General features: G+C 57.2%; 225 protein-coding genes, 3 tRNA genes and 2 pseudogenes (2 of these 230 only partly in view). 94 read left to right on the plus strand and 136 right to left on the minus strand.

Going from position 1 to position 227,458, the window contains the following annotated elements:
* Window positions 1-163 carry the end of a 16S rRNA (cytosine(1407)-C(5))-methyltransferase RsmF gene (rsmF, locus tag PGH32_RS08995; protein ID WP_337893797.1) on the plus strand. It extends 1,274 nt beyond the left edge of the window, so only the last 163 of its 1,437 coding nucleotides appear in the window; its start codon lies off the left edge, out of view; the stop codon is at window positions 161-163.
* A 253-nt stretch (window positions 164-416) separates the two neighbouring features.
* Here rsmF and PGH32_RS09000 read toward each other — a convergent pair whose 3' ends face one another.
* On the minus strand, window positions 417-710 hold the full coding sequence (locus PGH32_RS09000; protein ID WP_314426561.1) for a hypothetical protein: 294 nt from the start codon (window positions 708-710) through the stop codon (window positions 417-419).
* A 236-nt stretch (window positions 711-946) separates the two neighbouring features.
* Between PGH32_RS09000 and PGH32_RS09005 the strand changes: the two genes are divergently transcribed.
* On the plus strand, window positions 947-1,741 hold the full coding sequence (locus tag PGH32_RS09005; RefSeq protein ID WP_337893798.1) for a spermidine synthase: 795 nt from the start codon (window positions 947-949) through the stop codon (window positions 1,739-1,741).
* 99 nt (window positions 1,742-1,840) lie between these two features.
* Window positions 1,841-2,956, plus strand: coding sequence for an AI-2E family transporter (locus PGH32_RS09010; protein WP_314426567.1), 1,116 nt, complete (start codon window positions 1,841-1,843; stop codon window positions 2,954-2,956).
* Window positions 2,957-3,130: 174 nt separating this feature from the next.
* Here the strand turns inward: PGH32_RS09010 and PGH32_RS09015 are convergent, their stop codons facing one another.
* From PGH32_RS09015 to copD, 3 genes are all read right to left on the minus strand, one after another.
* Entirely contained in the window at window positions 3,131-3,514 is a 384-nt protein-coding gene (locus PGH32_RS09015) for a bleomycin resistance protein (protein WP_337893799.1), read from the minus strand.
* A 1,002-nt stretch (window positions 3,515-4,516) separates the two neighbouring features.
* The gene (locus tag PGH32_RS09020; RefSeq protein WP_314426579.1) at window positions 4,517-4,852 is read right to left on the minus strand and encodes a YebY family protein; all 336 of its coding nucleotides are present in this window, start codon (window positions 4,850-4,852) and stop codon (window positions 4,517-4,519) included.
* A gap of 55 nt (window positions 4,853-4,907) precedes the next feature.
* The gene (copD, locus tag PGH32_RS09025; RefSeq protein ID WP_337893800.1) at window positions 4,908-5,786 is read right to left on the minus strand and encodes a copper homeostasis membrane protein CopD; all 879 of its coding nucleotides are present in this window, start codon (window positions 5,784-5,786) and stop codon (window positions 4,908-4,910) included.
* A gap of 189 nt (window positions 5,787-5,975) precedes the next feature.
* Here copD and PGH32_RS09030 point away from each other — a divergent pair, with 189 nt between their 5' ends.
* The 3 genes from PGH32_RS09030 to exoX (PGH32_RS09040) all read left to right on the plus strand — a co-directional run bounded on the left by PGH32_RS09030 (window position 5,976) and on the right by exoX (PGH32_RS09040) (window position 7,722).
* The gene (locus PGH32_RS09030; protein ID WP_314426582.1) at window positions 5,976-6,206 is read left to right on the plus strand and encodes a DNA polymerase III subunit theta; all 231 of its coding nucleotides are present in this window, start codon (window positions 5,976-5,978) and stop codon (window positions 6,204-6,206) included.
* Window positions 6,207-6,285: 79 nt separating this feature from the next.
* Complete coding sequence (locus PGH32_RS09035; RefSeq protein ID WP_337893801.1) at window positions 6,286-7,044, plus strand: carbon-nitrogen hydrolase family protein; 759 nt, start codon at window positions 6,286-6,288, stop codon at window positions 7,042-7,044.
* A gap of 12 nt (window positions 7,045-7,056) precedes the next feature.
* Complete coding sequence (gene exoX, locus PGH32_RS09040; protein ID WP_314426588.1) at window positions 7,057-7,722, plus strand: exodeoxyribonuclease X; 666 nt, start codon at window positions 7,057-7,059, stop codon at window positions 7,720-7,722.
* On the opposite strand, the gene PGH32_RS09045 is transcribed toward exoX (PGH32_RS09040), so the two are convergent.
* Complete coding sequence (locus PGH32_RS09045) at window positions 7,719-9,782, minus strand: S9 family peptidase (RefSeq protein ID WP_337893802.1); 2,064 nt, start codon at window positions 9,780-9,782, stop codon at window positions 7,719-7,721. The genes exoX (PGH32_RS09040) and PGH32_RS09045 overlap by 4 nt on opposite strands.
* Before the next feature lie 190 nt (window positions 9,783-9,972).
* Here PGH32_RS09045 and PGH32_RS09050 point away from each other — a divergent pair, with 190 nt between their 5' ends.
* Entirely contained in the window at window positions 9,973-10,794 is an 822-nt protein-coding gene (locus PGH32_RS09050) for a sugar phosphate isomerase/epimerase family protein (RefSeq protein ID WP_337893803.1), read from the plus strand.
* Window positions 10,795-10,814: 20 nt separating this feature from the next.
* On the opposite strand, the gene PGH32_RS09055 is transcribed toward PGH32_RS09050, so the two are convergent.
* The gene (locus PGH32_RS09055; protein WP_337893804.1) at window positions 10,815-11,108 is read right to left on the minus strand and encodes a YebG family protein; all 294 of its coding nucleotides are present in this window, start codon (window positions 11,106-11,108) and stop codon (window positions 10,815-10,817) included.
* Between the two features lie 138 nt (window positions 11,109-11,246).
* Here PGH32_RS09055 and purT point away from each other — a divergent pair, with 138 nt between their 5' ends.
* Window positions 11,247-12,425 (plus strand): formate-dependent phosphoribosylglycinamide formyltransferase, encoded by a 1,179-nt coding sequence (purT, locus tag PGH32_RS09060; RefSeq protein WP_337893805.1) that lies wholly within the window; start codon window positions 11,247-11,249, stop codon window positions 12,423-12,425.
* 285 nt (window positions 12,426-12,710) lie between these two features.
* Complete coding sequence (locus PGH32_RS09065; RefSeq protein ID WP_337893806.1) at window positions 12,711-13,370, plus strand: O-methyltransferase; 660 nt, start codon at window positions 12,711-12,713, stop codon at window positions 13,368-13,370.
* 952 nt (window positions 13,371-14,322) lie between these two features.
* On the opposite strand, the gene PGH32_RS09070 is transcribed toward PGH32_RS09065, so the two are convergent.
* The 5 genes from PGH32_RS09070 to PGH32_RS09090 all read right to left on the minus strand — a co-directional run bounded on the left by PGH32_RS09070 (window position 14,323) and on the right by PGH32_RS09090 (window position 21,168).
* Window positions 14,323-16,302 (minus strand): hydantoinase B/oxoprolinase family protein, encoded by a 1,980-nt coding sequence (locus PGH32_RS09070; protein ID WP_337893807.1) that lies wholly within the window; start codon window positions 16,300-16,302, stop codon window positions 14,323-14,325.
* A complete protein-coding gene (locus PGH32_RS09075; RefSeq protein WP_337893808.1) occupies window positions 16,292-18,352 on the minus strand; it encodes a hydantoinase/oxoprolinase family protein in 2,061 nt (686 codons plus the stop codon). Before PGH32_RS09075 ends, PGH32_RS09070 begins: the two co-directional genes overlap by 11 nt.
* Window positions 18,349-18,819 (minus strand): GNAT family N-acetyltransferase, encoded by a 471-nt coding sequence (locus tag PGH32_RS09080; protein ID WP_314427846.1) that lies wholly within the window; start codon window positions 18,817-18,819, stop codon window positions 18,349-18,351. Before PGH32_RS09080 ends, PGH32_RS09075 begins: the two co-directional genes overlap by 4 nt.
* An 800-nt stretch (window positions 18,820-19,619) precedes the next feature.
* Window positions 19,620-20,009, minus strand: a complete 390-nt coding sequence (locus PGH32_RS09085; RefSeq protein ID WP_337893809.1) for a hypothetical protein — start codon at window positions 20,007-20,009, stop codon at window positions 19,620-19,622.
* A gap of 418 nt (window positions 20,010-20,427) precedes the next feature.
* Entirely contained in the window at window positions 20,428-21,168 is a 741-nt protein-coding gene (locus tag PGH32_RS09090) for an SDR family oxidoreductase (protein WP_337893810.1), read from the minus strand.
* A gap of 297 nt (window positions 21,169-21,465) precedes the next feature.
* Between PGH32_RS09090 and yajD the strand changes: the two genes are divergently transcribed.
* Window positions 21,466-21,813, plus strand: a complete 348-nt coding sequence (gene yajD, locus PGH32_RS09095) for an HNH nuclease YajD (RefSeq protein WP_123329247.1) — start codon at window positions 21,466-21,468, stop codon at window positions 21,811-21,813.
* Between the two features lie 5 nt (window positions 21,814-21,818).
* Here yajD and PGH32_RS09100 read toward each other — a convergent pair whose 3' ends face one another.
* The 17 genes from PGH32_RS09100 to PGH32_RS09180 all read right to left on the minus strand — a co-directional run bounded on the left by PGH32_RS09100 (window position 21,819) and on the right by PGH32_RS09180 (window position 42,142).
* Complete coding sequence (locus PGH32_RS09100) at window positions 21,819-22,172, minus strand: type II toxin-antitoxin system YafO family toxin (RefSeq protein ID WP_337893811.1); 354 nt, start codon at window positions 22,170-22,172, stop codon at window positions 21,819-21,821.
* A 69-nt stretch (window positions 22,173-22,241) separates the two neighbouring features.
* Complete coding sequence (locus PGH32_RS09105; protein ID WP_337893812.1) at window positions 22,242-22,838, minus strand: hypothetical protein; 597 nt, start codon at window positions 22,836-22,838, stop codon at window positions 22,242-22,244.
* An 841-nt stretch (window positions 22,839-23,679) separates the two neighbouring features.
* Window positions 23,680-24,186 (minus strand): Lrp/AsnC family transcriptional regulator, encoded by a 507-nt coding sequence (locus tag PGH32_RS09110; RefSeq protein ID WP_314423169.1) that lies wholly within the window; start codon window positions 24,184-24,186, stop codon window positions 23,680-23,682.
* A 195-nt stretch (window positions 24,187-24,381) separates the two neighbouring features.
* Window positions 24,382-25,698 carry a 4-aminobutyrate--2-oxoglutarate transaminase gene (gene gabT / locus PGH32_RS09115; protein ID WP_337893813.1) on the minus strand — a complete coding sequence of 439 codons (1,317 nt, stop codon included), beginning with the start codon at window positions 25,696-25,698 and terminating at the stop codon, window positions 24,382-24,384.
* A gap of 120 nt (window positions 25,699-25,818) precedes the next feature.
* A complete protein-coding gene (locus PGH32_RS09120) occupies window positions 25,819-26,952 on the minus strand; it encodes a M20 aminoacylase family protein (protein WP_337893814.1) in 1,134 nt (377 codons plus the stop codon).
* Window position 26,953: 1 nt separating this feature from the next.
* Window positions 26,954-27,880, minus strand: a complete 927-nt coding sequence (locus tag PGH32_RS09125) for a 2-hydroxyacid dehydrogenase (RefSeq protein WP_337893815.1) — start codon at window positions 27,878-27,880, stop codon at window positions 26,954-26,956.
* Window positions 27,880-28,728, minus strand: coding sequence for a GNAT family N-acetyltransferase (locus PGH32_RS09130; protein WP_337893816.1), 849 nt, complete (start codon window positions 28,726-28,728; stop codon window positions 27,880-27,882). Before PGH32_RS09130 ends, PGH32_RS09125 begins: the two co-directional genes overlap by 1 nt.
* 9 nt (window positions 28,729-28,737) lie before the next feature.
* A complete protein-coding gene (locus tag PGH32_RS09135; protein ID WP_337893817.1) occupies window positions 28,738-30,069 on the minus strand; it encodes an NAD(P)/FAD-dependent oxidoreductase in 1,332 nt (443 codons plus the stop codon).
* Window positions 30,070-30,201: 132 nt separating this feature from the next.
* Window positions 30,202-31,866: an ABC transporter ATP-binding protein gene (locus tag PGH32_RS09140; RefSeq protein ID WP_337893818.1), complete on the minus strand. Its 1,665-nt coding sequence runs from the start codon at window positions 31,864-31,866 to the stop codon at window positions 30,202-30,204.
* Entirely contained in the window at window positions 31,863-32,714 is an 852-nt protein-coding gene (locus PGH32_RS09145) for an ABC transporter permease (RefSeq protein ID WP_314423188.1), read from the minus strand. Before PGH32_RS09145 ends, PGH32_RS09140 begins: the two co-directional genes overlap by 4 nt.
* Window positions 32,714-33,667, minus strand: a complete 954-nt coding sequence (locus PGH32_RS09150) for an ABC transporter permease (protein WP_314423191.1) — start codon at window positions 33,665-33,667, stop codon at window positions 32,714-32,716. Before PGH32_RS09150 ends, PGH32_RS09145 begins: the two co-directional genes overlap by 1 nt.
* A gap of 14 nt (window positions 33,668-33,681) precedes the next feature.
* A complete protein-coding gene (locus PGH32_RS09155) occupies window positions 33,682-35,286 on the minus strand; it encodes an ABC transporter substrate-binding protein (protein ID WP_337893819.1) in 1,605 nt (534 codons plus the stop codon).
* 82 nt (window positions 35,287-35,368) lie between these two features.
* Entirely contained in the window at window positions 35,369-36,646 is a 1,278-nt protein-coding gene (locus PGH32_RS09160; RefSeq protein ID WP_337893820.1) for an NAD(P)/FAD-dependent oxidoreductase, read from the minus strand.
* A 19-nt stretch (window positions 36,647-36,665) separates the two neighbouring features.
* Window positions 36,666-37,334, minus strand: coding sequence for a haloacid dehalogenase type II (locus tag PGH32_RS09165; RefSeq protein WP_314423200.1), 669 nt, complete (start codon window positions 37,332-37,334; stop codon window positions 36,666-36,668).
* Window positions 37,335-37,373: 39 nt separating this feature from the next.
* A complete protein-coding gene (locus tag PGH32_RS09170; RefSeq protein WP_314423203.1) occupies window positions 37,374-38,843 on the minus strand; it encodes an aldehyde dehydrogenase family protein in 1,470 nt (489 codons plus the stop codon).
* Between the two features lie 389 nt (window positions 38,844-39,232).
* Entirely contained in the window at window positions 39,233-40,690 is a 1,458-nt protein-coding gene (locus PGH32_RS09175) for an NAD-dependent succinate-semialdehyde dehydrogenase (RefSeq protein ID WP_337893821.1), read from the minus strand.
* Between the two features lie 141 nt (window positions 40,691-40,831).
* Window positions 40,832-42,142, minus strand: a complete 1,311-nt coding sequence (locus PGH32_RS09180; protein WP_337893822.1) for an MFS transporter — start codon at window positions 42,140-42,142, stop codon at window positions 40,832-40,834.
* 125 nt (window positions 42,143-42,267) lie between these two features.
* Between PGH32_RS09180 and PGH32_RS09185 the strand changes: the two genes are divergently transcribed.
* A complete protein-coding gene (locus tag PGH32_RS09185) occupies window positions 42,268-43,188 on the plus strand; it encodes a LysR family transcriptional regulator (protein ID WP_337893823.1) in 921 nt (306 codons plus the stop codon).
* Between the two features lie 344 nt (window positions 43,189-43,532).
* Complete coding sequence (locus tag PGH32_RS09190; protein WP_337893824.1) at window positions 43,533-45,263, plus strand: ABC-F family ATP-binding cassette domain-containing protein; 1,731 nt, start codon at window positions 43,533-43,535, stop codon at window positions 45,261-45,263.
* A gap of 112 nt (window positions 45,264-45,375) precedes the next feature.
* Here the strand turns inward: PGH32_RS09190 and cbl are convergent, their stop codons facing one another.
* The 4 genes from cbl to zwf form a co-directional block, all read right to left on the minus strand.
* Window positions 45,376-46,335 carry an HTH-type transcriptional regulator Cbl gene (gene cbl, locus PGH32_RS09195; RefSeq protein ID WP_200547918.1) on the minus strand — a complete coding sequence of 320 codons (960 nt, stop codon included), beginning with the start codon at window positions 46,333-46,335 and terminating at the stop codon, window positions 45,376-45,378.
* Between the two features lie 144 nt (window positions 46,336-46,479).
* Window positions 46,480-47,397, minus strand: coding sequence for a nitrogen assimilation transcriptional regulator NAC (nac, locus tag PGH32_RS09200; protein WP_314423219.1), 918 nt, complete (start codon window positions 47,395-47,397; stop codon window positions 46,480-46,482).
* 359 nt (window positions 47,398-47,756) lie between these two features.
* Window positions 47,757-48,395 carry a bifunctional 4-hydroxy-2-oxoglutarate aldolase/2-dehydro-3-deoxy-phosphogluconate aldolase gene (locus PGH32_RS09205; protein WP_105594251.1) on the minus strand — a complete coding sequence of 213 codons (639 nt, stop codon included), beginning with the start codon at window positions 48,393-48,395 and terminating at the stop codon, window positions 47,757-47,759.
* A gap of 346 nt (window positions 48,396-48,741) precedes the next feature.
* Complete coding sequence (gene zwf, locus PGH32_RS09210) at window positions 48,742-50,217, minus strand: glucose-6-phosphate dehydrogenase (RefSeq protein ID WP_337893825.1); 1,476 nt, start codon at window positions 50,215-50,217, stop codon at window positions 48,742-48,744.
* 387 nt (window positions 50,218-50,604) lie between these two features.
* Between zwf and PGH32_RS09215 the strand changes: the two genes are divergently transcribed.
* The 3 genes from PGH32_RS09215 (at window position 50,605) to PGH32_RS09225 (ending at window position 54,407) form a co-directional block, all read left to right on the plus strand.
* On the plus strand, window positions 50,605-51,471 hold the full coding sequence (locus PGH32_RS09215; protein WP_314423226.1) for a MurR/RpiR family transcriptional regulator: 867 nt from the start codon (window positions 50,605-50,607) through the stop codon (window positions 51,469-51,471).
* A gap of 114 nt (window positions 51,472-51,585) precedes the next feature.
* Window positions 51,586-53,028 (plus strand): pyruvate kinase, encoded by a 1,443-nt coding sequence (gene pyk / locus PGH32_RS09220; RefSeq protein WP_314423229.1) that lies wholly within the window; start codon window positions 51,586-51,588, stop codon window positions 53,026-53,028.
* Between the two features lie 146 nt (window positions 53,029-53,174).
* The gene (locus PGH32_RS09225) at window positions 53,175-54,407 is read left to right on the plus strand and encodes an MFS transporter (RefSeq protein ID WP_337893826.1); all 1,233 of its coding nucleotides are present in this window, start codon (window positions 53,175-53,177) and stop codon (window positions 54,405-54,407) included.
* A gap of 126 nt (window positions 54,408-54,533) precedes the next feature.
* Here the strand turns inward: PGH32_RS09225 and lpxM are convergent, their stop codons facing one another.
* The 3 genes from lpxM to znuA form a co-directional block, all read right to left on the minus strand.
* A complete protein-coding gene (lpxM, locus tag PGH32_RS09230; RefSeq protein ID WP_337893827.1) occupies window positions 54,534-55,505 on the minus strand; it encodes a lauroyl-Kdo(2)-lipid IV(A) myristoyltransferase in 972 nt (323 codons plus the stop codon).
* 182 nt (window positions 55,506-55,687) lie between these two features.
* The gene (gene mepM, locus PGH32_RS09235; RefSeq protein WP_314423237.1) at window positions 55,688-57,013 is read right to left on the minus strand and encodes a murein DD-endopeptidase MepM; all 1,326 of its coding nucleotides are present in this window, start codon (window positions 57,011-57,013) and stop codon (window positions 55,688-55,690) included.
* Between the two features lie 12 nt (window positions 57,014-57,025).
* Window positions 57,026-57,973 (minus strand): zinc ABC transporter substrate-binding protein ZnuA, encoded by a 948-nt coding sequence (gene znuA / locus PGH32_RS09240; RefSeq protein WP_314423241.1) that lies wholly within the window; start codon window positions 57,971-57,973, stop codon window positions 57,026-57,028.
* Between the two features lie 76 nt (window positions 57,974-58,049).
* On the opposite strand from znuA, the gene znuC reads away from it, so the two are divergent.
* On the plus strand, window positions 58,050-58,808 hold the full coding sequence (gene znuC / locus PGH32_RS09245; RefSeq protein ID WP_314423244.1) for a zinc ABC transporter ATP-binding protein ZnuC: 759 nt from the start codon (window positions 58,050-58,052) through the stop codon (window positions 58,806-58,808).
* Complete coding sequence (gene znuB / locus PGH32_RS09250; RefSeq protein WP_314423246.1) at window positions 58,801-59,586, plus strand: zinc ABC transporter permease subunit ZnuB; 786 nt, start codon at window positions 58,801-58,803, stop codon at window positions 59,584-59,586. Before znuC ends, znuB begins: the two co-directional genes overlap by 8 nt.
* Before the next feature lie 142 nt (window positions 59,587-59,728).
* On the opposite strand, the gene ruvB is transcribed toward znuB, so the two are convergent.
* From ruvB to aspS, 6 genes are all read right to left on the minus strand, one after another.
* Window positions 59,729-60,733: a Holliday junction branch migration DNA helicase RuvB gene (gene ruvB, locus PGH32_RS09255; RefSeq protein ID WP_337893828.1), complete on the minus strand. Its 1,005-nt coding sequence runs from the start codon at window positions 60,731-60,733 to the stop codon at window positions 59,729-59,731.
* Window positions 60,734-60,741: 8 nt separating this feature from the next.
* Window positions 60,742-61,356, minus strand: coding sequence for a Holliday junction branch migration protein RuvA (ruvA, locus tag PGH32_RS09260; protein ID WP_314423252.1), 615 nt, complete (start codon window positions 61,354-61,356; stop codon window positions 60,742-60,744).
* 81 nt (window positions 61,357-61,437) lie between these two features.
* A complete protein-coding gene (gene ruvC / locus PGH32_RS09265) occupies window positions 61,438-61,962 on the minus strand; it encodes a crossover junction endodeoxyribonuclease RuvC (protein WP_314423254.1) in 525 nt (174 codons plus the stop codon).
* 64 nt (window positions 61,963-62,026) lie between these two features.
* Window positions 62,027-62,770: a YebC/PmpR family DNA-binding transcriptional regulator gene (locus PGH32_RS09270; protein WP_337893829.1), complete on the minus strand. Its 744-nt coding sequence runs from the start codon at window positions 62,768-62,770 to the stop codon at window positions 62,027-62,029.
* Window positions 62,771-62,882: 112 nt separating this feature from the next.
* Entirely contained in the window at window positions 62,883-63,317 is a 435-nt protein-coding gene (gene nudB / locus PGH32_RS09275) for a dihydroneopterin triphosphate diphosphatase (protein ID WP_337893830.1), read from the minus strand.
* The gene (aspS, locus tag PGH32_RS09280) at window positions 63,317-65,098 is read right to left on the minus strand and encodes an aspartate--tRNA ligase (protein WP_337893831.1); all 1,782 of its coding nucleotides are present in this window, start codon (window positions 65,096-65,098) and stop codon (window positions 63,317-63,319) included. The genes nudB and aspS overlap by 1 nt, the downstream gene beginning before the upstream one ends.
* Window positions 65,099-65,461: 363 nt before the next feature.
* On the opposite strand from aspS, the gene PGH32_RS09285 reads away from it, so the two are divergent.
* The 6 genes from PGH32_RS09285 to PGH32_RS09310 all read left to right on the plus strand — a co-directional run bounded on the left by PGH32_RS09285 (window position 65,462) and on the right by PGH32_RS09310 (window position 70,528).
* The gene (locus PGH32_RS09285; protein WP_337893832.1) at window positions 65,462-66,028 is read left to right on the plus strand and encodes a hydrolase; all 567 of its coding nucleotides are present in this window, start codon (window positions 65,462-65,464) and stop codon (window positions 66,026-66,028) included.
* A 94-nt stretch (window positions 66,029-66,122) separates the two neighbouring features.
* Entirely contained in the window at window positions 66,123-66,947 is an 825-nt protein-coding gene (locus PGH32_RS09290; RefSeq protein ID WP_337893833.1) for a DUF72 domain-containing protein, read from the plus strand.
* Window positions 66,948-67,032: 85 nt separating this feature from the next.
* Complete coding sequence (locus PGH32_RS09295) at window positions 67,033-67,428, plus strand: MAPEG family protein (RefSeq protein WP_314423269.1); 396 nt, start codon at window positions 67,033-67,035, stop codon at window positions 67,426-67,428.
* Between the two features lie 92 nt (window positions 67,429-67,520).
* A complete protein-coding gene (gene cmoA, locus PGH32_RS09300) occupies window positions 67,521-68,261 on the plus strand; it encodes a carboxy-S-adenosyl-L-methionine synthase CmoA (protein ID WP_337893834.1) in 741 nt (246 codons plus the stop codon).
* Window positions 68,261-69,226 (plus strand): tRNA 5-methoxyuridine(34)/uridine 5-oxyacetic acid(34) synthase CmoB, encoded by a 966-nt coding sequence (cmoB, locus tag PGH32_RS09305; protein WP_337893835.1) that lies wholly within the window; start codon window positions 68,261-68,263, stop codon window positions 69,224-69,226. Before cmoA ends, cmoB begins: the two co-directional genes overlap by 1 nt.
* 204 nt (window positions 69,227-69,430) lie before the next feature.
* A complete protein-coding gene (locus tag PGH32_RS09310; RefSeq protein ID WP_314423275.1) occupies window positions 69,431-70,528 on the plus strand; it encodes a glycerol dehydrogenase in 1,098 nt (365 codons plus the stop codon).
* An 18-nt stretch (window positions 70,529-70,546) separates the two neighbouring features.
* Here PGH32_RS09310 and PGH32_RS09315 read toward each other — a convergent pair whose 3' ends face one another.
* Complete coding sequence (locus tag PGH32_RS09315; protein ID WP_337893836.1) at window positions 70,547-71,359, minus strand: hypothetical protein; 813 nt, start codon at window positions 71,357-71,359, stop codon at window positions 70,547-70,549.
* Between the two features lie 230 nt (window positions 71,360-71,589).
* The gene (gene cutC, locus PGH32_RS09320) at window positions 71,590-72,345 is read right to left on the minus strand and encodes a copper homeostasis protein CutC (RefSeq protein ID WP_314423279.1); all 756 of its coding nucleotides are present in this window, start codon (window positions 72,343-72,345) and stop codon (window positions 71,590-71,592) included.
* 794 nt (window positions 72,346-73,139) lie between these two features.
* Here cutC and PGH32_RS09325 point away from each other — a divergent pair.
* Window positions 73,140-73,238 (plus strand): YoaK family small membrane protein, encoded by a 99-nt coding sequence (locus tag PGH32_RS09325; RefSeq protein WP_337893837.1) that lies wholly within the window; start codon window positions 73,140-73,142, stop codon window positions 73,236-73,238.
* Window positions 73,239-73,765: 527 nt separating this feature from the next.
* Here the strand turns inward: PGH32_RS09325 and yjbE are convergent.
* The 20 genes from yjbE to PGH32_RS09425 all read right to left on the minus strand — a co-directional run bounded on the left by yjbE (window position 73,766) and on the right by PGH32_RS09425 (window position 93,973).
* Window positions 73,766-74,008, minus strand: a complete 243-nt coding sequence (gene yjbE / locus PGH32_RS09330) for an exopolysaccharide production protein YjbE (protein ID WP_105594275.1) — start codon at window positions 74,006-74,008, stop codon at window positions 73,766-73,768.
* 744 nt (window positions 74,009-74,752) lie between these two features.
* Window positions 74,753-75,466 (minus strand): hypothetical protein, encoded by a 714-nt coding sequence (locus PGH32_RS09335; protein WP_337893838.1) that lies wholly within the window; start codon window positions 75,464-75,466, stop codon window positions 74,753-74,755.
* Window positions 75,467-75,481: 15 nt separating this feature from the next.
* Window positions 75,482-78,472: a hypothetical protein gene (locus tag PGH32_RS09340; RefSeq protein WP_337893839.1), complete on the minus strand. Its 2,991-nt coding sequence runs from the start codon at window positions 78,470-78,472 to the stop codon at window positions 75,482-75,484.
* Window positions 78,473-78,529: 57 nt separating this feature from the next.
* Complete coding sequence (locus PGH32_RS09345) at window positions 78,530-80,989, minus strand: host specificity factor TipJ family phage tail protein (RefSeq protein WP_337893840.1); 2,460 nt, start codon at window positions 80,987-80,989, stop codon at window positions 78,530-78,532.
* Entirely contained in the window at window positions 80,976-81,395 is a 420-nt protein-coding gene (locus PGH32_RS09350; RefSeq protein ID WP_337893841.1) for an NlpC/P60 family protein, read from the minus strand. Before PGH32_RS09350 ends, PGH32_RS09345 begins: the two co-directional genes overlap by 14 nt.
* Window positions 81,358-81,825 carry a hypothetical protein gene (locus PGH32_RS09355; protein WP_337893842.1) on the minus strand — a complete coding sequence of 156 codons (468 nt, stop codon included), beginning with the start codon at window positions 81,823-81,825 and terminating at the stop codon, window positions 81,358-81,360. Before PGH32_RS09355 ends, PGH32_RS09350 begins: the two co-directional genes overlap by 38 nt.
* Window positions 81,825-82,295, minus strand: coding sequence for a hypothetical protein (locus PGH32_RS09360; RefSeq protein ID WP_337893843.1), 471 nt, complete (start codon window positions 82,293-82,295; stop codon window positions 81,825-81,827). Before PGH32_RS09360 ends, PGH32_RS09355 begins: the two co-directional genes overlap by 1 nt.
* A 1-nt stretch (window position 82,296) precedes the next feature.
* The gene (locus tag PGH32_RS09365; RefSeq protein WP_337893844.1) at window positions 82,297-85,998 is read right to left on the minus strand and encodes a tape measure protein; all 3,702 of its coding nucleotides are present in this window, start codon (window positions 85,996-85,998) and stop codon (window positions 82,297-82,299) included.
* Between the two features lie 869 nt (window positions 85,999-86,867).
* Window positions 86,868-87,158 (minus strand): hypothetical protein, encoded by a 291-nt coding sequence (locus tag PGH32_RS09370; protein WP_314424763.1) that lies wholly within the window; start codon window positions 87,156-87,158, stop codon window positions 86,868-86,870.
* Window positions 87,159-87,289: 131 nt separating this feature from the next.
* Window positions 87,290-87,991: a DUF6246 family protein gene (locus tag PGH32_RS09375; protein ID WP_337893845.1), complete on the minus strand. Its 702-nt coding sequence runs from the start codon at window positions 87,989-87,991 to the stop codon at window positions 87,290-87,292.
* Window positions 87,992-88,041: 50 nt separating this feature from the next.
* Window positions 88,042-88,800 carry an Ig-like domain-containing protein gene (locus tag PGH32_RS09380; RefSeq protein WP_337893846.1) on the minus strand — a complete coding sequence of 253 codons (759 nt, stop codon included), beginning with the start codon at window positions 88,798-88,800 and terminating at the stop codon, window positions 88,042-88,044.
* A gap of 67 nt (window positions 88,801-88,867) precedes the next feature.
* On the minus strand, window positions 88,868-89,254 hold the full coding sequence (locus PGH32_RS09385; RefSeq protein ID WP_314424772.1) for a phage tail termination protein: 387 nt from the start codon (window positions 89,252-89,254) through the stop codon (window positions 88,868-88,870).
* Window positions 89,251-89,676, minus strand: a complete 426-nt coding sequence (locus PGH32_RS09390; protein WP_314424775.1) for an HK97 gp10 family phage protein — start codon at window positions 89,674-89,676, stop codon at window positions 89,251-89,253. The genes PGH32_RS09385 and PGH32_RS09390 overlap by 4 nt, the downstream gene beginning before the upstream one ends.
* A 2-nt stretch (window positions 89,677-89,678) precedes the next feature.
* Window positions 89,679-90,026 (minus strand): hypothetical protein, encoded by a 348-nt coding sequence (locus PGH32_RS09395; RefSeq protein ID WP_337893847.1) that lies wholly within the window; start codon window positions 90,024-90,026, stop codon window positions 89,679-89,681.
* Entirely contained in the window at window positions 90,023-90,292 is a 270-nt protein-coding gene (locus PGH32_RS09400; protein WP_314424780.1) for a hypothetical protein, read from the minus strand. The genes PGH32_RS09395 and PGH32_RS09400 overlap by 4 nt, the downstream gene beginning before the upstream one ends.
* Before the next feature lies 1 nt (window position 90,293).
* Window positions 90,294-90,668 (minus strand): DUF7370 family protein, encoded by a 375-nt coding sequence (locus PGH32_RS09405; protein ID WP_337893848.1) that lies wholly within the window; start codon window positions 90,666-90,668, stop codon window positions 90,294-90,296.
* Window positions 90,669-90,670: 2 nt separating this feature from the next.
* Entirely contained in the window at window positions 90,671-91,039 is a 369-nt protein-coding gene (locus tag PGH32_RS09410) for a hypothetical protein (protein WP_314424786.1), read from the minus strand.
* A 9-nt stretch (window positions 91,040-91,048) separates the two neighbouring features.
* Entirely contained in the window at window positions 91,049-92,128 is a 1,080-nt protein-coding gene (locus tag PGH32_RS09415) for a major capsid protein (protein WP_337893849.1), read from the minus strand.
* Between the two features lie 9 nt (window positions 92,129-92,137).
* Complete coding sequence (locus tag PGH32_RS09420) at window positions 92,138-92,581, minus strand: hypothetical protein (RefSeq protein WP_337893850.1); 444 nt, start codon at window positions 92,579-92,581, stop codon at window positions 92,138-92,140.
* Between the two features lie 3 nt (window positions 92,582-92,584).
* On the minus strand, window positions 92,585-93,973 hold the full coding sequence (locus PGH32_RS09425) for a DUF2213 domain-containing protein (RefSeq protein ID WP_337893851.1): 1,389 nt from the start codon (window positions 93,971-93,973) through the stop codon (window positions 92,585-92,587).
* Window positions 93,974-94,040: 67 nt separating this feature from the next.
* Between PGH32_RS09425 and PGH32_RS09430 the strand changes: the two genes are divergently transcribed.
* Complete coding sequence (locus PGH32_RS09430; RefSeq protein WP_337893852.1) at window positions 94,041-94,241, plus strand: hypothetical protein; 201 nt, start codon at window positions 94,041-94,043, stop codon at window positions 94,239-94,241.
* On the opposite strand, the gene PGH32_RS09435 is transcribed toward PGH32_RS09430, so the two are convergent.
* From PGH32_RS09435 to PGH32_RS09450, 4 genes are read right to left on the minus strand one after another with little or no spacing between them, the layout of a single operon-like run.
* Window positions 94,238-95,221 carry a phage head morphogenesis protein gene (locus PGH32_RS09435; RefSeq protein WP_337893853.1) on the minus strand — a complete coding sequence of 328 codons (984 nt, stop codon included), beginning with the start codon at window positions 95,219-95,221 and terminating at the stop codon, window positions 94,238-94,240. The two genes, PGH32_RS09430 and PGH32_RS09435, sit on opposite strands and share 4 nt — an antisense overlap.
* Window positions 95,169-96,614: a DUF1073 domain-containing protein gene (locus PGH32_RS09440; RefSeq protein WP_337893854.1), complete on the minus strand. Its 1,446-nt coding sequence runs from the start codon at window positions 96,612-96,614 to the stop codon at window positions 95,169-95,171. The genes PGH32_RS09435 and PGH32_RS09440 overlap by 53 nt, the downstream gene beginning before the upstream one ends.
* 9 nt (window positions 96,615-96,623) lie before the next feature.
* A complete protein-coding gene (locus tag PGH32_RS09445; protein WP_337893855.1) occupies window positions 96,624-98,096 on the minus strand; it encodes a terminase in 1,473 nt (490 codons plus the stop codon).
* Entirely contained in the window at window positions 98,096-98,698 is a 603-nt protein-coding gene (locus PGH32_RS09450) for a hypothetical protein (RefSeq protein WP_337893856.1), read from the minus strand. The genes PGH32_RS09445 and PGH32_RS09450 overlap by 1 nt, the downstream gene beginning before the upstream one ends.
* Window positions 98,699-98,749: 51 nt before the next feature.
* On the opposite strand from PGH32_RS09450, the gene PGH32_RS09455 reads away from it, so the two are divergent.
* Window positions 98,750-98,953 (plus strand): hypothetical protein, encoded by a 204-nt coding sequence (locus PGH32_RS09455; RefSeq protein ID WP_337893857.1) that lies wholly within the window; start codon window positions 98,750-98,752, stop codon window positions 98,951-98,953.
* A 177-nt stretch (window positions 98,954-99,130) separates the two neighbouring features.
* Here PGH32_RS09455 and PGH32_RS09460 read toward each other — a convergent pair whose 3' ends face one another.
* Window positions 99,131-99,376, minus strand: coding sequence for a DUF2560 family protein (locus PGH32_RS09460; RefSeq protein WP_337893858.1), 246 nt, complete (start codon window positions 99,374-99,376; stop codon window positions 99,131-99,133).
* 166 nt (window positions 99,377-99,542) lie between these two features.
* Here PGH32_RS09460 and PGH32_RS09465 point away from each other — a divergent pair, with 166 nt between their 5' ends.
* Window positions 99,543-99,773, plus strand: a complete 231-nt coding sequence (locus PGH32_RS09465) for a hypothetical protein (protein ID WP_337893859.1) — start codon at window positions 99,543-99,545, stop codon at window positions 99,771-99,773.
* A 166-nt stretch (window positions 99,774-99,939) separates the two neighbouring features.
* Window positions 99,940-100,062 (plus strand): small membrane protein, encoded by a 123-nt coding sequence (locus tag PGH32_RS09470; protein WP_337893860.1) that lies wholly within the window; start codon window positions 99,940-99,942, stop codon window positions 100,060-100,062.
* A gap of 81 nt (window positions 100,063-100,143) precedes the next feature.
* Here the strand turns inward: PGH32_RS09470 and PGH32_RS09475 are convergent, their stop codons facing one another.
* The 11 genes and pseudogenes from PGH32_RS09475 to PGH32_RS09525 all read right to left on the minus strand — a co-directional run bounded on the left by PGH32_RS09475 (window position 100,144) and on the right by PGH32_RS09525 (window position 107,256).
* Window positions 100,144-100,686 (minus strand): hypothetical protein, encoded by a 543-nt coding sequence (locus PGH32_RS09475; protein ID WP_337893861.1) that lies wholly within the window; start codon window positions 100,684-100,686, stop codon window positions 100,144-100,146.
* A complete protein-coding gene (locus PGH32_RS09480) occupies window positions 100,683-101,222 on the minus strand; it encodes a lysozyme (protein WP_337893862.1) in 540 nt (179 codons plus the stop codon). The genes PGH32_RS09475 and PGH32_RS09480 overlap by 4 nt, the downstream gene beginning before the upstream one ends.
* On the minus strand, window positions 101,222-101,437 hold the full coding sequence (locus tag PGH32_RS09485) for a class II holin family protein (protein ID WP_337894280.1): 216 nt from the start codon (window positions 101,435-101,437) through the stop codon (window positions 101,222-101,224). The genes PGH32_RS09480 and PGH32_RS09485 overlap by 1 nt, the downstream gene beginning before the upstream one ends.
* Window positions 101,438-102,446: 1,009 nt before the next feature.
* Complete coding sequence (locus PGH32_RS09490; protein ID WP_337893863.1) at window positions 102,447-103,211, minus strand: antitermination protein Q; 765 nt, start codon at window positions 103,209-103,211, stop codon at window positions 102,447-102,449.
* A 59-nt stretch (window positions 103,212-103,270) separates the two neighbouring features.
* Window positions 103,271-103,489, minus strand: a complete 219-nt coding sequence (locus tag PGH32_RS09495; RefSeq protein ID WP_105595039.1) for a hypothetical protein — start codon at window positions 103,487-103,489, stop codon at window positions 103,271-103,273.
* A 3-nt stretch (window positions 103,490-103,492) separates the two neighbouring features.
* Window positions 103,493-103,877, minus strand: a pseudogene (locus PGH32_RS09500) (RusA family crossover junction endodeoxyribonuclease).
* Window positions 103,877-105,253, minus strand: coding sequence for a replicative DNA helicase (locus tag PGH32_RS09505; protein ID WP_337893864.1), 1,377 nt, complete (start codon window positions 105,251-105,253; stop codon window positions 103,877-103,879). The pseudogene PGH32_RS09500 and the gene PGH32_RS09505 overlap by 1 nt, the downstream one beginning before the upstream one ends.
* The gene (locus tag PGH32_RS09510; protein ID WP_337893865.1) at window positions 105,250-106,302 is read right to left on the minus strand and encodes a replication protein; all 1,053 of its coding nucleotides are present in this window, start codon (window positions 106,300-106,302) and stop codon (window positions 105,250-105,252) included. Before PGH32_RS09510 ends, PGH32_RS09505 begins: the two co-directional genes overlap by 4 nt.
* A 200-nt stretch (window positions 106,303-106,502) precedes the next feature.
* On the minus strand, window positions 106,503-106,697 hold the full coding sequence (locus PGH32_RS09515) for a DUF4222 domain-containing protein (RefSeq protein ID WP_337893866.1): 195 nt from the start codon (window positions 106,695-106,697) through the stop codon (window positions 106,503-106,505).
* Entirely contained in the window at window positions 106,690-107,013 is a 324-nt protein-coding gene (locus tag PGH32_RS09520; protein WP_337893867.1) for a hypothetical protein, read from the minus strand. The genes PGH32_RS09515 and PGH32_RS09520 overlap by 8 nt, the downstream gene beginning before the upstream one ends.
* 27 nt (window positions 107,014-107,040) lie before the next feature.
* The gene (locus tag PGH32_RS09525) at window positions 107,041-107,256 is read right to left on the minus strand and encodes a helix-turn-helix domain-containing protein (RefSeq protein WP_105595046.1); all 216 of its coding nucleotides are present in this window, start codon (window positions 107,254-107,256) and stop codon (window positions 107,041-107,043) included.
* A gap of 106 nt (window positions 107,257-107,362) precedes the next feature.
* On the opposite strand from PGH32_RS09525, the gene PGH32_RS09530 reads away from it, so the two are divergent.
* From PGH32_RS09530 to PGH32_RS09630, 21 genes are all read left to right on the plus strand, one after another.
* Window positions 107,363-108,004 (plus strand): LexA family protein, encoded by a 642-nt coding sequence (locus PGH32_RS09530; RefSeq protein ID WP_337893868.1) that lies wholly within the window; start codon window positions 107,363-107,365, stop codon window positions 108,002-108,004.
* A 233-nt stretch (window positions 108,005-108,237) separates the two neighbouring features.
* The gene (locus PGH32_RS09535) at window positions 108,238-108,465 is read left to right on the plus strand and encodes a putative hemolysin (protein ID WP_200559703.1); all 228 of its coding nucleotides are present in this window, start codon (window positions 108,238-108,240) and stop codon (window positions 108,463-108,465) included.
* Window positions 108,466-108,575: 110 nt separating this feature from the next.
* Window positions 108,576-108,674, plus strand: a complete 99-nt coding sequence (locus tag PGH32_RS09540; RefSeq protein WP_337894281.1) for a YoaK family small membrane protein — start codon at window positions 108,576-108,578, stop codon at window positions 108,672-108,674.
* 1,218 nt (window positions 108,675-109,892) lie between these two features.
* On the plus strand, window positions 109,893-110,303 hold the full coding sequence (locus tag PGH32_RS09545) for a hypothetical protein (protein WP_337893869.1): 411 nt from the start codon (window positions 109,893-109,895) through the stop codon (window positions 110,301-110,303).
* A complete protein-coding gene (locus PGH32_RS09550; RefSeq protein ID WP_264547201.1) occupies window positions 110,303-110,437 on the plus strand; it encodes a hypothetical protein in 135 nt (44 codons plus the stop codon). Before PGH32_RS09545 ends, PGH32_RS09550 begins: the two co-directional genes overlap by 1 nt.
* The gene (locus tag PGH32_RS09555; protein WP_337893870.1) at window positions 110,428-110,628 is read left to right on the plus strand and encodes a hypothetical protein; all 201 of its coding nucleotides are present in this window, start codon (window positions 110,428-110,430) and stop codon (window positions 110,626-110,628) included. Before PGH32_RS09550 ends, PGH32_RS09555 begins: the two co-directional genes overlap by 10 nt.
* Complete coding sequence (exoX, locus tag PGH32_RS09560; protein WP_337893871.1) at window positions 110,606-111,274, plus strand: exodeoxyribonuclease X; 669 nt, start codon at window positions 110,606-110,608, stop codon at window positions 111,272-111,274. Before PGH32_RS09555 ends, exoX (PGH32_RS09560) begins: the two co-directional genes overlap by 23 nt.
* A gap of 1 nt (window position 111,275) precedes the next feature.
* Window positions 111,276-111,926, plus strand: a complete 651-nt coding sequence (locus PGH32_RS09565) for an ATP-binding protein (RefSeq protein WP_337893872.1) — start codon at window positions 111,276-111,278, stop codon at window positions 111,924-111,926.
* 14 nt (window positions 111,927-111,940) lie between these two features.
* The gene (locus PGH32_RS09570) at window positions 111,941-112,642 is read left to right on the plus strand and encodes a hypothetical protein (RefSeq protein ID WP_337893873.1); all 702 of its coding nucleotides are present in this window, start codon (window positions 111,941-111,943) and stop codon (window positions 112,640-112,642) included.
* Window positions 112,643-112,683: 41 nt separating this feature from the next.
* Entirely contained in the window at window positions 112,684-112,875 is a 192-nt protein-coding gene (locus tag PGH32_RS09575; protein ID WP_200544130.1) for an ANR family transcriptional regulator, read from the plus strand.
* The gene (locus PGH32_RS09580; protein WP_337893874.1) at window positions 112,872-113,396 is read left to right on the plus strand and encodes an HD family hydrolase; all 525 of its coding nucleotides are present in this window, start codon (window positions 112,872-112,874) and stop codon (window positions 113,394-113,396) included. Before PGH32_RS09575 ends, PGH32_RS09580 begins: the two co-directional genes overlap by 4 nt.
* Window positions 113,397-113,597: 201 nt before the next feature.
* Window positions 113,598-114,266, plus strand: a complete 669-nt coding sequence (locus tag PGH32_RS09585) for a hypothetical protein (protein WP_337893875.1) — start codon at window positions 113,598-113,600, stop codon at window positions 114,264-114,266.
* Window positions 114,259-115,062, plus strand: coding sequence for a hypothetical protein (locus tag PGH32_RS09590; RefSeq protein ID WP_337893876.1), 804 nt, complete (start codon window positions 114,259-114,261; stop codon window positions 115,060-115,062). The genes PGH32_RS09585 and PGH32_RS09590 overlap by 8 nt, the downstream gene beginning before the upstream one ends.
* Before the next feature lie 48 nt (window positions 115,063-115,110).
* Window positions 115,111-115,305, plus strand: a complete 195-nt coding sequence (locus PGH32_RS09595) for a hypothetical protein (RefSeq protein WP_337893877.1) — start codon at window positions 115,111-115,113, stop codon at window positions 115,303-115,305.
* The gene (locus PGH32_RS09600; protein ID WP_337893878.1) at window positions 115,302-115,568 is read left to right on the plus strand and encodes a hypothetical protein; all 267 of its coding nucleotides are present in this window, start codon (window positions 115,302-115,304) and stop codon (window positions 115,566-115,568) included. The genes PGH32_RS09595 and PGH32_RS09600 overlap by 4 nt, the downstream gene beginning before the upstream one ends.
* A gap of 349 nt (window positions 115,569-115,917) precedes the next feature.
* On the plus strand, window positions 115,918-116,163 hold the full coding sequence (locus PGH32_RS09605; RefSeq protein WP_314424865.1) for a hypothetical protein: 246 nt from the start codon (window positions 115,918-115,920) through the stop codon (window positions 116,161-116,163).
* A 1,437-nt stretch (window positions 116,164-117,600) separates the two neighbouring features.
* Window positions 117,601-118,497 carry a phage N-6-adenine-methyltransferase gene (locus PGH32_RS09610; RefSeq protein WP_337894282.1) on the plus strand — a complete coding sequence of 299 codons (897 nt, stop codon included), beginning with the start codon at window positions 117,601-117,603 and terminating at the stop codon, window positions 118,495-118,497.
* On the plus strand, window positions 118,497-120,341 hold the full coding sequence (locus tag PGH32_RS09615; RefSeq protein WP_337894283.1) for a DNA cytosine methyltransferase: 1,845 nt from the start codon (window positions 118,497-118,499) through the stop codon (window positions 120,339-120,341). The genes PGH32_RS09610 and PGH32_RS09615 overlap by 1 nt, the downstream gene beginning before the upstream one ends.
* Window positions 120,342-120,359: 18 nt before the next feature.
* Entirely contained in the window at window positions 120,360-120,566 is a 207-nt protein-coding gene (locus PGH32_RS09620) for a DNA cytosine methyltransferase (protein WP_337893879.1), read from the plus strand.
* 240 nt (window positions 120,567-120,806) lie between these two features.
* Complete coding sequence (locus tag PGH32_RS09625; protein WP_337893880.1) at window positions 120,807-121,850, plus strand: tyrosine-type recombinase/integrase; 1,044 nt, start codon at window positions 120,807-120,809, stop codon at window positions 121,848-121,850.
* Window positions 121,851-121,959: 109 nt separating this feature from the next.
* Entirely contained in the window at window positions 121,960-123,105 is a 1,146-nt protein-coding gene (locus PGH32_RS09630) for a MalY/PatB family protein (RefSeq protein ID WP_337893881.1), read from the plus strand.
* A 62-nt stretch (window positions 123,106-123,167) separates the two neighbouring features.
* On the opposite strand, the gene PGH32_RS09635 is transcribed toward PGH32_RS09630, so the two are convergent.
* On the minus strand, window positions 123,168-124,298 hold the full coding sequence (locus PGH32_RS09635; protein ID WP_337893882.1) for a multidrug effflux MFS transporter: 1,131 nt from the start codon (window positions 124,296-124,298) through the stop codon (window positions 123,168-123,170).
* Between the two features lie 99 nt (window positions 124,299-124,397).
* On the opposite strand from PGH32_RS09635, the gene PGH32_RS09640 reads away from it, so the two are divergent.
* Complete coding sequence (locus PGH32_RS09640) at window positions 124,398-125,180, plus strand: AraC family transcriptional regulator (protein ID WP_314423285.1); 783 nt, start codon at window positions 124,398-124,400, stop codon at window positions 125,178-125,180.
* Window positions 125,181-125,269: 89 nt separating this feature from the next.
* On the opposite strand, the gene PGH32_RS09645 is transcribed toward PGH32_RS09640, so the two are convergent.
* Entirely contained in the window at window positions 125,270-125,839 is a 570-nt protein-coding gene (locus tag PGH32_RS09645; RefSeq protein WP_337893883.1) for a VOC family protein, read from the minus strand.
* A gap of 278 nt (window positions 125,840-126,117) precedes the next feature.
* Here PGH32_RS09645 and argS point away from each other — a divergent pair, with 278 nt between their 5' ends.
* The gene (argS, locus tag PGH32_RS09650) at window positions 126,118-127,848 is read left to right on the plus strand and encodes an arginine--tRNA ligase (protein WP_337893884.1); all 1,731 of its coding nucleotides are present in this window, start codon (window positions 126,118-126,120) and stop codon (window positions 127,846-127,848) included.
* 94 nt (window positions 127,849-127,942) lie between these two features.
* On the opposite strand, the gene otsA is transcribed toward argS, so the two are convergent.
* Both otsA and otsB read right to left on the minus strand, forming a co-directional pair.
* Entirely contained in the window at window positions 127,943-129,373 is a 1,431-nt protein-coding gene (gene otsA / locus PGH32_RS09655; RefSeq protein WP_314423291.1) for an alpha,alpha-trehalose-phosphate synthase, read from the minus strand.
* On the minus strand, window positions 129,370-130,152 hold the full coding sequence (otsB, locus tag PGH32_RS09660; protein ID WP_337893885.1) for a trehalose-phosphatase: 783 nt from the start codon (window positions 130,150-130,152) through the stop codon (window positions 129,370-129,372). Before otsB ends, otsA begins: the two co-directional genes overlap by 4 nt.
* 456 nt (window positions 130,153-130,608) lie before the next feature.
* Between otsB and PGH32_RS09665 the strand changes: the two genes are divergently transcribed.
* The gene (locus PGH32_RS09665; protein WP_314423296.1) at window positions 130,609-132,228 is read left to right on the plus strand and encodes a hypothetical protein; all 1,620 of its coding nucleotides are present in this window, start codon (window positions 130,609-130,611) and stop codon (window positions 132,226-132,228) included.
* A 233-nt stretch (window positions 132,229-132,461) separates the two neighbouring features.
* Window positions 132,462-132,764 carry an EthD family reductase gene (locus tag PGH32_RS09670; protein ID WP_314423297.1) on the plus strand — a complete coding sequence of 101 codons (303 nt, stop codon included), beginning with the start codon at window positions 132,462-132,464 and terminating at the stop codon, window positions 132,762-132,764.
* A gap of 123 nt (window positions 132,765-132,887) precedes the next feature.
* Here PGH32_RS09670 and hemB read toward each other — a convergent pair whose 3' ends face one another.
* Complete coding sequence (gene hemB, locus PGH32_RS09675) at window positions 132,888-133,865, minus strand: porphobilinogen synthase (protein WP_314423300.1); 978 nt, start codon at window positions 133,863-133,865, stop codon at window positions 132,888-132,890.
* Between the two features lie 255 nt (window positions 133,866-134,120).
* On the opposite strand from hemB, the gene PGH32_RS09680 reads away from it, so the two are divergent.
* Window positions 134,121-134,687 (plus strand): NADPH-dependent FMN reductase, encoded by a 567-nt coding sequence (locus PGH32_RS09680; RefSeq protein ID WP_337893886.1) that lies wholly within the window; start codon window positions 134,121-134,123, stop codon window positions 134,685-134,687.
* Between the two features lie 176 nt (window positions 134,688-134,863).
* On the opposite strand, the gene exaC is transcribed toward PGH32_RS09680, so the two are convergent.
* Both exaC and PGH32_RS09690 read right to left on the minus strand, forming a co-directional pair.
* Window positions 134,864-136,384 (minus strand): acetaldehyde dehydrogenase ExaC, encoded by a 1,521-nt coding sequence (gene exaC / locus PGH32_RS09685; RefSeq protein WP_105595072.1) that lies wholly within the window; start codon window positions 136,382-136,384, stop codon window positions 134,864-134,866.
* A gap of 195 nt (window positions 136,385-136,579) precedes the next feature.
* Window positions 136,580-137,299 carry a glutamine amidotransferase gene (locus PGH32_RS09690; RefSeq protein WP_337893887.1) on the minus strand — a complete coding sequence of 240 codons (720 nt, stop codon included), beginning with the start codon at window positions 137,297-137,299 and terminating at the stop codon, window positions 136,580-136,582.
* A 230-nt stretch (window positions 137,300-137,529) separates the two neighbouring features.
* On the opposite strand from PGH32_RS09690, the gene PGH32_RS09695 reads away from it, so the two are divergent.
* Window positions 137,530-138,432 carry a DMT family transporter gene (locus PGH32_RS09695; RefSeq protein WP_337893888.1) on the plus strand — a complete coding sequence of 301 codons (903 nt, stop codon included), beginning with the start codon at window positions 137,530-137,532 and terminating at the stop codon, window positions 138,430-138,432.
* 18 nt (window positions 138,433-138,450) lie between these two features.
* A complete protein-coding gene (locus PGH32_RS09700) occupies window positions 138,451-139,833 on the plus strand; it encodes a CoA transferase (protein ID WP_337893889.1) in 1,383 nt (460 codons plus the stop codon).
* Window positions 139,834-139,900: 67 nt separating this feature from the next.
* Here PGH32_RS09700 and PGH32_RS09705 read toward each other — a convergent pair whose 3' ends face one another.
* The 3 genes from PGH32_RS09705 to ghrA all read right to left on the minus strand — a co-directional run bounded on the left by PGH32_RS09705 (window position 139,901) and on the right by ghrA (window position 142,363).
* A complete protein-coding gene (locus tag PGH32_RS09705; protein WP_314423315.1) occupies window positions 139,901-140,473 on the minus strand; it encodes a TorD/DmsD family molecular chaperone in 573 nt (190 codons plus the stop codon).
* A gap of 160 nt (window positions 140,474-140,633) precedes the next feature.
* Entirely contained in the window at window positions 140,634-141,371 is a 738-nt protein-coding gene (locus tag PGH32_RS09710) for a phosphatase (RefSeq protein ID WP_314423316.1), read from the minus strand.
* 53 nt (window positions 141,372-141,424) lie between these two features.
* Window positions 141,425-142,363, minus strand: coding sequence for a glyoxylate/hydroxypyruvate reductase GhrA (ghrA, locus tag PGH32_RS09715; RefSeq protein ID WP_337893890.1), 939 nt, complete (start codon window positions 142,361-142,363; stop codon window positions 141,425-141,427).
* A gap of 230 nt (window positions 142,364-142,593) precedes the next feature.
* Here ghrA and PGH32_RS09720 point away from each other — a divergent pair.
* Window positions 142,594-142,681, plus strand: a tRNA-Ser gene (locus PGH32_RS09720).
* A 305-nt stretch (window positions 142,682-142,986) separates the two neighbouring features.
* Here the strand turns inward: PGH32_RS09720 and PGH32_RS09725 are convergent.
* Together PGH32_RS09725 and PGH32_RS09730 are read right to left on the minus strand one after the other, a co-directional pair.
* Entirely contained in the window at window positions 142,987-143,475 is a 489-nt protein-coding gene (locus tag PGH32_RS09725; RefSeq protein ID WP_314423323.1) for a hypothetical protein, read from the minus strand.
* Window positions 143,459-144,268 (minus strand): transcriptional regulator, encoded by an 810-nt coding sequence (locus PGH32_RS09730; protein ID WP_337893891.1) that lies wholly within the window; start codon window positions 144,266-144,268, stop codon window positions 143,459-143,461. The genes PGH32_RS09725 and PGH32_RS09730 overlap by 17 nt, the downstream gene beginning before the upstream one ends.
* A gap of 839 nt (window positions 144,269-145,107) precedes the next feature.
* Between PGH32_RS09730 and PGH32_RS09735 the strand changes: the two genes are divergently transcribed.
* The 8 genes from PGH32_RS09735 (at window position 145,108) to PGH32_RS09770 (ending at window position 152,300) form a co-directional block, all read left to right on the plus strand.
* A complete protein-coding gene (locus PGH32_RS09735; RefSeq protein WP_314423329.1) occupies window positions 145,108-145,662 on the plus strand; it encodes a helix-turn-helix transcriptional regulator in 555 nt (184 codons plus the stop codon).
* A 31-nt stretch (window positions 145,663-145,693) separates the two neighbouring features.
* Window positions 145,694-146,236, plus strand: a complete 543-nt coding sequence (gene fimA, locus PGH32_RS09740; protein ID WP_314423331.1) for a type 1 fimbrial major subunit FimA — start codon at window positions 145,694-145,696, stop codon at window positions 146,234-146,236.
* Between the two features lie 72 nt (window positions 146,237-146,308).
* Window positions 146,309-146,848 (plus strand): fimbrial protein, encoded by a 540-nt coding sequence (locus PGH32_RS09745; RefSeq protein ID WP_337893892.1) that lies wholly within the window; start codon window positions 146,309-146,311, stop codon window positions 146,846-146,848.
* 54 nt (window positions 146,849-146,902) lie between these two features.
* Window positions 146,903-147,607 carry a fimbria/pilus periplasmic chaperone gene (locus PGH32_RS09750; protein ID WP_443112748.1) on the plus strand — a complete coding sequence of 235 codons (705 nt, stop codon included), beginning with the start codon at window positions 146,903-146,905 and terminating at the stop codon, window positions 147,605-147,607.
* An 80-nt stretch (window positions 147,608-147,687) separates the two neighbouring features.
* On the plus strand, window positions 147,688-150,324 hold the full coding sequence (locus PGH32_RS09755) for a fimbrial biogenesis usher protein (protein ID WP_314423340.1): 2,637 nt from the start codon (window positions 147,688-147,690) through the stop codon (window positions 150,322-150,324).
* Between the two features lie 10 nt (window positions 150,325-150,334).
* A complete protein-coding gene (locus PGH32_RS09760) occupies window positions 150,335-150,862 on the plus strand; it encodes a fimbrial protein (RefSeq protein WP_314423343.1) in 528 nt (175 codons plus the stop codon).
* A gap of 12 nt (window positions 150,863-150,874) precedes the next feature.
* Entirely contained in the window at window positions 150,875-151,378 is a 504-nt protein-coding gene (locus tag PGH32_RS09765; RefSeq protein WP_314423346.1) for a fimbrial protein, read from the plus strand.
* Between the two features lie 16 nt (window positions 151,379-151,394).
* On the plus strand, window positions 151,395-152,300 hold the full coding sequence (locus tag PGH32_RS09770; RefSeq protein WP_314423349.1) for a fimbrial protein: 906 nt from the start codon (window positions 151,395-151,397) through the stop codon (window positions 152,298-152,300).
* Between the two features lie 21 nt (window positions 152,301-152,321).
* Here PGH32_RS09770 and PGH32_RS09775 read toward each other — a convergent pair whose 3' ends face one another.
* A complete protein-coding gene (locus PGH32_RS09775) occupies window positions 152,322-153,482 on the minus strand; it encodes a low temperature requirement protein A (protein WP_337893894.1) in 1,161 nt (386 codons plus the stop codon).
* Window positions 153,483-153,545: 63 nt separating this feature from the next.
* Entirely contained in the window at window positions 153,546-154,949 is a 1,404-nt protein-coding gene (gene phoA / locus PGH32_RS09780) for an alkaline phosphatase (RefSeq protein ID WP_314423355.1), read from the minus strand.
* Between the two features lie 247 nt (window positions 154,950-155,196).
* Between phoA and PGH32_RS09785 the strand changes: the two genes are divergently transcribed.
* A tRNA-Ser gene (locus tag PGH32_RS09785) sits at window positions 155,197-155,284 on the plus strand.
* 138 nt (window positions 155,285-155,422) lie between these two features.
* Here the strand turns inward: PGH32_RS09785 and PGH32_RS09790 are convergent.
* The 3 genes from PGH32_RS09790 to PGH32_RS09800 form a co-directional block, all read right to left on the minus strand.
* The gene (locus tag PGH32_RS09790) at window positions 155,423-156,166 is read right to left on the minus strand and encodes an amino acid ABC transporter permease (RefSeq protein WP_337893895.1); all 744 of its coding nucleotides are present in this window, start codon (window positions 156,164-156,166) and stop codon (window positions 155,423-155,425) included.
* A gap of 1 nt (window position 156,167) precedes the next feature.
* Window positions 156,168-156,881, minus strand: a complete 714-nt coding sequence (locus PGH32_RS09795) for an amino acid ABC transporter permease (protein ID WP_337893896.1) — start codon at window positions 156,879-156,881, stop codon at window positions 156,168-156,170.
* Window positions 156,882-156,959: 78 nt separating this feature from the next.
* The gene (locus PGH32_RS09800) at window positions 156,960-157,799 is read right to left on the minus strand and encodes an ABC transporter substrate-binding protein (RefSeq protein WP_337893897.1); all 840 of its coding nucleotides are present in this window, start codon (window positions 157,797-157,799) and stop codon (window positions 156,960-156,962) included.
* 261 nt (window positions 157,800-158,060) lie between these two features.
* Between PGH32_RS09800 and PGH32_RS09805 the strand changes: the two genes are divergently transcribed.
* A complete protein-coding gene (locus PGH32_RS09805) occupies window positions 158,061-158,801 on the plus strand; it encodes a nitroreductase family protein (protein WP_337893898.1) in 741 nt (246 codons plus the stop codon).
* 48 nt (window positions 158,802-158,849) lie between these two features.
* Here the strand turns inward: PGH32_RS09805 and phoH are convergent, their stop codons facing one another.
* The 5 genes from phoH to putP form a co-directional block, all read right to left on the minus strand.
* A complete protein-coding gene (phoH, locus tag PGH32_RS09810; RefSeq protein WP_314423370.1) occupies window positions 158,850-159,638 on the minus strand; it encodes a phosphate starvation-inducible protein PhoH in 789 nt (262 codons plus the stop codon).
* A gap of 548 nt (window positions 159,639-160,186) precedes the next feature.
* Window positions 160,187-161,470, minus strand: a complete 1,284-nt coding sequence (gene efeB / locus PGH32_RS09815; protein WP_337893899.1) for an iron uptake transporter deferrochelatase/peroxidase subunit — start codon at window positions 161,468-161,470, stop codon at window positions 160,187-160,189.
* 6 nt (window positions 161,471-161,476) lie between these two features.
* Window positions 161,477-162,604, minus strand: coding sequence for an iron uptake system protein EfeO (gene efeO, locus PGH32_RS09820; protein ID WP_314423377.1), 1,128 nt, complete (start codon window positions 162,602-162,604; stop codon window positions 161,477-161,479).
* Window positions 162,605-162,659: 55 nt separating this feature from the next.
* Window positions 162,660-163,493, minus strand: coding sequence for an iron uptake transporter permease EfeU (gene efeU, locus PGH32_RS09825; RefSeq protein WP_314423379.1), 834 nt, complete (start codon window positions 163,491-163,493; stop codon window positions 162,660-162,662).
* A gap of 278 nt (window positions 163,494-163,771) precedes the next feature.
* The gene (gene putP / locus PGH32_RS09830) at window positions 163,772-165,253 is read right to left on the minus strand and encodes a sodium/proline symporter PutP (protein WP_337893900.1); all 1,482 of its coding nucleotides are present in this window, start codon (window positions 165,251-165,253) and stop codon (window positions 163,772-163,774) included.
* Window positions 165,254-165,696: 443 nt separating this feature from the next.
* On the opposite strand from putP, the gene putA reads away from it, so the two are divergent.
* Entirely contained in the window at window positions 165,697-169,644 is a 3,948-nt protein-coding gene (putA, locus tag PGH32_RS09835) for a trifunctional transcriptional regulator/proline dehydrogenase/L-glutamate gamma-semialdehyde dehydrogenase (protein WP_337893901.1), read from the plus strand.
* 134 nt (window positions 169,645-169,778) lie between these two features.
* Here putA and PGH32_RS09840 read toward each other — a convergent pair whose 3' ends face one another.
* Window positions 169,779-170,762 carry a D-cysteine desulfhydrase gene (locus PGH32_RS09840; protein ID WP_337893902.1) on the minus strand — a complete coding sequence of 328 codons (984 nt, stop codon included), beginning with the start codon at window positions 170,760-170,762 and terminating at the stop codon, window positions 169,779-169,781.
* Between the two features lie 193 nt (window positions 170,763-170,955).
* Between PGH32_RS09840 and amyA the strand changes: the two genes are divergently transcribed.
* Window positions 170,956-172,437, plus strand: coding sequence for an alpha-amylase (gene amyA, locus PGH32_RS09845; protein WP_337893903.1), 1,482 nt, complete (start codon window positions 170,956-170,958; stop codon window positions 172,435-172,437).
* Between the two features lie 662 nt (window positions 172,438-173,099).
* On the opposite strand, the gene yedD is transcribed toward amyA, so the two are convergent.
* Complete coding sequence (gene yedD, locus PGH32_RS09850; RefSeq protein WP_314423392.1) at window positions 173,100-173,582, minus strand: lipoprotein YedD; 483 nt, start codon at window positions 173,580-173,582, stop codon at window positions 173,100-173,102.
* 181 nt (window positions 173,583-173,763) lie between these two features.
* Here yedD and PGH32_RS09855 point away from each other — a divergent pair, with 181 nt between their 5' ends.
* Complete coding sequence (locus tag PGH32_RS09855; RefSeq protein WP_314423395.1) at window positions 173,764-174,087, plus strand: DUF6388 family protein; 324 nt, start codon at window positions 173,764-173,766, stop codon at window positions 174,085-174,087.
* A gap of 55 nt (window positions 174,088-174,142) precedes the next feature.
* On the opposite strand, the gene PGH32_RS09860 is transcribed toward PGH32_RS09855, so the two are convergent.
* The 4 genes from PGH32_RS09860 to PGH32_RS09875 all read right to left on the minus strand — a co-directional run bounded on the left by PGH32_RS09860 (window position 174,143) and on the right by PGH32_RS09875 (window position 175,887).
* On the minus strand, window positions 174,143-174,316 hold the full coding sequence (locus tag PGH32_RS09860) for a YodC family protein (protein WP_443112749.1): 174 nt from the start codon (window positions 174,314-174,316) through the stop codon (window positions 174,143-174,145).
* Between the two features lie 180 nt (window positions 174,317-174,496).
* A complete protein-coding gene (locus tag PGH32_RS09865; RefSeq protein WP_263575950.1) occupies window positions 174,497-174,628 on the minus strand; it encodes a hypothetical protein in 132 nt (43 codons plus the stop codon).
* Window positions 174,629-174,697: 69 nt separating this feature from the next.
* Window positions 174,698-175,600, minus strand: a complete 903-nt coding sequence (locus PGH32_RS09870) for a DUF808 domain-containing protein (protein WP_314423406.1) — start codon at window positions 175,598-175,600, stop codon at window positions 174,698-174,700.
* 11 nt (window positions 175,601-175,611) lie between these two features.
* Window positions 175,612-175,887, minus strand: coding sequence for a hypothetical protein (locus PGH32_RS09875; RefSeq protein WP_200544209.1), 276 nt, complete (start codon window positions 175,885-175,887; stop codon window positions 175,612-175,614).
* Between the two features lie 168 nt (window positions 175,888-176,055).
* Between PGH32_RS09875 and yedA the strand changes: the two genes are divergently transcribed.
* Window positions 176,056-176,973 (plus strand): drug/metabolite exporter YedA, encoded by a 918-nt coding sequence (yedA, locus tag PGH32_RS09880; RefSeq protein WP_314423411.1) that lies wholly within the window; start codon window positions 176,056-176,058, stop codon window positions 176,971-176,973.
* A 3-nt stretch (window positions 176,974-176,976) separates the two neighbouring features.
* Here the strand turns inward: yedA and PGH32_RS09885 are convergent, their stop codons facing one another.
* Window positions 176,977-177,444 (minus strand): very short patch repair endonuclease, encoded by a 468-nt coding sequence (locus PGH32_RS09885; protein WP_337893904.1) that lies wholly within the window; start codon window positions 177,442-177,444, stop codon window positions 176,977-176,979.
* Window positions 177,445-177,545: 101 nt separating this feature from the next.
* Here PGH32_RS09885 and PGH32_RS09890 point away from each other — a divergent pair, with 101 nt between their 5' ends.
* A complete protein-coding gene (locus tag PGH32_RS09890) occupies window positions 177,546-178,214 on the plus strand; it encodes an epoxyqueuosine reductase QueH (RefSeq protein ID WP_314423417.1) in 669 nt (222 codons plus the stop codon).
* Between the two features lie 204 nt (window positions 178,215-178,418).
* Here the strand turns inward: PGH32_RS09890 and PGH32_RS09895 are convergent, their stop codons facing one another.
* Both PGH32_RS09895 and PGH32_RS09900 read right to left on the minus strand, forming a co-directional pair.
* The gene (locus PGH32_RS09895; protein WP_123329045.1) at window positions 178,419-178,667 is read right to left on the minus strand and encodes a hypothetical protein; all 249 of its coding nucleotides are present in this window, start codon (window positions 178,665-178,667) and stop codon (window positions 178,419-178,421) included.
* A gap of 81 nt (window positions 178,668-178,748) precedes the next feature.
* Entirely contained in the window at window positions 178,749-179,441 is a 693-nt protein-coding gene (locus PGH32_RS09900; RefSeq protein ID WP_337893905.1) for a phosphohydrolase, read from the minus strand.
* Between the two features lie 589 nt (window positions 179,442-180,030).
* Between PGH32_RS09900 and PGH32_RS09905 the strand changes: the two genes are divergently transcribed.
* The 3 genes from PGH32_RS09905 to PGH32_RS09915 all read left to right on the plus strand — a co-directional run bounded on the left by PGH32_RS09905 (window position 180,031) and on the right by PGH32_RS09915 (window position 181,900).
* Window positions 180,031-180,687 (plus strand): hypothetical protein, encoded by a 657-nt coding sequence (locus PGH32_RS09905; protein WP_337893906.1) that lies wholly within the window; start codon window positions 180,031-180,033, stop codon window positions 180,685-180,687.
* Between the two features lie 242 nt (window positions 180,688-180,929).
* Complete coding sequence (gene mtfA, locus PGH32_RS09910; RefSeq protein ID WP_314423428.1) at window positions 180,930-181,724, plus strand: DgsA anti-repressor MtfA; 795 nt, start codon at window positions 180,930-180,932, stop codon at window positions 181,722-181,724.
* A 100-nt stretch (window positions 181,725-181,824) separates the two neighbouring features.
* Window positions 181,825-181,900, plus strand: a tRNA-Asn gene (locus tag PGH32_RS09915).
* A 101-nt stretch (window positions 181,901-182,001) separates the two neighbouring features.
* Here PGH32_RS09915 and PGH32_RS09920 read toward each other — a convergent pair.
* Window positions 182,002-182,085, minus strand: a pseudogene (locus PGH32_RS09920) (transcriptional regulator); the annotation flags it as partial.
* 137 nt (window positions 182,086-182,222) lie between these two features.
* Between PGH32_RS09920 and PGH32_RS09925 the strand changes: the two are divergent.
* Window positions 182,223-183,188 carry a helix-turn-helix transcriptional regulator gene (locus tag PGH32_RS09925; protein WP_314423430.1) on the plus strand — a complete coding sequence of 322 codons (966 nt, stop codon included), beginning with the start codon at window positions 182,223-182,225 and terminating at the stop codon, window positions 183,186-183,188.
* Window positions 183,189-183,201: 13 nt separating this feature from the next.
* On the opposite strand, the gene PGH32_RS09930 is transcribed toward PGH32_RS09925, so the two are convergent.
* Complete coding sequence (locus PGH32_RS09930) at window positions 183,202-184,101, minus strand: LysR substrate-binding domain-containing protein (protein WP_337893907.1); 900 nt, start codon at window positions 184,099-184,101, stop codon at window positions 183,202-183,204.
* A 130-nt stretch (window positions 184,102-184,231) separates the two neighbouring features.
* Between PGH32_RS09930 and PGH32_RS09935 the strand changes: the two genes are divergently transcribed.
* Entirely contained in the window at window positions 184,232-185,668 is a 1,437-nt protein-coding gene (locus tag PGH32_RS09935; RefSeq protein WP_337893908.1) for an MFS transporter, read from the plus strand.
* On the opposite strand, the gene PGH32_RS09940 is transcribed toward PGH32_RS09935, so the two are convergent.
* The 8 genes from PGH32_RS09940 to PGH32_RS09975 all read right to left on the minus strand — a co-directional run bounded on the left by PGH32_RS09940 (window position 185,665) and on the right by PGH32_RS09975 (window position 192,873).
* Entirely contained in the window at window positions 185,665-186,576 is a 912-nt protein-coding gene (locus PGH32_RS09940) for an alpha/beta hydrolase (protein ID WP_314423439.1), read from the minus strand. The two genes, PGH32_RS09935 and PGH32_RS09940, sit on opposite strands and share 4 nt — an antisense overlap.
* A gap of 178 nt (window positions 186,577-186,754) precedes the next feature.
* Window positions 186,755-187,984 carry a sugar MFS transporter gene (locus tag PGH32_RS09945; RefSeq protein ID WP_337893909.1) on the minus strand — a complete coding sequence of 410 codons (1,230 nt, stop codon included), beginning with the start codon at window positions 187,982-187,984 and terminating at the stop codon, window positions 186,755-186,757.
* Window positions 187,985-188,025: 41 nt separating this feature from the next.
* A complete protein-coding gene (locus PGH32_RS09950; RefSeq protein ID WP_314423445.1) occupies window positions 188,026-188,376 on the minus strand; it encodes an L-rhamnose mutarotase in 351 nt (116 codons plus the stop codon).
* Window positions 188,373-189,149: an SDR family oxidoreductase gene (locus PGH32_RS09955; protein WP_337893910.1), complete on the minus strand. Its 777-nt coding sequence runs from the start codon at window positions 189,147-189,149 to the stop codon at window positions 188,373-188,375. The genes PGH32_RS09950 and PGH32_RS09955 overlap by 4 nt, the downstream gene beginning before the upstream one ends.
* Complete coding sequence (locus PGH32_RS09960) at window positions 189,127-189,984, minus strand: amidohydrolase family protein (RefSeq protein ID WP_337893911.1); 858 nt, start codon at window positions 189,982-189,984, stop codon at window positions 189,127-189,129. The genes PGH32_RS09955 and PGH32_RS09960 overlap by 23 nt, the downstream gene beginning before the upstream one ends.
* 2 nt (window positions 189,985-189,986) lie before the next feature.
* Window positions 189,987-191,273, minus strand: a complete 1,287-nt coding sequence (locus PGH32_RS09965) for an L-fuconate dehydratase (RefSeq protein ID WP_337893912.1) — start codon at window positions 191,271-191,273, stop codon at window positions 189,987-189,989.
* A complete protein-coding gene (locus PGH32_RS09970; RefSeq protein ID WP_314423457.1) occupies window positions 191,270-192,118 on the minus strand; it encodes a fumarylacetoacetate hydrolase family protein in 849 nt (282 codons plus the stop codon). Before PGH32_RS09970 ends, PGH32_RS09965 begins: the two co-directional genes overlap by 4 nt.
* A gap of 14 nt (window positions 192,119-192,132) precedes the next feature.
* On the minus strand, window positions 192,133-192,873 hold the full coding sequence (locus PGH32_RS09975; RefSeq protein WP_337893913.1) for an SDR family oxidoreductase: 741 nt from the start codon (window positions 192,871-192,873) through the stop codon (window positions 192,133-192,135).
* Window positions 192,874-193,067: 194 nt separating this feature from the next.
* Here PGH32_RS09975 and PGH32_RS09980 point away from each other — a divergent pair, with 194 nt between their 5' ends.
* Window positions 193,068-193,820 (plus strand): FadR/GntR family transcriptional regulator, encoded by a 753-nt coding sequence (locus tag PGH32_RS09980; RefSeq protein WP_314423462.1) that lies wholly within the window; start codon window positions 193,068-193,070, stop codon window positions 193,818-193,820.
* 141 nt (window positions 193,821-193,961) lie between these two features.
* Window positions 193,962-195,284: a cation:proton antiporter gene (locus PGH32_RS09985; RefSeq protein ID WP_337893914.1), complete on the plus strand. Its 1,323-nt coding sequence runs from the start codon at window positions 193,962-193,964 to the stop codon at window positions 195,282-195,284.
* Window positions 195,285-195,296: 12 nt separating this feature from the next.
* Here the strand turns inward: PGH32_RS09985 and PGH32_RS09990 are convergent, their stop codons facing one another.
* Both PGH32_RS09990 and yafN read right to left on the minus strand, forming a co-directional pair.
* Entirely contained in the window at window positions 195,297-195,695 is a 399-nt protein-coding gene (locus PGH32_RS09990) for a type II toxin-antitoxin system YafO family toxin (protein WP_337894284.1), read from the minus strand.
* 2 nt (window positions 195,696-195,697) lie between these two features.
* Window positions 195,698-195,991: a type I toxin-antitoxin system antitoxin YafN gene (gene yafN, locus PGH32_RS09995; protein ID WP_314423472.1), complete on the minus strand. Its 294-nt coding sequence runs from the start codon at window positions 195,989-195,991 to the stop codon at window positions 195,698-195,700.
* Window positions 195,992-196,309: 318 nt separating this feature from the next.
* On the opposite strand from yafN, the gene PGH32_RS10000 reads away from it, so the two are divergent.
* Together PGH32_RS10000 and PGH32_RS10005 are read left to right on the plus strand one after the other, a co-directional pair.
* A complete protein-coding gene (locus PGH32_RS10000; protein WP_337893915.1) occupies window positions 196,310-197,161 on the plus strand; it encodes an aldo/keto reductase in 852 nt (283 codons plus the stop codon).
* A 176-nt stretch (window positions 197,162-197,337) separates the two neighbouring features.
* Window positions 197,338-197,649 (plus strand): hypothetical protein, encoded by a 312-nt coding sequence (locus PGH32_RS10005; RefSeq protein WP_314423476.1) that lies wholly within the window; start codon window positions 197,338-197,340, stop codon window positions 197,647-197,649.
* Between the two features lie 169 nt (window positions 197,650-197,818).
* Here the strand turns inward: PGH32_RS10005 and PGH32_RS10015 are convergent, their stop codons facing one another.
* Both PGH32_RS10015 and PGH32_RS10020 read right to left on the minus strand, forming a co-directional pair.
* Entirely contained in the window at window positions 197,819-198,142 is a 324-nt protein-coding gene (locus tag PGH32_RS10015) for a helix-turn-helix domain-containing protein (protein ID WP_337893916.1), read from the minus strand.
* A gap of 126 nt (window positions 198,143-198,268) precedes the next feature.
* Window positions 198,269-198,646 (minus strand): winged helix-turn-helix transcriptional regulator, encoded by a 378-nt coding sequence (locus PGH32_RS10020; protein WP_337893917.1) that lies wholly within the window; start codon window positions 198,644-198,646, stop codon window positions 198,269-198,271.
* 245 nt (window positions 198,647-198,891) lie between these two features.
* On the opposite strand from PGH32_RS10020, the gene PGH32_RS10025 reads away from it, so the two are divergent.
* Complete coding sequence (locus PGH32_RS10025; protein ID WP_443112750.1) at window positions 198,892-199,440, plus strand: flavodoxin family protein; 549 nt, start codon at window positions 198,892-198,894, stop codon at window positions 199,438-199,440.
* Window positions 199,441-199,568: 128 nt separating this feature from the next.
* Here PGH32_RS10025 and PGH32_RS10030 read toward each other — a convergent pair whose 3' ends face one another.
* Both PGH32_RS10030 and PGH32_RS10035 read right to left on the minus strand, forming a co-directional pair.
* Window positions 199,569-200,444: an AraC family transcriptional regulator gene (locus PGH32_RS10030; RefSeq protein ID WP_337893918.1), complete on the minus strand. Its 876-nt coding sequence runs from the start codon at window positions 200,442-200,444 to the stop codon at window positions 199,569-199,571.
* A gap of 43 nt (window positions 200,445-200,487) precedes the next feature.
* Window positions 200,488-201,414 carry a LysR substrate-binding domain-containing protein gene (locus tag PGH32_RS10035; protein WP_337893919.1) on the minus strand — a complete coding sequence of 309 codons (927 nt, stop codon included), beginning with the start codon at window positions 201,412-201,414 and terminating at the stop codon, window positions 200,488-200,490.
* 195 nt (window positions 201,415-201,609) lie between these two features.
* On the opposite strand from PGH32_RS10035, the gene PGH32_RS10040 reads away from it, so the two are divergent.
* Complete coding sequence (locus tag PGH32_RS10040) at window positions 201,610-202,215, plus strand: glutathione S-transferase family protein (protein ID WP_337893920.1); 606 nt, start codon at window positions 201,610-201,612, stop codon at window positions 202,213-202,215.
* Window positions 202,216-202,249: 34 nt separating this feature from the next.
* Here the strand turns inward: PGH32_RS10040 and PGH32_RS10045 are convergent, their stop codons facing one another.
* Both PGH32_RS10045 and PGH32_RS10050 read right to left on the minus strand, forming a co-directional pair.
* Window positions 202,250-203,014, minus strand: coding sequence for an inositol monophosphatase family protein (locus PGH32_RS10045; protein WP_337893921.1), 765 nt, complete (start codon window positions 203,012-203,014; stop codon window positions 202,250-202,252).
* Between the two features lie 9 nt (window positions 203,015-203,023).
* Window positions 203,024-204,043, minus strand: a complete 1,020-nt coding sequence (locus PGH32_RS10050) for a LacI family DNA-binding transcriptional regulator (RefSeq protein WP_337893922.1) — start codon at window positions 204,041-204,043, stop codon at window positions 203,024-203,026.
* A gap of 168 nt (window positions 204,044-204,211) precedes the next feature.
* Here PGH32_RS10050 and PGH32_RS10055 point away from each other — a divergent pair, with 168 nt between their 5' ends.
* From PGH32_RS10055 to PGH32_RS10070, 4 genes are all read left to right on the plus strand, one after another.
* Window positions 204,212-205,261: an ABC transporter ATP-binding protein gene (locus PGH32_RS10055; RefSeq protein ID WP_337893923.1), complete on the plus strand. Its 1,050-nt coding sequence runs from the start codon at window positions 204,212-204,214 to the stop codon at window positions 205,259-205,261.
* A gap of 29 nt (window positions 205,262-205,290) precedes the next feature.
* Entirely contained in the window at window positions 205,291-206,430 is a 1,140-nt protein-coding gene (locus PGH32_RS10060) for an ABC transporter substrate-binding protein (RefSeq protein WP_337893924.1), read from the plus strand.
* 67 nt (window positions 206,431-206,497) lie between these two features.
* On the plus strand, window positions 206,498-207,331 hold the full coding sequence (locus PGH32_RS10065; RefSeq protein ID WP_314423504.1) for an ABC transporter permease: 834 nt from the start codon (window positions 206,498-206,500) through the stop codon (window positions 207,329-207,331).
* Window positions 207,332-207,423: 92 nt separating this feature from the next.
* On the plus strand, window positions 207,424-208,182 hold the full coding sequence (locus PGH32_RS10070; RefSeq protein ID WP_443112772.1) for an ABC transporter permease: 759 nt from the start codon (window positions 207,424-207,426) through the stop codon (window positions 208,180-208,182).
* A 153-nt stretch (window positions 208,183-208,335) separates the two neighbouring features.
* Here the strand turns inward: PGH32_RS10070 and PGH32_RS10075 are convergent, their stop codons facing one another.
* From PGH32_RS10075 to PGH32_RS10085, 3 genes are all read right to left on the minus strand, one after another.
* On the minus strand, window positions 208,336-209,361 hold the full coding sequence (locus PGH32_RS10075; RefSeq protein ID WP_337893926.1) for an LLM class flavin-dependent oxidoreductase: 1,026 nt from the start codon (window positions 209,359-209,361) through the stop codon (window positions 208,336-208,338).
* Window positions 209,362-209,576: 215 nt separating this feature from the next.
* Window positions 209,577-210,389 (minus strand): hypothetical protein, encoded by an 813-nt coding sequence (locus PGH32_RS10080; RefSeq protein ID WP_337893927.1) that lies wholly within the window; start codon window positions 210,387-210,389, stop codon window positions 209,577-209,579.
* Between the two features lie 102 nt (window positions 210,390-210,491).
* Window positions 210,492-212,870 (minus strand): membrane-bound PQQ-dependent dehydrogenase, glucose/quinate/shikimate family, encoded by a 2,379-nt coding sequence (locus PGH32_RS10085; RefSeq protein ID WP_337893928.1) that lies wholly within the window; start codon window positions 212,868-212,870, stop codon window positions 210,492-210,494.
* A gap of 462 nt (window positions 212,871-213,332) precedes the next feature.
* On the opposite strand from PGH32_RS10085, the gene PGH32_RS10090 reads away from it, so the two are divergent.
* Window positions 213,333-213,932, plus strand: a complete 600-nt coding sequence (locus tag PGH32_RS10090; RefSeq protein ID WP_337893929.1) for a hypothetical protein — start codon at window positions 213,333-213,335, stop codon at window positions 213,930-213,932.
* 131 nt (window positions 213,933-214,063) lie between these two features.
* On the opposite strand, the gene PGH32_RS10095 is transcribed toward PGH32_RS10090, so the two are convergent.
* Window positions 214,064-215,371: an NtaA/DmoA family FMN-dependent monooxygenase gene (locus PGH32_RS10095; RefSeq protein ID WP_337893930.1), complete on the minus strand. Its 1,308-nt coding sequence runs from the start codon at window positions 215,369-215,371 to the stop codon at window positions 214,064-214,066.
* Between the two features lie 111 nt (window positions 215,372-215,482).
* Window positions 215,483-216,379 (minus strand): helix-turn-helix transcriptional regulator, encoded by an 897-nt coding sequence (locus PGH32_RS10100; protein ID WP_337893931.1) that lies wholly within the window; start codon window positions 216,377-216,379, stop codon window positions 215,483-215,485.
* A 279-nt stretch (window positions 216,380-216,658) separates the two neighbouring features.
* On the opposite strand from PGH32_RS10100, the gene PGH32_RS10105 reads away from it, so the two are divergent.
* The 5 genes from PGH32_RS10105 to PGH32_RS10125 all read left to right on the plus strand — a co-directional run bounded on the left by PGH32_RS10105 (window position 216,659) and on the right by PGH32_RS10125 (window position 224,704).
* Complete coding sequence (locus tag PGH32_RS10105) at window positions 216,659-218,803, plus strand: TonB-dependent siderophore receptor (protein ID WP_337893932.1); 2,145 nt, start codon at window positions 216,659-216,661, stop codon at window positions 218,801-218,803.
* A gap of 9 nt (window positions 218,804-218,812) precedes the next feature.
* A complete protein-coding gene (locus PGH32_RS10110; RefSeq protein ID WP_337893933.1) occupies window positions 218,813-219,955 on the plus strand; it encodes an ABC transporter substrate-binding protein in 1,143 nt (380 codons plus the stop codon).
* A gap of 2 nt (window positions 219,956-219,957) precedes the next feature.
* Window positions 219,958-221,673 (plus strand): ABC transporter ATP-binding protein, encoded by a 1,716-nt coding sequence (locus PGH32_RS10115; protein WP_337893934.1) that lies wholly within the window; start codon window positions 219,958-219,960, stop codon window positions 221,671-221,673.
* Window positions 221,670-223,397 (plus strand): ABC transporter ATP-binding protein, encoded by a 1,728-nt coding sequence (locus PGH32_RS10120; RefSeq protein WP_337893935.1) that lies wholly within the window; start codon window positions 221,670-221,672, stop codon window positions 223,395-223,397. Before PGH32_RS10115 ends, PGH32_RS10120 begins: the two co-directional genes overlap by 4 nt.
* 74 nt (window positions 223,398-223,471) lie before the next feature.
* On the plus strand, window positions 223,472-224,704 hold the full coding sequence (locus PGH32_RS10125) for an MFS transporter (RefSeq protein ID WP_337893936.1): 1,233 nt from the start codon (window positions 223,472-223,474) through the stop codon (window positions 224,702-224,704).
* A 148-nt stretch (window positions 224,705-224,852) separates the two neighbouring features.
* Here the strand turns inward: PGH32_RS10125 and PGH32_RS10130 are convergent, their stop codons facing one another.
* Genes PGH32_RS10130 through PGH32_RS10140 form a run of 3 tightly spaced genes read right to left on the minus strand, consistent with a single transcriptional unit; the run spans window position 224,853 to window position 226,875 of the window.
* Window positions 224,853-226,112 (minus strand): PTS ascorbate transporter subunit IIC, encoded by a 1,260-nt coding sequence (locus tag PGH32_RS10130; RefSeq protein ID WP_105591550.1) that lies wholly within the window; start codon window positions 226,110-226,112, stop codon window positions 224,853-224,855.
* Between the two features lie 12 nt (window positions 226,113-226,124).
* A complete protein-coding gene (locus PGH32_RS10135; RefSeq protein WP_105591549.1) occupies window positions 226,125-226,412 on the minus strand; it encodes a PTS sugar transporter subunit IIB in 288 nt (95 codons plus the stop codon).
* A gap of 19 nt (window positions 226,413-226,431) precedes the next feature.
* Window positions 226,432-226,875, minus strand: a complete 444-nt coding sequence (locus PGH32_RS10140; RefSeq protein ID WP_314423542.1) for a PTS sugar transporter subunit IIA — start codon at window positions 226,873-226,875, stop codon at window positions 226,432-226,434.
* Between the two features lie 229 nt (window positions 226,876-227,104).
* Between PGH32_RS10140 and PGH32_RS10145 the strand changes: the two genes are divergently transcribed.
* Window positions 227,105-227,458, plus strand: partial view of a LacI family DNA-binding transcriptional regulator gene (locus PGH32_RS10145; RefSeq protein ID WP_314423545.1) — the beginning only. It continues 837 nt past the right edge of the window; only the first 354 of its 1,191 coding nucleotides appear in the window; it begins with the start codon at window positions 227,105-227,107; its stop codon lies beyond the right edge, outside the window.

The following is a 227,458-nucleotide window of genomic DNA, read 5'->3' on the forward strand; positions in this document are numbered from 1 at the left end:
GTATCGCGGGCGTGATATTTACCCCGAACGCGATCTTCCCGCCGGGGAGCTGATTATCTGCCATCAACGGCAGCCGATTGGGATCGCGAAAACCGTGGGAACACGCATCAAAAATAACTATCCGCGCGATCTGGTGCGCGACGGCAGGTTATTCAGCGCATAAAGCAGACTGGCCCGGAAACGGGCCAGCTAACGCACAAATTCATTAGTTTCGGAAAGTATTGAACTCCGGTTTAAATGCGGTGGTCTACAGTAACTGACTAACCTTATGCTGCAGGGATTCAGCACCTCATGAAAAACCGTTATCAGTTCTACTTCACCCTGGCCTTAATCACCACCGGCAGCCTGTTAATTATTGAGGTACTGGCCCGTCTGGTGCATCTGATTATTGTCGGATAAACGGGACAGGCTGCAGATTATTTCATCGCCCGCGGATTTTTACGCAGAGAGCCGGTCCAGCTAAAATCCTTCACTTCGCTTTCTTTTGCCGCCGCTGGTTTACGGGGCTTTTTCACTTTGACCAGTTTCGTGCTTTCGCGGATCACGCGTTCCTTCATGACCAGCCGCTTTGCTTCTTTCAGGATCTCTTTTTCTTCTTTCTTGCTGGCGATATGGCCGAGTTTCGTGGTCAGGGCTTTCACCCGCAGGTCGACCAGCACTTTCTCTTCTGCCGTAAACTGGTCAATCGAAATCTCTTTATCGTTTTTCATGCTTCGAGCTCCCTGCCTGCGTCACCGCAGCGGATATCCACTGCGATGGGGCAGCTTTTATCGTAAAGTGCCAGGAGGCAGCGCACAAGTCACGATCGCGCAAAACCTTCGCTCTGCCCCATCTTTCTGACTGCGTGCCTGCATTTGCGTGCTGTGCTACCCTCGCGATGCCGCGTGCCGCTGAAGCGACAGCCCGCAGCGGACGCTTTTTCGCCACCCGTTTAAAAGGAGTTAAAATGAAAGACCTCGGGCATGCCGGTTCAGTTTCGCTGTTCCGTATTCGTGGCGATATTGTTGCCAGCAGCAGCGACGAGCACGGGCCGATTACGGTCATCGAGAATAAAATTTATCGCATCCTCACCTTCGACCGCATGTGTGAACAGAGCAAGATGCAGGTCAGTGACCCGGCGCTGCCGGTACATAACTACATCCGTGCGATGCTGATGGCCGTTGCACTGAAATCTCCGGCAACGGCGCTGATTCTGGGGCTGGGCGGCGGCTGCCTGCCAAGGGCGATCGCCGCCCGCGATGCGCACTGTGCCATGGATATCGTTGAGCTGCGTCCGGCGGTGATCGATATCGCCCGGCAGCACTTCTCCCTGCCGGAGGGGGATCATATTCACTATCACGCTGCCGACGCCGACAACTTCATTGCCGGTGCAGAAAGCGATCGCTACGACCTGATTTTTTCCGACCTGTACGCTGCCGATACCATGTCACCGCTGCAGGAGATGGAAACGTTCCTGCAGCACAGCGCCCGCGCGCTCAGCGCGGAGGGCTGGCTGGTGCTCAACTATCCGCAGCGCCCGGCGGCAAACGGCCCGCTGATCCAGGCGCTACAGCGGCAGTTTTCCACCCTGCTGCGCTGCGTGGTGCCCAGTGGAAACGTGGTGATTTATGCCAGCAACATCCCGTTTGAACTGCCGCTAAGCGAGCTTCAGATGCGGGCAAAACGCGCGGGCAACCAGTTCTGCACTGATTTTTCCAGCCTTACCCCCAAGCTTGCGATTTTAAGCGGCCGGCAGCCGTAATCCCGCCGCCGCCATTTTTTTTGCCGTTTAGTTGCCGGTTTATCGATGCTGTGCCAGGTTTAGCTCGTTATTAAGGATGTTAAACAAAGAGAACAAAGCATGATGATTAAAGGTATTGGTAAGGGATTCTTTATTTTAATCCTGGCGGCAACCACGCTGGGTTTCTTCCACATTCTGGGGCCCTATTTTTCCGCGATTCTGTGGGCCGCCATTCTGGCGGTGATTTTCCACCCGCTGAAAACACGCATCAGGAAACAGCTCAATGATAAAAACGGCATTTCAGCGCTAATTACGCTGCTGATCATTTGCCTTATCGTCTTCATCCCCCTTGCGGTTGTCGCCTCCTCGCTGGCGGTGGAATGCAACGCGCTCTATAACCGCCTGCAAAACAACCAGACCGAACTGGCGACGGTCGTCAGCGGCGTGGTGAATCACCTGCCAGAGTGGATGCGCCATTTCCTGGCGGAAAACGATCTGAATAATGCAGACCAGATCCAGCAGCAGCTATCGGGCGCGGCCATGAAGGGCGGACAGTTCTTCGCCGGCAGCATCATGCTGATCGGTAAGAGCACCTTCAGCTTTACCATCGGATTCGGCGTAATGCTGTATCTGCTGTTCTTCCTGTTGAAGGATGGTGCGTACCTGGTGGGACTGATTTTCGCCGCCGTGCCGCTGTCGGATCACGTTAAGCACCATCTTTTTGTAAAATTTGCTGCGGTATCGCGGGCAACGGTAAAAGGCACGGTGGTGGTGGCTGCGGTTCAGGGCGCGCTGGGCGGTATTGCCTTTTACTTCGCCGATATCCAGGGCAGCATTCTCTGGGGCTCGCTGATGGCCTTCCTGTCGCTGATCCCGGCGGTAGGCTCTGCCATTATCTGGCTGCCTGTGGTGCTTTACTTCCTGTTCTCCGGCGCGATGGTAAAAGGCCTGGTGCTGGCCTTCTTCTTTGTAGTGGTGATTGGGCTGATTGATAATATCCTGCGCCCGCTGCTGGTCGGCAAAGACACCAAGATGCCGGATTACCTGATCCTGATTACCACGCTGGGCGGCATGGAAATTTACGGCATCAACGGCTTTGTGATCGGTCCGCTGATCGCCGCGCTGTTTATTGCCAGCTGGAACCTGTTCTCCGGTAAAGAGCATCGCGGTAACACCGAAGAGATCGACCCGGAGTTTATCGAGGAAGGCCTCAATCATCCTGAAAAGAGTGAATAACGTCGGCATAATCGCACTGTTTTTAGCGTTCGAAATAACCGATTGGTATAACCGCATTGTGTTTATCGCTGTGCGGTCTGCTGAGTAAAACGATCGGTTATTGAACACTGGCAAGTCGACCGATAAAACTCCCTGTTATTCATCGCCGGGCCATATAACGTGGCCCGGCTTTTTTTATTCTTGCGAGCGACCCTTCTGCTCATTTTCAATCAGCCGGATCAGCGTACCGTCGGGATCGACGAGCGCGCCCATCTTCAGCCCCCACGGCTGCATCTTTGGCGGATGGATACGCGGGAAATCCGTGCATTTCTCCGGGATCCCTGCCACCTGCAGCAGGCGATAAAACGCATCAACATCATCCAGCCGCAGGCAGCAGCTGAACCAGCTGCCGTAGGGATCCACCTCGGGATGCGGGAAAAACTCCAGCACCACGCTGCCGGAAACCATAATCATCCAGTGCTCATCCTGCCAGGTGGTAGTGAACCCCAGCGCGGCATAAAACTGCTGGGTGGCGCTGAAACTGCGCGAAGGCAGGTTCGGGGTGGCATAATCGGTCATGGTCGCGGCTCTTCGATCGTCAGGGCATATCCGCCCCGGGGCTAGTATTACAGTACTGAGCCTGAAAGAGAACGATAAGAAGACGTATCGAATAGGGTTGAGTGGAAATGTAGAAATGTTGGTGAATGCTACCGCATTCTGAAGATTATTAATCCACTGTGCGAAATCAAATCACAGTTATTACAGTCTGCAGCCATTAAGGCTGCAGGGTTTTATCAATTATTCTACAAATGCTCATAACCAGATGTGGTCCGGTATTTTGGCAATTCATTACCACAATGGATAGTTTCTGATTAGCCGGTAAAGGCCGATTAAAGTCAGCATGCCAACCCCTGAAAGGCAAAAGCACAGCAGACTGGCACCCCACGTTAAACTGACGTCCTTTTTCATGTGACTCCCTCCTGAGAACAACATGGTGCAATAAAATTTGGTCAGAATGTAATCGTTTCTTCAGATCAATTTCGCCTTATCGATCAGTTAAACAGATCGATTACCAGGCAAGCACACAGCACCAATTCCGGGTTCCCTGCGCTCACTCGTTATCGGCTGCGGCGTTGATCTTTTTCCTGTTCGCGGGATCAACGTGAAATCCAGAGGCATCAGATGACGTTGCCAGTTCCCTTAGCAGCACGAAATATCCATGGAACCATGAGCGGTGACTGACGTAAGCATGTTCAGAGGTGGATTCCCGGCAGGTTGTACAGTAAAGAGAGAGGAAAAGAATTCGCACATAAAAAAAGACCGAAGACGATTCCTGTCTTCGGTCCAGGGAAATGGCTCTTCTCAGAGCCGTGCGCTAAAAGTTGGCATTAATGCAGGCTTGTTGCCTGACTCTTAAAAGATAGACGAACTGCAGGGGATTGCCAGACGGCATGTTGCAAAGTAGTTACGGATTGTTAGCATTGTGATCGAGGTGGCAGAAACGGCGAGTTACCGCAGAGCACGGGGGCTGATGCGGTGAGAATGGATGCGCCAGTACGTTCCCGGCGCAGCCATCAGAGATCAGTTACAGAGCTTTTCGGCGCGGGCGATAATCGGTGCCAGGCTTTTTTTATGCCCCGGGTTAGCCGGGTCGTCTGCCAGCATCTTATCAATCGGCATGCCCTTAATCCGGCCGGCTTTCATGCTCTCTTCCGCTGCCGCATTAAGCGGGTACTGCACCAGGGTGCCGTCGTTAATGGCTAACAGCACGTTGCCCTTTTCGCAGCTGAGCATCATCTCTTCACGAGTGAACGGCCAGTTGTCTTTACCTATGTCAAAGCGGCTGACGGTTTCAATCCCGGCCAGCGCGCTGGTGCTGACGCTCAGAACAGCAAACATTAGTGCCCGTTTTTTCATTCTCTTATAACCCTTCATACAGTGCTTGATACGGTGGATCGGCGGCTGCCGCCGATCAGGCCGGTTCCATGGTGGCAAACAGGCTGACGGAGAGCAGCGCCAGCGCCGCCAGCGCCACTTCTATGCGCGTCGTGGTGACAAATAACAGCTGTGCGCCTTCGCCGCTGCGCTGAAAGCGCGGCACCAGCCAGTAGCGGTTGAACAGCGCGATGCCGCACATGGCGGCGACCAGCAGCGTTTTAATCAGCAGCAGCTGGCTATAAAGCCGGAAACTCACGGGCGGCCATCCCAGCAGCAGCAGCGCGGCCACCGCCCCGCTGACGATCGCCAGCGCAACGGCAAGATGCCCGTAGCGGGAATAGCGCATCATGGTTTTAATCGCATCGTAGCGGCAGCGGCCGTCGCGGGCTTCCCGCATCAGGACCACCACCGGCCACAGGCCGCCCGCCCAGAATGCGGCCGTCACCAGATTGACAATCTGATTACCGCGCTGCAGCACGCCCATCCCGCCGTCCAGAATCGCCGCGTGGCCAACAAACGCCAGCCCGGCCAGCTGCAGCAGCGCGCAGAGCAGCAGGCTCTGCTGCCGCACCCGGCCCCTCAGTAACAGCAGCAGGCAAGCCAGCAGCGCCAGCGCGAACTGCCCCTGCCAGACCCGGCCAAACCCGGTTTGCAGCACGGCAGCCCAGACATCGGGGTTGATCGTATCCTGCCACCCCTCCCCCAGCAGACCGGTCTGGGCGCTTAACAGCAGCACGGTGGTAACCAGCGTCAGCCAGCAGGAGGCCACGATCGGCAGGCGAAGCCGATCGCTGAGCTGCGCACGGTAGCGGGCCGGTGCCAGCAGCGTGGTAAACACGCCCGCGCCCATCAGCGACATCAGCGCGCCGAAATGCAGCCAGCGGCAGACAATATAAAAGCCGGTTAGCGACATATTATTTCAGGCAGTTGTTACGCATAGTGCTCAATCATCCTTGCGAATAGCGGTGCCGGGCGACCAGAGGCCGAAAGAATACCCCGCTTAAATAGCAGTGTCGAGGTGATAACGACTATCGGTTAGCCACTAAACTTGCTAATCCGTGCCTTCTGCATTATTTTTGCGGCAAACCGTCTGGAGAAGATAATGAGCAACAATCTGGCCACGCTGCCGCAGGAAGAAAAAGACAAAATTAACGTTGATCTCGCCGCTGCCGGGGTAGCGTTTAAAGAGCGATATAATATGCCGGTTATCGCCGAAATGGTCGAACGCGAACAGCCAGAGGCGCTGCGTGACTGGTTCCGCCAGCGGCTGGCGCACTATCGCCAGCTGTCGCTTTCACTTTCGCGCCTGCCGTATGAACCTAAGCAAAAATAATGACTTGTCATTTTTCCGGGCATCGGTTGAGATAGCTTGCAGCTCATCACTGCACCCCATCTCAACCACGGGAGTTACTATGTCCGGCTGGAACGTTGCTGCAGCACAGTCAGGGTCACGCCCTGGCGATATCGCCTGGAATATCCTTCATCACCTGGAATTTATTCGTCATGCCGCCGCCCACGGCGTCGATTTACTGATGTTTCCCGAGCTGTCTCTCACCGGATACGAACTGCCGCTGATGGCGGAGCTGGCTTTGTCGATCGACGATCCCCGCCTGCAGGTTTTTGCCGATGCCGCAGTGGAGCATCAGATGGGGATCGGCATCGGCCTGCCGCTCATCAGTGAGGATAACGTCAGGCTGTCTGCCGTGACGTTCCTGGCGGACGGCACCCGCATTGTCTACAGCAAACGCAATCTGTTCGGCGAGGAAAAGCAGATATTCACCCAGGGGAGTGGCGTGCCGATGTTCGGTCATCAGCGCCACAACGTGGTGCTGGCGATCTGTGCGGATATCAGCGTCGCGCAGTATGCCCATGATGCCGCCCGTCAGGGAGCCGATCTCTACGCTACCAGCGTGCTGGTATCCGAACAGGGGTATGAGAAAGACTGTGAATACCTCGCACGCTGGTCGCGTGAGTGCAGAATGGCGGTGATGATGGCCAATCACGCCTGGCCAACCGGCGGTTATCACAGTGCGGGCAAAAGCGCCTTCTGGGGACCGGACGGCCGCCGGGTGGTACAGGGCGGCAGTGGAGAGGCGCTGATTATCGCCCGCCGCAGCGGTAATCATTGGCAGGGAGAGGTTCATCCGTTACCCTGCACCTCGGTTCTGTAAACGGGAGAGAGTATGTTACGTGTAATTGACACGGAAACCTGCGGTCTGCAGGGTGGTATTGTCGAAGTGGCATCGGTGGATGTGGTCGATGGACAGATTATCAACCCGATGAGTGACCTGATTTCTCCGGATCGTCCCATCAGTCGTCAGGCGATGGCTATCCACCGCATTACCGAAGAGATGGTGCTCGGCAAACCGACTATTGAGCAGGCTGTCGGCCGCTACCAGGGCAGCGCCTACTACGTCGCGCACAACGCCAGTTTTGACCGCCGCATGCTGCCGGAAATGCACGGCGAGTGGATTTGCACCATGACCCTCGCCCGCCGCCTGTGGCCCGGCCTCAAATATGGCAACCAGGCACTGCGCGACGCGCTGGATCTGGAGGTCATCACCCCTCCCGGCCTGCATGCGCACCGGGCGCTGTACGACTGTTATATTACCGCCGCCCTGCTGGTTCACATCATGAATTCCAGCGGCTGGGATGCGCCGGAGATGGTGCGCCGGATGCAGACGAAAGGGCTGGAAAGTACCTTCCCGTTTGGAAAATATCGCGGGCAGGCGATTGATACGGTGGCAAAGAAAGATCCGGGATATCTGCACTGGATGTTGAAAAACATCCCGGATCTCAAGCCCAACCTGCGTATTGCCATGCAGCGGGCGTTAGGCGTGGACGATTAGTTCGCGGTGTGGCTGGTGAGCGTGCCGTTCGCCAGCCCGATCAGAAACGCGTATTCCAGCGCCACCTCTTCCCAGACCTTGTAGCGCCCTGATTTCCCGCCGTGACCGGCATCCATATCGGTATGCAGCACCAGCAGATTTGAGTCCGTCTTCAGCTCGCGCAGTTTCGCCACCCATTTAGCGGGTTCCCAGTACTGCACCTGCGAATCGTGCAGGCCGGTGGTGACCAGCAGATGCGGATAGTGCTGCGCGGTAACCTGGTCATACGGGCTGTACTGCTTAATATAGTGATAATACTGTTCGTCGTTGGGATTGCCCCACTCGTCATATTCCCCGGTGGTCAGCGGAATACTTTCGTCCAGCATGGTGGTCACCACATCAACAAACGGCACCTGCGCCACCACGCCGTGGAAGCGCTCCGGCACCATATTGATCACCGCGCCCATCAGCAGGCCGCCGGCGCTGCCGCCCATCGCGTACAGCTTAGCAGGATCGCCATAACCCTTTTCCACCAGCGCATCGGTAATATCGATAAAGTCGTGGAAGGTATTCATTTTATTCAGCAGGCGACCGTCGTCATACCACTGTTGCCCCATTTCACCACCGCCGCGAATGTGGGTCAGGGCAAAAACAAAGCCCCGATCCAGCAGGCTGAGGCGGCTGGCGCTGAAATCCGGATCCATGCTGCTGCCGTAGGAGCCATAGCCGTAAACCAGCAGCGGGTTGCTGCCGGGGCGATAGCTGTCTTTGCGGTACACCAGCGACACCGGCACCTCAACCCCATCACGCACGGTGATCCAGTGGCGCTCGCTGCGGTAATGACCGGCATCAAAGCCCTTCACCGCCGTTTGCTTGAGCACCTGCCGCTCGCCGCTGTCCATATCCACTTCGTACAGCGTGTCCGGCGTGGTCATCGAAGAATAACCGTAGCGCAGTTTGCCGGTGTCCGGCTCCGGGTTGTGGCCAAGCCAGGTGACGTAGGTGGGATCGTCAAAGGCGATTGCCCGTTCCTCCCCGCTCTGCCAGTGGATCTGACGCAGCCGGGTAAGGCCGCGCTGGCGCTCCTCGACCACCAGCCAGTCGCGAAAAAGCGAATAGCCTTCGAGTACGATATCCGCACGCGGCGCAATAATCGCCTGCCAGCGGGATTCCTCAATGCTGTCGCTGCGATAAAGCCCGAAGTTTTTACCGTCGCGGTTAGAGCGCAGGTAAAAATGGCCCTGATAGTGATCGACGCTGTATTCATGGTCTTTGCGGCGCGGGCTGAACATCACCGGTTCTGCTTCCGCCACGTTCGCATCCAGCAGCAGAATTTCACTGGTGGTGCTGCTGTTCAGTGAAATGGCAATAAACTGCTCGGAGGTGGTTTTATACAGGCCGACGTAAAACGTATCGTCCTCCTCCTCGTAGACCAGCCGATCGCTGTCCTGCGCGGTGCCCAGCGTATGCCGCCAGACCTGGTAAGGCAGCAGCGTTTTGGGATGCTTGCGCACATAGTAGAGCGTTTGTGAGTCATTCGCCCAGGTCATGCCCGCCGTCACGCCTTCCAGCACGTCGTCAAAGGTACGTTCACCCAGCAGGTCGCGGAAGTGGATGCTGTAAATCCGGCGCGAGAGAAAATCCTCGGCCAGCGCGAGGATCTGGTTATCGCGGGTAATCGCCAGGCTGCCGAGCGCATAAAACTCGCTTTCCGCGGCGCGCTGGTTGGCATCGACCAGCGTGTCCCACTGGTCCGGCGTTGCGGTTTCCGCCGGCTGGCGGCTGTAGATGGCGTACTCGTTGCCCTCTTCATAGCGGCTCTGATAGCGATAGCCATTTTTGACATAGGGTACCGACTGGTCGCGCGGGGGGATGCGCTCGATAATCTCCTGCAGCAGCTCCGCCTGCAGCGCTTTTTGCGGCTGCAGCAGGCTGTCGCCGTACTCATTTTCGGCCTTAAGCCAGGCGATGATTTCAGGGTCTTCCCGCTGGTCGTCACGCAGCCAGTAATAGTTGTCGCAGCGCGTGTCACCGTGCTGAGTCATCACATGAGGGACTTTCTTTGCTTTAGGTGGTGTCATGATATTTTCACGGTTGCTGTGCCTGCTGTAAGACTGGCAGCAACAGGGCGGATTGCCAATAGCAATACGCGCGACAGGTTGAAAAACAGGCGGTTCACTGCGCAACGCCCGCGGCGGCGTTGACCGCGGGTTGTGCCCGGCCGCTTTTATTCCTACCTTTGAGGGTAATGAACACTATTCAGGAGGAAAAATGGCGTTTGCAGGCAATCCACTGTTTATTAATACGGTGTTACTTGGCGGAACCCCCCGTCAGAAACTTCAGGCGGCGCATGACGCCGGCTTTGACCAGGTGGAGCTGTGGCAACAGGACGTGTCGGCTGCGGATTCAGACTGCGAGGGTCTGCGTGATTTACTGACGGATCTGCCACTGGGGTTAACCGACTACCAGGTTCTGCTGGATTTTGACGGCGCTCCGGAACCGCTGCGACAGCAGAAGTATGACGAAGCGCGGAGCATGATCGAAACGGCCGTTAAGCTTGGGGCAACTACCCTGCTGGTTCCCGCATCAACCGACGACCGCTGTCAGTTCGAACGCGCGGAGGAGGATCTCCGCTGGCTGACGGAGCAGGCGCAGCGCAAGGGGCTGCGCGTCGCCTATGAGGCAATGGCATGGAGCAGCAAAATTCACACCACCGCCGATGCGTGGCAGCTGGTTAAGCGGATCGATGCCCCCAACCTGGGGCTGGTGGTTGATGCTTTCCATATTTTCGTCCGGCAGCGCAGCATCACCGACCTGGCGGGCATTCCGGCAGAAAAAATTTATCTGGTTCAGCTCTCCGACCTGGCAGAGCTGCCGCAGGATGGAAAGCTGGTGGAGACGGCACGCCACCACCGCCTGCTGCCGGGGGAAGGCCAGTTCCCCCTGACGTCACTGCTCGATCACCTGCGGGCGATTGACTATCGCGGACCGCTGGGGCTGGAAGTCTTTAACGACGGCCTGCAGCACGCCAACCCTGCGGCAACGGCGAAAAAGGCCATGCGGGCGCTGCGTCAGCAGCTGGCGCGGTTTTAACGCCCGTTCTGCGCCGGTGATTACACCGCGCGCAGCTTGCCGTCATTATCATCCTCTGCCGGTTCGGCCGCTGCCTCTTCCGGCATTTTTCCGGTGCGCAGGATATGCTGCAGCGCGTCTTTATTCTCCGCCAGATACAGGCCCAGCGCTTCACCCTGCTGCTCATCAAGCGCCAGCGGAGACGTTGTCAGCCATTCAGAAAACACTTCCGCCATATCCAGCATTTTGTCGTAGGCATCGGCTTCTTTTTTACTGGCAAACGTCATCTTTTCCTCACCTTTTCTGACGACTACGTATTGTATTTCAACAGCCATACTTTTCTTCCTGTTATACTGTATTTATATACAGCATACCACTCCCGCCGATTTGACTCAAGTTTAGCGTTCAGGATGAATACGCAAACGTTTTCGTTTATACTGCGCGCGTTTTTTCCATTCAATCAGGTAGAGATTATGACGACTCTTGGAACCGCGCTGCGCCCTCAGGCGACCCGCGTAATGCTGTTAGGATCAGGTGAACTGGGCAAGGAAGTGGCGCTGGAATGTCAGCGTCTTGGTGTGGAAGTCATCGCGGTCGATCGCTATGCCGATGCCCCTGCCATGCACGTTGCCCACCGCAGCCATGTGATCAATATGCTGGATGGCGCCGCGCTGGCGGCATTGATTGCTCAGGAGAAACCGGATTTCGTCGTCCCTGAAATCGAAGCCATCGCTACCGATATGCTGGTTGAACTGGAAAAACAGGGTCAGCACGTGGTCCCTACCGCGCGTGCCGCAAAACTGACCATGAACCGCGAAGGTATTCGCCGCCTGGCGGCGGAAGAGCTGTCGCTGCCGACCTCCAGCTATCGCTTTGCCGACAGCCGCGAAGCCTTCTTCGCCGCCGCCGATGAAATTGGATTCCCGTGCATCGTAAAACCGGTGATGAGTTCTTCCGGTAAAGGCCAGAGCTTCATCCGCGAAGCTGCGCAGCTGGAAGCGGCGTGGGAATATGCCCAACAGGGCGGCCGCGCGGGCGCAGGCCGGGTGATTGTGGAAGGCGTGGTGAAGTTTGATTTCGAGATCACCCTGCTGACCATCAGCGCGGTTGACGGCATTCACTTCTGCGCACCTATCGGCCACCGTCAGGAAGATGGCGACTATCGCGAATCCTGGCAGCCGCAGCAGATGAGCGATCTGGCACTGCAGCGTGCGCAGGATATTGCGCGCAAAGTGGTGGAAGCCCTGGGCGGTCGCGGCCTGTTTGGCGTTGAGCTGTTTGTCTGCGGCGACGAAGTGGTCTTCAGCGAAGTGTCCCCGCGCCCACACGATACCGGTATGGTGACGCTGATTTCTCAGGACGTTTCCGAGTTTGCCCTGCACGTTCGCGCCTTCCTCGGGCTGCCCGTTGGCGGCATTCGTCAGTACGGCCCGTCGGCGTCGGCGGTGATCCTGCCGCAGCTGGACAGCGATAACGTCCAGTTTGGTAACCTGCAGGCGGCACTCGGCGCGGGCCTGCAGCTGCGCCTGTTCGGTAAGCCGGAAATTCGCGGTCAGCGTCGACTGGGCGTGACGCTGGCGACCGGCGAAAATATTGATGACGCGGTGCAGCGTGCCGTGGCGGCAGCGGCAAGCGTGAAGGTGAGCGGCTGATACGGCGGTGTTGATCCGGCAGAAGGGCTGACGCGCCCGCTGCTACATTCATCAGCGCTGCTCCACAGCGACACCGGATAACGTGGCGAACGCCGTTCTGCGGATTTCGCCACGTTAAGCGCATGGACGCGCGAATCAAGGGCCAGCGTGCCGGCTCACGCCGTGACCGCCTTCCCCTGCCTCAGTAAAAATCCCGCCAAAACGCAGCAGCGCCACGTCGAAAAGGACAATATTTCCCCAGTCTGGCCTATAGTTACAGGCACTCTCAGACAAAGGAAATGGACTATGGATACGCAACGCTGGGCCGCCGTCGACGATTACTTCACCGAACAGTTAGTCCCGCAGGATGAACCCCTGCTTGCCGCACTGGAAGCCAATAAAGCCGCCGGACTACCGCCGATAGACGTGGCCCCCAACCTGGGCAAATTACTCTACCTCCTTGCCAAAATAACCGGTGCCAGGCGTATTCTGGAGATCGGCACGCTGGGCGGATACAGCACTATCTGGCTGGCGCGCGCGCTGCCGGAAGACGGCAAGGTCATCACCCTGGAATACCAGCCGCGCCATGCCGAAATTGCCAGCCACAATATCCGCCGCGCCGGGCTGGAAACAAAAGTCACCATTCTGGTCGGTGCCGCACTGGATACGCTGCCCACGCTCGCGGGATCCGCCCCGTTCGACATGATCTTTATCGATGCCGATAAGCAAAATAACCCGGCCTACCTGGAGTGGGCGCTGACGTATTCCCGCTCCGGCACGCTGATCATCGGGGATAACGTGGTACGCAGCGGCAAAATTACCGATGCCGGTGACACCGATCCGAACCTGCGCGGTCTGCGCGAGTTTCTTACGCGAGTGGGCAACGACGATCGGCTGGAGGCAACCGCTATTCAGACCGTTGGTGCAAAAGGCTGGGACGGGCTGGCGATTGCGCGGGTGAAGTAACGCAAATTTATATCTGCAGCCACAGCTTGAGGTTGGTTTGCGGGCCGTTAGGTGCTCAGGCTGACCGTTACGGGCAGATCGCCGGGTCGCCGTGAACCCATCCATGGGGGCTTGACTGCCGCATCCCTGCGGCAGACACCCGGCTAACCTGTCCCGTAACGGTCATCCTCTCCAACATTCGCGTTGCTGCAAACAACATCCGTTTTGACCAACCGCAACGTCTTGATTAACAGGTCGTCAGCATGAGGTGGATTGGCTGACCGTCCGGTGCCAAGGCTGACCGTTACGGGCAGATCGCCGGGTCGCCGTAAACCCATCCATGGGGGCTTGACTGCCGCATCCCTGCGGCAGACACTCGGCTAACCTGTCCCGTAGCGGTCATCCAATCCAACATTCGCGTTGCTGCAAACAACATCCGTTTTGACCAACCGCAACGTCTTGATTAACAGGTCGTCAGCATGAGGTGGATTGGCTGACCGTCCGGTGCCAAGGCTGACCGTTACGGGCAGATCGCCGGGTCGCCGTAAACCCATCCATGGGGGCTTGACTGCCGCATCCCTGCGGCAGACACCCGGCTAACCTGTCCCGTAACGGTCATCCTCTCCAACATTCGTGTTGCTGCAAACAACATTAGTTTTGATTAACAGCGACACCTTGAATAACCAGCAATGATGCCAATACGAGATTACCTATTTTGGTTTTCCTGAAAGCAACAGATTAGCTAGCAGGCAATCGGTGTGTGCCGGGTTCGCGGACCGTTGAGCGCAGGGACGCGCGAATCGAGGCTACACGGACGTGTTCACGCCGAGTCCGCGAACCCGGCACACACCGATACGCCAGACGCAGAATTTGCCGCTAACCAGCCAACACACCGATACGCCTGGCCCAAAATGTGCAACCTCATCAATCCTCTGACTAACCGACGAATCGAGCCTGTAAATAACCCTAATCGCTATCTCGCACTCAGCGCCGGAAACTGCGCCATCAGCCGGGCGAACAGCGCCGCCATCTGCTGCTCCAGCGGCAGATCGCTACCCTCCCCCTTCTGCACCGCCGCAAATACCTGATGCTTGAGGAAGTGCCGCCACACAACCGGCCGCTCGGCCAGAAACGCGGTCAGCAGACGATAGCGGTCCTCCGTCCAGACGGACTCAAAGCCTTCGCGTGCCGCACCCACATCAAAATGCTTATCGCCCGCACCGGGCATCGCCGCACGACGTTCCGCCGTGGCCGACAGATCGATTTCACCGCGCTGCACCACCACGCCGTACTGATCGCGTGCCGCCTGCTCGCTGAGGAATCCACACTGCACGTCCCGCAGCACCGCCTGCGCATCACGATCTTTTGCCGCGCCGTAGCCCCCCGCGCCCGGCCCTTTCACCGTCACCACGTCTCCAGGCCCGCAGTGGATCACGTCGGTATTGCCGTGCTCCGTCACGCTGCCGTCGGGATGCGTGGTGCGGAACCAGGAGGTGCTGCCCGCCCGTCCTCCCGCCGTGCCCGCGGAGGAGAACACCGAGCGGTTGCGGTTGCGGGCGGTAATGGTGGTATTCGGTGCGAACACCTCAAACGCCATCTCCGTGGCCAGGCCGCCGCGATACTTGCCCGCCCCGGCGCTGTCCGCCGCCAGGCCGTAGCGGTGGAAACGCACCGGCACTTCCGCTTCGTTGATCTCAATCGGCGTGTTTTTCAGGAACGCCGACAGCCCGCCGGAGCCGTCCGGGCCGTCGTGCTTCGGTGTGCCACCCGCGCCGCCGCCGACCGGCCCCAGCGAAGCCACCACGGTCCGGTTCTGCCCATCCACGGTGCGGATATTGATAATTGAGTTGCCACCCGGCGAGTTGGCGGGCAGCCTGTCCGGCATCGCCAGCGAGAACGCCCCGACGGTGGCAATCTGCGACATCGCGCAGGTCAGCGAACGCATGCCGACCGCCGCCGGTGCCTCGCAGTTCATAATCGTGCCCGGCGGCAGGATCGCGCGGGTTGGCCGCAGGGTGCCGGCGTTCAGCAGCAGCGAACGGTCGAGGGTCGAAAGCACATAGGTGACGCCGACCAGCGCCAGCGGATGCCGCTCGCGGCCGCCGGTAGGCATATTCAGCGATGAGGCCAGCTGCGGATCGCTGCCGGTGTAGTCCAGCTCCAGGCTGTCGCCTTTGATCCGCAGCGTAATGGCGATACGGCACGGATAGCCGCCCTCGCCGTCTTCGTCGGCATAATCGGCATAGAAGTATTCGCCGTCGGGAATGGTGCTGATAATCGACCGCGCCTGCTGTTCGGCATAGTCGAGAATGCCCTCCACGCCGGTCAGGAAATCCTCAATGCCAAAGCGGGCGATGATCTCCTGCACTTTGCGCTCGCCGATATTGACCGAGGCAATCTGCGCGTTGAAGTCGCCCCAGTTCTGATCCGGCGCACGCACGTTTAGCCGCATGATCTGCGCCACCGCCTCATTCATCTGGCCGCCACTGATGATTTTCAGCGGCGGGATGCGGATCCCCTCCTGCACGATCTCGGTCAGCGACCGCGACAGCGAGGCGGGGACCGCGCCGCCCACATCGGTGTTATGGATATGGCCGACCACAAAGCAGACGATCTCGCCCTGATGGAACACCGGCTTCCAGATATGGATATCCGGTGAGTGGGTCGCCACGTTCCCGGCGTAGGCGTCGTTGGTGATGCAGATATCCCCTTCCTGATAGCCCTCGATCAGCGCCAGCACCGGGCCGTAGTCGATGCCGCTGTACCAGGGTGCGCCGAAACTGCGCGGTGAGGCAAAGGCCAGCCCGTCGCGGCTGACGATCTGACAGGAAAAGTCTTCCGTCTCTTTGACGAAGGTGGAATGCGCGGTGCGCATCAGGGTAAATGCCATCGCATCGGCCGCGGCCGCGCAGTAGTTGGCGAGGATCTGCAGGTTACGGCCATCAATTGCCATGATGTTCTCCGGATACGGGGGTGATAATCAGGTTGCCAAAGCGGTCGACGTCGACCTGCATCTGCGGTGGTACGCAGGTGGTGCAGTCATCCTGCGCGACGATGACCGGCCCGGTCAGCCGGTGCCCGGCGGCCAGCGCGGAGCGGGAAACCACATCCACCTGCCACCAGCGCCCGTCGATCCACGCTTCCACCTGGCGCAGCACCAGTACCGGGCCATCGGCCGCCGCCAGCAGCTTCATCTGTGGTTTAGGCGTTGGCGAGCTCAGCACCAGCCGCAGGTTAATCAGCTGCACTGCCGCATGTTCATCATGGTGGCCAAACAGCCGGGTGTGATGGGCATCAAAGGCCTGACGGATTGCGGCCAGATCGCCCGCCCGCAGCCATTCCTCCTCCAGCGCCACGTCGATTTCAAACGACTGGCCGCGGTAGCGCATATCGGCGGAGAAACTCAGCCGGTACGGCAGATCGCCGCCGTATTCCCGCTGCAGCCAGCCTTCCGCTTCATCGCGCAGCACGCCGCTGGCGTCATGCAGATCGTTAATGGCCGCCGGGGTCAGATCGCAGTAGAGCGTGTTGATAAAGTCGTTCTTAATATCGGCCACCAGCCCGCCCAACGCCGACAGCACGCCGGGCGTTGGCGGTACGACCACGCCTTTCAGCTTCAGCTCGCGCGCCAGGAAGCAGCCCATCATTGGCCCGGCGCCGCCGAACGCGAGGAAGTAGAACTCACGCGGGTCGAGTCCGAAGCGGGAAATCAGCCCGCTGGTGTCGCTGTACATACTGGAGATCGCCAGCGCGATGATGTTTTCCGCCGTCTCCTCAATGCTGATGCCCAGCGGCTCCGCCAGTTTCTGCACCGCCGCCCGCGCGCCCGGCACGTCAACCTGCACCGCGTTGTAGCCGAGATCGCCGTGGCCGATCATGCCGCAGGCAGCAAAGGCATCGGTAGCGGTGGCTTCGGTGCCGCCGCGCCGGAAGCAGACCGGGCCAGGCAGTGAACCGGCGCTGTCCGGCCCCACCTGCAGTACGCCGAGGCTGTCAATCCAGGCGATCGACCCGCCGCCCTGGCCCACTGAGGTCACGGAAACCGACGGGATATAGATCGGGAAATCACCGATAATTTCACCGCTGCCGTATTCCGGGCGGCCATCGATAATCACCGCCACATCGGCGCTGGTGCCGCCAATATCCAGGCTCAGCAGGCGATCGAAGCCGCAGTTTTCCGCAATGTAGCTGGCCCCAATCACCCCGGAGGCGGTGCCGGATAGCACCATCTGCACGCACTCCGCTTTTGCCTGCGCCAGCCCCATCACCCCACCGTTGGACTTGGTGATGCGCGGCGGCACCGGCACGCCCATTTCTTTTAGCGCCCGCTCGAACGAGTCGAGGTAGTGGATCACTTTTGGCTGCACGTAGGCGTTAATCACCGCCGTAATGGTGCGTTCGTATTCGCGAATAATCGGCCAGATCTCCGCCGAGCAGGAGGTCAGCAGATCCGGGGCCAGTTCAGCGACCAGCTCGCGCACCCGCGCCTCGTTGCCGCCGTTGCGATAGCTGTGCAGCAGCGAAACCACAATCCCCTCGCAGCCCGCCGCGCGCGCACCGTCAATCGCCTCTACCACGCTTTGCCGATCGACCTCCTGCAGCACCCGGCCATCGCGGTCGGTACGCTCGCGAACGGCGAAAACCCGGTCGCGGGAAATCAGCGGCGCCGGGCGGCGTGAAAACAGATCGTGGATATGGGGGATCTTCAGGCGGGCCAGTTCCAGCACGTCACAGAAACCGTCGGTGGCAAACAGCGCCAGCTTTACCCCTTTGCGCTGGATAACCGCATTAACGCCCACGGTGGTGCCGTGGGTGAAAGCGCTGATTTCCTGTGGCTGGATGCCGTCACTCTCGCGGAACTGGGCCAGGCCGGTGGTAATTTCGCTGCCGGGGCTGTCGGGGCGCGACAGAACTTTTAGCGTTCGAATGCTGTTATCTCGCTCGTCCAGCACGGCAAAATCGGTGAACGAGCCGCCAATATCGACGCCAACGCGGTAACTCATGCGGTGTGATCCTCTGGTTGGGTGGGAATAAATTCCATCAATCGCTGTGGCTTTTCCACCGGCTGCCAGCCCGCGCGGCGATAGACCTCATGGGCATCGTCGGTGGCCAGCATCCAGCGTTTTACGGTTTGAAGTTCGGGGTGTTTCAGGATGGTGGCGGCAAACCAGCCTCCCAGCCCGTGGCCGCGCTGCGACGGGTCAATCATCACGTCGCTGAGGTAGGCAAAGCGGCTGTAGTCGGTGATCAGCCGGCCAAATCCCACCTGCTGGCCCCGGTGATAGATGCCAAAGCACAGCGATCCGGCCAGGGCGCGCAGGGTTTGCGCCAGCGGCTGTCCTTTGGCCCAGTAGCTGTTTTCAGAGAGCTGGTGGTGGACCCATGCCACGTCCAGCCGGTTGGGGTCGCTGCTGAGCAGATAGTCTTCGCGCTGCCATTCGGCGATCTTAGGCACAAGCGGCTGTAGCATGGTGGCTCCTGACCTGTTTTTTGTGGGGATAAAACGAGTGTACGGTTTTTCGGCGGCGGGATTTTTTTGTAACGGGGGGTGACTACGGCGTTTTGTGGGGAATTAGGGGTGAGTGGGGAAATTTTCTGCGTCGCCGGTGAGCACGGCGACAACGCTGACGGGTGGTGGCCCCAAACGGGGCGTGTGAGTCCGCTGATTCGGCCAGTCGATTTAATGGGGGATCGAGTCTGTAATTTAAATGGGTTAATCCCCGGTGAGCGCGGCGACAGCGCTGACGGGTGGTGGCCCCAAACGGGGCGGGTCCTCGCGTCGCTTCGCGATTCCTTCTCTTCAGTCGTCAGCCTGTCGGACCGTCGCTGACGGGCGTCCTGCCCGGCAGCGACTTTCACCCGCGTCCCTGCGGATGAATCCTGGCTTCCTCTTTCCGTTCAGCGCTGCGGATTGCCCCGTTTGGGGCCACCACCCGTCTGCTGTTCGATTTCCTGGTTGCCTTTAAGAATTAAGAGAGCCTCAGCCGCTAGCCATATCGTCTCGGCGTTTGGCCGCTTGAGCATAAACGCTTAGTCGTCGATCAATCGGTGCCAGGGAATTCCTCGGCACAAATCAGGGCGTCTGTAATGAAAGGTTTTGCAGGTTGAAAGGCTAACGCAAAAGCAGAAGCAGAAGCAGAAGCAGAAGCAGAAGCAGAAGCAGAAGCAGAAGCAGAAGCAGAAAAATATCTGAGTGAGAGGTAGAAAGCTAAATAAAATCATCTTACAAGGGGCAGAAATATCGCCCCTTGTTTTCAAACCCGATGCGACTTATGTCGGCATAGAGAACGTGGTCACTTTATTGGTCTGCGGGTCGATAGAGATGATGCAGATAGCCAGATTTCCACCGAAGCGGTCTTTGCGGTCGGAGATCTGGAGGTTATACGTTTCCGAGAATGAGGTGTAGCCGGATGAATTAGATTCATTCAGCTTAAAGCCGACGATCTGTTCAAAATAGCTCCGGGTTTTACCGATGCTGGTTTTGCACTGTTCATTGGTGATTTTACCGGACTGTTTAGCCGAGGCCGTGGTTTGCGTACCGGTGGAGCTATTGGTATTGAGAGCCGCATTCACCGCTTTCATTTTTTCGCCCACGGTCTGCTGGAAATCAGCGCAGGATGTGGAAAGTAATACCATGCCGCAGAGGAGTAGCTTTTTCATTGTATTCCTTACAATATTTAACGTTATTTTTCAGCGTAACAGTATAATTTTTACATAATCCTTACTCCAGAATAAAGATTCCTGAAAAATCCTAAAATAACTTAATAACACGCCGTGATCTTTTCATTTGAAATTTTCACCGTACTGAAGATTAAGTTTCTTTCTCACTACGTTTTACGCCGGGAGGCGGCAGAGGGGCAACGGTTTGCAGAAGCGATATTCGCTACTGCCGCTGTCATCAGCAGGGGTATTAAACAGCCGCTGCCGACAGAAACTTAAAAAAACAGCCTGATAAATATCAGAGATAACTCACGCAAATATAACAGGCGAACAGGATCCCCCGTTTCAGGGGATCCGGCTCGGCTCAGTTTTGCGTTATAAAGGATGACAGAGGGCAGCGCTTCAGACAGCTTGCACTTCAGTAATGAACCAGTCCGCCATCCACCGCGTACTGGCTACCCGTCACGTAGGAGGCATCATCGGAAAGCAGGAACAGCGCCACGGCAGCGGCTTCTTCCGCGCTTCCGGCTCGCCGCAGCGGCACCTGGCTGACCACGAAATCCTCGAACTGCTGGCGGGACTCTTCCGGCATGAAGTGCCTGAAATTGGTTTCAATCGGCCCGGGGACCAGCGTATTCGCCCGGATATTTCGCGAGCCTAGCGCGGCAGCCCAGCTTTTCACCATCGCCACGGTTGCCCCTTTCGTCGCCGCATACAGGCTGGTCATCGCCGCGCCTTCATAAACCGAGGACGATGAGGTTACCAGTACGGAAGCGCCGGGATTTAACCGGGCGGAAAGTGAGGCAAACTGCAGCATCGGGCCGCGAACATTGGCGTTCATCATCCGGTTAAAGCCCTCGGCCGTTACCGATTCCGGTTCGCCCACCTCGGCGAAGCCGGCATTCAGCCATAGTCCGTCCAGCCTCCCCCACTCGCTGACGGCCGCCGCCAGCGCAGTGATATCTTGCTCATCGGCGGCATCGCTTCTCAGGATCGGTGTGTTTGCCGGCAGCAGACTGCGGGCTTTCGCCAGGCGCTCCTCATTCAGGCCGGTAATTGCAACCTGTCCACCTTCTCTGACAATGCGCAGCGCACCGGCCAGCCCCATTCCGCTGGTTCCGCCGGTAATCAGTATGCGTTTGCCCTGAAATCTGCTCATGATGGTCTCCTCTTGTTGTTTCACCTCGTCTGCCACACTACGAGACTTCTGCCCCTGCCGTCATCTGTTTCACCAGGTGACATTTCTGCTCTTAACAGGCAATTTTTACCCTGCGACCTGTATCAGGGGTCATTGCCTGGCGGGATAAATCGAACTGAAGTTCGGGCGCTGCGGCCTGGAGAGGGCCGTTTATTATCACCACAGGCACGGCGTACTTCATTTATCCTTACTTTCAATAATGAGGTATATTGACAGCACTATTCTGAATTCATCGTTCTATCACAGGTAACATCGGCAATGGCTTTTATCCCTAAGAACTACGCGCGGCTGGAAAGCGGCTACCGTGAGAAAGCACTCAAAATTTATCCGTGGGTCTGCGGCCGCTGTTCACGCGAGTTCGTTTATTCCAACCTGCGTGAGTTAACGGTTCACCACATCGATCACGATCACACCAATAACCCGGAAGATGGCAGCAACTGGGAGCTGTTGTGCCTGTACTGTCACGATCACGAGCACTCGAAATATACTGAGGCAGACCAGTACGGTACGACCGTGGTGGCGGGTGAAGACGCGCAAAAAGATGTCGGTGAAGCCACCTACAACCCGTTTGCCGATTTGAAGTCGATGCTGAATAAGAAGAAATAGGGTCCTTACGGATTTTCAAGCGTTTGAAACGCCTGAGCATGGAATGCTATATCAGCCATAATTTTGGCGTCTTTGGCTAGCGCATGAGCATTCTGAGGGAATATAGCCAACAGGCTGTAGATATCCTGAAACTTCGCGTGCTGAGTATAAATCAGTGCGCGATCGCTCGTTCGGTTGTAGCGATAGCGAGAACGTGTTCTTTCCTCCCTCGTAAACAGGAGATGAACGTGGTAAACGCGAGATGAAACGATGGCATCCGGCGCAGTGTACGGGCCATCTTTACCTAAAACATCCGGAAATATACCAAACCCTTTGAAGGCGATGAAATCGCGTAGTAAGGAGTCTTTCAGATCCGGCATTATCCCAAATACCGGCTCCAGGAACCTGGCGTAGCTGTCACAATTCCATGTGACCTTCATTGAGTGATCTCAGTTGAATGTGGTGAAATTGGCGAACAGATTCGCGTCAATTAATCCCGTTTGTGAGTCAGAAATTTCAACACTGCTAAAGCACTGATCCAGAATCATCAACAAATCAGAAATGGCTATCCGGTATTCGGTGATCGAATCGCTCAGGCGTTTCAGATAGGGATGTGGTCGACTGGCTTCACGAATAAGTTTGTTAACATAGCCTTCCAAACCGCGTACGGTGAGATCAACGTTCTTGAGGTCCTCGTAGCGACTTTTTCCAAAATTCCCACGTATTTTTTCCGCACTCCAGTCATGCACAGAGTGAGTTAACCTGACATGCCTGGCCGTGAGTTCCGCAAGCTCATTTTCAATCCCGTTCAGATGAGCGGCAACCTCATTCTCGTAAACGAAAAAGGCGTTCAGACCTGAATGATCCTGAACCCTGAAACCAGTAAATTTAGTTGTTAACGTACCGCGTACCCGACGGAAAGCATGATGTTTTACAATATGTTTAGGTCCAGAGGCTACCAGCTGAACACGAGAAAAACCCGAGGTTACCGTAGCAAGGGCATTGCTAATAACACTCATATCTTCCTGGCAATGTTCTAAACGCATAAAAACCTCAACTTAAAATCCATACGTTATTCAGTTTACGCCGTGTAGATGAAAGCGACAAATGCCAGCAGCGACAAAAGAGCGATACCTCGCAACACCGCCACCAGATATCACAAAAAAGATGCAGAATTCTATTCATCAGTTTAAGGCGAGATAAAACAAATTGGGATGGCCAATCTGACTGGGAAAATGCTGACAGATTTCATTAATTTCACAGCACTGAGGTGAAAGCAGCGGGACCGGAGAGCCAGCTTTCGGCCACTGCCAGCCTGATTTACTCGTCAGGACCAGCAATAAACGCAGCAAGCACGCACTTCGAGGGGGATCGGCCTCTGAGGCTGCCGGGCAATACGCAGCAGTAAGGTGAAGACTCCGAGAACGGAGAGGCCAGCCTTCGTCCACGGCCAGCCAGGCTTCCTCGTCAGGACCAGCAATAAACGCAGCAAGCACGCACTTCGAGGGGGATCGGCCTCTGCGGCTGCCGGGCAATCCGCAGCAGTAAGGTGAAGACTCCGAGAACGGAGAGGCCAGCCTTCGTCCACGGCCAGCCAGGCTTCCTCGTCAGGACCAGCAATAAACGCAGCAAGCACGCACTTCGAGGGGGATCGGCCTCTGCGGCTGCCGGGCAATCCGCAGCGCTGAGGTGAAGGCGGCGGGACCGGAGAGGGCCGCAGGGATGCGGCCATCAGGCATGGCGCGGGCAGGACGCCCGCTCCGTGCCGATCCGCAAGGCCCGAAGCCGTAACCGAAGGCACCGCACAGCGGCGCGAGGACCGCCCGGCAGTCGCAGAGGCCGACCCCCGTCCCCCCATGCCGCAGCGACCCCAGCTAACCAGCTAAATCAAAACTCAACCTGGGTATGACGCGTTATTAACGAACGCAAAGGTACGCTGCTTTTCATTATCGGTGACTTAATCACAATGTAACTAAAGTACTTATCAATCCCCACCTTCGCATCGAGCAGCCCTTCAATAACTTCCTGATAGTGCTCAATACTGCGGGTGATAAACCGTAACAGATAGTCATAACCGCCGGTGATCAGATGGCACTCCATCAGCTCGTCCACCTCGCGGATGGCGCTCTCAAACTTCATGAAATCTTCGCGACGATGACCGGACAGCGTTACCTCGGTAAACACCGTCACCGAATCCGTAATCTTGGTCAGATTGATGTGGGCTTCATAGCCGGTGATAAACCCGGCGGTTTCCAGGCGCTTGACGCGCTGCAGACAGGGGCTGGGCGACAGCCCAACGGCATCGGCAAGATTCACATTGCTGATACGGCCATCTTTTTGCAGCTGCACCAGAATGTTGATGTCGATACGGTCCAGTTTCATTAAGCCGTTCATAACCGCCCTCATTGTTACTACATTGTTACAACCCTTCCTTATCCCCCGCGCAGTGGGATGTGCTGCGCGCCAGATATTTCAGGTAATTTCCAATGGTATAGCACGCTTTCTGCAACTTACGCCAGCGTTTTACCGTGCCATACCATCCAGCCGTTATTATCAATAATTGCAATAATATCAATGAGGAACTGTCGATCAGCCCAGTCGACCCGTGGCGCGAGCCAGTGCAATATCAAAGATATGCAGTGCTTCCTCCAGCTGCGAATCACTGGTCACCAGCGGGGCAAGGAAACGCACGGTATTGCGATGCAGGCCACACTTGATTAACAGCAGACCTTCCTGGCAGGCGCAGTCCAGAATTTTCTGCGTGAGCGCCGCATCCGGCTGTTTGGTTTCAAAGTCGATAATCTCCACCGCCTGCATAAAGCCGATACCGCGCACTTCACCGATGCAGGCGTATTTATCCGCCAGCTGGCGCAGGCGGGCATTCAGCTGCTCACCGAGCTGATTGGAGCGATCCAGCAGGTTGTCGTGCTCCAGCAGATCCAGCACCGCCAGCGAGGCCGCGCAGGCCAGAGCGTTACCGCCGTAGGTGCCGCCCAGGCCGCCCGGCGTCGGCGCGTCCATGATCGCCGCTTTACCGACCACGCCGGAAATCGGCAGGCCGCCGCCAAGGCTTTTCGCTACGGTCACCAGGTCCGGCACAATGCCGGTATGCTGGAAGCCAAACATTTTGCCGGTGCGGCCAAAGCCGGTCTGAACTTCATCGCAGATCAGCAGAATACCGTGGCGTTGGGTGATCTCGCGCAGCGCCTGCATAAAGCTCGGGGATGCGGCCAGGAAACCGCCGTCGCCCTGCACCGGCTCAATAATGATGGCCGCCACGCGCTCCGGCAGGATCTGCACGGCGAACAGAGTATCCAGCGCCTTTAAGCAGTCTGCTTCAGAGATATCGTGGAAGGCATTCGGGAACGGCACGCGGTAAACATCGCCCGGGAACGGGCCGAAGTTCTGTTTATATGGCTGGCTCATGCCGGTCAGGGTCACGCCTAATAAGGTACGCCCGTGGAACGCACCGTCAAAGGCAATTACGCCCGGACGATTGGTGTGGGCGCGGGCGATCTTCACCGCATTTTCTACCGCTTCTGCGCCGCTGGTGAAGAAGACGCTTTTAAATTCCTCACCGGCACCGACTAATTTATTCAGGCGTTTGGCCAGTTCAATATAGCCCGGGTAGGCAGCCACCTGGAAACAGGCGTGGGAAACGCGCTGCAGCTGCTCGGTAACGGCCTTGACCACCGCCGGATGATTGTGACCCACGTTTAATACGCCGATGCCACCGACGAAATCTAAATAGCGATTTCCTTCCACATCCCACACTTCCGAACCTTTGCCTTTGGCAATCACAATCGGGTGTGCCGTTACCACGCCGCGCGGTACGTTCTCTGCACGGGCATCCAGTAACAGGGCGTTATCAGAAAATGTCTGCTGCTCAGCCAGTAAATTATGCATTTCTTTGCCTCTTTGACGTGAAGATGGTATTTGCCAAGTATCGCAATAAGCCGTGGGGGTAAGCTGCCGTTCATCGACCGGCAGCAGCATTAACTTTCGTAATTCAGGCTAATCGTTCGGTTATATTTTTACGCCGAGCGTTTCCTGCACGACGGCGCGGAACCAGCGAATGCCGAAGGGGATCAGCGCGTCGTTAAAATCATATTCCGAATGGTGCAGCGGGCGGCTGTCGGCAGAGCCAAGCCACAGATAAGCCCCCGGTTTTGCCTGCAACATAAAGGAGAAATCTTCCGAGGTCAGCGCCGGTTTTGCCGCTTCGCCGTGTTCCAGCCCCGCCCGACGCGCGGCGCGTAATGCCACCTCCGCTTCTTCAGCGCTGTTAATGGTTGCCGGGTAGTAGCGCTCGTACTTCACCGTCGCCGTCAGCCCGTGGGCGGCGGTAATGCTGGCGGCCAGCTCGCGCATTCGGCGCTCGATGGTGTCCTGCACCGCACCGTCAAAGGCGCGCACCGTACCGTTGAGCGTGGCTTCCGCCGGGATCATATTGTGCGAGAAACCGCCGTTGATGCGCGTCACGGTCAGCACGGCCGGATCGCAGGGGTCGAGGTTGCGGCTGACGATGGTATGCAGCGCCACCACCAGCTCGCTGGTTGCCAGCAGGGTATCCGGCGTCAGCTGCGGCTGTGCGGCATGCCCGCCGCCGCCGTGAACGGTAATGCTGAACGCATCGCCCGCCGCCATGATCGGCCCGGGACGGGTCTGCGCCACGCCGAGCGGCAGCTGCGGCCAGTTATGAATGGCGTACACCGCATCGCAGGGGAAGCGGGTAAACAGGCCGTCGTCGATCATCGCCTTCGCGCCCGCCTGCCCTTCTTCGGCAGGCTGGAAGATAAAATTCACCGTGCCGTCAAAATCAGGATTCGAGGCCAGCTCTGCGGCAGCCCCCAGCAGCATCACCGTATGGCCGTCGTGGCCGCAGGCGTGGCAGACGCCCGGGGTCTGGCTTTTCCACGGCTGGCTGCCGAGATCGTTCATCGGCAGCGCATCCATATCGGCGCGCAGGCCGATTGCGCGCGTGCCGCTACCGCGCTTCAGCACGCCCACCACGCCGGTTTTCCCGATGCCGCGATGCACCTCAATGCCCAGGTCGTCGAGGTATTCGGCGACGATAGCCGCGGTCCGGTGTTCGTTGTACGCCAGTTCAGGATGGGTATGCAGATCGCGGCGCAGCGCGACCAGCTGAGAAAACTCCATATCAGTATCCTTTTTCCCGGTCGACCAGGCCGACCATGGTTTCTCCGCGCTCAAAGCGGCGGATGTTCTCCAGCAGCGCGACGACCGCGCTTTCCGGCTGGGTCTGACTGGCAATATGCGGCGTCAGCCAGATCTGCGGGTGCTGCCAGAAACGGTGCCCGGCGGGCAGCGGCTCGGGAACGGTCACGTCGATCACCGCCGCCGACAGATGCTTTTCATCCAGCGCGCCAAGCAGCGCGTCGTGATCGAGCTGCGGACCGCGCCCTACCTGAATCAGCGAAGCGCCGCGCGGCAGCTGACGGAACAGGTCGGCGTTGAGAATGCCCTCGGTGCTGGCGGTCAGCGGCAGCAGGCAGATCAGAATATCGGTCCGTGCCAGAAACTCGCCGAGCTGCTCTTCCCCGGTCCAGCAGCGCACGCCGGGCAGATTGCGCGGGCTGCGGTTCCAGCCGCCGCAGTCAAAGCCCATCGCCACCAGCGGCTTCAGTACCGCTTCGCCGAGATTGCCCAGCCCCATCACACCGATGCGGCAGTCGGCGGCGGATCGCATGCTGTGCGCCTGCCACACGGCTTCACGCTGCTGGTGCAGATAGCGCGGCATATCGCGGTGCAGCCCGAGCACGGCGAAGGTAACGTACTCCACCATCCCCTGGGTCAGCCCCGGCTCGATCATCCGCACCACCGGCAGCGACGGCGGCAGGCTGGCGTAGTCAAACTGGTCCGCCCCGGCCCCCACCGAAAACAACACCTTCAGGTTGGGAAACTGCTGCATGATGTTTTCCGGCGGCTGCCAGGCCACCAGATACTCCACCTCATCGGCATTACCCACTTCCGGCCACTGGCGGAAGCTGGCACCGGGAACCAGATCGGCCAGCAGCGCCGCCCACTTACGCCCGCGTTCGGGTTCTGATTTATAAACAATATTCATTACGCCATCGCCTGGGTCATCAGCGCAAACGCCTGCATACCGCCGTTCTCAGGCTGCCAGGCTTCGCCTTTGTACATGGTGACCGGGGCGTCCACTTCCACCAGCCCCAGCTCGTTCAGCCACGGCCCAAGGCCCAGCGCGCGATCGGTGTCGATGCGCACAAACTGGCCGCTCACGCCGCTGAGCAGCTCACCGATCAGCACCTTCGCGCCCTGAGCGCTGCGGGCCACCACCGGACCGATGGCGTAACCGTGACCAAAGCGTCGCAGGCAGGCGAAACCGGCAGGTGCGCCGTTCTCTTCCAGCACCAGAAAACGCTCGGCGCTGTCCATCAGACTGGCGATCAGCAGCGGACGCTGCTGGCCCAGCGCCTGGCGGTCCAGCGCGGTCAGCAGCGCCGCATCCTGGGGCGCCGCGGTGCGCAGCCGCTGGCCGGGTGCGCAGCCCGGGGCGCTGACCGGCGGCAGTTCGCGGCACTGGTGCTGCTCGATATGCCCGGTGGCGACAAAGCCCAGCTTTTCATACAGCGGCTTGCCCGCCTCGGTGGCGTGCAGGCGAATATTGCTGCCGGCCAGTTTATCCAGGCCCATCTGCATCAGCTGACGACCAATGCCGCGCCCCTGCTGGGCGTCGTCGACGATCACCAGCCCGAGGGTGGAATAGTCACGCCCCCAGCGCCAGCAGAGAATGGTGCCAATCACCTCACCGTTTTCCTGCGCCACAATCCCTTCACCCAGCAGCAGCGCCTGCTGCCAGTCGGCGCGGCGGTGCGGCCACTTCAGCCTCTGGGTCAGCGCGAAGGCGGCATCCAGATGGGTTTCATTCATCGCTACGAATTCAATTGTCATTTTCGTTCCTTACATCATGCCCGGCGCGTTAAGGCCGGAGCCGTCAACCAGTCGCTCATAGCGATACGGGGTCGGATCCACCACCGGCACGTCGCCGTTGGCGAGGTCAGCGGCCAGGCGACCGGCGCCCGGGCCAATCCCAAAGCCGTGCGCGCTGTAGCCAGCGGAGATAATCAGCCCCGGCAGCTTGCCGACGTGGGAGATCACCGGCACGGCGTCCGGCGTGCTGTCGATCATGCCGCCCCACGCCTGCTCCAGCTGGATTTTGCCCATCGCCGGGTACTCTTTGCGCATGGCGTCGATACCTTCCTGCACCATCGCCATATCCGGGCGCGGGTCAAGAATGCGGATCTTTTCAAACGGCGAGGTGCCGTCCATCTGCCAGCGGCCAAAGGCCTCGGGACCGCTGAAGAACGGGCTGAGGCCCAGATTAAGCGTCAGATTTTTACGCCGCGCCTTGAAGGTAGGATAGAACTGGCGGGCATAGCGCAGCCCCTGTGCGCCCGGCTCCAGACGACCGCGGCCGGATACCGACATGGTATAGCTGCCGTCCATCTGCGGGCGACAGGCGAAGCCCGGGGTATACAGCGGCAGCGCAATCGCCTGCTCAATCGGTTTGGTGCGGAACGCGGTGCCGATCACGTTGCCCAGCGGCAGATCGATGCCGTGTCTGCGGCAGAACATCGAGGTCCACGCCCCACCCGCGCAGATCACCCTGCCGGTTTTGATCAGGCCACGCTCGGTCCATACTCCGCTGACGCGGCCGCCGGCGATATCCAGCCCGCGCACCGCGCACTGCTGGAAGACTTTCGCCCCCAGCTTCTGCGCGGCAATCGCCAGGCCGGGTGCGGCCAGCGACGGTTCTGCATGGCCGTCAGTGGCGGAGTACACGCCGCCCAGCCAGTCGGTGGTGCTGCCCGGCGTCATCTCTTTGGCCCGCGCCGCGGTGAGGATCTCGCTGCTGAAGCCGTAGTTTTTCGCCATCTGGTTCCATTTTTCCCAGGCGTTGATGTCATCCTGATTGCGCGAAGCATAAACCAGCCCGCTGCGACGGAAGCCCAGCTCTTCACCGGTTTCTGCTGCCAGCTCGCCCCAGCGCTGCAGGGCATGGATAATCAGCGGCAGCTCTCGCTCGTCGCGGTTCTGCTGTCGGCACCAGCCCCAGTTACGGCTCGACTGCTCGCCGCCTACCAGGCCTTTTTCAATCAGCACCACGCTGACGCCTTTTTTCGCCAACTCATAGGCGGCGGCTGCTCCGGCAATACCGGCTCCGATCACCACCACATCCACTTCCGGCGGGAAGTAAGGGCTGTCCTGTACGTATCGTATCGGTGCGGGCATGTTCTTTGTTACCTCTGAAAAAGTGGTTGAGGGCGGCCTTAACGTCGGCCGACCCTGCAATAAACGGGCATCGTTAGCCGACGCAGCCTCAGGCAGGCATTGCCAGCCCGAGCCATCGGCACCTGCCCGTTGTTAGAGCGCGATATCGCTCTCTTCGTGTTCATCCAGCCAGCCCTGTCGCAGTTCCGGCACCGCGCGCTTCAGCCGCTCGTAGTAAAGTTCGGTCGACGGCTTGTCGTAATCTTGACGCGCCACCTGAGTGACCATGTGGCCATTTTTCACCACGATAATTTCGTCGCAGACCGAACGAACGGCGTGCAGATCGTGGCTGATAAACAGCACCGACAGGCCCAGCTCGCGGCGCAGCTCGGTGATCAGGTCCAGCACCGCCGCCGCAACCACGGTATCCAGCGCCGAGGTCACTTCGTCGCAGAGGATCAGGTCCGGCTCGGCCGCCAGCGCACGCGCCAGGTTGACGCGCTGCTTCTGCCCGCCGGACAGCGACCACGGACGCCGCCACAGCACACTGCGCGGCAGGCGCACGATATCCAGCAGCTCCAGCATTCTGCGCTCCAGCGCCGGACCGCGCAGGCCGTGGAACAGCTTCAGCGGACGCTTGAGAATGGTTTCAATACTGTGCGCCGGGTTCAGCGCGGTATCGGCCATCTGGAACACGTACTGAATGCGGCGCAGTTCGTTCTCCGGGCGTTTGTACATATCGCCTTCGATGTAGTGCCCGTTAAACAGAATGTGGCCGCCACAGGGCTTGTTCATTCCGGCAATCGCATGGGCCAGGGTGGTTTTCCCCGAACCGGACTCACCGATAATACCGATGGCCTGGCCGCGGTACAGGCTGAAGTTGATATCCTGCAGAATTTTCACTTTCGGCTGGCCGTCGGCGTCCAACGGCCCGTAGCCCGCCGACAGCTCGCGCACCTGCAAGAGCGGCTGCTCGGATTCGCTGGCCGACTGCCACGGGCTCTGGCGCGGCTTCTGCCGGGCGGCCTCCAGCAACTGATGGCTGTACTCGGCCTGCGGTGCGCGCAGCAGCTGTTCGGTGGTGCCGTATTCGGCGATATTGCCCTTCAGCAGCACCAGAATCTTGTCGGCCATCTGCGCCACCACCGCCAGATCGTGGCTGACGTAGATGGCGGTGGTGCCGCGCTGGCGCACCACGCGGCGGAAGGTTTTCAGCACTTCCACCTGGGTGGTCACATCCAGCGCGGTGGTCGGTTCATCGAGGATCACCACGTCCGGATCGCTGATCAGCGCCATGGCGGTCATCAGGCGCTGCAGCTGGCCGCCCGACACCTGATGCGGATAGCGCTCGCCGATGGTTTCCGGGTTCGGCAGCGCCAGCTCGCGGAACAGCTCCACCGCTTTTGTCTCGGCCTCGGCGCGCTTCATCACCCCGTGGATCACCACCGGTTCCACCACCTGGTCCATGATTTTCATCGCCGGGTTAAACGAGGCCGCCGCGCTCTGGGCGATATAGGCGACTTTATTTCCACGGAACTGGCAAAGCTGGGATGGCGTCAGCGAGGTGACGTCGGTGCCGGCCACGTGCACGGTACCGCCGGCGATCTGGCAGCCGTGGCGGGCATAGCCCATCAGCGCCAGCGCGATGGTGGTTTTGCCCGAACCGGACTCGCCGATCAGCGCCAGCACTTCCCCCTTCTGTACGGTAAAACGAATGTCGGAAACCAGGGTGATTTCCCGGCCGTCGTCGCTGTTGGCCGTCACCTTCAGGTTTTCGACGGACACCATCGGCGTGGCGCTGTGTGGCGTAATATTCATGCGGTCCCCTTAGCCAGCGTCAGCGGGCGCATCGCCTGCAGGCTGTCGATAAACAGATTGGCACCGATGGTCAGGCTGGCAATCGCCACCGCTGGCATCAGCACCGCCGGGGAGCCGTCAAACAGCCCCTGAAGATTTTCACGCACCAGCGTACCCCAGTCGGCATACGGCGGCTGAACGCCCAGGCCGAGGAAGCTCAGGCCGCTGAGCATCAGCACGATGTAGACAAAACGCAGGCCGAAGTCGGTGAGCATCGGGTGCAGCATGTTCGGTAAAATATCGTGGATCGCCACGTACAGACGGCTCTCGCCGCGCAGACGGGAGGCCTGCACGTAGTCCATCGAACGCAGGCTGGAAGCCATGGCGTAGGCAATACGGTAGGCGCCCGGCCAGTAGGTGATCACCGCGGTGAGGATCAGCATCGGCAGCGATGACCCGAATACCGCGACGATCATCAGCGCGAGGATTTTACCCGGCAGCACCAGCATCGCATCGTTGATGCGGCCCAGCACCTCTTCCAGCCAGCGACCGGCGACCGCCGCCAGCAGCGCCAGCAGCGTACCGACCAGGCTGGCAAGGATTGCTGCGGTCAGCGCCAGGCCAATCGAGTAGCGTGCGCCGACCAGCACGCGGCTGAAGATATCGCGGCCCAGATAGTCGGTGCCGAACCAGAATTCGCGGCTGATATCGCCGAACAGCGGACCGGCCCCGATATCCTCGACGTTATGCGGCGCCAGCGAGCCGCCGAATATCGCCATAAAAATCCAGAACAGGGCGATCAGCAGGCCGATGCGGCCGCTGATGTTGAGAGATTGAAAGAAGCGCCACGGCAGCGTGAGTGTGTTCATCAGCCCCTCCACTTAGGATTAAACGCAATGGTCAGAATATCCGCGGCCAGCAGCAGTACCAGGTAGCAGCAGGCGAAGAACATCACGCACAGCTGGACCACCGGCAGATCGCGGTTGCTTACCGCATCCACCAGCTGGCTGGCAACGCCCGGATAGCTGAAGATGCTTTCGATAATAATTACCCCGCCGAACAGGTAGGAGAGGCTCAGCGAGATGGCGTTGGCAATCGGCCCCACCGCGTTAGGCAGCGCGTGGCGCAGCATGGCGCGCACCGGCGAAACGCCTTTCAGCAGGGTCATTTCCAGGTACGGGCTGTCCATCTGGTTGACGATAGCGGCGCGGGTCATACGCGCCATCTGTGCCACCACTACGCAGCACAGCGTCACCACCGGCAGCGCGAAGGTGCGCAGGAAGCCGAGGAAATCCTGGTGGGTGGACCCCAGCGACATCGCCGGGACCCACTGCAGCTTCACCGCAAAAATCAGCACGGCAACGGTCGCCACCAGAAACTCCGGCACCGCCACCACCGACATGGTGCCGACCACCAGCGCGCGGTCCAGCATCGAACCGCGCTTCATGGCGGCGGTGATGCCGATAAACAGCGCCACCGGCACCGACACCACCGTAGTGGTGGCCGCCAGCTGGAAGGTCGCCGGAATACGCTGCGACACCAGCTGGCTGACCGGCAGATTACTGGCGAACGAGGTACCAAAATCGCCCTGAAGCATTCCGGCCAGCCAGCCCAGGTAACGCGCAATCAGCGGCTGATCCAGTCCCAGCTGTTGGCGCAGCGCCGCCACCGTTTCCGGGGTGGCTGACTGGCCAAGGATCATTTGTGCTGCATCGCCCGGCAGCATGCTGGTGATAAAGAACACCAGCATTGAGACGATCAGCAGCGTAAGTAAACCCGACCCTACGCGCCGGAATATCAGTTTGAAAATGTACCGATTCATCGCCGTTCTCCTTATCAGGAAGCGAGCCAGGCAAACTCGTGGAAGCGATAGCCCATCATCATTCCTGACGGCCAGGCCTCAACCCCTTTCACTTTGTTGCTGCAGCCGTCCATCGAACTGATGAAGGCCGGGATCAGCGTGCCGCATCCGTCGTAGATCAGCTTCTGCATATCGCCATACATCTGTTTGCGCTTGCCGAGATCGCTCTCGCCACGGGCGGCGGTGACCAGCTGATCGAACTGCGGGTTCTTCCAGCCGGACTCGTTCCACGGTGCGCTGGAGAGGTAGAACTGGGAGAACAGCATATCCAGCGTCGGGCGCGGGTTAACCGAGCCGTAGCCAACCGGGTCTTTCATCCAGTGGGATGACCAGTAGCCGTCATACGGCACGCGGCGCACGGCGACGTTCAGACCGGCCGAGCGGGCAATTTGCTGGATCAGCTGGCCGCCTTCTACGGCACCTTCGATGTTCGGCGTGGTGATGATTTCCACTTTCGCACCGACCATATTGGCTTTTTTCAGGTGGAACTTCGCCTTGTCGATATCCAGCGGGCGCTGCGGCAGCTCCTTGTTGTACATCGGGTGCCACGGCGGAACCGGGGTATCGTTACCCACATCACCGAAGCCCTGCAGCACGGTTTTCACGATCATTTCGCGCGGCTGCAGATACTTCATTGCCAGCACGAAGTCCGGGTTGCTGCCGGGCGTGGCGTCGGTGCGGATAATCAGGTCGCTGTACATGCCGGATTTACTTTCCAGCACGTTGAACTTACCGTTCTGCTTCAGGCGCTTCACGTCGTTGGCCGACAGGGTAGACACCATCTGCAGGTCGCCGGACATCAGGGCATTAACGCGCGCGGCCGGATCGGTCACGCCCATCAGCTCAACTTCGTCCAGACGCGGCAGGCCCGGCTTGAAGTAGTTTTTATTTTTGCTGCCGACGGTGCGCACGCCCGGCTGGAACTCTTTCAGGGTGAACGGCCCGGTGCCGATCGCTTTGGTAAAGTCTTTGGTGCCGTCCGGCACAATCAGGAAGGAGCTGGTCGCCAGAATCGACGGCAGGTCGAAGTTGGCCTGCTCCAGTACGATCTGCAGTTCAGACGGGCTGACCGCTTTGAATTCTTTCATCTGTCCGGCCAGGGTGATGGCCGTTGAGGCCACCGCCGGATCTTTATGGCGGCTCAGGGAGTAAATCACGTCTTCTGCGGTCAGCGCCTTGCCGTTGTGGAAGGTCACGCCCTGGCGCAGCTTCACCTGCCAGGTCAGGCCATCGCTGCTTTCAATGCTTTCCGCCAGCGCAGGCTGCGCCTTCAGGTCTTTATCCAGTTCGGTCAGGCCGCTGTAGAACATAAACAGACGGCAGTAGTCGCCGCTGTTGCTGCCTTTTGCCGGGTCCAGCGTGTCGCTGGCCGAGGCGTTCGCCACCGCCGCGCGCAGCTTGCCGCCCATGACGGGGGTTTCGGCCGCATAGCTGAACTCCGGGAAGCCAATCAGGCCGGTGCTCATCACCGCGCCCGCCGACAGCAGCTTCATCATGCTGCGACGGGAGATAGACACATCCGTAATGGCCTGGGTTAAGGACGGGTTAACACGGCTAAATTCTTTACGAAATTTACTCATCAGTACACCCCTAAAGCGTTGTTAATCTGCGATAACCTTTCCGGTTCGGGCAGCGGCACTGCGCGGCCCGTACCGGCGATCATCAGGAGAGCCGATCCTTAGCCTTGTAATACAGGCCCGCTACCGGCAGGAACCACGGTTTCCCAAAGTAGCCGGGAACCGCGGGCCAGCTGCTGCGCTGCCACGGATTGTTGTTGGCCTTTTCTGCTACCAGGTCGGCCATCACCCGCCCCATCCATACCGACATTTGCGTACCGTGACCGCTGTAGCCCAGCGAGTAGAACACCCCTTCGTGTTCTCCCGCATGCGGCAGGCGGTCGGCGGTCATATCCACCAGCCCACCCCAGCAGTAGTCGATCGGCACATGACCGAGGGAAGGAAACATCTTCTGCATGCTGGCCTTCAGCACGTCACCGCTGCGGGCATCGGAGGTCGGGCTGCTGATGGCGAAGCGTGCGCGGCCACCAAATACCAGACGACGGTCGGCGGTGGTGCGCATGTAGTTACCGATATTGAGCGAGGTCACATAGGTGCGATCGCCCGGCAGCAGGCGGTTCAGTACGCGTTCTTCCAGTGGGGCCGTTACCACGACGAAACTGCCCACCGGAATAATGCGGCGCTGGAACCACTCAAACGGGCCGATATTGGAACACCCGGTCGCCATCAGCACTTTTTCCGCCACGATGTCGCCTTTCGCCGTGCTGACGCGGTGGCGATAGCCGTTCAGGCGGGTCAGTCCGGTGACTGCGGTGTGCGGATAGATTGCCGCGCCGGCACGCGCGGCCGCTTCCGCCAGCCCGACGCCGAATTTACCCATATGCATCTGGCCGCCGTGCTGCTGTAACAGGCCGCCGTGAAAGTTCGGCGAATCGATCTCGCGCAGCACATCATCGCGGCTGAGAATTTCCACATCCGGATCCACATGGCGCTTCATCATCTCGCAGGCGGCCACCAGCGACGGCATATGCGACGCTTTACTCGCCAGCTTCAGCTTGCCGCAGCGGCGGAAGTCGCAGTCGATCTGCTCATCGGCCACCACGCGCTGCACATAGTCCACCGCGTCGGCAAAGGCGCGATAGTAGCGAGTTGCCTGCTCCACGCCCTGGCTGGCGACCAGCGCAGAGAAGTTCTGCGCCACGCCGGTATTGCAGTGGCCACCGTTGCGGCCCGAGGCCTGGCTCATCACCTGCCCCGCTTCCAGCACCACGACGTTTACGCCGCTGCGCGCCAGATTCAGCGCGGCGGAGATGCCGGTAAAGCCGCCGCCAATCACCACCACATCGGCCGTGGCCGGTAAATCGCCGGTAGCAGCACCGGTAAACTCGGGTGCCGTTGCCTGCCAGAATGATTCCAGTTTCATCGCCTGTTCCTCTGTGCCCTTACAGCCCTACAACGCCCGGAAGACCGTCAACACCGCTAATTTCGGTGTATTCATAGGCCGGGTTGCCCGGGCCGTGCCCGCGGTTCACATACACTTTATGTTTGATGCCCAGGTCATACGCGGTCATCAGGTCATAGCGCAGGCTGCTGGAGACGTGCAGGATCTCTTCCGGTCCACAGTTCAGCTTGTTGAGCATGTACTCAAAGCCCTTCATCTGCGGCTTATAGGCACCCACTTCTTCGGCGGTGATGGTCATATGGATCGGCGCACCCAGCCGCGGAATGTGGTTTTTAATCAGTTCATTGGTGGAGTTGGTCAGCAGCACCAGCGGGAATTCCTCCGCCACTTTCGCCAGACCGGCCGGGACGTCCGGATGCGGACCCCACGTGGCACAGGCTTTCATCACCGCGTCGCAGTCCGCCTGTGTACACTCCACGCCCCATTTGTTCGCGGTGCGGTACAGCGCGTTCGCCACCACCAGCGGATAGAGTTTGAAGGCACCCAGCACTTCATCCTGACGGTAGGATGAGAAGTCGTCGGTAAACGCCCTCATCCGCTCAGGACTGATGCGATCCGCGAAGATGGCGGCAGCAGCACCGGCCATATCGAAGTTGATCAGCGTGCCGTAGCAGTCGAAGGTGATAAATTTCGGTTTGAACACAGCCATTACGCTACCTCTTCAGAGTTCGGTGTTTCGTTAAGGGTTTCAGAAATCGATCAGCACGCTTTTGTAGCGCTGGCAGGCTTCAAACGCCTGGCGACCTAAATCCTTGCCAATGCCGGAGCCGTGGAAGCCCCCGGTTGGGATAATAAAGTCGCCGGAGCGGCCGTAGCGGTTAATCCACACCGTACCGGCGGCGATACCGCGCATCGCGCGCAGGGCGCGGTCAATATTTTTGGTATGCACCCCGGCGCACAGTCCGTAGGTCGGGTGTGACGCCAGCGCCAGGCCTTCGGCTTCGTCGTCGAAGATCTGCACGGTCAGCACCGGCCCGAAGATCTCTTCCTGTACCGCCGGGTTGTCGTTGCTGATGACGCTGAGCAGCGTCGGCTGCCAGAAGTAACCTTCACCGGTGTCGGCAAAACGCTCGCCGCCCACCAGCACCTCCGCGCCCTGCTGCCGCGCGCTGCTGACCACCGAGGCCACTTTCGCCGCCTGGCGGGCATCAATCATCGGCGCGTAGCGGCTGTTCTCATCCCAGGTGACGCCGGGACGGAAGCACTGGCACAGTTCGATAAGCTTGCCGAGCAGCGCATCGGCGATGCCGCGCTGCACGATTAGTCGGGTGCCGGCAACGCAGGCCTGGCCGCCGTTGGCGGTGAAGCCGCGCAGGATGCGCCCGGCGACCTCATCAATATCCCCGGCGTCGTCAAACACCAGCTGCGGGCTTTTACCGCCCAGCTCCAGGGTCACCGGCTTCATGCCGTTAAACGCGGCGTCGCTCATAATGCGTGCGCCGGTGGCGGTGGAACCGGTAAAGGAAACTTTGCGCACCAGCGGGTGAGCCACCAGCGCGCTGCCGGTAACGGCACCGCCGCCCTGCACGATGTTCAGCACACCGGCGGGCAGGCCCGCCTGCACCGCCAGTTCGGCCATACGCACGGTGGAGAACGGCGTCAGCTCGGAAGGCTTCAGCACCACGGCATTTCCTGCTGCCAGCGCCGGACCGCATTTCCAGGAGGCCATAGACAGCGGGAAGTTCCACGGGGTGATCGCGCCGATGACGCCGTAAGGCTCCGGCACCAGCATGCCGAGGCTGGCATCGCGGGTCGGCAGCACGTCTCCGCTGTATTTATCTGCGCACTCGGCGTAAAAGCGGATCGCCTCGGCGGTAAAGGGGATTTCGTGATTAACGACGTCGCTAATCGGGCGGGTGGAGCCCAGCGATTCCAGCTGCGCCAGCTGGGTGTCGCTGGCAATCAGGTCGGCCCAGCGTCTGAGTACCGCACCGCGCTGGCGCGGCGGGCAGCTGGCCCAGCCGCTTTCGCGCACCGAGCGATCCGCGATGTTGACGGCTTCATCCACCTTCTGCGCGTCAGCCTCATACAGCTGACCGGCAGGCAGTCCGTCGGAAGGACGATTCACCTGCAGCGCATTGCCTTCTCCGGCCTGATGCTGGCCGTTGATGTAGTGCCCTGCGGGTAATGCTATTTTTTCCGGGTCAAAACTTAGCATGATGGATCCTTATTCAGACCGGGCCGGGAAATTATTTATCGGCGCCTTATCTGGCTGGCTGACTAACTATGTTTTCGGCTTTGGTTATTCGCCTTTGTATTAAGTAATGCAGAAAGTATGCCAGTCGGCTAAAAAATAAAAATGCGTAAAACAGACGTCAGAAAAATTTTGTGCCGTAATAACGGGGTATTTTTTACAGTTAAACCGACTATTTAAATAGATGATTTTCATCACAAAAAGAACGCACCACGATGGTGATTCTGGTACTAAACCTGCACCAGAGGAGAGCAGAGGCAATTACGCATTTGATTAAGTGATAGCCATCACAAATAAAAAAGCCCGCACCATTTTAGGGTGCGGGCCTTGTCTAAGAATTCAAAAAAAAGTATTTACAAACTGCCGAAATGGAATGCCTTGGACTCCAGATATTCTTCAATACCGTAACGGGAACCTTCGCGGCCTATTCCGGAGAGTTTAATGCCGCCAAACGGCGCGACCTCCAGCGAGACGGAACCTGTATTAAATCCGACCATACCGAATTCCAGCGCTTCACCGACTCGCCAGGCGCGGCGTATATTTTCGGTGAAGAAGTAAGCACCCAGACCAAATGGCGTATCGTTCGCCATATTAATCGCTTCCTCTTCCGTATCAAAAATAAACAGCGGCGCCACCGGCCCAAAGGTTTCCTCATGGGCAATGCGCATTTTGGTCGTCACATCGCCGAGCACCGTTGGCGCCACGAAGGTACCGTTCCCGCTGCTGACCCCGCCGGTCAGCACCGTCGCGCCGAGCTGTTCAGCATCGGAGATATGGCTGTTCACTTTTGCCACCGCCGCCGCGTTGATCAGCGGGCCGATGGTGCTGCCGTCGGCAAAACCGTCGCCGACCTTCAGCTTCGCCACCTCGGCCAGCAGGCGCTCCACCACTTTTGGATAGATGCCGCGCTGTACCAGAATACGGTTCGCACAAACGCAGGTCTGGCCCGCGTTGCGGAACTTGCTGATCATAATGCCGCTGATGGCGATATCGAGGTCGGCATCATCAAAGACAATCAGCGGCGCGTTGCCGCCCAGCTCCAGGCTCAGGCGCTTGATGCTGTCCGCGCTCTGCTGCATCAGCAGCTGGCCTACGCGGGTGGATCCGGTAAAGGAGATTTTCCGCACCGTGCGGCTGCCGGTCAGGGTTTCCCCGATCTCTTTCGGCAGGCCGGTCACCACCTGCAGCACGCCCGCCGGAATACCGGCGCGCTGGGCCAGTTCAATCAGCGCCAGCGCCGATAGCGGGGTCAGTTCGGAAGGCTTGACGATAATCGGGCAGCCCGCCGCCAGCGCCGGGGCCACTTTACGGGTGATCATCGCAATCGGGAAGTTCCACGGCGTGATGGCCGCGGCGACGCCCACCGGCTGCTTCAGTACCAGAATACGGCGATCTTCGCTCGGTGCCGGGATGGTATCGCCATAAATGCGGCGCGCCTCTTCGGCAAACCACTTAACGAAACCGGCACCGTAAAGCACTTCGCCTTTGGCCTCGGCCAGCGGCTTGCCCTGTTCGGCGGTCATGATTACCGCCAGGTCGTCGGCGTTATCCAGGATCAGCTGATGCCATTTCTCCAGCAGCAGCGCGCGGGAGGCGTTGGTGGTTTTGCCCCAGCTTTTACGCGCCGCTTCCGCATAATCAATCGCCCGCTGGGTCTCTTCCGCGCCCAGCGCGGGAATAGTGCAGAGCACTTCACCGCTGGACGGGTTGATCACCGGCAGCGTTTCACCATTGATGGCGTCCTGCCAGGCTCCGGCAAAAAAGGCCTGCTGGCGCAGCAGGGTGGCGTCCCGTAAACGTGATGCAAACATGGCAACTCCTGAATAGGTTATCGATCCTCTGCTATCCAATGTAGCGGAGAGCGGACGACGGATGCTGCGCTATGCGGCGGAGGGATACGCCGGGAAAAGGGTTTTCCGGGGCGAAACGAAATTTTATGCCGTGGGGGTATTTCACGCGGGGTTCCGCCACGGTCGCGCAGCCACCAGCGCCAGCAGTATCAGCCCGGCGGCCAGGCCGAAAGTCACGTTCAGCCCGCGTGAGGCCGCGTCCACGGCGGGAAGGCCCCGCCCCGCCGCCGCATATACTGCCGCCATCAGCCCGGCACCGCCGAGAAAGCCCAGATTACGGCTGAGGTTCATCATGCCGGAAATCAGCCCGCTCCGTGCCGGATCGGCCCCTTTCAGCAGCGCGGTATTGTTGGATGCCTGAAATAAAGCATAACCTGCGGTCAGCAATATCAGCCCGATGGCATAACCGCCGCGGCCCATCGTCTGCGGCAGCACGGCAAGCAGCCCGCATCCGGCCGCGGCCGCCAGCAGGCTGAATACGGTTGCGCGATCTGAGCCAATCCTGTCCACCAACTGCCCGGCGGGCAGCCCTGCGGCGACGGCAACCAGCGGCCCCAGCGCCATCAGCAGGCCGCTCTGGCGCGGATTAAGATGCAGTCCGGCGGCAAGATAAAAAGGCCCGACGACCAGCGTGGTCATCATCACCGCCGCCACCACCAGGCTGAGCAGCAGCCCACAGGCCAGCGTCCGCTGACGCAACAGCGGATCCAGCTTGCTCGCCGTCATTGACCGGGAGGCCGGCAACCGGTCAGCGTCAGTCATTGCGGCTGAACGGGCTGTGGCTGCCGTGTCTGCTGGCATGAGCGATGCCGGATTTCTGGCTTTCGCGGAATCACTCACCGGCGGCAGACTGTGCCGGATCAGCAGCCACAGCAGCAGGCCGGGAAGCAGATTAATCAAAAACAGCGCCCGCCAGCCAAAGGCCGCCACCAGCACGCCGCCGAACGCCGGCCCCATTGCCGTGCCGAGCGCGGACAGCGACCCCATCACCCCCATCGCCCGCCCGCTGCGTTCGGCCGGAACCACCTGCACCACCAGCGCCAGGCTGTTCACCAGCATCATTGCCCCACCCAGCCCCTGGACCAGGCGCGCGGCAATCAGCCAGCCGAGACGATCGGCCAGCCCGCAGCCCAGTGAGGAAAGCGTAAACAGCAGCACGCCAGCGGCCAGCAGTCGCCGGCGGCCATAGCGATCGCTCAGCCAGCCCATCGCCAGCACGGAGCCGGTCACCGCCAGCAGATAGGTCAGCACCACCCACTGGATCTGGGAAAATGTGGCGTGGAAGAACGCAGCAAGCGTCGGCAGCCCGATACTGGCGATGCTGCTGCTCATTGAGGAAACCAGGGTAGTCAGCCCCAGCGCACAAAGCGCGGCGGAGGATGAAAGTGCTGATTGATAAGAGGTCTGGCTCATGGTTGAAACTCCGGATGATTTTCCCCCAGCCTAAGCCCGCCGCTGATAAGGCGGAAGACGCACCGGTTGCAGGTTATTCGTGCACCTGACGCCATCTCACTCATTCACTGTGCTAACATCAGCGGATGAGCAAACCCGATCTGAACCTGCTGTTTACCCTTAATGCGCTGCTGAGCGAAGGCAGCGTGGCGGCCGCCGCACGTCGCCTGCAGCTCAGCCCCTCGGCCATGAGCCGCTCGCTGGCGCGTCTGAGGCAGGTGACCGGCGATCCGCTGCTGGTGCGCGCCGGGCGCAGGCTGGTGCCAACGCCGCACGCCCTGGAGCTGAATCAGTCCATCGCCCGGCTGGTCGATGAGGCGGAGGCGGCGCTGCGTCCGGCGGCGGCGCTGGATCTGACGCGGCTGGAGAGGATTTTTACCCTGCAGACCCGCGATGGCTTCGTGGAGAATTTCGGCCCGGCGCTGGTGGCACGCGTGCGCCGCGAAGCGCCGGGGGTCTGCCTGCGCTTCGTGCCCAAGCTGACCCGCAGCAGCCAGACGCTGCGCGACGGCAGTGTCGATCTGATTACCGGGGTGGTGGATGCGGAAGCCGGGCCGGAACTGCGCACCCGCCTGCTGTTCGAGGATCGGCTGGTGGCGGTGGTGCGCGAGGGCCATCCGCTGGCGGATGCGCCCCTGACGCTCATGCGCTATGCCGCAGGCGAACACATCCTGACCGGGCGCAGCGGCGAGCTGAAGGGCAGAGCGGATGATGCGCTGGTGGCTCAGGGGCTGGAGCGGCGTATTATCGCCATCGTTGACGGCTTTGCCGCAGCGATTGCGCTGGCGCGGGGATCGGACCTGATTGCCACCGTGCCGTCGCGCTACACGCAGAATCTCCGTCATGGCACCGTCACCCTGCCCCTTCCGTTAGCCCCGCTGACCATGCGCATCTCCATGCTGTGGCATCCGCGGATGGACGGCGATCGCGCACACCAGTGGCTGCGCGACTGCCTGCGGGAAGTGTGCTGCGCCGAAGACGGTACGATCGGATCCGGGCGTCGATAGCCGGTTCTTCTTTCGCGCTCAGCACAAGATCCGGCATCAGGCTGGCGGCATGAATGCGCCACCGGAATGGTCGACAGTGGAACAATTCAAAAATCCCCAATATAATCAGCTCACTCATTCACCAACAGAATACATAAGGAGGATTGCCATGCTGACCCGTGAAGTTTTTTTAATTTCACTCGTCCTTAGCGATCGTCACCGCTCAAGCGTTACCGGTATCGTGCTGCGATAACCTGCTTGAGCGAAGCTGACTGACAATCTGAGAACTTCCCTCCGGCTTACCGGTTATCGTCGGCTTTATTGACGAGAGGCATCTCTTTGCCTGTAAAACTTGAGTAAGCACCATGACATTATTATCTGCACAATCCTTATCCTTCGATAACGCCTTCGGTCCTTTGCTGACGGAGATTTCTTTCGGCCTGAAGAAAGGCGACCGCATCGGGCTGATCGGCCATAATGGCTGCGGTAAAAGTACCCTGCTGAAAATCCTTAACGGAGAACTGGCGGCCCTGTCCGGGACGATCACAGTGGCTAACCACTGCATCATGGCCACGGTAGAACAGCATCTTCCTGCGACATTACAGGATGCGACACTGATTGATGCGGTGCAGAACGCTTTGCCCGGCAGCCTGCATCAGCCGGAGCGCTGGCAGGCCGAGGTGCTGCTGGCAACGCTGGGCTTTGAGGAAAAAACCTGGGGACTGGCCGCCGGAACGCTCAGCGGCGGGCAACATACGCGGTTGATGCTGGCGCGCGCGCTAATCCGTCAGCCGGATTTACTGCTGCTGGATGAGCCGAGCAACCATCTGGACCTGCCCACCCTGCTGTGGCTCGAACAGTTTCTGCGAAACTGGAGCGGCAGTTTTGTGCTGGTTTCCCACGATCGCAGCCTGCTGGACAGCGTCACCAACTGTACCTGGGTCCTGCGCGACAACCGGCTGCAATTTATCCGACTTCCCTGCTCTCAGGCGCGTCGGGCACTGGCGGAAAAAGATGCGGCGGACGCACTGCGCCGTCAATCCGAACAGAAGGAGATCGACCGCGTTACCCAAAGCGCTAAACGGCTGGCCATCTGGGGCAGCGTTTACGACAACGAAGGCCTGGCGCGTAAAGCCAAACAAATGGAAAAACAGATCGACCGGATGAAGGAAGATCAAACCGACGTCAGCGCAGGCAGTCAGTGGCAGCTGCGGCTTTGCGGTGAAGCCTTACCGGCGGATCGCGTGCTGGCATTTTCTGGCTTCCAGGTGCGGCCTGCCCCGGACGCGGCGGTGCTGTTTGAAGTCGGTGAACTTCGGGTGAAAAGCGGTGACCGTATCGCGCTGGTGGGCCGCAACGGCTGCGGGAAATCCTCGCTGCTGCAGCTTCTGTGGCAGGCATATTGCCAAATGGAAAACGCGACGGATGGGGTGATTTTCCATCCCAGAGTGCGCACGGGGTATTACGATCAGAGCCTGCGGCAGCTTCACGACGAGGACACGCTGTCGGATGCGTTGGCGAACTTTGCGCCGCTGACAGAAGAACAGCGAAAAATGGCCCTGATCGGTGTCGGTTTTCCGTATCTTCGCCATCAGCAAAAAGTCAGCTCGCTGAGCGGCGGCGAGCGTTCGAGGCTGCTTTTTATCGGGCTGACGCTGGCCAATTACTCGCTGTTGCTGCTCGACGAACCGACCAACCACCTGGATATGGAAGGAAAAGAAGAGCTGGCAGAAACGCTTAAAACCTTCAGCGGCGCGGTACTGCTGGTTTCTCACGATCGGGTGCTGATTGAGCAAAGCTGTAACCGATTCTGGCTTATTCATCAGCAGCGGCTGGCGGAGTGGCACAGTCTCGCGCCGGTTTACGCCCTGCTGGCCGATACGCCGGTGCCGGATTCCCCTGCGGCGGGAAAAACACCGGTGGCCACGTCTGTCGTTGCAACTAACGAAGAAGAACGCTGGCTGACGACACTTCTCGAGCTGGAAAGTAAACTGGCAGAAGATCGGGCGCGCAGGCCCAGACATCAGAAACCGCAATTACAGCAGCAGTGGCAACGGCAAATCGCCGAACTGAACGCCCTGCTGGGACTGAATTAGCGATTGAACCGGCGGTCGCCCTGCTCTGGCCTTCGCGGAATGGAGGGCGATCGCGCACACCCGTGGCTGCGCGATGCTCTTTGGGCGGTCCGTGCCGCTGAAACGGCGGCGATCAGATCTGGAAGTCGATTGCCGGTTCTTCTTCGTTGCTCAGTGCCAGCGCCTGGCGCTTGATCTCTTCCAGGGAGAGATTCGCGTTGCACAGCTCCAGGAACTGCCAGACGTAGTTACGCTGCAGCTGGCCGCGCTTCAGGCCCAGCCAGACGGTGTTGGACTCGAACAGATGGCGCGCCTCAAGGCGAACCAGATCCGAGTTTTCATCCAGCTGGCAGGCCTGGTCGGCCAGGATACCCACCCCCAGCCCCAGCTCAACGTAGGTTTTCACCACGTCGGAATCCTGGGCGCTGAGGACGATGTCCGGCTTCAGGCTGGCGGCATGAAACGCGCGGTCAACGCGGGAGCGCCCGGTGATCCCCTGACGATAGGTGATCAGCGGATAGCGGCTGAGGGTGGCCAGCGTCAGCGGCTGCTGCTGGATCAGCTCGTGGCCTTTTGGCACCAGCAGGGCATGATGCCAGCTGAACCAGGGGAACGCCGCCAGCGCCGGGTTGTTCACCACCTGCTCGCTGGCAATGCCGATGTCGGCCTCACCGGCAACCAGCATCGAGGCGATCTCCTGCGGCGATCCCTGATTGAGTTCCAGCCGCACGTGGGGATAGAGTGCGCGAAACGCTTTAATCACTTTAGGCAGGCTGTAGCGCGCCTGGGTATGGGTGGTGGCGATGGTCAGTACGCCGCTGGATTCGTTGGTAAACACGTCGGCCAGACGGCGAACTTTACCGGCCTCATCAAGGATGCGTTCGGCGATGGTCAACAGCGCTTTGCCGGGTTCAGTCATCCCCAGCAGGCGTTTTCCCCGGCGGATGAAAATCTCAACCCCCAGTTCATCTTCCAAATCGCGAATATGGCGGCTGACGCCTGACTGTGAGGTGAACAGCGCGTTAGCCACTTCGGTGAGATTAAACTCGCAGCGAGCCGCTTCCTTGATGATTTTAAGTTGCTGAAAATTCACGCGCTTTGCTCCCTCTGTTATTTGCTGGTTTCCTTCATGTTAAGGACGCAAATTGATAGCAACAAATAATAAAAAGAGGTTTTATATGCTTTTTAGCGATAAGGCGGAAGTGAGGCGCGCGGCTGCGCGCCCGGCACAGAGGGATTAACCAACCAGCATCAGTTCACGATCTTCAACGACCGGTCTGTTGAGCAGCGATAATAAAATATTCTTTACGGCCTGCGCTGATGGGGAGAGCGGCTGACGCGTTGAAACATTAAGCGACAGCGGCAGGTTCAGCGTCGGGCTGCCGATCCGCGCCATCCAGGCGTTCGTGGAGCTGACCAGCGCACGCGCGGCGGACTCCGGCAGAACGGTAACGCCCATCCCGCTGGAAACCGCAGCGGTCAGCGTGGCGATGGATTCAATTTCCCCGATAATTCTGGCGCTGAGGCGGCGCAGGGAGAAGGCTTCATCCACGCGTTTACGCACGGCGCTGTAATCACGCGGCAGGAACAGATTCATTTCCGCCACGGCGGCGAGGTCAACGTGCTGTCCCGGACAGGCGGTAGCGCCAACCAGATATAATTCTTCTTTCAGCAGCGGGATGCTGGTAATGCCGGCGGTTGGGGAACGATCGTAAAGCACCGCCATGTCAAGCTGTCCATTCATCACTTTTTCGTTTAATGAAGAACCGCTGTTCTCGTGCAGATAGACCAGCACTTCCGGGAACTGTTCACGCACCGTTTGCAGCAGCGGCATGGTCAGTGAAGAGGCGGCGGTGCCCGGTGCCAGCCCGATGGAGACCTGCCCCGACAGAATCTGTCCGGCGTTAACCACCGCCAGCTGCGCCTGTTCGCACTGGCGTAAAATGGTGCGGGCGTGGGAATAGAGGATCTTACCCGCTTCGGTCGGCGTTACGCCGCGCTTGGTGCGGATCAGCAGCTGCTGGTCGAGTTCATTTTCCAGCGTGGCAACCTGCTGGCTGAGTGCTGGCTGTGCAATATGCAGGACTTCAGCGGCCTGGGTCAGGCTGCCGATATCGACGATTTTCACGAAATATTTCAGTCGTCTTAAGTTCATTTTGCCTCCGTCACGTATCCCCGGGTGCCCGTTTTGGCGGGCGTTTGTAATAAGTATTCACTCTGACACGGTTATCTTTGCAATTGACGTGCCAGAAATTGACGATTGAACGGGAGGCCGTGAATGGGCCGTCTAACAGGCGGTAAAATAAGAGAATCTGATTACCCACTAAGGAGTATGCCTCAGGATTGACGTCTGGACGGGGTTATCGGGCGGCGGCGGGTGCACGGTGATGGTGCAGGAGATGCGTTGGTGAGGTGCGGGTCAGGGAGATAAAAAAACCGCCACCCGGAGAGGTAGCGGTCTGTTTTGTTTAACGCGATCCGGGCTTACGCCCTGCCCGAATGCCGTCGCTCACATCAGCGTGCGCCAGCTACCGCTTCCTGAGCCAGTCGGGTAATGCGGTCGTAGTCGCCCGCTTCCAGCGCATCGGCCGGAACCAGCCAGGATCCGCCAATACACAGCACGCTCTTCAGCGCCAGGTAGTCGCGATAGTTGGCCGGAGAGATCCCGCCCGTCGGGCAGAAACGCACCTGCGGGAACGGTCCACCAATCGCCTGCAGCGCCTTGACGCCGCCGTTGGCCTCCGCCGGGAAGAATTTAAACTCGCGCAGGCCGTAATCCAGCCCGGTCATCAGTTCTGATACGGTGCTGATACCTGGGATCAGCGGTACCGGACCGTCTACCGCGGCACGCAGCAGCGGCTCGGTCAGCCCCGGGCTGATAACAAACTGGGCACCGGCGTCGGTGACTTCTTTCAGCTGCTGGGCGTTCAGTACCGTACCGGCACCGACGATCGCTTCCGGCACTTCCCGCACCATCGCTTTCAGCGCATCGAGGGCGCACGGGGTGCGCAGGGTCACTTCCAGCACGCGCACGCCGCCGGCGACCAGCGCTTTGGCCATCGGCACCGCGTGTTCCAGCTTGTTAACGACAATCACCGGAACAACGGGACCGGTGGTCAGGATCTGTTCTGCGCTTGTTTTCCAGTTACTCATTAACACCCTTCTCCTGTCTGGCCTGCTTTGCCTCGTTGAGGTGGCAGGCAAATATAATGCGGCGGTACGGAAACGATGTCTTACCTTACAACAGTGCCGGAGCATCGTCTATCGCTCTCCTCTGTTTTTGAAACACAGGTTCAAAAATATTTTTATTATTGTGTCATTTTCAAAATATTGCGCCCGGCTACTCGCCTGACGATTCAGGTGCATCCTGACGGCTCTGCCGCTGCCCGCCCGTTGGGTAGCTTTAAGCCTGCACCTGCCAGGCTTCCCCTCTCCGGCAAAAAAAACGGCCCACACTTTCAGTGCAGGCCGCTTATCTGCGCGAGAGCGTCAGAAGGACTTACTCGATTTCGTTCCAGGAACGGCCATCGCGCGTGATCATGGCTACGGAAGCCACCGGCCCCCATGTGCCCGCCTGGTACGGCTTAGGTGCATCTTTATCTGCAGCCCATGCGTCCATGATGGAGTCGACCCACTTCCACGCCTCTTCCACTTCGTCACGGCGCACAAACAGCGCCTGAATGCCGCGCATGGTTTCCAGCAGCAGACGCTCATAGGCGTCCGCCAGGTGCGACTGGTTAAAGGTTTCGGAGAAGCTCAGGTCCAGCTTGGTTTTCTGCAGGTTGTGCTTGTGATCCAGGCCCGGCACCTTGTTGAGGATCTCGATTTCCACGCCTTCGTCCGGCTGCAGGCGGATCGTCAGTTTATTCTGCGGCAGTTCCGGCCAGGTGTCTTTAAACAGGTTCAGCGCCGGGTTTTTGAAATACACCACCACTTCGGAACATTTGGTCGGCAGACGTTTACCGGTACGCAGGTAAAACGGTACACCCGCCCAGCGCCAGTCGTCGATGTCAACGCGGATGGAAACGAAGGTTTCGGTGCTGCTCTGCTTGTTCGCACCCTCTTCTTCCAGATAACCCGGGACTTTTTTGCCCTGCACAAAACCTGACGTATACTGGCCGCGCACGGTTTTATCGCGCACGTTGGTGTGGTCGATACGGCGCAGGGAGCGCAGCACTTTCACTTTTTCATCGCGGATGCGGTCGGCAGACAGATCGGCAGGCGGCGACATGGCGATCATGGTCAGCACCTGCAGCAGGTGGTTCTGGATCATATCGCGCATCTGGCCGGCTTTATCGAAGTAACCCCAGCGGCCTTCGATACCCACTTCTTCAGCAACGGTGATCTGCACGCTGTCGATGGTACGGTTATCCCAGTTAGACGCGAACAGGGAGTTAGCGAAGCGCAGCGCCAGCAGGTTAAGAACGGTTTCTTTACCCAGATAGTGGTCGATACGGAAGACCTGGTTTTCTTGGAAGTATTCACCAACCTGGTCGTTGATTTCCTGCGAGGTGACCAGTGAGGTACCGAGCGGTTTTTCCATGACCACGCGAGCAGGCTGAGCGTTTAATTTCGCCTGGCCCAGCCCCTTACAAATGGCACCAAAGGTGCTTGGCGGCATCGCAAAGTAGTTGATGGTCACGCGTTTTTTCTGATCGAGCATTTTGCCCAGACGCGGGAAATGGCTGCTGTCATTGACATCCAGGTTGCAAAAATCAAGTCGGCTGCTGAGTTTATCCCACAGCGCTTCATCAATTTTTTCCTTCATGAAGGTTTCCAGCGCTTCACGTACCACTTTGGTATAGGCCGCTTTGTCCCATTCCGCACGGCCTACGCCGATGATGCGTGATTCTTCATGGATCTGGCCCGCTTTTTCAAGCTGGTACAGAGAGGGTAACAGTTTCCGGCGTGCCAGGTCGCCTTTGGCGCCGAAAATGACCAGATCGCATGCCTGGGCTGTTTGTGTAACCGCCATTTCATTCTCCTCGTTGCAGGATTAGACTGTCCATGTAGGTTCCGTAGTTGGACAGATCTTATTGTAATTTTATTTCAACACACTGTACTTCGTTTGCCCGGCCCGCGTAAACCAGGCGAGGTGACTCTGGCACAATGTATTCAATCTGATGCTTAAATAACTGGCAAGAACGGCAGATCGGCGTCTAAACTTTGCGTAATAAACCCCCGGTTCTGAGGGTGTTGTTACCGTTCTGAAAACCAGACACAGCTCAAACTATGGTAAAAAATGTCATGTTTTATCATTATGCTACTGCCGTCTTTACCGAAGCGCATTGTATATTCTCTACAAAATGACATCGATTTCTCCTCTGATTGAAATCGTCAGAATGTATGAGTGGGTAGTCCTATGAATATGCTGGAAAAAATTCAATCCTGCCTGGAAAATTTGAGCAAATCCGAGCGCAAAGTTGCCGTTGTTATCCTTGATTCCCCCACCACCGCGATGCATTCCAGCATTGCCCTACTGGCAAAAGCAGCCGGGGTCAGTGAACCCACCGTCAATCGTTTCTGCCATCGACTGAATACCAAAGGCTTCCCGGACTTCAAACTTCAGCTGGCACAAAGTCTGGCTAACGGCACGCCTTATGTCAGCCGCAACGTTGAGCAGGAAGACAGCGTGGAGTCCTATTCCGGGAAAATTTTCGAGTCGGCCATGGCCGGACTTGACCGGGTGAAACAGAGCCTGGATACCAGCGCCGTCAATCGTGCCGTTGATTTGCTGACGCAGTCAAAGAAAATTGCGTTTTTCGGTTTGGGTGCCTCTGCCGCCGTGGCGCATGACGCGATGAATAAATTTTTTCGCTTCAATGTGCCAGTGATCTATTCCGATGATATTGTGATGCAGCGCATGAGCTGTATGAACAGCAATGAGGGGGACGTGATGGTACTGATCTCCCACACCGGGCGCACGAAATCCATGGTTGAGCTGGCGAGGCTGGCGCGGGAAAATGATGCAACGGTGGTGGCGATCACCTCGCCTGATTCACCGCTGGCGCGCGAAGCCACGCTGGCGCTGACCCTGGATGTACCGGAAGATACCGATATTTATATGCCGATGGTTTCACGCCTCGCCCAGCTGACGCTGATCGATGTGCTGGCCACCGGTTTTACCCTGCGGCGCGGCGCGAAGTTTCGCGATAATTTGAAACGGGTTAAGGATGCATTAAAAGAGTCGCGTCTGGAAAAGGAAGGCCAGGTTAACAACAGTCATTAGTAATGAGTAACGACGATGAAGGTTCGGGCTTATCCGTTCCTTTCCTGTACCCAGAGATAAAACCTGGTAGTGCTTGCACTTGCAACACCACACTAAAAGTCAACGGAGTTATACATGTCAAGACGTCTCAGAAGAACCAAGATTGTAACCACACTGGGGCCTGCCACGGATCGCGATAACAACCTTGAAAAAATCATCGCAGCAGGCGCCAATGTCGTTCGTCTGAACTTCTCACATGGCACAGCGGAAGATCATCAGAAACGCGCCGACAACGTTCGCGCGATTGCGGCCAAACTGGGCCGTCACGTTGCCATCCTGGGCGACCTGCAGGGGCCGAAAATTCGCGTTTCCACCTTTAAAGAAGGCAAAGTCTTCCTGAATATCGGTGAACGCTTCCTGCTGGATGCCAGCCTGGGCAAAGGCGAAGGCGATAAAGAGAAAGTCGGTATCGATTATAAAGGCCTGCCCGCTGACGTGGTGCCTGGCGATATCCTGCTGCTGGACGACGGCCGCGTACAGCTGAAAGTGCTGGAAGTTCAGGGCATGAAGGTCTTCACCGAAGTGACCGTCGGTGGCCCGCTTTCCAACAACAAAGGCATTAACAAGCTGGGTGGCGGCCTGTCAGCCGAAGCGCTGACCGAAAAAGACAAAGCCGACATCCTGACCGCGGCACAGATCCGCGTGGATTATCTGGCCGTCTCCTTCCCTCGCTGTGGTGAAGACCTGAACTACGCTCGCCGCCTGGCGCGCGAAGCGGGCTGTGAAGCAAAAATCGTCTCTAAAGTGGAGCGTGCTGAAGCGGTTGCCACTCAGGAAGCCATGGATGACATCATCCTCGCCTCCGACGTGGTGATGGTCGCCCGTGGCGATCTGGGCGTTGAGATTGGCGATCCGGAGCTGGTTGGCATTCAGAAAGCGCTGATCAGCCGTGCGCGTCAGCTGAACCGTTCGGTGATCACCGCCACCCAGATGATGGAGTCGATGATTACGAACCCGATGCCGACCCGTGCAGAAGTGATGGACGTCGCCAACGCCGTGCTCGACGGCACCGATGCGGTGATGCTGTCTGCGGAAACTGCCGCGGGCCAGTACCCGGCTGAAACCGTATCAGCGATGGCGAAAGTGTGCCTGGGCGCGGAAAAAGTGCCAAGCATCAACGTCTCCAAACACCGTCTGGACGTGCAGTTCGATAATATCGAAGAAGCCATTGCCATGTCGGCGATGTATGCTGCCAACCACCTGCAGGGCGTGACGGCAATCATTACCATGACCGAGTCTGGCCGCACCGCCCTGATGACCTCGCGCATCACGTCCGGCCTGCCAATCTTCGCCATGTCCCGCCACGAAAGCACCCTGAACCTCACCGCCCTGTATCGCGGTGTCACCCCGGTGTTCTTCGACAGCCACAACGACGGCGTGGCGGCCGCACACGATGCCATCAATCTGCTGCGTGAGAAGGGCTTCCTGGTGTCCGGTGACCTGGTCATCGTGACTCAGGGCGATGTGATGAGCACCACCGGCACTACCAACACCAGCCGGGTGCTGCGCGTCGACTAATCTCACTCGCCGCTGACGAATGAGAAGGGCCAGGCAACTGGCCCTTTTTTATTGCCAGCGTACTGTGTGGTTCTTATTAAAATGAGATAGATTAGCGGCCCCGCTCAGGCGGCGTTCGCCTTTACACTTTACCGGAAGGAGCCAGAATGGCGTCATTTGTTCCTCTGTCGAAACTTACTTCGCGACATTTGATTTTTCCTCTGTCGCTGGTGCTGTTTGAGTTCGCGACCTATATCGCTCATGACATGATCCAGCCGGGTATGCTGCTGGTGACGGAAGAATTTGGCGTGGGTCCGGAATGGGTATCCGCGTCGTTAACCGCCTATCTGATCGGCGGCATTATGCTGCAGTGGCTGCTTGGCCCCCTGTCGGACAAACTCGGCCGCCGCCCGGTGATTCTGGGCGGCGTGGCGTTCTTTATGCTGACCTGCATGGCGACGCACTGGGTGCAGAGCATTGAGCAGTTTGTGCTGCTGCGCTTCCTGCAGGGCACCAGCCTGTGCTTTATCGGTGCGGTGGGCTATGCCGCCATTCAGGAAGCCTTTAATGAAGCGCTGAGCGTGAAAATGATGGCGCTGATGGCCAATGTCGCCCTGCTGGCTCCGCTGGCTGGCCCGCTGGCGGGCGCGGCCTTTCTGGAGTTCAGCGACTGGCGCACCATGTTCTGGCTGTTTGGCGCGCTGACGGCGATCTCGCTGGTGGGTTTGTGGCTGACCATGCCCGAAACCTCCGGCAATCCTGACATGTCGCTGTCGCTGCCCTCGCTGGCGAAGGGCTATGCCATTCTGGTGAGGGATCGCCAGGTGATGAGCGGTTCGCTGGCTATCGGGCTGGTCACCATCCCCTGCCTGGCGTGGGTTGCCCTGTCGCCGGTGATCCTGATCCATGACGAAGGGCTGACGCGGATGGATTACGCGCTGCTGCAGCTGCCGGTATTTGTGGCGATGATTATCGGCAATCTGACGCTGGGCAAACTCGCCTCGCGCCTGCCGATCGATAAGCCGCTGCGGCTGGGCGCCTGGCCTATTCTGCTGGGGTTAGCCATTTCCAGCGTGGCCACGCTTATCGATAATCACAGCTATCTGTGGCTCACCGCCGGTCTGAGCATTTACGGCTTCGGCACCGGGCTGGTGAATGCCGGTTTATACCGCCTGACGCTGTTTTCCAACGACTCGGGCAAAGGCAGCGTGGCGGCCATGCTCGGCATGGTCAGTATCCTGGTCTTCGCCCTGGGTATCGAGCTGGCCAAGTTTGCCTACTTCAGCGACGGTTCGCGGGCGTTCAGCCTGGTGAATCTGGCCTGCGGCGTTGTCTGGTTCCTGCTGGTGCGGGGCTTCCTGCGCGAGTGGCAGCGCCGCTCCACCCTGACCGCGCTCTGACTTCGCCAGCACATTCGCCGCCCGGCGGCTGAACCCCGCTGGCTGGCGCATTAAAAAAAGCCGTCATCCCCTTAAGGATGACGGCTTTTTTATGCCGGATATGCCAGGCGTCAAACGCGCTGAACCTTACTTCCTGGGATAAAGCTCTTCACGGTCATAAGGCTCTTTTTCACCCGGCCTGCGGGTTTTCAACAGCTTCAGGATCCAGGTGTACTGTTCGGGATTCGGGCGAACGAAGATTTCCACCTCTTCATTCATCCGCCGCGCCAGCGTCACATCGTCCGCATCCAGCAGATCGTCCATCGGCGGACGCAGATGAATGGTCAGACTGTGGGTTTTACTGTCGTATACCGGGAACAGCGGCACCACTTTCGCCCGGCAAACCTTCATCAGGCGGCCGACCGCAGGCAGCGTGGCTTTATAAGTTGCGAAGAAGTCGACGAACTCGCTGTGCTCCGCGCCGTGATCCTGATCCGGCAGATAATAACCCCAGTATCCCTGCCGCACCGAGCTGATAAACGGCTTAATGCCGTCATTGCGCGCATGCATCCGGCCACCAAAACGGCGGCGCACCCGGTTCCAGACGTAGTCCATCACCGGGTTTCGCTGGTTGTGGAACATCGCGGCCATTTTCTGACCTTCCGAAGCCAGCACCATCGCCGGGATATCCACCGCCCAGCCGTGGGGCACCAGGAAGATGACGTTCTGCTGGGCTTCACGCAGCTGGTCGATCAGCTCGCGTCCCTGCCAGCGGATCCGCGGCAGAACCTTGTGCGGGCGCAGAGCCAGCTCGGCCATCATCACCATCGACTGCGGCGCGGTGGCGAACATCTCATCAATCATTTTTTCCCGCTCGGCTTCCGGCACCTCCGGCAGGCAGTACAGCAGGTTGATCTGCGCGCGACGCCGCGCGCTGCGGGCCAGTTTACCGGCCAGCCGTCCCAGCGAACCCAGTACCGGGTCGCGTAAACGGGGGTGAACCATAGCGATTGCAGCAAAGGCACCTACCGCCAGCCAGCTGCCCCAGTAGCGAGGTTGTAAAAAGGATTTCTTAAAAACAGGAATAAATTCAACGTGACTTTTTTTTATGTTTTCCATGCACTGGCCTCTACAATAACGGGCTAATGATAGTGTTGGCAGCTAATTTTGCAATGCATTACCCTGGAAAATTCCGGTAACTGGCCAGTAATCGGACCGGTTATACCCGGGTTCTCCGCTATCCACGAATAAAAAAGCCGACGGAATGCGAATTCCGTCGGCTCTGAAAACTCCGGCTGCGTTTACTTAAACTGCAGCTGCGGCACCACTTCACGAACCTGAGCCAGATAGTCGCTACGCTCTTTCCCTGCCAGGCCTTCCATCCGCGGCAGCTTGGCCGTTAATGGGTTCACCGCCTGGTTATTAATCCAGATTTCGTAATGCAAATGCGGGCCGGTTGAGCGACCGGTGCTGCCGGAAAGCGCAATGCGATCGCCGCGTTTCACTTTCTGACCCGGCTTCACCAGCAGTTTTTTCAGGTGCATATAGCGCGTCATGTACTGGCGACCGTGGCGGATCGCCACATAGTTACCGGCACCGCCGCTGCGCTTGGCGACGATAACTTCGCCGTCACCGACCGCCAGCACCGGCGTCCCCAGTGGGATAGCGAAATCCACCCCTTTATGCGGGGCAACGCGCCCGGTCACCGGGTTCAGGCGACGCGGATTAAAGTTGGATGATACGCGATACTGCTTAACCGTCGGGAAGCGCATAAAGCCGCGCGCCAGGCCGGAGCCGCTGCGGTCATAAAACTTACCATCCTCTGCGCGGATGGCGAAGTAGTCTTTATCTCCGCTGCGCATGCGTACGCCCAGCAGCTGGCTCTGTTCGCTCTTACCGTCCAGCATCTCGCGGGACATCAGCACCGAGAACCGATCGCCCTTGCGCAGCTTGCGGAAGTCCATCTGCCACTGCAGGGATTTGATCACCGCGCTGATTTCTGCGCTGGTCAATCCGGCGGCTTTGGCGCTGGTCACGAAACTGCCGTTAACTTCACCGCTCAGAACGTTGTTCTTCCACTCCCCTTTCTGCATTTCTGCCGAGGATTTGAAGCCGTCGCCTGCGCGATCGTAGGTACGGGTTTCACGGCGGGACACTTCCCAGGTCAGGCGCTGCAGCTGGCCGTCGTCCGTCAGCGTCCAGGAGAGCTGCTGGCCGATTTGCAGGTTACGCAGGTCTTTATCGCTTTTAACCAGCTGGGTGATGTCCGACATATCAATGCCGTACTGATTGAGAACGCTGCTGAGGGTGTCGCCGGTGGAGATCACGTAATCATGCGTGCCCAGTTCATCCGGGACATCCTGATCGATCTCATCTTTTGGCGTGTCATCATCCGGTGAAGGGGTGTCCTGGTCGATCGGCTCGCTGGCTTCAGGGAGCAGCGTGCGCAGCTCGTTTTTGTCCAGCTCGATGGTTTTGACTATCGGGCTTTCACTACCGGGATGATAGATGTAAGGCCGCCAGACGGTGACGGCCAGTGTAACGACGGTAAGTGACCCCAGCATGATGCGGTGAGGTCGGGGTAAGTTGTTGAACGCCATGGCGACAGCGCGGGCTATCTGCTGCAATTAAGTCTTCCTCTATTCTCCTTTCAGGCAGCTCGTATACTGGCTGGACAACTGTGAGAGGAATTTCACATAGCTGTCTCGTGCTGGAGTGATGTCAGTACCGAGAGGATCGAGTGTACCTGAACGCACGCTGGTTCCTCTGGCTACCGCATCTATCACGGCTGGCCTGAACTGTGGTTCAGCAAAGACGCATGTGGCCTTCTGCTCAACCAACTGTGTTCGTATTTGATGTAAACGCTGCGCGCCGGGTTGGATCTCAGGATTTACGGTAAAATGACCCAATGGAGTCAGTCCGTAGTGTTTTTCAAAGTAGGTGTAAGCATCGTGAAAAACGAAATATCCTTTCCCTTTAACCGGGGCCAGCTGAATACCAATTTTCGCATCGACAGACGCCAATTCTGACTCAAAATGCTGAAGATTGGCGTCTAGTTTGTCCTTGCTTTGCGGCATAAGTTCCAATAATTTTGCGTGAATTGCAACCGCAGTTTTCTTCGCAATCTCCGGTGACATCCACAGGTGCATATTGTACTCGCCGTGATGATGATGATCGTGCTCATCAGCCGCGCCGTGAGCATGGTCCTCATGCTCCTCTTCTTCGTCTTCTCCGCCTTTCAGCAGCAGCGCATGGACACCGTCAATGCGGTCCATTTCGAGGTTCTTTTGCGGCGGTAATCCGGCCGCCATTTTAGCCATAAATGCTTCCATTTCAGGGCCAACCCAAACCACTAAATCCGCGCCCTGCAAGCGTTTTATATCCGATGGACGTAATGCATAATCATGCTCAGATGCACCATCCGGTAGCAGAATTTCTACAGGTGTGACACCATCAGCAATCGCGGACGCGATAAAGCCCACGGGCTTAACGGAAGCCACAACGGCTGCCTGGACGGGAAGCGCGAAAGTCGTGGCAATCCCCAGGCCGGCGAAAGCTGAAATGAGACGTAACTTTTTATGTAACATAATGATTCAATCCATCGTGATAAGCTGATGGGTTGTGATATTATAACATTATAAAACTTCTGCAACCGTAATCGACATGTCATCCTTGATCTCCCTTGAAAATGTAGCTGTGAACTTTGGTCAACGTCGGGTGCTTTCCGATGTTTCCCTCAGGCTGGAACCCGGCCGCATTCTGACCCTGCTGGGCCCGAACGGCGCGGGTAAGTCAACGCTGGTAAGGGTCGTACTGGGCCTGATTGCCCCCACCTCCGGCTCGGTGCAAAAACCGGCGGGTTTACGCATCGGCTACGTGCCGCAAAAAATTCATCTCGATGTCACCCTGCCGCTGACGGTCGATCGTTTTATGCGCCTGCGTCCCGGCGTGAAGCGCGAGGATATTTTGCCCGCGTTAAAACGCGTGCAGGCTTCTCACCTGCTGGAGTATCCGCTGCAGAAGCTCTCCGGCGGTGAAACCCAGCGCGTGCTGCTGGCGCGGGCGCTGCTTAATCAGCCGCAGCTGCTGGTGCTTGATGAACCCACCCAGGGCGTGGACGTCAACGGGCAGGTGGCGCTGTACGATCTGATCGACCAGCTGCGCCGCGAGCTGAACTGCGGGGTGCTGATGGTTTCCCACGATCTGCATCTGGTGATGGCCAAAACCGATGAGGTGCTGTGCCTTAATCACCACATCTGCTGCTCCGGTACGCCGGAAGCGGTATCAAAGCACCCGGAATTTATCTCCATGTTTGGCCCGCGCGGTGCTGAACAGCTGGCAATTTACCGCCACCACCATAATCATCGTCACGACTTAAAGGGACGAATCATTTTACGTAAGGGACCCGGTCGTCATGATTGAACTGTTGTTACCCGGCTGGCTGGCGGGGATTTTACTGGCGCTGGCGGCCGGGCCGCTGGGCTCGTTCGTGGTCTGGCGGCGCATGTCTTACTTTGGCGATACGCTGGCCCATGCTTCTCTGCTCGGCGTGGCTTTTGGCCTGCTGCTCAACGTCAGTCCGTTCTATGCGGTGATTGCGGTGACGTTAATTCTGTCGCTGGTACTGGTCTGGCTGGAACGGCGGCCGCATCTGGCGATCGATACCCTGCTGGGGATTATGGCGCACAGCGCGCTTTCTCTCGGCATGGTGGTGGTCAGCCTGATGTCCGACGTGCGCGTCGATCTGATGGCCTACCTGTTCGGTGACCTGCTGGCGGTGACGCCTGCGGATTTATGGACGATTGCCGTCGGCGTGGCGGTGGTGCTGATTGTGCTGGCCTGGCAGTGGCGCGCCCTGCTGTCGATGACCATCAGCCCGGAAATGGCTCAGGTGGACGGCGTCAACATTCAGCGCAGCAAGCTTGTCCTGATGCTGGTGACCGCCCTGACCATCGGCGTGGCCATGAAGTTCGTCGGCGCGCTGATCATCACCTCGCTGCTGATTATTCCTGCCGCCACCGCGCGTCGTTTCGCCCGCTCGCCGGAGCAGATGGCGGCGTTTGCTATCGTGGTGGGGATGCTGGCGGTGACCGCCGGGCTGACCTTCTCGGCGTTCTACGACACGCCCGCCGGCCCGTCGGTGGTGCTGGGTGCAGCGGCGTTGTTTATTCTGAGCATGGTGAAGAAACCGGCGGTGTGACGAGTCGGTAATCACGCCGCGCCGTGCTCCAGCCCTGACTGAACAGCCTTAAAAAAAACAGCCCCGGAACGTCATACCTGCCGATGACGTTCCGGGGCTGTGTCGATCTGCTCGCGGGCAAACCGCTGTCAGATCGCCGTTTTCAGACTTCGCGATCGATGCCGAAATGCTTATAGGCGTGCTGGGTGGCAATGCGGCCGCGCGGCGTGCGTTGAATGAAGCCCTGCTGGATCAGATACGGCTCCAGCACGTCCTCAATCGTTTCACGCTCTTCGCCGATGGCGGCGGCCAGGTTATCCAGGCCGACCGGCCCACCGGTAAACTTATCGATGATTGCCAGCAGCAGCTTGCGGTCCATATAGTCGAAGCCTTCGCTGTCCACGCTCAGCATATCCAGCGCACGGGAGGACACCTCTCCGCTCATCTCCCCCTCGGCCTTCACTTCGGCGAAGTCGCGCACGCGGCGCAGCAGACGGTTGGCAATTCGCGGCGTGCCTCGCGCACGACGGGCGATCTCGAGTGCGCCTTCCGGGCTGAGCGGCAGCCCCAGACAGGCGGCGCTGCGGCCTACGATGTGCTGCAGATCCTCAACGCGGTAAAACTCCAGACGCTGAACGATACCAAAGCGATCGCGCAGCGGCGATGTCAGCGATCCGGCACGGGTAGTGGCACCAATCAGGGTAAACGGCGGCAGATCCAGCTTGATGGAGCGCGCGGCCGGGCCTTCACCAATCATAATATCCAGCTGATAATCTTCCATTGCCGGATACAGCACCTCTTCCACCACCGGCGACAGGCGGTGGATCTCATCGATAAACAGCACGTCATGAGGTTCGAGGTTGGTCAGCATTGCGGCCAGATCGCCCGCCTTTTCCAGCACCGGTCCGGAGGTGGTGCGCAGATTCACGCCCATCTCATTAGCCACGATATTCGCCAGCGTGGTTTTACCCAGCCCCGGCGGGCCGAAGATCAGCAGATGGTCGAGCGCATCGCCGCGCATTTTGGCGGCCTTGATGAAGATTTCCATCTGCTCACGCACGACCGGCTGCCCAACGTACTCTTCAAGCAGCTTGGGGCGGATAGCGCGGTCAATGACCTCTTCTTCGGTGATAACCCCGGCGGAGACCAGGCGATCGGCTTCAATCATGCTCTACCTCAAATAGCTGCGCGCAGGGCTTCGCGGATCAGGGTTTCGCAGTCGGCATCCGGTTTGCCCACTTTGCTGACCATGCGGCTGGCTTCCTGAGGTTTATACCCCAGCGCCACCAGCGCGGCCACCGCCTCGCCTTCCGCATCGTTCACCGCCGCGCTCTGCACTTCGCTGGTCAGGGCGAACGGCGCATCGGAAGCAAACAGGTCGCCGTGCATGCCCTTGAAGCGGTCTTTCATCTCAACAACCAGGCGCTCGGCGGTTTTCTTGCCAACGCCGGGCAGTTTCACCAGTGCGGCGATCTCTTCACGCTCGACGGCGGTGACAAACTGCTGGGCAGACATGCCGGACAGGATGGCCAGCGCCAGTTTTGGCCCCACGCCGTTCACTTTGATCAGCTCACGAAACAGCGCGCGCTCCTGCTTGCTGTTAAAACCGAACAGCAGCTGAGCATCTTCACGCACCACAAAGTGGGTAAAGATGATCGCTTCTTGATTCAGTTCAGGAAGCTCATAAAAACAGGTCATTGGCATTTGCACTTCGTAGCCAACTCCGCTGGCTTCAATCAGCACCACAGGCGGCTGTTTTTCCAGAATGATGCCTCTCAGACGACCTATCACATTAGCTTCCTTCAGATAATAAAGTGGGGATGAGTACCGGGATAATGTTATAGCATAAAAAAGGCTGGATGAATATCCAGCCTAGGAGCGCAGTCGACCGCGTGCCAGGGTCAGTTTACCGGCTGAAATCCGCTCCACGCTCTGGCTCAGATGACAGTGAGTAATGGCGATGGCTAACGCATCGGCCGCATCCGCCTGCGGGTTGGCAGGCAGCTTCAGCAGCGTGCGCACCATGTGCTGCACCTGGCTTTTTTCGGCGCTGCCGATGCCCACCACGGTCTGTTTAACCTGGCGGGCAGCATATTCAAACACCGGCAGATCGTGATTTACCGCGGCGACGATAGCCACGCCGCGCGCCTGGCCCAGCTTGAGCGCCGAGTCGGCGTTTTTCGCCATAAACACCTGTTCAATGGCGAAAAAGTCCGGCTGAAACTGGGTGATAATTTCACTCACGCCGGCGTAAATCAGCTTGAGGCGCGGCGGCAGATCGGTGGAGTTGGTACGAATACAGCCACTGCCCAGATAGGTAATCTGCCGCCCAACCTGGCGAACCACACCATAACCGGTGATGCGCGAACCGGGGTCGATTCCCAGAATAACCGTCATTTCGCGCTCCCCGGGGTTAGGTTTTTTTTACGATAACTCACAGCATACAGGATGCGGTGAGGGATCATAAGGTGGCCGCCACCTCATCAGAAATTTCACCGTTATGGTAAACTTCCTGCACGTCGTCGCAGTCTTCCAGCATATCGATCAGGCGCAGCAGCTTCGGTGCGGTTTCCGCATCCATTTCCGCCTTGGTCGACGGGATCATGGTGACTTCGGCGCCTTCCGCCTTCAGTCCGGTAGCGTCCAGAGCATCTTTCACCTGGCCCAGCACTTCCCAGGCGGTGAAGACGTCAATCGCGCCGTCATCGTAGGTCACCACGTCGTCAGCACCGGCTTCCAGCGCCGCGTCCAGTACCGCATCTTCTTCCAGGCCCGGTGCGTAAGAGATCACACCCTTCTTGGTAAACAGATAGGCTACGGAGCCGTCGGTTCCCAGGTTGCCGCCGGTCTTGGTGAAGGCGTGACGCACTTCAGAGACGGTACGGTTACGGTTATCACTCAGGCATTCAACCATGACCGCGCTGCCGCCAGGACCGTAACCTTCATAAATGATGGTTTCCATGTTGCTGTCGTCATCGCCGCCCACGCCGCGTGCAATCGCACGGTTCATGGTGTCGCGCGTCATGTTGTTCGCCAGCGCTTTGTCCATCGCCGCACGCAGACGCGGGTTAGAGCCTGCATCACCGCCGCCCAGTTTGGCCGCCGTCACCAGCTCACGAATAATTTTGGTGAAAATTTTACCGCGCTTGGCATCCTGAGCCGCCTTACGGTGCTTGGTATTCGCCCATTTACTATGTCCTGCCATTTTACTCTTGTCTCCAAATTAACACCGGACAGGCTATCTTGCTGGCGGTAAAGAAACTCGCTGCGCCGATAACGCCTGAACGTTTGGTTAAGTTCAAAATATAAAAACAAAATTAGACTACAAATTCTTCAATCGCCTGGCGGTTACTCCAGGACTTGGTGAGCGCAGCAGCCTCGGCCGCATCCAGCCACCGAAAAGCCAGGTGCTCGCTCAAAACGATGTCTTGCTCTTCCGGCAGTGCGAGGGTGAACCAGTGTTCCCGGTTATGGGTGGTACCCGGCGCATAGCGGTGGCGGAAGTGCGCAAAGATTTCGAATTCTATATGACGCTGGCGATCCACTAATGTGAACTGCCCGGCGTTAATATCAATTCCCGTCTCTTCCCACACTTCCCGCCGCGCGGTGTCATTCAGGCTTTCACCCGGATCCTGGCTGCCGGTGACCGACTGCCAGAAATCCACATCATCGCGCCGCTGCAGCATCAGCACCCGCCCGGTGTTCTGCGCATAGATAACGACCAGCACCGAAACCGGATGCTTGAAGGCCATTATTCGCTCTCGGCCGGTTTTTCTTTCTTCACCACGTCAATGCCCAGCTCGGCCAGCGATGCCGGGTTAGCAAAGCTTGGCGCTTCGGTCATCAGGCAGGCCGCCGCGGTGGTTTTCGGGAAGGCGATAACGTCGCGGATGTTTTCAGTACCGGTCAGCAGCATGGTTAAACGATCGAGGCCGAAGGCCAGACCCGCGTGCGGTGGCGTACCGAACTTCAGTGCATCCAGCAGGAAGCCAAACTTCTCGCGCTGTTCCTGCTCGGTAATGCCGAGAATGCCAAACACGGTCTGCTGCATCTGGCCGTTGTGGATACGCACGGAACCGCCGCCCACTTCGTAACCGTTGATCACCATATCGTAGGCGTTGGCGATGGCCGTTTCCGGTGCCGCTTTCAGCTCGTCCGGGGTCATCTCTTTCGGCGCGGTGAACGGGTGGTGCATCGCGCTGAGGCCGCCCTCGCCGTCTTCTTCGAACATCGGGAAGTCAATTACCCACAGCGGTTTCCACGCGGCTTCGTCGGTGATCTTCAGATCGCGACCCAGCTTGAGACGCAGGGCGCCCAGCGCATCGGTCACCACTTTGGCACTGTCGGCACCGAAGAAGATCATATCGCCGTCGGCGGCCTGAGTACGGTCCAGAATGGCTTCGACGATCTCAGCGGTCAGGAACTTGGCAACCGGGCTGGTAATGCCTTCCAGGCCCTGGGCACGTTCGTTGACCTTGATGTAGGCCAGGCCTTTCGCGCCGTAAATTTCAATAAACTTGCCGTACTCATCAATCTGCTTACGGCTCAGCTGGGCACCGCCCGGTACGCGCAGCGCGGCAACGCGGCCTTTAGCATCGTTAGCCGGGCCGGAGAAGACTTTAAACTCCACGTCTTTCAGCAGGTCGGCAACGTCCACCAGCTCCATCGGGTTACGCAGGTCCGGCTTATCGGAACCGTAACGGCGCATCGCCTCCGCGAAGGTCATCTGCGGGAAGTCGCCCAGCTCAACGGACTTCACGTCCTGCCACATATCAAGCACCAGACGCTCCATAATCTCACGCACCTGTGGCGCGGTCATAAAGGAGGTTTCAACGTCGATCTGGGTGAATTCCGGCTGGCGGTCGGCGCGCAGGTCTTCATCACGGAAGCATTTCACGATCTGATAGTAACGGTCGAAGCCGGACATCATCAGCAGCTGTTTGAACAGCTGTGGCGACTGCGGGAGCGCGTAGAATTTACCTTTGTGGACGCGGCTGGGTACCAGATAGTCACGCGCGCCTTCCGGCGTGGCTTTGGTCAGCATCGGCGTTTCAATATCCAGGAAGCCGTGATCGTCCATAAAGCGGCGCACGAAGCTGGTGATTTTCGCGCGGGTTTTCAGGCGGTTTGCCATATCCGGGCGGCGCAGATCCAGGTAGCGATACTTCAGGCGCGCTTCTTCACTGTTGACCTGATTGGAGTCCAGCGGCAGCGGCTCGGAGCGGTTGATGATGGTCAGCTCGGTGGCGAAGACTTCGATCTCACCGGTGGCCATATCGCTGTTTTTGTTTTTTTCGTCACGCGCACGCACGGTGCCGGTGATTTGAATACAGAATTCATTACGCAGCTCGGAAGCCTGGCGGAACGCGTCCTGACGGTCCGGGTCGAAGAACACCTGAACGATGCCTTCACGGTCACGCATATCAATAAAGATCAGGCTACCCAGATCGCGGCGGCGATTAACCCAGCCGCACAGTGTCACTTGCTGCCCTACATGAGACAGGTTGATCTGTCCACAATACTTAGTACGCATAACGATATCCTTTTAACTTCACCGCTGCGGGCGCGGCATTTTCAAAAAAACCCGGCCCGGAGGGGGCTGCTGCCGCGAAAAATGGCGGCCATTATAATGGAAAACGGCGCACAGGATAAGTGCTGTCGTGGGGGCAAAGCGGCAGAATATCCGCAAGATGCGCCTGCCTGAGGTTAAGCGGCTAACAAAACAACGGCCGCCGCCCCCGGCGGCAGAATCTCTGCGGTGACCTTGCCGGAAACCGGCCGGTCGATGACATACACGTTAACAAATTACCCGACGCTCCTTATACGGTTATCGTCGCCTTGCCGGGGCATTGCTCTGTATTCTCACTGGTTTCCCCTACTCTTTTGGAGAATCAGGATGTTTAAACTTAACCCACAATCTACCGCGCTGGTACTTATCGATCTTCAGGAGGGGATTCTGCCCTTCGCCGGCGGCCCGCACACCGCGACCGACGTGGTGGCCAGGGCCGCCGTGCTGGCGGATAAATTTCGCGCGATCGGCGCACCGGTGGTGCTGGTGCGCGTAGGCTGGTCGGCCGATTTTGCCGAAGCGCTAAAACAGCCGGTCGATGCGGCTCATCCGGGCGGCGCACTGCCGGATAACTGGTGGACCTTCCCACCGGCGCTGGGCGCACAGGACGGCGACATTCAGGTCACGAAGCGTCAGTGGGGTGCGTTTTACGGCACCGACCTGGAGCTGCAGCTGCGTCGCCGGGGGATAGACACTATCGTCCTTGGCGGCATCTCAACCAATATCGGCGTGGAATCCACCGCACGAAACGCCTGGGAGCTGGGATTCAACCTGGTGATCGCTGAGGATATCTGCAGCGCCGGCAGCAGCGAACAGCACCGCAGCAGCGTGGATTGGATCTTCCCGCGCATTGCCCGGGTTCGCCAGTCTGACGACGTTATCGCCGCGCTGTAAAAGGTTCATGACCGGAGGGAACCGGTCCTGACAGATTTGCACTCCTCCCGCCACGCCGCTACAGTCGCTTTATCAAAATGTAACAGGATTTATGATGACGCCGCTCTATTTAGGGCTGCCGCAGTGGCAGCATCCGCAGTGGAAAAAGCTGGGCATGAGCACGCTGGAAGACTACGCCCGCTATTTTAACTGCGTGGAGGGGAACACCACGCTGTATGCCCTGCCGCGCCCGGAGGTCGTTCAGCGCTGGCACGCGATGACCCATGATGACTTCCGCTTCTGCTTTAAGTTTCCGGCTACCATCAGCCATCAGGCGGCGCTGCGGCAGTGCGGCGACCTGACCGCGGAGTTCTTCGCGCTGATGGCGCCGCTGGCCGGTCGCCTGGGCCAGTACTGGCTCCAGCTCCCCGCCGCCTTTTCCCCTGCCGATTTACCCACGCTGTGGGCATTTCTGGACTCGCTGCCCAGCGAGTTTCGTTACGGGGTGGAGGTGCGACATGCGGAATTTTTTGCCAAAGGCGAGGCGGAACGCGCGCTGAACCGGGGACTGCACCAGCGCGGGGTCAACCGGGTGATCCTGGACACCCGCGCGGTGCATGCGACGAAACCCTCAACCCCGGCCATCGTTGACGCCCAGCGCAAAAAACCGAAGCTCCCGGTTCACGCGGTGATCACCGCCGACGAGCCGATGATCCGGTTTATCGGTGGCGACAATCCCGAGGCGAACCGGCACGACTTCCGCGCCTGGCTTTCCCGCCTGCCGGAATGGTGCCAGACCACCCGGCCGTGGCTGTTCATTCATACCCCGGATATTGCCTTTGCTCCGGAGCTGGTGCGCTATTTGTGGCCCGACCTGCAAAACGCGCTGCCGCAGCTGGGTGACGCTCCCGACTGGCCGCAGCAGGAAACGTTATTCTGAGCTATCGCGCTGCGACTGAGAAGACAGTCTTAACATTGCCCGCTATGATAGGCCGCAAGATTATTCTTACATCATGGAGTGAGTCATGGTCAGCGCTCTCTACGTCGTTTTTGGCGCATTGTTGATTATTAAATTTTCACTGGATGTGGTGCGGCTGCGTAGGCAGTACCGCATTTCGATTGGCGACGGCGGCGTGTCGGATTTACAGCTGGCCATCCGCATTCACGGCAACGCCGTGGAGTATATTCCGCTGGCGGTGCTGCTGCTGGTGGTGATGGAGATGAACGGAGCCGATATCTGGCTGGTGCATCTGCTGGGGCTGTTCTTCTTCTTCGGTCGCCTGCTTCACGCCTGGGGACTGCGCAGCCGCACGATGCTGTGGCGGCGCAACGGTATGATCCTGACCCTGTTAACCCTGCTGGGGATGATCGTCGTCAACCTGATTTTCCTGCCCTGGGATCTGGTACTGACCCTGCATTAACGATTTCCCTCCCGTCTGGCAGAAAAGATGCAGCCCGCCTCGCTTTCTGCCAGAATATGCGCTTTCCGTTAGCTTCCTCCGGACTTACCACTATGTCTAACCGCGATACGCTGTTCTCAGCGCCCGTTGCCAAACTCGGTGACTGGACCTTTGACGAACGCGTTGCTGAAGTCTTTCCCGACATGATTCAGCGCTCCGTACCCGGCTACTCCAACATTATTTCAATGATTGGCATGCTGGCCGAGCGCTTTGTCCAGCCGGACTCCCACATCTACGATCTGGGCTGTTCGCTGGGTGCCGCCACGCTGTCCGTACGGCGTAACATTCAGGTTCCCGGCTGCAAAATTATTGCCGTGGACAACTCCCCGGCGATGGTCGAGCGCTGCCGCCGCCATATCGATGCCTTCCGCGCCGACACGCCGGTTGAGGTGATTGAGGCCGATATCCGCCAGATCCCGCTGGAAAATGCGTCGCTGGTGGTGCTGAACTTCACGCTGCAGTTTCTGGCTCCGGAAGAGCGCCAGCAGCTGTTAAACACCATTTATCAGGGGCTGAAGCCCGGCGGCGCGCTGGTGCTGTCCGAGAAGTTCAGCTTCGAAGATGCCGACGTCGGCGAACTGCTGTTCAATATGCACCACGACTTCAAGCGCGCCAACGGCTACAGCGAACTGGAAATCAGCCAGAAGCGCAGCATGCTGGAAAACGTGATGCTGACCGACAGCGTGGAAACCCATAAGGCGCGCCTGCGCCAGGCCGGTTTCCAGCACGCTGAAGTCTGGTTCCAGTGCTTTAACTTCGGTTCTCTGGTGGCGTTAAAGGCGGGTGAGGCCTGATGGATTTCGGAAACTTTTACCAGCTGATCGCCAAAGGTCCGCTGGCCCCGTGGCTGGAAACGCTGCCCGCACAGATTGCCGCCTGGCAGCGGGAATCGCTGCACGGCCATTTTAAAAACTGGGATCGTTCGGTCGAGCATCTGCCCTCCCTGACGCCGGAAACACTGGATCTGCTGCACAGCGTCACCGCCGACAGCGGCCAGCTGTCAGAGCGTCAGCGCGGTGGGATTGAGAAGCTGCTGCGCAACCTGATGCCGTGGCGCAAAGGGCCGTACTCGCTGTACGGCGTGAATATCGATACCGAATGGCGCTCGGACTGGAAGTGGGAGCGCGTATTGCCGCACATCTCACCGCTGGCCGGCCGCACGGTGCTGGATGTCGGCTGCGGCAGCGGCTACCACATGTGGCGCATGATCGGCGCCGGAGCCAACCTGGTGGTAGGCATCGACCCGATGCAGCTGTTCCTCTGCCAGTTCGAGGCGGTGCGCAAGCTGCTGGGCGGCGACCAGCGCGCGCACCTGCTGCCGCTGGGTATTGAACAGCTCCCGGAACTGAAAGCGTTTGATACCGTGTTTTCGATGGGCGTGCTGTATCACCGTCGTTCCCCGCTCGACCATCTTTATCAGCTGAAAAACCAGCTGGTGAGCGGCGGCGAATTGGTGCTGGAAACGCTGGTGATTGAAGGCGACGACCAGCAGGTGCTGGTTCCGGGAGAACGCTACGCGCAGATGCGTAACGTCTATTTTATTCCGACCACCGGGGCGCTGAAAAACTGGCTGGAGAAGTGCGGTTTTGTTGACGTGCGGATTGCCGATTATTCGGTAACCAGCACCGACGAGCAGCGCCGCACCAGCTGGATGACCAGCGAATCGCTGGCCGAGTTTCTTGACCCCAGCGATCCGTCAAAAACCGTTGAAGGCTATCCGGCCCCGCTGCGGGCGGTACTGGTCGCCACCAAACCTTAATCCCCCTCGATTAAGCGACAGGCCCACCCGGGCCTGTCAATACCCGCGGCTGTTTCCAGCTGGCCCTTCCCGCCGATACGCTGATCTGGCTCAATACGAATCATAACTTTCCTGAAAAGCACGTTTTTCAATAACATTACGATTGCCAAAACGTTACGGTAGTAGACAGAAACAACTTTCATTCACCTGAACGGAGTATCCGGTATGAGTAGATTTGTTTTTTCTTCACCGCGTAAGTATATCCAGGGCGCAGGCATGATTACCCAACTGGGTGAAAACCTGGCCGACCTTGGCAGCAGCGCGTTTATCGTCGCCGATAAAATCGTCTGGGGGCTGATCGGTAAGCAGGTTCAGGCTTCCCTTTCCGCCAGCCGCGTGGAGTTCCACTACGAAGAGTTCAACGGCGAAGCCTCCAGCAACGAAATCACCCGCCTCGCCAAACTGGCAAAAAGCAGCGGCACCGCCGTGGTGGTTGGCCTCGGCGGTGGGAAAACCCTTGATACGGTGAAAGCCGTTGCCGATGAGCTTAAGCAGCCCGTCGCCATCGTCCCGACCGTTGCGTCGACCGATGCGCCGTGCAGCGCGCTGTCGGTGATCTACTCCGATACCGGCGTGTTTGAAAGCTACCGTTTCTACAGCAAGAACCCGGACCTGGTGCTGATTGATACCCAGGTCTGTGCGCGTGCGCCGGTGCGTCTGTTCGCTTCAGGCATCGCCGACGGGCTGGCAACCTGGGTGGAAGCGCAGGCGGTCAAACGCTCGCACAGCAAGTCGATGGTGAACGGCGATCCAACCATTGCCGGGCTGGCGATTGCGGAAGCCTGCGAGAAAACGCTGCTGACCTATGGCCTCAGCGCCTATGAAGCGGTGGCGAAGCAGCTGGTTACGCCGGCGGTGGAAGCGGTGGTTGAAGCCAATACCCTGCTGTCCGGGCTGGGCTTTGAAAACGCCGGTCTGGCGGGGGCTCACGCCATTCATAACGGCTTCACCGCCGTCGACGGCGACATCCACCATCTGACCCACGGTGAGAAAGTGGCCTACGGTACGCTGACTCAGATGGTGCTGGAACAGCGCCCGGATGAAGAGATTGCCCGCTACGTGCGCTTCTATCGCGCCATCAAGATGCCAACCACGCTGCAGGAGCTGCATCTGGAAAACGCCAGCTGGGAAAGCCTGCTAAAAATCGGCGAGCTGGCCAACAGCGACGGTGACACGCTGAAAAATCTTAACCCTAACCTGAGCGCCGAAGATATCGCCAACGCCATCCTGGCCGTGGATACCTTCAGCAAATCGGTTAAGTAAAACCGTGAGGGACCGGCCTCAGGGCTGGTCCCAGTATTCATAGCGGCTGGCAGCGGCGATATTGCGCCGGTACATGCCCAGCGCCGACACTTCCATCTCCCGTGAATAGCTCAGCGTACAGTTGCCGCGCTCGTCCCACAGCTGGCATACGTCCAGGGTCGTCGTGGCGCTGAGCGGATTGTATTCAGAGATGTCCACGCCCAGTTCGCGCCCCTGCTTATCGTAATTCCAGACCACCGTCGTGCGCGCCGACCCCGACTTCACCAGCTGATTTTTGTCGTTCCAGCGGTAAGAATACTCGCCGTTGCTGCTGCTGTCCGAGCCGCGGGCGACGCTGCGGATCAGCCGCTGCCGGCTGTCGTAATCGTTAACGGTTTCAGTAAAACCGGTTTCTCCCTGCATCACAAACTGCTCGGAAGCGCTGGTAATGCTGCCGTTGCGCCCGGCATAGTAGAGCGTGGTCCCCTGCTTGTGGTGCACCACCGCTTCGGCATTTTCACGCATCGCATAGATAGTCATTTCATAGCGCGCCTGCCAGCCAGCCCTGACCCGTTCAATTTTCATATCCAGCGACAGCCGGGTGTTAACATCCTGCTTGTCGTAGCTGATATCGGCCTGGGTCAGCACGCCGCAGCGGTCAAATTTCCCCAACATGCGCCTTTGCTGATCGACATCCTTACCAAACTCCCCGACGATAAACTGCTTCATCGGCCCTCTGGCGGTGCCCCCCAGCAGGAGCAGGTTATTGTTGTCATTAATCTGCTGCTGATTCACCCCACAGCGGGGAGACTGAACGTTAGCGCGGGGTGCCGCCACCGCGGTCGTTTGCATAAAAAGTACACCTGACATCAGGACCAGGACACAGCTCGCCTTCCTCGTGCTCATCGCGACTCTCGCAACAGTCTGAAAACCCATAGGGATAAGTGTATAAGCAACCGCCATTGGTCTGCATATCCTTAATGCTCAAAGGGCAAAAAAAACCCCAACAAATCATGCTGGGGTCTGGTACTTGCAAACATCACGTCAGGGTTCGGCGTGCTGCGCGGCAAAATCTTTGCTCATCAGGCTACCCGTATCGGTGCCCCCAGAGTTATCACGCTTTTCATGGCTTCCACAACGTCACCGTCAACCACGCTACGGCTGAATTCATCATTATCAGCCTCAGAACACATGGAGACACCGGCTTTACGGTAACGCATGGGTGAGGAAATTCGCTGGCTGGCGGAACTGTGCAGTTCGCTGATGCCCGCATCAATAAACTTTTGCAAATTACTCAGCCGCACTCCCGCGCCTGCCATTATCTTTGGACCACGTGTGATGCGGGTAAGTTCCCTTAATAACGGCAATCCGCTTTCGGCACTCTGCTGCTGGCCGGAGGTCAGGATCCTCGCCACCCCCAAATCCGTCAGCTGTTCCAGCGCCATCAGCGGGCTGTGGCAGAGATCGAAGGCGCGATGAAAGGTCACTTCCATTCCCGCGCACAAAGGCATTATTTGCAACATTCGCTGTAAATCGATATGTCCGTCGAGGTCTAACAGACCCACCACCACGCCGGGAAAGCCCTGCTCGCGAATGAAGGCAATGTCCGATTTGATCTGCTCAAATTCCGTGACACTGTAACAAAAATCCCCACTGCGCGGCCGTACAATAGGATGAACCGGAATAGACACGTGTTCTCTTGCGGCCATCAGAGTGCCCGCAGACGGGGTTAATCCTCCCTCAGTCGGGGAGGCACAGAGTTCAATTCGATCGGCACCGGCTTGCTCCGCCACCCGTGCGCAATCCACCCCATAGCAGCATACTTCCAGTTTTTGCATTCCGTTCTCCTGATAATTACTGCTGGCTGGTTGTTTATTCACATTCAGAGCTTTAGTCTGATTAATGATAAAAATGAGCACACTGTAACAACCCGTCAAACCGCTACAATAGCCAGCCCGCGAAATGTACGCGCAACTCCTTCAGCTAGTTTATGACGTTTTGTGTCAGCACTCTGGCACAAATTTGTCACACCTCGGCATAACTCACACTTCATGTTCGTTAATGCTTATGAAACTCGAAGGTAGTCACATCGCTGATCGAAAAAGCTCACAACATCTGAAATTTCTGCTGCCTGGTATGAGTGGTACTCACCGTTGAAAGTGTAGCCATTCATTGCTTTGAAGGTCTGTGCAGGTGTTGCGATAGTTACAGATCGTGCCTTCAAACTAATGCATCACATGCCCTTACGCGGTCACGTTGAGCGTGAGTGCATCTATGAACATAACGATAGGTGACTGAATCAGAAACGTTGCGTTTACAAGAGTTGACAGGAGGCTGCTGTAAATTGTAAAACATTAATACCAGTTATTTCTGGCACTTAACCACTCTTACAAATCAAATTTAAAATTCATATTTTACAGTCGGTTAAGTATAATTACATATCAGCATCAGGGCTGGTGAAAATGGAGCATTCACGACAGGGAGGTTCACTGTCTGAGCATGGTTGGTGAAAAATGGATCTTTATGACTGGCTGTACGCGATCGGAGTTACTTTGTTAAGTGTCTGTTGCATCGGGATTTATGCAAGATTTGATAGGGTTTTCTACAAAGGTAAATCTAAAAAGAGATAGCTATGAAGATTGGATACTTGTTTCCTGCTGCTTGTGGAATTGCCGGGGTATTACTTCTTATATGGTTCGTAGCAAGTGGAGCCTGGATGCCAGGTGCTTAGTACCATTAAGGTTAAAACTGGTAATGTTCAACGTTAAATATTTCTCATAATGCGCTGTGCCTCAAGGCTCCTGTAGATGTATGATGCCAACTCAGCTTTTAGCTGATATGGACCCCTGGTGTTTCTTGTACAAATTTACGCCCGAGTAACGCGGGCTTTTTTGCCAAACAATTGATTAAAATATTTGAGCATAACGATTGATAATTTTTAGGATAAATTGCCACTCAGATATTTTTTTGGACTATCATTGATCATGACGCCATAGCGTCACTCTCCTCCAATTCTTTGCTTACTATTTACAAATTGCCCGCTTCAATGCGGGCTTTTTTTATGTGCATTCTTTAAGTGGAGTTAAGTAAATCGAAAAACGCAGAGGGATTTAATTCAAAGGGGAAATGGATGTAATCCAGGAGTTTATCGAAAATAATATGCAAGAGCCTGGGTTCACGACAACTTATGCAAAAAAAACTTAAATTAAATCGCGACCTAGGAAAATGGCCTGTACAACACGTCTCAGGCCAAGAATATCAACGAGAAGTTGATGTGGTGGTAGTTGTGGAAGTACCGGTATTAGAACCATTACCACCGCTACCAGCAGCGCCAATAGCAATACCAGCCAGCGCAGCTACAGCACCAACACCGATCGCATCAGTAGCACCTTGTGAGAGTCCGAAAGCACCCTCACCAGCTGCCCCACCTTCTACCGGTGCAGCTTGCACACCAGCAGCAAGTGAAGACAGTACCAAAAATACTGCAATTTTTGCCTTCATGAATCTGCCTCTCAATTACTTAATACTTAAAAAACCAAACATTCCATCCAGGAAAGTGCAAAGATAATTTAGCATATGAATTTTATATTTCAATATCATTTAGCAGGGGGTTAAGAAAAATATTATCGCCGTGGGATTTCCAATTGAATGAATCGAAACGCGTTAGAAAACTGAACGTTCGCAAAGCTTATGATTTTATTAGCATTGTTTAAATTATGAATTTTTGGTTATCTAAACTTCGCCTACTTTCATTAGCGCTCTTTACAAAAAAAAGAATAAGAACTTCTGAGCTTATTAAGCTTAATAACTTCCAGTAAAATCCAATAAAGGATAAGCATTCTGTCTAACTATATGAATTATAATTAAATAATAGCAACACTAAGAATTCATAGTCAGTACTCTGCATGGTTACTTCATTCACAAATCTTGGCCAAACTTCCAAATCAAAAATGTCCGGTATAGATATCTTTTTAGTGGTTGTTAACCCTTTTAAGGGGAAGGATGCATTGATAACTTACTCAAAAATGGCACCTCTATTTTAGCGACCAGTGATACTCGAGTACTACCTGCTTTGATAATCAGAATAGTGCAAACTACGCGCCGGCCACCAGGCTCATGAACGATGCTGTTTCTGAATGCGATGGGGATTTCGTAGTAGCGCGGCATTATGCCCTCCCGTCAAAAAATACTGTATATAAGAACAGCATTATGATTTTTGGGGAGGGATCACGTGTTATTCATGACTTATGCACGACTGGCCATGATTTCCTTTCCCACAGCGATGGCTGACTTACGCTGGGCTGGTGTCATATATCCATCATAAACCGAGAAAAATCCGACAGAACCGTCGCACGTTCCGCCTGAACCCCCCTGCCCCAAAAGCATCGGGATAGCCCAACGTGTGATATTAATGGGGGAGGTGAACTCGTTCGGAACGACATCGCCGTGCTGATTCTCAATCCGTAATGATGCTGATGACAGAGTGATACACAGGATGTTCCATTCGTTTTCGACAAAAGTCGGCGATCGGTAACTTACTCCGGTCCCTGACGGATAGACAACCTGTACACGCACCGCTCTGTCATTCGGTGAAAAATCGATGCAGAAACCGCTTCCACTTCCCGCTGTCACGTTCCTGCAGTCAAGGAATGTCGAGAAAGCGTCGTATGTATTTGGCTTCACTGCGCACAGCACAGATATAGCATCTTTGCTTGCGATGAAATCCGTACTGCCCCCACCCCATGTGCGCGTAAAATCCAGCCCGTAATTCCTGATGACACCCCCTCCTTTTGTGGCCTTCCAGCCATGCCCGCTATTATCAAGCGGGTTTAATAAATCAAAGGCAGCCAGGCACGGCAGCGGGATATCATCCACCAGCCGTGAGTTTACAACGACGAAATCATGATCCCATGATGTAAGCGGGATGAATTTATTACTGACAAGGCGAAGGCCAGACATTTATATACCTCAGGATCAGAAAAATACAGAAGAGGGGATATTCGGTGCTTTAAACGTGTCGCCACGATTTTCATTAGATGCACCACGTAGCGAACCACTGTATGTTGCACCACCAGCCGGATTAAGCCAGGTGCAGCCAACGGCAACAGCGTGCGCGCTGTCAAAATAAAGATTGCCGGCCAGATTCGGCATCAACTGAATATCTGAACCGTTAATGCGCATTCGACTTTCTGCATTACCGTTCAGGTAACGGGCAAGCGAACCACCTGTAACGTGAACGGTACTGATTGCACCGCGTGTATCAACAACCGCATTAGGGCAGTTATCCAGCGTAATTTTGGGTATCCATGAATACGGGGATGTTTTATATTCATCCGTCCAGTTTGCTGAAGTACCAGGCAACCACACCGTGTTGTTGGTATCTAACTCTACGGTGGGATTATTAATTACACTGACAATATCGCGGCCAATAACCTCTGCGTTAGTTCCGTTCGGGCGTTTTTTACGGCGGGAACCGAACGTATTTTTATACAAATCATCAGCAAAACGGATCAGGTTCATATGAACATTGTATTCTTTCGGCACGTTGATTGCTGTCATGCCGTCAACACTGATCATCTCCGGCAGGTACGTTTTGTACCCGGTAGTTGCAGTATCGATACGCTCACTGCGAATAAAGCGAACGGCCGTGAAACTGAAGTTCCCCGGCGTCGCAGCAAAGTTAAGAGCGTTCTGGCAGTCAACCACGACATTCTTAATCGAGATCCGGTTAAAGCATTTGGTATCATGGCGGTCATTCGTCGTTTGCGTACCTACCGGGCGAACAATGTCATAACCAATGGTGGAGGCAGTAAACGGAATATCCGTTGTGTCGAACTTAATAAGCAGCCCGTCAATTTCTAATACGCCGTCACAGTCGCAGGCATAATCTTCCCGAGCCTGCACCAGATAGTTTTGTTTTGCTTCGCCGCGGGTATTCTGACTGTTAACCGGAATAATGTGCGTGAGATCTTTAAACTTCCAGACCCCTCCACCGTGCGCATTAATACCACTGCCTTTCAGCGTGACATTGTATCCGCGAACGTTATACCCGAAAGTATGCCAGTCGATACGGTTCATCATGCAGTCACGGAACGTGATTTCCTTGGTGCCGTGATGGCCGTTAACGCCCCAGCCATACATGCCCGTGAACCGTTTGACCTCCATGTCGATGCAGTCGCGGAACGACAGCACGTAAGCCCCCGCGTACTGAAATGACCCGTCGCATTGACCCCCTTTGTATTCCACGTCAAAAACCTCATGCGCGGAAATCTTCACCCAGGCAGGTGCAGAGCCGTAGGCATCTGTGCGCAACGACATTTTCCCGATAATGGTCATCGGACGATAAATTTCGATGTTATAAAACCGGCGACTGTTGCCGGACTCATGGAAGTGCGGCGGCTCGAAAGTAAGATAGTTGTCTTCTTTCGGAACGATAAACGCCTCTGCCACCGACCCGTCAGGGATGTTCTCCACCATCATATCCGTCAGCGCGCCGTTCTTGCCGATACGGGCGAAATCACGGTACAGCACCTGCTGGCGCGGCACATCGACAAGCCCGTTACGGGAGTACTTGACCGCACTGGAGCGCACGAACAGCAACCCGCCGCGATACGGATACAGGTCCGGCAGAGGGAGCTGCCCGCTGCCCGCTTTCAGGTACTTTGCATAGGTGGTGTTCAGCGCAGCAATCTGCGCAGATGTCAGCGGAATACGCGCTTTCCGGCTGCGGATGATGAACATTCGCACCGGCTCCGGCGCATCATCATCCAGCCCGGGTATTGGCCCCCAGCGGTCCTCTGCAACCCCGGAAATATCCGTGGTGACAATGGACGAACCGTTCAGATTGGTGTTGGTATAGACATTCCACTCGGTGTTTTTCCACAAAAACACGCCGTCATTCTGCCTGACCGGAATATTCATCTTTTTGGCAAAATCAAAACAGGCGGCAATCCGATCATCCGCAGGCGTCTGGCCAGCCATGAGCGCGGCAGCACCAGCGCGGTCGCCGGTAGCGGCTTTAACGGCGAATGCCAGATAAGTGACACCGGGCACACGTGGCGCACCGAACATGTCCCACGACACAGAATCAGTCTGCCTGACCCATCGCCGCCCCAGCACATCAACCAGACAGCCGCCGCCATCATCAGGCGAACTCGTGTCGCTGGCATCCACAACGAAACGACCGGCAATACGGTTTCCCACAACATCTTTTACTGTCGCAGGACCGCTGTACTGACGAATCGCGTTATAAGTCGAAGCGGTATCACCGGGAATGATTTCCCCCGACTGCCCGCCACTGTTTCCCCCGCCGCCGAAACCAACTACGGTGCCATCATTTTTAACACCCGCAATGACTAGGCCATTTGTGGAATGAATTACGAATGCCCAGCCCGGAGGAGCATTATTATCAATTGCATTACCTGAGAAAGTTAACCCACTGTCGCCAGTCTGGAGGGAAACAACTTCTGTCAGCTCGGTTTTAAGATCTTCCCGAATGCGAAAAACCCGGAGCCCGTTTTTCGTTGCAATATCAAAAACAGAATCTTCTGACTCACCCAACGACATTGTTTTCTGAATTAACCCGGACACATCAGCAGAAATCGCTTCAACTTTATCGGAGCTTACAACTGATGTGATTTCGACACCAACGCCATCAATGTTTCGATAATAAACAAAAGCGATATCATCGCCTGAACCATTTATTTTTCTGAAGTATTGCCCATTAGTCGTCGCTGCCAGACCGGATGCAATATCAGGGACGGTGATCACCCCTGCACTGTCAAGAGATGAAATGATTTCATCAAATCCACTCTCAATTGCAGCCCATGTCTTCCGGGATGTCCCTTTGCGATCGGTATAATTTTTTTCCTGAGAGCTGACTATCAGATCCATTTTTTCCGCATTGAACTTTAAGTCCTGCGGGGCGGTGCTTGGAACCGGGTTATTAGTCGGGATGGTCGCCATAATTATTCCAATAAAAAACCCGGCGCGGTGGCCGGGTTGTTGGTAGATGAAAAACTGTCAGGGATAAATCAGGTCGCTGTACTCGGACAGTGTGAACGCTGTCGTTCCGTCGCTGTTTGGCTTCTTCTCATCGACACGCCAGAGAGTGGCGTCCATTTCCTCCTGTGTGGCGATGACATAGCGCGACGGCGACTGAACCTCGTAGCCGTCCCAGATATTCAGTGCGATGGACGGCAGAGCAGCGGTGAAGCCGAAACGCGTATCCGCCCGAGACGTTGCCGGGTAGCGCGCTGAAGTCCTTCCCAGGCTGTCAGTTACCGTGACAAACATCGCGCCGGCGAAGGCGACCGCCTCGCTGGTGTCGAAGTTATTGCCGGTGCGCTTCACGATGTATCCGGACTGCTGATTGACGTCGTAGGTGTCCGGCACCTGCACAACATCACCGACAGAAACATACTGCCCGTCAGCCAGCGTGGTGCAGGTCATTTTCCCGCGGGAGTAAACGAGCCTGTTTACCTCCAGCAGCGCCCGATCGCGCGCCTGATACTCGTTGCGGCAGCCGAGCAGCTTAATCTTCAGCGGCGACTCAGCGGCCTGTTCAGTGATGCCGGTTGCGGTGATCCGGTAGCGGATATACGTCTTCTTGTTCGTTACCGGGCTGACATACTCAATTTCCACGCCGTCATAGCCGCCGGGCATGGTCATTTCGTACGTGATTTTGTACTCGTCTGAGGTCATGTTCGATCGGTTGAATGTCGTGGCCGGATAAAGCACGCGCTCATCGCGCACGAACGACAACACGCCATCTTCCCAGAACGCGATGACTCTGGCCGCATCGCAGATGCTCTGCGCCCTGCTGCCCAGAGATATATCCTCGTCATCAAATGTGTAATCAAAGTAACCCAGCCGCGCATCCGGCAAGCTGGCAGCTATCTCATACAGCCCGTACAGATCGATGGTGCCGGGTGCCTCTTTGCCGATCACCAACCATTCATGCGCCAGCGCGTCGGCGAATGAGCGGGACGGCCTAAGCGTGTAATCAACCTGCCGCGTGGCCATGTTGTAGCTGATGGTATACCGGGTGATTAGCGCGTTGTATTTGCGCTCACGAACGCCGGTGGCCTGCTCTGTCGCGCGTATGGTGACGCGCACCAGCGTATCGTCCGGATGTACTTCATTCGTGCGGATGCGGACGGAGTGGATCTCCGACAGCTGCAGCACGCTGGTATCGTTGCTGTTGTTCGTGCGGACAATCTGCACCGCATAACGGCCATAGCCTGCCGCCGGCGTTATTTTGTCTGTCCGGTACAACGTGTCGCTGCCGCCGCTGCTGTTCGACAGGCCGCCGCTGAAGGTCTGAACGGTGCCGGGGATCTGGTTATTGTCATCGTCAATTTTCCAGATTGTGCCGGTGTAGTTCGCCCAGTTGTCATTCGCCAACTGGGCCTGAAAATGCACCCACAGCTGGTCGCCCTCGAGCGGCGCGAAGAATGGCCCGATCACCAGTGGCTGGTTGTCGTTTAGAACAAATTTCGTGGTGTTGATCGTCGCATCAGCCGGGATATCCTGCGCATCTCCACCGCTAAGCGCATTGAAATAGAAGGTGTAATAGCGCTCCGGATCCACAAGCTCGCCGTCATCAGTCAGCGTTGCGTTAAACAGGTTGGCATTCAGCGTCACATCCCGCGTCACGCTGCCGCTGGCCGTGTTGTAAGTCACGTTGATGATGAACGTCACGGCGTGCGGGAATGCCAGGCTGTAGAAGTAATCGAACTCGTCCTGCTTGAGGATCTTCATCGCTATCTCACCACCTGCCAGCTCACCGGAGATGACGGTTGTAGCGGTGGCTGTGTAAGCCGGAAAATCCTCGCTCTCATTCGGGCCAGGCAGCTCCTGACCGTCAACGTCATCGAACTCGAACCCCTCGTAAATCACCGGTATCACCTGCCCCGGCTGAAACACCTGGTAGCTGGCGCCGGCCAGCGAACCGAGGTTCGACTCGGAGTAGCGCACGCTGTCCACGGTGTAGTTTCCGATCCCAAAATTCATCCACTCAGTGACGTATTTCACGTTGTCGATAAACTCGAACATAGACTCTTGAATCAGGTCCGGGTATGAACGCACCTGGCCGTACACATCGGGTCGGGCCTGGTAAGTGCGCGCCACGTTCGTCTGTCCGGTCAGCTTATTGTTCGGGCTTTCCTTCGCGATATTGTCTGCGACCGAAAACGACGACTTTGGCGCGAGGAAGGAGAAGATTTTTGAGATGACTTTGAACACTGGACTAAGCACTTTCCCGATCACGCCCTTTGGCTGATCGAAAACCTGCACCCGATCGCCATCCACCAGCGCAACTCCTACCTCGTCATCCAGCCCCAGCTCGCGGCCATTCACCACGACCACTACATCCGCGTGAATGTCGGCGTTCAGCAGCCAGTCGGCCAGCACGGTACCGGCAGGAACGTCGATCCGCTCCTTCGGTGTGCCGGGTAAGCGCTGCAGTTCAATTACCGGCATAAATCATGTACTCCAGTTTCGTGAAAACCTTCTCGACCGCTGAGAGGCGATCGCTTCGCACCGCACCATTTTCGCCGCGGCTGTGCAGCGCCCTGCCATCGATGATTAAGCCTACGTGCGCCTGCTGGTTGCCGTCGTAGCCGATGAATATGCCGCCCTCCTGCGGCACCGGTACCGGTTGCCAGAACACCACTTCATCTGCGAAACAGGTCTGGAAGTCGCTGTCCGCTTCGTAGCCCGGTGAGTGGTGGATCTCTACGCCGACCACGTGGCGGTAATACATCACCACCAGCCCCCAGCAGTCACAGGCCTGCATCGAGCACGCCCGGTTCGCCCAAGGCACGCCGATCATCGCCCGGGCGAAGTCACTACCCGTTAACGAGACCAGGCCATTCAGCTGGGTCATAGAGAAGCCCTACGTTTTTATTGAGAGGGTTGGTCATCGACAGAGACACATTCACATCAGACTCATCAAGATTGCAGTCACTCACGTACAGCACCCATGATTTCAGCAGCGTCACCTGGTCCGCATCGTAAAGCGCGAACGTAGCGGTTATCGGCGTAATGCGGGAATAGCCGCGCCACGCTTTAAGCTTCTGCTTAAAGTCGCTGGCCAGCCGGCTGAATTTCAGGGTGCTGTCGATCACGGGGGTATTACTCTGCTGGCTTTCCGTCAGCTCAAACCGGCAAGGCTCGAAAGTGGTTCCAGCCAGCTGCTTTGCGAAAATCTGGTTATTCACCAGGCGCACATACCCGAACGTTGAGTGATGAAAGGTGATGGTTTCGTACTGAATGCGATTGGGTCTCTGCGCTCTGATTTCGCGCAGTGTTGGCATTATGCCTCCGGGATTATCTCGGTAATGACTTTGTCCAGAATGCTGCCCCACGGTGGCGGCAGCTCGATCATCAGGTCACCGTAGTCGTCGTCGGCGTTCGGCAGCTGCCGACAGGTAACGTCACCGGACCATGTGTACACCGATCCGCTCTGGCTCCAAGCCGGATAAGCGGTGAAATGCAGCTCCAGCACCTCAATCCCGGCGTCGCCCGTTCCGGTACCGACACGCATCGTGAACCACTGGTTTCCGTTGTCGAGATAGTCCGGGCGGCGCAGCCACTGCATAAACACCCGGTGCTGGTACTCGGTGAAAATCCACGTCAGGGAGAACGAGGTTTTCAGATCGTCGGTCAGCTTCTGAAAGATTGGCGCGCCTACCTGTGGCTGATCGGTGCGAAATCCGGTGTCCGTCTTCGGGTTTTTGTTGGACTTCTGCGCCAGCGGCAGCCAGTCGGGGTATGGGATAGCCATATCATCCTCGAGCCCTGCGCGGGGCGTTGTGGTAATTAGAGATGGCCTGGCCTATCTGGCCGCCGTTTGCGATGTCGGTGACAATAGTCTGGATGGTCACGTTGCCATTACCGTCGCTGATGGCCTGGGTATCCACCATCGCACCGCTGGAGTAGTTCTCAATCTGGTTGATGATAGTGATACCCCCGCCACCGGTAATGTCCTTATTACTGAGCACCTTCCCGTTATCGCCGGGGATCATGTACTGGCTGCCGTTGCTGGCCTGGTAGATTTCAGGCATGCCGCCCTCGCCAACCTGGTACATCGAGCCAGCGGAGACCGGACCACCGTTTTTACGCTTACCGGCAATGCCCATCGCGAGCGCGCCGAGAACAGCCCCGACACCGATCGCTGCAGCACCGCCGAACGAGCCGATTGATGCCACGATCGCCGCTGGCGTCCATGCTGCTGTAGTGGTTGCCGCTGCCGTTGTGCTGGCCGCTGTTGACGTAGCGGTTCCGGCGACCGATGCCGCTGTGGTGGCCGCGATTCCTGCCTGCTGCGCTGCGGAACCCATCACCGCCGACTTCACCCACTCTGCACCCATCTGCACGAAAGTATTCACTAGACTGTTGAGAACGGTAGAGCCAAGCGACCGCATCGCTTCATTGGCGCTCATGCTGCCAGTTATCATGCCTGTCAGTGCGTTTGATGCGTTGCCAGCTAGTGCGTCGAATGAAGCCGCCAGCGCCTCGTTTCCGGTGCTCTGGTTACGCCAGATTTCCCACTGCGCGGCTATACGTTGATGCTCGAACTGCGTGTTCAGAGAATTACGCAGCGCCAACCCCTGCTGCTCGGAGATGGTTTTATCCTTCTCGAACTGCTGGATCAGTGCAATTTTACGAGTGTTCTCATTCGCCAGCGCCTGCACCGGATCAACAATCCCGGCCGCTTCCTGCTGTGGCGATACCGCCTGCCCCGCGCGGATCTGCGCGAGTTTGGTCTGATGCTCCTGCTCCAGTTGCTCAGAGGTCGCGTTGTACTGTTCCTGGGTGATTCTCTTCTGCGCCAGCGCCACTTTCAAGTCAGAAACGTCCTGTGCATAGCTGACGTTTTCGGCGTTTTCAGGGATCAGCTTCTGTGCTGCGGCCTGTGCCCGGATAGCGGCAGCACCGTCCCATTTTTTGGCGGCGTACTGCGCGGCAAGTTGCAGGTCTTTCTGGGTAGCCGCAGAGCCAAGGGATTGCTGCGCCGTCAGGATCGCCTGCTCCCGGCTCATTTCGCGGGTGGATTCTGCCGTCAGTTCGGACTGCTGTTTAAGGTTCACCAGTTTCTGGGCAACGGATTCTGCAGCAGATGAGGATTTTTTATCCTGGCTCTGGCTTTCCTGCTGAGCTTTTTTGCGCGCCTCTTCAGCCTTTTGCAGATCGTAATTTTCACCAGCCAACTGACCAGCACCCGTTACTTGATTGCGGTTTTTACTGACTTTCGCCATTTCCATTTCCGCTTTGGTTACGGCGCGAGTTCGCTCGTCTTTGATTTTGAGGAGCTTATTCTGCTCTTCCAAGCTCAAAATCATTTTGTCGCCATCCTCAGTGGCTGGAGAGATCTGCAGAGATTTCGGCTTATAGCTCTGGCCAGCTTGATTGGCGCGGTTAACCTCGTCAGCAGTGGTGCCGAAAGCCCGGGCCACCGCCCCCTGCACACGTTCCAGCGTTGTGCCCTTCTCGATTAGGCCGTCATGCACACCCATTGAGGTGAGCATGTTGTTAGTGAGCAGTCGGTTTGCTTCGGCCTGAGTATGTTCTGTACCCGCCAGCTTTTCACGGGCCTTAGCCAGATCTCGAGTTTTTTTGTAGAGGTTGTCAGTAACTTCAGCCGAATTTCTAAGGTAAGTTTCGAGGTTTCCTAATCTACGAGCGGCCTCTTCAGCTTCGGGGCTGATATTTTTGTAACGCTGCTGAAGATCGGCAACTTCTCCCTCAAGGCTCTTGATCGCATCCTCTTGCGCCCGCATAGACTCGTTAGCATCAGCAATCGTCCCACGCAACTGCGTATTACTCATCGACTTCATTGCATCGTTCAGGCGATCGAGTCCATCAGAAAAGGCAATCGCCTCGCGCTTTGCTTGCTCTGACTTTTGCCAGAAATAGTAAATTGCTGCTCCTGCCAGCATGGCTGCGCCAGCAGGACCACCTATCAAACCAAGAGTTCCACGCAAGATTGCACCTGATGCAGATGCGGCCCTAGACGCAATAGTCGCCGCCTCTTGGGAGGCTATGTAACGTGCGTTTGCTGCTGTCGCTATTCCTGTTGCATCTGCTGCAGCCAAGCGTGCAGCGCTCAGTTGCGCTTCCGCTGCTGAAACTGCAGCAGCTCTAGCTTGGGCAGTTGCTGCTTCAGCAGCAGCCAGCCGAGTATTTAAAGCGACTGAGGCCTGTTGTAGTTGCGCCATGCGAGTAGCCGTAGCTATCCGTCCTTGCTCTGTTATTTGTGCACGCATCCGCTGCGCTTCTAACAATTTCTCTGACTCAATTTGGGCGATATTCACCCTAATTGATGCAGTATGTGCCTCTGCCAGCTTAACTTCAGCTGCAACGGCCCCTTGGGTTGTAATGATCGTTTTAGCTCGACCATCAACGAGCTTAAGCGTTTCTAAGGCCGCAAATTTATTCGCTTCCGCCAGCCTCAGTTTTGCTCCTGCCTCCAGTTCAGCGTCCTTTGCTGCCACCACGGATGCTTTAGATGCCGCAATACTGGCAATGGTATCCTTAACTTTTGCCGTGGTTGCCATGGTTAGCGCGCCAACGTAGCGGCTACCCATAACACCAGCAACCAGGATCAACGCACCACTGAGCGCCTCCAGATTTTCCGACATGGTGATTACTGAATCACGGAATCCAGCTGCGAATGATTTGACGGTTGAGTTTTCGCCAAAGAATTTTGTGATGTTATTTCCAGCGACCTGAAGACCCTTGGAAATGGTAACGGTTGTATTAGCAAATTCTTTGCCGATCGCGTCACCTTGCGACAACAGGCCGTTTACCACCACTTCAGTGGTTAGCTTGCCTTCAGCAGCCATAGCGCGGAGCTGCCCAATAGACACGCCCAAAGAGTCCGCTAGTGCGATTGTCAGTCGGCTACCCTGCTCGGCAACGGAGTTGTATTCCTCACCACGTAATGCGCCAGCAGCCAAACCCTGAGACAGCTGAATAATGGCGTTTTCTGCTTCCTGAGCAGTTGCACCTGATACAGCAAAACCCTGGTTAATTATCGTAGTCAGCTTAACCAGATCTGCAGCACTGGTGTTATACAGGCGCGTTCCGCGTTCCAGGCGTGCGTATAGGGTTGCAGTACCATTCAGAGAGGATTGCGTAGCTTGAGAGATATCGAAGATGCGTTGCATTACTTCGGCCTGCTGCTCGCCCTGCTTAACGGAGTTGGCCACCTTGTTATTTAGGTCGGTCCAGGCGTCGGCATAAGCCCCCACCTGCTGCACGGAGAGCGCTGCAAGCAGGCCACTGGCCACTGCAGTTAATTTGGACATGCTGCGACTGGCAGAGCCTGAGGCACGCTCAGTTCGGTTGATGTTGGCTTCAAGACGGCCCACATTGCCGCCCATGCCATTCAGGGCAGCATCAACATCCCGGCGAGCTTGCAACAACTTAGCGGTATCCATATCGACTTCATAAATGATACTGCCCGCATTCACTGAACCTGCCATTTGCTATTCTCCGGGCATAAAAAAACCCCGCAGAAGCGAGGTTGATTGTTGATATTAAGTAGTTATTTGCAAGCCTCTAAGCCTACATAATACGCTATCGAATTGGGCTGTATGGGCGACATTTTAGGGTCGGGATTGGATAATTTTAGCTCAGTGAGCGTATCTCCCGTCCCTAAATATCTAACCTCAGAGGCTGAACAGTCGAACATTCTTTTCGAATAACTAACACCCGAAGCTCCCTCTCTTTTTGTCACAATTATTTTAAAGTGATTGTCCTCGTACTTATCCAGAATCAAATAAGTTGCCTTGCTATCTGATGGCACATCCATAAATTTTGGTGTAAATTTTTCTTGCGCCATTGCAGGAAAAGTATGCAAGACACTCGCGGCCAAAATTAAAAGTAAAACCCTCTTCACATCCCTATCCCCATTAGTAACAAGTCACCAAATCGTAGCGGGGAACCGGCGCAATGGGAAGCAAGAAACTGAACTGCGAATCAGCGTGAATCTACTGATCATTTGTCAGGATTCTTATTGTTTGCCACAGATGTATATTGTTCTTGGGGATTTCCCATGGGCAAGACTACACAGGCATACAATGAAAAAAATCACAGCAATTCTTTTGGCATCACTGCTTGGAATCATGTCAGCTTCAGCTTTAGCATGCCCTAAAGGCCAGCACCCGCATGGTGGAACTGGCTCTCAGCATAAGGGTGGCTATTGCTCTTAGTATGGGGATCGAACGGGCAAGGATGCCCATTTAGCAAAAAGCCGCCGGGTGGCGGATCTGATATATATTCAGCGGTGTTTTTTCCGCCAGCACAATGGCAGCATAACTACTGCCGAGTACCCAAACAAATCATTAAAATGCTAGCGTATAACAGCTCGCGAACTAATCACTGTTTCACCTGAAACTTCTTCAAGCCCACCATTCACAACACCGTATATTTCTACTCTACCGCCTCTGTTAGTAACCCCACTCAAGGCTGAGCCATTGAGTAAAAGTCTTCCTCCAGACTCAACATAGATTCTTCCAGCAACAATGCCGCTCACCAGTGCTGTGCAACCATAAGAGACTATGAGGTCACCAGATAGTAGACCGGCCATCTCAAGATCAGTTGAAAGCGTCAGGTTTCCGTAGTGTTTATTGGTAATTTTCAAAAAAATCTCCGAAAAAAATCAAAAAACAAAAGAAAATCAACCCACACTTCATAATATATAATTAAATCATATATTAATTATGTTTTTTTTGGGACTTTTTAGGAACCATTGGAGATTAACTGACGTCATCACTATTGGCTAGCATTTTTTTGCACGGCCTTTTCACCTGCTTTCGCTCTCATTTTCGCCCTACGAGCAAAAAATTCATCTGCGGCCAGGTCGTACTCCTCTCGCGTGTACCCCTTCTGATCCGGATACTTGGCGGCCAGCATCAGTGTGAACTCGGTCATAGACAGCTGTTGCGCTTCATCGCGGCTAATACCGAACTGATTGCGGGCAGCGCTGATGTATTCGAAGGCGCGAAACTCCGTGGTGGCCTGGCCGGTTTCATGTCGCTGCAATTGGCGAACCTTGGCTTTACCGATGATGCCGTGGGTAATCAGCCCCTGCGCGACCGCTACCATGTCAAACGGCGTCATGGCACCCGGACGGTACTTGAATGTGCGCCCTACCTTCGCCGGTCGCAGTTCCCCAGTCAGCCGTGACACGTCACGCTCGCAGCAGGCAGCGATAACCGCCATTGCCGCCGATATCGATGCTTTGGCAACCTGCTGCTCATCGATGTAGCTCACCAGCCACTCGGGCACCTTGCCGTAAGCATCGACCGCGCGCTGCAGTAGCGGCGTCACTTCGTCGTTGTGCAGGTCATAGAACGCTTGCACGATTTCGCGTGGTTCCCCGATCCGCGTCATCGCCAGCAACGACGGCCGGAAGAAATATTCCTCGTCGCCGACAGTAATCAGGCATTCGCCGATTTCTTTAACTGGTGTCATAAATCCCCCGTAAGCAAAAGCAAGGGCAGACTCGCTGCCCTTTGGTTTGATTACGCTGCGGTGACCGTCACGGTATGCGTGGCGGTGTACTCACCGTCGACCGATTTAACCGTAATGACCGCAGTACCGGCGGTGGCACCAGACGGCGCTGACACGGTAACCGTGTTGCCAGCGACTGCCGCAGTGGCCCGAGCCGGAACGGAGGATGACACTGTGAACTGCTTATTGTCAGCATCAGCCGGGTTGACCGTTACCGCGAACGTGGTGCTGGCACCAGCAGCGATGTTGCTGGTCGTCGGCAGAACAGTCACGCCGGTGACCGGGATGTCGCTGTCAGCCTCGATGATCTGGAAAGTGGTGCCATCGTTAATCTTCAGCTCAAGGCTGTAGGTCACGATTTCTTTTACACCGCCGCCATCACTGAGACCAGAAACCACCATATAACCGATGTGGTAATAATCACCCCACTGGAAGCGCATCCAGACGGTGGGCTGGCGGCGGGCGCGTACTTCGTCGACCACGTATTTGACGGCCTGCTGAATGCCGAATTCGTCAGTGCGATCGTTAACGCGTACCTCACCCTCAATCGAGTAAGTCGGGTCCAGGCTGACGATCATGCTGGCACTGAAGCCGCCGTTATCAGCATCCGACGTCAGCGCCTCCGGGCTTAAATCCCACGTTGCGGACGTTGGCAGGCCCAGCAGTTTCCAGTCGGCCTCCCCCGGCACCTGGTCCGGGCAGCCGTACGCCAGTTCCAGCGTTTTGGCGCGGCCAATGAGCTGGCCATTGTTTGTGGAGCAGCCTTGCATAGTTGCTTACCTCATTTCAGATAATAAAAAAGGCCGCTCCGGGCGACCTTGTTCGAATTAGTGGTGATCACCCGCCGTACAGGCAGACGAACTGCAGACGCCACACCATACGCCCCTCAGTAGTGAGAACCGGCGATGGTATGCCGCCCATGTTGGATATTTGGCCAATGCAGGGATTGAGCGGGTTCTGCTGCACCCAGTCGACGATTGCCTGCACGTCGCTTTCCGACCGTGAGTAATCGCCCGGCGATGTGCCGGTGATGACGTCGACCATCACGTAATAGTCAGACGCCATATCCCGGTCGATTGACGAGCCTCCGTTCGGGCGGACCACGATGTAACGCGCCTTTTTATCGCCGCTGTCCTGCCAGATAAGCCACTGAACCTCATACCCTGCTGTCAGCCCGGCATTCTCCAGCAAATCACTGACGCGCTGGTAGATGGGCGGATTCACAGGCTCATCTCCTTCACGATGATGTCGTGCACCTTGCTACGCGCATCTTCAGCAGGTTTTTCGAGGAATTTCGGCTCGCCGGTCCGGTCCCAGATATTTCCACGCGATCCTGGCTTCTCGCCTGGCTTTACTGGACGCGGAGTTTTGGTACCGAGATGAATACCTTTCGCCTCATGAACTGCGGCAGCGTAATTAGCGGAGTACCCGATTTTCCCGATGATCCGGGTGCCTTGCGTGGTTACGTCACGAAACTGCGAGTTCAGCAGCATGCTCGTATCGATCGGCACTTTCACCGCAGACTCAATGCCGATGTAATACAGCGCAGAGTAAATTGCGCGCACCGTCCGGCGGCCCTCGAAGCTGTCGATCATGCGGTTGATGTTGTTGCTGACCTGCTTCACGCCCTTCACTTTCACGCCCATGGCTAAACTCCCGTCAGAATTGCCCAGTCATCCGCCGTACGCTCGAAGGTGTCGGCGTACTGAATCGACTGCATCACTTCATCAGCGCCGGCAGCGATAGGGTCACGGTTGTCGGATTCGCCTATCAGGATGAAGTCGCCCGTTTTTGCCTCGGCATACTCGGTCCAGATGGTGTTTTTCACCACCAGTTCGGAGCCGATATTGCCGATGCGCCTGGACAGGCCGCCCTGATAGTCCGCCATGATGACCAGCGGCGCAGACCATCCAAGCGGCTGACCGTGCTTATCTTTACCGATCGGCTTCCAGACCGTGCATGGCGCGGTGTAGCTCCAACAGGCTAAACTGCTCACAGTGGATACTCCAGAAACTGGTCCGGGCAATCACAGTCATCTGTAATCGGCGTGATTTCGTGCCAGTCGATGTGCTTCACATTGATTTTGCGATTGCCACCGATCGGAACGAACCGGCATTCTGGCTTGCCCTGCCATAATTCCAAGTAATCTCCGTACCCATAGCCCCGCTTAATGCGCGCAGAGAATGTCTTTTGCTCACCATTAATCGTGTAGGCCATTTTTACGCACAAACCCTTGATGATCCCGCCGCTAGCGTTTGCCATCTCAACCTCCCACCACATCGAAAAAACCCACACTGCTGCCAACGTCGATCGGCAGACCCGACGTGCAGCCGGTCTTATCGAGCGCAACCAGGGTATTACGCATGTTTTTGATGTCGCCGCTGTAATCGAACGACCGCGACGCGCCGGACGGGGCTGACTGCGACTTGATGCGCTGGCCAAACGCGGTTACCGCCATCAGGGTGACGGCATACACGCGGATCAGTATCAGGTCGCAATCGTCGTAACCAGCGGCCTCCAGGCAGGCGTTGATGCCCTCGAGCTTGCACAGGTAGGCATCAATCATGAAGTCCGGGACGGTATAACCCAGCGCAGATAACTGCTGTTTTACCTGCGCCGCCGTTATCTGCTCTGCCATGGTTATTTCGCCTTCTTGGTTGCTTCCACCAGCGCCGCTTCAGCTGCGTCAGCGCGCTGCTTCTCGGCATCCAGAGCTTCAGCGTGGGCGGTGGCCGTGGATTCAGCGGCATCCTTCAGCCCCTGCACTTCGACCAGCGCCGCTTCGAGCTGCGTTTGCAGGGCAGATGAATCAGCAGAAACCGGAACAGACGGCGTTGCCACCTCAAAGGCCAGCTTTTCGCCTTTCTTCTCGCTGGTTTTTTCCGCCTTGCCCTGCGCAATCCACTTTTCGGCGATCGCATCGTCAACGTCATACACCACGCCAGCCTCCAGTTTCTGGAAGCTGGCACCCGCGAACAGATTCGCAGAGAGAATTTTCACAAGTGCCATGGTGACCTCTTAGTTGGAAGCGTAAATGACGGAGAACTTGCCGTTGATGTCCTGCTTGACCATCAGGCCGGCAGCGCCCCAGGTGCGCCATACGTAATCGCTGTTGTAGAACTGGCGCGGATCGGCAACGGTGCCGAACGCCTGTCCAACGATTGGTGCGATGACGCCCGCCTGCAGCGGTACAATCAGGATCTGGTTGCCGGTGAGTTTGGAGTCTTCTTTTATCGCCGAGATACCCGACAGCTTCAGCAGCTCTTCCAGCACGGTGCGGGTTTTGTTGGTGGTGTCGTAATACTGCTCGAGGTTCGACATCACTTCGGCGGACACGTACCAGGTTTGCTGGCCGTACTGGAAGTTCTGCACCTTCAGCACGTCACGCAGTGCGATGGCGGCTTTGCGCATCGCTTCCGGATCGGTACTGGTGGCAAAGTTGATGGTCAGCGTCACGTGAGCAACGCGCTCATCGCCGCGCACACCCTTCCAGGTGTAGTTGTCGAACTTGATGAAGTTGCCTTCACTATCGCGGAAACCGTCCCAGATGTAGTCAACGTACTGGCGGCGCACATCGTTCACAGAGCCGGACTGAGCATCAGACAGGGAGGAAAGCGCAGATCCTTTGTTAAATACCGGGTCGCGCCAGTTGAACTTAAAGCCGCTGTCGTGAATTGGCACCATGGTGCCGTCGAAGGTGTAGCTCTTAGCATCCAGCGCCGCGCCGATCTGACCTGACATCGAGGTATGTGCCCAGCCACGGCCGCCGGTGCGTGCGTACTCGTACACCGACTCTTCCAGACGGACAGAGCGCGACAGCGGCATCAGGTCGTTCAGCAGCGTGAACTCGGTATTGGGTTCGAACTGCGCCAGCACCGTCTGGTCGTAAGAGCGATACAGGCGGCGGATGTCGTCGACTGCGTTGGTGGCATCAAGCGCTGGCGTATTGGCAGCGTCACCACGAATTCGAGTGCGTGCAATGAAGTCGGCAACGGCCTGCGAACTGGCGTTACGCGCGAACTGAAGTTCCTGGAACTGAGCCGTATTAACCTCGAGGTTATTGGTTTCAGTTGCCCGGCGGGTTGAGAATGCAAACATTGTCGCTCCTTACTTGAACACGACGCGAACCAGATCGCCAGCTACGGCGGTCAGGTCTTTATCTTCTTCGACGTATGCGAACACGGTATCTGGCGTGTCGCCCGTGGTGGTGGCCGGCTTAATGCGCCCGCTGGCGATGGCTACCGGGTCGCCCTTACCGTAAGTGCCGGCTGCAGCACGCAGGTTAAGAAAGACGCCTGGGGTCGGATGGAAGCCAACCACCCAGTCACCGGCGGCGATCGTGTCATCGACCGTTTTACAGCGCAGGTAGTCGTAGTTCGCCACGTAGTGGATGGCGGCGGCCTTGCCATCGGTAGCCGCGGTGAACTTACCGTTTACGAAGGTGCCAACGGTGCCAGGCAGAATATCTGCCGCCGCCGCGCCCTCGCGGTGGAGCTGCGGGTTAGCGAAGATGCCACCCGCGTGAATTACGTGCTTTCCGTCTTTAGCCATGACTTACTCCGGCATTTCGCTGAATGAATTGGTGGCGGACTGCTGGCGGTGCGCGCCGTTCAGGCCGAACGTGGACGAGCATTGCGCATACAGGCCATCGAGTGCAGCACCGTCGAGTGCGTTCACGGCCAGATCGTTGAGGCCAAATTTATCCTTAACTGCAGCGCGCTTTTCGCCCTTTTCTTTGTCGGCGTTAACCGCCAGTCCGCTTTCGATGGTGGTCAGTTTGTCTGCAAACGGCTTGAACCATGCCGGCGCTTCGGCGTTATTGTTCGCCCGCTCGCGTTCTTCCTTCTCAGCCTTTTCGCGGGCGGCCTTTTGTTCAGGGGTTTCGGATTTGTCAGCGGCCTTTTCGGCTTGCAACTGGTTGTATGCGTCCATCAGCTCAGCGTCGGATTTGCCTTCAGTCGGCTTACCAGCGGCTTGTAGCGCGTTTACGATCAGGTCTTTCATCGGATTCTCTTCTCCGTTGGTTTTAACTTCGTACTCAGTGGGTTTGCGCACGACTTCTACAGGCTCACCGACGAAAACAGCCTTGCCGTCATCGCCGATCAGATACTTTTGTTTGAAATAGCGGGCTGCATCGCGATAGATGAAGTTGTCGGGCCATACGCTTTCAGGCCACAGCCAATTTTCGTCGGAGCGGCCTTCCCGCAGCTTGTCGCTGATAGCTCGCTGGATATCGTCGAATGAAAAATTAGAGGCGTTGGTGAAGAAGAACTTCGTTTTGTTCAGCAGACCTTCGCGGGTGCAGTTAGCGGAATCAGCCAGGCGCACAACCTCGATTTCTTGTTCCTCGCCATCGGCATTCACGAAAATGCCGACGCCCTCTTCCGGCGTGCCGGCACCCGGTTCATCCAGCAGCACGGCCACGTGGTCGAACACCATGTTGGTGGCGATTTCGTTGTACTTTTTGCCTTTGGACTCACCGTTCGCGGCGATGCCGGAATAGAGAAGCCCGGTTGAGATGTGGATCGGCTCGACGTTGGTACCGGCAGCCATCTCATCAAGACGGTTCACCAGGCGCTTACCCTTCTCGCTGCCCTCGGCGTACTGGCGATCGACGTACATGTCGCCCGACACCTTCCCGTCGTTGTGGGTCACATTCTGGAACCAGGCCCCAACGTGGTAGTTATTCACCGCCCGGACATCGCGCGCCGAAACGTGCTTGCCGTCCACTTTCGGGTGGCCGAACGGCATCGGGTTGCGCTCGAGCGTGTTGTAGGCTTTTGCTATTTCGGCTGCCGGGTACAACTTCCGGTTCATCACGATATCGTCGACAACGGGCGTGATGCCGCGAACCACGATATGTGGCTTGCCGTCGATAGTTTCGGTGGTGATGTTTGAAGCGGAGTTGACGACGGTCAGCACGTTAACGCGGTTGCGTTTCATGCGCTATCCTCATAGGTCGGTCACATAGATACGTTATTTATCTGCGTTGCTAATTACTGGAGTTGAAATGGCTAAATATATTGTTACTTACAGCATTAACGACGATGAAAACCTTTATAACGTTGAGGTCTTGAGTGATAAGACCCTCGGTGAATACGATGATGAAGTCCAGGAGGCTATAAGGCGGGATTCCGCTCCTCACATGACCCATCAAGGGGGTGTAATAAAATTCTATATCCGCGTGATCAGCATTAATCCTGTGGACTAATTAGTTATCCATTGCTGGCGTTCTTCCGCCAGCTTTACCATCAGGCCTTTATTTACCACCTTACCATCGTCATCCACGACGCAAGGAATCTGGCTGCAATAGCATCGATAACGGTTGCCGTCGATGCTGTACCACTCTCGCACGGCTTCAGTGGTTCTGGTCTTACCATGCCAAAAAGCATGCGTGGTGCGAGTGGTTGGTTTCAGCGCTGAAAGGTGCAGCAGCATGGTATTCAGCCCGAGCCGATCCCTTGCCCAGTCCGTTTCAAGCCACTGAGCCTCGCGCAATGCGCCAACCTGCTCGGTTTGCGCGATGTTCTTCGCACTGGACATAGAGACATTGAGGCGCTTACTGATGATGCCAGCCGTTTCCCGCGGATTGATGCCTCGCCCAATCGAATTGGAGATTACGTTTGCGAGGTCTGAGCGGGCTGCATCGCTGATGCCTTTCCATTCGCTGTAGGTCGCCACGTACGCAGCAGCGATCTGGTTCTGTAAGGCCGGACTGCTCAGCAACTGGGCCAGCGAGGTTTGCTGGGCGTACACCTGCGACTGGGCCGAAAGGTTGGTAAACGCCTGCAGCGTGCCGCGCTCATACTCAGCGCCAACGTAGCCTAGCGACCAGAGATTCTGGCTGCCGCCCTCCAGCAGCGCGTCATCCAATATGGTCTGGACAATCTGCAGCAGGTCGGCCAGCTGCGCCGCGCTCATATCGTAGATGAACGTACCGGCGTTAACCTGGTAGAGCGTATCCGGTCCTTCGGCATTGTTGCAGGCCATGAAGCCCTGCTGGATATTAACCGCACTTGCCACACCCGTCAGGCGTTCATCAAACAACGCCTTGAGTCTTCGCTTGATGGTCAGATAACGCTCGTCGATATCACGGAACATTCGGCCAACCTGTCGGGCTGACTGCGTGGGGTCGGTTTTAATGCGCGGTACGATTGGCGTCCCGATCCGGGTTATCGCTGTCGTCGTCATCTGTCAGCGGATCCTTATCGGGTTTAGCGTTGGGGTTGGGCGGTTCAGGTTCTTTCAGCGGCTCCAGCTCGCCTACAGCGCGCACCTCGTTAGCCTCAATGGCCGGGGTGCCGTAAGCCTGCTGCGTTTTCTGTGCCACGTCGGCCATCGCCTGCATATTGGCGATCTTCTCTTTCTCGCTCGGGGCAAGTAAGTCGGACCAGGCCAGTGTGACTTCGCCGGAGACGGGCCGGTCAATAGCCCCCATTGTCCAGAAACGCTCGATTACGGCTGTGATCACCGCGGACATAAATCCCCAGCGGCGACCATTACAGCGCTTCGCCCAGTCCGTCTTGTCCTCGTTGGATGCCAGCCGGCCGGTCTGCTGGCCGAACTGAATGGTAAACGGGCACTGGATTGAGGCGGCGAACTCGTTGGCGGTCACCGTCCACGTTGGTTCCGGATCGGCGGCAGCGACCGACAGCACCGATGGTGCGCCGGCCTGCATGACCAGTGCCGCATCAGTACCGCGGTTCATTCTGCCAACTTTATCGTTCAGAGCATCACCAAGATCTTTAAATCCGGCCTCTTTCGCCTGATTCGATAGTGTCGCTATATCGGTATCTTTATCGAACGCGATACCCAGCTGGCGGCTGGCATTCTTCAGGAACCCTTCCGCGCTGCCACCGGATACCTTCTCCAGATCGAGCAGCTTGTTATATCCGGCGCGCAGTAGCGGCACGCCGGAAAGCATGTTCTCGTCTTCTGAACCTTCACAAAGGATGATGATGCGATCTGGGTGAACAGTGACGCCGCGCACCGGCCCATAGGTGCCATCGTCACCCACCGGCTGCTCGTTGAAGTTAAAGCTCACTGGCTGCCCGTAGTTCTCCGACATCGTGTCGGTTTCGAAGTTACCCGGTTTGACCTGCGACTCCCACGCGGGTATCAGCTTCACAATGGCCTTTTCTTTCAGCCTGCCAACCGCCACCCGGTCAACCGGCTGATGCCACTCACGACTGTCTTTGAACTGGATCAACAGCGCAGAGTACTGGCCAATCAGGTTGCGCCGGTCAGCATCCTTGATTTTCGGCCAGTGCTTTTTCAGCAGCTTGGTTACCTGTTTTTCCCATGGAGTGGTATTGGTCGCTTCCTTCGCCTCGTCACCATCGATGATCGTTGGGTTATCCACCCAGCAGCTGTCCAGCAGCTTATGCACCGCAGCGTGTGCCACGGCGTTGCGTTCATAGGCCCGGTAATACTGCTCGAAACCGACCTGATCCGGATAACCGAACTCGTCCCACAGCTTTGTGCGTTTCGTGTTGCCGTTTACCCCGGCATACATCGATCGCAGGCGGCCGACGGTAGCAGCCAGCGCATTAACGAGAAAATTTTCTCGAGGTTGTAGATTCACTGGTGCTCCTTAAAAGAAGATAGCGCCGACTTTTTTATGGTTGTTCTTCGCTACGGCAAAGTAGCGGAACCCGTCGGCACCGTGAGATGTTGCGTCGTGAAGAGGCTTGTCTTTCCAGCACCCGCGCTTGTCGTCCCACTCTTTGCGGTAGCCCTCCAGGTGGGTAATGCCCTCACTGCATTTTTCCTCGTCAAAGACGCACTTCGGTAGCAGCTCGCGCACCGACTCAATGCCTGTGTCGACGCCCGTTTTCGGTACCACCTTGAAGGTCATGGAATATTTCTGGCCGTCGATTTCATACCCCTCCCGCGCCAGTTCCTTACGGGACTTGGCATCAGAGCCGAACTCGCGGTTTTCGATATCGTGCGGTCCCCAGTGCTCGCCGTACTCATAGCCCCGGTCCTTCAGCACCTTCATATAGTGCCGCAGGCCTTCACCGGAGTTTTCGTAGTAGTCGATTACGTGAAACTCTTCGCCGACCTCCCGCACGAACCAGATGGCCGTGGAGTCGCCCACGCCGATATCCCAGAACGTGTGTACCGGAAGATGCGAGTTATCAGGTAACGCGCCGATCCGTTTGTTGGTGTAGAGCCAGCGGAACTGTTTCGCGTAGTAAGCGCCCTCGACCGACTGCTGGAACGCCTCAGCCGGGATGGTCGGGTACTCGCGCTTCATGTCGTCGCCGAGCGTCTTCTCTTTGGCGAAGTACCAGGCCTTCTGACGCTCGTTCAGCACGACGCCGTGCTTTGCCTCCATTTCGGCAAAGTAATCAACCAGGCGCTGCGGGAGTGGCTCTACCGGGTCGATTGCGTACTGCGGATTCTTCCACCAGGAGAAGAAGAAAAACTTCCAGTCCAGCGGCGACAGTTGCTTACCCTGCAGTTGGGCTTTCTCAGCGATCTGGCAATAGTCGAAGAAGTAACCTGCCCGCCCCTCTGCCGTGCTTTCGATCGTGGCAAAGCATCCCGTCGATACAGCCTCAAACGCACCTGTGACGATTTCCCGGGCTTTCTCCGGGTACTTGGCGCATATCTTGCCGAACTCGGAAACGTGCAGGTAACGCAGCGTACCGCCGCGAAATGAGGTGCTGACGTAGAGTGAACCGCCCTTCTTGAAAACCAGCTCGCCGGCGGAATCATTGCTGGCCGGGTTGGCCGCTTTAATCTCGTCGGGCAGGTTGTCGTAGGCGAATTTCACCTTCTCGCGGAACAGGCGCTTGACGTCGTTCAGCGTGTGGGCGATCAGCGCGCACTTGGCAGACTCGAACAGCGCGGCATCCAGCTGGATAATGCACACCTCGGTGGTAAATCCGAGTTGGCGCGCCTTCAGAATGATGTTGCGGGTATGGATGCCCTCAAAGTACTCGCGCTGCTCAGGCGTCATCCTGAACCGCGTGGGCTTACCCTCTTTATCGGTGATCCAGTACAGGTTGTTAAGCCGCCAGTCCTTATCGGCCAGCAGCTTCAGGTGCTCAGGTTTCATCACGCCCCCTGAGACAAGGTATCCATGAGGTCAGAAAGTTTCTTAATGGAGTTGTCGCCTTCCGGCCCATCGATGTCGTAGGCCTGACGCTCCAGACTAATCAGATTCTTCAGCGCGTCGCTCAGCGCCTTCACCGATTTCACGCGTTCCGGCATGCTGATGATCGACTGGTAAATTTCGTTCAGGCGGTCGCGGCCGTTGTCGTCAGGCTCATACATAAGCCCACCTAGTTTACGCAGCGCACCGACGTCTGCGCACTCAGCGCCCAGCTCGTCGAATAGCGCATTGGTTATCTCACGCGCCCGGCGGATATCGCCACGATGCTCCATACGGACGGTGGCGATGACCTCTGCTGTGGCCTCAATCAGTACGCGCTCCGACAGTGCGCTTTCGGTGCGTACCTGCTTGCGTACCTCCTGTTTGCGCACCAGATCATCAGCACGTTCTTTAATCTTCGCCGACAGGTCACGGGACCAGTCATCGCGCTTGGCTCGCTTGCGGATAGCTCCTTCACTGATGCCGTGCTGTGCTGCTATCTCGCGGAGGGACATCAAGCCAGCCCGGTAAGCCGATTCGATAGCCTCCCAGTCAGGTGATGCCATGGTGTATCCTTTATTCTTATTTCGATCACAACCCAAACAGGAGCTTTTGAGGTGAGATACCGTGATTACGATATAGAACTCACACGCGATGGCGAAAAAATCAGCGCATTTGCGACCAGCACCGTTGGAAGCCACAACCAGCCCTTCCATCCAATGAAACCGGAGGACTTAATCGAATCCATCACCAACTGTCTCCACCTTAATGCAGAAGAAGAAAACGCTCTACGCGAGGTCATTAAAGGTCGTTTCAGTTAATGCTTGTCGCTTTCATCTACCATCTCGCCGCTAACCGACCATGAGTGGACGCCCCTGCGTGGAGTCAGGAGTAACACGGTATTGGCGTTTTTGATTCTCTCTGTGCGCTAACTGTCAGGAGTCACAGATCGATGCTGACACAGAAAGACGGCGACGGCCTGCGCCCGGCCGGAGGGGTTATTCGGTTGCAGCAGTAACCTCGTTCAGTACGGAGATGGCTTCCACCGATTCCTGCACCGCTTTGGTTGCGCGTGCAACGATATCAGTTTCGCTGTATACGCGACTGTACTGCTGGATGAACAGGCGATGCTTGAACGGGTCGTTCTGGACAAAAGACACAGCCACCTTCGTTGCTGCGGTGTCATAGCCCAGAGTAGCCAGTAGCTCCAGTTGGTTGCTTTGCTCGGTAGTGATTTCTGGCATGATAATCCTCTTTAGTGGTTAAAAAAACGTTGTTCACGCCGTTGATTAGCGTCAAGAGTTGAAGTGAAAAAGGTGATAATCATCAAGATTTCGAAAAAAAGCTTAACTCATCGGACCTTTGAGACTATTCTTAATGAAGTCAAGTCAAAAAAGTCAAGGAATTACCATGTCAATTATTAATTTATTTTGTAGATCTTGCGGACATGATAGATTCCATATTGTAGCTATCGCAGATAGAGGGGACCAAATTGCTCAGATGCAATGCAACCGTTGTAATTGTGCAGTGGATATCAATGACGTTGTATCTTATAAAGAAAACTATGTTATCGCTCAACCCGACACTGACGATGAACGCAAAATAAACTATCAGCGCTACACAATACTACCCGGCGCGTGAGTAAACGTTAGCCTTTATCTCTGCACAACAATTAAATTAAATTTATAAATTGATGCCTAATGTAAATTCCAGTACATAGGCTTTAATTATCCGCGCCACTAAAGTAGATTAAAAAAGCAACAGCAGAATCAATCCCTATATTTCATAGTGACTTTAGAGGTGTCGTATGAAAGAGTGGCTACTACTTACAATTGCACTTTTATTATTATTAATTTCCATATACAGCTTAATAGCTTATGTTCGTGAACGTAAGTCAAACAAATTCCCGTCCAAGCGAAAAAATCGATAACCTATTTATTTAGCGAATTTAAGTCGCAAATTTAGCTTTTATCGAATTATCCAAAGTAGTAATAATTGTAAGGCCTTTCATTTAGGGCGTGACTACAGCCCTACTTTTCTCAATTTCACGGATGCCAGCAAACTGACTGTTAGCCTGATCAATCGCCGTTAGAAGCGGATCAATCCACAGAACTGCCTGGCAATAAGTTAACGTTCGGGTGGTAGTGGTACCAGAACCGGCGTCGTCAGTGAGGATGGGAGTGGTGTACATAGCGCCGGAACGTAAGCGGTGCGTGTAGTCGAGCAGCCGCTCAGAAATAGAAGCAGGCACAATGAGATCACAGGTCGGCTCAGTTTTGAGGATTGTCCGGTATTCAATCTGTTTCTCCTGGGCTGAAGCCATGATTTGTGTGTCGTACTGCTGTACAGCTGCAGCGATCTGGTTGTAACGATTAAACTGCAGGGACTGCGTGGCAATGACACTGCTCTGCCGCTCGTTATCCGTCTTCAGTTGCTGGTTAGCAGTCTGCTGATCGCTGTATTCACCGTGGTAGTAGACCGCAGCGCCGCCCAACCCAATCAGCATAAGCAGGAACACCGCGACCAGAACCAGAGTTAATTTGGTGTCTTTCATTGGTCCAGCCCCCAGCACGCAAGCGCAGATTCCTGATCCCGACGCTCAACCTGACCGTAGCAGCCAGTTGCCTGCCCTTTCGTTAAACGGCAGTCGCGCCCCCTATCGTGCACCCACCAACGAATCGCTTCGCATGCGCCTTTACGGTCACCAGCATTCAGTCGTTTGTAGAACGTAGAAGGGAGGCAATTACCGGGTCCAATGTTGTACGGGCAGAATGACGCGATACCTGCTTTCTGCGGCTCAGTCAGTGGCACTTTGATGTTGCTCTTCACCCAGGCAAGCGCCTTACGTTCCTCAATCGCATTTACCTCTGCACACTTCTCAGCGGTCAGGCGCATGCCCTTCACCACCGCTTTACCATCAATACGGGTCACACCACGGCAGATAGTCCAGATTCCTGAGCTGTCGAGATAGGCCACCAGTCGATTACCTTCTTTCTCATTAAGGAAAGCCTCCAGAATGGCAGAGGCTGATGCGCCAGCCAGAATCAGGCCAACCACTGCGGCGCTGAGCTTTGACTTCAGATTAGCCATCAATCACCCCGTGCTATTTTTCGGCGGTCCTCTTTCACCTTGAAATACAGGTTTGCCAGAAACGTCAGGAAGCCAAAGACCAGGCTCCCGATAACACCGATAGCAGCCCACTGTGACGGGCTGACTTTGTCGAGTAATTGCAGGCTCCAGTAACCGGCATTGCCGATTGAAGCGCCGTAAGCAACGCCTGTTGTAAGTTTGTCCATGCGATACATACTCTCACCCCCGGCATTGCCGTGGCGCTGTTCAATTAGAAGGATGAATAATGAATGAAATAAAGTGAAAAACTTTACGATTTGGCAAAGCTGTTCTAAAATTAAATCTCCAATTAATGAATATTCCATAAACCAAATTAAAAATAATAAATCTAATTAAAGTTATTATTAATGATTCATAGAAATCAATTAAGGAGAATTTTAAAAAATGAACTTACAACAATACATCGACATCCACTTTTCTGGTAACCAGGCAGAATTCGCTCGATTTGTTGGAGTACGACCCCAACAAGTTACACAATGGATTAATAGAGGCTTCATTATGTTTGGTGGCAAACTATATAGCCCGCGAAGAACTATTAAGCCATTACCATAAAAATTTTGAAGTCTCGCATATCGCGCTAATCACTGCGAATGGAACAAATCATAGCTTGCAAGATGCAAGAAAGGCCCACATGAGTGAGCCTTGATTTAGTTGCTGAAAACTGTGACATCATTAAGTTTCGGTGCCGGGTGCCTCCCGGTAAATCAGAAAAGACAGAACCTGATTCGCTTCCTGGCAACAGGATATGTGGACCTGCCTTAGCCCCTCCGCTTAGGGGGATTCACCGTAACTTGCGCGATTCTAAACAAGATAAAATCAGAGTCAAAGCCGAGCTCTGTTCTGAGTATGAATCCCGTATAGATTCAGATTAATCAGAGATGAATCGCCATTCCGGTAGGAGCGACTCAACATTTAGAACTAAAAAAAGGCCCTGCTTTAGCAGAGCCTAAGATTTGGTGCGCCTGTATATCATCATTGATTAAATGTCACTCCTTCGGACGGAAGGCGCATAGAGTTGTCATCAATTTGAAGATAGTAGATTGACAGAAAAAAGCCAATAAAAAAGCCCCGCATTTGCGGAGCCTCTAAATTTGTTAAGTGCCTGCGGGCATTGAAATCCCACGATGGGACATATAGTTAGTCAACTTCGGACAAAATGCAATACATTTCGACGCTAAATTATGATTATCGCGTCACTTTTTTGAATTCTTGCTCTGCCTGATTCTCTTCCGCCTCGCACTTGTTGATCAGGCTTTCATAAAATGGCTTCCAGTTGCGCCGCCAACTGCGTTCGTTAAGCTCCGGCACCAACGCCCGGATCGCTTTAAACGCTACCGTGGACGGCTGCCGCTTAAAACCCAGCCCATCACAGCGCTCGCAATCCTTTTCCACCGGAACGCCGAGCAGTTTCGACCGCTTCAGATCCCGGACCTTGCCGGACCCGCCGCAACGGCAGCGCGCTGACAATTTTCCCTTTCCGTGACATGTCACACACTGATTTTCCACCAGTTGCAACTGATAAGTTGGGGGCGTTTTTTCTCCGCATCCCGGATGCGTCATCACCCGCGCAATAGTGTTGGTAACGCCCCTGCCTTTGCAGTCCGGGCATTCGACGTTATCAGCCGCAGAACGCGCATAATCGTCGTAGGCGAATTTAGCCAGAACAGCAAGGCACTGACTCACTTTTCCAGCGGCGGACTTTCTGAGAAGCGCTGGTGCGGTTTTGCGGGCATAAGCCAGCAGGTGCTGCACTGCCTTATCCCGATCCTGCTGACTGATACCTGCTTTTCCCAGATACGCACTCATGCCGAAAGCAGCTTTAGCCTGGCACATGCCGATCGCGGCCATGACGTGTGTGCCGTCGATATTCTCCGAGCTGGTAGCGCCGGGGCTGTCGGTGATCATCATCGTTTTCGGGCTGAAATGTTTAAGTGCGGCTTCGATTCTCACGTGTATCCCCTCTGGTCTGTTCTTGTCATCCGATACTGCAGTTGGCCAGCGGCCGGGTTCTAAACGTCCACCAGCACTTTCAGCGCACGCGAGCAGCGCGGCTTACTGTAGAGCGCGCCCTTTTTCACCAGCGCTTTAATGTGCGCTTCAGCGGCGTTAGCGGACTTCCAGCCAAAGTGAGTGGCTATCTCCACACGTGTTGGCGCGCAGCCATTCTCAGCAGCGTACTGCCGGATAAAGCGGCACATGTTTTTCTGGATCTCGGTCAGTCCTTTCACGTTTTATTCTCCTGACTGGTGCGCCGACGGCGCGATGCTGGCGATCCGGATACTGCCGGTTTCGCCCCATATTTTTGATACGCGGAAATCCCACACGCTGCTGTCATCGGCAAACAAGGCATCCATCAGCGCTTTCATCAGGTTGTCCACGTCCGGTTTTTGCTAATGCGGCTGACCAATACTGGCGCTGCGCTTTTTCTTGCTCCAGCTGGCTGGCTGGCATTGGCAGCACGAAAGTAACGTGGCAGCCGCTGACCGGCAGCTGCAGGCGCTTTAATCGCACCTCGTCGCAGTAAGCGCGGTACCGGAGAACCACCGGGCGTTTAGCCCAACGGTCTCTCTGCGTCATGCGGGGTTTCGGCAACGGACAGATGTCATAGACCTGCATCAGAACTCCCTCTGTCGCTGTCCGGCTGAAGCCTTCTCGGTGCAGATGCGCCGCGCCTCATCCTGGTTGGTGTCGTGGAAATGGCCGTTGCGGAACTCCTGGTACACGGTCCCCAGTTCGCCGAAACGGTTCTTCGTTACGATGATTTCGGCGAAGCGCGCCGCCAGGCTGTTCTCGTTGTAGACGGCATCGCGGTACAGCATGATGATGCTGTCTGCATCCTGCTCAATGCTGCCGCCGTCGCGCAGATCCGCATTTACCGGACGTTTGTTCAGGCGTTTCTCAACGTCGCGTGACAGCTGGCTGAGCGACAGAACCGGCGTTTTCAGTTCCTTAGCCATGTTCTTCAGGCCACCGGAGATAACAGCGATCGCCAGGTCGTTACGTTCTGCTCGAGGCTTTTTAATCAGGCCCAGATAATCGACAAGGATCAGCGACAGGCCGGGGAACTTGCGTTTATGCCGCTCAGCGATGGCGCGGATCTGCTCGATGGTCAGGTTTGCCGCGTCGACGAGCCAGACATCAAGGCCAGTCAGGCGCTGAATTCCCATTGAAACCCGGCCCCAGTCCTCATCGTGCATACGGGATGGCTTGCGCAGGCTGGATACCGGCATGTTCGACGCGCCGGCAATCTGGCGCTCAATCACTTGCTGATTGCTCATTTCCATGGTGAAAATCAGCACACCGCGGCGGACCTTGTGATCCCCCATCACCCGCTCACTCGAGGCAACGCCCTCAGCAACCTTCAGTGCAAACTCGGTTTTACCCATACCCGGGCGGGCGGCCACAACAACGAAATCTTCATCGTTCATGCCGCCAGTAATTTCGTCCAGCTCGCAGATCCCGGTCTTCAACGTGTCCGACTCTTCACCGTTGGTTACCCGCCGCTCCAGCACATCAACGTAAGCACCCATCAGTTCATCGATGTGAACCGGCACGACCTCATCAGAGGGGCGACCAACGGCCATGACCTGACTGGTAAACGCCCGAATTTTCTCCAGTGCCTGATCGTGGTTGTTCGCCAGGGTTATGCTGTCGTAATTGGCCTCCATCAGCGCGACAAAACTGCGGATCATGAATTTTTCACCAAGGCTTTTGGCATAGCCTTTCAGATTTGCCGAACTCGGCACGACCTTCGCCGTTTCCATCACGTCGGCGAATACGCCGGGACCGTCACCCATTGCATCCGCAACCAGCAGCGCGTCGATCATCTTGCGCTGAATGGCCTGGCGCTTAATTTCTCCGTATAGCTTGAAGTAAAACAGATTGGTGAACGCTGCAGGGTCCAGTGTGTTCAGAACATCGCTGGCGTCAGGTGTCAGACCGGCATTCAGCAGTGCGCCGATAACGCTGGCTTCGAGATACAGGTCGCTCATAGCGCACGCTCCCGCACTTTGCGAAGCGTGTCGGGCTTCATCAGGAAATCGAAGTTGGCACGCCAGCCAGACGGATTCTCGCCGAAGTAATGCGGCCTTGCTTCAGTCACAAACGCCTTGAAATAAGCCCGAACCGCATCGATATTTTTGTGGGTCATGTGAGTGACTAGATCACGGATCGCTTTCTCACGGTCATCGTCCAGCTCAGCCAGAGGCAGACGGTCACCGGCAATCTCGTTATAGGCATCAACCACGGCGCCGCAGTCGATCTCAACGTAGCTGGAAGCCCAGGCCGCAGCGTCAGCAAGGTAACCGTCGAAACGGCTTACCCGGCAGATGTTCGCCGGCTTAGCGACCGTGCCATTGCGGCGCTTCCAGGTCAGCACCACCCAGTGCACCACCAGCTTCAGGTCATCGACGGTGTAGGCATCACGGGCCGAACGTGGCGTAAGCAGAACGGCAAAGGCTTCTGCAGAGCGGCAGGTGGTTCCTGTGAGCTCGTTGTAATACTCCAGGACCTGTTTTGCCTGTGAAACTACCTCCTCCGAAAATTCCCCCTTGGGGGTTAGGGGGGTATTTTTATTGTCTTTGGTAAGACTGTTTAGGGTGTCGGGTGTTTTCGCCCAACCAGAAACCTTTTTTCGCCCAACATTTTGGGTGGAAATGCCCAATGTTTTGGGCGTTTTAGTTAGCTGCCATTGGTCAAGATTCACATTCACACTGACGATCTTGAAACCGCCTGATTTTTTGAGATTGATGATTCGACGTTCAGCAAGCACGTCGAGCGCATCAGCAACGTCTGAATCATCGAGATCTGTCAGCTCAGCGATAAACGTGTTTGTCACCCTGTCTTCGGATTTATTCCAACCATACGTGCAGTGGATTACCGCATCAAAAACCTGATGCTGCCGACCAGCCAGTTTGAGCTTTGGCTTTAGTTTTCCAATGCTGGTAGCAATGCGCATGTATCCGTCATCAAGATTGGCCACGGATCGCTCCTCACCCGCTTCTCGGGGGCGGAATTTGAATATTTTTGCAGAGTTACTCATCCCCTTCCCTCGCGCGCTTATTCTGCTCGAGAAGCTGGCGCAACATGTGCGCCGCGTCAGGGGTAAACTCCCGGGCTAACTGCTCCCGGGACATGTCTTTATGTACAGTGTTTTCTGGTTGCATCTTCCGGCGTTTCTGTCGCATAATTGACCTCGCTTGACCAAAGCAATGCAGTACCCGGCTGTTCAGTCCTACCTGTTCAGCCTTCGCCTTTCCCTTCAAACTTCCTGAAATACTTCTCGAAATACCATTTCGGCACAAAGCATGGGTGCGGATAATTCGGCCGCATAAAAATGATCCTGCGTTCCTGGCGGTCGTAACCTGTGACGCGAACAATAACGCCGCGCCGATCGCGGTATTGCTGATCGGTTTCAATGAAACGTTCGTCATCCACCAATGCCCCCCACCGGTTCGCGGATGTGCTCCAGCAGCGAAAGCAGCTTTCTGGCCTCTTCCCCAGTAAGAACAACGTTCTGCTCACACCCTGGCGCCGCGATGCAGCCAGCAGGCAGTCCCAGCTGCAAAATCAGCTTGCAGGCCAGGCCAACCAGCCCAACCTTTTTGCGGCTTAGTCCCGAAGGATGAATCCCCATATCCAGCGCCAGAGGTTTGTTACCGCGAGCGATAGCTTCCCTGTGAAAATAACTCTCCAGCGCTTCTGCTTTGCAGGTGATATTTACTGAATTGCTGGTTGTTGCTACTGATTCCATTGATAATTTCCGTTTTCAAAATAGTGTTTAGGCAGCATTACCTTGCTTGACTCCATGCTGGAGCCAGGCTGGGTCACACTGCAGTGCATGGGCAATCTCAATCAAAAACCGCGGGCGCTTCGTCAAACCAGCTTCGATCTGTTGGATGGACTGCTGTTTAACTCCAGCCTTACTGGCTAATTCAGCCTGTGTCAGGTTGAGCTCCGCCCGTTTTTGTTTGAGGCGGTCCGAGATAGTTTGCATAAAGCCTCCTTTGACAAACTTTCTTGTATATTAATTACAATATAGTTTGTTTGTCAATTACAGCTTTTCTTGTAAACATCTCTTGATTGGATTGAGAGGTGAATTGATGACGATCGCGGCGCGTGTCCTTGCGAAAAGAAATGAGCTTGGACTAACGCAAACAGAACTGGCAGAAAGAGCCGGCACAACTCAACAAGCGATTGTTCAGTTGGAGAGTGGTAAAACTAAACGCCCCCGCTACCTCCCCGAGCTGGCGAAAGCTCTCGGCTGCGAGATCGAATGGCTTCTTGATGGTAAAGACGTTGTGACGGGCGATAATGTTACTGGTTTCCGCCCATACTCTCCCGGCCGAAAATATCCTGTCCTGAGCAAGGTCCAGGCAGGTGCCTGGGGAGAGGCCATTGAGGCCTATACGGTAAAGGATATCGATCACTGGCTAGAGTCAGACGCACATGTGCAGGGTGAGTCATTCTGGTTGGAAGTGGACGGAGATTCGATGACGGCGCCGATGGGCCTGAGTATTCCAGAAGGTACTTTCGTGCTTTTCGATACTGGGCGTGAGGCGGTGAATGGCAGCCTGGTAGTTGCAAAGCTGATCGACGATAACGAAGCCACGTTCAAAAAGCTGGTGATCGACGGTAGCCAAAAGTACCTGAAAGGGCTTAACCCTCAGTGGCCAATGGTGCCGATCAACGGTAACTGCCGGATTATCGGTGTAGCGATTGAAACTAAGCTTCGGCTGGTATAATCCCCCTCAGACGGAAGAGACGTTTAGCTAAGGAAGTGCATGTCAGTTTACACAAAGATAGCAGTAACTATGTTTTGCGTAGCGTTCGCCATGTTCTACCTGGCTCGCAAGAAGCGCGACAAAAACTTCCTGATACCGGGACTGGCATTGCTTTTGGCTGGCTTCGTTAACTTATTGCTAGGTCTGACTCTGGGTTAATGGTCGAAAGAGGCCTTCAGTTAAAAGGGATAACCATGAAAAAAATACTGATTACCGCACTACCAGTGCTTATCGCCTCGTGTGCAGCGCACAACGAGCAGCCGAAGATGATTGGCATGGCTAACCCGGCCTCGGTGTACTGCCAGAAAATCGGCGGCAAGCTAGACATCGTTAAGGAACCCGCTGGAGAGGTAGGCTACTGCACCCTCCCAGGCGGCGAACGGATTGAAGAGTGGACTCTTTACAGGCGCGATAACAAATAAAACGGCGCTGTTACGTATTGCAATTTTTAAACACAGATCAGCATCAGGGCTGGTTAGGGCTGGAGAAGACAGGCAGGGATGCCCTCATAATAAAAACTCAGGCGGTAAAAATGAAGATCGGCTATCTGTTCCCAGCTGCCTGCAGCATAGCAGGCGTAGTGCTTCTGGTTTGGTTTATCGCGAGTGGTGCTTGGATGCCTGGCGGTTAATGCACGGTTAGAGGTCAAAGAAATCTACCTCTTGCTCTTCACCCTTTTTTTGAAAAAACAACAAGAGCCCGCTTAACGAGGGCTTTTTGTGGACAGTCAATCCCTCTTATCTAATCAGAGTTGCCTCCCTTAAAGTGCCCTTCCCGTTCACAACTAATTTGATAAACCTTCAACCAAGATACTTTTGACTCTCGTCGTTTAATTTATGTTCGAAAACCATGTTGCCAATCACTTCAGCCATGATTGCTGTTCACTATCCACACCTCGATTCCGGCAAAACTCCAACTTCGCTCAAAAGGCCTGAGCGCTTTGTTTAAACGGTCAATTCAAGAAAATAAATCACTTTAAAAAACAAGCAAATGAGTAAAAAACCAATGAAATTACAATATTTATTGTTTACCTATTACAAACTTTATTGTAATTTTCTCTCATCAGCACAACGCAGCCACCGCCAAGCGCTGACCCGCTCTTTAACAATCTGGCAGTCGCGCACCGGGTACTCAATCGCATCCCTGGCAAACTGAAATAGCGGCCACCCCTAACTGACCTGGGCTGAGCCAAAGAGGAACAATGCGAGCGACGGACCGGTGCACGGGCCAGCGACATATGTCGGCCCCATTAAACAGAGGAGATAAATCATGTAACAGCTAAACGGATAGACCGCTTATGCACACCCTGCTGGGTGACGCATCGCGAAGACGGCGTGTACGGTCTGGCTCCCACGGCGACGTAGTGAGGGAGAGGAGGCGAAAGCATCACTGAGTTACGACTGGCGACCGATTTAACGCACTAAGCAGCCTCAAATGATGACCGGGAAACCGGCGCTGGCCACTGCGGGGTGTGGCAAAGCTTCAAAGATTTAAAGTGCCTCACCAGGGCAAGCCCGGAGAACCGCAGCATCACGTTGGGCTTAAAAATAAAGGCGGCACGACGTCGGGCATCACCCCGGCACGCAACAGGGCAGAGCATTTGGAGGCGCAACACAAAGCCGTTGAAGAGTGCTCTATCCGTTGTGATGTGCTCAAGCGGGCTGCAGCGCCGGCCGACGCAAAGACCCGAAAATCGGCTGAGCCGCAGCATCTGGCGGCCAATACCAAAACCGAGCGGCGGGAAGTAAGCAGGTGTCGCGGCCTGGTGTCACAACCCTATCCATTGCTGTGTGTAGTCGTTTGCTCCCTTCTCCGGGGGCTTTTTTTCACCCTCAAAACGGAGGTAAGCATGCACCCAATCCCCAAATTAACCGCCCAGCGCCTGGCCGAGTTGACGCCGGGAACGCCGATTCGCATCGGCGCTCAGCTGGTCACATTCAACGGCTGCAGCATACGCCCGAACTTTAAGGGCGAAGAGCAAACGTTCGTTGATTATACGCTGCCAGACGGCACTCCCGGTTCGCATTTCGAGTACACGGTGCTGGATGCCGGTACCGAGCACCTGGAATCAGTGCGATGCCGCTACTGCGGCCGGTTCCGCCACCCCGAAGACGTGGTAAAAGGCACCGTTAAACACTGGGATCGTAGCGAGCGGGATGACTTCTGCGCTGACAGAGAGTGCGCGCTGCGTTACCAGCAAAGCATCCGGGTACCGTCACATAAACGCGCTGCAGGATTGCGCATCCGAGGTAATCGATGATGAGCCAGCTCTACAAATCACAGTTCCTTCACCGGCTGACCGGTGCTGACTTCCACCCGCGGCGCCGCAGCTGGTTATTGCCGGTTATCGGCGCGGCGCTGATAGCTGCGGGGATGTACATCGGATGGATGTAACACTGATCCCCACGCCGCTGGCAATAAACGAATGGATGCGCGAGGCCACTGTCGACGCAATCCTGCAGCTCTGCCAACAGAATCAGTTCGGTCCGGCTGACCTGATTCAAATCGCCCACCAGCTGGCGCAGCGAGAAGCCGCTGCCGATGCCCTTACGGAACAACCTGATGACCATTTTGCGTGTAATTGATACGGAGACCACCAGCCTCGAGGGTGGTGTGTGTGAAATCGCCAGTGTCGACATTGTCGATGGCGTTATCTGCAACCCGATGAGCGACTACGTGAAGCCGCCGGAGCCAATCAGCATTGCTGCGATGGCGCTTCACCATATAACCGAAGCGGACGTGGCTGACTCACCGCCGATTGATGCTGTAATTGATCGCTATCTCGGCGCTGACGTCTATGTAGCGCACAACGCTAAATTCGACCGCAGCAAACTGCCGCAGATCACCGCGCCGTGGATCTGCACGATGAAGTTGTCCCGCAAGCTATGGCCGGAGCTGGAGAGCCACGGCAACCAGTTTATGCGCTACCACCTCGGCGTTAACGCCAACGTGCCGGAAGGCCTGCATGCCCACCGCGCCCTGTACGACTGCTACGTGACTGCGGCGGTGCTGATCGAGATTAACCGTCACGCCCGCTTCACCATTGCGCAGATGCGCGAAATCACCTCCCTGCCTTCCCTGCTGCACACAATGCGTTTCGGCAAGCACAAGGGCAAGACGTTCGAGGAAATTGGTGCTACCGACCGCGGCTATCTGAAATGGTGCCTGGCAAACATGGACCTCGACGAGGACCAGAAATTCACGATGCAGCATTACCTGCAGGGAGATTGATATGGGTATCCCGGTGCTTATCCTGGGGGATTCAGGCTCCGGTAAATCGGCCAGCATGATGAACCTGAATCCCGAAGAGGGGTTTCTCATTAACCCGGAAAATAAGCGACTGCCGTTTAAGTCGAAGGGCTGGAAGGCGCGCGACTTTGCAGCGAAAACAGGCAACGTTTTCCACACCGACCTCGCTGCGGACCTCGTTATGGTTATCAACTTTGCCCGCCGCACGGGTAAGAAATACGTGGTTATCGACGATTTTCAGTACGTTATGGGCAATTCGTTCATGCGGCGTCGCAGTGAGAAAACGTTCGAGAAATTCACGGAGATCGGTGGCGGTGCGTGGGATGTGGTTAAGGCCGCCCAGCAGGCAGAAGACGACCTGATCGTTTACTTCCTGGCTCACACGGAAGAAACCGCCGCCGGTCGCATCAAGATGAAAACCATCGGCAAGATGCTGGACGAGAAAATCACCGTTGAGGGCATGTTCACCATCGCCCTACGCACTCAGGTCACTGATGGGCGCTACCAGTTTACCACGCAGTCAGACGGCACCGACCCGGTTAAATCTCCGATCGGGCTGTTTGAGAGCTTCCAGATAGACAACGACCTGAACGCCGTCGACACGGCGATCCGGGACTACTACGAATTGAATTAAGGGGTTAAATCACTATGCAACCAATCTTTACCTTCAACCAGGAAGACGCCAAGAAGGCCGGACCGTCCGGCGCGTCAGAATCTGGTGCTTACGCTGGCATCATCCGTACGGCTCTTTTCACCAGCGCCCGCGATGCTAATTCCCAATCGCAGTCGATGGAGTTCTCGCTGGATGCCGACGTTGGCGCAATTAATTTCCTCCGTGTGTCCTATGTCGGTCGCGATGGCAACCCTCTACAGGGTGGCAATGCCATGATTCAGGCGATTATGGGCCTGACAGGCGTCAAGGCTCTTCACGCCACCGAAGTGGTAAACGACCAGAACGAAACGGAGTATCACTCCAGGGAACTGGAAGGCAAGCCGATCGGGTTTGTGCTTCAGAAAGTGCTCTACACGAAGACCTCCGGCGGTGATGGCTACCGCTTCGAGATCCGCCAGGCATTCGGCACTAAAACCCGTAAAACCTATAAAGAAGCCATCGAAGGACTGCCCGCTGAAACGGTCGATAAACTGGTGGCGGCGCTTAGCGATAAAGACGAGCGTCAACCGACTGGAACTGGCCCTGCAGGCGGCCCGGCAGGTAATCAGCAGCGCTCGATGCTGGGTGGGCAGCAGAATAACCAGACGCAATCACGCCTGCAGCAAAACGCTGGCTCCCGAAATGTTGGGCAGAATCAGCCGCCGGTGCAGGACTTCGACGACGACATCCCATTTTAGAGTTGACCGCATAGCCCCGCCCGGGGCTTTCTGGAGTATCTATGCCACTGCCAAATAGCTCAGCACAATCAGCAGCGCAGAAAGAGCGCGACGGCCTTTTTGCTGATGCTGCTCATCACTGGTTGCAAGCCTCACGCCATGCAACTGGCAACAATATCACCTGGTACCAGCTGCGCGCAGAGTTCTGCGCTGGCATGGCCCGCCGCGCAGCAATTAAGGATCAGCAGCAATGACCTGGATTAACACCCTCTCCGGCAAGCACTTCAGCTTTACCGACACCGATGCGGAGACCATCAGCATCGAGGATATCGCCGGTGCGCTGTCGAATCTTTGCCGCTTTACCGGCCACGTGCAGGACTTCTACAGCGTGGCGCAGCATTCGATGTACGTCAGCCGCCTGGTGCCGCCAGAAATGGCGTTAGAGGCACTACTGCACGACGCAGCAGAGGCTTACTGCGGTGATGTAAGTTCACCACTGAAAGCGTTTCTACCTGACTATCAGGTGATTAAGCACCGTGTCGATCAGTTCATCCGGGACAAGTTCAATCTGGCAGTTGCAATGTCTGCGCAGGTTAAGCGTGCGGACCTGATTATGCTGGCTACCGAGCGCCGCGATTTCGATATGGATGACGGCACGCCGTGGCTGGTGCTTAAGGGCATCGAGTGCGCCGACTTCATGATCTACCCGCTTACGCCACGACAGGCGCGTGTCCAGTTTCTTCAGCGTTATAACGAACTGAAGAAAACCATTTAACCACCCTTTCCGCCTCCTGACCGCCAGCCAACGCCGCCGCATTCGGTGCGGTGCGCCTGCATGCGGCCACCAGCTGCGGATCTGAGGCCACAACAATGATGAATTCACTGGGAATTTACCTTTTTGGCATGTTCATGGGCTGCATTTACACGCTGCTGGCTATGGCAATTTTGGGCTGACTGCGGTCGGCGGGAGAGAGATATGGGAAGAGTATTTATTACAGAAGGTGTTCGCACTGGTCCAGACGGAAGCGGCTATTCATGCGAAGACGATGACGAAAGAGCTGATTCGTGGGATGTCGTCGATTCGGATAGTGGTGCCAAATATTTTGGCTCTGAAGACTACAGCACGGCTACCAGGGTGAGTGGTGTGCTGAATGCGATCTGTCGTGAACACGCCGCAGAGGTTGCGCGGTTGAATGAGCAAATGCGGGCGCTGGTTGCGGAGAATGCGGCGCTGAAATCTGGCATTGGATTCTTTAGCTACGGCACTGACAGCGGTTATGAGGAACACGCTACCGCTGATGATGCAATCAAAGCGGCTGATTCTGACATTGATTACTATCGCGGTGACGCCTGCGCCGGCTGGTCAGACGAGACCGATCGTACCGTGTGGGGGGTTGTTATCCAGCGTGCCAGCATGATTGGACTGCATACCGAAACGGATGATAGTGGAAATAAACGAGAGATTTGTGATTACGCGCTATTACCAGTAGTCGAAACCCCAGCCACCGACGCCATCCTGCGCGAAGTTGGCGCTAAGGCGATTGAAGGGTTTGTGAAAAGTCTTGAGCCAGCATGGAACGGGACCACCGATCGCGCCCTTAAATACGCCGCAGCCATCCGCGCCGGGGAGGTGCCAAATGTCTGATACCAATATTTCTACCAGCCTGGCTAACGCCATTAACGACCACTGTCGCCAGTTTGAAACGTCTGACGAATTTAACCAAATGGTTGCCGCCCACGTTCTCAAGCTGTACGACGATGCGATCAAAGATGTTTTCCGCTGGGGCAAGTTCCCTGACGCAGTAAAAGAGGCCTTGAAAGAAGCGCTGCCGGGTAACATCACTGATGTTTGCGATCTTCCCCGCTACAACCTGCTGCTGGCGCGCACGTTGGATGAGCAGTGGAAAACTAACGCTGTCAGCGATCGCCTGGTCGAGCAAATGCAGGAGCTGGTGAAGGACTTCATCGAGCAGGATCAGCTGCCGAAATTTATCAAGGCGTCCGACCTGTGGGCAGCCTACATCGAACAACACAAGGAAGAAGCCGCGCACGAAGGGTGGAGCGCGCCGCAGGTCGTTATCGACGAAGATGAGGAGCGCTTTTTCTATATCGGTTTCGAAAAGGAACCCGCTTCTGAAAGCTCTTACAGCAGCTATCTCAGAAAAGACAGGAAAGACAGAGCGCACCAATGTGAGGTGTATCTTGGCTTTAGCAAGGTAACGAAACGGGATGAGAGGAAAGATGTACCCATACTGGAAGATGGCCATCCGGTGTACCGCCTGTTCAATGGCAAACTTGATGGCAGCGATGTGTTGGGTAAGCGTCCTGTTCAGTTCTATAGCAAGTTCGACAAGTTGGTAGGTGCGCTCTACTACGGCGACAGCCTGCTTGTGCTCGATGAGAGCGATGCAGATGGAATCTACTACCCATCCCCATACTAATTACCGCTGCCCGGTTCGCCGGGCATTGCTGAAAATAAGAGAGCAGTCATGACCACCCTAACCTTCGCATTCCTCATCATGGCCTCCCCGGTACGCGACGGCAGCGCCTGGAGCATCACCCCGATGCCGTCTATGGCTGTATGCGAGCAGGTGCTGGCAGACGTTCGTTCGCACACCGGCGGCTGGGCCGACGATTTCCCCGCCGTGCCAGACGGCGCTCACTGTAAAGAGGTCAAACAGTGAAGAAATTGATTGATATGTTTACTCGTGAGAGATTATTGCAACTGGCCGACGAAAATACCATTTGCAGATTATCTTTGCAGGAGAGAATCGCCTTAGCTAATTTAGCCCTCATGCTTAATGGTCCATCCGAGATAATTTACCAGATCAGAAAGAACGACGGGAGTCCTGAGTGGGAGCAATGGTTAGAGGTCTGCGCTGATGAATTTTATGCCAACATCAAAAGTGCAGGCTGGGAATATCGAAAACTTTATGTTTTGCGATAGCAAATTCGACCTCAACTGGTGCCTAACACCCAGAAAACGTCAGGAATTCTTAACCCCCATAAATTTTGTAAAATGATGTTTTTATTTGGGGCTAATTATTGTCATGCCATTAAATCTACGGCAGGGCAATAATCGCACAGCGAGAAGGTTTTTTTCAACTTTGTGGCTAATTTATTGACCAATCCAAAAGGCTACCTAGCTTAAAGACACCAGGCTTTTTCCTAATTTCGATTATTGCTATTGCACCGCATTTCATTTTGAGGCTTTGATAAAGTTGGATTTTGAATCTCGTGATGACAAAACAACATATGTACAATTTTTTTAATGAATTGAGGGCTAGGAGGTGATCGTGAAAGTCGATTACATCAATGAAAAGAAAAAGTTCCCATATAGGACAATGGGCTACTGGCTTTTAATTCTTAAAGTCAATGAATATATTATTTTTGAAAAGGCGCTACTCGGCATATCTTTGAAAAAAGCGCAGGCGTATGTTCATAATTTCACGTATCTAGGAGAGCACAGATACAGATCTCGAATTATTGATGGGAATAAATTACTGGTTCGCAGAATCCCGGACAACGATGCTGCTACATGAAAAAACATGATAATCAAAACCCTAACAGTCATCAATTAACCATATTCTCTATCATTATTTAGTTTATAGCTTGAAACACGCCCCCATTTAAAATATCGAGATAATAACCGCCAATCGGCGGTTTTTTATTGGTCTATCCAGATGCGGAAAACAATCCGGCGACACATCGAGCGCCATGCAATCTTCTATGCCAGCATCCGCCCGGCGGCTGTGCTGATCCTGCTGCTTATCGCAGCGTTAACTGCGGAGCTTTATCTGAGGTGAGGTTATGCAAACTCAACTACCGGAGGGAAAGCATACTGGGACGGCCGGCAGGTCACATGCCGCTGTTCCGCGTATGAGTTCCCGCACCGGTTCAGCGGCGGCCAGTGCAACGGCTACGCGATGGCGGAAAACTGCTGGGAAAACCGGCTCAACTGCCAGCACTGCAACTGCCTGCATGCGGGTGGTTGCGACGTCATAAACGGCACCGAAAGCCCGTTCGAATGCCCGTACGTTCTCGACTTCTGCACCTACTACCAAATCAAACTTTCCTGACCGGCTGGGAACACTGGCTAATAAGGGAGCAATACGATTACCGATCACACTATTACACTTTGAAGAGAGGTCCGAATGTCAGTGCATTGGCACGGCGGCCCGATTTGGGGCGACAGGGAGACCCCCTCCGATGATTTGATAAAAGCTCTGTACCGCGATGGCTGCTCACTAGTTTCCTACGCTCGACCTGACCAAATTAAGAAAATCGGCGCTATTGACTGCAAATTGGTGCTGGATAACGGCGCGTTTTCAACATGGCGTAAATCCGCTAGTGACGATTGTCAGCCTGGTGTTGAGTGGTGGCAAAAGCACTGGGCTGCTTACTACGATTTTGTCGGCGGGTGGTTCAGTCGGATCGAGTGGTTCATAATCCCGGACGTTATTGAGGGAAGTGAGGCGGAGAACGACCAGTTGATCGATAAGGTCCCACTCTGGCTGATGGAGAAAGCGGTGCCAGTGTGGCATTCGGACGAAAGCATAGAAAGACTACTGCGCCTCTGTGACCGCTTCCCCCGCGTTGGTATTGGGTGTTGTGGCCCGCACCGGGTAATACGGACGAAGGCCTGGCAGCAACGCATGGATGAGGTCTTCAGGGAGCTTTACATCAACCGGAAGCTCAGCGTGAAAATCCACGGCCTGCGCATGTTGGATGTACGGGTGTTGAGCCGGTACCCGTTTGCCAGCGCCGACTCAACGAACGTTGCAGTAAATGTGCCGCTGACAGAAAAGCGTTTCCCCGAAATCAAGTATAAGCTGACGCGCACAGCTGTGATGCGCGCGGCGATCGAGCGAGTTTTTCCGCCGACAGTTTCCGAATGGGTTGCCACACAACCACCAGCGCAGCAGCAAATCATCCTTGCGACTCCCCCAATCATCAAAAAGAACGGAGCTAAACCTCTGATGACAGAACCCGTGGTAAATCCCTACTGCGCGGCGCTGGATGCCCTGCGCGCTCAGCCCACGCACAAGCTCAAGGAAATCGGCGACCAGTGGCGCTCACCGGACGCTCTCTGGTGGGGTATCAACGCCATGTTCGGCCCGTTCGTGCTAGACCTGTTTGCCGACGCCAGCAACGCGAAGTGCGAGGTGTTCTACAGCGCCGAGGATAACGCACTAACCCAGGACTGGAGCGCTCGCCTGGCTGAGCTTCGCGGCGCTGCCTACGCAAACCCACCCTATTCCCGCGCCAGCCAGCACGACGGCCAGTACATCACCGGTATGCGGCACATCATGTCCCACACACTGGCGATGCGCGAGCTGGGCGGCCGGTACGTCTTCCTGATAAAAGCGGCGACCGGCGAAGTGTGGTGGCCGGAAGATGCGGATCACGTTTCGTTTATACGCGGCCGCATCAGCTTTGACCTGCCTGGGTGGTACCGCCCGGCGCCCGGAGAGCCGAACGAATCTTCCGCCGGGTTCGGCGCGGCGATCGCCGTATTCGATAAGTCATGGCGTGGTGAGCGGTTCGGCTATGTCAGCCGTGACGATCTGGAAGTGCGCGGCGCGACTTTTATGCGTCAAATTGAGCTGGCGGCGTTTCGCTTAAAACCACAAACCAAGCAACAAAATATTCCTGAAATTATTCCAGCTCTGCCGGTACCGGATACTGATAACGATGTATGGCCAGAAGAAGTAAAGCTCATCGCTAATCAGGTCGAGCGCATTTACGAACTCCCGCCAGTTCACTACCGGAAAGTAATGCAGCACATCAACACCATGCTGCTGGAGCGCCAACCCAGCAATTCAATCCTCATAGCCGCTCAGGCATTAACAGAAACCTTCGGAGAGCACGCATGATGCGAGAAATTATCGTCGACAATTTTGCCGGCGGCGGCGGTGCCAGCACCGGTATTGAAATGGCCACCGGCCGTAGCGTAGACATCGCCATCAATCACGACCCGAACGCGATCGCTATGCACACAACTAACCACCCGGATACCCTGCATTATTGCGAGTCGGTGTTCTATATAGACCCGGTGGCGGCGACCGCCGGCGCACCAGTTGGCCTGGCGTGGTTTAGCCCGGACTGCCGCCACTTCAGCAAAGCCAAAGGCAGCACGCCGGTAAAAAAAGAGATTCGTGGACTGGCGTGGATCGTACTGCGCTGGGCGCTAGCCACCCGCCCGCGCGTAATGATGCTGGAAAACGTGGAGGAATTTAGAACATGGGGGCCGCTGCTTGTTGGTGAGGATCGTCCAGACCCGGCACGTGCCGGCGAAACCTTCGCGGCGTTCGTTGGCATGCTCAGCACTGGCGTGGCAGCCGACCACCCGGCGCTGGATGAGGTCTGCGAATCGCTGCAGATTGACCGGCACGGACCGGAAGCGCTGCGGCTAAGCGCCGGGCTTGGCTACGACGTCGAATACCGCGAACTGCGGGCCTGTGATTACGGCGCGCCGACGATCAGGAAGCGTTTCTTTATGGTGATGCGCTGCGACGGGCAGCCTGTCGCCTGGCCAGAGGCTTCCCACGGCGATCCGAAGGGTCTGCCGGTGCAGAGCGGCCAGCTAAAGCCCTGGCGAACCGCGGCTGAGTGTATCGACTGGAATATCCCCTGCCCGTCGATTTTTGACCGGAAAAAGCCGCTGGCGGAAAACACTCTACGACGGATTGCCCGCGGCATTCAGCGGTTCGTGATCGACAACCCGACGCCGTTCATCGTGAAGTGCAACCACACTAGCACCCGTACAAAATACGACTGTTTCCGGGGACAGGAGCTGGAGTCGCCTCTGCACACGATAACCAAGACCCACGGTTTTGCGGTCGTTACGCCTCACATCACTAAGTTCCGCACCGGGGCCACCGGGCAGGAAGTTACTGAGCCACTGCCGACGGTCACCGCCGGTACTTCAGCGCGCCCCGGCGGCAACGGCCACGCGTTGGGAATGGTGGAGGCTCAACTTTCGCCGTTCTTGGCAGGTGCAGGCGGATCAGAATACCAGGGCAAACCGCGTTCCTGCGAGAAGCCCATACACACCATTCTGAAGGAGTCGCGCAGCTGCGTTATCGCACCGGTGATCGCCCGACAGTTCGGCAGCAGCATCGGTCACCCTGTTGATCAACCGAGCGGCACGGTTACGGCCGGTGGCGGCGGCAAAAGCCAACTTGTGTGCCCAACGCTGATCCAGATGGGTTATGGCGAACGACCGGGCCAGGCACCGCGGGTGCTGGATATGCAGAAGCCTGTCGGCACGGTCACCGCCGGAGGCAATAAGTTTGCGATCACTAGCGCGTTTCTGGCCAAACACTTCGGCGGCAACTATACCGGCCCCGGAGCGCCAATGGATGGCCCGGCCCACACGGTCACCACCACAGATCACCATGCGCTGGTAACTGCGCAGCTGTTGGTCAACAACACCGGCCACCCGGGCGGCGCTGCCGACCATCCAGCGTACACTGTTACCACCGGCAATCACCACGCAGTTGTTACATCAAACTTGGTGAAGCTGCGCGGCACATGCAAAGACGGCCAACGCACTGACCTGCCAATGCCGACCATAACGGCCGGCGGCCAGCACGTCGGCGAAGTTCGCACCTGCTTGGCGGTTGAGCATTACGACGAAGCGCGCGCAGTGCAGGTTGCTGAATTTCTCGACCAGCACGGCCTGAGCGAGTTTGTTCGGGTAGAGGGAGTGACTTAACGGATTGTCGATATCGGCATGCGCATGCTGCAGCCGCGGGAACTGTATAACGCGCAGGGTTTCCCGGCGTGGTACGTCATCGACCGTGACTATCGTGGCAGCAAGTACGCGAAAGACAAGCAGGTAGCCCGCTGCGGCAATGCCGTGCCCCCGCCGTTCGCTGAAGCGCTTGTCCGCGCCAACCTGCCAGAACTCTGTACCACCCGCGATCAGCAGGTGGCCTGACAATTTGCCATAAGAGGTAAGTATGCCTCCTACCGAGAAACTCATGACCGTTAAAGAGCTGGCCTTAGCTCTTCAGATTTCGGCTACGACGATTTACCGCAACCCCCCCAGATATCACATGTTCCGTGTCGGTAACAGTTGGCGCGCTAACTCAGATAGCCTAAAAAAATTTGCCGAAGCGCCTGCTACAGATAACAATGTTTATCGGCTGGCTGTTGTAGGCGGTAAGGAGAAGAAGAAATGCCGATCTACAAAAGGGGCAAGACATACTGGATCGATATCTCAGCGCCAGATGGCTCGCGAGTTAGACGCTCTGCTGGCACCGAGGAAAAAGCAAAAGCCCAGCAGTTACACGACAAAATGAAACACGAACTGTGGGCAATTACGAACCTGAATAAGAAGCCAGAACGAAGTTTTGAGGAACTTATACTTTTGGCATTACAAGATGCTGAAGGTCAGGCATGCTTTGGTAATAAACAAATTCAGGCTCGCTATTGGTTAAGTTGTTTCGAGGGTAGGTTGATATCCTCCATCACCAGTGAAGATATTACAAACAACCTTCCAACTCACAGCATACGCTTCAAAAACCGCCTGACTAATGCGACAAAAAACCGTTATCGCGCACTGCTAATGCGCGGGTTTTCTTTGGCGTATAAAAACGGCTGGATTGATAAGATACCTTACTCTCGATCATTGCGTGAACCGAAGGTAAGGGTAAGGTGGATCGATAAAAACGAAGCGCGATCACTGGTCGAAAATCTTCAGAAAGAATGGATGAAGCATCTGTGCTCATTTGCTCTTCTCACCGGGGCAAGGCTGGGAGAGATGCTTTCACTGACGTGGAAGAATGTAGACCTCCGCAGGCGGGTCGCGGTTGTCACTGCTGACAGAGCGAAATCAGGAAAAGCAAGGCCACTACCCCTTAATGATGAGGCGGTGGCAATAATAAAGAAGATTCCGCGCATTAACGAATTCTTGTTCTCTTCGGATGGTCAAATGGAAGTGAATTACAACCGCACAGATTTCTTAAGGGCATTATCAATATCCGGTATCGTTGATTTTAGATTCCATGACTTGCGGCATACATGGGCAAGTTGGCATGTTCAGAACGGAACACCGCTTTTGGCCCTTAAAGAAATGGGAGGCTGGGAGACATTGGAGATGGTCAATAAATATGCCCACTTGAGTGGGGAACATTTGAGCAGGTTCTGCAACATTGTCACATTTTTGGCACATGACGATGACCTGCATCATTCCAATGAAGCAATATCGCTTGTAGGTTAATGTAATATATACATAAATCACATAGCGCGAACACGGCAAATTTTAGATTAATCAGAGCTTTAGTCTGCGTGAAGTCATACAGGTGTTTATTTTAACGGGAATCATTAGCATGGCATTCGATTTTGACCAACGGATAGACCGCCGTCACAGCGATAGTCTTAAATGGCGAAAATATGGTGATCGGGATATCCTTCCGCTCTGGGTTGCTGATACCGATTTTCGTTCGGCAGACTGTATTACTGCCGCGCTTCAGGAGCGTATTGCCCATGGCGTGTTCGGTTACGGAGTGCCATCAGAGGCTCTGACCGACGTCATTATCGAACGTATGGCCCATCGTTACGGCTGGCATATTCAGCCGGAATGGCTGGTATTTTTACCCGGCGTGGTGTGCGGGCTTAATCTCTGCGTGCGGGCATTCACCTCAGCGCAGCAGGGAACCGTTTCCCCGACGCCGATCTATCCCCCTTTTCGCCAGGCCGCCGCGCTGGCCGACCGCGCGCAGCTGACTGTTCCCCTGCAGCTCCGCGACCAGCGCTGGGTGCTGGATCTTGAGGCGCAGGAATCACGGCTGAACGGTGCAGAAAAGCTGCTGATGCTGTGTAATCCGCAAAACCCCGGCGGCACGGTGTATCGCCGCGAGGAGCTGGAAGCGCAGCTGCGATTCGCCCGCCGCCACGATCTGATCGTCTGTTCCGATGAAATTCACTGCGATCTGCTGCTGGAACCGGGCGCGAAGCACATCCCGTTTGCCAGCCTCAGCGAAGATGCCGCCCAGCGTTCCATCACGCTGATGTCGCCGTCAAAGACGTTCAATATCGCCGGGCTGGGCGCGTCGGTGGCCATCATCCCCAATCGCGAACTGCGCGAGCGTTTTTCCCGCGAACGTAAAGGCATGGTGCCGGACGTTGACGTCCTGGCCTACGTTGCCGCGACGGCAGCCTGGCGCGACGGCCAGCCGTGGCTGGACGAGCAGCTGGCCTACCTCCGGCGCAACCGCGATACGCTGGTCAGCCATCTGCATTCGCTGCCGGAGCTGAGCATGGTCTCTCCGGAAGGCAGCTATCTCGGCTGGATTGATGCCAGCCGTCTTGAGGTAGAAAACCCGCAGCAGTTCTTTGAGCGTTTCGGGTTAGGGTTCAGCGCAGGGGGGGATTTCGGTGACGAGAACTTCGTGCGCATCAATTTCGGCTGCCACCGCCTGCTGCTGGATGAGGCGTTACGCCGTATCAGCCTGGCCGTTCAGTCCCGTCGTTAACACTAGCGGGGCCGAAAAATCATTGAAGGGTACGGGGCTTTTTGTCTGTTTATGCCCCGTACTTAGTTGCGCGACAGGCTGAACAGCCAGGCTGTCAGCGCACACAGTGCCAGAACCAGCCCCAGCTGCTGCAGCACACTGGATAGTGCAAGCATCATCCCCAGAAGCGAATAGTAGCTCAACCCAAACAGCGCCCCGGCAGCACCCGCCTGGTCTCGATAATTACGCAACGCCTGGCTCAGCACATTAGGAATGGCAATGCCGTAGCACACCACCACCCCCGCTACCGGTAAAAGTATCCAGGCAGAATACTGCAACCACCATGCAACCAGACCGGACAGCAGCGCCATAAGGCAGGCACAGTGTACAAGTTGTTCCGCAGTTAACCCGGTAGTTAACAGCCTGCGGTTCAGGAGACTGCCCGACAGCGATGCCAGAGCCAGTATAAAGCCCGTCCAGCCGAAGTCGCCGGAGCTCCACCCTAACGTCTCGAAAAGAAATGGCGCAAGGCTGTAATAGCTGAACAACATGGTGTTTAGCAGGGCAATCAACATGGCATTTTTCCAGAGCGAACCATCCCGAACCATGCGCAATGCCAGTCGCGGTTCCCGGTAGGCCTTCTGCGTATTTTGAGGTCGGGTTTCCGGTAGCAGGATCGCGGTCAGTATCAGCAGCAAAACGGCCAACAAAACGAGCGCAAAAAATATGCCGGTATGTCCGTACTGGTTGACCAGCCAGCCACCACTTACCAAACCAATAACCGGACTCACGGCCAGAGCGCTTCCCATCACGGAAAATACTCGCGCCAGCGCGACAGATTCATAGCAGTCTCTCAACATGGTTTGTACAACAACCGATCCGGCTGCGGCACCCACCGCCGACAGTATTCGGGCCAGCAGCAGCATGTTGAAATCGCTGACGACCATCGCCAACGCGCAACCGGCGCCGTAGCAGAATATTCCCGCTATCATGGCGGGTCTTCTTCCGATGCAGTCGCTCAACCAGCCCCACAGTGCCACACCGACGGCAAACGCGACAAAGTAGACCGAGAGGGTTTGAGCAGCGCGCTCACTGCTCACATGAAAAAAGTGGGCGATATCCGGTAAAGCCGGGCTGTAAACGGTTTCCACCAGCTGCGGAAACATAATTAGCAATGTCAGCAGCCACAGGGGCGGCCGATACGCTGTATTCATCACGATGTCCTCCAATCGATAACGGGAGGGCATTATTGCTGAAAAGAGAGTGTCACATTACAATCATAAGGACTCAATATATCAAAAATCGGACAAGCTATGAAAATCACTCAGGATGCTGTGTTCGACCCCGATAGTTTCGACGATCCCGTCGTGGGCATTGCGTCCGAAATGGGACCGCATGATTCAGGACGGCACTGCCACAGAAGGCATCAGTTACTTTTTTCAGCGGCGGGAAGTATTACCATTGAACTGGAGCGGACCTTGTTCCTGCTTCCCCCCCGTCGCGCAGCCTGGATACCGGCGGGCACGGTTCACCGCGCCATCATGCGTGGCGTCATGGCCTATCGGTCTCTGTACTTCTCCCCCGCGCTGCCTTTATTGGCACTACCCATGCAGATCGTTCAGGTTAACCCTCTGCTTTTTGAAGTCATTGAACGAATGGCATTCTGGCCCTGGGGAATGTCTGAAGAGCAACAGACCAGTCTTATTAGCGTTTTCAGCCAGGAAATTCGAGCCGCACGCAGTGAAAACTGGACGCTGCGCTTTCCCACCGACAGACGCCTGCAAACGTGGCTCGACAAGGTGATGAACGGCGAGCTGCCTCCCAGACTGGGTCAGTTAGCCCGACAGTCAGGCGCATGCGAACGCACAATAAGCCGGATATTTATCCGGGAAACCGGGATGAATTATCAGAACTGGCGGCAGCAGTGGCGACTGCTTAAATCAATGGAAATGCTCTCCGACGGAGGACCGATAAGCCAGGTGGCACAACAGCTGGAATTTTCCAGCGACAGTGCCTTTATTGTTTTTTTCCGCCAGCAAACGGGTATCACGCCCGCCCACTATCCTCGGAATATCCCGGCTCAGCAGCCAGCCTGACTGCCGTACTATAACGATGGCGATGGCAGGCCAGAAGTGGCATCGCCGGTCAATACCATGAATGCTCTGGCCACAATGCACCCGTTTTCTCAGCCCTCGCTGACCTCGCTGGCCACGACCTCTTTCAGGCTCCACGGATGGAACTTGATGGTCACCTTGCCGTCGGTCACCGCCAGCGTCGGATTCGGCAGGCGTTCCCCTTCCCCTTTCGGCGCGCTGCTTTTCACCGAAATACCCTGCTGGATCAGTCCGTCATCCGCCATTAACGCCAGCGCGCGCGACCCCAGCTGCGCCTCGTCGCCGCGCAGGACGATCTCAACGTGCTCCCAGCCCTCGTGGCGGTAGAGTTTTGCCCCCGGCCACGGCAGCTCAATCACGCTAATCTGCCACGGTCCCACACTCAGCGGCGTAGACAGTTCAAACAGCGCAATCGGCCTGCCGGCAATCTCCTTTTCGGAGAACAGCGTGCCGCACTGCAGCAGCCCCTGCTTCCAGCGCTCGGCGGTGGTGTTCTGATGGCAACGAACCGCAATGTGGTCGGCCTCCAGCGCGGTCAGATCCAGGCCAAGACGCCCGGCCAGATGGTTAAGGGCGTCAACGAAACGCGCCAGATCCGCGCTTAAATCCTGCAGTTCGGCCTGTTTGCTGATATCGGTCATCTGAAAAAATCCTTGAGTGCGGCGCCGGTCATGCCGTGGTGGCGACCGTCGCGGAATGTGCTTTCTGCGGTTGCGGCGTATATTACCCGAAAAGGCCGCAAAAACTCACCCCGTGCCGCCGTTAAGGTTCCTGGAAAAACGCGCGCTAAATGCAGTATACTTCTCCCCTTGTTTTTTTAACGACGCCGGCAGCAGGTGCCTTTTCCCCGCTACCGGCGTTGCGATCGCGGCCCGCGCCCGTTGCGTGTGGGCGTCTTCAGCATAATTAAGGTAACTCGGTGAATATTCAGGCCCTTCTCTCAGAAAAAGTCAGTCAGGCGATGATCGCAGTGGGTGCTCCAGCAGACTGTGAGCCTCAGGTGCGTCAGTCAGCCAAAGTGCAGTTTGGTGATTATCAGGCAAACGGCATGATGGCCGTGGCCAAATCACTGGGCATGCCACCACGACAACTGGCAGAAAAGGTGCTGGAACAGCTGGATCTGAGCGGTATTGCCCGCAAGGTCGAGATCGCCGGCCCCGGCTTTATCAATATCTTCCTTGAGCCTGCCTGGCTGGCACAGCAGGTTGACGGCGTGCTGGCCGCGCCGAAGCTGGGCGTGGCCCCCGTTAAGCCGCAGACCATCGTCATTGACTATTCGGCACCGAACGTGGCGAAAGAGATGCACGTCGGCCACGTGCGCTCCACCATCATCGGTGATGCCGCGGTGCGCACGCTGGAATTCCTCGGCCACAACGTCATCCGCGCTAACCACGTCGGTGACTGGGGCACGCAGTTCGGCATGCTGATCGCCTTCCTGGAAAAACAGCAGAACGAACATCATGAAGATATCGCCCTGGCGGACCTGGAAGCCTTCTACCGCGAAGCCAAACGCACCTACGACGAAGACCCGGTTTTCGCCGAACGCGCCCGTGGCTACGTGGTAAAACTGCAGGGCGGCGACGAGCAGTGCCGTACCCTGTGGAAAAAACTGGTCGACATCACCATGTCGCAGAACCAGCTGATTTATGACCGCATGAACGTCACCCTGACGCGTAAAGACGTGATGGGTGAAAGCCTGTACAACGACATGCTGCCGGGCATCGTGGCCGACCTGAAAGCGAAAGGCATGGCGGTAGAGAGTGAAGGCGCCACCGTTGTTTTCCTTGATGAGTATAAAAACAAGGAAGGCGAACCGATGGGCGTCATCATCCAGAAAAAGGATGGCGGCTTCCTGTACACCACCACCGACATCGCCTGCGCCAAATACCGCTATGAAACGCTGCATGCCGACCGCGTGCTGTACTACATCGACTCCCGTCAGCATCAGCACCTGATGCAGGCCTGGACCATCGTGCGCAAAGCGGGCTACGTGCCGGATTCCGTGCCGCTGGAACACCATATGTTTGGCATGATGCTGGGTAAAGACGGCAAGCCGTTTAAAACCCGTGCGGGCGGTACGATCAAGCTTTCCGATCTGCTGGATGAAGCGGTGGATCGCGCCACGAAACTGGTGTCGGAAAAGAATCCGGATATGCCGGAAGAAGAGCTGAACAAACTGGCGAACATCGTCGGTATCGGCGCGGTGAAATACGCCGACCTGTCAAAAAGCCGCACCACCGACTATATCTTCGACTGGGACAATATGCTGGCGTTTGAAGGCAACACCGCGCCGTATATGCAGTATGCCTACACCCGCGTGCTTTCCGTATTCCGCAAGGCGGGGATTGATGAGAACGGTATCAGCGGATCGACGCTTATCAGTGAAGATCGCGAAGCCGCCCTGGCCGTGCGCCTGCTGCAGTTCGAAGAAACCATCACCCAGGTTGCCCGCGACGGCACGCCGCACGTGATGTGCGCCTACCTGTACGATCTGGCCGGCCTGTTCTCCGGCTTCTACGAGCACTGCCCGATCCTCAGTGCGGAAGATGAAGCGGTGAAACAGAGCCGCCTGCGCCTGGCGCTGCTGACGGCGAAGACGCTGAAGCAGGGTCTGGATACGCTGGGTATCCAGACCGTCGAACGTATGTAATCCTGGCCGCGGTGGGTCTCTGTCCCTGCCGCGCGACAGTAAAAAACCCCAGCCGGGTGATACCGGCTGGGGTTTTTACTTTATGACGGGCGGGTCAGGCGAGTCGGGTGAAACTCACCACCTTCTTTTCCTCACTCTCCTGCTCGCTGCGCGGCTTCAGCCCCTGCAGATCCTGCAGGTAGGTTTTGCGCCAGTGGGCAATATCATTCTGCCGCAGAACCGCCATCATATCGTTGTAGCGTGAAATACGCTCGGTGCGCGACATGGTCAGCGCGCGATCCAGCGCGGCGGCCACTTCGTCACGATCGTAAGGGTTAACGATGAGCGCCGAGGTCAGCTCGTTTGCCGCACCGGCAAAGCGCGACAGCACCAGCACGCCGGGGTCGTCCGGATCCTGAGCGGCCACGTACTCTTTTGCCACCAGATTCATCCCGTCACGCAGCGGCGTCACCAGCCCGATATCGGTCAGGCGGAAAATTTTCATCAGCAGGCGACGGTCAAAATGCTGGTTCAGATAGTAGAGGGGCGTCCAGCCCAGCGTGCCGTATTTACCGTTAATCCGCCCCGCTTCGGTCTCCAGCTGGTGTCGGATGTCCTGATAGGCCTGCACATCGCCGCGCGAGGTGGGCGCGATCTGCGAGTAGCGGATTTTCCCGCGGTGCTGCGGGAAGTTTTCCAGCAGTGCCTCATAGGCGAGGAAGCGTTCCGGCAGCCCTTTTGAATAGTCCAGCCGCTCGCAGGCAATAATGTTCTGTGCATCGCCGAGGTCCCGCTTCATTGCGACCATTTTCGGCGGCAGCGGGCCTTCAGCCATCTCTTTAATACTGTCCGGCTCTATCCCGATGGGATACACCTCGGTAGCAAAGCGATTGCCGAAGGCACGATGCTGTTTCCCCTCGGTCTGCAGCGGGGTCAGCAGCGAAACGCACTCCAGGAAAGCGATGCGGTCGCTCTCGGTCTGGAAGCCCAGCAGGTCGTAGTCACACATCATTTCCAGCAGGTCAGCATGCGGCGGCAGCGCGTTAAAGATTTCCGGCGTAGGAAACGGAATATGCAGGAAGAACCCGATGCGGTTGTTCACACCCAGCTCACGCAGTTCGGCGGCAAACGGCAGCAGATGATAATCGTGGATCCACAGCACGTCATCCGGCTTCAGCAGCGGCAGAAGGCGCTGCGCCAGCTGCTTATTCACCCGGCTGTAGCCTTCCCAGGCTTCACGCTGGAAGTTCACGAGGTCAAGGCGATAGTGGAAGGCCGGCCACAGCACCGCATTGGAAAACTGCAGATAGTAGAGATCGTAATCATTTTGATTCAGGCCAAACGACGCGTAGGTGATGCCGTCCTGTTCCAGCATGGACAGTTCATCATCATCTTCACCGATTTCGTTGATGTTACCGTTCCATCCGTACCAGACACCGCCGGTGGTTTTCAGTGCATCAACGATGCCTACCGTTAATCCACCGGCGCTGACCTTGCTGCCATCGGGAACAGCAATTCGATTCGATACGACGACTAAACGACTCATAACGTTTCACTCCTTACCGACGCCTGCGCGTCCTGATCTAATTTTATTCTGGTTTGCTCCAGCCAGTGCCAGACCGCGGGCACGTCCGGCAAATTGCCGCGCGCTTCGCTGATGCCTGCACCCACCTTCACTGAAACGCCCTCCATTGCGTTGACAACTTTAAATCCGGCCTCGTCCGTCAGGTCATCACCGACGAAAACCGGAATGCGCCCCAAAAACGGGGGCTGTTTCATAAAGTACCTGATTGCGGCACCTTTGCTGACGCCGTCCGGCTTCAGCTCAATGACGCATTTTCCCGGCTGCTGAACCAGCTCGGGAAAGCGCGCAACCAGCCCATCCGCCAGTTGCTGAATGGCCTGCTGATGTTCCGGCGCCCGCCGGTAATGCAGCGCGAACGCCATGCCTTTGCTCTCCAGCTGGGTTCCGGGCAACGCCGCTATCGCCGGTTCCAGCTCGGCGGTCAACAGGCCAACCGTCTCAGGTGACAGGGCGATGCGATGGATATTTCCCTCGCCATCGCGCCTTTCGGCACCGTGTACGCCCGCCAGCGGCAGTATAAGCGGCTCCACCAGTGCATCCAGCTCCCGCATCGGTCGTCCGGAAATCAGCGCCAGCGCGCCGTTGCAGTGGCTGGCCAGCCGCGCCAGATTATCGCGCACCGGGGCCGGGACAGAGACATCCTCAGGCCGCGATTTAATCGCGGCCAGGGTGCCATCCACATCAAAAAAGAACGCATAACGTGCCGGTTCCAGTGGGGGAACGAATTCTGTTTTAGTCACACATTCCTCCTGATTAAACGTGACAGGAAACCCTTTCGCGCAAGAGGGAGAGAATCAAAATGGAAACCACGATACGGCTGTCGCCGGGGAGATAAGAACGGCCAGAAGAGTGATATCTTTTTAGTGCAGTGGTTCATGCCCTGCTGAAAATCTGACTCCACGTTACTGCGTTTTTTCCTCACCCGACGCCCCTCAGTGCGCATAACGTCAGTATTTAGTATAGACAGAGATCGGGGGGCTGCCAGCTTTTAAGATAATGTGCACGTAAGCCTGGTGAAGAGCGAAATTTCAGCATGGGCATCCACCGTGAATAAGCCGCTTGTATCAGCAGGAAGACAAATCCAATAACTATTAAATCCCTCCCCCCTCATTAAACTATTTTTGCCCACCGGACTTCACCGGCAGGCGAAATAACGCATACCGATACTTGCTGAATAAACAATGAATGGAATACCTATGAAACAACAATCAGGAATGAAAACCCCTGCCAGTAAAAAAAACAAACGTGACCCGTTCAGGATGAAAAATATTGTCCTGCTGTCGCTTTTACCTTTATTTAGTTATGCTCAGGACGGCATGACGGACAGTTCTGTTTTATCCGTCAGCGAGGTGGATTCCCTCACGCAGCGGGCGATGCAGCCGGACGGTTATGCCGTAGCCGCAGCCATGAACAGGCGCTACTTCGACACCCAGGACACCTGTGGCTCTCAACCCGCTTATTATTGCAACGGGGTGATGATCCGCGCAGCGAACGGGAAGTCGAAGTACCATGCCTGGGATCCCAGCCCCTCCTCCGTCTCTCGTGGCGGCGTGGCCTTTTCATACTTCCGCACAGACCTGAGCGCTGTCAGACTGCAGGAAAACCGCTCTCAGGGCTTCAGCATTAAAAATAACAACAGCAGAGCCACCACCGATTATCCCCTGGAAGTGGCGTGCTCATTTCCCTATGACGCAGGAACGGAATCCCGCATCGATCGCGGCTGCGGAATGTATTTATCCGATCGGGCAAGTCGGGCCTGCGATCAACAGGGTATTACCACCGCCCAACAATGGTTAACGCATTTCAATTCCGTGGCAAATTCCGGGGACCTGCGCTATATGCACCAGTGTTCATTTAGCGGGGATACAACCCCTTTTGCAACCAGTCTTGAAGCGCGACGTATTTCCAGACCCGACACGCAGAATATTCGCTGGTCGCAAAATGAACTGGCATTGAAAACCTGGCCGGTCGGCACGTCGCAGACGTTGCCCGTCGAATCATTTTTCTATGCAGTAGGAAATAATCAGGCGGATGGACTTTCCGGCGCGCAATATATGCAGCAGGATTTCTATCAGCAGACCGGTATTGTGGTTCCCGTTGTCCGCCTTAATCTGGCGAATAACGTCAAAGAGGTCTTTTCTTTTCGCCAGGAGGATCAAAAAGTCAACGTTGATAACAACCAGAATAATGGCATCAGCGCCCTGAAACCCACGGCCGTATCGGCAACCGGCAACGGCGGCAGTCTGCTGACAAAGGATGATTATTATCGATTGGATGCCCTGCCGGTAGAGGTTCCCGCCTACGTAAATATGGCGAAAGGGGACAACGTTACCCTCCGCTGGATCGGCAGAGAGCACACCTGGTCCTCACCGTCTCAGATCGTGACTGCCCCGGGTAAGCTGAGATTTAACGTTCCTCGTACCGAATTCATCGACACCATCGGCAGCAGCGCGACCATTGCATTTAGCGTACAGCGCGCAGGCGCCTCGGGGCTGGAAACGTCGGGTAGCCTGAGCCTGGCGGTGGAAGACCAGGCGCTCAGGTTGACGAAGCCCGTAATTAGCGGAGATTTTAAAAAGGTTACGGCGAGTTTTGCCGGCATGAACACCAGCCAGAACGTTCGGTTACGCTGGATGGGGGTGACAACGCGCAATGCCATCCCCGTTAAGGCCAACAGTAGCGGCAGCGTCACCATTGATATCCCTGACGCCTGGATTAAAGAGAACAACGGGCGCGAAGTGGAGATTCTCTATTCGGTCGGGGACAGCTACGGCGCGAAATATCAATTCTCACAGGTATTGCGGATCGTCCTTTAACGCGAACAAGCTGACGTTCCGCCCCCCCAACCTGCCCTGAAGTATGCCAGGTTAATTATGGGGTAAGCTCTCGCCGTCGGGGATTTTAACGTTGCCGACGGCGTTGAGCTGTCCCGCCAGCGAAAACGTTTGATTTCCCCGCCGGGCACGACTCACCGCGCTAATTCATCACGGTTGCCAGCGTGTATACTCGTCCGGCAACTCATTACTCCGTTAACCAGAGGATCCCCCCGGTGATTAAATTCAGCGTGCTTTACCCTAACCGCAGTGACGCCCACTTCGACCACGACTACTACCGCGATGTGCATCTGCCGCTGATTAAAACGCGGATGGGTGACGCCTGCCTCTCCTACGAAATCGATAAGCCGCTCGGCGAAGACGCCCCGTTTATCGCCGCCTGCCATATCTACTGCGAAAGCCTGGAAGCGTTTGAGCGGGTGATGGCCCCGCACGCGGAAGAATTTACCGCCGACGTGGCGAACTTCACCAACGTCACCTCGGTGAAATTTATTTCTGAAGTGGTGGTAAAGGGATAAGCGCGGAAGCTGACTGGAGCAGGAAGCAGAAGCAGAAAGCGTAACTAACGTCAGTTAAGAAAACCCGCCCCGTCAATGAACAGGCGGACCCATGAGGTCCGCCCGTCTGCGGGAGGTCAGCCTTTACAGCAGTTTTCTTTCCGCCAGATCCAGCGCAAAGTAGCTGAAGATAATATCCGCACCGGCGCGCTTAATCGCGCCCAGGCTTTCCAGCACCACGTCCGTTTCACTGATGGCCCCGGCCTGGGCGGCAAACTTAATCATCGCGTACTCACCGCTTACCTGATAGGCGGCCAGCGGCAGACGGCTGTGCTCGCGCACGTCGCGCAGAATATCCAGATAGGCCCCCGCCGGTTTCACCATCAGCGCATCGGCACCTTCGGCTTCATCGATCAGCGACTCGCGAATCGCTTCGCGGCGGTTCATCGGGTTCATCTGATAGGTTTTGCGATCGCCCTTCAGCGAGGTGCCCGCCGCTTCGCGGAACGGACCGTAGAAGGAAGACGCGAACTTGGTGGAATAGGACATGATCGCCGTATCGGTGAAACCGGCGGCGTCCAGCGCCGCACGGATCGCCGCAACCTGGCCGTCCATCGCCGCCGAAGGCGCGATAAAGTCGGCACCGGCCTGCGCGGCCACTACCGCCTGCTTGCCGAGGTTAATCAGCGTCGCATCGTTATCCACGCCGCGATCGTGCAGCACGCCGCAGTGGCCGTGGCTGGTATATTCGCAGAAGCAGGTGTCGGACATCACGATCATCTCCGGCACCGTGTCCTTACAGATGCGCGACATGCGCGCCACCAGGCCGTTCTCATTCCAGGTATCGCTGCCCGTGGCGTCGGTGTGATGTGAAATACCAAAGGTCATCACCGAACGCACGCCGGCTTTGGCAATTCGCTCAATCTCATACGCCAGGCGTTTTTCAGGAATCCGCATCACGCCCGGCATGGCGGCGATCGGTTTGTAGTCGTCCAGCTCTTCTTCCACGAAGATCGGCAGGGCCAGATCGTTGAGGCTGAGGCTGGATTCCTGGAACAGGGAACGAAGAGAAGCAGACTGGCGTAAGCGTCTCGGGCGCTGGATGAGAGAATGTGTGGACAAAACGACCTCGGTTTAACGACTCAGTCACCGGCAAAATCACGCGACGGTGATGATAAAAGTGAATAGTGCGCTAACACTATACCTCCACGCCGCTGATGACAATCTTTGTGGAAATTCCCTGCGCTTTTACGGCACAGAGTGCTTTGTTAGCTACAGAAATTTCACATTTTTTTCCCCTCGTCTTCACAGAGGCTGGTATTCTGCTTCAGCTCCTGCCGTTTTGACTTTCATTATGAACATCAAAGGGAATCAAACATGTCTGACGTTCGTCCGCTTAAATTCGTGACTCTGCTTGGCAGCCTGCGTAAAGCCTCGCTGAATGCCATTGTTGCTAACAGTCTGCCCGCGCTGGCCCCTGCCGGTGTGGAAATCAGTCCGCTGGGTTCCGTGGCCGACCTCCCGCACTACGATGCCGATATTCAGGCGGAAGGTTTCCCGGAGGCGGTGCTGGCCATGGGTGCGGCCATTGCCGCCGCTGACGGGGTGATCATCGTTACGCCGGAATATAACTATTCGGTTCCCGGCGCGCTGAAAAACGCTATTGACTGGCTGTCACGCCTGCCGGACAGCCCGCTGTCGGGTAAGCCGCTGGCTATTCAGACCGTGTCACCGGGCGCTATCGGCGGCGCGCGGGCGCAGTATCACCTGCGCCAGAGCCTGGTGTTCCTCAATGCCAGCGTCATTAATAAGCCGGAAATCATGATCGGCCAGGCGGGCAGCCGCATCGATGCCGAAGCGGGCACCGTCAGCGATGAGAGCACCCGACATCACCTGACGGCGCAGCTGGAAGCGCTGGCGACGCTGGCTCGCCGCGCGGGCTAACCTCCCACCCGCATCAGCCCCAGCATAACGTCATGGCTGTGGCTTGTCGCACCGGCTGGCCCTACCACTGCAGCGGCTGAATCGCTTTACGGCGACGGCGCCGCAGCCGACGGTCAGACAGGCGTTTTTCGGCCACAAAAAAGCCGGGATAATCCCGGCTTTGACAGTACGGACGATCAGAAGAAGCCGAGCGGCTGCACGCTGTAGCTGACCAGCAGGTTTTTGGTCTGCTGGTAGTGATCGAGCATCATTTTGTGGGTTTCACGGCCGATGCCGGATTTTTTATAGCCGCCAAACGCCGCATGTGCCGGATAGAGATGGTAGCAGTTGGTCCACACGCGTCCGGCCTTGATGGCCCGGCCCACGCGGTAGGCACGGTTGATGTCCCGCGTCCAGACGCCCGCCCCCAGCCCGTAAATCGAATCGTTAGCGATGGCAATCGCCTCAGCCTCATCCTTAAAGGTGGTTATCCCCACCACCGGCCCGAAGATCTCCTCCTGGAACACGCGCATGCTGTTGGTGCCCTTGAGCAGCGTCGGCTGGATGTAATAACCACCGTTAAGATCGCCCTCCAGTTTCTCCACCCCGCCGCCGGTCAGCACTTCCGCCCCCTCTTTCTGCGCGATGTCCAGATAGGAGAGAATTTTGTCGAACTGCTGCTGGGATGCCTGTGCGCCGACCATGGTATCGGTGTCCATCGGGTCGCCGCGCCGGATGGTTTTCACCCGTTTCATCACCGCCGCCATAAAGGGTTCGTAAATCGATTCCTGCACCAGCGCGCGGGACGGGCAGGTACAGACCTCGCCCTGATTGAGGAAGCCGAGCACCACGCCCTCCGCCGCCTTTTCGATAAATGATTCTTCCGCCTGCATGATGTCTTCGAAGAAGATATTCGGCGATTTACCGCCCAGCTCGACGGTGGACGGGATCAGGTTTTTCGCCGCCAGCTCCAGAATATGGCCGCCGGTGGCGGTGGAGCCGGTAAAGGCGACTTTGGCGATGCGCGGGTTGGACGCCAGCGCTTCACCCGCCTCTTTGCCGTAGCCGTGGATCACATTCAGCACGCCTTTCGGCAGCAGATCGGCAATCACCTCAACGAATAAGGTGATCGACAGCGGCGTCTGTTCGGCGGGTTTCAGCACCACGCAGTTGCCCGCCGCCAGCGCCGGTGCCAGCTTCCACGCCGCCATCAGCAGCGGGAAATTCCACGGAATAATCTGCGCCACCACGCCCAGCGGCTCGTGGAAGTGATAGGCGGCGGTAAACTCATCGATCTCGGCGGCGGTGCCCTCCTGCGCGCGCAGGCAGCCGGCAAAATAGCGGAAGTGGTCGACCGCCAGCGGCATATCGGCCGCCAGCGTTTCACGCACCGGCTTGCCGTTATCCCAGGTTTCATTGACGGCGAGGTATTCCAGCTTCTCTTCCAGCCGGTCGGCGATTTTCAGCAGGGTCAGCGAACGCGCCTGCACCGAGGTTTTGCCCCAGGCATCGGCCGCGGCGTGGGCAGCATCCAGCGCTTTTTCCACGTCGTCTTTATCGGAACGGGGGAACTGGCCGATGTCCGAACCGTTGACCGGTGAGGTATTGGTAAAATACTGGCCGTTGACCGGCGGCACAAACTCACCGTTGATGAAGTTGCCATACTGCGGTTTAAGCACGATCAGGGAATCTTTACTGCCCGGGTAAGCGTAGCGCATCATCGTTCTCCTGTTGAAAATCACATCACTCGGCGACTTTTATTAACAATGAAATAACTTAATATTAACATTGTTGATAAATGCGAGAATGTCAGATCGCGCCAGCAGAAACTGTGACGAAACCGGAAGGAAATATGGATTTCACGGATCGGATGTGAGGTGGCTCACGCCGAGCCACCCGTTCTGCGGTAAGCCCTACGCGCGCCTGGCCGCGGGCTGCTGCTGTTGCTGCCAGAAATCCTGCAGCAGCTGCCGCGGCCATTCCGGCTCCGGCTGATTGTGCATCAGTTTTCCTGCTTGCGCTTCGCCCAGGCTGTTCTGCAGGCAGGCGGTCATAATTTCGCCGGTAAATTCGGGGTGGAACTGTACCGACAGCGCCTGCGGGGAATAGCGAATAATCTGGCAGGGCTCCAGTGCGGAGCTGGCCAGCACCTGCGCCCCCGGCGGCGGCGTCAGCACCGACTGGCGATGGGAAAGCCAGGCGGAAAAATGCTGCGGCAGCGAGGAGAGCAACGGATCCTGCTGCCTGGCTGCGCCCGACTCCAGCTGCTGCAGACCGCGCTCCCAGCCGTTGGGGTTATCGCCGACCTTCCCCCCCAGCGCGTAGGCCATCAGCTGATGACCATAGCACACCCCCAACAGCGGCAGCTTTTCCGCCACCACGTGGCGGACCCAGGCGGCGGTGCGCTCGCTCCAGTCGGCGTGGTCGGTCACCATCGCCCAGGAGCCGCTGAGAATGGCGGCAGAAATCGTGGCGGGATCGGGCAGCGCCTCGCCGAGATCCGGGCGCACGACAATATACTCACCGGCCGACAGGCCCAGCGCCTGCACGAACCACAGCTGCTGATCGCCCACCCGCTCGCTGACCGGCAGCGGCGGCGTTTCAAGTTGGATAATAGCTAACGGTTGCTTCACGCTTATCTCTCCTGGCTGAGTTCGGTTCCCAGTCCTTATCCTGACACTTTGCCTGCTAACTGTCTTATAACTTTTCTGGCAAATTGTAAACAAAGCATCAGCTTAAGAGCGCGCTTATTTCGCGCTTTTCGCACGATGCCGCGCTGAAAAAAAGTGGCACTTTTGCGCTTCATTTGCTGCATTTCATGCCATGATAATCAGGAGTGAAACGTTATTTTAAGGACTGAGCGGTGGCGCTGCGGCATTTTTTCCTGATACTTCTGGTGGTATCGATCTGGGCATTTAACAATATTGCCATCAAATGGGGTCTGATGGACCTGCCCCCTTTGCTGATCACCACCCTGCGATTTGTGGTGGTGGCGCTGATTCTGGTGCCCTTTACCCGCGTGAATCTTCAGCAGCTGCGCTATCTTATCGTCCTGGCCTTTACCTTCGGCTTTATGCACTTCTCGCTGCTGTTTATCAGCCTCAACAATACCGATGCCGGAACGGCGGCGGTCATTGTCCAGCTCGGTACGCCGATTGCCATGCTGCTGGCGATGGTGATCCTGAAAGAGAAGCTGCGGCCGGTCCAGCTGTTCGGCATTGCCATTTCACTCAGCGGTGTGGTGGTGCTTTCCGGCAGTCCGACCATCCCGAACTGGTGGGTACTGGTGCTGCTGCTGCTCAGCGCACTCGGCTGGGCAATCAGCAATATGATCGTCAAAAAGTCGCCGCCGATAAGTCCGATTACCATGACCGGCTGGCTGTCTTTTCTGGCGATCCCTATCGTTGGCTGCGCCTCCTGGCTGACCGAATCCGATCAGCTGACGCTGCTGGTCAATTCTTCGTGGCGCGGCTGGTTCGGCATTCTGTTCAGCGCCATCGGCTCGTCGATCGTGGCCTATTCCCTGTGGTACAGCCTGCTTAAGCACTATAACGTCAACCTGATTATGCCGTATTCCCTGCTGACCCCGGTGCTGGCGGTGGTGATGGGCGTGCTGGTGCTGGGCGATGAGATGAACGGCTTTAAGATCGCAGGTTCGCTGCTGGTGATCCTGGGGACGGCGATTGCCGTCATTAATCTGCGCAACCTGCGCATGCATGCCAAACTGGCGCGGTTCCGCTACGCGGGGCGCAGCAAAAGGCACTAATCCATTCGGGAGGGCGCGATGAACGATCGGATAACCGCTGAACTCTGGCAGCAGCTGTGGCAGGGGTTACGAAACGCCCTCTCCGCTCCGCCTGCGCTGAAGATAACCGGCCGTCAGGCGCTGGTTTCCGCCTACCCGGTCAGTGAGCTGGCCACCACCAGCATGGCGCTGGCCGCTCAGGCCGCCGCCAGCCTGAACGACAACGATCGGCCGCTGCGCATCGACTGTGCCCTCGCTTCCCGCTGGTTCCAGCACGCCCTGCGGCCGATTCATCGCCCGCCCGCCGCCCTGTGGGATCCCTTTGCCGGAGACTACGCCTGTGCTGACGGCTGGGTCCGCCTGCATACCAACGCACCGCACCACCGGGAAGCAATGGAGCGCGTACTGGGGCAGCACGATAACCGTCAGGCACTGGCGGATACGGTGGCGGAATGGGACCGTTTCACCCTCGAGCAGGCGGTGGTCGATGCCGGTGGCTGCGCCGCCGCCCTGCGCAGCCTGCAGGAATGGCAGCAGCATCCGCAGGGCCAGAGCGTCAGCCGTGAGGCACTGATAGAGCAAAGCCTGCAGCCCTGCGGCCCGGCACCGGCGTGGTCGCTGCCGCCGGCCCGCCCGCTGCTCGGCGTGCGGGTGCTGGATTTGACGCGGATTATTGCCGGGCCGGTCGCCACCCGTTTTCTGGCCGGGCTGGGTGCCGACGTCCTGCGCATCGATCCCCACGGCTGGCATGAACCGGCGCTAGAAGAAGAGATGACCCTGGGCAAACGCTGTGCGCGGCTGGATCTGAAATCAACGGATGATCGACGCCGGTTCGAGCAATTACTCGCTCAGAGCGACGTGCTGGTCCACGGTTATCGTGCCGATGCGCTGAGCAATCTGGGCTATGACCCGGAAACGCGGCAAAAACTCAGGCCGGGCCTGGTCGACGTCAGCCTGAACGCGTGGGGATGGACGGGGCCGTGGCGTAACCGGCGCGGCTTTGACAGCCTGGTGCAGATGGCCTGCGGCATTGCCGATCGCGGGCGTGAATGGCAGGGAGGCGATGCGCCGGTCCCGTTACCGGTGCAGGCGCTCGACCACGCTACCGGCTATCTGATGGCGGCGGCGGTGCTGGAAGGGCTGCGCCAGCGGCTGCAGCACGGCACGGGGTTTACCGCGCGTCTGTCGCTGGCGCGCACCGCCTGCCTGTTGACCGACCATCCTTTATCTGCCGACGAACTGCCTGGCGGTCTGGGTGCCAGGCAGCCGCAGGATGAAGAACAGGAAATGGTGCTGTCAGGCTGGGGAATGGCGGCTCAGCTTCGCGCTCCGTTCTGGCTGCCGGGAACGCCGCTGATGTGGTCGCGATCCCCCTCGCCGCTGGGTTCAGCTGCGGCAGAATGGCGGGAAAACGGTAGCTGAGGCCTGCCGCGCTGTCGGCCACCACAGGGAAGATGGCGTTCAGTTCGACTGCGCGGCAAAGTGTCACCTATTCGGACGCGCCGCCCTGCTGCTCTTCCAGCTCGGCCAGCTCATCGCGCATCGCCTGCACGGCTTCGCGGCTGATGGCCGCCAGCGTGCGGTAAAACGCCGTTGACGCGTGCGCCTCCACCTTGCCGAGAAACGCCCCGCACCACGGCATCAGGAAATCATCAAACAGGGTAACCTGCGCCAGAAACTCATCGGCCTCTGACTGATCTTCCAGCCAGGAAGAGGCCAGCAGCAGCGCACCGAAATGATCTGCCGGACCTTCGCCCAGCGGCATACCGCGGCTGGTCAGAAAGGCGCGGACTTCCACTTCCTGCGGCCCTTCCGGCCACTGCGACCCGTAAGGCGGCACCTTGCACTCGCTGCCGACAAACAGCGCGTTATAGTCCGCCGCCAGCAGCTGCGGGTCGCTGTTTTCCTGCAGGCGGGTCAGCAGCTCATCCTGCTCCAGCGGCCAGTGCTGCTGCAGCTTGCCGGACTGAAGCAGCGTAAACAGCGGCACTAACAGCGGATCCTGCGGCTGGCGGTTATACAGCGAGCCGAGGATGCGGCAGATGACAGAGAACTCATTCATTAGTTTGATTCCGAAAGTAGGTCAGGGCTGAATCATACTATAGATTCGGGGGTGGCTGGGGGTGAAAGCGGCAGCAAAAAACTCAGCTTAATTTTGCACCTTTCACCTCTCTGCGATTGCTGGAGCATCAGCAATCGCAGCCACTCGCCCTGTAACCAGACTAAAACCCGGCAAACTCTTCAATCGTTTTTCCGGTGCGCAGCGCGAGGAAATCAAGCAGGCGGCGCGGCGTGACGTTAAGTACGCGATCTTCCGGGAAGTCCACCTCACGCATAATGCGCAGGCAGTGCTCGAAGTTGCCGAGCGTGAAGGCGGTATGGGAATCGGAGCCGAGAGCCAGCCAGCCGCCCGCTTCTTTTACCGCAGCGGCCACCGCACGACAGTTCGGCTCGCTGCCCTTACGCGAGGTGGTAAAGGAGGAGTTGTTCAGCTCCAGCGCCACGTTGTACTTCGCCGCCGCTTCCGCCACCGCCTGAATGTCGATCGGGTACTTCGGATTTCCAGGGTGGCTGATGATATGTACCAGTCCGTTGGCCATGGTGGCGATCATCGCTTTGGTATTATGTTCTTTATCCTGCGGCTGCAGGACCGGCTCGTGGAAGCCGGCCACGATAATATCGATCGCCTCCAGCATCGGTCCGCTGCAGTCGATCTCGCCTTCGTTGTTTTTAATGTTGGCTTCAATGCCGCGTAAAATACCCACGCCGTCAATCACCCGCGGCCAGACTCTCATATTCACGAAGTGCCAGTAGTGTGGGGCATCGGCCATATCCGGACCGTGGTCGGTGATCGCCAGCAGCTTAACGCCGCAGGTCTGCGCCTGCAGCACGTAGTCGCGCAGCGTGCTGTAGGCATGAGTACTGGCGACGGTATGCATATGAAGGTCTACGGGATACATGATTTTTTCCTTAATGTTCAGGGCCGCGCCGCTCACTGGGCGGCCCTTATCGTTTAGTAACCGAGTTCTAAATCAACGCGGCCTTCCGGCATCTGATTATTTTCAAACTGCGTAATCGCCCCTGCGATGTAGTCCATAGCTTCCTCGGGTAAGGTTACAGCCGCATTATGCGGCGTCATGGCGATATCAGGATGCGACCAGAAAGGATGATCGGCAGGTAAAGGTTCAACGTTGAACACGTCCAGCGCGGCGGCCTTCACCTCCCCCGCCGCCAGCGCCGCCAGCAGATCGTCGTCCACCACGTGCGCCCCGCGGGCCAGGTTGATCAGAAACGCACCCGGCTTCAGCTGGCTTAACAGCGGCCGATTAATGATGCCGACGGTCTGCGGGGTATTGGGCAGCAGGTTAATCAGTACCTGCGTGCCGGAGAGAAACTCGCTCAGCTGTTCCTGGCCGTGGAAGCTGGTCACGCCGTCGATCTGCTTGGGCGAGCGGCTCCAGCAGCGCACCGGGAAGCCCCAGTCCAGCAGGCTTTTCGCCACGCTGCCGCCCAGCACGCCTGCGCCCAGCAGCCCGATGGAGAATGCATTACGCTGATTGTTTTCCAGATGCTGCCAGCGGGCTTCACGCTTGAGCTGCTGGTACTCATTGAAACGGCGGAACCAGCCCAGCACGTGATAGACGGCATATTCCTGCATCTGACGACCCATGCCGGTATCTTCCAGGCGGAACAGCGGGATCCCGGGCGCGAGCATCTCAGGGTGCTTCTTTAGCTGCCCGAGAATATCATCCACCCCGGCACCCAGCGCGAACACGCCTTTAAGCTGACGTCCCTGCAGCATGGCAACGGGTGGCTCCCGGACCAGGGCATAGTCAGCGGGGAGATCGTCGCCCGGCTGCCACAGCCGCACTCTGGCATCCGGCAGGCGGCGCTGAAGCCCGTTGATCCAGGTTTCGGCATGAAAAGAGGGATGGTAATAGATGATGTCCACGTATTTTCTCCTGTTTTTCTTTTAGGCTCGGGGAAAACGCCACGTCTGGCAAGAAAAAAATGGCCGTTCCTGGGGTTTTTCAGGCCGGTTTGGCCTCGCCCCTGCCGCTTTTATCGTCAAAGTGATTTAAAACTGATTAAACGCACGCAAAAGCGTTGAAAGTCAGTTGACCGCGGCAAGGCTTTTCCCTACATTAGCGCCCGTCGACAACGCAGTTGCGGCAACAATATGGTGAGGTGTCCGAGTGGCTGAAGGAGCACGCCTGGAAAGTGTGTATACGGCAACGTATCGAGGGTTCGAACCCCTCTCTCACCACCATATTTAAAGAGAAAGCCTGTGCGAAAGTTCAGGCTTTTTTTTTATGCCTGTTTCTCAGCGAGAGAGGGGCGAGAACCCTCGACAGGGTTCGACAAAACGGCAGGATTGACGTTTTGCACAGCCGCAGGCTGCCCGCAGGGCGAGGCACAGGGAAGTGCCTCGTGATCCCCCTCTCTCACCACCATATTCAAAGAGAAAGCCTGAGCGAAAGTTCAGGCTTTTTTTTATGCATGTTTCTCAGCGAGAGAGGGCCGAGAACCCTCGACAGGGTTCGACAAAACGGCAGGACTGACGTTTTGCACCATTCAGTTCTGCACGCACATCAGTGACGGTGAATACACGCCCTGCAGCACAAACGCATTCCCCAGCGCTTTGATTTTAATATAGCGCCCGTGCGCCCGATCGGGGCTGATCAGCACCTGACTCATCACTTCATCGGAAGCATTATCCGCATCCCGCCTGGACATGGTGATCCCAGTCAGGTGATAGATCCCATCCTTTTGTTGCTGATAGTCAAAGCCATAAGAACGTTCAACGTGGTAGGAAACGGCATTCGATTTCACCGTGCCGGAAACATTAAAATATCCTTTACCCTCGCTGCCCATTCGCAAATAAGAGTTTAACCCCGCAGAGAAGTTGAAGGCGTCAGAGTCCACGATCAGATAGCCGGTGCAGTCAAACCCCGCTTTTTTAGTCGGTGACAATAATAAGAAGCACAGGATAACGATGGCCAGTACCACCCCAGCCGACAGGATAAAAATCAACTTTCCCGAAATGTCATTGCGTAATTTCATAGTCTGCTCTGTAATAATTTTCGCACGATGAGAAATTCCTGTTTTTACCGTCGGTATAATTACAGCGGGAAATAAAAATACGACCTTTTTTATCGGTCAACACCGGTTCGGAAACGCGAACAAAATAAATACTGTTGCCGGAACACAGCATACCTTTAGTGGCAATAATATTTTTCAATACGGCGAGTGATTTCTCCGACTCGTGGGGCGTAAAACTTCTCACCGGGCAGTTATCGATATAACCCAAAGGCCAGGTCATCTCATTTTGCCTGCCGCTATCGCCCAGTTGATAACTGATGATAACAGCCGCTATCAGCACCGCGAGCGTCAAAGAAAGCAGCGCTATTTTTCTCCCTCCCCCGGAACGGTTAGCGGCAGGCAATTTATCGCGTGCGGGATTATCCCCGACTGAGTTAGCGGACGGATCGCTTTCTTCAGGGGTCAGGCTCGCTTCCTGCGGTTCAGAAACCGGCCCAGCAGCTGGGTCTGTCCCCGGTTCATCACCCGGCACAATTAACGATTCATTCGCCCTGATGCCGTCTTCATTTATCTCCACGGCGACCGTTTTAGAAAACATAAAACCCATTTTCGGCACGGTAATAATGAACTCATCCGTATAGCCCAGGTTTTTGAAGAGCGCTCTGAGGTCTGAAATGTATTTGTAGAGGCTGTTGCTGGAGGTCGACAGTCCGTAAGCATCCCACACCTTTTCCAGAAGTTCGTCTTTTGATACGACCTGTCCTTTATGCTGCAGAAGATAACGTAACAGCCTGCCCGTCGTTGCGGTTAACATTACGCTGGACTCGTCATCTGTCCATACTCGCCCGTCTTCATCTCTGAAAAAAATCGACTCCTGAATCCTGTAAATCATCCCTCAGCCTTAGAATTATTTAAGCACCGGATCTGTAAAGTAAAAGTACACCATAACGCCGCAGTTTTTTTGACTAAAAGCCCTGGTATAAAACCTTACACCCAGCATTTAAATCCAAATTATTGATGATTTTAAATACAAATAACCAGTTTTGATTTCAGGTGATAATCTTTACCCCATCGAAACGCACTGGACGCAACGGATTCTACCCAACGTGAAGTCGAGTGAGTGATGACGGATACGCAGCTTTAATCCACGAAATTTGATGCAGAACATAAACAAAAGGAAAGTGGCACAACGCACAGAAGTTAACGCAAGGCCGCTTTCAACGATAAATAGCAGAAAAATGTCCCGATAAAGAAAAACATAATGCAAAGGATGCGAAATAACCGATGTTAAGAAATTCTTACGCATCATGATTATTAAGGTTGTAACGGCGATAAGGCAATAAGCACATAACGCTAGTAAAGGAGCCACGTTAAAGGTTAAAAAAAAGCGCTAAGTAGGGGAATATTACCTAAGAAAATTCCAATACTAAGAACATGCCTATTGCTTAAGGCTTAAACGATAATCACAACCTATCAATGAAGGAGTGGATTATCCTTGAAAAAGGATAATTTAATGAACTTAAACATTATTAAAAGTGGTAATTTTGAAACTTAATACCACAATACACTAACAAGGCAGGTTGAATGACTGCTTTTGACCCAAAGCGGTAGATGAAGATATTCAAAATGTTAAATTACTGCGGAGTTATTGATATGTCGGGCACACAGGGAATAAGAGTCGATATCATGGAACTGAATTCAGGTGCAAAAATATCAAGGAATGTTTTATCCCAGGACCAGTATTTTACCCTTGGTCTGATGGAACTGCTCGGCACTGATTTTCTTGAAGCATTTTACCAGGTTGTTGATCTGGATTTTAATGACATAAATGAATGTAAGGATCTGCCTGCTTCCCGAAAAAAGACGGTGGCCTTCGCTTCCAGCGACCTCGCCTATTACAACTCTGAGCTCTATGCCGAAGTTGCCGTTTTGGATAAAGGAAGCAGCCTGAAGGAAATTATTTCTTTTTTTGCAAGTGAAAACACGCTTGGAAATTATCACATTAAATTCAATTTGACGCATCGTGAAAGACAGATGTTAAATTTGATAAAAAAGGGAGAAAGCAATAAGGAAATAGCGTCAAAGTTTGGCGTAACGCTAAAAACCATTTATTCACACCGGCGAAATCTGATGATGAAGCTGGGGTGCGAAAACCGAATTATGTTCCACAAGTTGTTTTTAAAAAACCGGCTTATTACTTCTGCGTAATAGCCCCCCAATATGATAAAGGAAATATATCATGAAAAAATTAGCGATTGTTGTTCTGTCTGCCCTGTCTCTGACCTCTACTGCTGCTCTGGCCGCGACCACCACGGTTAACGGCGGTACGGTTCACTTTAAAGGTGAAGTGGTCAACGCAGCCTGCGCAGTCGACGCCGGTTCAATGGACCAGACCGTCCTGTTAGGCCAGGTGCGCTCAGCAAAACTTGCCGCTACCGGTGATACCAGCTCTGCGGTGGGCTTTAACATCCAGCTGAATGACTGTGATACCACCGTTGCCACCAAAGCAGCCGTTGCGTTCTCGGGCACCACCATTAACAGCGCTAACCCGGATGTTCTGGCACTGCAAAGCTCCGCTGCGGGTAGCGCAACCAACGTGGGCGTGCAGATCCTCGACAAAACCGGCACCCCTTTGAAGCTGGACGGCGCTGACTTCAGCAACGCCACCGTGCTGAATGATGGCACCAACGTGATCCCATTCCAGGCACGCTACTTCGCTACGGATGCGGCGACCGCCGGTACCGCGAACGCCGATGCCACCTTTAAAGTTCAGTACGAGTAACAGACTCATCGCGCAGGGAAGCGAGACGGGCCAGGATGGCCCGCTATCCGCAACGGGAGTGGGGTGAAAAGAATGCAAAGGATGAAATCGGGTCTGTTGATATTGCTGTTACCGCCGCTGGCGCTGGCGGGAAATCAGTGGCACGTCACCTTACCCGGCGGAAGCATGCGTTTTCAAGGGATCGTTATCGCCGAGTCCTGCCGCGTTGAAGCGGGCGACCGACAGATGACGGTCAGAATGGGCCAGATTAGCAGCAACCGGTTTCATGCCGCCGGCGAAGACGCCAATCCGGTGCCTTTCGATATCCGGCTTCAGGAATGCAGTACGGCAGTAAGCCAGCGCGTCGGTGTGGCCTTTCACGGCGTGGCCGATGGCAAAAACCCTGAGGTGCTCTCCGTGGGAGAAGGACCGGGGATCGCAACCGGAATTGGGGTTGCCCTGTTTGATAAGGATGACCGACCGATCGCCCTCAACGCGCCGCCTGACAAATGGACGCGCATATATACCGGGCTGAATACGCTGCACTTCGTCGCGAAATATCGGGCCACGGGCAATCAGGTTACCGGCGGCATCGCCAATGCTCAGGCCTGGTTCTCCCTGACCTACCAGTAATTCACAGCATTGATACCGCCAACAGAACACACGGTGAATGCAAAAGGAAATAACATGAAAAAAACACTTAACTTCACTCGCGGCCTGTTGGCTGGATTATTGATGGTGGCCGCAGCGGGTCTTATCCCCCAGGCAGAAGCCGGTGTTGCACTGGGCGCTACCCGGGTGATTTATCCTGCGGGCCAAAAACAGGTTCAGCTGGCTGTCACCAATAATGATGACAGCAGCACCTATCTTATCCAGTCCTGGGTTGAAAACAGTGACGGAGTGAAGGATGGCCGCTTCGTCATTACGCCGCCGCTGTTCGCTATGCAGGGTAAAAAAGAGAATACCCTGCGCATCATCGACGCCACCAATAATCAACTGCCGCAGGATCGCGAAAGCCTGTTCTGGATGAACGTGAAGGCCATCCCGTCCATGGAAAAATCCAAACTCAGTGAGAACACCCTGCAGCTGGCGATTATCAGCCGCATCAAGCTCTACTATCGTCCGGCGAATCTGCCAATGCCGCCGGAGCAGGCCGCGGAGAAACTGAGATTCCGCCGCAGCGCGGGCAGCCTGACGCTGATTAACCCGACGCCGTACTTCCAGACCGTGACCGAAATCAACGCCGGTACGCGGATCCTGGAAAACGCGCTGGTGCCGCCGATGGGCGAAGTCACCATCAAACTCCCCGCGGATGCAGGCAGCGACATTTCCTGGCGCACCATTAACGACTACGGCGCCCTGACCCCGCGCATTAAAGCCGCCATGCAGTAAATCGATGGGGAGAGGTGCTCTCCCCTTCCCCCACTGAATAAAAAGAACTGACTGCCGGGCGACTTCGGACCGGAGGGACTATGCCACATCTGAAATATGGACTCGATCGCTTGGCTTTCCGACGCGCACTGAGCACTGAAACCCGACCTGCCCGCACACTCTCACGCCTTTCCGCAGCCCTTTTACTGGCTTCGCAGACGTTTTCTGCCCAGGCTGAGATTTACTTTAACCCGCGTTTCCTGGCGGACGATCCTGCCGCCGTGGCGGATTTGTCCGGCTTTGAAAAAGGCCAGGAAGTTCCCGCCGGCACCTATCGCGTCGATATCTATCTGAACGACGGCTATATGACCACCCACGACGTGACGTTTAATCCGGGGGAAAACGGTAACGGCCTGGCGCCCTGTCTGACCCGCGTTCAGCTCAGCGATATGGGGGTCAATACCGCCGCTATCGCCGGCATGGAGCTTCTGGCAAATGAAACCTGCGTTGCGCTGGCGGAAACCATTCCCGATGCCACCAGCCGTTTTGACGTCGGTCAGCAGCGGTTGTATTTGACGATCCCGCAGGCCTATATGGGCAGCCACGCGCGCGGCTATATCCCGCCGGAGCTGTGGGATAACGGCATCAACGCCGGTCTGCTGAACTACAACTTCACCGGAAACAGCGTGCACAACACCGTCGGCGGCAGCAGCAACTATGCCTGGCTGAACCTGCAAAGCGGGCTGAACATCGGTGCCTGGCGCCTGCGTGATAACACCACCTGGAGCTACAGCAGCAGCGGCAGTTCCAGCAGCAATGAGAATAAATGGCAGCACGTTAATACCTGGCTGGAGCGCGACATCACCGCATGGCGTTCGCGCCTGACGCTGGGCGACAGCTACAGCAACGGGGATATTTTTGACGGCCTTAACTTCCGTGGCCTGCAGCTGGCTTCCGACGACAATATGCTGCCGGACAGCCAGCGGGGCTTTGCGCCTGCGGTGCACGGTATTGCGCGCGGGACGGCGCAGGTTTCGGTCAGGCAAAACGGCTATGAGATCTATCACAGCACCGTGCCGCCGGGCCCGTTCACCATTAACGATCTCTATGCGGCAGGCAGCGGCGGCGATCTGCAGGTGACCATCAAAGAGGCGGACGGCAGCAGTCAGGTTTTCACCGTGCCCTACTCTTCCGTGCCGATTTTGCAACGCGAGGGGCGCACCCGCTACGCCTTCACCGCCGGTGAATTCCGCAGCGGCAACGGCCAGCAGGAAAAACCCGGTTTCGTCCAGGGCACCCTGATGCACGGGCTGGCTTCCGGTTTTACGATCTACGGCGGCACGCAGTTAGCCGATCGCTACCGCGCCTTTAACCTTGGCGTGGGTAAAAACATGGGCGAGTTCGGCGCACTGTCGCTGGACGTTACTCAGGCTAACGCCACGCTGCCCGATGACAGCGATCATCAGGGGCAGTCGATACGTTTTCTCTATAACAAGTCCCTCAGCGAAACGGGAACCAATTTCCAGCTGGTGGGTTACCGCTACTCGACGCGCGGCTTTTTTAGCTTTGCCGATACCACCTATAACCGGATGAGCGGCTACAGCGTGGAGACTCAGGACGGCGTCGTGCAGATGAAACCGGTCTTCACCGATTACTACAACCTTGCCTACAGCAAGCGCGGCAGAATTCAGGCCAGCATCACCCAGCAGCTTGGCCGCACCGCGACGGCCTATCTCAGCGGAAGTCATCAGACCTACTGGGGCACCGGCGGCGCCGATGAACAGCTCCAGCTTGGGGTGAATACCGCGGTGGATGATATTAACTGGACGGTGAGCTACAGCCTGACAAAAAACGCCTGGCAGCAGGGGCGCGACCAGATGCTGGCCCTGAATCTTTCGATCCCGTTCAGCCACTGGATGCGTTCCGACAGTACCTCCGCCTGGCGTCACGCCAGCGCCAGCTACAGCATGTCGAACGATCTTAACGGCCGCACGACCAGCCTCGCCGGGCTTTACGGCACCGTGCTGGAGGACAACAACCTGAGCTACAGCATGCAGACCGGCTACGCGGGCGGCGGCGAAGGCAGCAGCGGCAGCAACGGCTACGCGGCGCTGAACTATCGCGGCGGCAATGCCAACGCCAACGTCGGCTACAGCCGCAGCGAAAACATTAACCAGTTCTACTACGGCCTGAGCGGCGGCGTGCTGGCGCATGCCAACGGCGTCACGCTGAGCCAGCCGATGAACGACACGGTGGTACTGATTAAGGCACCGGGAGCCGGGAGCGTCAAAGTGGAAAACCAGACGGGTGTGCGCACCGACAGCCGCGGCTACGCCGTACTGCCTTATGCCACGGAATACCGCGAGAACCGCATTGCACTGAGTACCAACAGCCTGGCGGACAACATCGAGCTGAATGATGCCGTTGCCAGCGTGGTGCCGACGCACGGTGCCATCGTTCGCGCAGAGTTTAAGGCGCAGGTCGGCATGAAGCTGCTGATGACGCTGACCTATCAGGGCAAGCCGGTGCCGTTTGGTGCCATTGCCACCGCCGCAGACGGCCAGAGCAGCAGCATCGTGGCCGACGGTGGCCAGGTGTATCTCAGCGGCATGCCGGCGGCGGGCAAGGTGCAGGTGAAATGGGGAGACGGCCCGAACGCCAGCTGTCAGGTTGACTACCGGCTGGCGAAAGAAGAACAGGATCGGGCATTAAGCCAGCTGTCGGCGGTGTGCCGCTAAGGAAGCCATGATGAAAAAATCACTTTATCTGCTGAGCACCCTCACGCTGCTGGCCGCCACCGGCGCCGGCGCCGCGGACAGCAGCATCACCATCAGCGGCTACGTGCGGGATAACGCCTGCACCGTGGCGGGTGAATCGAAAGACTTTACCGTCGATCTGATGAACAACGCGAGCCGCCAGTTTCATGCGGTGGGCGCCACGACGCCGCCCGTGCCGTTCCATATCCTGCTGTCGCCCTGCGGCAGTTCGGTGACGGCGGTCAGGGTCGGTTTTACCGGCGTCGCAGACAACGACAACGCCGCCCTGCTGAAGCTCGACGGCGGCGCGGCCTCGGCAGCAGGAATGGGCATTCAGATCCTTGACGCTCAGCAGAGCATGCTGCCGGTAAATGCCGCTTCATCGAGCATTCCGTGGACCACGCTGACCCCGGGCCAGGCCAACACCCTGAATTTTTACGCCCGGCTGATGACCACGCGGCTCCCGGTTACCGCCGGGCACGTGAATGCCACTGCCACCTTCACGCTTGAATTTCTGTAACGGGAGACGGAAATGACTTTAACCCGAAAAGGATGGCTGCTGGCGCTGATGCTGTCGGCCGCTTCCCCCACACTGCAGGCCGCAGACGTGAGCATTACCGTCAACGGCAAAGTGGTGGCGCTGCCCTGCGTGGTTACCACTAAAAATGCCGCCGTTGATCTGGGCGACCTCTATACCTTCAGCCTGGCCTCAGCCGGTGCGGCATCGGCCTGGCACGACGCCACGCTGAATCTGAGCAACTGCCCTGCCGGTACGTCACGCGTAACGGCCAGCTTCAGCGGCACGGCCGATGCCAGCGGCTATTACAAAAATCTGGGCACGGCCGGCAATATCCAGCTTGAGCTACAGGATGATGCGGGCACCCTTCTTAATACCGGTACGAAAAAATCCGTGCAGGTGGACGGGACAACCCAGTCCGCCCTCTTCCCCCTGAAGGTCAGGGCGCGGACGGTTAACGGCGGCGCCACCCAGGGCACTATCCAGGCGGTGATTAGCGTCACCTATACCTACGCCTGAATTCGGAGAAACAACAGTGAAAAGAATCATTACCCTGCTGACCGCGCTGCTGCTGATGAGCTGGTCTGCCAACGTGCTGGCGTTTGCCTGCAGAACTGCGTCGGGTGCGACGATCCCGATCGGTGGCGGCAGTGCCAACGTCTATGTGAACCTTGCCCCGGCGGTCAGCGTCGGGCAAAACCTGGTGGTCGACCTGTCGACGCAGATTTTTTGCCATAACGATTACCCGGAAACGATGGTCGACTATGTGACCCTGCAGCGCGGGTCGGCTTACGGCGGCGTGCTGTCGAGCTTTTCCGGTACCGTCCGATACAACGGCTACAGCTATCCGTTTCCGACCACTGCGGAAACCTCAGCGGTGAGCTACACCTCAAAAACCGACAGGCCGTGGCCAGCCGTGCTGTATCTGACGCCGGTCAGCACCGCCGGCGGCGTGGCGATCAAAACCGGATCGCTCATCGCCATTTTGATCCTGCACCAGACCAATAACCGGGACAGCGATTCCTTCCAGTTCGTCTGGAATATTTACGCCAATAATGACGTCGTGGTCCCGACGGGCGGCTGCGATGTGTCTGCCCGAAACGTCACGGTCACGCTGCCGAACTATCCTGCCTCGGCCGCCGTGCCGCTGACCGTCAGATGTGCGCAAAACCAGCAGATCAGCTACTATCTTTCAGGGACCACGGAAGATGCCGGGAACTCGATTTTCACCAACAGCGCCTCGGCGTTGCCGGCCCAGGGTATCGGCGTGCAGATGACGCGCAGCGGTACCATTGTCCCTGCCAACCAGTCGGTTTCGATGGGAACCGTTGGCCCATCCGCACGCGATCTCGGACTGACCGCCAACTATGCGCGCACCAGCGGCGAGCTGACGGCGGGCAACGTGCAGTCGATCATCGGCGTCACCTTTACCTATCAGTGACGCATCAGACATCGCGCCAGCCTAAGCCACATGACGGCGGCGCGAGACACTCTCCCACCCGGCGACCACCACCATCACTACGGTGGTCAGTCCGTTGACCATCAGGCGATCGGTGCTAAACGCAATCGGGATCAGCCCCGCCAGGGCCACCAGTCCGCCAATATGCGACAGCGGAAAACGGCGATACACCAGGAATTTATAGATGGCGTTCGCCAGCAGATAGGCCGCCGGGCCGAGCAGCAGCACCGCCGCATCCGCGACGGTGATATGCCCATCCGGATGGACGATCACCAGCTCGTTGGCCACCGCACAGACGATAATCGCCCCCACCAGCACCACGTGGACATAGTGAAAGCGCGCGCCCATCTGCCCGGGGTTATCAGCCTGCTGGATCGCGTGGCTGCCCGCCTTACTGCTGGTATCAAAGTACACCCACCACATCGCCAGGCTGCCGACAAAGGCCACCAGCGAGGCAATGACGATCGGCATACTCCAGGCTTCCAGCTCGCTCAGCGTGGCGCCGGTGATCAAGATGGTTTCCCCCAGCGCAACGATCACAAACAGCTGGCAGCGCTCCGCCAGATGATGGCCGTCAATGGTCCATTCACGGCTGCTGTCCGAGCGGCCCAGTCCGGGCAGCGGGAAGCCGAGCATCGGTGAAAAATAGATGCAGCAGACGCCAATCGCCCACAGCGTCATCCTCTCGCCCCCTTCAAAGAAGCAGCCGAGGATCCAGAACACGGCGGAGATGCACATCCAGCCGAGAATACGCTGGAAGTTACGCACCAGCAGGTGCCCCTTCGGCAGCAGCCACAGCGTGACCGCACTGCGCCCCACCTGCAGCGCCACATAGCACAGGGCAAACATCCAGCCGCGCTCGCCAAACGCCTGCGGCATTGCCGATGAGGCAAACAGGCCGAGCAGCATCAGCACAAACAGCAGCAGACGGATTGGGCGGGTTTCCGGATCGAACCAGTTGGTCACCCAGGTGGTGTACTGCCAGCCCAGCCAGACGGCGAACCACAGCAGCAGCGTTTCCAGTGCGCCGACGAGCGTTAAATGATGCAGGAGGTAGTGCGAGAGTTGGGTAACGGCAAAGACGTAGATCAGATCAAACAGCAGTTCGGAAAAGGTGACCGTAGCACCGTGACCATCACGGGTGCGCAACAGGCTTTGCGGCATAGGAAGATTCCTGAAAGGGAGCGTCACTGAAATAGTAGCGAAGCTCCCGTTACAGGTGAATATTTACTTAATATCTAAGGCCGCTTTCATGGTGTAGAACAGATCGGTCTGATCGGTCAGGCCCACCACGTTCGCCGCATGCGGGCCGTAGGCGGCAATACGCAGCTGGGTTCCGGTGTGGCCCTGCGAATCTTCCTCTGAGTTGCCGTAGCTGATGGTCATCAGCCCACCTTCACGGGTGTTCAGCGTCTGCGTCAGGCCCGGCGCCTTGCTGTCGTTGGCAATAATCTGGCTGGAGTGAGCATGGTCGGCGGTAACGATCACCAGCGTGTTGCCGTCTTTAGCGGCAAACTCCAGCGCTTTCTGCACGGCTTCGTCCAGATCCACGGTTTCGCCAATCTGGCCGCACGGGTTAGCCGCGTGATCCTGTTTATCGATCGATGCGCCTTCCACCTGCAGGAAGAAGCCCTGCGGCTTATCTTCCAGCAGCTGAATCGCCTTTTCGGTCATCTGCGCCAGCGTCGGCGTAGAAGCCGGCCGCTCGGCATTTACTTCACAGGTGACGGGCTTGCCATCGAGGTTGCCGTGGTAGGTCGCCTTTGGCCCCTTCCAGCGTACCGGCATATTGCCGTCGGCGAACAGCCCCAGCACCGGCTTAGCGTCATCGGCCACGGTCAGGGCATTCATGCCGTCGAGATCGTTCACCAGCTGATAGCCGCGCAGTTTCGCCTGCTCCAGCAGGGTTTTGCCCTGCCACTCACCGGCTTTCGCCGATTCACCAAAGGTTTTACCGCCGCCGCCGAGGGTGACGTCGGCGCGGGCGTTCAGCAGCTGCTCGGCGATCGAACCCTTACCGCCCTTCTCCAGCGCGTTGCTCTGGCAGAGTTCGCTGGTCTTCTCCGGGCCGTAGCACTTGCGTGACGTGACGTGCGCAATCTGCGCCGCCGGGGTGGCATCTTCCAGTTCGGCGGTAGAGACGTTACCGGTCGCCTTGCCGGCGGCTTTCGCCAGCTCCAGCAGGGACGGATGATCCTTGCCGTTGACGTCGACGCCAATCGCGCCGTTGTAGGACTTCACGCCGGTGGCCCAGGCGGTAGCGGAAGCGGCGGAATCGGTCACGTAGTCGGGTTTGTGGCTCTTTTTATCCAGCGCGTAGTGGGTGTACTGGCCGGTTAACGGCAGCGCATCGATGCCCTTAAAGAAACCGCCCGCCCCTTCGGCGTAGTTACGCGCGGCGGTTATTTCAGAATCACCCATGCCATCCCCAATCAGTAAAATCACGTTTTTAGCGGTTTTACTGGTCAGCGAGGCTTTAATCGCCTCGGTCTGATCGCCGGTCAGGCGACGCGCGCCACCCGGTTCGGTGATATCGCCCTGTGCGGCACGATTCCATGTGGCAAGGTCCGCCGTCGCGGTGGTGCAGACCAGCGCGGTCAGCAGCGAAAGGGCAAAGGCTTTTTGTTTCATTGTTACGATCTCCATGAATAAATTTTTCTAAAGATTTCAGGGAGTCAGTCTGCGACACAACAATGTCAGTTCCGTGTCTGTTCGATGACGATAAGATGACAATGCCTGCGCCCGTTCTGCCGGCGAACATCCGCTGCTCAGGAGTTAACCGAACGGAAGCACAGGGAAAAATACTGCTTGACCCGTAACAGCTGACTGCCTATAGTAGCGCCCCGTTGCCCCCTGCGGGTGATGAGTTTGACAATATGGTGAGGTGTCCGAGTGGCTGAAGGAGCACGCCTGGAAAGTGTGTATACGGCAACGTATCGAGGGTTCGAACCCCTCTCTCACCACCATATTTAAAGAGAAAGCCTGAGCGAAAGTTCAGGCTTTTTTTTATGCCTGTTTCTCAGCGAGAGAGGGGCGAGAACCCTCGACAGGGTTCGACAAAACGGCAGGGTTCGACAAAACGGCAGGACTGACGTTTTGCCCTGTTAACCCACGTTAAGGCTTTTTTTCTGTCTGCTCCACCCGCGCCAGCCGCGCTTCTGCAAACGCCCCTGCGCGCTGAAGCGACGATTCGCCAGGCTGGCGAGCGTATCCAGCGACTGGCACAAGACAAAGTAGACCAGCGCCACAAACAGAAATACCTCCATCGGGTAGACCATGCTGCGGTTGTTGACCTGCGTCGCCAGAAAGGTCAGCTCGCCCACGCCGACGATATAGGCCAGCGACGTATCTTTGATCAGCGCAATCCACTGGTTGATAAAGGACGGCACCATCATCCGCAGCGCCTGCGGCAGGACGATCGTCAGCAGCGTCTGCCAGCGGGTCAGCCCCAGAGACAGCCCGGCCTGCCACTGGCCTGCCGGGATCGCCGCAATCCCCGCTTTCACCGCATGGGCCAGATAGGCCGAGGCGATCAGCGCCAGCGCGCAGACCACCGTGGTGATTTCCGGGATCTCAACGCCAAACACCATCGGCAGCAGGAAATAGGTCCAGAAGATCAGCATAATCACCGGGATGGCGCGGAAGAAGCCCAGCACCGCCGCCAGCAGCCCGGCTGCCACGCCGCGCGACATCGCCAGCGCCACCCCAAGCACCGTGCCCAGCACTGCCGATGCCACACCGGCCATCAGGCTGATGGCCAGCGTTAGCGCCGCCCCGCCCAGCGGACCGTCCGGCCAGGTGCCCCACAGCATATAGCCCAGATTATCGTGAATAATGGTGAAATCCATTTTAGTGCCCCTCCAGCGGTTTACGCTGCTGTCGCCACATACCCCACCCTTCCATCAGCGCGATAATGCCAATGTAGAGCACCGTCGCCACGCCAAACGCCTGGAAGGTGCGCAGGGTTTCGGTTTCCACCTGGCGGGAGGCATAAGACAGTTCGGCCACGCCAATGGCCATGGTCAGTGAGGAGTTCTTGATGACGTTCATGTACTGGCCCAGCAGCGGCGGCAGCGCAATTTTCAGCGCCTGCGGTAAGACGACGTAGCGCATCGCCTGCCATCCCGTCAGCCCCATTGCCAGCGCGGCAGCTTTTTGCCCGCCCGCAACGCCGCGGATACCGGAACGGATCTCTTCGGCGATAAAGGCGGAGGAGTAGACGGTCAGGCCGAAGAAGCCGGCAAGAAACTCAAACGACGGCCAGCTGAACGGACCGGCCTGGTGGGGAGTATTGAGCCAGTCCATGGCGGCTCCCGGCAGGATCTGCCCGGCGGCGAAGTACCAGAAAAACAGCTGTACCAGCAGCGGGGTGTTGCGAAAAAGGGAACTCCACGCCGTCGCCAGCCAGCGCAGCGGGCTGAGGCTGCTGTCGCGCATCGTCGCCAGCACAAAACCGAGCAGCGTCGCGGCCACGCCCGCGCAGGCGGAGAGCCACAGGGTCAGCAGAAATCCCTGCCACAGCCAGTTGAGGTACTCAGGCGCCAGCAGCCAGTCCAGGTTCATGATCTGTCCTTGTTTTAAAAAATGCATCAGGGGCGCAGCAAGCTGCGCCCCTCGGGTCTCTCACCGACGAACCATTCGTCAGGCTTCAGGCTGCTGGTCCAGCGGCGCGATTTTGAACTCGCCGCGCGGCTGTGCGGCATTGGTTTGCGGACCGAACCAGCGGTCGTAAATTTTCACCGCCTCGCCGTCTTTTTCCAGCTTAATCAGCGTGTCGTTGACCGCGCTGGTCAGACTGTCTTCCCCCTTCGGGATCCCCACGCCCTGGTACTCTTTGGTCAGGCTGAACGGCGAAATTTCAAACTCCGCCTTCTGCGCCGCCGGCAGGTTGCCGAGCAGACCGACCAGTTTGGCATCGTCCTGGGTGATCGCCTGCACGTTGCGGTTACGCAGCGCCACGAAGGCCAGCGGAGTGTCATCGTAGGAGATCACTTTGGCGGTCGGATAACGTTCACGCAGGGTGATCTCCTGCACCGTACCTTTGTCCGCGCCGATGCGCAGGGTTTTGATATCGTCCGGGGTTTTCAGCACGCCTTTACGGGCGATAAATTTCTGGCCGGTGGCGAAGTACGGCACGCTGAAATTCACCTCTTTGGCCCGCTCGTCGGTGATGGTGAAGTTAGCGGCAATCAGATCCACCTTCTTCGATACCAGCAGCGGAATGCGGTTAGCCGGGTTGGTGGCGCGAAGCTCGACTTTCACCCCCAGCGCCTTGCCGATGGCTTCGGCGAAGTCCACATCATAGCCCACCAGCTTTTTGCTTTGCGGATCGATGTAGCCGAACGGCGGGTTGCTGTCGAACACCGCGATGCGCACCACCCCGGCCTGCCTGATATCATCAAGCTTGTCGGCCTGGGCGGCACCGGCGGCGAGGCCGGTCAGACTGGCGAGCAACGTTAAGACCAAAGCGCGATGTTTCATTGAAAGCTCCTGAATGGTTGAAGTCCTGCACGCAGATAAGCTAACAAGGGCCATCCGGCTCCGGAAATAATTTAAAGGACTATGTTTATGTTTTTTATCTATTTGTAATATCTGAACATATTATGTTCATCATCTTGCTCACCCGATAACGGACCTCCGGAATCCGCAGGGGAAAAAAATGTGATCGCCGGCACAAACTGGCTACCCGTGCGCCCGAGCGTCGGTTATCTTCGCGTTTTTATTTACCCAGGTTGATTATTGATGAACAGCACAACGCAGATTTTAAAAAGCCACCGCAGCGATCGCAGCTACCTTGCTAAACCCATCGACGACCGCATTCTGGATGACATTATCGAATGCGCCTGGCTGGCGCCCACTTCGGTTAACTCGCAGCAGGTCTCCGTCATCGTGACCCGCGATGCCGCCACCCGTGCACGCATTGCCGAACTGGCCGGCGGACAGCCGTGGATCGCCCAGGCCCCGGTGTTTATCACCTTCGTGCTGGATATGCATAAAAGCCAGCTGGCGATTGCCGCCGAAGGCAAAGCGCAGATCGCTCATCAGAGCCTGGAAAGCATTGTCTCCGGGGCCACCGACGTCGGTATTGCGCTGGAAGCGGTGATGACCGCCGCGCGTTCACACGGCCTGGGCGTGGTGCCGATTGGCGGCATTCGCCGCGATCCCGCAGCGCTGATTGAGCTGCTGCAGCTGCCCGAGCTGACCTTCCCCGTGGCGGGCGTGGTGCTGGGCTACGTCGATCAACCCGCCGTTCAGAAGCCGCGTATGCCGATGGCGGGCTTCCGCCATGAGGAGCATTACCAGCAGGAGACGCTGCCTGAAACCATCCGCAGCTACAACCAGACCCTGGTGAAACACTGGCAGCAGACCGGCCGCACCGACGGCGATAACTGGGGGAATAACACCGCCAGCTACTACCAGCATATCTACTTCCCTGCCGTGCAGCCCGCCATCCTGCGTCAGGGCTTTGGCATCGACAAATAGGCAAAAAAAAAGCCCGGCCAGTGCCGGGCTTTGAACGTTTAATTCCTGTTAACCGTAGGCGAGCAGCGTACGCTGGCACAGCTGAGAACGTACGCAGTCATCGGCGGTAAACCGCACCACCCCAATCATTTCATCTTCCTCAAAGCGCGCCATGGCGTCGCTGAGGCCGGACTTCACGTGGGCAGGCAGGTCGCACTGGGTAATATCGCCGTTGACGATCACGGTGACGTTTTCCCCAAGGCGGGTTAAGAACATTTTCATCTGTGCGGCGGTGACGTTTTGCGCCTCATCGAGGATCACCACGGCATTTTCAAAGGTACGGCCACGCATATAGGCAAAGGGTGCGATTTCAACTTTACCGATTTCGGGACGCAGACAGTACTGCATAAAGGAAGAGCCGAGACGTTTAACCAGAACGTCATAGACCGGGCGAAAATACGGAGCGAATTTTTCTGAAATATCCCCGGGCAGGAATCCCAGATCCTCATCCGCCTGTAACACCGGTCGGGTCACGATGATCCTTTCCACATCCTTATGAATCAGAGCCTCCGCCGCTTTCGCGGCACTAATCCAGGTTTTACCACACCCGGCTTCACCGGTAGCAAAGATCAGTTGTTTGGTTTCTATGGCGTTGAGATAGTGCGCCTGAGCTTCATTTCTGGCGGCAATCGGAGAATGGTCACGGGTATCACGCGCCATGCCAATTGCATCCAGTCCACCCATTTGCACCAGCGAGGTGACCGATTCTTCTTCACGCTGACGGTGACTGCGCGAGTCGCTACGAAGCACACGTTTTGCTTCACGACGAGCTTTGATCACTGCTTTCTGTCTTCCCATAGTGGCACCTTACAGTTGGTTTCATTTCCCGCATCAGGATGGCGATGCGATTACGTGAACGCTTTAGAGGTTTTGGCTTCCTTTTAAGCCGTGTCTGGCCGTTGCAACAGATGCAAAGCCGCGCCGGGGCGCAGAGTGCACCGGAAAGCAATTAACAGGGTTGATGGAACGATAAATTGTTAAAGAAGAGAATGCTGTAGAGGAAATGAACTCCTCGCGTGTGACGGCGATGGTCGACTTTCTGTTTACGGGTCCGTTAAAGGACTTGGGCATTCGCTATCTCCATAGTGGGATACTTAATGCGAAAAGTTACTACAATTTCATTCCAGCATATCGGTGCGAAATTGCAACATATTTTTTACTGTTATTATTTGTCAAAAATTAATTTCATTAAATACATAAGGTTAAATTAATTACTTATTTAACATTACTGTCATAATTAAATTGTATGGTGCATTTTTTAATCAACAAAGCGGCGGAAAAATGCAGCAGAGAACGGCGGGCTACTTAAAACGGAATAGCGGGCGCACGGCACCCGCTATTATTTATCAGGCCTCAAGCAGGCCCTGAGCAAGATAGTGTTGCGCATCCACCACGCCCGGAAGCACAAAGAAATATCCCCCGCCGATCGGCTTGATATACTCCTCCAGCGCTTCGCCGTCCAAACGCTTTTGTACGGTCAGGAAGCCTTTTTCTAAATCGTGCTGATAGCAGACAAACAGCAGCCCCATTTCCAGCTGGCCGGATTTAGACACGCCGAGCGAATAACTGTAGCCCCGGCGCAGCATCAGATTACTTTGCGTTTCCGGCGTGCGCGGGTTGGCGAGGCGAATGTGCGCATCCAGCGGCGTAATCTTCCCATCCGGGTCGTTTACGTAGTCCGGCACGTCGTGCTCGTTTTCCATCCCCAGCGGCGCCCCGCTGTGCTTCACGCGGCCAAAAATGGTCTGCTGCTCGCCCAGCGGCGTTCGGTCCCAGAACTCCACGTGGAACTGAATGATACGCGCAGCCTGATAGCTGCCGTTCAGCGCCCAGGCGGGTTCGCCCTGCTCCTTGCTCACCCACAGGATGTTATCCATCAGCGACGTATCGGCGGTATCCGGGTTGGCCGTGCCGTCCTTGAAGCCCAGCAGGTTAATCGGCGTCTCTTTCCCTTTGCTGCGCGCGGCGTGATCGGAGATAAAACCTTCACGACGCCAGCGCACGCTGAGCAGATCCGGCGAGTGCTTGATAATATCGCGCAGCGCGTGGATTGCCGTATCGTTGGTATTGGCGCAGATCTGCAGCAGCAGATCGCCGTGGCACAGGCTGGCATCCAGCGCGTCGTTGGGAAAGCGGGTCATGCGCTGTAGCCTGAGCGGCCTGTGCGCCTGCAGCCCGAAACGCTCATCAAACAGCGAGGCGCCCACCGACACGGTGATCGTCAGGTTATCGGGATAGATGTCGTCGCCGAGAATACCGGAGTCCATCGGCGGCAGCTGCGGGTTGGTCACCAGCGGCGCTTTCCCCCCGGCGGTCAGAAACGCGATGCGGTCGGTCAGCAGCCGGAACAGCCGCTCCAGATCGTTTTTGTCCGTGGCCAGCACGTCAAAAGAGACCAGCATCATCGCCGCCTGCTGCGGCGTGACAATCCCGGACTGGCGCAGGCCGAAGAACGGCTGGCTTTCATGACGCGCGGAAGGGGAAACGGTGCCCGGCGACGAGACTTTCCCGTCACCGGCCGCATGGACCGGACAGCCGCCGGTCACGGCAAGGGCACCGCCAAGGATGCCCACGCCTTTCAACAAACGACGACGCGAGCTTGACGCCACGTCATCAACGGGTTTTGCCATATCTGATTAATCCAGCCCCAGCGTCCCACGCAGCAGGGAAAGGTCTTCGGCCAGCGCCGTAATCGGGCCTTTCAGAGCGTTGCGGTCAGCATCGGTCAATTTTTCGTAAGATTCATAGCCGTCTTTGGTACGGTACTTCGCCAGAATGGTATCCACTTTTTTGAAGTTGCCGTCCACTTTCGCCAGCAGTTCCGGATTCGCCTTCTGCAGCAGCGGACGCAGCAGGTTCACGATCTTCTGCGCGCCGTCTACGTTCGCCTGGAAGTCCCACAGGTCGGTACGGCTGTAGCGATCTTCCTCACCGGAGATCTTGCTGGAAGCGACTTCCTCAATCAGGCCTGCCGCGCCGCCAACCACTTTACCCGGAGGGAAAGCCAGCTCGCTGATACGGGTCTGCAGATCCTGCACATCTTTGTACAGCTGGTCGGCAAATTTATCCATATCTTTTGTGGTGTTATCGGCAAATAAGACCTTCTCCAGGCGGTGGAAGCCGGTGAAGTGCGGATCTTCCGCTTTCTTCTCGAAGTCATCTTCACGGGCATCGATGCTGCCGTCGAGGTCGGAGAACAGTTCGGCGATAGGTTCAATACGCTCATAGTGCTGACGGGTTGGTGCATACAGCGCTTTGGCTTTTTCCAGATCGCCCGCTTTTACCGCATCGGTAAAGGCTTTGGTGCCGGCCACCAGCTGATCCACCTCTTTCATCACGTAGACTTTATAGTCGGCAATCGGCCCGACCAGCTGCAGCACGTCCGGCTTGCCGTCGTTCACTTTGCTGCCGTTGGCCTTCACAATCAGCTTGCCTTTCGGATTGCTCAGCAGGCCGCAGGTAATATCGTATTCCCCGGCTTCCAGATTGGCCGTCAGCTTCTGGGTAAAGGATGGGGCGATATTTTCACGCTCTTCAACCACCATCACCCCTTTCAGGATCTCCCACTCCAGCGCTTTCTGGCTGTTGTTCTTGATAATGAACTGGGTTTTACCGGCATCCACCGTCAGGGTCATCGGTTCGCACTGCTTATCGTTAACGCTGACCTTAACCTGCGGAATATCAGCAGCCAGCGCCGCCCCCGAGGAGGTCAGAACGGCCAGCAGAGCGGCATTCAGTGCGTGGCGGCGAAAGTGTGTAGTCATAGTGTAATCCCTGTCAAAGAGTTGAACCGGCAGGCGGCTGCCTGCCCGGCCAGTTTCAGCGCGTGCTGCGCGCCGCAGAGGTGGTTGCGCGTGCCGGCAGCGTAAACAGCAGCAGCGCAGGAATCAGATAAATCAGCCAGACCGCCACTTCGCTGACGCTCGGGGCTTCCTGGTAGCCAAGCATGCCTTCCATCAGCGTACCGAATACGCTGTGGGTGGAGAGCACCTGGCTGAAATCGAACGCGACATCCTGAAAATGGTTCCACAGCCCCGCTTCGTGGAAGGCGCGGATCGCCCCCGCCGCCAGGCCTGCGGCAACAAAAATAATGAACAGGCTGGTCCACTTAAAGAAGCTCGCCAGGTTGAGGCGCACGCCGCCCCAGTAGATCAGCATCCCCAGCACCACCGCCGTGCCCAGGCCGAGCATCGCGCCCAGCGGCGGCCCGTAGCCCACGTCCTGCTGGAAAGCGGCCAGCAGAAAGAACACCGATTCCAGTCCTTCGCGGGCGACGGCAAGAAACACCATCATCACCAGCGCCCAGCCGCTGCTGTTGCCCTTCTTCAGCGCGTTATCGACCGCATCTTCCAGTTGGGCTTTCACGTTGCGCGACACTTTACGCATCCAGAACACCATCCAGGTGAGGATCACCACGGCAATCACCGCCACCAGCCCTTCAAACAGCTCCTGCTGCTTCTGCGGGAATTCACCGGTGGTTTCGTTGATGAACCAGCCGAGAGCCAGGCACAGCGCGGCGGCCACCACCACGCCCACCCACATGGCGCCAAACCACTGGCTGCGCTGGGTACGTTTCAGATAGCTGGCTATCAGGCTGACAATCAGCGCCGCCTCCAGCCCTTCACGCAACATAATCAGAAAGGGAACAAACATGCCAACACCCTCAAAAGTGTTAAATACGGTCAAGTGCGGTAAAGATAAGTAAAACACAAACGATATCGATTATCATTATCGGACAAGGAATTACAAGCATTTCGGATGAAATATTGCCGTTTTGCGGGGGGAAATTATTTAAGGAAATGTAACGGAGAGAAATTAGTTTATTTGCTAAAAAAAAGGCCCCTCGCATGACGAGGAGCCCTTGATATTCCATTCAGCCTGAACGGCGTGGCGTTAACCGGACGCGGAGTGAATCAGCCTCGGGTTTGCCTTCAGCTGCGGTATTCCGCTTCGGCCGCGTCAAAGCGCTTCTGCGCGGCAGACGACGGGCCTTTACCCAACAGGCTGAACACCAGAATGGCAAGGCTGGCGAACAGGAAACCAGGAATGATTTCGTACAGCTCCGTCCAGCCGTAGTCTTTCCACAGCAGTACGGTTGCGGCACCGACGATCATCCCGGCCAGCGCACCGTTGCGCGTCATGCGGCGCCAGATCAGCGAGAACAGCACCACCGGACCAAACGCGGCACCGAAGCCTGCCCAGGCGTAGCTGACCAGGCCCAGCACGCGGTTATTCGGGTTAGCGGCCAGCGCGATAGCAATCACGGCCACCAGCAGCACCATCAGGCGCCCTACCCACACCAGCTCTTTCTGGCTGGCGTTTTTACGCAGGAAGTTTTTGTACAGATCCTCGGTCAGCGCGCTGGAGCAGACCAGCAGCTGGCAGCTGAGGGTCGACATCACCGCGGCAAGAATGGCCGACAGCAGAATTCCGGCAATCCACGGGTTAAACAGAATACGCGCCAGCTCAATAAAGATACGTTCGCCGTTTTCGTTCACCCCGGCAGCCAGCTCCGGATGATTCTGGAAGAAGGCAATACCGAAGAAGCCAACCGCGACCGCGCCGGCCAGGCACAGGATCATCCAGGCCATACCGATGCGGCGGGCCGTGCGGATGGAACGGTGGGAATCCGCCGCCATAAAGCGCGCAAGAATGTGCGGCTGGCCGAAATACCCCAGTCCCCAACCCAGCAGAGAGATCACCGCTACAAAGTTAAGGTTCTTCAGCATATCGATATTTTCGATACTCTTGGCTTCAATCACCTGCAGTGAATCACCCAGCCCGCCGACCGCCATAATAACGATCACCGGCGTGAGGATCAGCGCAAAAATCATCAGGCTGGCCTGCACGGTATCGGTCCAGCTCACCGCCAGGAATCCACCGATAAAGGTGTAGGCAATGGTGGCTGCGGCACCGGCCCAAAGCGCGGTTTCGTAGCTCATGCCGAAGGTGCTTTCAAACAGGCGGGCGCCGGCAACAATGCCGGAGGCACAGTAAATGGTGAAGAAGATCAGGATAACCAGCGCGGAGATCACCCGCAGCAGCTTACTGGTGTCTTCAAAACGGCTGGAGAAATAGTCCGGCAGGGTTAAGGCATTATCATGATGTTCGGTCTGCACGCGCAGGCGTCCGGCAACAATCTTCCAGTTCAGCCAGGCACCGAGCGTCAGCCCGATGGCGATCCAGCTTTCAGAGATACCGGAGATGAAAATCGCGCCGGGCAGGCCCATCAGCAGCCAGCCACTCATATCAGACGCACCGGCAGAGAGCGCGGTAACCACGCTGCCGAGGCTGCGTCCGCCCAGAATATAGTCGTCAAAGTTTTTTGTTGAACGGTAGGCAAAAAATCCGATCAGCACCATGCCGAAAATATAAACACAAAATGTCACCATCATCGGTGTACTTACTGTCATTCAGGTTCTCCACTTATTATTCGAATCCGCAGCCTGTATTGCTGCATCGCGCCTGCTGCCGGAACGGAGCAGCAACGACGGCGCAAGGGGATGGCTTCCTGCCGGGGGCGGTATCCTGCCGCAAACGGCTTTATCACACAATCGATTTAACACACATCTCACAGTCATTTCACCCGGTAGTAACCAGCAAATGTCAGCAGGTTGCACTGCGTCACATTTAGCCGGGTTGCACCTCACCAACAACCCCACCATTCCCAGGGATTGTGGGAGAAATGCATACCTGGCCGGGATCTTGCAGCAATAACCGTGCCGCTTTTTTGGCATTAACATCCGCATGATTTTCAAGAGTGAGGAAAGGGTCACATTTAACGAGGTTGCACAAAGTTGCAACATCAGTGATATTGCTCGCTATCGTTCGTTTATTGATTCAGGAGCTGTAAGGCATGGGCACGACTACCATGGGTGTAAAACTGGATGACGCCACTCGCGACCGCATCAGGCAGGCCGCGCAGCGTATTGACCGCACGCCGCACTGGCTGATCAAGCAGGCCATCTTTAATTATCTGGAGCAGGTTGAGCAGGGCCAGAACCTGCCGGAACTGGCCGCCGCGCAGGCATCGACGGAAGAGGAGATTCGCCCGCCGGAGGAGACTCATCAGCCCTTCCTGGACTTTGCCGAGAGCGTGCTACCGCAGTCGGTTGCCCGTGCCGCTATCACCTCCGCCTGGCGCCGCCCGGAAACCGAAGCGGTACCGATGCTGCTGGAGCAGGCACGCCTGCCGGCCGCGCAGGCAACGGCCACCCACAAGCTCGCCTATCAGCTGGCCGATAAACTCAGGCACCAAAAAAGTGCAGGCGGACGCGCCGGAATGGTGCAAAACCTGCTGCAGGAGTTCTCCCTCTCCTCGCAGGAGGGCGTGGCGCTGATGTGCCTGGCCGAAGCCCTGCTGCGCATTCCCGATAAGCCAACGCGCGATGCGCTGATCCGCGATAAGATCAGCAACGGTAACTGGCACTCGCACCTTGGCCGCAGCCCGTCGATGTTCGTCAATGCCGCCACCTGGGGTCTGCTGTTTACCGGCCGCCTGGTCTCCACCCACAATGAAGCCAACCTCTCCCGCTCGCTGAACCGCATTATCGGCAAAAGCGGCGAACCGCTGATCCGTAAAGGCGTGGACATGGCGATGCGCCTGATGGGCGAACAGTTTGTCACCGGCGAAACCATCGCCGAGGCGCTGGCCAACGCGCGCAAGCTGGAAGAGAAAGGCTTCCGCTACTCCTACGATATGCTGGGTGAGGCCGCCCTGACCGCCCGCGATGCCAAAGCCTATCTGCTCTCCTACCAGCAGGCTATCCACGCCATCGGTAAAGCCTCAAACGGCCGCGGCATTTATGAAGGCCCGGGGATCTCAATCAAGCTTTCCGCCCTGCACCCGCGCTACAGCCGCGCGCAGTACGAGCGGGTTATGGATGAACTGTATCCGGTTCTCAAATCCCTGACTCTGCTGGCCCGCTCTTACGATATCGGCATCAATATCGATGCGGAAGAAGCCGACCGTCTGGAGCTGTCGCTCGATCTGCTGGAAAAGCTGTGCTTCGAACCGGAGCTGGAAGGCTGGAACGGCATCGGCTTCGTGATCCAGGCCTATCAGAAGCGTTGCCCGATGGTGATCGATGCGCTGACCGATCTCGCCCAGCGCAGCCGTCGCCGCCTGATGATCCGCCTGGTGAAGGGCGCCTACTGGGACAGCGAAATCAAACGCGCCCAGGTCGACGGGCTGGAAGGCTATCCGGTGTACACCCGCAAGGTGTATACCGACATCGCCTATATCGCCTGCGCCCGCAAGCTGCTGGCGGTGCCTAATCTGATTTATCCGCAGTTCGCCACCCATAACGCGCATACCCTGGCGGCGATTTATCAGCTGGCGGGCAACAACTACTATCCGGGCCAGTATGAGTTCCAGTGCCTGCACGGCATGGGTGAACCGCTCTACGATCAGGTGGTGGGTAAAGTGGCCGACGGCAAGCTGAACCGCCCCTGCCGTATCTATGCGCCGGTCGGCACCCACGAAACTCTGCTGGCCTATCTGGTGCGTCGCCTGCTGGAAAACGGTGCGAATACCTCGTTTGTTAACCGCATCGCCGATACCAGCCTGCCGCTGGATGAACTGGTCGCCGATCCGGTTGAGGCGGTGGAAAAACTGGCCCAGGCCGAAGGTGCCGTCGGCCTGCCGCATCCGAAAATCCCGCTGCCGCGCGAGCTGTACGGCACGCAGCGGCAGAACTCCGCCGGGCTGGACCTGGCCAACGAACACCGTCTGGCCTCGCTGTCCAGCGCCCTGCTGAACAGCGCCAGCGAGAGCTGGCAGGCCGCCCCGCTGATCGACGCGCCGCTGGAAACCGGCGACGGTCTGCCGGTGATTAACCCCGCCGAACCGCTGGATATTGTCGGCTACGTGCGTCACGCCACGCCGGGCGAAGTTTCCGCCGCGCTGGATGCGGCGGTTAACGTTGGCCCGATCTGGTTCGCCACCCCGCCGCAGGAGCGTGCCGCCATCCTCGAACGCGCGGCGATCCTGATGGAAGGCCAGATGCAGACGCTGATCGGCATTCTGGTGCGTGAGGCCGGGAAAACCTTCAGCAATGCCATTGCCGAAGTGCGCGAGGCGGTCGATTTCCTGCACTACTATGCGGGCCAGGTGCGCGACGACTTTGACAATGAAACCCACCGTCCGCTGGGTCCGGTAGTCTGCATCAGCCCGTGGAACTTCCCGCTGGCGATCTTCAGCGGGCAGATTGCCGCCGCGCTGGCCGCAGGGAACAGCGTGCTGGCCAAACCGGCCGAGCAAACGCCGCTGATCGCCGCCCGGGCGGTCGCGATCCTGCACGAAGCGGGCGTGCCGCAGGGTGCGCTGCAGCTGCTGCCGGGCACCGGTGAAACCGTCGGCGCGCAGCTGACTCAGGATGCGCGGGTACGCGGGGTGATGTTTACCGGTTCAACCGCCGTTGCCACCCTGTTGCAGCGCGGGCTGGCGGGGCGCCTCGATCCGCAGGGCCGCCCGACGCCGCTTATTGCCGAAACCGGCGGGATGAACGCGATGATCGTCGATTCGTCGGCGCTGACCGAGCAGGTGGTCACCGATATCGTGGCTTCCGCCTTTGACAGCGCCGGCCAGCGCTGTTCGGCGCTGCGTCTGCTCTGCGTGCAGGAAGACGTGGCCGACCACACCCTGACCATGCTGCGCGGCGCGATGGCGGAATGCCGCATGGGCAACCCGGAGCGTTTCTCTACCGATATTGGACCGGTCATCGATGCGGAAGCCAAAGCCAATATCGACCAGCATATCCAGTCAATGCGCAGCAAAGGTTTCACCGTGTTCCAGGCCGCGCAGCCGCAGCCGCAGGACAGCCGTGAATGGCAGACCGGCACCTTCGTTCAGCCGACGCTGATTGAGCTGGGCAACGTGGCCGATCTGACGCGCGAAATCTTCGGCCCGGTGCTGCACGTGGTGCGCTTTGCCCGCAACACCCTGCCGCAGGTCATTGACCAGATTAACGCCTCCGGTTACGGCCTGACGCTGGGCGTACATACCCGTATTGATGAAACCATTAGCCAGGTCACGCAGAAGGCCCACGTCGGTAACCTGTACGTTAACCGCAATATGGTCGGTGCGGTGGTCGGCGTGCAGCCGTTCGGCGGAGAAGGTTTATCGGGCACCGGGCCAAAAGCCGGTGGGCCGCTGTACCTTTATCGCCTGCTCTCCCACCGCCCCGATAACGCCCTGCAGACCACGCTCGATCGCCAGGATAGCCTCAGCCCGCCGGACACCCAGCTGCGTCTGGTGCTGCTGACCGCGCATCAGGCACTGAGCGAGTGGGCTGCGGATCGTCAGGATCTGGCGGCGCTGTGCGCACGCTACGCCGAGCTGGGTCAGGGTGGCACCGTGCGCCTGCTGCCGGGGCCAACCGGCGAGCGCAACACCTTTATCCTGCTGCCGCGCGAGCGGGTGCTGTGCCTTGCCGATAACGAACAGGATACGCTGGTCCAGCTGGCGGCGGTGACCGCCGTTGGCAGTCAGGCGCTGTGGCAGGATGATGAACTGCACCGCGCGCTCTGGCAGCAGCTTCCTGCGGCGGTGCAGCAGCGCATTACCCTGGCGGCGCAGCCGCTGGAACAGGGTGAATACGATGCGGCGATCTATCACGGGGATGCCGATCAGCTGCGCACGCTGTGCGAAGCGATAGCGGCACGGGACGGCGCGATTGTCTCGGTGCAGGGCTTTGCCCGCGGCGAAACAAACCTGCTGCTGGAACGGCTGCTGCACGAGCGCTCGCTGAGCGTGAACACCGCGGCGGCGGGCGGTAACGCCAGCCTGATGACCATCGGTTAAAAACGTCGGTTAATAAAAAAACCGGCGCGGCCTTCACGGTCCGCGCCGGTTTTTTAATGATGAATATTACAGCCTGCTGAAAGCAATATCACACCACGCTTAACCCGCAGTGGCACCGATCGCACTCAGCCCACTTACTGCGGGTGATAGGCAAACAGCGCCGGTGCCCCGCCGGTATGCACAAAGACAACTGGCCCTTCGCGGCGGAAACGATTCTGGGCGATGCCGTCAATCAGCCCCGCCATCGCCTTACCGGTGTACACCGGGTCGAGGAAGATCCCCTCCAGCCGCGCCAGCAGTTTAACCGCTTCCATCCCTTCTTCATTTGGCACACCGTACTTCGGCGCAAAATAGTCATCCCACAGGGTAATTGCCGCGCTGCTGTTCAACTCCAGCGACTGTGCAACCTGCTGACGGAGTGACTCAACTTTAGGGAGCTGATCGGCAACCCTGCGGGAAACCGTGACGCCAACCAGTTCGGTATCCGGCAGCAGCTGTTCCAGCCCGACCGCCAGCCCGGCATGGGTGCCGGCACTGCCGGACGCCACCACCACCGCCGCGAAATCCACCACGCCTTCGCTCTGGTGGGCGATTTCCTGCGCGCACTCCACGTAGCCCAGCGCACCCAGCGCACTCGAACCACCCACCGGGATGCTGTAGGGGCGGAACCCCTGCGCTTCCAGCAGCGTGACCTGCTCTTCCAGCTGGCCGTCGGGGTCGTGCAGCGCATCCACCGCCACCACTTCCGTATTCATCAGCTCCAGCAGCAGGCGGTTGCCGTTACTGAGGTAGTTTTCTTCACGGGTGGCAATGGGGTTTTCCAGCAGTGCCACGCACTTCAGGCCGAGCTTTGCCGCCACCGCCGCCGTCTGACGGACGTGGTTAGACTGAATGGCACCTGCGGTCACCAGCACATCCGCGCCGTTACGCAGCGCGTCGGCAGCAAGAAACTCCAGCTTTCTGAGCTTGTTACCGCCGAGGGCTACCGGCGTGACATCGTCACGTTTAATAAAAATATCGCGGCCCAGATAGTCAGAAAGACGGGGGAGATACTCCAGGGGCGTGGGTGAACCCAGCAGCTCAACTCGGGGGAAATTAACCAGATTATGTAAGGACAACGCGGCCTCCGCGGGATTTGCGTTCAGAATTTTCTTAAGTGTTGCAGAAGATAGCGATCCGATCATCTTTCATTTGGTGATATGTAAGACCGGTCGCCCATAACGGAGAAAAATATTTACGACTCAGATCACGCTTTTCTCTGCGGCTGCTCCATAATTCAGATCCCGAACTGATGAAAAATGGAACAAGGATATGCGCAATCCCACGCTGTTGCAGTTTTTTCACTGGTACTATCCCGATGGCGGCAGGCTGTGGCCCGAAGTGGCCGAGAAGGCCGCCAGTCTGGCAGAAATGGGCATTACCGACGTCTGGCTGCCCCCGGCGTACAAAGGCGAATCCGGCGGCTATTCCGTCGGCTACGATTCTTACGACCTGTTCGATTTAGGAGAGTTTGAGCAGAAAGGGTCAAGAGCCACCAAATACGGTGATAAAGAGCAGCTGCTGGCCGCTGCCGAGGCACTGAAATCCCACGGCATCGGGGTGATTCTGGATGTGGTGCTCAACCACAAGATGGGCGCGGACGAGAAGGAGCGGGTGCAGATTAACCGCGTGAATCCGGATAACCGCGAAGAAATTGACGAGGAGGTGATTGAGGCCGAAGCCTGGACCCGCTTCACCTTCCCGGTACGAGAAGGGAAATACTCGAAATTCATCTGGGATTACAAATGCTTTAGCGGTGTCGATCATATTGAAAACCCGAATGAAAATGGCGTGTTTAAGATCGTCAACGACTACACCGGCGAGGGCTGGAACGACCAGGTTGACGACGAGCTGGGCAACTTTGACTATCTGATGGGCGCCAATATCGACTTCCGCAACCATGCGGTGACCGAGGAACTGAAATACTGGGCGCGCTGGGTGATGGAGCAGATACCGGCGACGACCGGCTTCCGGCTGGACGCGGTGAAGCACATTCCGGCCTGGTTCTATAAAGAGTGGATCGAGCACGTGCAGGAGGTGAATGAGGAGCCGCTGTTTATCGTTGCCGAATACTGGTCGCACGAGCTGGACAAGCTGCAGCAGTACATTGACCAGGTGGACGGTAAAACCCTGCTGTTCGATGCGCCGCTGCAGATGAACTTCCACACCGCCTCAAAACAGGGGGCCGACTACGATCTGAGTCAGATTTTCAATGACACGCTGGTTGCCGCCGACCCCTGGCATGCGGTAACGATTGTTGCCAACCACGATACGCAACCGTTACAGGCGCTGGAAGCACCGGTCGAGCCGTGGTTTAAACCCCTCGCCTACGCGTTGATTATGCTGCGGGAAAACGGCGTCCCTGCCCTGTTTTATCCTGATCTCTACGGCGCCAGCTATCGGGATGAGGGCGATGACGGCGAGCAGTATGAAATCGATATGCCGGTGACCGGCGAGCTGGAAGCGCTGATCCGCGCCCGCCAGCTGTATGCCCACGGGGTACAGACCGAGTGGTTCGATCATCCGAACTGCATCGCGTTCGCGCGCAGCGGGACGGAAGAGCTGCCGGGCTGCGTGGTGGTGATGTCGAACGGGGATGAGGGGGAGAAGGCGCTGGATCTGGGTGAGAATTTTGCCGGGAAGCGCTGGTACGATTATCTCGGTCATCGAGAGGAGCAGGTGGAGAGTGACGACGGTGGGGTGGCGACGTTCCGCTGTAATCCGGGCAGCGTGAGCGTGTGGGTATTGGGATAGCTCACCAGTGACCATACACTCTTATCGCTGTTGATTTGGCGTTGGGGGTTCAGCCTCTGCTGCTGTTTCAGGGCGGTCCTCGCGCCGGGCTTTGCCCGGTGCCTTCGGTTACGCCATTGTGCCGGTCGGACCGGCCAGGATTGAACATCCCTGTTCAAACCCGGCCTGACGCCAACATCCCTGTTGTCGTCTCCTGGCGCAATGGCTCCACCTCAGCGCTGCGGATGCCCTTACGCAGCAGCAGAGGCTGTCCCCTTCAATTGTTTCATCGCTTTTAGTTTGAAAATAAATCGGTGCCGCGAAGTTCTGGGCAGGCGGGCAGCCCTCGCTTTTTTGATTTTCAGGCAACGCAGAAGTTAGAAAGCAGGCTGACCGTGCCCCCGGGAGGGCAATCCACAGCGCTGAACGCAGAGAGGAAGCCAGGATTCACCCGCATGGACGCGGGTGAAAGTCACAGCCGGGCAGGACGCCCGTCTGTGAGGGTCCGACCGGCTGACGAACGGAGTGAAGGAACCGCAACGCGGCGCGAGGACCCGCCCGAGCGGGGGCACGGCCAGCCAGCGCCAGCCCCCGATGCTGCCAGCAACACAGCACTGGCATCGGCACTGGCACCGGCACCGGCACCGGCTCAATATTCCAGCGAGCACCAGGCTCAACCCGGATCAGTTCGCCCGATTAAATACACCACTGTAGTGCTTACCGCTCTTCGCGGCAGTTGGTTCACCTGCGGCCTGTGCAGCAGACGGATCGGCAATATCCGCCAGCGCCTTCTGGCACTCCGCCGTCGGCTGATTCACCTTGCTCAGCGTCAGCTTATCGTAGTGCAGCACGCTGCCTTCCAGCTCCAGCGGCATCACCCGCGACTGCGTGTTCACATTCACCCAGTCGCCGTCCAGCAGAGTGGTCTTGCCCGGTTTGGCAATCACCCGCTGCCACTGACGGCAGTCAAGCGTATCGCCCGCGGCGGTAATAATCAGACTGGCGCGCGCTTCCGGGCTGACCAGCCCTTTTTGCGGCCCCATGGTCTGCCAGTTGCCCACCAGCGAATCCGGCGGCGGCGTTTTCACCGCGCTGCTGTACCCTTCCAGCTGTGCACAACCGCTCAGCGCGCTGACGGCCAGGCCTGCAATAATCCAGTTTTTCATGTTTTTCCCTGCTTTATGAATCACGCGCTACGTTATAATTATTTCCCGCTGCGCCGCAAGCCCGATCGGCTGTTCACAACGGATTTCTGCCCTTTTCGCCCGAACTGCGCCTGCGCGCAACCTTCCCTTTCCCCACTTTCGCCGTGTACACTGGCGTCCGAATTTACCAGGCAGGATCGCTATGAAAACCGTTGAAGAATATTACGCCATTGCCAAAGATCTGTTTCTTGAGGCACATCCGGAGCTGAAGTCAGGCATTGAGAATCTCACCGCTGAACAGGCGGCCAGCGTCGGCATGAGCGTGGAGCAGCTTCAGGCGCTGCAAAAAGACCGTGCCTATGCCGCCTACGTGCGCGAAAAGAAACTGGACGGCGTTTTGTTTGCGATCCAGCTGGCAGAGCCGGATAAAGCGGTGATGGTGGAAGCGATTGAAGCCTATCTGCGCACGCACGCGGAGGCGTTGGGTTTAAGCTGGGAAGAGTTTTGTATTCAGAACGAACTGTAATGGCAGGATCCTCCCGAACAGGCGCGTCAACTCGCCCGTTCGGGGACCATAGCGTTTAACCGGCCAGGCGGGCACCTGACGTCGACGCCAGCTCATCCTCGCGGAATGCTTCTCGCCTTACGCTAAAGCCATCGTACCAACGGCATTCAACCATACCGCTGGCAACACCCGTCACGATCATCACGGGTCCACCCTCCTTGTGCTGCACTTCATTACTGATTATAAACATCACAAAGCACCTCCCTTCCGGTTTAAAAGACAGAATAGTTATAGCATCTTGTTGATTTCGATGCTGTTAACTGGAGGTAAACAAATTGTTAAATGCAAATAAGCAGTTAAAAACTCGATAAATAAAAAAAACGCATAAGTTTTGCAGATTTCGTTTATGTGAACTGGTTCTCACTTATACTCAGATTTTGCAACCTTCACAGTCGGCTTCATCGCCCAGATCGGCAGGAACTTCTGCTGCTTTTTTCTCTGCGTTGGCTTCCGCCTGTTCCAGCTGCGCATCAATATCAAATTCAAAAATATCGTCTTTCATCACATTGCTCCCACATTGGTAAAAAAAACGGACCCGCCGGGCGGATCCGCAAGCCGCACGTTATACCGATTAGCCGCGCACTCTGGCAACCAAATTTACCAGCGACAGCACAATCGACCCCACGATAAACCCAATCACCAGGTTGGCGCCGTTGGACGCCAGCGCGGCAACCACCGCGCCAAAGTCCGCGCTGAATCCTTCAATGGCATGATGCAGGAACGGCACGCCGTGAACGATGATGCCGCCGCCGACCAGGAACATCGCCACCGTTCCCACCACGGTCAGAATTTTCATCAGCCACGGTGCCGTTGCCAGCAGTACGCCCCCCACGGATTTTGCCAGCGCCGAACTCTTCTTCTGCAGCCAGTAGCCCAGATCGTCAATCTTGACGATGGCCGCCACAATGCCGTAAACGCCGACGGTCACCAGAATCGCAATTCCGGACAGGATCAACACCTGATTCAGCAACGGCGCTTCCGAAACGATCCCCAGGGTGATCGCCACGATTTCGGCGGAGAGAATAAAGTCGGTTCGGATAGCCCCCTGCACCTTTTTCTTCTCGAAGGCCGCCGGATCCTGCTGTGCCACCTTCAGCAAGCGCTGTTCACGCGCTTCCGGGGTTTCATCACTTTTGCTTTTGTGCAGGCTGTGCAGCACCTTTTCCACCCCTTCGTAACAGAGGTAGGCACCGCCAACCATCAGCAGCGGCGTAATCGCCCAGGGCGCAAAGGCGCTGATCACCAGCGCCAGCGGCACCAGGATCAGTTTATTGAGGAACGAGCCTTTCGCCACGCCCCACACCACCGGCAGCTCGCGGTTGGCTTTCACGCCGCTGACCTGCTGCGCATTGAGCGAGAGATCGTCCCCCAGCACGCCGGCGGTTTTCTTTGCCGCCACCTTCCCCATTACCGAAATGTCATCAAGCAGCGTGGCAATATCATCCAGCAAGCTCAGTAAGCTACTTCCCGCCAAAGTTTCGTTCCTTATTCATGTTCATCGTGTTGACAACAGGGGCACCGTTCAATCTCCAGCACCGCCATATCGGCAATGCCTTCACAGTCCCACTCAACGCGCACCGGCTGGCCCTGCAGCTCAGTATGGTGCAGATACTTGCTTACCGGGCTTTCAGTCATGCCGGTAATTTCTTCCGTGGCGATCAGCCGATCGCCGACGAAAATTCGCGCCGTCGCCCGGGTGTTCACCATGCGTTCGCCGCTGAGTTGATATAATCGCTTTACCGTCAGTTTGACACTGGCCATGTTCGCCCTGCGTTTCGCCGTAGAAAGTGGGGATGATCTAAACAATTATGCGTAACAAGTGCAAATTTTGTAAAAAAATTCCCTGCTGGTGAGAAAAACATTTCCCTATTCGCCGTTAAAAAACGAGAATTTAGCGCTGCAATTACTCAACCGGACTGAGCTATTAACATGAAGTTGCGTCGTATTCCTGCCTGGCTGCCGCTGCTGGCCGCACTGTTCTCTCTCTATTTTATCTGGGGTTCCACCTATCTGGTTATCCGCATCGGCGTGGAAAGCTGGCCGCCGATGATGATGGCCGGGCTGCGCTTCCTGCTGGCGGGCGTTGTGCTGCTGGCGTTCCTGCTGCTGCGCGGTGAAAAACTGCCGTCGCTGAAAGCCACGAAGAATGCGGCGATTATCGGCATTTTGCTGCTGGCGATGGGGAACGGCGCGGTGACCGTTGCTGAGCATCAGCACGTACCTTCAGGCCTGGCTGCGGTGATGGTGGCGACCGTGCCGCTGTTTGCCATGTGTTTCAGCCGGATGTTCGGCATTCAGACCCGCTGGATTGAGTGGCTGGGGATTGGCGTCGGGCTGGTGGGGATCCTGCTGCTGAACAGCGGCGGGCATATGGCCGGCAATCCGTGGGGCGCGCTGATGATTCTGGCCGGCTCCATGACCTGGGCGTTCGGCTCCGTCTGGGGTTCACGCATTGAACTGCCGCAGGGGATGATGGCGGGCGCGATTGAGATGCTGTCGGCGGGTATCGTTTTACTGCTCGCCAGCACGCTGAGCGGTGAGCATCTGACCGGCACCCCCACGCTTCCCGGATTTCTGGCGCTGGGCTATCTGAGCCTGTTCGGTTCGATTATCGCCATCAACGCCTATATGTTCCTGATCCGCAACGTTACGCCGGCGGTCGCCACCAGCTATGCCTACGTCAACCCCGTCGTGGCGGTGCTGTTAGGAATTGGCTTCGCCGGAGAATCGCTGTCGTCGCGCGAATGGCTGGCGCTGGCGATCATCGTCTTTGCCGTCGTGCTGGTGACCCTGGGGAAATACCTGTTCCCGGCAAAACCGATTATTAAGCCCGTCAGCCGGGACTAAGCGCTACAGCTGGTGGATCCCCTGCTCGTCGATCTCGCCGTTGCTCTCAGCGGCGCAGATCCACTCTTCCAGGCGGGCGCTTAGCGCCTGTTCTTCCAGCCGGGTTTTCCCACGCAGCGAACACTCCCACACCAGCAGCACCTTCCAGCCACCGTCGGTGAGTTCGGCAATATAGCGTTTATCCCGCACCACGTTACTGTCGATTTTCCCCATCCAGAACGCCGTGCGCGTGGCGGGCACCTTAAACAGGTGGCAGTGGTGATGATGCCAGAAGCAGCCGTGAACAAAGATGATTGCCCGATAGTCAGGCAGAACGAAATCGGGCCTGCCGGGCAGGGACTTATCCTGTACCCGAAACGGGATATCCAGTTCACCCAGCAGTTCCGCCACGCGCTGTTCAATGGCGGTATCGCGAGTGCGGATTGCCCGCATATTTTTACTGCGCACGTCGGGTTTATGTACGTCAGCCATCCTGAGCTTCCTTTGGCAAGAACGTCTGAGTATAGCGCTTTATTGTCGCGCAGGATGCCCCTACACTTACCCCCCACTCCAATTAATGTGGATCTGATTTTATGAGCACTGTTGAACGCGAAACGCTGACGCTGCCGAAAGGCGCCAAAAAACTGCTGCTGCACTCCTGCTGCGCGCCCTGCTCCGGGGAAGTCATGGAGGCCCTACAGGCCTCAGGGATTGATTACACTATCTTCTTCTACAATCCCAATATTCACCCGCAGAAAGAGTATCTGCTGCGCAAAGAGGAGAATATCCGCTTTGCCGAACAGCACGGCATTCCCTTTGTCGATGCGGATTACGATACCGACAACTGGTTTGCGCGGGCTAAGGGGATGGAGTGGGAACCGGAGCGCGGCGTGCGCTGCACCATGTGTTTTGATATGCGTTTCGAGCGGACCGCGCTTTATGCCACTGAAAACGGCTTCCCGGTCATTGCCAGCTCGCTGGGCATCTCCCGCTGGAAGAACATGCAGCAGATCAACGACTGCGGGGATCGCGCCGCCGCCCACTATCAGGGCATTACCTGGTGGGACTACAACTGGCGCAAGAAAGGCGGATCGGCGCGGATGATTGAAATCAGCAAACGCGAGCGGTTTTATCAGCAGGAGTACTGCGGCTGCGTCTACTCGCTGCGCGACAGCAATCTGCATCGTAAAAGTCAGGGCCGCCCGTTAATCAAGCTGGGCGTGCTCTATTACGGGGATGAGGACGTCGAAAAGAAAGCGTGATCAAAACACGTCCACGGCGCAGTTGTAAGACTGGCGTGGGTGAGCCGTCGGGCCATTCCTGGCCAACGTTGCGTTAACGTTCAGGCGCTGAAAAAAGGCCGGCGATACGCTAAATGGACAGGCAATTAAAAGGCAGGTTTAACAAAGTAACGTCCCTCACGTAAGGGACGTTACTGACATTGGGCTTGGAAAACGCTCCAGCGATTACTTCTTCTTTTTACCTTTTTTCAGCAGCGCACGGATCTGCTTGAGTTCGGCCGCGCTCAGCTGTTCAGTCAGCTCTTCAGGGGTATCCTGGTTGTCAACCTCCGGCTCCTGCGCCCCTTCCAGGGTGATAAGCAGACGGCGGGTAACTTCCTGACTGACCGAAGTTTGATTTTCGAGCGCGATAGCTTTCAGCGTTTCTTTTAATACAGGATCGATCTTTAACGTCAGGCTTACTGTCTCGGTCATTGTTGAATCTCCTGATAAATTTACACATCAAGTTAGCCTGTCAGGCTAAATTTAACCATACTGTCATAAAAATTTAATATATCAGTGGCTCATGCCAAACTCGGCCAGCACCTGGCGGTCCGTGCCGCAGAAATCGCCCTGCAGCTCCGCGCAGAGTTTTGCCATATAAGCCACCAGAAAATCAGCATTAATCTCCGCCAGGCGTTTGCCTTCAAAGGTCTGCATGGTTTGCGGCAGCTTGAGCAATTTTTTCTGAAAATGGTCCAGCGCCCACTCCGCATCATCCAGCGGTCTTTCGCGGGCCAGCGGATCGTGGCTGTCAAACAGCGAGCGCCCCAAGGCGCCGGAGACGTAAAACACCCGCGCCAGACCTATCGCACCCAGCGATTCCAGGCGATCCGCGTCCTGCACGATTTTTGCTTCCAGCGTTTCCGGAGTGACGGCGGCGCTGAAGCTGTGGGCGTGTACCGCGTGCATCACGGCGGCAATTTTCTCCGTCGGGAAATCCGGGAACTCCGTCAGCAGCAGCCGCTTCGCTTCCTCCGCCGCCATGGCGGAAGCCAGGTGCCGCTCAGGATGATTTTTCGGTAGGTTAACGATGTCGTGAAAATAGCAGCTGGTGAGCACCACCAGCGGGTCGGCCTCGCTTCCCTGCATAATGCGCTGAGCGGTTTGCCAGACGCGCGCCAGATGCGCCACATCATGCGCCTTATCTTCTTTCTGCCAGCTCTGGTGCAGCCAGTGTTCAAAACGTGATTGCCAGGTATTCAGCATTAAAGACTCCCCTTCATTCTTGGACTTGTTGCGATCTGAATGGCGATGAGCCACGACAGCCTGCTGTGCCCGCACGATAAAAATGCGACCCTTATCACTTTATAATGCATGTATTCATTATGTTACAGCCTGATGACAGGAAGTTTTCTGCAGCTAATTTATACCGATTAAATTTCAGGCAAATCAGTAAGCAGTCATAATACAGGCTAAAGGTAACGAAACGTTTCACCTGTTCCTCCTGGCCTGAGATTATCGTTTGCGTTCTGCTGAGCTCTCCAGGTATGCTCCACACTTTTCCGAATATTTTAAAAATGCCGCCCTGCTTTAAGACATTGTAATTAAGCAACATGTAAAATATGTTACGCTGCAAAAATGGTATCGGGCGGCGGCGTAAACAGGGCGATTTTAAAGCCCGCCTGTCGTCCTGAACGCCCGATGATCTTTCCGTTTTTTTTATTAAATTTTACTGATGTTTTACGAAAATAATGCTTCTGATTGGTGTTAAAGGTTTAAGTTAGGAGTTCTCCGCATTGTGTTTTCATTTTAACTATGTAGCTGGTTTGGTTCAGAAAGATATAGAGGTTATCCCATGAAAGAACGCCCGATTCTGTTCAGCGATCAACGGGTGCGCGCCCTGCTATCTGGCCGGCAAAGCCAGACCCGGCGCATCATGAAATCCCAACCTTTCGGACCCGGTCAGGATAATCATGAAGGCTGTTACGGCATTGACGTTCAGCGTAACCACCTGCAAGGAAACCTGGTCATGAGCATGGAGAACATCAGCTACCACAGCCCGCACGGTCAGCCGGGGGATCGGCTGTGGGTGCGCGAAACCTGGCGCGGCCCGGTGATTGCTGCAGAAGATGTTGCACGTTATCAGCAGGATCCGGCGGCATTCAAGGACCGCCAGTACTGCCGCTACCGCGCCGATACCAGCGCCTTCGGCAGCGAAGAGGGGGTGGGTCATCCCGGCTGGCAGGCGGGTATTCACATGCCGCGCTGGGCCAGCCGTATCGATCTGCTGATTACCCGTCTGCGCGTGGAGAAAATCCAGGATATCAGTGATGATGACATCATGGCGGAAGGCGTACAGTTTGACAGCCATTTTTTAAACAACTTTTTTACCATACAGAACGAAACCGTCTCCCCCAAGGAAGCCTATCGCAAGGCCTGGACCGCGCAGTACGGCGGAACCAGTTGGGAAGTGAACCCCTGGGTGTGGGTGATTGATTTTGAACGGATCTGATCGTCGTTAATCATGCACGGCGCTGAAGTTTTTCAGCGCCTTTTGCGCCGCATCACAGACAATTCTTAATATAACTGGTTGAATACGCCCCTCAAATTGCCATTAAAAATGGCCGTTTTCGTGATAATCATTTCATCCTCTTCACACCCCTCCCGTGCAGTGCGCATTCTCCCGTTGCAGCACGAGTGCAGCTGCGGCATGGTGTAAGGGGAATTTTTTATCTGAGTGGGGGCAATATCAGCATGATCAGATGGCCGTGGAAAAGCGACGATGACGCAGCGACCAGTGGATTACCCTGGCAGCAGGCGCTGGAGATGCCGCTGCTGGCTCCGCTCGATGAAGCTGAACGTCAAAATTTGGTTACCCTCGCCGCCCGGTTTTTACGGCAGAAACGTCTGCTAGGCCTGCAGGATTTGGAACTGGACGATCTGAAACGCTGCCGGGTGGCGCTGCTGTTCTGCCTGCCGGTGCTCAGCCTGGGCTACGATTGGCTGGATGGCTTTCATGAAGTGCTGATCTATCCCACGCCTTTTATGGTTGATGACGAATGGCAGGACGAGTTCGGCCTGGTACACCGCGAACGCATGGTGCAATCCGGCCAGAGCTGGGAACAGGGGCCGATTGTGCTGAACTGGCTGGATATTCAGGACTCGTTCGACCGCTCCGGCTATAACCTGGTGATCCACGAAGTGGCCCACAAGCTGGATGCCCACGGCAGCGGTGAATCGACCGGTATTCCGGCCATGGCGCTGCGCGACGTTGCCGGATGGGAGCGCGATATGCTGGCCGCCATGAATGAAATCCAGGAGGAGATTGACCTGGTGGGTGAAAACGCCGCCACGATCGATGCCTATGCCGCCAGCGATCCCGCCGAGTGCTTCGCCGTCCTGTCGGAATATTTCTTCAGCGCCCCCGAGCTGCTGCTGGCGCGTTTTCCCGTGGTGTACCAACGCCTGCGCCAGTTCTATCGCCAGGATCCGTATCAGCGGCTTGAGCGACAGCTGGAACAGCTGAATCCGGGTGGAATTGTTCATTAAAACAACGCACTGCTTTAAACGCCATCAGTTAAAAGCCATCGCGTTTTTTGCTGTTGACAGCCAACAGGCGGATCGCTAATATGCGCCTCGTTCACACGATTCCTCTGTAGTTCAGTCGGTAGAACGGCGGACTGTTAATCCGTATGTCACTGGTTCGAGTCCAGTCAGAGGAGCCATATTTAAGAAGCCCGCTCAGGGAAACCTGAGCGGGCTTTTTGCTTTCTGCGATTAGCGACACAAAATTCTCAACGGATTGACGTTCAGCAAATGCCCGTGTTTACAGTACAAAGGCGAACTGAGAACCGTTCGGGAGTTCAACATCGAGGCTCAGTTTTCCGCCAGCGGCCTCTGCATAGCGTTTGCACGATTAACTTGAGTTCGCTGCCGGTGCCGGGCCGTCTGGGTTGATGTAGTCATTCGCGTTCATTATTAGCCTGTATCCTCCACCTGGTGTATAAAAATGCATTCGGTGTTTAAAACAAAGGATACCTTCAGAAGATGTCCAGACCGACAGAACTCTACGTCCCTCACGTTCTTGATGCTGCGGATATCCCGCCGGAGCTACGCTATCAGCAAATATCGCAGAATATTAGCTGCTACGGCATAGACGTTGCCGACGATCGCCGGCCGGAAGAGATTATCGCCCAGCATAAAACCATTTCCGGTACGAAAGGCGATTTTTGCAGTGCCTGGGGTTCCCGCAATATCACCGTGTTCGACCCGCATAAAACCGAGCAGACTTCGCTCTATTTTTCTCTGCTGCTGGAAGGGTCACAGATTATCAGCGGCAGAAAAAAATCTACCGCCACGGAAGTCACCTCGGGTTCGCTGATGGTGCATGAGCGCAATGATTATTACACCTACCGCAGCGATGACGTCAGGCAGCTGTATCTGCTACCCGATATGGAAGCCGTCAAAGAGATTTTTGACGGCAGGCTGCCGGGGCCGATGCTGGCGATGGAGAATCATCACCTCAAGGACTTTATGGTGGCGCATATGCTGTTACTGCACAGCCATTCCGCCGCGATGAACGTGAAATCAACTTCGCTGATCCTGGATGGCCTGCACAATATGGCGTTATTGATGCTGGCCGACGTGGCGAAGGAACAGGGCCTGCTCTCAAGCGGGAATCTCAGCCACGTTTATAATGCGGCTCGGTCGTATATCGCGCAGAATTATTCCCGACACGATTTATCCCCCGATAGCATTTCTCAGGAACTGCGCTATTCCCGTTCCAGCCTGGACCGCGCGTTTAAAGAGCAGAGAACCACGGTGATGGCGGTGATTAAAGAAATACGCCTGATTAAAGCCCGTGAAATGCTGGAAAAGGATATCCACCTGAGAATTGAGCAAATTGCGTGGCGCTGCGGATTCAGCAGCGCATTTATCTTCAGCAAAAATTTTCGCGAGAAGTATAAAGTTCCACCCACGGTCTGGCGGGATAACTTTAATCCGTCGAATTAAACCCTGGCGAACTTCACTGCGGATCTTCGCAGCCAAACGCCTGCAGTAACCACCGTTTCAGGGCGAGGATAGTTTCCCTCTGAGCCTTTTCCGGGCTGGTGACAAAGTAATATTGTCCACCCGGCAAACTGCCCGGCAGCGCAATATGCAGAAGCTTCTGCGCCAGCGCGCGCTGCACCAGCAGTTCGCTGGCCAGCAATACCCCCTGCCCGGCGATGGCCGCCTGAATCGCATGCATTTCATCATCAAAACGGGTGCCCGAAGCCACGGAAAGGTCTGCCGGACCAAAGGCTTCCTTCCAGTGCTGCCAGCTCGGCTCCTGCGTGGGCACCAGACGATTTTCAATATGAAACAGCGTCTGCCCCTTCAGGTCTTCGCGGGTCTTCAGCCTAAGCGCCGGGCTGGCCACCAGAACAAAGCGGTCCTGATACAGCAGCGTATTATCCAGCGAACTGTCCGGCTTCATGCCGTAGCGGATCGCGCAGTCAGCCTTCGTACCGCGCACATCCACCAGTTCCGTCCCGCTGTGCAGGCGCAGTTCCAGATCCGCCAGTTCGGCATTCAGCTGCGGCAGCCTTGGCACCAGCCAGTTGGTCAGAAAGTTTGAGGTGGTGCTCAGCGTCAGCGCCGCCGATTGACTGGCATGCGTCAGCGTTTCAACGGCCTCGCGCAGCGTGGCAAAGATGCTGCCCGAGGCGCGAAACAGAATGTCCCCGGCAGGCGTCAGGGCCACCCCACGTGCCGAGCGGGTGAACAGCCGCTGGTCGAGCGACGCTTCCAGAGTACGGATCTGATGGCTGATGGCGGTGGGCGTCACGCCGATTTCCTCTGCCGCCTGCTTAAAGCTGGCGTGGCGGGCAACGGCGTCAAAGGCGCGGATGGCGGAAAGCGGCGGCAGTCTGGGTGATTTCATAGCTGAATTTAACTCATCCATGGCTGAAAAAGATGATTTTGATTGCCGCATTATATCGAGATTAACCTGTTACGTATCGCAATGAGCAGATGAATCAGTTTCATCACTTACGAATTGACAGGAAAAATTCATGTCCGAGATAACCGCAACACCTTCTCGTGCCACCTCCCCTTACCGGGCGCTGTTGGCTCCCGGCATCGCTCAGGCGCTGATCGCCCTGGACTACGCCATTGTCTACGTTGCCTTGCCCACGCTGGCACAGCGGCTGAACCTTTCCACCAGTGAGATGCAGTGGGTGGTTTCTCTCTATGGCCTGACGTTTGCCGCCCTGCTGCTCAGTGGCGGCGCGCTCTGCGACCGGCTGGGCGCACGGCGGATGTTTATCGCTGGCATGGTATTGTTTTTATTTGCTTCGCTGCTGGGTGGACTGGCGCAGAACGGCGCTCTGTTACTCACCGCTCGCGGGGGTCAGGGGATCGCCGCCGCGCTGCTGCAGCCGGCGGTACTCGCCCTGATGGCCCAGCGTTTCAGCGGGGATTCGCATCGCCGCGCGCTGGCGATCTGGAGCGCCATCGGCGCATCGGGGCTGGTTGCCGGGGTGATCCTCGGCGGTGCGCTGACCGCGCTGAGCTGGCGGGCAATCTTCTTTATCAACCTGCCGCCGGGGCTGCTGGCGCTATGGCTGATCAGACGACACTTTTTACCCGCAGGCATGCAGGTCGGCCTGGCGGGCTTAAAGACGGGGCCGGGCGTAAACTCAAGCGGTCATTCAGCAGAACCCAAACGCAGGCCGATCTTCCGGTTGCTTCATGGCGGCGGCGCACTTATCGGCTGTGCGGCGGCGGGCGCGCTGGTGTGGGCATTAACGCGCTTCGCGGAAAACGGTTCGGCGGATTTCCTCGCTAACCGGCTGGCGGCGGCGATGCTGCTGCTGTTTATTCTGCACGAGCGCTATGCGCCGCGGCCGCTGCTGTCGCGAGCGCTGCGCAGCCTGCCGGGGTTGCAAACGGGTTGGCTCAGCAGCGCCTGCTATATGGCGAGCGTCGGCAGCCAGTTTTTCGCCATGACCCTGCTGTGGCAGCAGAGCCAGCATCTGGATGCCGTCACCACCGGGCTGCTGTTTACGCCGCTGGCGCTGCTGATTGTGCTCGGTAATGCAATTTACAGCAGGCTGAGCGCCCGCTTTTCCGGTACGCAGCTGCTGATGGCGGGATTTGCCGCAGCCGGGCTGGGGCTGTGGCTGCTTTCCATAAATCTGACCGATTCGCTTTCACTGCCGCTAATTGGCGGGATCGCCCTGAGCGGGCTGGGGCACGGGCTGATTTATCCGGCGATGTTTGCCGTCGGACTGTGCGCCGTTCCCGAGCAGCAGCAGGGCCGCGCCAGTGCGCTGATCGTCACCAGCCAGTATGTTGCCGGGGCGATAACGCTGGCGGTGATAGCGGTGCTGCTCGGCACGCAGCCGGATGTTGCCGCCTGGCAAGCGGTCTTTCGGGGTCTGAGCGGCGCGGCACTGATCGGGATGCTCGTTGCGCTTTGTGCCGCTCGTTCCCCAGAAAAGAGCTAATCCCTGGCCAGCCCCTTAGCGGCAGGCTTTATGTTCATCAGGAAGTGATGAATGAAAGGATGGGCGACAAAGATACAGGCCAGATGTGATGCCTGTTCGATCGACTGGAACGCCAGCCTGGCATTTTCGGCCCGGGACACTAACTCGCCCAGCGCGTGCGGGCTGATAATCTCATCCTGCGCAGCGGCCAGTATTAACGTCGCTATCGGCAGCGCCGCCAGCTGTCTGCCTGGATGACGCGGCGTCAGGGCATTGGCCATATTCACGCTGTAGTGGCGGACCAGACCCGCAGGCGGTTCCGCTAACGCATCGGGAAAGTGCAAACTGACGGCGCGGCGCTGGCCCACCAGCCTGCCACCGCTGAGCGCATTAACCACAAAAGGCCACTGCCGCACGCGGGCAAACGGCCATGTCGTTTTTTTAGCCGTACCGGAAAACGGCCCCAGCTCGGGAGCCAGCAGAACTAGGCTGTCCGCCCGTTCGGTGAAGGGATAAAGCGTGAAGTAGTTCAGCAGCATCCCGGCTCCGCTGGAGTGCCCCAGCAAATGGCGACGTGCGTTGGGAAAAAGACGGCGCATTTCGGCCAGCAGCCGATCAACATCTCGCCAGACACACGCTGGTCGTTCCACCGTGCCGCGCTCGCCCGTGGAGTAACCGTGCCCACGAATATCGACCAGGCAGACGGCAACAGAGCCATACTCGCAGAGCTGGCGGGCAAGGATGTCGTACCCGGCATCGCCGCTGACCCCACCACCGTGATAAATGACGACGACCTCGACGGGCTCTTCACTCTGACGATAAAGCCGGTAGTACAGCCCTTCAACCGTGCCTGTGATTATCGATGCCGTATCGGTCAGGCTCGTACGGAGCGAATTCGTTTGTGCAAGATAGTCTTTAAAATCAATCACACGGCAGCTTCCTGGCGGTTTGTCCATTTTCGCCGTCAGCATGGCAGAAGCAGAAGCCAGCGTAAACCTCGGCGGTCGCGATCCGGCCCTGCACCTTCCAGAGTCAGACCGCGCCTGCAGGCTTATCGCCGACAGGGGCTGGCAGACAGCGCCGCACCACCTTCGTTTTTCAACACCTTTAAACCGCATTCCGCCGCTGGCTTAAGGCATAGAACAGCACCACCACGAAGCACAGCAGCGGCAGGCCGTATGATACGGCGGTGCTGAGCCGGTCGGAAATCAGCCCCATAAAGTAAGGCATGATCGCCCCGCCGACGATGGCCATAATCATAAATGAGCTGGCCTGCTTGGTGGCATTGCCGAGGTTTTTCACCCCCATGGCAAAGATGGTTGGGAACATGGTGGACATAAAGAAGAAGATCGCCACCAGCGCCACCACCGAGACATCGCCCATTCCCAGCATCACCACGCCGCAGAGCACGATATTGATTGCCGCATAGCCGGCAAGGATCAGCGCCGGTGCCACGCGGCCCATCAGCCAGGTGGAGAAGAAGCGGCCCAGCATAAAGCAGATCATCGCCACCGAGAGCATGTAGGACGCGCTCTGATTGGTCACGCCGTGCCAGTGCTCGGTGGCGTAGTTGATAAAGAAGGCGCCCACGCCCACCTGCGCCGCCACGTAGAAGAACTGCGCGATCACCCCGCCGACGAAGTGTTTGTGCTGCCACAGCGAAGTCCCGGCGTGCTGAGCCGCCGCCTCTTCCGACTCGCGGATGTCCGGCAGCGCGGTGCGCTTGAACAGGAAGGCGATGCCGATCACCACGCAGGCAATCGCCACGTAGGTCATTTTCACCGTGTCCTGCGCTTCTTCCGCCGTGGTCTGGGAGAAGAACAGCGTTCCGCCGATCATCGGGCCGACAAACTGCCCCAGGCCGTTAAACGACTGTGCCAGATTGAGTCGACGCTCCGCCCCGTTCGGGTCGCCCAGCACGGTGGCGTAGGGGTTAGCCGCCGTTTCCAGGCAGCCCAGCCCGCAGGCCAGCACGAACAGCGCAAACAGGAACATCATAAAATTGTTCACCATCGCCGCAGGCACAAACAGCAGCGCACCAACGGCATACAGCATCAGACCGGCAAGAATACCGGCTTTATAGCCCCGGCGGCTCATAAAGTAGCCCGCCGGCATCGCCACCAGGAAGTAGGCACCGAAGTACGCTCCCTGTAGCAGCCCGGACTGCGCTTTGGTCACGTGCAGCGTTTCCTGAAAGTGCTTGTTCAGGACGTCAAGCAGGCCGTATGACACGCCCCACATAAAAAACAGCGTGGTGATCAGCATAAACGCCCAGCGCACACTGACGCTGCCGCTGCTCCCGATGCCTGAAGACATCCGGATTCTTTCTGTAGACATAGTTATATCCTCGTAGCGTACTGGTAGGGAGGTAAGAGTTTTTATTGGTCCTGCAAAGAGAATATTCGCGCCATCGCCACCCATTTCTCGCCGCTGGCGGTCCACGGGGTCGGCTTCTGGAATTGCCACATCTGTTCTTCCCATCGCTGGATAATCGGGTTGCTCAGCGATGCCTGATTAAAACGTTCTCCGTCAAAGCGTTCGTCCACCTCCAGAATCATAAATAGCCGGGTGCCGAGGCGATAAATCTCCATATCGACCACCCCGTGCTGCCGGATGTGCGCGGCCACCTCCGGCCAGATGCGCTGATGCAGCCGCTGGTATTCGGCGATTTTTTCTTCGCTGTCCACCAGGTCCAGCGCCTGGCAGAACCGCTGCGTGCGGCCGCTCACAGCAGCGCCCGGTCAAGATGCAGATAGCCGCCATCCACGCTCAGCCATTCGCCGGTGGTGTGCGAGGCGCGCGGCGACAGCAGAAACACCACGGTGTTGGCAATCTCTTCCGGCGTGGTCATGCGTTTACCCAGCGGAATACGTTGATTGATTTTTTCCAGCTGGGCGGCGGGATCGTCGAAGCTGGCGATCCACTGTTCGTACAGCGGGGTCATCACCTCGGCCGGAACCACCGCATTCACCCGCACGCCGCTTTCGCGCAGGGACACCGCCCATTCGCGGGTCAGCGACAGAACCGCCCCCTTCGCCGCACAGTAGCCGCTGGTGCCGCCCTGCCCGCTGAGCGCGGTTTTGGAGGCGATGTTCACCACCGCGCCGCGGCTGCTTTCCAGCGCCTGCTGGCAGAAGTGCATCATCTGATAGTAATGAATCAGATTTTTCTCCAGCGAGGAGACAAACGCCGCCCGCCCGGCCTCCAGCCCCACGCCGTCGTTCACCCCGGCGTTGTTGACCAGCGCATCCACGCGTCCGAAGCGCTGCATCACCCGCGCTACCGCCGTGCGGCAGTTCTCTTCATCACACAGATCGGCGATCACCGTTTCCAGCGCGGGCTGCAGGCGCCTAAGTTCCGCCAGCCAGATTTCATCCGGCATACGGTTAGTGACAATCACTGGAATCGCCCCCTCCTCCGCCAGTAGCCTTGATATTGCCGCCCCGATCCCGGAGCCACCGCCGGTGACAATCACCACTTTATCGTTTAAAAACAGATCCACTTTCGCCTCCTGTCGGGCCATATACGCCGGCCGCGGTTGTTCCCCAAATCTGCGCCTGTTCGTCCAGTGAGAGGGCATCCGTTGCACCCTCCAGCAGCTGGCTGACCTCGTCGTATTCCGCGGCCAGCAGGCACACCGGCCAGTCGGAACCGAACATCAGGCGCTGCGAGCCAAACCGCGCCAGCGCTTCCTCAATAAACGGGCGCAGCTGCGCCGCGCTCCACTGCCCCTCAGGGACTTCCGTCACCAGCCCGGACAGCTTGCAGACCACGTGCGGCATCGCCGCCAGCCCGGCGACCTGCTCGCCCCAGGCTTTGGCTCCCCGGGCAATATCGGGTTTGCCCAGATGATCCAGCACCAGCCAGTGCCGATCGTGCCGCGCGGCAAATGCGGCTAACTCCGGCAGATGCCGCCAGGTCACCAGCATGTCCCAGACGTAGCCCCGCCGCTGCAGCTCGCGCATCCCGGCAGCGACCGCAGGCAGACGCAGCCAGCCGGCCGGATCCGGCTCGTCCTGCACCAGATGGCGGAAGCCGCGCAGGCGCGGATGGCGCAGCGAATCCAGCTGACGGGCCAGGTCGGCGGCGGTGATATCCACCCAGCCCACTACCCCATCCGCTTCGCCTCGCGTGTCCGCCCACCGCAGCAGCTGCGCCGTCTCGTCCAGGCTCTGCCGCGCCTGCACGGTAATCGCACCGTCAAACTCCCGCCCCGCCAGCAGCGGCGTCAGATCGTCCGGCAGAAAGTCCTGCCGCAGCCGCGCCATCTCCTCGTCGATCCACGGAAAATCCGCCGCCCGATAGCGCCAGTAGTGCTGATGGGCATCGATGCGCACCGTTATGCTCCCTCGCCGTGAAAGCGATACTGCGCCAGCGAGGCAGGATGCATTTCGATGGAAAAGCCCGGCGCCGTCGGCGGCATATAGGCCGCGCCGCGGATTTCGCACGGATGCAGGAAGTGCTCGTGCAGATGGTCGACAAACTCAATCACCCGCCCTTCATGCGTCCCGGCGATGCAGACGAAATCAATCATCGACAGGTGCTGAACGTATTCGCACAGCCCGACGCCGCCCGCGTGCGGGCAGACCGGCAGGCCGTATTTCGCCGCCATCAGCATCACCGCCAGCACCTCATTCACTCCGCCGAGGCGGCAGGCATCGATCTGCACCACGTCGATGGCTTCGCGCATGATGAACTGCTTAAACAGAATGCGGTTCTGGCACATTTCGCCGGTGGCGACCTTAATCGGATGCACCCCCTCGCGGATGCGGCGATGCCCTTCCACATCGTCGGGGCTGGTCGGCTCTTCGATAAACCACGGCTCGGCAAACGCCAACTCCTTCACCCAGTCCACCGCGTCGTTGACCTCCCACACCTGATTGGCATCGATCATCAGCTGGCGGTGCGGGCCGAGCACGTCGCGGGCAATCGCCACGCGACGCTTATCGTCGGCAAGGTCGCGGCCCACCTTGAGCTTGATATGCGAGAAGCCCGCGTCCACCGCTTCCTGGCACAGGCGGCGCAGCTTGTCGTCGTCGTAGCCCAGCCAGCCCGCCGACGTGGTGTAGCAGGGATAGCCGTTATTCTGCAGATCGGCGATGCGCTGTGCTTTACCCGACTCGCGGGTAGCCAGCAGATCCAGCGCCTCGGCCGGGGTGATGCAGTCGGTCAGGTAGCGGAAATCGATGCAGCGCACCAGCTCCTGCGGTGACATATCGGCCACCAGCCGCCATAGTGGTTTCTGTTCCGATTTGGCCCACAGATCCCAGACGGCGTTGACCACCGCTCCGGTCGCCAGGTGCATCGCGCCTTTATCCGGGCCGATCCAGCGCAGCTGGCTGTCGCCGGTGATCTCCCGCCAGAACTGCCCCATGTCGGCGGTGATATCCGCCAGCCGACGCCCCACCAGCAGGTGCTGCATGGCGCGGATCGCCGCACAGCAGATCTCATTGCCGCGACCAATGGTGAAGGTGAGTCCGTGGCCGCTCAGCGCCGGGTTATCGGTTTCGATAATCACATACGCGGCGGAGTAGTCCGGGTCCGGGTTCATCGCGTCCGAGCCGTCAAGGTGCTGCGAGGTCGGGAAGCGGATATCTTCTACGCGCAGGGCGGTTAATGTGGTCACAGTGATTCTCCAACGGTGGTCTGACGCTGTTCACCCAGCCCTTCGATGCCCAGGCGCATAATCTGGCCCGCACGTAAATACACCGGCGGGGTCTGGCCCAGCCCGACGCCCGGCGGCGTGCCGGTGGAAATCACGTCGCCCGGCTGCAGGCTCATAAAACGGCTGAGGTAGCTGATAATCTGCGCCACGGTGAAAATCATCGTGCGCGTGTTGCCGTTCTGATAGCGATGCCCGTCCACCTCCAGCCACAGATTAAGCTGCTGCGGGTCGGCAATTTCATCGGCGGTGACCAGCCACGGGCCGATCGGGCCAAACGTGTCGCAGCCTTTGCCTTTGTCCCAGGTGCCGCCGCGTTCAAGCTGGTATTCCCGCTCGGAGATATCGTTAATCACACAGTAGCCCGCTACGTGACCCAGCGCGTCGTCCTCGCTGATGTAGCTGCCGCCTTTACCGATCACCACGCCCAGCTCCACTTCCCAGTCGGTTTTCACCGAGCCGCGCGGGATGCGTACCGCATCGTTTGGCCCGACGACCGAGCTGGTCCATTTGCTGAACACCACCGGCTCGGCGGGGATCGCCGCGCCGGTTTCCGCCGCGTGATCGGCGTAGTTGAGGCCGATGCAGATAAACTTGCCGATCCGCCCCACGCAGGCGCCAATCCGCGGCTCGCCGTCAATTTTCGGCAGGGTATGAACGGGCAAACGACGCAGTTTTTCCAGCGACTGCGGCAGCAGCACATCCCCGGCAATATCGTCCACATAGCCGGAGATATCACGCAGCGCGCCGGTTTCATCAACGAGGGCCGGGCGCTCCTGGCCGGGTTCACCAATACGAACTAATTTCATGCCGTGCTCCTTAATTAATTGCTCCAGCCGCCGTCAATAATCTGTGCGGTTCCGGTGGTGTAGGCGCTGGCGTCGGAGGCCAGATAGGCGGCCAGCGCGGCGATCTCTTCGGCGCTGCCGATGCGGCCAATCGGCTGACGAGCCACGAAGGCGCGGTAGACTTCCTCTTCACTTTTGCCTTCCGCCTGCGCCTGTGCGGCGATGCGCTGGCGCAGCGAAGGCGAATCCACGGTGCCCGGGCAGATAGCGTTACAGCGGATGCCGTCGCCGATAAAATCCGCTGCGACCGAGCGCGTCAGGCCAATCACCGCCGCCTTGGTGGTGCTGTAGGCAAAACGGTTGGCCACGCCCTTCACGCTGGAAGCCACCGACGACATGTTGATAATTGACCCTTTTTTCTGCGCCAGCATGGCCGGCAGAAATGCCTGGATCATATGGAACATCGCGGTAACGTTAAGATCCAATGCGAACTGCCACTCCTTCTCGCTGCACGCCAGCAGGCTGCCGCTGTGCACCACGCCCGCGCAGTTGAACAGCACGTCCAGCGTACCGATCTCCTCTGCCGCCCGGGCAATCGCCTGCCGGTCGGTCACGTCCAGCTGATACGGCGTAATGCCCGGCAGATCGTGCAGCGCGGAAAGCCGGATATCGCTGGCGATCACCTCGGCTCCGAGTTCGGCAAAATGCCGCGCGGTGGCCAGTCCGATCCCCTGCCCGGCGGCGGTAATCAGCACGCGTTTCCCCTGTAGGTTCATTGCAACTCCTTTGGTATAATGATCTAATGGTCAGGCCATTGAGGGTAAACGTTTCCCTCACGTTGAGGGTCGTAAAAATACCGAAATGGCCGCAGAAGAATTACTTTTTATTGACATTTATGTAACATTGGCAAGTGTGATGTTGCTTTTTTGTGCACGCAGTCACTTAAATTTAATTTTCAGGTAAGCGCGATATGCCGATAAAAAAGATGGAAAACCCAAGACTTTACAGGCAGATAGCTGATCAACTGATTAAGCTTATCGACAATAATGAATTTCCGCCCGGCAGCCGCCTTCCCGCCGAGCGTGAACTGGCCGAACAGCTGCAGGTCAGTCGGGCATCGGTCCGGGAGGCGCTGATCGCGCTGGAGGTCATTGGCCTGGTCGATGTGAAGGTCGGCAACGGCGTGATTGTCAAAGCCCGACGCAGCAATGCGGAGCCGGTGATGGCCGAGGCAGGCCGCGATCAGTGGCACGAGCCGGACGATGAGCTGGGGATTAATCTGGATTTCTCCACCGAGCTGCCGCCCTTCTCGCTGCTGCAGGCACGCCTGCTGATTGAGCCGGAAGCCGCCGCGCTGGCCGCGCTGCACGCCAGCGATGCCGAACGGGAGGCGATCCGCGCAGCTTATCAGCAGAACTGTGAAGACAACCGGGCGAATTCGCAAACTCACCCCGGCGACCGGTTATTCCATATCCGCATCGCTCAGGCCAGCGGCAATCCCGCCTATGGATTTATCATCGGCCACCTGCTGGGGCACCGCTACGGCAGCATGTTCCGCATGCTGCAGGCGCACTTTACCCCGAGTGACATGCCCAACGCGTCGGAGCATGAGCACCTGGCAATTCTGAGCGCGCTGGAGAAACGCGATGCGAAGGCGGCCAGGCAGGCGATGAAACGGCATATTGAGCGGGTCATCTCCACCTTTGAAGGGGTGCAGGAATAGGTAACCCGAACCAGAAATATTTCAACGCCTCAATGCATCGCAGGTCCGTCTTCCGCGGCACCGGCGGTTCTCAATGCCTGGAAAACCGCGACCTGAACAACTATACCTAAGCATGAAATTTTTATTCTGAAGTGGAGAGGTATGGGATATCTGGCGTGGACGGCAGCAGCGGGCGGCCTGTTACTTTTAATGTCGCTGTCATATGGCTGGATCAGCCGCGCGCCGATCCCGGTGTTCGGGCTTTACCTGCTGGTGGGCATCGGCTGCGGCCCCTGGGGGCTGAATATCGTCAACCTCGATATCGTGGAACACGCCTCCCTCACCAGTCGGATAACCGAGATCGCCATGGCGGCATCGCTGTTTATCACCGGCCTGAAAATACGCCTGCCGCTCTCCTCGCCCTACTGGAAAACGGGCATCCTGCTGGCGCTGCCGGGGATGCTGCTGACCATCGCCGGGATTATGGTTGCCGCCCACTATCTCACCGGCCTCTCCTGGCCGTTGTCACTGGCGCTGGCCGCGATTCTGGCCCCCACCGATCCGGTGCTGGCCAGCCTGGTTTCGATCAACGATGCGCGGGACGGCGATAGATTACGCATCGCCCTGTCCAGTGAAGCGGGCCTGAACGACGGCACGGCGCTGCCCTTTCTGATGCTGGCGCTGATCTGGTACCACGCCGGGGAAACGCCCGGAACGGAAGAATGGTTCACCTGGCTCTCCGTCGATCTGGTCTGGGCGCTGGCGGGAGGGCTACTGATTGGCTTTGCGCTGGGCCGGTTTATTGGCCTGATCGCCACCCGCTCCCGCCATGCGCAGGGGGATATGGCACCCAGTGATTTCGTTGCACTGGCGCTTATCTGCCTGAGTTTTTCACTGGCGATGTCACTCAGCGCATCCGGTTTTCTGGCCGCGTTTGCCGCGGGCATCGGCCTGCGCAGCGCGGAAATCAGCGTGCAGAAAAGACACGCTGACAAAGAGGAAGATATTCACGATTTTCCGGCGGAGATGCAGATTAACCCCCATACCCGCCACGGCATTGAGGAACGCACGCCGATTAAATCCGTCGGCCTGGTGATCGGTGATGCGCTCTCGTTTGGCGATACCGTCGAGCGGCTGCTGGCCGCCGGGCTGATTATCGTGCTGGGCGTAACGCTGTCCGGTCACTGGAATTCATCCGCCCTACTGCTGGCGCTGCTTATTTTTGTGGTGATCCGCCCGCTGGCGGTATTTTTAGTGACCTGGCGTTCCGGCAGCACGCTGCTGCATCGCGCCAGTCTCGGCTGGCTCGGCATTCGCGGCATCGGCAGCCTGAACTATATCGCCTACGCCTGGGTCCACGGTATGCAGGGCGCGGATGCCACGCGGGTCACCGATATCGCCCTGACCATCGTCACCGCCAGCGTGCTGGTGCACGGGATTTCGGTCACGCCGCTGATGGCGATGCTGCGGCGGAAAGAAGGCTGATGATTATCGCGTTCAATACTTCATTCTGAATGCTTCAGCCATTTTGCCAATCTTGTGCATATGGTTGTTATTTCTCGCCATTTTATGTGCTTCGGGCTTGAGAATGATAATCAGAAGATAACAGTCAGGCTCCATTGCACCCTGGCAGTAAACCAGATGAGCCCGATCGCTGGTTCGTTTGAACTGGCGGAGAAAACGAGGGAAATGCGCATCCGCATCGGCGAGATGGATATGCGCTACCCGCTCTGCTTTCACTAAGGGAGAGGTGGCCTCATCATCATACAATGCATCCCGACCAAACGTATCGGGCAGCACACCATCCTGTTTATAAACCTGAAAATCCGCGAGCAAATCATCCAGTTCTCGTTGACTTAATTGCTGGCGGATTAATGCAGATTTAAAAATCCTTATGCTTATTCCGTGAACTCAGTGAGATCCTTATCCGAGGCGCTGTCCAACAGTGCCTGCCCGCTATCGACAATATGGTTCAAGCGTTCAGCCGTGGGCCGAAAACGTGCGGTAATATGCGTTTTGCCCTGTTTCTCTTCTAACAGGTCGATTAGTGCTTCAAATACCCGAGCACTCACCATATAGCCCGCAGGCCGATTGTTAGACAGCACGGCAACCGGTTCGTCAATAAAGTATTTCGCCGGATTTTTTCTTAATTCTGTAATATTTATGGATTTTTCAGCAAGAATACGTTCCATAATCCACCTTTTAATGTGCTTAACAATACACAATATAATGCACATTATAGTAGACATCAATTTTGAACCGTACATGGTGCACGGAGTCACTTCAAATCATCTATGAATCCGCTTCATAACCTCTGCCCGCCTGACGCCATTATCTTATTCCGACGCTGAGCTACTCCGATGGCAACTCCCTGGCACACAGACTACCACCGCATGTGCCGGGTCGATTATTTATGATTTAACATCATAAACCCTAGCGAATTACCCCCTCTAATCATACCAATCACGTCGGAGTATGCTTTCCACTCACCACCGCTGAGGGATGACGTAATGCACAACGTAACACTGAACAACGGCATTGAGATGCCCCTGCTGGGCTTTGGCGTATTCCAGATGACGGACGCCGCAGAATGCGAGCGCGCCGTGATTGATGCGCTTGATGTTGGCTATCGCCTTATTGATACCGCCGCGTCCTATCAGAATGAAACCCAGGTGGGGAATGCCCTTAAACAGAGCGGCATCGCCCGCGACGAGCTGTTCGTTACCACCAAACTGTGGCTGCAGGACGCCAGCTATGAGGGCGCGAAAGCCCAGTTTGAACGCTCGCTGAATCGGCTGCAGCTGGACTATGTTGACCTCTATCTGATTCATCAGCCGTATGGCGACGTCCATGGCGCCTGGCGGGCGATGGAAGAGCTGCATCGGGCAGGGAAAATCCGGGCGATCGGCGTCAGCAACTTTCATCCGGACCGGCTTGCCGACCTGATTGCCTTTAACGCCATCGTGCCCGCCGTTAACCAGATTGAAGTTAATCCCTTCAACCAGCAGCTGCACCCGGTACCCTGGATGCAGAGCCGTGGGATCCAGCCTGAAGCCTGGGCGCCCTTTGCCGAAGGGCGAAACGGTCTGTTCCAGCATCCGCTGTTAACCGCCATCGGTGCGCAGTACGGCAAAAGCGTGGGCCAGGTTGTGCTGCGCTGGATCTTCCAGCGCGGGATCGTTTCGCTGGCCAAGACCGTCAGCAAGGCGCGGATGGCCGAGAATACAGACATCCTCGACTTCGCGCTCAGCCCGCAGGATATGCAGCAGATTACCGCGCTGGATACCGCCACCAGCGCCTTCTTCTCACACCGCGACCCGGCGAGAATTGAATGGCTGACCGGCCGTAAACTCGATGTTTAACATCCTGACAGATAAGGTGTTACGTGATGAAAAACGTTGCCTGGTCGTTCCGGGCTTGAAGTCTCCGCACTCGGTCTGGGCTGCATGGGCCTGAGCCAAATTCAGCAGGCACTGGCAACGGTAACCTGTTTTTTACGATAGTATGAAAATCTCACTGACCATAAAAGGAAATGCGGATGATTGTCCGGACATGGCACGGCTGCGTGCCGCTGAAACACGCGGAGGGTTTTGCTCGGCACCTTGAAAAAACCGGCGTGGAACATTCTAAAAGCGTGGAGGGTAACCGGGGCGCGCTGGTGCGCCGGGAAACACAGGCAGACTGGGAACATTTTTTTCTGGCGACATACTGGCAGGATCTTGCTGCGGTGAAAGCCTTTGCCGGTGATGATTACCACGTCGCCGTCACCTATCCGGACGATGAAGCCTTTGAGCTGCTGTCCGATCCCTACGTTTTCCAGCACGAAGTGGAAGGCGTAACGCCACTGTAATCAGGAAAGGATAACCCGATATGGCTTTAAAAACTTTACGAGAACACCTGTCGCTTTTTGGGAACGGGCAAAATCGAAGGACGTGCGATCGGCGGTAATCTGAATACGCTTGCCGACATCATGGGCAGCAGATGGATGCCGGAAATACAGTTACCTGTATAAATTTAAATCAGATCAGCACTTCCAGCCCATGCTTCTGGACCACTCTCAGTAATTTTAACGACAGTCCGCCGGGGCGTTTTACCCCACTTTCCCATTTTTGCACTGTGGAAACGCTGGTGTTCAGATATCTGGCGAAAACGGGCTGACTGACGTTAAACTTCTCACGAAGTGCTTTTATTTCAGTTGGTTGAAAGTTTTCAACTTCACTCAGACAGGTCTTATCAAAGCTGCGCATCGTTTCTGCAGGGATAGCATCCACGCTGAATAATCCTGCCGCTGCACTGTGGATTGCTTCGAATGCCGGGCTTTTAAATTTATTTTTCGTCGTCATGGCAAATCTCCACCAGTTCTTTGCTTACAATCAGTGCAAAAATTTTCTTATCAACAAGCGTTCCGTAGTGCCTCGCCAGTATTAGTAGAGCCAGTTGACCCACTGCCGTTTGCGGCTGCCGGTTAGTCAAGCCACGTTCGCCGCATCATAAGCCGCCTGCGCCGCCAGCACCGCCTCCATATTCTTCTCCGCCCAGTGCATCAGCACGGAGACGGTTTGTGTCAGCGTCTGCCCCAGCGGAGTGATGCTGTATTCCACCGTCACCGGCACGGTAGCGAACACCTGACGGGCGACCAGGCCGTCGCGCTCCAGCTTGCGTAAAGTCTGGGTTAACACCTTCTGCGAAATACCCTGCACGTCGCGGCGCAGGCTATTAAAGCGCACCGGGCCACTTTCCAGGCGGCCAAGAATCAGCAGCGCCCATTTATCGGCCAGCCTGGCCAGCACCTCGCGGGTGGGGCACTGATTGCTGTACACATTCCAGTCTAAATGCTCTTTATTCATATGCTTATTCTCTTCATGCAGGTTTCCTCTGGGAAACGTAGTAGCGATAAGGTGCCTTCTTTCGCGCTCACAATAACGCTGATATAACTTGCACGTAGTTTCTATTGGATACTAAGGCGCGAAAAATTGCAAAGCTGGCATACGCAGATGCGCTGAACGATATCGGTTGTGGATGAGGTTTCTGGTCAGGGCAATAACGCTCGCGGGCCGGATGGAATAACGATGGTTAATTAAGGGGATTTATCATGAGTATTGCGGTGGTTTATTTTTCGGGATACGGACACACCAAACTGGTGGCAGAGAAAGTGGCCGCGGGCGCGCAGGCAGAGCTGATTGCCGTCGATCAGAATGGTGATATCCCGGAAAGCGACTGGCAGAAACTGAACGAGGCCAAAGCGATTATCTTTGGCGCACCGACCTATATGGGCAGCGTGCCGTGGCAGTTCAAAAAGTTCGCCGATGCCTCGTCCAAAATCTGGTTCACCCGCGGCTGGCAGGACAAAATCTTTGCCGGTTTCAGCAACAGCGCCAGCCTGAACGGTGACAAGCAGGTTTCCCTGCAGTACCTGCAAACGCTGGCTTCGCAGCACGGCGGCATCTGGGTCAGCCTCGGCTTCCCGCCGGCCAATACCCTGGCATCAACCCGTGAGGACGTTAACAACCTCGGCGGCTCCGTGGGCCTGCTGGTGCAGTCCCCTTCCGACGCGGGCGCAGATAAGATTGCCTCCGGCGATCTGGAAACGGCCGTCAAATTCGGTGAGCGCGTGGCGTCTGTCGCCCAGCGCTTTAACTGAGATGCCGTGCCCCGCCGCGTTAAGCGGCGGGGCATTCTTCTCTCTTACCTGTTAAGGCTGGCTCAATGCTCCGCTTAGCACCAGCACCAGCACCAGCATCGCATTCAATCCCGCGACGTTTTTCTTTGCTACAACGTCTTCAGCGGCAGATAAATATCGGTTATCAGCTCGTGCTCCGGCACCTCATGCACAAAGTTCATATAGTGCATATACATCGGGAAATCGCGCAGCTCCTCGCCGCTGGCGGGCAGCCAGTCGCGATAAAGCTGCTGGGCCAGCCCGGTCAGCTCATCGTGCGATCCACAGTGGCGCAGCACCGCACAGCGCCCGCCGGGGATGAAGCCGTTCACCACGCCAAACGGGTTATCTTCCGGGATCGGCTCGATGACCGACCCGCAGATATGAAACTCAAATACCTGCGGCTCGGTGGTGGCCGGATCGTCCGGCGCAATACCGAACGTCTGGCTGGTCAGTACCGGCGACAGCCCGGTAGTTTTGCGCCACGCAATAAAGCGCGCCGCCGTTTCGTTAATACGCTCGTGCTGCCCTCGATGGGTCAGCATGGCGATCGGCGTTGCCGGAAATGTTTTAATTTCAACGGGCATTTTCTCTCTCCGTCTCAGGTTTAGCTGTGGCATGCGCTGGTGCCAGGTTACCCAGGCAGGCTGCAGGCGAAATTCACTCGGGGTCATGCCGAACATCTGCTTAAACGCCCGGCTGAACGACTCCGAATGCTGGAAGCCCGCATCCAGCGCTATCTCAGTGATTTTTTCCGCTGAGTTAAATGCAAGGCGGTACGAAGCATGTTTCAGCCGCATCAGCTGAATATATCGCCACGGAGTCACCCCACAGCAGGCGGTGAACTGCCGGTGAAAGTGATACGGCGAAAAATGCGCCACCGCGCTCAACTTTTCAAGCAGCAGCACATCGTCAAGATGGTGCTCAATATAGGCAAACACCCCGTCAAAGCGGCGGCGATATTCTTCGATTTTGTCGTCTGGCATCACATTCTCCTTGAGCAACCACTATTCCACAGCCAGCGGGCGGTCAGCCTGACGGATCTTGCTCACAATAAGCCGGGAATTGTTGCTGCTGAAGCTGCCACGCGGCCACTTCTTCCTCCAGCCAGGCATTGAACAGCGCCACCTCCGCCGGTTTCTCAGCGTGCAGTGGCGTAACCCGCCAGTAAGACCAGGGATAAGCCGCACTATAGCGGGTCACCTGCACCAGTTCGCCGCGCAGCAGCGCATCCTGCACCAGCGATCGCCGCTCCAGCGCAATACCCTGCCCGCGCCGCACGGCCTCCAGCACCAGATTAGAATCATTAATACACAGCCCCGCAGGCAGGATCTCACTGCCCAGCCCGGCACTGCTGCACCACTCTTTCCACGATTCCGACGAGAAGATAATCCGGCTCTCCGCCACTTCGCCCGGCGTGGCGGGCAGCCGCCCCCCGTTAAACGCGGGCGAAGCCACCACAATCAGCTCATCGCCAAACAGATACTGGCACTCCACGCCCGGCCAGTCGCCGTTGCCCATACGGATCGCAATATCGCTGGGGTGCTCCGCGAGATCGTTAACGGTCAGGCTCACCGTCAGACGCAGGGTAATGTGCGGATGCCGCTGTCGAAAGCGATCCAGCCTCGGCGTCAGCCAGTGGCTGCCAAACGACGGCACGGTGGCGATGGTCAGCACCGCCCGGCGCGGATTCACCTGCACCAGCCGGGTGGCTTCACCAATGCGGCCCAGGGCGTCGCGGATATGCAGCGCATACAGCCGCCCCTCTTCGTTTATTTGTAATCCACGCCCGTGACGGATAAACAGCTTCACGCCGATCAGATCTTCAAGCTGTTTGATCTGCTGGCTGATAGCCGAGTGCGTGACGCAAAGCTCTTTTGCCGCCCGGGTCACGCTGCCCAAGCGGGCGACGGCTTCAAGACTGCGTAAACTGGCCATCGGGGGAAAACCTGACATCGGTGACTCCTGCATTATCATCCGGCAACCGAGCTAAGTTAGCATGTGCCCCGCATTTTCAACAGGTTATCGCCCTGTCTCCCGCAGTGCTGTTGTTACCAAAACTGACCAGAGGCGTTAGAAACCACTGATTCTCGCCCGGGATGATTTGCGCTAAGTTAGGTGCAGACAAAATGGCCTGATTCTGGAGCGGTAATGAAACTGATTGGCATGATGGATTCCCCCTATGTGCGGCGCGTCGCCGTTTCTCTGACCCTGTACGGCATAGAATTTGAAAGCCAGCCGCTGTCGGTGTTCAGCACCTTTGACGCGTTTTCACAGCAGAATCCGGTGGTGAAAGCGCCGACGCTGGTGCTGGATGATGGCACCCTGCTGATGGACTCCACGCTTATTCTTAACTATTTCGAATCCGTTGCTGACGCCTCGCACACCCTGCTGCCGCAGCAGCCGCTGGCGCTGGCGGAAGATCTGCAGCTGCTCGGTTTCATTCTGGCCGCCAGCGAAAAAGCCGTACAGTACGTTTACGAACACCGGCTGCGCCCGGCGGAAAAGCAGCATCAGCCGTGGATTGAGCGAGTTACCCGGCAGCTGCTGGCCGCCTGCCGGGCGTGGGAGGGTGCGCTGGAAAGCCGTCCGCCTGGCGATAAAGCCGATCAGGTGGCGGTGAGCAGTACGGTGGTATGGACCTTTATTCAGCGGATGATCCCTGAGGTGGTGGCTGCCGCTGAATATCCCCTCATCCAGCGCGTCAGCGATCGCTTTGAAGCGCAGCCAGCGTTTCAGCGCTACCCTCACGGCTGATGCCGTTAACTGGCGATAAACCGTCGACGGCTGATTAACCGGTATGCAGCAGCGCGGCCAACCGCTGCTGCACCTCAGCACAGCCCGACAGGACCAGATTGCCGTTCAGCAGGCCGTTTTCCGCCAGGAACGCGTTGCTTCTGCCGCCCGCCTCGTTAATCAGCAGCATCCCGGCCAGCGCATCCCAGCTGTTCATATGCTCTTCGTAATAGGCATGCACCTGTCCGGCGGCAACGTGTGCCAGCATCAGCGCCCCCGCACCGAAGCGGCGATACTCGATACCGGCATTCAGCAGGACCTCAACGGTGCGGGCGTAGCTTTCCACCGGCGCGCGGCTGGAACGGCCCAGGCCAACGACCACCGCTTCCGCATCGGGTTCGCGCAGCCTGAGCCGTTTGTCATTCAGGAACGCGCCCTGACCGCGACAGGCAAAGAAAAACTCATCGCGATCCGGGGCATAAATAATGCCGATCTCCAGGGTGTTCTTACTGACGTAGGCCAGCGAGATGCACCAGTAATCCATGCCCAGAATAAAGTTCGTGGTGCCGTCAATCGGGTCGATGACCCAGATCCCCTGCTCTCCGCCCTGCAGGCCGCTCTCTTCGCCCAGAAAGCCGTCTTCAGGCCGGTGCGCCTGCAGCCAGCCCTTGATTTCCTCTTCCACAAACAGATCCGCATGAGAAACGAAATCCTGGCGGGCTTTTTTATCCACCTTCAGGCCCGCGTCGCGCAGCGCCTGCGCCTGCTTTCCCAGTTGCCGAATCAACGTACACAGTGACTGCTGCTGCTCTTCCGTCATGCCTTACCCTTATAGAATTGATGGCGACGTGCGCCGATGAATGAGTACCACCTTCACCCAGGTTGTGCGTGAAGGTCGCTGCGGATCGCCGGCCCGCTCCAGCAGGCAGGTTAAGGCCTGGCGGGCAATTTCAGCGACGTCCTGATGCAGCGTGGAGAGCTGATAGCTGTACTGCGCGGTCTGCGGCGTGTTATCAAAGCCGATCAGCTGAAAATCCTCCGGTGCCTGCCGGCCCTGCTGCTTCATGCCGTCGAGGAAACCCAGCGCCAGCTGCGCGTTGGCGCAAAAGACTCCCAGTGAGGAAGGCACCTGCCCGGCAGCAGCCTGCAGCCCGCCGTCATAGCCCTCTTCCGGCGCCATCAGGGGCAGCAGATCGCGTTCGGTATCAATCCCCAGGTCGACAAGCGCCAGCCTGAACGCTTCGCCGCGCATTCTGCCCGCCCAGGTGGAGTCCTGATTGTTCAGCCAGCCAAAGCGTCGACATCCGGCCCGATACAGCTGTTCCGCCGCCAGCACTGCGCCTGCGGCGTTATCCGAACAGACGTAGTCCACAAACGGGATATCCGGCTGGCGGTTAATGCCGACCACCGGGATCTGCTGTTCCACGCACTCATTGACCAGCGCCTCCGGCGGCTTGCCGGAGGTGACAATCACCCCGGAGACGCGGAACTGGGTGAAGCGGCGCAGCGTTTCCGCCAGATCCGCTTCGCTGCGGATTTCGGCCACCAGCGCCTGAAAGCCTCTGCGCTGAATTTCGCTCAGCAGCCCGTCCAGCAGGCTGCTGCGGAAGGGGTCGCCAATGCGTGAAACAATCACCCCGATCAGATGGCTGCGCCGCCGGTTCAGGCCCTGAGCCAGGAAATTCACCTGATAGCCCAGCTCTTCCGCCGCGCGCAGCACCCGCTCGCGGGCCTCCGGCGAGATGCTGCCGTTGTTGCTCAACGCGCGGGAAACCACCGCGCGCGAAACGCCGGCGAGGCGGGCAACATCCTGGGCGGTAACGCTCTGCTTACGTAACGACGATGTCAAAACGGCTTCCCTCGCAAAAAAGTTTTCGCCCTTAATTAAATTGTCACAATGACACGACAAAGTAGGCTCACATAATGTCGAGCCAACATTGCATTTTTTTTACACCGAGATGAACACGTGTTCACAGAGGCCAAAAAATGCCGGCAAACAGAGACTGCGGATACGGACATGAGTTATTTAAACATCTCCCGGCTGAAAATCAGCTACGGGGAAAAAGTGGTGCTGCATAATATTGACCTGGCCGTCGCGAAAGGGGAAATGATCGCCCTGCTCGGCCCCTCCGGCTGTGGGAAAACCACCTTATTAAACGCGCTGTGCGGTTTTATTAACGTAAATGCCGGCGATATTTCGATTGCCGGCAGAGATATTACCCACAGCGCGCCGGAACAGCGAAATATCACCATGGTATTTCAAAGCTATGCGCTCTGGCCGCATCTGACGGTGGCGAAAAATATCGGCTACGGTCTGAAATTACGCAAATGGCGGCGCGAAGATATCGATCGCCGGGTTGAAGAGCTGCTGCAAATCGTCAATCTGGTCGGTCTGGCAGAGATGAAAGTAACCGAGCTTTCCGGCGGCCAGCGGCAGCGCGTGGCGCTGGCCAGGGCGCTGGCCATTGAGCCGGACGTGCTGGTGCTGGACGAACCGTTATCCAATCTGGATGCCAAAGTCCGCCTTAACGTGCGTCACGAAATTAAATCGCTGCAAAAAAGGCTCGGCTTTACCTCATTAATTGTCACCCACGACCAGCAGGAAGCGCTGGTGATGGCCGACCGCATCGCCGTATTAAATCAGGGCCGCATTGAGCAAATCGGCACGCCGGAAGATATTTATCAGCGCCCTGCCACGCCATTCGTGGCCGATTTTATGGGTGCCGATAATCGTATTTCCAGCGTCGACATTCAACGCTGCCCGCAAATAACGCTGCATGCTTCAGCGGATTCTTTATTGCCGCCCGGTCAGCAGCAGATGATTTATTTCCGCAGCGCGGACGTGGGCATAGGGCAATTAACCGATAGCAGGCCGGACCAGGGTCTGATTATTGAAGGCACGGTGGAACAGAGTGCGTTTCTTGGCAACTTATATCGCCACAGCGTGCGCTGCAATAATCATCTGCTGCTGGCGGATGCCGGTGCCTGCTGGCAGGCAGGTTCGTCCGTCAGGCTGCACGTTCCGGCCACGGCTTTACATATTTTCGCTTCATCTCACGTTCGTTAAATCCATCGTTTTCATCCTGGGGAAAGAGCATGTTGATTAAAACCAAAGCGGCAGTCGTTGTGGCCCTGTTACTCAGCTACGGCGCACAGGCCGACACCATCCTGAACGTTGCCACCGCAGGCGATCAGAATATGGTGGATTATGTGAAAACCTGGCTGGGTCCGAAGTTTGAGGCCGCCCATCCGGGCGTCAAAGTACAGGTGGTGGGTACCGGCCCGGGCGACGCCGGATCGAACAAAATCATTGAAAAGCTGACCGCGCAGAAGGAAAGCGGCGCGAAAACCTGGGATATTGACGTCGCCGTGGTGCATCAGAAAGCCGGTGGCGAACTGGTGGAAAAAGGGCTGCTGGAGAAATATCGCCAGCAGATTAAAACCGGATCGATGGTCACCGCCGACAACGCGAAAAACGCGCTGGGCGTGAACGTGGACGGCTACGTGATGCCGATGTTTTTAAGCCAGACCGCCATCGCCTGGAACAGCGACACCGTGAAAACGCCACCGGCCTCCTACGATGAGCTGGTGGCCTGGGCGGCGAAAAACCCGCAGGCGTTCGGCTATAACGGCATTAAAAACGGCATGTCCGGGGTCAGCTTCGTCGCGGGCTGGATCTACGCCTACGGCACCGACGCGCAGCGTCTCTCCTCCCTGCCTTACGATAAAGGCGTGGAGAAAAACTGGGGAGAGGCCTGGCAGAAGCTGAAAGCCTTCAACAAGAACGTCACCTTTACGCCGGGCAACGCCGGTACGCTGGACATGCTGAGCCGTGGCGAAATCAGCATGGGTCCGGTATGGGTGGATATGTTCTACAGCTGGAAAGATCAGGGCAAACTGCCGCCGTCAATCAAACTCTCCCTGCTGGCACCGGGGATGCCGGGGCAGCCGATGTACTACGTCACCCCGGCAAAAGCGGCGCAGCCGCAGCTGGCGCGCGAGTTTATCGAGCTGGCCACCAGCCCGGAAATCCAGGCGGAAGGCATCGTGAAGCAGTTTAACTGGTATCCGGGCATTGATGCCGAGCACGTAAAACCGAAGCTGGATGCGGCCACGTGGCAGAAGCTGTTTGCCGAGATCTCGCCGCAGGCGCTGGCGGAATACGGTAAAAGCTTCCCCATCACGCCGTATTTCGACGATATCAAGGAAGGCTACGAGAGCCAGGTTTCTAACTGATTGACTTCTGATGCTCAGGTGCGGCCTGCCGCCCTGAGCTTTTTTACTTGCTGATGTCAGGTTTGCTATGCGTATTTCGCTGAACTATCTGCTGCTGGTCGCCCCGGCGGCGCTGATGATTGCCGTGCTGTTCCTTTATCCCCTCGGGTTTTCGCTGATTGCCGCCTTTACCCATGATGCGCAGGGATTCACCCTCGACCATTTCCATAAGGTTTACTCGCTCTACTCCAGCGATATTCTGTTTACGCTGATTATCGTGCTGATTTCCGTTGCGCTGCTGGCGCTGATTTCCATCACCCTGTCGGCGGTGATTACGCTTTCGCCCTGCCGCCCGATTGTGCGCACGCTGGCGTTTTTATACCGCCTGCCGCTGTTTATTCCCTTTATCGTTGCCGCGCAGATGATGCGTACCTTTCTGGCGAAAAACGGCCTGATGAATAACGCGCTGGTTTCCGCCGACCTGCTGACCCCGCTGGAAACCGTCTCCTGGCTGGGCTGGAAGGGCATTATTATTACCTTCGTCTGGAAGCAGCTGGCGTTTGCTACCCTGCTGATCTGCGGCGCCATGGCCGCGCTGGAGCAGTCGCAGATCCTGGCGGCCCGCAATCTGGGCGCTTCCCGCCCGCGTATTCTGTTCGACATTATTCTGCCGCAGGTGCTGCCGGCGATCGGCGTGGCGCTGGTGCTGTCGACCGTGACCATGATGTCGGTGCTTTCCGTACCGATGATGATCGGCACCGGCACGCCGACGATGATCACCGTCGATATGGCCTTCCGGGTGAATTCCTACGGTGACTACGCCGTAGCTAACGCGCTGGGCGTCGTGTCGCTACTGATTTGCGGCGCGCTTTCCTGGTTTTATCTGCGCCACAGTCTGCGCCAGAAAGGCGGTGAATCATGAGAGAGAATGTATTGAACAACGTCGCCACTCCGCTGAAGAAGCGGAGAAGATTCGGCCTCAGCCTGCCGCTGCAGACGCTGCTGCTGGTGTTTATGCTGCTGATTATGCTCGGCCCGCTGCTCAATTTACTGATCTGGACGGTGGCGGAAAGCTGGTTCTTCCCGCACAGCCTGCCCAGCAAGTGGGGGCTGAAATACTGGTATCAGGTGTTCAGCCCGTACAGCGATGTTTCGGGTTCACTGCTGACCAGCGTGTTGATTGCCGTACTGTCGGTGCTGGTGTGCCTGCTGATTTCCATTCCGGCGGGGTATGCGCTGTCGCGCCGGGCAATGCCGCTGCGGGTGGCGTTTATGCTGCTGTTCCTGATCCCGCAGGCGTTCCCGAACCTGACGGTATATATGAATATCGCGCGGCTGTTCTATCAGTGGGGGCTGAACGGGACAATTGCGGGCGTCGTGCTGGTGCACAGTATGCACGGGCTGATGTATTCGGTGTGGATCTGCGTGGCCGCCTTTGCCGCCGTCGATCCGCTGCTGGCCCGCGCCTCACGTAATCTCGGGGCCGGCCCCGTCTACACCTTCTGGCATATCGTGCTGCCGCAGGCGGCACCGGGGATTATCGCCGCCAGTATTTTTGTCTTCCTGGAGTCGCTGGATGAGTTCACCGGCACCTTCTTTGTCGGTGCGCCGGATATCACAACGCTGCCGCTGCTGCTGTTTAACGCCAGCATGTCGGGCAACTATCAGATATCGTCGATTACCGCGCTGATCCTGCTGGTGCCGTCGCTGCTGTTTATGCTGGTGATCCACAAGTTTATGCGGCCGGAAATGCTGTCGAAGATAGGAAAATAACGGCGGGATAAAACATCGCCCCGGCGGAATAATTTTCCGACCGGGGCGAAATGGCAAACGCTGAACGCTGAACGCTGAACGCTGAACGCTGAACGCTGAACGCTGTAGCAGCGTGTATTGGCTGCCGGGCACATGCAAGCCCGGCAGACAATTTTACTCTCTCCAGCCCAGACCCGGCGCAACGTGCTTAAGAATCGACTCAATTACGTGCACGTTATAGTTCACGCCCAGCTGGTTTGGCACGGTCAGCAGCAGCGTATCGGCTTCGGCAATCGCCTCATCCTTCTCCAGCAGTTTGATCAGCTTGTCCGGCTCGGCGGCATAGCTGCGGCCAAAGATCGCCCGGGTTTTCTCATCGAGATAGCCGACTTTATCGCCTTCCGCACCGCTGTTACCGAAGTAGGCACGGTCCATATCATTGACCAGCGCAAAGATGCTGCGGCTGACCGACACGCGCGGTTCGCGGGTGTGCCCCGCCGCCTTCCACGCTTCACGATAGGCGCGGATCTGCTTCGCCTGCTGGATATGGAACGGTTCGCCGGTTTCATCGTCCTTCAGCGTCGAGCTTTGCAGGTTCATGCCCAGCTTCGCCGCCCATACCGCCGTGGCGTTAGAGCCAGCGCCCCACCAGATGCGCTCGCGCAGCCCTTCAGCGTAAGGTTCCAGGCGCAGCAGCCCCGGCGGGTTCGGGAACATCGGCTGTGGGTTCGGCTTGCCGAAACCTTCACCGCGCAGCACATCCAGAAACTCTTCGGTATGGCGGCGGGCCATATCCGCTTCGGTTTCCCCTTCGCCAGGCTGGAAGCCAAAATAGCGCCAGCCGTCAACCACCTGCTCAGGGGAGCCACGGCTGATGCCCAGCTGCAGGCGTCCGCCGGAGATCAAATCGGCCGCACCGGCATCCTCCGCCATATACAGCGGGTTTTCATAGCGCATATCGATCACGCCGGTACCAATTTCAATTTTTTTGGTTTTGGCACCGACCGCCGCCAGCAGCGGGAACGGTGCGCTCAGCTGACGGGCAAAGTGATGCACGCGGAAGTAGGCACCGTCGGCACCCAGCTCTTCAGCCGCGACCGCCAGATCGATGGATTGCAGCAGCGCATCAGCCGCTGAACGGGTTCCGGACTGCGGTGACGGAGTCCAGTGGCCAAATGACAGAAATCCAATCTTTTTCATAATCGTTACCTTCCGCGTGAAATTTAAGATGCTGTATCAATGTATGGATTGATAATAAATCTCATGCAGCATGCAGCGCAAACCGTCATTTTTCGTCATCAACAACAAAAAATTTCAACAAGTGGGAAAATGCGTTGCCACTATTCCGGTTTCATCGCCAGGGAGGAAGGAAACACAGGAACAGAGCGCGGATTGCTGCAGACCGGTCGGCGGTCTTACTTTTGTAACAGCTCACGCAGGCGCGCACCAAGCGCGTTGAAATCCTGTTGATGAGCATCAGGAAAACGACTGGTTGCCGTTTCCAGGTTATGCATGAAGGCGGCCTCGCAGGTGGCATCATCGTTTCGACAGGCCGACTCGTTCCTTTCTTCGTTATCTTTATAACTTGAAGCGTAAACAATGAACGTCTTCAATAACGGTCGAACTTTAATATTGGCAATATTTTCAACAGAGATGGTTTTCGCTTTCAGCAACGGATTGCCAATGAGATTGAGAGTAAAAGTCTTAAATACTTCTGGCCGGAAAACCGTCGATGTCAGAAAGCACTTGCTCATTGACGGTATCCCCAGCGTATAGGTACCCACCTGACAAATGGCATCAATACTGTCGCCTTTAGCCAGCTCCAGATAGACCGGATCGTTTTTATCGATCTGCAGATGGATCCCTTCAAGAATACGGCTCCGCGAATCAGGATCCACGGCAACGATATAGCCATTGCCAAAAGCATTCTCATTGATGGCGTTAATCTCACCTTTAATGCGAATGCTGTGATTGGTGTACTTTTTCTTCGCGGCCAGCTCGTTGCGCTCGTAGGCGGCGCTGATATCACTGGGTTTCAGCGGACCGATAAAGTAGGCATCAAAAGCGGAAGGCTTATCGTGTTTAAACAGCTCCGCCTCAAAGCGGGCAGCCTGCAGCATATAGTTATCGAATGCATCGTTGTTACGGGGTTTGAGAAAGTCCGATTCATCTGCACTGGCATAACCCGAACAGATTAGCAGCAACGGCAAAGCTAACGTCTTAAACATGGTGTCGTCCCGGAAGGTAAGGTCAATAAACGGCGTGTTCTTTTTAGAATTAAATAAGGCCCGTACAGTCCTGTACGGGCCTTTATATACTGCCTGAAAAAATTACTTCAGACGATAAGCAACAACGCTGTCACCCTGCAGGGTACCCAGCGAACCGTGGCCACCCGCCGCGATAACCACGTACTGCTTGTTATCGCTGCCCATATAGGTCGCCGGCGTTGCCTGGCCACCGGCCGGCAGCTCGGTCTGCCACAGCAGTTCACCGGTGTTGATGTCGTAGGCGCGGAAGAAGTTATCCGCCGTTGCGCCGTGGAACACCACATCACCCGCGGTGATCAGCGGACCACCGTGTGCCACCATGCCCATCGGGAAGCCAATTGGGAAGCGGCCCGGGAGGAAGCTGGTGTTCAGGTTTTTGGTGGTACCCACGCGGCGCAGCCATTCGGTTTTGCCGGTCGTCAGATCCACACCCACCATGCGGCCCCACGGTGGCGCAATACACGGAATACCCAGGCTGGAAGAGAGCTGCTGGATATGGATAGCGTAGTCACCCTGGAAGTTTTCGTTCCAGTACGGCGTACCGTCTTTAGTGAACAGGCGCTTATCGGCCGTTTCCGAAGTACGTTTGATCAGATTGTACTTATACGCCAGGCGCACCGGCGAGGCGATAAGGATCTGGCGCTCAGGATCGACCGCCACGGAACCCCAGTTGAACACGCCGATATTGCCCGGGAAGACAATCGAACCGGCTTCGGTGGCTGGCGTCCATGGGTTGCCGTCATAGCGCAGCGATTTGAAGTCAATGCGGCAGGCCATCTGGTCAAACGGCGTCAGGCCCCACATGGCTTTTTCGGTCAGCGGGTCCGGGATGAAGTTCAGTTTTGACACCGGCTGAGTGGCAGAGAACTTCTCACCCGGCACGCCGCCTTCCGTAGACACATCCACCTGATTAATCGGATAAACCGGCTGGCCGGTCAGGCGATTAAGGACAAACAGGTTGCCGGTTTTGGTCGGCAGGATCACCACAGGCTGTTTCTGGCCCTGATAGTCGATATCCAGCAGCGAAGGCTGAGACGGGTTATCGCGGTCCCAGAGATCGTGTTTGGAAGACTGGAAGCGCCATTTGAACGCACCGGTTTTCAGGTCCAGCGCCACCAGAGTGTCGCGGAACTTCTCGGTATTGCTGTCGGCATTACGCTCAATACCCAGCTCATCCGGGGATGCGTTACCGAACGGCACATACACCAGACCGTTTTTCAGGTCGGCGCTCAGCGTGCCCCAGGCCACCGGCGTATCCTGCGGATAGGTACCGTCGGCCGCAATCGGCTGCGTCAGCTCCGGGTTAGCCGGATCGAAGTTCCACACCAGGCGACCGGTCATCACGTCATACGCACGGATCACGCCTGACGGGTTGCCGCTGTTGTAGCCGTTATCCATGACGGAGCCGCCCACAATCACCAGGTTACCCGCCACCAGCGGTGCAGCCGTCTGCATCAGCGCGTGCGGACGGATGGTCCCCATATTGGCACGCAGATCCACCACGCCGCCGTTGCCGAAGTCGGCACACAGCTTGCCGGTATCCGCATCCAGCGCCACCAGACGTGCGTCGGTCGTGGCGTTGAAAATACGTTTACGGCAGATAGCCGGGCTGGCTGCGGTCGTATCGGCCTGCGCCGCGGAGCCATCGTAATAGCTCACGCCACGACAGGTCTGATGCTGCTGCAGATAAGACGGATCTTTCGCCGGCTGATATTTCCACTTCAGCTCGCCCGTTTCCGGGTTCAGCGCGTGAACTTCGTTGTGTGGCGTACAGAGGTAGAGCGCACCGTTGACCTTCAGCGGCGTGGCTTCGAAGGTGTATTCGCTGGCGTCCTGAGCCGGATCGCGCAGGTCACCGGTGTGATAGGTCCAGGCCACGTCCAGTTTATTCACGTTATCTTTAGTGATCTGGTTTAACTGGGAGAAACGCAGGCCGTCGGAAGTGCCGCCGTAGGCTGACCAGTCATTTTTCGCCAGTTCAGTCTGCACCGGTTTACGCTCGTTGGTGATGTCACCCGCTTTCGGTAGCGGATCGTAGAACATCATGCCGACGACCAGCGCCACAATCAGGATCAGCGTCGTGCCAAGGAACGGATGGAAACCGCGCGCCTGGCTGCCCTTCTGGGCTTTATAAAGTGGACGAACGACCCACGGCATCGCCAGCCACAGACCAATCAGGCCAATGATGTCGCCACGCGGGATCCACTGCCACTTATCAAAGCCAACTTCAAAGATCATCCACGCCAGGACGATCCACATCAGTACGGCATAAATAGACAGTGCGATTTTTTTGTTTAAAAACAGCGTTACTGCGGTCAGCAACAGTCCCAGCGCCATAATGACGTAGAACGGCGTTCCCCCGACCATCAGCAACTGACTTCCCATGTACAGCATGGCGATCCCTACAATCGCGATGACTATACTGGTTAGCTTATTAACCATGATAATCCCTCAATGTGTTGCGAAAATACTGAATAAGATTTACGTAGAATTACAGTAAACACACATTAATTTAACTAAAAAAATAAGATAACAAAACAATTTAATTTTAGTAATACAGCTAAACCATCCCGCAGCGAAAGCATTCTACTCAAATTTGCAGATTTAAATCCCGCCTGAACTGTTAATTTTGGAATATAGCTCCAGGTAAATACCTGAAAATTGCACCCTTTGCATCCGTGCTGCGAGCTTCCTCGATTATTAACAATTTATGTCAAAACGTACGCGAAAACGCGTCCCCCTCTCCTTTACCCTTCTTCAGGAACATTATTTCTACAGACCGCTTGAAAGTACGACAAATAACGTACAAAATAGGATACTCAACGATGAGACTCAGGGACGTAAAACGGCGGGCAATATGCTGCCTCCTCGACGGCGCAGAGTTAAACAGCAGGAGAACGATCAATGAAGATTGTGAAAGAAGGCGATACACGGAGCGTCCTGTGCCACCACTGCGGGAAATCAACGGCGACTTATCTGCTGCGCGACGTTGACTTCAGCGATCGCAGCGGTTCGGTAAAGAATATTCTTGCTGCCGTTTGCAACGGCTGTCAGCAGGTCGTTTCTGTCCCGGCGCAGTGCACGCCGCAGATTAAACAGGCATTCGATCAAAGTCGGCAGCCGCTGGAGGTCCGCGTTCCTGCGCACTTTCTGGATATTCTTAACGTCGCGACGCAAAAGATCGATGATTCACTGAGCGAGGAGTTCAGCAAGACGCTGATCCTTTACTATCTGCATGCGCTGGCCAGTGGCCGCTATACTCAGGATGAATTGAAATCACTGTTAAGCAGCGAACTGGCACAGGCCAAAGCGTCAAAACGCCTGTCGATGAAAATCAGCCAGCGGCAAATGGCAGAACTGACTGCCCTGATGCAGCAGCAGAATCTCAGCAAAATATCGGACGTGGTGAAAGCCGTGATCCTGAAAATCAATCAGGATCTGGTGCAGGGTAAAAACCTCAGCGGCCTTGCGGAACTGCGCAACGTGGCCGCGGCATTTTGCTGAAAAAACACGAGGCCGGAAAGTGTGTCGAACTGATATCACTCGCTGCCCCGCTGCTTTATTTCACTGCAGATCTCCAGATGGGTGTGCTGGCTGGCTGACTTTTCTGCAACCCGCAACACCATGCCAAAATACTACGCACCGCCGCGCCACGCTGTCAGCGGCGGCAGCTCCAGGCTGCTGCGGAAGTCCGCGCCGCGATAGTCCTCATCCAGCAGGCGTCTTTTACGCAGCTCCGGCAGCAGGCCGTTAAGCAGCAGATCCTGCTGGTCCGGCTGCCCCAGACCGTGCAGTGAAATCACATCCAGCACCCCGGCGCGATAGCGCTCCTCAATGGCATCGGCCAGCGATTCCGGCGTTCCGGCGACAAACCAGTGCCCGGTTTCTTCGGCAGCAATAATCAGCTGGCGCAGGGTCTGCCCTTCTCGGGCGAAGCGGGTGAAAATCTCCGCCCGTCCGCGACGCCGGTTAACGCTGGTCAGATCGGGCAGCAGATGCGACGGAATCGCTTCATCCAGCGGCAGATCCTGCAGATCGACGTTGCCGCCGAGCATATCCGCCAGTCGCAGTCGCCCGCGCTGATAGTCGATGCGCTGGTGCTTTTCCTCCAGCCTGCGCGCCACATCCGCCGGGCTTTCACCGATGATTGAATGGAATGAGTTCATAATCAGCGGTGCCGTAAGTCGTTCAAAACCCTGCGCCCGCTGGCGGACATCGCTGACAAAGGCCTGCGCGGCGGACAGCGTCGGCTGCGAGGTATAAATGACCTCGGCATAGCGCGCGCCCAGCGTGATGCCCGCTTCGGACTGACCGGCCTGAAACTGCACCGGTCGGCCCTGCGGCGGCGGCGGTACGTTCAGCGGCCCGGCCACCTGGAAGACATCGCCGCGATAGTTCGCCGGATGCAGCCTGGTGTGATCGACCTTTGCACCGCCGCTGGCCAGCCGGCTGACGGCAGCGGGATCGTTGGCGCCGAACAGTGCGTTAATCACTTCAATAAATTCGGTCGCCCGCGCGTAACGGTTTTCCGGCGAGGGCAGTTCACCGCCGCCAAAATTTTCCTCGCCGACCGACGAGGTGACCGCGTTCCAGCCCGCACGACCGCCGCTGATGTGGTCAAGGGTGCCAATCAGTCGGGCGAGGTTATAAGGGTGCTGAAAAGTGGTGGTCACCGTGGCAATCAGGCCGATCTGCCGTGTTACCTGGCTTAACGCCGCCAGCACCACAATCGGATCCTGGCTACCGGTGATCCCCGCCAGTCCGGCGGGATCGCTCTGAAGCAGATCGGCGGTAAACAGCCCGGTGATTTTCTCGCGCTCGGCTATTTTTGCCAGCGCCACGGCGCGATCGATGCCGTAAGTCACCGGCCTATCGCCCGCGGCATAAATGGCACTGCTCGCCCCCACCAGGGTTTTTAAACGTCTTCTCTCTCCACCCGCCACCGTTATCCCCTCATTTTTCATCCCGTTCAGAGGGTTAAAACATAGCGGCATGGCATTTTAGCGCCACCAAGAAAAATGAATGTCGATGGGCAAAAATCAGCTAAAGGTGAGCTATCCCCGCAGGGATTTTGGCGAAATGCCATATTTTTTGCGGAAGGCGACGGAAAAATGCGCCGGGGTGTAACCCACGCTGTACGCGGCCGTCGACACGCTCATCTCACCTTCGGTGAGCATCCGCCACGCCGTCTCCAGACGCAGATTTTGCAGATATTCGAAGACGCTTTCACCGAACTGACGGCGGAAACCCACGGTCAGCTTGCGCGTGTTAAACCCCACGCTCAGGGCCAGTTCGGCCAGCGACGGCGGATTGAGCATCCGATCCGCAAGCAGCGAACGCGCCAGATGCAGCTTGTCGATATCCCCGCTGGAGAGGCGCAGCGCGCCGGACTCCCGCTGCGGTCGCGAAGTCAGCGTATCCAGCGCATGGGCAACGATTTCCAGCGCCTTACCGGACAGGAACAGCGCTCTGGACAGCCCCTGCATCGGGCAGGTCGCCACCTGGGCATGCAGCGACTTGATGGTGGCAGACGCATCCAGCACCAGCAGGCGCGGACCGCTGAATCGCCGGAGCTGGAAAGAGTCCTCCAGCTGCTGCTGAAACTCGCTGTCGATATGGCTGGCGACGGCGGCAGGCGTCAAAGCGACGGTGGTGTAATCCAGCTGGCGGCCGGGTTCAAACCGCTGACGGCTCTCCCCTTCCTGCTGATTCCACACCGCGCAGACGCAGGGACCGGTAATATGCTGCCTGCCGGAGCCGGGCAGATCGCACAGTAGCTCACCGCGATCGACAACGATCAGCTTCAGCCCCGGGACCAGCTGCTCCTGAAGCCATTCGTCTTTATCGGGCCGCAGCGAACCGCTGCTCATGGCAATGGTGCCATCAAACATGGCGTGGTTAGCAGGCAAAGGAAGCGCGCTACCGGAGGCGCTGTCGCTAAACTTGTTCATGTCGCTGTCCGTTAGTTCCGGCGGTTTTGCGCCGGGCGTGGCAATCACCGGATGAAATCGATTCTCATTCTCACATTACCAGTCTCACCGCCTGCCGTCCACCTCGGGACGAAAGTCTCTTTTCGTTAACCTTATAATTACAATGGCTTTATCCGACGTATCCCTGTTAAAAAATCGAAAGAAATAGTCGCGCCAGCGAAAGCCTCCGCCGTTGCCGAAAATCTCCCGCCAGTGAGAATAGTCAGCGCTTATTTCACAGTAAAAGCCGGGGAGGCTCTGGTGTCCGACCATAATAAACATAAATTATCGACAATCGCCGCGTGCGTGGCGCTTGCCACCTTAAGCATCGCGACATCCGTGCGGGCGCAGCAGCCCGGCGAAGAACAGACCCTGACGGTCACCGCCGATGACAGCGCAAAACCGACTGAAGGCTATGTGGCAAAGCAGAGCAGCACCGGCAGCCGCACCAACAGCTCGGTGGTGGCTACGCCGCAGTCGCTGAGCGTGATCGGTCGCGACGAGCTGACCGACCGGAATGTGCAGACCACCACCGAGGCGCTGCGCTACACGCCGGGCGTCTTTACCTCTACGACCGCGATCAACTCACGCTTTGACTACTTCAGCATCCGCGGCTTTGACGCCACGCTGAACGGTTCGCTGCTGGACGGCCTGCGGTCGACCACCGCGCAATCCTACGTCCGCTATCAGCCGTATGGGCTGGAAAGCATCGATGTGCTGCGCGGCCCGGCAGGGTTTATGTACGGCAGTGGTTCGCCGGGCGGCGTGGTGAATGCCGTCAGCAAGCGCCCGACCGAAGAGGCACGCCGCGAAGTGGGTGTTCAGGTTGGCAACCACGGCCGCTATCAGGGGCAGTTTGACGTCTCCGGTCCGCTGACCGATGACAAAACCGTACTCTACCGCGTGGTGGGCGTGGGCCGCGACAGCAATACCCAGTTTAACAACGTGCCGGACGACACGATGTATCTGGCGCCGTCGCTGACCTGGCAGCCCAACACCGATACGTCGCTGACGCTGCTCTCCTCATTCAGCCGCGACACCTTTGGTCCGCCGCGCAGCTACACGCCAATTAACGGTACGCTGCTGAGCAACCCCAACGGTAAAATTCCGCGTAATCAGTATCTGGACGGCAGCAACCTCGACAACCACATCACCCAGTTTAACGTCGGCTACGAGCTGGATCACCGCTTCGATAATATCTGGTCGGCGCACTCCGCCGCGCGCTACAGCTATACCGATCTGCTGACCCAGACCTATTCCGGCGCCGGTCTGGCGGCGGATATGCGCACGCTGAAACGTAACGCCTATGAGTTTGGCATTGTCGGTAAAATTCTGGCGACGGATAACAACCTTAAGGCCGAGTGGGATGCCGGCCCGGTGCGGGGCACATCCGTGGTGGGCGTGTCCTATCGCCGCACCGGCGAGGATTACTACCTGAACTACGGCGCCGCGCCGTCAATTGACATCTACAGCCCGACCTACGGCGGCCGCTTCACCACGCCGGCAACCACGTTTAGCAGCACCTATCAGACCGCCGATGAAACCGGGGTTTACCTGGGCAATACGCTGGCGCTGGCCGAACGGCTGATGCTCGACCTCTCCGCCCGCGAGGACTGGGCATCGGTCCATACCGCTAACCGGGTGAGCAACACCAGTACCGATCAAAACGATCACCACTTCACCTGGCGTGCCGGACTGACGTGGCTGACCGATGTTGGCGTGGCACCGTACGTCAGCTACACCACCTCGTTCGCGCCGGTGCTGGGTACGAATCTTTACGGCGAAAGCTATAAACCGACCACCGGCAAGCAGATTGAGGCCGGGGTAAAATACCAGCCGGAAAGCGTCGACGGCCTGTTTACCCTCGCCTGGTTCGATCTGGAGCAGAACAACGTCTCGACAACGGACCCGGATAACGCCCTGAACACCGTCCAGACCGGGCAGGTGACATCAAAAGGCATCGAGGCCTCCGCCAGCGTCAATATCACCCCGGCGTTTAAAGCCATCGCCAGCTACACGTGGAACGATCTGGAAACCACCAAAACCAGTACCGCCAGCGCGCTGGGTAAAACCCCGACCGGCCTGCCGGAGCAGATGGCATCGCTGTGGGGCGACTACAGCATTCAGCAGGGCCCGCTGGCCAGCCTCGGCATTGGCGCGGGCGTGCGCTACGTCGGCAAAACCTGGGCGGATTCCGCCAACACCATCCGCGTACCGTCCTACACCGTGGTGGATGCCGCCGTGCACTACGATCTCGGCCAGCTGAGCAGCTCGCTGAAGGGCGTCAGCGCGGCGGTCAACGTCAACAACCTGTTCGATAAAGACTATTACACCACCTGCTCTTCCACCTCGTGCAATCAGGGCACTGACCGCACGATCGTGGGCAGCGTCAGCTACCGCTGGTAAGGATATAAAATGATGATCACACTTCGGGCAGGCTCCGCTGCCCGCGGTACGTTTAACGTACTGCTGATGATTTTACTGCTTGCCGCCTGCGCGCTGTTCGCGACCGCCCGCGCCGCTGAAAGCAGCAGCGTGACGGTGACCGATATGCTTAACCGCACCGTGACCCTGCCCGCGCCGGCGAAGCGCATCGTGCTGGCCGAAAGCCGCCACATTATGACGCTGGCGCTGCTGGATAAAGACCCGCTCTCCCGCGTCGTCGCCTGGGGTACCGACCTGCAACGCTACTCGCCCTCAACCTGGCAGGCGCTGAAGCAGCGCTTCCCGCAGGCGGCGTCGATCCCGGAAATCGGCGATCTCAACAGCGGCACGTTCTCAATGGAGGCGGCGATTGCGGCAAAACCGGATCTGGTGGTGTTTACGCTGTATGGCCCCATTCCTGACGGCCTGAGCAAGCTGGACGCCGCCCACGTGCCCTACGTATTTGTTGATTTCTTCCGCCATCCGCTGACCAAAACCGTGCCGAGCATGCGCATGCTGGGCAAACTGACCGGCCATGAACAGCAGGCAGAGGCCTTTATCGCCTTTTACCAACAGCATATGGACGACGTGGCGAAACGGGTGGCGAAAGAGCCGACGCGACCTGGGGTGTTCTTCCACCTCAATCCCGGCGGCGAAGAGTGCTGCTTTACCTCCGGCAAGGGCAATATGAGTGATTTTATTGCCGTCGCGGGAGGGGAAAACCTCGGCGTGAAGACGCTGAATCAGGCCATCGGCAGGCTGAATCTGGAATACGTGCTGGCGCAGAAGCCGGACTTTTACCTGGCCGGTGGCGGTTCCAGCGTCAGCCGCAAGGGGCTGAACGTCGGGCCGGGCGTTTCCGCCGCTGAGAGCGCTCGTTCGCTGAAGGCAATTGTGTCCAGTCCGTCGCTCGCCAGCCTGTCGGCTATCCGTAACCACCAGGGTGCGGGGATCTGGCTGTTCTTCTTCGATAATCCGCTGTTCTTTATCGGCGTGGAGGAGATGGCGAAAATGCTGCATCCGGCGGCCTTTGCCGACGTTGACCCGGCAAAAACCTTTGATGAACTCAACCAGCGCTTCCTCGCCTTCCCGCTGCAGGGCTCATTCTGGACCACGCTGAACGGCCAGGAGTAATCATGAAAAAGCCAGTTGCCGGTCTGACTGGCCCTTTACTGCCTTCCCTGCTGCAAAACGGGGTCATTCATCTGCTGATCGTAGCCTGCTACGGCGCGCAGGCGTGGCTGACTGCCGATGCGCTATGCCTGCTGATGCAGCAGGGGCTGGCCGCCGACATCACCCCGCCGCTGGTGATGATGGCGGCCATCATTCTGCTGCGGGCGCTGCTGCTGTGGCTGAGTGAATATACCGCCCAGCGCATTGCCCTGGCCTGCAAGGTAAATCTGCGCGAGCGGCTGCTGAACCAGCTGGTGCGCTTTGGCCCCGGCCTCACGCTGCTGCATCCCGGCAGCGATATTCAGGGCGCGGTCAACGGCGGCGTGGAGGCGCTGGAAGGCTATTATAGCCGCTATCTTCCCGCCCTGTTCAGCGCGCTGTTCGGCTGTAGCCTGATCGTCCTGATGCTGGCCGTCGTCGACTGGCCCTCTGCCCTGCTGCTGGGAATTTTCACCCTCGCCTTTCCCCTGATCGACGGGCTGTGGATGCGCTGGCAGATGCCGAAAGCCAGCGGCGTTTTCACCGCCATGGGAGCCTTTGCCGCCCAGCTGCTGGATGCGCTACAGGGTCTGCTGACGCTGAAGGCGTTCGGAGCGGCAGCGGCATGGCGTGAACGGCTCGCGGCTCGCGCGTCCGACCTGCGTCAGGCATCCATGGCGACGCTGAAGGTGATCCTGATGCGCGGCGGCATCACCCGGCTGGTCAGCCTGAGCGGCATCGCGCTGGTGCTGGTGTTCAATGCCTGGCGCGTGGTGCATCACGATTTACTGCCGTTTGTCCTGCTGCTGACGCTGTTCCTCACCCGGGAAGCGTTTCGCCCGCTTATCCGGCTGGAAAACGCTTTTCACACCGCCTGGGCGGCGGGCGGCGCTGTTGGCCCGATCAACGACCTGCTGACGCTGACCGCGCCGGTTGCCGAGCCGGCAAACCCACAGGCCAGCCCGCTGCGTCATGATATCCGCATCGATCGCCTCAGCTTTCGCTATCCGCAGGGCAACCTGGCGCTGTCGGACGTGTCGCTGACGGTCGCCGAGGGCCAGTTCGTGGCGCTGGTGGGTCCTTCCGGCGCGGGTAAATCCACCCTCGTCACCCTGCTGCTGCGCTGCTTCGATGCCGAACAGGGCAGCATCCACATCGGCGGCGTCGATATCCGCCAGCTGTCGCTGCAGGCGCTGCGCGAGACGATCGGGGTGGTTTCTCAGGAGGTGTTTCTGTTCCACGGCACGCTGGCTGACAATCTGCGGATCGCCAGGCCGGATGCCAGCGATGATGAGCTTGCCGAGGCCGCCGCCGCCGCCCAGCTTAGCGAGTTGATTGCCGGACTGCCGCTCGGCATGGCGACGCCGGTTGGCGAACGCGGCGCGAACCTCTCCGGCGGGCAGCGACAGCGGGTGGCTATCGCCCGGGCGCTGCTGAAGGACGCCCCCATTCTCATTCTTGATGAAGCGACATCCGGCCTGGATGCCGCCAGCGAGCGGGCGCTTCGCAAGGCGCTGGCCGCACTGCGCAGGCGACGCACGACGATCGCCATCGCCCACCGGCTGGAGACCATTCAGGATGCCGATCGGATCCTGGTCTTCGACCACGGCGAGCTGGTGGAACAGGGAAATCATCATCAACTCAGCGCTGCCGGCGGCCGCTACGCGCAGCTGATGGCGGCACAGGGAGAAGCACCATGAAAGCGCACACCGACGGCGGCATCGCCGGGCTGGTGCACATGGTGCGCGGCCAGTATCGGCTGCTGGCGATGGCGGTCACCGCCGGCGTGCTGGCTCAGGGGGGAACGCTGGCCTGCATGGCGCTCAGCGCCCGGATCGTCGGTCTCGCCCTGGCAGGGGAAGCGACCTTACTGCCCGCAGCCTGCGGCTGGCTGGGCCTGCTGGTACTGTGCACTGCCGCCGTCCGCTGGTGGCAGGCATGGGTGTCCCACGATCTGGCCTTTGCGCTGATCGAGAAGCTGCAAATGGCGATTTACGACGGGCTGGAGCGTTCCGCACCGGGGACCGCTGACGGCCAGCGGTTGGGCGATCTGGCGACCGTTGCCAGCGCCGACGCCGAGCTGATGGAGCGTTTTTACGCCCATACGCTGGCGGACTACGTCGGGGCGATTGTGGTGCCGCTGGCGGCACTGCTGCTGCTCTGGCAGCTGGATCCCCGGCTGGCAGGCGTACTGCTGCCGTTTCTGCTGCTGGTGGCGACCGTGCCGGTCTGGCTGGCGCGCCGTGCTGCTTTGCAGGGGCAGGAGGTGAAGAACGAACAGGGACAGCTGAATGCCGATACCGTGGAGTTTATCCACGGCCAGCGCGAACTGGCGGCGTTTGGTCAGGCGACGGGCTATGTTCAGCGGTTAATACAGCGCACCCGCAGCCTGGGGCGGATGCAGCAGCGCTACGGCTCCCGCAGCGGGCTGGAGTTTGCGGCGGTGGATGCGTTAAGCGCGGCGGCGGTGCTGGCGCTGATCGCCGCCGCCAGCACGCTGCTGCACGCGGGCAGCCTCTCACCGCTGTGGCTGCCGCTGGTTCTGGTGCTCGGCGTGGGCGCGCTGCTGCCGATTGTTGACGTCACGCAGACCGCCAGCCAGCTTGGCGAACTGCGGGCCGGCGCGGCCAGGATTATGCGGATTATCGATTATCCCGCAAGGGTGAACGATAGCGGCAGCGCCCCGCTGCCCGAGCGCCACGATCTGACTTTCTCTGCGGTACGCTTCGGCTACGCCGCGCAGCGCCCGGTTATACGGGAGCTGTCGGCGACGATTCGGTCCGGTGAAATAGTGGCGCTGGCGGGGCGTTCCGGCGCGGGCAAAAGCACCCTCGCTCATCTGCTGCTGCGCTTCTACGAGGTGGAAAGCGGGGGAATAACCGTGGGCGGCGTCGATATCCGCTCGCTGCCGCTGGCCGCCCTGCGCCAGCTCATCAGCTGGGTGCCGCAGGAGGTGTATCTGTTTCACGGCACCGTCGCCGACAATATTCGCCTGGGTCGCCCCGACGCCAGCCCGCAGCAGATCGAAGAGGCCGCGCGGATGGCGCAGGCGCACGATTTTATCAGCGCCCTGCCCGGCGGCTACCGCAGCGCGTGCGGTGAACGCGGCAACCGCTTTTCCGGCGGCCAGCGGCAGCGCATCGCCATTGCGCGCGCGCTGCTTACCGGCGCGCCCGTTTTGATCCTCGACGAGGCTTCCGCCAGCCTGGATAACGAGAACGAGCGGGCATTTCACCGGGCGCTGGGCCGCCTGCGGGAGCAGCGTACCATTCTGCTGATCGCTCATCGCCCGGCCACCCTGCGCCAGGCAGACCGGATATTGCTGCTGGAAAACGGGGAGATTGTTGAAAACGGCAGCCATGACGATCTGATGACCGCCGGCGGGAAATACGCCGCGCTGATAAAAAAGGTTGCCGCTGACTGACCCTCACAGGCATCATGCTGCCCTCCGTTGCGGCGCGCCCGGTGCGCCGCTTGTCGTCTTGCCGAAGATCCACCATGACCAATCGCTTTTTCCCGACCGCCGTCGGGCTGTATCTGAATTATCTGGTTCACGGTATGGGCGTGCTGCTGATCACCCTGAACATGCCGCATCTTGAGCAGCAGTGGCATACCGATGCCGCGGGCGTATCTGTGGTGATTGCCTCGCTGGGGTTTGGCCGCCTGATGGTGCTGTTTGTTTCCGGGATGCTTTCCGACAGGTTTGGCCGCAAGCCCTTTATTTTGCTCGGCATTCTCTGCTATCTGGGCTTTTTCTTCGGCATCGTTTCGGCGCAGAGCGTGCTCACTGCCTTTGCCTTCGGCCTGCTGGCCGGGGTGGCCAACAGCTTCCTGGATGCCGGCACCTACCCGGCGCTGATGGAGGCGTTCCCCCGTTCTCCCGGCACGGCCACCATTCTGATTAAGGCCTTTGTCTCTGCGGGCCAGTTCCTGCTGCCGTTTATTATCTGGGGGCTGATGCTGAGCCACAGCTGGTTCGGCTGGTCGTTTATGGTTGCCGCCGCCATTATGTTGATTAACGGGATCTGCCTGCTCCGGCGGCCGTTCCCCGCCCACCAGCCGCCGCAGCCGGCCACCCCCGACGGCAAAAGTCTGATGCCGGAGGATAAGCGGGCGCTGACGGATATTATCTGCTTCACCCTGTTTGGCTATATCTCGATGGCGACCTTCTACCTGGTCAGCCAGTGGCTGGCGCAGTACGCGGAGTTTGTGATTCTGATGCCCTACGCCGCGTCCATTCAGCTGCTCAGCATCTACACCCTCGGGTCGCTGAGCGGCGTGTTTATCACCGCGCTGCTGGTCAACCGGCTGGTAAACTCTCTGCTTCTGCTGCGTATTTACACCTTTATTTCCCTGCTGGCGCTGCTGTCGATCAGCCTTTATCCCAGCGCGCGGATCATCGCACTCTTCGCCTTTGTCATCGGCTTTTCGGCGGCGGGCGGCGTGGTGCAGCTGGGGCTGACGGTGATGGCGATGAAGTTCCCACAGGCCAAGGGCAAAGCCACCGGGATTTACTACAGCGCGGGCAGCCTGGCGACCTTCACCATTCCGCTGATCACCGCCCGCCTGTCGCAGCACAGCATTGCCAGCATCATGTGGTTTGACGTTGGGATGGCCGGTGCGGGATTTGCGCTGACTCTGCTGATCGGCGGGCGACGAAAGAAACGAGCCGACCATCAGGAACATGAGACAACTTTTATCACGCAGCCCATTCAACGTCAGCAGCGCTAAGCCCGGCGTCAAATGCGTTAACGGTTCTGTTTGTCAGCTTCTTCGCTCGCCCCGCCATCTTAAGCGCGTGGTTTCCAATGCAAAAAAAAGGGCGAAGATAACTTCGCCCTTTTTCAGTCAGTCTGCCTGGTTAACAGGCGGCGCGTGGTTAGCGCACAATCAGACCCAACAGGATACCGACCGCACCGAAGTCAGAGTCGCTGAAAGTGGTGTTCGCCAGGCCGATGCTGCCCAGTACCGGCAGCAGGAACACCGGAATAAAGGTAATCAGCAGGCCGTTGGTGAAGGCACCGAGGATCGCACCACGGCGGCCACCGGTGGCGTTACCGAACACGCCCGCGGCGGCACCCACGAAGAAGTGCGGCACCACGCCCGGAATAATCACCGTCATGTTCAGCGCGTACAGCAGGAACATGCCCAGCACCCCGGCCACGAAGCTGCTCAGGAAGCCAACCAGCACTGCGTTAGGCGCGTAAGGGAAGACCACCGGGCAGTCGAGCGCCGGTTTGGCGTTCGGCACCAGCTTGTCGGAGATGCCTTTAAACGCCGGAACGATCTCGGCAATCACCATACGCACGCCCTGCAGGACGATATACACGCCGGCGGCGAAGGTAATCGACTGCATCAGGGAGAACATAAACCAGTTTTTGCCGCCAGCGTTCATCTCTTTCACGGCTGACGGACCAGCCACCAGACAGGTGAAAATAAAGATAAAGAACATGGTGAAGGCAATGGCGACCGGGGTATCGCGCAGGAACAGCAGGCTTTTCGGTACCTGCATATCCTCGGTGGACTTCTCTTTATTACCAAACTTGCTGCCGATAAACGCGGACAGCAGCTGGGAGATGGAGGAGAAGTGACCAAAGGCAACATCGTCCGAACCGGTGACTTTCTTCATATATGGATGAATAATCGCCGGGAAGAACACCATCGAAACGCCCACCACCAGCGAACCGACCGCAATCAGGCTGGCACCGCGCATCCCGGCGGTAGACAGGATCACCGCGACCATCATCGACATAAACAGCGTGTGGTGACCGGTCAGGAAGATATATTTCCACGGCGTGAAGCGGGCAATCGCAATGTTAATCACCATGGCGAAGAACATAATCATCGCCATCTCGGTCCCGAAGCTCTTCTGCGCCACGGCGACAATCGCTTCGTTATTCGGCACCACGCCCGGAATACCGAAGGCGTGATGGAAGATGGCCGCGAAGTCGCCCAGCGAGGAAACAATCAGCCCGGCACCGGCGCCAAGGATCAGGAAGCCCATCACGGTTTTCACCGTTCCCTTGATCACTTCAGTTGCGGGTTTCTTCTGTGCAACCAGACCAATCAGCGCAATCAGGCCAACCAGTATTGACGGCTCGGAGAGCACGTCACTCATTAAGAAACGGAAGAATTCCATTTTGGCTCCTGATTATAACGCGCCGAGTTCCGACAGCGCGGCAGAGATACGCTCTTTCATTGCCGCTTTGTCTACCATGTTTTGCAGGGAGACGATTTTGCCGCCCACCTGCTGCGCAATCAGCTGCTCAGCAATATCGCTGGTGCCGACGAAGATATCGCTGGCGGTGCCTTTTGCCGAACCCAGGTCAACGTGATCGACTTCCGCCGCAACGCCCAGATCTTTGACAATATTTTTAATGCTCATTTCCATCATCAGGCTGGTGCCCAGGCCATTGCCGCATACCACGGTAATTTTCATATGTTGTTCCTCTGGTCGTTTAATAACGTGAAATAATGGATAAAATCTGTTCAACGCTGGTGGCCGCCATCAGCGCGTCGGTATCTTCCGGGGTGTCAAACAGCCCGGCCAGCGCGGTGATAATGCCGATATGGCTGTTGCTGTCCGTTGCAGCCAGCACGAACAGCAGCTTCACCGGGTCGTTGCCTTCGGAATCGAAGTTAACGCCTGCCTGCACCAGCGTCAGGCTGATGCCGAGTTTATTGGCGCCCTCTTCCGGGCGGGCGTGCGGCATGGCAATGCCGGGGCCGACCACATAGTACGGGCCAATCGCTTCGTGCGAACGGTAGATGGCCTCAACATAGCGGGCTTCGATCGTGCCGTTGTCACGTAATGGCTGGCAGGACAGCGCAACTGCGTGACGCCAGTCTTCACAGGCTGGTACAATCTGCACCACGTCAGCCGTCAGGAGTTCTTTTAACATTTACAGGTCACCTCTCTCTTTTCGCCCGAGCAGAGTAGTGCCGAGCCACCTAGAATAATGTGACAGAGATCTAAAAAGTTAACGCTAACTGTTACAGCTATCAGTAACTGTGATCGGCATATCATTTGCTGGTTAACCAGTTGTTGTCTTTAAACCGGAACGGCACACTGTCCGCTGGGTAAATCATTGCGCGGCAGGGTCGCGTAACAGAGCGTTCAGGAGAACCAGGATGCGAAAGCGTCGTAGTAGTGGTCGCGTGACGCTACAGGATGTTGCTGACTATGTTGGCGTTGGCGTGATGACGGTGTCGCGGGTGATGCGCACGCCGGAGCTGGTGTCAGACAAAGTCCGCAGTGAAGTTGAAAAAGCCGCCCGCGCGCTGGGCTATGAAGCCAGTGCCCCCGCCGCCGAGCTGAGCGCCGGCCCGGCGCAGCGGGTAACGCTGCAGGATGTCGCCCGCCGTGCCGGGGTCGGCCAGATGACCGCCTCGCGCGCGCTGCGCGACCCGTCGCAGGTATCAGAAGCCTCGCTGAAGAAAGTGGAACAGGCGGTGCGCGAACTGGGCTACGTGCCGAATCAGGCC

Origin of the sequence: Erwinia sp. SLM-02 (genome assembly GCF_037450285.1) — a bacterium.
GTDB lineage: Bacteria > Pseudomonadota > Gammaproteobacteria > Enterobacterales > Enterobacteriaceae > Erwinia.

Excerpts from the sequence above, each read along its gene's own strand:
- PGH32_RS09000 (WP_314426561.1), bottom strand. The coding sequence starts at position 710 with ATGAAAAACGATAAAGAGATTTCGATTGACCAGTTTACGGCAGAAGAG.
- PGH32_RS09005 (WP_337893798.1), top strand. The coding sequence starts at position 947 with ATGAAAGACCTCGGGCATGCCGGTTCAGTTTCGCTGTTCCGTATTCGT.
- PGH32_RS09010 (WP_314426567.1), top strand. The coding sequence starts at position 1,841 with ATGATGATTAAAGGTATTGGTAAGGGATTCTTTATTTTAATCCTGGCG.
- PGH32_RS09015 (WP_337893799.1), bottom strand. The coding sequence starts at position 3,514 with ATGACCGATTATGCCACCCCGAACCTGCCTTCGCGCAGTTTCAGCGCC.
- PGH32_RS09020 (WP_314426579.1), bottom strand. The coding sequence starts at position 4,852 with ATGAAAAAACGGGCACTAATGTTTGCTGTTCTGAGCGTCAGCACCAGC.
- copD (WP_337893800.1), bottom strand. The coding sequence starts at position 5,786 with ATGTCGCTAACCGGCTTTTATATTGTCTGCCGCTGGCTGCATTTCGGC.
- PGH32_RS09030 (WP_314426582.1), top strand. The coding sequence starts at position 5,976 with ATGAGCAACAATCTGGCCACGCTGCCGCAGGAAGAAAAAGACAAAATT.
- PGH32_RS09035 (WP_337893801.1), top strand. The coding sequence starts at position 6,286 with ATGTCCGGCTGGAACGTTGCTGCAGCACAGTCAGGGTCACGCCCTGGC.
- exoX (WP_314426588.1), top strand. The coding sequence starts at position 7,057 with ATGTTACGTGTAATTGACACGGAAACCTGCGGTCTGCAGGGTGGTATT.
- PGH32_RS09045 (WP_337893802.1), bottom strand. The coding sequence starts at position 9,782 with ATGACACCACCTAAAGCAAAGAAAGTCCCTCATGTGATGACTCAGCAC.
- PGH32_RS09050 (WP_337893803.1), top strand. The coding sequence starts at position 9,973 with ATGGCGTTTGCAGGCAATCCACTGTTTATTAATACGGTGTTACTTGGC.
- PGH32_RS09055 (WP_337893804.1), bottom strand. The coding sequence starts at position 11,108 with ATGGCTGTTGAAATACAATACGTAGTCGTCAGAAAAGGTGAGGAAAAG.
- purT (WP_337893805.1), top strand. The coding sequence starts at position 11,247 with ATGACGACTCTTGGAACCGCGCTGCGCCCTCAGGCGACCCGCGTAATG.
- PGH32_RS09065 (WP_337893806.1), top strand. The coding sequence starts at position 12,711 with ATGGATACGCAACGCTGGGCCGCCGTCGACGATTACTTCACCGAACAG.
- PGH32_RS09070 (WP_337893807.1), bottom strand. The coding sequence starts at position 16,302 with ATGGCAATTGATGGCCGTAACCTGCAGATCCTCGCCAACTACTGCGCG.
- PGH32_RS09075 (WP_337893808.1), bottom strand. The coding sequence starts at position 18,352 with ATGAGTTACCGCGTTGGCGTCGATATTGGCGGCTCGTTCACCGATTTT.
- PGH32_RS09080 (WP_314427846.1), bottom strand. The coding sequence starts at position 18,819 with ATGCTACAGCCGCTTGTGCCTAAGATCGCCGAATGGCAGCGCGAAGAC.
- PGH32_RS09085 (WP_337893809.1), bottom strand. The coding sequence starts at position 20,009 with ATGAAAAAGCTACTCCTCTGCGGCATGGTATTACTTTCCACATCCTGC.
- PGH32_RS09090 (WP_337893810.1), bottom strand. The coding sequence starts at position 21,168 with ATGAGCAGATTTCAGGGCAAACGCATACTGATTACCGGCGGAACCAGC.
- yajD (WP_123329247.1), top strand. The coding sequence starts at position 21,466 with ATGGCTTTTATCCCTAAGAACTACGCGCGGCTGGAAAGCGGCTACCGT.
- PGH32_RS09100 (WP_337893811.1), bottom strand. The coding sequence starts at position 22,172 with ATGCCGGATCTGAAAGACTCCTTACTACGCGATTTCATCGCCTTCAAA.
- PGH32_RS09105 (WP_337893812.1), bottom strand. The coding sequence starts at position 22,838 with ATGCGTTTAGAACATTGCCAGGAAGATATGAGTGTTATTAGCAATGCC.
- PGH32_RS09110 (WP_314423169.1), bottom strand. The coding sequence starts at position 24,186 with ATGAACGGCTTAATGAAACTGGACCGTATCGACATCAACATTCTGGTG.
- gabT (WP_337893813.1), bottom strand. The coding sequence starts at position 25,698 with ATGCATAATTTACTGGCTGAGCAGCAGACATTTTCTGATAACGCCCTG.
- PGH32_RS09120 (WP_337893814.1), bottom strand. The coding sequence starts at position 26,952 with ATGGAGTTTTCTCAGCTGGTCGCGCTGCGCCGCGATCTGCATACCCAT.
- PGH32_RS09125 (WP_337893815.1), bottom strand. The coding sequence starts at position 27,880 with ATGAATATTGTTTATAAATCAGAACCCGAACGCGGGCGTAAGTGGGCG.
- PGH32_RS09130 (WP_337893816.1), bottom strand. The coding sequence starts at position 28,728 with ATGACAATTGAATTCGTAGCGATGAATGAAACCCATCTGGATGCCGCC.
- PGH32_RS09135 (WP_337893817.1), bottom strand. The coding sequence starts at position 30,069 with ATGCCCGCACCGATACGATACGTACAGGACAGCCCTTACTTCCCGCCG.
- PGH32_RS09140 (WP_337893818.1), bottom strand. The coding sequence starts at position 31,866 with ATGAATATTACGCCACACAGCGCCACGCCGATGGTGTCCGTCGAAAAC.
- PGH32_RS09145 (WP_314423188.1), bottom strand. The coding sequence starts at position 32,714 with ATGAACACACTCACGCTGCCGTGGCGCTTCTTTCAATCTCTCAACATC.
- PGH32_RS09150 (WP_314423191.1), bottom strand. The coding sequence starts at position 33,667 with ATGAATCGGTACATTTTCAAACTGATATTCCGGCGCGTAGGGTCGGGT.
- PGH32_RS09155 (WP_337893819.1), bottom strand. The coding sequence starts at position 35,286 with ATGAGTAAATTTCGTAAAGAATTTAGCCGTGTTAACCCGTCCTTAACC.
- PGH32_RS09160 (WP_337893820.1), bottom strand. The coding sequence starts at position 36,646 with ATGAAACTGGAATCATTCTGGCAGGCAACGGCACCCGAGTTTACCGGT.
- PGH32_RS09165 (WP_314423200.1), bottom strand. The coding sequence starts at position 37,334 with ATGGCTGTGTTCAAACCGAAATTTATCACCTTCGACTGCTACGGCACG.
- PGH32_RS09170 (WP_314423203.1), bottom strand. The coding sequence starts at position 38,843 with ATGCTAAGTTTTGACCCGGAAAAAATAGCATTACCCGCAGGGCACTAC.
- PGH32_RS09175 (WP_337893821.1), bottom strand. The coding sequence starts at position 40,690 with ATGTTTGCATCACGTTTACGGGACGCCACCCTGCTGCGCCAGCAGGCC.
- PGH32_RS09180 (WP_337893822.1), bottom strand. The coding sequence starts at position 42,142 with ATGAGCCAGACCTCTTATCAATCAGCACTTTCATCCTCCGCCGCGCTT.
- PGH32_RS09185 (WP_337893823.1), top strand. The coding sequence starts at position 42,268 with ATGAGCAAACCCGATCTGAACCTGCTGTTTACCCTTAATGCGCTGCTG.
- PGH32_RS09190 (WP_337893824.1), top strand. The coding sequence starts at position 43,533 with ATGACATTATTATCTGCACAATCCTTATCCTTCGATAACGCCTTCGGT.
- nac (WP_314423219.1), bottom strand. The coding sequence starts at position 47,397 with ATGAACTTAAGACGACTGAAATATTTCGTGAAAATCGTCGATATCGGC.
- PGH32_RS09205 (WP_105594251.1), bottom strand. The coding sequence starts at position 48,395 with ATGAGTAACTGGAAAACAAGCGCAGAACAGATCCTGACCACCGGTCCC.
- zwf (WP_337893825.1), bottom strand. The coding sequence starts at position 50,217 with ATGGCGGTTACACAAACAGCCCAGGCATGCGATCTGGTCATTTTCGGC.
- PGH32_RS09215 (WP_314423226.1), top strand. The coding sequence starts at position 50,605 with ATGAATATGCTGGAAAAAATTCAATCCTGCCTGGAAAATTTGAGCAAA.
- pyk (WP_314423229.1), top strand. The coding sequence starts at position 51,586 with ATGTCAAGACGTCTCAGAAGAACCAAGATTGTAACCACACTGGGGCCT.
- PGH32_RS09225 (WP_337893826.1), top strand. The coding sequence starts at position 53,175 with ATGGCGTCATTTGTTCCTCTGTCGAAACTTACTTCGCGACATTTGATT.
- lpxM (WP_337893827.1), bottom strand. The coding sequence starts at position 55,505 with ATGGAAAACATAAAAAAAAGTCACGTTGAATTTATTCCTGTTTTTAAG.
- znuA (WP_314423241.1), bottom strand. The coding sequence starts at position 57,973 with ATGTTACATAAAAAGTTACGTCTCATTTCAGCTTTCGCCGGCCTGGGG.
- znuC (WP_314423244.1), top strand. The coding sequence starts at position 58,050 with ATGTCATCCTTGATCTCCCTTGAAAATGTAGCTGTGAACTTTGGTCAA.
- znuB (WP_314423246.1), top strand. The coding sequence starts at position 58,801 with ATGATTGAACTGTTGTTACCCGGCTGGCTGGCGGGGATTTTACTGGCG.
- ruvB (WP_337893828.1), bottom strand. The coding sequence starts at position 60,733 with ATGATTGAAGCCGATCGCCTGGTCTCCGCCGGGGTTATCACCGAAGAA.
- ruvC (WP_314423254.1), bottom strand. The coding sequence starts at position 61,962 with ATGACGGTTATTCTGGGAATCGACCCCGGTTCGCGCATCACCGGTTAT.
- PGH32_RS09270 (WP_337893829.1), bottom strand. The coding sequence starts at position 62,770 with ATGGCAGGACATAGTAAATGGGCGAATACCAAGCACCGTAAGGCGGCT.
- nudB (WP_337893830.1), bottom strand. The coding sequence starts at position 63,317 with ATGGCCTTCAAGCATCCGGTTTCGGTGCTGGTCGTTATCTATGCGCAG.
- aspS (WP_337893831.1), bottom strand. The coding sequence starts at position 65,098 with ATGCGTACTAAGTATTGTGGACAGATCAACCTGTCTCATGTAGGGCAG.
- PGH32_RS09285 (WP_337893832.1), top strand. The coding sequence starts at position 65,462 with ATGTTTAAACTTAACCCACAATCTACCGCGCTGGTACTTATCGATCTT.
- PGH32_RS09290 (WP_337893833.1), top strand. The coding sequence starts at position 66,123 with ATGACGCCGCTCTATTTAGGGCTGCCGCAGTGGCAGCATCCGCAGTGG.
- PGH32_RS09295 (WP_314423269.1), top strand. The coding sequence starts at position 67,033 with ATGGTCAGCGCTCTCTACGTCGTTTTTGGCGCATTGTTGATTATTAAA.
- cmoA (WP_337893834.1), top strand. The coding sequence starts at position 67,521 with ATGTCTAACCGCGATACGCTGTTCTCAGCGCCCGTTGCCAAACTCGGT.
- cmoB (WP_337893835.1), top strand. The coding sequence starts at position 68,261 with ATGGATTTCGGAAACTTTTACCAGCTGATCGCCAAAGGTCCGCTGGCC.
- PGH32_RS09310 (WP_314423275.1), top strand. The coding sequence starts at position 69,431 with ATGAGTAGATTTGTTTTTTCTTCACCGCGTAAGTATATCCAGGGCGCA.
- PGH32_RS09315 (WP_337893836.1), bottom strand. The coding sequence starts at position 71,359 with ATGCAAACGACCGCGGTGGCGGCACCCCGCGCTAACGTTCAGTCTCCC.
- cutC (WP_314423279.1), bottom strand. The coding sequence starts at position 72,345 with ATGCAAAAACTGGAAGTATGCTGCTATGGGGTGGATTGCGCACGGGTG.
- PGH32_RS09325 (WP_337893837.1), top strand. The coding sequence starts at position 73,140 with ATGAAGATTGGATACTTGTTTCCTGCTGCTTGTGGAATTGCCGGGGTA.
- yjbE (WP_105594275.1), bottom strand. The coding sequence starts at position 74,008 with ATGAAGGCAAAAATTGCAGTATTTTTGGTACTGTCTTCACTTGCTGCT.
- PGH32_RS09335 (WP_337893838.1), bottom strand. The coding sequence starts at position 75,466 with ATGTCTGGCCTTCGCCTTGTCAGTAATAAATTCATCCCGCTTACATCA.
- PGH32_RS09340 (WP_337893839.1), bottom strand. The coding sequence starts at position 78,472 with ATGGCGACCATCCCGACTAATAACCCGGTTCCAAGCACCGCCCCGCAG.
- PGH32_RS09345 (WP_337893840.1), bottom strand. The coding sequence starts at position 80,989 with ATGCCGGTAATTGAACTGCAGCGCTTACCCGGCACACCGAAGGAGCGG.
- PGH32_RS09350 (WP_337893841.1), bottom strand. The coding sequence starts at position 81,395 with ATGACCCAGCTGAATGGCCTGGTCTCGTTAACGGGTAGTGACTTCGCC.
- PGH32_RS09355 (WP_337893842.1), bottom strand. The coding sequence starts at position 81,825 with ATGCCAACACTGCGCGAAATCAGAGCGCAGAGACCCAATCGCATTCAG.
- PGH32_RS09360 (WP_337893843.1), bottom strand. The coding sequence starts at position 82,295 with ATGGCTATCCCATACCCCGACTGGCTGCCGCTGGCGCAGAAGTCCAAC.
- PGH32_RS09365 (WP_337893844.1), bottom strand. The coding sequence starts at position 85,998 with ATGGCAGGTTCAGTGAATGCGGGCAGTATCATTTATGAAGTCGATATG.
- PGH32_RS09375 (WP_337893845.1), bottom strand. The coding sequence starts at position 87,991 with ATGACACCAGTTAAAGAAATCGGCGAATGCCTGATTACTGTCGGCGAC.
- PGH32_RS09380 (WP_337893846.1), bottom strand. The coding sequence starts at position 88,800 with ATGCAAGGCTGCTCCACAAACAATGGCCAGCTCATTGGCCGCGCCAAA.
- PGH32_RS09390 (WP_314424775.1), bottom strand. The coding sequence starts at position 89,676 with ATGGGCGTGAAAGTGAAGGGCGTGAAGCAGGTCAGCAACAACATCAAC.
- PGH32_RS09400 (WP_314424780.1), bottom strand. The coding sequence starts at position 90,292 with ATGGCAAACGCTAGCGGCGGGATCATCAAGGGTTTGTGCGTAAAAATG.
- PGH32_RS09405 (WP_337893848.1), bottom strand. The coding sequence starts at position 90,668 with ATGGCAGAGCAGATAACGGCGGCGCAGGTAAAACAGCAGTTATCTGCG.
- PGH32_RS09410 (WP_314424786.1), bottom strand. The coding sequence starts at position 91,039 with ATGGCACTTGTGAAAATTCTCTCTGCGAATCTGTTCGCGGGTGCCAGC.
- PGH32_RS09415 (WP_337893849.1), bottom strand. The coding sequence starts at position 92,128 with ATGTTTGCATTCTCAACCCGCCGGGCAACTGAAACCAATAACCTCGAG.
- PGH32_RS09420 (WP_337893850.1), bottom strand. The coding sequence starts at position 92,581 with ATGGCTAAAGACGGAAAGCACGTAATTCACGCGGGTGGCATCTTCGCT.
- PGH32_RS09425 (WP_337893851.1), bottom strand. The coding sequence starts at position 93,973 with ATGAAACGCAACCGCGTTAACGTGCTGACCGTCGTCAACTCCGCTTCA.
- PGH32_RS09430 (WP_337893852.1), top strand. The coding sequence starts at position 94,041 with ATGGCTAAATATATTGTTACTTACAGCATTAACGACGATGAAAACCTT.
- PGH32_RS09435 (WP_337893853.1), bottom strand. The coding sequence starts at position 95,221 with ATGACGACGACAGCGATAACCCGGATCGGGACGCCAATCGTACCGCGC.
- PGH32_RS09445 (WP_337893855.1), bottom strand. The coding sequence starts at position 98,096 with ATGAAACCTGAGCACCTGAAGCTGCTGGCCGATAAGGACTGGCGGCTT.
- PGH32_RS09450 (WP_337893856.1), bottom strand. The coding sequence starts at position 98,698 with ATGGCATCACCTGACTGGGAGGCTATCGAATCGGCTTACCGGGCTGGC.
- PGH32_RS09460 (WP_337893858.1), bottom strand. The coding sequence starts at position 99,376 with ATGCCAGAAATCACTACCGAGCAAAGCAACCAACTGGAGCTACTGGCT.
- PGH32_RS09465 (WP_337893859.1), top strand. The coding sequence starts at position 99,543 with ATGTCAATTATTAATTTATTTTGTAGATCTTGCGGACATGATAGATTC.
- PGH32_RS09470 (WP_337893860.1), top strand. The coding sequence starts at position 99,940 with ATGAAAGAGTGGCTACTACTTACAATTGCACTTTTATTATTATTAATT.
- PGH32_RS09475 (WP_337893861.1), bottom strand. The coding sequence starts at position 100,686 with ATGAAAGACACCAAATTAACTCTGGTTCTGGTCGCGGTGTTCCTGCTT.
- PGH32_RS09480 (WP_337893862.1), bottom strand. The coding sequence starts at position 101,222 with ATGGCTAATCTGAAGTCAAAGCTCAGCGCCGCAGTGGTTGGCCTGATT.
- PGH32_RS09485 (WP_337894280.1), bottom strand. The coding sequence starts at position 101,437 with ATGTATCGCATGGACAAACTTACAACAGGCGTTGCTTACGGCGCTTCA.
- PGH32_RS09505 (WP_337893864.1), bottom strand. The coding sequence starts at position 105,253 with ATGAGCGACCTGTATCTCGAAGCCAGCGTTATCGGCGCACTGCTGAAT.
- PGH32_RS09510 (WP_337893865.1), bottom strand. The coding sequence starts at position 106,302 with ATGAGTAACTCTGCAAAAATATTCAAATTCCGCCCCCGAGAAGCGGGT.
- PGH32_RS09520 (WP_337893867.1), bottom strand. The coding sequence starts at position 107,013 with ATGGAATCAGTAGCAACAACCAGCAATTCAGTAAATATCACCTGCAAA.
- PGH32_RS09525 (WP_105595046.1), bottom strand. The coding sequence starts at position 107,256 with ATGCAAACTATCTCGGACCGCCTCAAACAAAAACGGGCGGAGCTCAAC.
- PGH32_RS09530 (WP_337893868.1), top strand. The coding sequence starts at position 107,363 with ATGACGATCGCGGCGCGTGTCCTTGCGAAAAGAAATGAGCTTGGACTA.
- PGH32_RS09535 (WP_200559703.1), top strand. The coding sequence starts at position 108,238 with ATGAAAAAAATACTGATTACCGCACTACCAGTGCTTATCGCCTCGTGT.
- PGH32_RS09540 (WP_337894281.1), top strand. The coding sequence starts at position 108,576 with ATGAAGATCGGCTATCTGTTCCCAGCTGCCTGCAGCATAGCAGGCGTA.
- PGH32_RS09545 (WP_337893869.1), top strand. The coding sequence starts at position 109,893 with ATGCACCCAATCCCCAAATTAACCGCCCAGCGCCTGGCCGAGTTGACG.
- PGH32_RS09550 (WP_264547201.1), top strand. The coding sequence starts at position 110,303 with ATGAGCCAGCTCTACAAATCACAGTTCCTTCACCGGCTGACCGGTGCT.
- PGH32_RS09555 (WP_337893870.1), top strand. The coding sequence starts at position 110,428 with ATGGATGTAACACTGATCCCCACGCCGCTGGCAATAAACGAATGGATG.
- exoX (WP_337893871.1), top strand. The coding sequence starts at position 110,606 with ATGACCATTTTGCGTGTAATTGATACGGAGACCACCAGCCTCGAGGGT.
- PGH32_RS09565 (WP_337893872.1), top strand. The coding sequence starts at position 111,276 with ATGGGTATCCCGGTGCTTATCCTGGGGGATTCAGGCTCCGGTAAATCG.
- PGH32_RS09570 (WP_337893873.1), top strand. The coding sequence starts at position 111,941 with ATGCAACCAATCTTTACCTTCAACCAGGAAGACGCCAAGAAGGCCGGA.
- PGH32_RS09575 (WP_200544130.1), top strand. The coding sequence starts at position 112,684 with ATGCCACTGCCAAATAGCTCAGCACAATCAGCAGCGCAGAAAGAGCGC.
- PGH32_RS09580 (WP_337893874.1), top strand. The coding sequence starts at position 112,872 with ATGACCTGGATTAACACCCTCTCCGGCAAGCACTTCAGCTTTACCGAC.
- PGH32_RS09585 (WP_337893875.1), top strand. The coding sequence starts at position 113,598 with ATGGGAAGAGTATTTATTACAGAAGGTGTTCGCACTGGTCCAGACGGA.
- PGH32_RS09590 (WP_337893876.1), top strand. The coding sequence starts at position 114,259 with ATGTCTGATACCAATATTTCTACCAGCCTGGCTAACGCCATTAACGAC.
- PGH32_RS09595 (WP_337893877.1), top strand. The coding sequence starts at position 115,111 with ATGACCACCCTAACCTTCGCATTCCTCATCATGGCCTCCCCGGTACGC.
- PGH32_RS09610 (WP_337894282.1), top strand. The coding sequence starts at position 117,601 with ATGACAGAACCCGTGGTAAATCCCTACTGCGCGGCGCTGGATGCCCTG.
- PGH32_RS09615 (WP_337894283.1), top strand. The coding sequence starts at position 118,497 with ATGCGAGAAATTATCGTCGACAATTTTGCCGGCGGCGGCGGTGCCAGC.
- PGH32_RS09620 (WP_337893879.1), top strand. The coding sequence starts at position 120,360 with ATGCGCATGCTGCAGCCGCGGGAACTGTATAACGCGCAGGGTTTCCCG.
- PGH32_RS09625 (WP_337893880.1), top strand. The coding sequence starts at position 120,807 with ATGCCGATCTACAAAAGGGGCAAGACATACTGGATCGATATCTCAGCG.
- PGH32_RS09630 (WP_337893881.1), top strand. The coding sequence starts at position 121,960 with ATGGCATTCGATTTTGACCAACGGATAGACCGCCGTCACAGCGATAGT.
- PGH32_RS09635 (WP_337893882.1), bottom strand. The coding sequence starts at position 124,298 with ATGAATACAGCGTATCGGCCGCCCCTGTGGCTGCTGACATTGCTAATT.
- PGH32_RS09640 (WP_314423285.1), top strand. The coding sequence starts at position 124,398 with ATGAAAATCACTCAGGATGCTGTGTTCGACCCCGATAGTTTCGACGAT.
- PGH32_RS09645 (WP_337893883.1), bottom strand. The coding sequence starts at position 125,839 with ATGACCGATATCAGCAAACAGGCCGAACTGCAGGATTTAAGCGCGGAT.
- otsA (WP_314423291.1), bottom strand. The coding sequence starts at position 129,373 with ATGAGTCGTTTAGTCGTCGTATCGAATCGAATTGCTGTTCCCGATGGC.
- PGH32_RS09665 (WP_314423296.1), top strand. The coding sequence starts at position 130,609 with ATGAAACAACAATCAGGAATGAAAACCCCTGCCAGTAAAAAAAACAAA.
- PGH32_RS09680 (WP_337893886.1), top strand. The coding sequence starts at position 134,121 with ATGTCTGACGTTCGTCCGCTTAAATTCGTGACTCTGCTTGGCAGCCTG.
- exaC (WP_105595072.1), bottom strand. The coding sequence starts at position 136,384 with ATGCGCTACGCTTACCCGGGCAGTAAAGATTCCCTGATCGTGCTTAAA.
- PGH32_RS09700 (WP_337893889.1), top strand. The coding sequence starts at position 138,451 with ATGAACGATCGGATAACCGCTGAACTCTGGCAGCAGCTGTGGCAGGGG.
- PGH32_RS09705 (WP_314423315.1), bottom strand. The coding sequence starts at position 140,473 with ATGAATGAGTTCTCTGTCATCTGCCGCATCCTCGGCTCGCTGTATAAC.
- PGH32_RS09710 (WP_314423316.1), bottom strand. The coding sequence starts at position 141,371 with ATGTATCCCGTAGACCTTCATATGCATACCGTCGCCAGTACTCATGCC.
- PGH32_RS09725 (WP_314423323.1), bottom strand. The coding sequence starts at position 143,475 with ATGAAATTACGCAATGACATTTCGGGAAAGTTGATTTTTATCCTGTCG.
- PGH32_RS09730 (WP_337893891.1), bottom strand. The coding sequence starts at position 144,268 with ATGTTAACCGCAACGACGGGCAGGCTGTTACGTTATCTTCTGCAGCAT.
- PGH32_RS09735 (WP_314423329.1), top strand. The coding sequence starts at position 145,108 with ATGTCGGGCACACAGGGAATAAGAGTCGATATCATGGAACTGAATTCA.
- fimA (WP_314423331.1), top strand. The coding sequence starts at position 145,694 with ATGAAAAAATTAGCGATTGTTGTTCTGTCTGCCCTGTCTCTGACCTCT.
- PGH32_RS09745 (WP_337893892.1), top strand. The coding sequence starts at position 146,309 with ATGCAAAGGATGAAATCGGGTCTGTTGATATTGCTGTTACCGCCGCTG.
- PGH32_RS09750 (WP_443112748.1), top strand. The coding sequence starts at position 146,903 with ATGAAAAAAACACTTAACTTCACTCGCGGCCTGTTGGCTGGATTATTG.
- PGH32_RS09755 (WP_314423340.1), top strand. The coding sequence starts at position 147,688 with ATGCCACATCTGAAATATGGACTCGATCGCTTGGCTTTCCGACGCGCA.
- PGH32_RS09760 (WP_314423343.1), top strand. The coding sequence starts at position 150,335 with ATGAAAAAATCACTTTATCTGCTGAGCACCCTCACGCTGCTGGCCGCC.
- PGH32_RS09765 (WP_314423346.1), top strand. The coding sequence starts at position 150,875 with ATGACTTTAACCCGAAAAGGATGGCTGCTGGCGCTGATGCTGTCGGCC.
- PGH32_RS09775 (WP_337893894.1), bottom strand. The coding sequence starts at position 153,482 with ATGCCGCAAAGCCTGTTGCGCACCCGTGATGGTCACGGTGCTACGGTC.
- phoA (WP_314423355.1), bottom strand. The coding sequence starts at position 154,949 with ATGAAACAAAAAGCCTTTGCCCTTTCGCTGCTGACCGCGCTGGTCTGC.
- PGH32_RS09790 (WP_337893895.1), bottom strand. The coding sequence starts at position 156,166 with ATGGATTTCACCATTATTCACGATAATCTGGGCTATATGCTGTGGGGC.
- PGH32_RS09795 (WP_337893896.1), bottom strand. The coding sequence starts at position 156,881 with ATGAACCTGGACTGGCTGCTGGCGCCTGAGTACCTCAACTGGCTGTGG.
- PGH32_RS09800 (WP_337893897.1), bottom strand. The coding sequence starts at position 157,799 with ATGAAACATCGCGCTTTGGTCTTAACGTTGCTCGCCAGTCTGACCGGC.
- PGH32_RS09805 (WP_337893898.1), top strand. The coding sequence starts at position 158,061 with ATGAACAGCACAACGCAGATTTTAAAAAGCCACCGCAGCGATCGCAGC.
- phoH (WP_314423370.1), bottom strand. The coding sequence starts at position 159,638 with ATGGGAAGACAGAAAGCAGTGATCAAAGCTCGTCGTGAAGCAAAACGT.
- efeB (WP_337893899.1), bottom strand. The coding sequence starts at position 161,470 with ATGGCAAAACCCGTTGATGACGTGGCGTCAAGCTCGCGTCGTCGTTTG.
- efeO (WP_314423377.1), bottom strand. The coding sequence starts at position 162,604 with ATGACTACACACTTTCGCCGCCACGCACTGAATGCCGCTCTGCTGGCC.
- efeU (WP_314423379.1), bottom strand. The coding sequence starts at position 163,493 with ATGTTTGTTCCCTTTCTGATTATGTTGCGTGAAGGGCTGGAGGCGGCG.
- putP (WP_337893900.1), bottom strand. The coding sequence starts at position 165,253 with ATGACAGTAAGTACACCGATGATGGTGACATTTTGTGTTTATATTTTC.
- putA (WP_337893901.1), top strand. The coding sequence starts at position 165,697 with ATGGGCACGACTACCATGGGTGTAAAACTGGATGACGCCACTCGCGAC.
- amyA (WP_337893903.1), top strand. The coding sequence starts at position 170,956 with ATGCGCAATCCCACGCTGTTGCAGTTTTTTCACTGGTACTATCCCGAT.
- yedD (WP_314423392.1), bottom strand. The coding sequence starts at position 173,582 with ATGAAAAACTGGATTATTGCAGGCCTGGCCGTCAGCGCGCTGAGCGGT.
- PGH32_RS09855 (WP_314423395.1), top strand. The coding sequence starts at position 173,764 with ATGAAAACCGTTGAAGAATATTACGCCATTGCCAAAGATCTGTTTCTT.
- PGH32_RS09860 (WP_443112749.1), bottom strand. The coding sequence starts at position 174,316 with ATGTTTATAATCAGTAATGAAGTGCAGCACAAGGAGGGTGGACCCGTG.
- PGH32_RS09865 (WP_263575950.1), bottom strand. The coding sequence starts at position 174,628 with ATGAAAGACGATATTTTTGAATTTGATATTGATGCGCAGCTGGAACAG.
- PGH32_RS09875 (WP_200544209.1), bottom strand. The coding sequence starts at position 175,887 with ATGGCCAGTGTCAAACTGACGGTAAAGCGATTATATCAACTCAGCGGC.
- yedA (WP_314423411.1), top strand. The coding sequence starts at position 176,056 with ATGAAGTTGCGTCGTATTCCTGCCTGGCTGCCGCTGCTGGCCGCACTG.
- PGH32_RS09885 (WP_337893904.1), bottom strand. The coding sequence starts at position 177,444 with ATGGCTGACGTACATAAACCCGACGTGCGCAGTAAAAATATGCGGGCA.
- PGH32_RS09890 (WP_314423417.1), top strand. The coding sequence starts at position 177,546 with ATGAGCACTGTTGAACGCGAAACGCTGACGCTGCCGAAAGGCGCCAAA.
- PGH32_RS09895 (WP_123329045.1), bottom strand. The coding sequence starts at position 178,667 with ATGACCGAGACAGTAAGCCTGACGTTAAAGATCGATCCTGTATTAAAA.
- PGH32_RS09900 (WP_337893905.1), bottom strand. The coding sequence starts at position 179,441 with ATGCTGAATACCTGGCAATCACGTTTTGAACACTGGCTGCACCAGAGC.
- PGH32_RS09905 (WP_337893906.1), top strand. The coding sequence starts at position 180,031 with ATGAAAGAACGCCCGATTCTGTTCAGCGATCAACGGGTGCGCGCCCTG.
- mtfA (WP_314423428.1), top strand. The coding sequence starts at position 180,930 with ATGATCAGATGGCCGTGGAAAAGCGACGATGACGCAGCGACCAGTGGA.
- PGH32_RS09925 (WP_314423430.1), top strand. The coding sequence starts at position 182,223 with ATGTCCAGACCGACAGAACTCTACGTCCCTCACGTTCTTGATGCTGCG.
- PGH32_RS09930 (WP_337893907.1), bottom strand. The coding sequence starts at position 184,101 with ATGAAATCACCCAGACTGCCGCCGCTTTCCGCCATCCGCGCCTTTGAC.
- PGH32_RS09935 (WP_337893908.1), top strand. The coding sequence starts at position 184,232 with ATGTCCGAGATAACCGCAACACCTTCTCGTGCCACCTCCCCTTACCGG.
- PGH32_RS09945 (WP_337893909.1), bottom strand. The coding sequence starts at position 187,984 with ATGTCTACAGAAAGAATCCGGATGTCTTCAGGCATCGGGAGCAGCGGC.
- PGH32_RS09970 (WP_314423457.1), bottom strand. The coding sequence starts at position 192,118 with ATGAAATTAGTTCGTATTGGTGAACCCGGCCAGGAGCGCCCGGCCCTC.
- PGH32_RS09975 (WP_337893913.1), bottom strand. The coding sequence starts at position 192,873 with ATGAACCTACAGGGGAAACGCGTGCTGATTACCGCCGCCGGGCAGGGG.
- PGH32_RS09980 (WP_314423462.1), top strand. The coding sequence starts at position 193,068 with ATGCCGATAAAAAAGATGGAAAACCCAAGACTTTACAGGCAGATAGCT.
- PGH32_RS09985 (WP_337893914.1), top strand. The coding sequence starts at position 193,962 with ATGGGATATCTGGCGTGGACGGCAGCAGCGGGCGGCCTGTTACTTTTA.
- yafN (WP_314423472.1), bottom strand. The coding sequence starts at position 195,991 with ATGGAACGTATTCTTGCTGAAAAATCCATAAATATTACAGAATTAAGA.
- PGH32_RS10000 (WP_337893915.1), top strand. The coding sequence starts at position 196,310 with ATGCACAACGTAACACTGAACAACGGCATTGAGATGCCCCTGCTGGGC.
- PGH32_RS10005 (WP_314423476.1), top strand. The coding sequence starts at position 197,338 with ATGATTGTCCGGACATGGCACGGCTGCGTGCCGCTGAAACACGCGGAG.
- PGH32_RS10015 (WP_337893916.1), bottom strand. The coding sequence starts at position 198,142 with ATGACGACGAAAAATAAATTTAAAAGCCCGGCATTCGAAGCAATCCAC.
- PGH32_RS10020 (WP_337893917.1), bottom strand. The coding sequence starts at position 198,646 with ATGAATAAAGAGCATTTAGACTGGAATGTGTACAGCAATCAGTGCCCC.
- PGH32_RS10025 (WP_443112750.1), top strand. The coding sequence starts at position 198,892 with ATGAGTATTGCGGTGGTTTATTTTTCGGGATACGGACACACCAAACTG.
- PGH32_RS10030 (WP_337893918.1), bottom strand. The coding sequence starts at position 200,444 with ATGCCAGACGACAAAATCGAAGAATATCGCCGCCGCTTTGACGGGGTG.
- PGH32_RS10035 (WP_337893919.1), bottom strand. The coding sequence starts at position 201,414 with ATGTCAGGTTTTCCCCCGATGGCCAGTTTACGCAGTCTTGAAGCCGTC.
- PGH32_RS10040 (WP_337893920.1), top strand. The coding sequence starts at position 201,610 with ATGAAACTGATTGGCATGATGGATTCCCCCTATGTGCGGCGCGTCGCC.
- PGH32_RS10045 (WP_337893921.1), bottom strand. The coding sequence starts at position 203,014 with ATGACGGAAGAGCAGCAGCAGTCACTGTGTACGTTGATTCGGCAACTG.
- PGH32_RS10055 (WP_337893923.1), top strand. The coding sequence starts at position 204,212 with ATGAGTTATTTAAACATCTCCCGGCTGAAAATCAGCTACGGGGAAAAA.
- PGH32_RS10060 (WP_337893924.1), top strand. The coding sequence starts at position 205,291 with ATGTTGATTAAAACCAAAGCGGCAGTCGTTGTGGCCCTGTTACTCAGC.
- PGH32_RS10065 (WP_314423504.1), top strand. The coding sequence starts at position 206,498 with ATGCGTATTTCGCTGAACTATCTGCTGCTGGTCGCCCCGGCGGCGCTG.
- PGH32_RS10070 (WP_443112772.1), top strand. The coding sequence starts at position 207,424 with ATGCTGCTGATTATGCTCGGCCCGCTGCTCAATTTACTGATCTGGACG.
- PGH32_RS10075 (WP_337893926.1), bottom strand. The coding sequence starts at position 209,361 with ATGAAAAAGATTGGATTTCTGTCATTTGGCCACTGGACTCCGTCACCG.
- PGH32_RS10080 (WP_337893927.1), bottom strand. The coding sequence starts at position 210,389 with ATGTTTAAGACGTTAGCTTTGCCGTTGCTGCTAATCTGTTCGGGTTAT.
- PGH32_RS10085 (WP_337893928.1), bottom strand. The coding sequence starts at position 212,870 with ATGGTTAATAAGCTAACCAGTATAGTCATCGCGATTGTAGGGATCGCC.
- PGH32_RS10090 (WP_337893929.1), top strand. The coding sequence starts at position 213,333 with ATGAAGATTGTGAAAGAAGGCGATACACGGAGCGTCCTGTGCCACCAC.
- PGH32_RS10100 (WP_337893931.1), bottom strand. The coding sequence starts at position 216,379 with ATGAACAAGTTTAGCGACAGCGCCTCCGGTAGCGCGCTTCCTTTGCCT.
- PGH32_RS10110 (WP_337893933.1), top strand. The coding sequence starts at position 218,813 with ATGATGATCACACTTCGGGCAGGCTCCGCTGCCCGCGGTACGTTTAAC.
- PGH32_RS10115 (WP_337893934.1), top strand. The coding sequence starts at position 219,958 with ATGAAAAAGCCAGTTGCCGGTCTGACTGGCCCTTTACTGCCTTCCCTG.
- PGH32_RS10120 (WP_337893935.1), top strand. The coding sequence starts at position 221,670 with ATGAAAGCGCACACCGACGGCGGCATCGCCGGGCTGGTGCACATGGTG.
- PGH32_RS10125 (WP_337893936.1), top strand. The coding sequence starts at position 223,472 with ATGACCAATCGCTTTTTCCCGACCGCCGTCGGGCTGTATCTGAATTAT.
- PGH32_RS10130 (WP_105591550.1), bottom strand. The coding sequence starts at position 226,112 with ATGGAATTCTTCCGTTTCTTAATGAGTGACGTGCTCTCCGAGCCGTCA.
- PGH32_RS10135 (WP_105591549.1), bottom strand. The coding sequence starts at position 226,412 with ATGAAAATTACCGTGGTATGCGGCAATGGCCTGGGCACCAGCCTGATG.
- PGH32_RS10140 (WP_314423542.1), bottom strand. The coding sequence starts at position 226,875 with ATGTTAAAAGAACTCCTGACGGCTGACGTGGTGCAGATTGTACCAGCC.